This is a genomic window from Nocardia huaxiensis (assembly GCF_013744875.1).
GTDB lineage: Bacteria > Actinomycetota > Actinomycetes > Mycobacteriales > Mycobacteriaceae > Nocardia > Nocardia huaxiensis.
Map to the genome: position 1 here is coordinate 4,649,610 of NZ_CP059399.1, position 229,603 is coordinate 4,879,212.

Consider the following 229,603-nt stretch of genomic DNA (forward strand, 5'->3'; position numbering starts at 1 on the left):
TGGCGGTCGGGGCCGCGCATCGACGGCTGCTGCCCGCGTCGGCGCTGCTCGGCGCGATCTTCCTGGTCGCGGCGGATGTGCTGGCGCGCATGGCCTTCGCGCCCCGGGAACTGCCGCTGGGCATTGTCACCGCCGTGGTGGGCGCGCCCCTGCTCCTGCTGCTCATCCGGCGGTATCGCACCGCCGAAATCTCCTAGCTTTCACGACTTTTCGCCGAAGGGAATTCGACCAACCATGACCACACGTCGGCCATACCGCGCCCGCCATACGGGGCTGATCGCGGCGGTGATGCTCACCTCCGCGACGATGACCGCCTGCGGTGGCTCGGCCGCGACCGATACCGGCGCTGCGGCGCACGGGTTTCCGCTCACCATCTCGAGTTGCGGCAAGGATGTCACCTTCACGACGCCGCCGAAGCGTGCGGTCACGGTGGGCTCCATCGCCGCCCCGCTCATCGCCGCAGCCGGTGCGGCCGACCGGGTGGTGACGCGCACCTTCGAAACCGCGCCGTTCCCAGGGCAATACGCGGACGCACTGCGCAACGCCGAGATCATCGCGCCCACAGCGGAACTCGCGCGTGAAGAGATCATCAGCCGGACACCGGACGTGGTGGTGAGCTTCGAAGGAGCGGCCGTCAAGCCCGAGGATCTGGCCGCCGCCAATATTCCGCTGCTCATCACCCGCGGCTACTGCAAGGACGCGGCCGGAACCTTCGACGACGTCTTCGCCGATATCGAGTTGTACGGCAAGCTCTTCGGCACCGAGCAGGTCGCCAAGGACAATGCGGCCGCCCTGCGGTCCCGCGTGACCGCCGTGACGGATCGGCATCCGGCCGGTGCCCGCCAGCGCCCGGCCGCCGCGCTGATCCTGTCCCGCGACGGCTCCACCCTCAACGCCTACGGCAGCACCAGTACCGTGCACCACCAGATGCGCCTGCTGGGTCTGGACAATGTCTTCGGCGATGTCGCCAAGCGCAGTTTCCAGGCCAATACCGAGACGCTCATCGCGCGGAACCCGGAGGTGATCATCCTGCTGACCCAGGGTGATCAGACCCCCGAGTCGGCCCGCGCCGCGCTGCGCGCCCGCGCGGAACTCGGTTCCGTGCAGGCCATTTCGGCGGACCGGCTGATTGTCGTCCCGTTCGGGTACACCGGACCCGGACCGGTCGCCGTCGAGGGCCTGGAGGTCCTGGACTCGAAGCTGGGGGCGCTCGGATGACCTCCACCCGCCTCGGCTACCTGGTCCGTGAGGCCCGCGCCGCCGATATGCCCGGCGCCCGCAGTGTCATGCTGGACACCTTCTATCGCGTCTTCGGCTACGGCTATATGCCCGAACACCACGATGACGTGATCCATCCGGCCGCCGCCTATCTCGGCAACCCGCGCCAGCGGCTCTGGATCGCCGAGCATGAGGGAGAAGTGGTGGCCACCACCGCGATTCGCGCCCGCGGCCCCCGGCACCCACCGCACCCGCAGTGGCTGGTCGACCGCTACCCGGACGCCACGACCGCCCAGCTGTTCCGGGTCTACGTTCGTCCCGAGCATCAGCGGCAGGGCCTGGCCTCCGAATTGGTCCGGCACGCCATCGAATTCGTGCGCTGCGCCGCCGACTTCGACCGCCTGTACCTGCACACCGACACCAGAACCCCGGGCGCACTGGAGTTCTGGCAGACCTTCGGCGCCATCGTCCACGACGGTCGCGGCCCGGAGACGGTCTATCAGACCGTGCACCTGGAGATTCCGCTGTAGCGGGTCAGCTCAACCGGCTGGATTCGGACAGCAGTTCGGGCAGCCGGTCGAACCACTCCAGCACCGCCCGCTCGTATCGGATGCCGAAATCCAGGGTGGCCCGCTCGAACGGCGACATGCGCTGTTCGTCATGCCCGGACAGGTATCCGGCCAGCCGTTGTTCGTGGATGCCGCGATTGGCCGCGATGATCCGGTCCAGCCGATCGCGCTCCACGAACTCGCCGAACGACAGTGTGAGAAGCAGTGGCACGCGGATGGTTTCGGCCCCGGGATCGCGAGCGATCCACTCCGCGAAGGCGTCCCGGCCGTCCTCGGTGATGCGGTACGGGGTGCGGTCGCGCGCGCCGGTCTCGCCCTTCTCGACCAGGCCGTGCTGGTGCATGGTGGCGAGTTCGCGGTAGACCTGGCTCTGGGTGATGGTCCAGAAGTCGCCGATGCGGTCCTGGGCGAGCGCCACCAGATCCCACCCGGACATATCGCCCTGATGCAGGAATCCGAGTAGGGACGCGGCCGTCGAATTGAGCGGGCGTCGCGGCTTGTCGTCTGTCACCAGCACTCCCTTCGAACCGAGCTTCCGGTGTGGCCGGGACGCGGTGGCTACCCGCGTACCGACCACACCGCTATGTTCCACATTGGAATATTAGTCGGTGTAGCGGCGGGAGGTGAACACCCGCGGCCCGCCCGCCGCGTCGAACACCGTGGTGGTCGACGCGCCCACAATGAGCAGCGTGCGCATATCCACCTCGGCCGGGTCCAGCTCACCGAGCGCGACCACCCGCACCGACTCGGACGGCCCGCCCACATCGCGGCCCAGCACCACCGGCGTATCCGGCTTGCGATGCTCGAGCACCAGATCCCGCATGGCCGCGACCTGCCAGCGCCGCTGCGAGGACGCCGGGTTGTAGACGGCGAAGGCCATATCCGCGGCGGCGACCGCGGCGATCCGCTTGGCCACCACCTCCCACGGCTTGAGCCGATCCGACAGCGAGATCATGGCGAAGTCGTGCCCCAGCGGCGCGCCGATCCGGCTGGCCACCGCGCTCGCCGCGGTCATCCCCGGCAGCACCCGCACCGGCACCTCCCGCCACTGCGGATCGGCCGACTCCTCGATCACCGCCGCCGCCATGGCGAACACACCCGGATCCCCGGACGACACCACGACCACCCGCGCACCCTGCTTGGCCAGATCCAAAGCCATTGCGGCGCGCTCGGATTCGACCTTGTTGTCGCTGGCATGACGACGCTGCCCGGCGCGCACCGGCACGCGATTCACGTAGGTGGTGTAGCCGACGATATCGGTAGCCTCGGTGAGCGCGCGGCTCACCTCCGGCGTGGTCCAGTCGGGATCGCCCGGGCCCAGCCCGAGCACGACGACCTCGCCGACCGGGCGGGACTCGGTGGTGGCTGTCGTCGCGGCCTGTGCGGCCGGTGTCGCGTTCTCGGACAGGGGGATTCGGGTGGCCGGTTCCGGTCCGGGAACCAGCGTGATCGCGAAGTAGGGCACATCCGCGTCGGAGACGTCGGCGGCGCGCAGCACGCGCTGACGGCCGGTGCTCGCGCGCTCGACGTAGTACGCGCCATCGAGCCGGCCCGAGTCGGTCAGTGCCTGGCGCACACCGGGATAGGTGCGCCCGAGCTTCATGATGGCGGCCGCGCCGGTATCGCGCAGCCGGCGGGTCAGCTCCTCGGCGGGCAGCGTGCCGGGCAGCACGGTGAGCACCTGATCGCCTTCGACCAGTGGTGTCCCCAGCGCGGCCGAGGCGGCGCTCACCGAGGTGACGCCCGGAATGATCTCGGTCTCGAACCGATCGGCCAGCCGCCGGTGCATGTGCATGAAGGAGCTGTAGAACAGCGGATCACCCGCGGCCAGCAGCGCCACCGAGCGCCCGGCGGCCAGATGCCCGGCGAGCAGAGCCGCTGCGCTCTCATAGAATTCGTCGATCGCGCCCTGATATCCGCCGGGATGGTCGGTGGTCTCGGTGGTGACCGGGTAGACCAGATGCTCTTCGAGCTGGCCCTCGCGCATATAGGGCGCGGCGATCCCGCGTGAGATGCTGCGCCCGTGCTTGGCGCTGTGGAAGGCGATCACATCGGCTTCGCCGATCACCCGCGCCGCCTTGACGGTCACCAGTTCCGGGTCGCCGGGTCCGAGCCCGACGCCCCACAGCTTGCCGCTCATTCGACTTCGCTCGCAATCGCATTCAGTGCCGCGGCGGTGATGGCGCTGCCGCCGCGCCGCCCGTGCACGGTCAGGTATTCGACGCCGCCGTACTCGGCGAGGGCCTGCTTGGATTCGGCCGCGCCGATGAAGCCCACCGGAATCCCGAGAATGGCCGCCGGGCGCGGCGCGCCCGCGTCGAGCATGTCCAGCAGATGGAACAGCGCGGTGGGCGCATTGCCGATCGCCACCACCGCACCGTCCAGTCGGTCACGCCAAAGCTCCAGCGCCGCAGCCGATCTGGTGTTGTTCATGGATGCCGCCAGCTCGGGCACGCGCGGATCGCCGAGCAGGCACAGCACCTCGTTGCCGGCGGGCAGCCGCTTGCGGGTCACGCCCGAGGCCACCATGTTCGCGTCGCACAGAATCGGCGCACCGGCCCGCAGCGCCGCCCGGGCCTTGACCACCACATCGTCGCTGAACCCGATATCGCCCGCCAGATCCACCTGCCCGCAGGCGTGGATCATGCGCACCACCACCTGCGACACCTCCGCGGGGAAGCGCGCCAGATCCGCTTCGGCGCGAATGGTCGCGAACGAGCGCCGATAGATCTCGGCCCCGTCGGTGAGGTAGCTGGTACGCACGTCGGACATGCGCTCCACCCTATGGTTCGCCCTCGCGCGACCCGGGAGCGGGTAGTGCCGCGGGTCACCCGGACAGCGGGCGAGCCTGCCTGATCAGCGGTGTCGGCGCGTCAGGTGCGCGGCCGTTCCAGCAGCCGGGACATGACGATGCTGCTGCGGGTGCGCCCGACCCGGGCGTTCTCCCGGATCTTCTCCACGGTCGATTCGATCTCGGCCATATCGGTGGCCATGACGTGCACGAGCGCGTCGGCCTCCCCGGCAATGGTCCACACGCCGACCACCTGCGGGATGGGCTCGAGCCCCCGGCGCAGTTCGGCGGGGGAGATATTGTCCCGGTAGAAGACCTCGACATAAGCCTCGGTGCGCCAGCCGAGCGCGGCCGGGCTGACCTGTGCGGTGAAGCCGGTGATCTGCCCGCCCGCGACCATCTTGTCCACCCGGCGTTTCACCGCCGGCGCGGACAGCCCGACCACCGCGCCGATGTCCTGAAACGACGCGCGCGCGTTCTTGAGCAAATGGGCCAGAATGCGCCGATCGAGGTCGTCCACGGTCACTCCTCCGCTGGAACGCAACGAATCGCCGCGTAGATCCAAGATCGCGCAACGAATCGCTATTTTCAGCGCAACACTACGCCATTTACCTTCGTGTCAGGTCTATCCCGCTCCACCCGCGCCGATCTCCCAGGAGCCCCCAGTGACGTCCGTAGCCACGCTGCGCGCCCCGGAACCGGCCGGCGCCCGCCGCCCCACCCCGCGCCGGTTCCTGATGTGCCGACCCGACCATTTCGAGGTCAGTTACGCCATCAATCCATGGATGGACATCTCCGATCCGGTGGATCGCGATCTGGCCCTGGCGCAATGGGACACCCTGCGCGCCACCTATGAGCGCTACGGTCACCACGTCGAGGTCATCGAGGGCATCCCCGGTCTGCCGGACATGGTCTTCGCCGCCAATGGCGGTGTGGTGATCGGAGATCGAGCACTCTCGGCCCGCTTCGCCAACCCCGAGCGCGCGGCCGAAGGTCCCGCCTACCACGAATGGCTCGACGAACAGGGCTTCTCCCAGGTGCAGGCGGCACGCGAAATCAACGAGGGCGAAGGCGATTTCGCGGTAGCGGGCGATCGCATCCTGGCGGGCACCGGCTTCCGCACCTCCCGCGACGCGCACCGCGAGGCCGAGGAATTCTTCGAATTGCCGGTCGTCTCACTGGATCTCATCGACGAGCGCTTCTACCACCTGGACACCGCGCTCATGGTGCTCGGCGACACCATCGCCTACTACCCGGCCGCCTTCAGCGGCGAGAGCGCCCGCGTCCTCGCCGCCATGTACCCCGACGCCATCCTCGTCACCGAGGCGGACGCGGAAGTCCTGGGCCTCAACGGCGTCTGCGACGGCTACCACGTCTTCCTCAGCGACCGCGCCACCACTCTCCCGGGCCAGTTGCGCGAACGCGGCTACGAGCCCATCGGCGTCGACCTGTCCGAGCTGCTGAAGTCCGGCGGCAGCGTGAAGTGTTGCACCATGGAATTCCACAGGAGTGCAACGGAATCCACCGCCCTGGCGGGATGATCGGCCCCCGGGGCGGTGGTTCAGGCGGAGGGCGTGATGCGGTAGCCGTCGGTGGTGGCGATGACGTCGGTTACCGCACCGCGTGGGCGGCCGCAACGGCGGTCGCAGCCGGACCAGTGCTGGCGTCCGGCGGCCACGATCTCGTCGGCGTCGAGGCCGTCCATCGCGGATTGTGCTGTGCCGGTGGGGATTACGCGCCCGGATTCGACGGCCGAGGCCACGTCGGCGCGCACATCGGTGAGTGATTTGGCGCAGCCGGGCAGGCCGGCGCAGGCACTGACCTGCAGCCAGGGTGAGTTCGCGTCGAAGATCAGGCCCATGGGGGCGAGTACCCGCACCACCTGTTCGGCGGTCCATTCGTCCATGTCGGTGAGAACGACACTGCGCCACGGGGTGACGAACAAGGGGCGTTCGACGGCGGCGAGGAATTCGGCGACGCGGGCGGGCAGCGAGCCGAGCCGTACACCCGCGCCCAGGGCGACCAGGTCGTCGGCCTGGTTCAGCCAGCCGATCGGAATGTCTTGGCGTGCGGGCAATTCCAGTGGTTCGCCGCTGGTGTCGAGACCGGTGCGGGTGCTCAGCAGATGGTCGGTGAGGCGTGCCTGCCCGTCCGGCACCTCGTGCAGCCGCCACTGCTCGCCGCGCAGATCGAGGAAGCCGTGCGCGGCCGCGAGCATGAGATCGACGGCCTCGGCGGCCGGCACCCGCACCCCGGAATCACCTCCGGCGAGCACCAGCGCATAGGTGTTCTCGTCCACCGCGTGGACGCCGATATCCCCGTGCAGCGCGCTCACATCGCCGCGACCGTCATCGAGGGTGAACAGCACCCGCCCGGGCAGATCCGCCAGCCGCGCCGCCGCCCGCAATCCCTCGTCGAGCGCGGGCACCAGCCCCCGCACATCGGTCCAGCCGCCGACCCGCCCCGACAACGGCGACGCCACGATATTGCGCACCCGCTCGTGCGAGGCGCTCGGCAGCAGCCCGGCGGCGGTCAATCGCCCGCCCAGCGCAACCGCATCGCTGACCTGCCGCAATTGCACATTCCCGCGTGAGGTGAGCTCGATATTGCCGTCGCCCAGATCCTGCGCGGCTGCCGCCAGCGCCTGCAACTGTGCGGGCGTGAGCGCCCCACCGGGAACCCGGATGCGCGCGAGCGGCCCATCAGCGGCTTCGTGCACGCGCAGCACGCCGGGGCAGGAATCAGCCTCATTTCGGACGGTCATAGTCCTGTAAGCCTACGACCCACCCTCAAAAACTCGAGCCCAGTAACGGGGGCCGGGGGCAGAGCCCCCGATTCCGGGGGTCCGGGGGCGGAGCCCCTGGGAAAAATCCGGGGGCGGGGCCCCTGGGAAAAATACAGCCCCCGGCTCCCCTGGAAGCAGCACGGGAAACAACCTCACCCCGCGCGATGCACCTCGATGTACTTTGGCGCCCCGCGCAAACGCGCAAACGGCGGAGCCTTCTCATAGCTGTCGTTGAGCAAACTGGGCACAGCATGATGCTCGTTGTTGTCCCGGTGAATGGTCGTGCCGAGCACCGTCACTCCGAAGAGTGCGGTGGCGGCGCAGATGATGCCCGCGACCATCGCATACTGCGAATGACCACTGCCGGCGGCCGTCAAAGCCATTGCCAGCGTCGCGAAGGCAACCAGTACGCAAAAGTATCCTGACCAGGCGGCAAACCTGTTCCGCCTGACCCATCCTGGGGTGTTCGGCATACCCGCAGCGTACGCCCGGGTGCGCATCCGGGACACCCGTGCGCGGCAGCCTTTGCCGCACTGTGATGCGGGCGCGATAGCATCCGGGGGCTCGTCGGACGGAAGAAACCGGTGCAATTCCGGTGCGGTCGCGCCACTGTGAGAGTCAGACCTTCGCCGGGGAGCGCCGAACCGTGCTGGGCGCGTAACCCTAGGAAGGCTGACCCCTGTGATTGTGCTGCTGTCCACGTCCGATACCGATCTGCTGAGCGCGCGCGCCAGCGGGGCCGACTACCGGCTCGCGAATCCGGCGCGCCTGCTGCCCGCGGATCTGCCCGGCCTGCTCGAGGGCGCCGATCTGGTGATCGTGCGCATTCTCGGCGGCAAGCGGGCCTGGGAGGAGGGCCTGGAGTCGGTGCGCGCCAGCGGGATTCCCATGGTCGCGCTCGGCGGTGAGATCGCACCCGACGCCGAGCTCATGGAGACCTCGACGGTGCCCGGCGGGGTGGCGGCGGACGCGCACAACTATCTGGCCGCGGGTGGTCCGGCAAACCTGTTGCAGCTGCACAACTTCCTGTCCGACACGGTGCTGCTCACCGGGCACGGTTTCGAGCCGCCGGTGGAGCTGCCCAGCTGGGGCGAGCTGGAACGCGAGACGCGACTGGTTGCCGGGAATGCGCCGACGGTCGCGGTCGTCTACTACCGCGCCCAGAATCTGGCCGGGAACACCGCCTACATCGACGCCCTGTGCGCGGCCGTGGAAGACCAGGGGGCCAAGGCGGTTCCGCTGTACTGCGCCTCGCTGCGCACCGCCGAACCGGAGCTGCTGGCCCGCCTGCGCGAAGCCGACGCACTCATCGTGACCGTGCTCGCCGCCGGCGGCACCAAGCCCGCCACCGCCTCGGCGGGCGGCGACGACGAAGCCTGGGATGTGGGCGCGCTCGCCGAGCTGGATGTGCCCATCCTGCAGGGACTCTGCCTCACCAGCGGTCGCGCGCAGTGGGAGGCCAATGACGACGGCCTCTCGCCGCTCGATGTGGCCACGCAGGTGGCGGTGCCGGAATTCGACGGGCGCATCATCACGGTCCCGTTCTCGTTCAAGGAATTCGACGCCGACGGACTGTCGACCTATGTGCCGGATCCGGAGCGCGCGGCGCGCGTGGCCGGGATCGCGGTGCGCTACGCGCGGTTGCGCCACATTCCCGCCGAGGCCAAGAAGATCGCCATCGTGCTGTCGGCGTATCCGACCAAGCACGCCCGCATCGGTAATGCGGTGGGCCTGGACACCCCGGCCAGCGCCATCCGGCTGCTCGAGGAAATGCGTTCGGCCGGTTACGATCTGGGCGAGCGCGGGGAGATCCCGGGCCTCGAGGAGGCCGACGGCGACGCGCTGATCCACGCCCTCATCGCCGCCGGCGGTCAGGATCCGGACTGGCTGACCGCGGAACAGCTGGAAGGCAACCCGATTCGCATCGGCGCCGCCGCCTACACCGCCTGGTTCGACACCCTGCCCGAGGACTTCCGCGAATCGGTGATCGAGGCGTGGGGCCCGCCGCCGGGGGAGATGTACGTCGACCGCTCCGCCGACCCGCAGGGCGAAATCGTCATCGCCGCACTGCGATTCGGCAATGTGGTGCTGATCGTGCAGCCGCCGCGCGGCTTCGGCGAGAACCCGGTGGCCATCTACCACGACCCGGATCTGCCGCCCTCGCACCACTATCTGGCCGCCTACCGCTGGCTGGCCGCCCCCGACGGTTTCGCCGCCGACGCCATGGTGCACCTGGGCAAGCACGGCAATCTGGAATGGCTGCCCGGCAAGACCCTCGGCATGTCGGCGTCCTGCGGCACCGATGCCGCGCTCGGCGATATGCCGCTCATCTACCCGTTCCTGGTGAACGATCCGGGCGAGGGCACGCAGGCCAAGCGCCGCGCCCACGCCACCCTGGTCGATCACCTCATCCCGCCGATGGCGCGCGCCGAAACCTACGGCGACATCACGCGTTTGGAGCAGCTGCTGGATGAGCACTCCAATATCTCGGCGCTGGACCCGGGCAAGCTGCCCGCGATCCGGCAGCAGATCTGGACGCTCATGCGCGCCGCCAAGATGGACCACGACCTCGGGCTCACCGAGCGGCCCGACGAGGAATCCTTCGACGACATGCTGCTGCACGTCGACGGCTGGCTGTGCGAGATCAAGGACGTCCAGATCCGCGACGGCCTGCACGTGCTCGGCCGCGCCCCGGAAGGGGAGGCGGAGGTCGATCTGGTGCTCGCCATGCTGCGCGCCCGCCAGCTGTGGGGCGGCGAGGTCAATGTGCCCGGCCTGCGAGAAGCGCTGGGGCTCAGCGAATCCGGGGACGAGTCCCGCGAGCGCGTGGACGCCTTCGAGTCGCGCGCCCGCGAACTGGTTGCCGCGATGCAGGAGGTCGACTGGGGCGTCGACGCAATCGACGCCGTGACCGAAAACCTGGTCGGTACAGACGAATCCATCCTGGAATCCGTGCGCAAGGTCCTGGGCTTCGCGGCCACCGAGGTCGTCCCGCGCCTGCGGCAGACCGGCGTGGAGATCTCGCGAATCCTGCACGCGCTCAGTGGCGGATTCATTCCGGCCGGGCCCAGCGGTTCGCCGCTGCGCGGCCTGATCAATGTGCTGCCCACCGGCCGCAATTTCTATTCCGTGGACCCGAAGGCGGTGCCGTCGCGGCTGGCGTGGGAGACCGGTCAGGCCATGGCCGAGTCGCTGCTGGACCGGTACCGGGCCGATCACGGCGAATACCCCCGCTCCGTGGGTCTTTCGGTGTGGGGCACCTCGGCCATGCGCACCTCGGGCGACGATATCGCCGAAGTGCTCGCGCTGCTGGGTGTCCGGCCGGTATGGGACGAGGCCAGTCGCCGCGTCACCAAGCTGGAAGCGATCTCCCTCGCGGAGCTGGGCCGCCCGCGCATCGATGTGACCGTGCGCATCTCGGGCTTCTTCCGCGACGCCTTCCCGCACGTGCTGGCCCTGCTCGACGATGCCGTGCGCCTGGTGGCGGGCCTCGACGAGCCCGCCGAGTCCAACTACGTGCGCGTCCACGCCCAGGCCGACCTGGCCGAGCACGGTGACGAACGCCGGTCCACCACACGCATTTTCGGCTCCAAGCCGGGCACCTACGGCGCGGGCCTGCTGCAGCTCATCGACTCCAAGAGCTGGCGCACCGACGACGATCTGGCGCAGGTCTACACCACCTGGGGCGGCTACGCCTACGGCCGCGACCTCGACGGCGCACCGGCCGCGGACGATATGCGCACCGCCTACCGTCGAATCGCGGTGGCGGCCAAGAACACCGACACCCGCGAACACGATATCGCCGACTCCGACGACTATTTCCAGTACCACGGCGGCATGGTCGCCGCGGTGCGCGCGCTCACCGGCAAGAATCCCGAAGCCTATATCGGCGACAGCACCCGCCCGGACGCGGTGCGCACCCGCACCCTGTCGGAGGAGACCGCGCGCGTATTCCGTGCGCGCGTGGTGAATCCGCGCTGGCTCGAGGCCATGCGCCGGCACGGCTACAAGGGTGCGTTCGAAATGGCCGCCACCGTCGACTACCTGTTCGGCTACGACGCCACCACGAATGTGGTCGCCGACTGGATGTACGAAAAGCTCGCCGAGAGCTACGTTTTCGACGAGACCAATCGCAAGTTCATGGAGCAGTCGAATCCCTGGGCGCTGCACGGAATTGCGGAGCGATTGCTGGAGGCTGCCGAGCGGAAACTCTGGGAGCAGCCGGAGGCCGATACGCTGGACCGTCTGCGTCAGGTCTACCTGGAAACCGAAGGCGAACTGGAATAACCGAATTCCGCTTTTAGGGCGGCGTGTTGGATCGGACGCGCAGGACAAGGGAGGACAACCGGGACACCGGGTCTTCACTGCGCGTCCGATTAAGAGGATCATAAGAATGGTTACGGCGTCCGACTCGGGGTGACGCCGGGCAAATCCCAATCACGGTATTGGGCCGAATAATTGGAAGCGGATTCCCCGATTCGCCGCGTTCGTGGGGGCGCGTCGCAGGTGTTGACGTCATTCGCCGTAATTCGGCCGAATGCGGACTCGCTCGTGCTGTGCGGTGAATTGGTCTCTTCGATTGCGGGTAACCATTATGAGAATCGCCAAATTCGCTGTCACGGCACTGCTTTCCGTCGCGGCGCTCTGCGTCGCCACCGTCACCGCTCACGGCGAGCCGCTCGCCGGACCGGGCATCGTCGGCGTGGATCGCGGAGTCGAATACACCACCACCCTCGCCGCCGACCGCGGCAGCGTGACCACCACGCTCACCTCCGGCCATTTCGCCCTGGCCGAGAACGCGGTCACCGTCATCGCATCCAGCGGTGAGGCCATCGGCGCCATTCCGCTCGTCTACTACGCCGCCGACCGGGTGTACGAGGTCATCCCGAGCCTCGACGCCTCCGGCACAGTGCTGACGGTCACCCCGGCCAGCACCACCGATGTCGCGGCGCCCAGTGTGAATACCGTTGCGCTGCAACAGGTCGCCGATGCCGGATCGATCGTGGCCGGTGCCCTCATCGGCTGTGTGGTCGGCGCGGTCATCGGCTTCTTTTTCTTCTTCGTGGGCGCGATCATCGGCTGCGGAGTAGGCGGATTGCTCGGCGCGATCATCGCGGGACAGAGGTGATGCGGTAGCTCCCACATGATCCCCGAGAGCGTCACCGCCGGAGGCGACTCCGGCGGTGACCGCGTGTGCGGCCGACGTACGCGCGTACGCGTAGTCCGGGTTGCGTGCGCGGGCGGATGTGAGCGCGCCCGGTCCGCCCTAGCGTGAAGCCATGACGTGGAACGATGTGGCTCAGGCCAAATACGCCCTGCTCACCACCTACAAGAAGGACGGGACCGCGGTCGGTACGCCGGTGTGGATCGCGCCCGACGGCCACCGTCTGGTGGTGTGGACCCATCCCGGCACCGGCAAGGTGAAGCGCATCCGGCGCAATCCCGCGGTGACGCTGCAGGTGTGCGATCCGCGCGGTCAGGTCCGCGATGACGACATCGTGACGGGCACCGCGCAGGTGGCCGACGCCGAGGGCACCGAGCGGGTTCGTGCGGCGGTGGCCCGCAAGTACCGTGTGCTCGGCAGGTTGACGGTCGAGGCGCACAAGCTGTTCCGGGGTGCGGACCGCTCTGTCGGCGTGGTCATCACCCCGATTGCGGTGGGGGAGTAGCCCGTCAGGCCGCCACGATCTCGATGCCGATGGTGCCGCTCTTGCCGCGCCGCAGCACGCTGCCGCCGACGATGAACAGCCCCTGCAATCCGTAGCGGCGCTTGATGAGTCCGCGCACCCGGTTGCTGCCCGCCGCGTCGAGGATGGTGGCGGTGCCCTGCACAACCTCGCCGTGCGGCTTGCCGCGCACATCGCACGGCTGCACGGTGACCTGCGGATTGCGGCGGATGCGCTTGACCTTCCAGCTGTCGGTGACCGTCCAGACATAGAGGCGGCCCTGGTCGAGCGCGGCCCACAGGGCGGTGCCGACCGGGGTGCCGTCCTTCTTGAAGGTGGTGAGCAGTACGTAGTTCGCGGTCCCGGCGGCGCCGAACGGGTTGTCCATGCCCGCAGCCTAATCGGAGATCGGACAAAATTCGCATGTGCGTGTGCCGCCGCGCTCTGGATAGCGTGGGTTCGACCCAGTTTTGGACCGAATACAGGAGGATCGCCGATGGCGGCCACATCGATTCCGGTGCTGTGGGGCGGGGACCTCCCCGCGACCCTCGACTTCTACCGCACCCTCGGGTACGAGGTCACCTACGAGCAGACCCGCCCCTACACCGCCGGCATGGTCACCCGCGACGGCTTCTCGGTCTACTTCGGCCCCACGCCGAAGGATTTCGACAATGCCGAGCAGGCGTACATCAGCGCTCTGGTGATCGTCGACGAGGTCGAATCCTGGCATCAGGAGTTCACCGCCTCCCTGCGCGCCCGCTACGGCAGGATCCCCGCCCGCGGCATCCCGCGCATCACCCGGTTCCGCCCCGGCCAGACCCGCTTCACCGTGGTGGACCCGGTCGGCAACTCCATCATCTATATCCAGCGCGATGAGCCCGACCCTGAGTACGGCGGCGCCCGCAGTCTCGAGGGTCTGGCCCGGGTCATGGACAATGCCCGCATCTTCCGCGACTCCAAGAACGACGACGCCAACGCCGTCCGAGTCCTCGAAACCGGCCTGCGCCGCTTCGCCGCCACCGCCCCCGCGCTGGACCGGGCCCGGGCCCTGGCCATGCTCGCCGAAATCGCCATCGCCGCAGAGGATTCCGCACGCGTCGCCGAACTCGGCACGCGCATGGCGGAATTGGACCTCTCCGCCGAAGACCGCGCCGCCCTCGCCGCCGAGCTGCAAGCCCTGACCGCCCTCGAGAGCTGGCTCACCGACGAGTCCTGACCCGGCACGACCTCCCGGTGTCTTATCGTCGGGCCGCCACCATGCGCAGGGCGCTCGCGGCGTGATCGTCGCCGATCTGCTCGGGGGAGCGGCGATAGCCCGGCTGGTACCAGCGTGCGGTGTCCACGCACAGCGATATGACGCTGAGAGCTGTTGCGCCCGGGTCGGGTACGTGGAATTCGCCGCCGTGCGCGCCCTCGGCGAGGAGGGCGCGCACCGAGCGGTGGATGCCGCGCAGCAGGTCGTCGATCTCGGTGCGGTGGTCCGGGGTGAGGTCGGTGAGGTGGTGCAGGACCAGGCGCACCGCACCGCTGTGGCGGGCATGCCAGGCGGTGAGGTCGGCGACGGTGGCGGCCAGGCGTTGCGCGGCAGTGCCGGGCCCGGCGGCCGCGCTGTCGGTGATCTGCTGGGTGAGCCGCACCGCGGCGCGGGAGATGCGATGCAGTACTTCCTCTTTGGAGCCGAAGTGGACGTAGAGCGCGGCGGGGGACAGGCCCGCCCGGGAGGCGATATCGCGCGTGGTGGTGGCGTGGAATCCGTTCTCGCCGAAGGCATCCAGCGCAGCGCGGAAGATGCGGCGCCGGCCGTCGGGGAGTCGCCCGTGGGTGGCCTGCTCCAGGCTCTCCATGGCGATGGCGAGATCGCCGTCGGCGGCGGCCTGCGCTAGGTCTTCGTCGGTACCCATCGAAACAGTATCTCGCGGAGCCTGTTTCGCTTCACCGTCGGTCCGATCACACGGTGAGCGTGAGGATTTCGGGCCCGTTCTCGGTGATGGCGACGGTGTGCTCACTGTGTGCGGTGCGGGAACCGTCGGCCGAGCGCAAGGTCCAGCCGTCGGGATCGGTGACGAGGCGATCGGTGGTGCGCGCCAGCCACGGTTCGATGGCGATGGTGAGTCCGGGCCGCAGCCGGAATCCGCGCCCGGCGCGCCCGTCATTGGGGACGTGCGGATCCTCGTGCATGGTCCGCCCGAGCCCGTGCCCGCCGAATTCGGTGTTCACCCGATACCCCTGCCCCTTCGCTACCTGTGCGATGGCCGCGGAGATGTCGCCGATCGTATTGCCCGCGTGCGCGACGGCGATCGCGGCCCGCAGGGCCTCTTCGGTGGTGCGGATCAGCCGCACATCCTCGGGATCGGGCGTGCCGACGATGACGGTGATCGCCGAATCGGCCACCCATCCGTCGATGGACACGGCCAGATCCATGCTCAGCACATCGCCGTCGCGCAGCGTGTAGTCGAACGGCAGCCCGTGCAGCACCGCGTCGTTCACCGACAGGCAGATGGTGTTGCGGAAGGGGCCGCGCCCGAACGACGGCGCGTAGTCCACATAGCAGGACACCGCCCCGCGCTCTCGGATGCGTTCGCGCACAATCGCTTCCAATTCCAGCAGATTCACTCCGATCTGCGCCTTGCCGCGCAGTTCGGTGAGCACCTCGGCGACGAACTGCCCGGTGACCCGCATGCGCGCGATCTCCGCCGGGGTCTTGAGCTCGACCATGACATCCTCCAGTTCCGGTATTTTTATACCGACCGTAGCGGATTGCGGTATTTAAATACCAGTCGTAAGGTGAACCGCATGGTCCGTCTTCCCTTGACCCCCGCCCAGATGGAGGCCGGTCGCCGTCTGGGCTCGGCCCTGCGCACCGCCCGCGCGGGCCGCGACCTCACCGAGGTCGCCGTGTCCGCGGGCATCTCCCCGGAGACCCTGCGCAAGATCGAGTCGGGCCGCCTGCCCACCCCGGCCTTCGGCACCATCGTGGCGCTGAGCCGCACCCTGGGCCTGCCCCTCGACGAGCTCGCCGAAGTCTGGCAGCCCGACGCTTCGACGCGGCAGCGCTCCGCGTCCTGAGCTCGCGGCTCGCACAATCCGTTCGACTCAGTCGACGGTGAGCTCGATGGGCACCGCGATGACATCGACCATGGCCCCATTGCGCAGCACCGTCACCGGTAGCGCCCGCCCGATGGCATCGTCGAACAGCTGCCGCTGAATCCCCTGGGCGTCCTTGACTTCCCGCCGCGCGACACTCAACACCAGATCGCCGCGCCGCAGCCCCGCCTTCTCGGCGGGCCCGCCGCGCACCACGTCGACGATCCGCAGTCCGGCCTCCTGCCCGGTGCGCTCGGCCACCGTGGCCGGCAGCGGCGCGGGCACCCCGACCACGCCCAGGTAGGCCCGCCGCACCCGCCCCTCGTGCAGCAGCGTGGTGATGATGCGCCGGGTGGTCACATTGATGGGAATCGCCAGCCCCAGCCCGATTCCGGCGACCGCGGTATTCACCCCCACCACGCGCCCCGCCGAATCCGACAGCGCCCCACCGGAATTGCCGGGGTTGAGCGCGGCATCGGTCTGAATCACGTCCTCGATGACCCGCGCGGTGCGCCGATTGCCCACCGGCACCGCCCGCCCGAGCGCGCTCACCACCCCCGCCGTGACCGAGCCCGCCAACCCCAGCGGGCTCCCCACGGCCACCACCAGCTGCCCGACGACCAGATGGTCGGCGTCACCGAGTTGCACCGCCTCGGGTGCACCGCCGCGCGCCCGCAGCACCGCCAGATCCGACAGCGGATCCACGCCCACCACATCGAATCGCGACTCCACCCCGTCGGCGAACACCACGATCCCGTTCGTCGCGGACCCCACCACGTGCGCATTGGTCAGCAGGAACCCGTCATCGGTGAACACCACCGCCGAACCCCCGCCGCGCCGGGTCTGCACGCTGGCCACGTGCGGGGTGACCGAGGCCGCCACCGTGATGACCGTGCGCGAATACGCGTCCAGCGCATCGGATTCCGCGCGCCCGTCCCCGAATCCCGGTGGCATGGGCGAGGCGCCGTGCTCGGATTCATCGCTCATGACGACCACCCGCTTACATGATTACGTCGTTTCCTGCCTCCAGCATGCCCGCCCTCGGCCCCGGCGGCACCCTGTTCGCTCGCGGCGCAAGCGGAGCCGCGAACCCGATACCGAGCGATCAGCGAATCCGATACCGCAGGTGGGTGGCCCGATCTCCGGCGATGACCTCCGGGTCCGGCAGCACCAGCGGCGCACCCTCGAACTGCCCGATCAACGGCGTGCCGCCTCCGAGCAGCACCGGCGCCACCGACACCCACAGTTCGTCGACCAACCCGGCTTCGAGGGCCTGCCGCGCCATGGTGCCGCCATTGACCGCCACATTCTTCTCCCCGGCGATCCGCGTGGCGGCATCGACGGCGGCCTTGATCCCCTCGGTCACGAAAGTGAAAGGCGCACCCGGATGTTCGGCGATCCACTGCTCGGGCACCCGATGGGTGAGCACCACGATCGGCACATTCATCGGATGGATCCCGCCCCAGCCGTCGGTGAGATCGAACAGGTGCCGCCCCACGACGCAGGCCCCCGTCCCACCGGCCAGCTCCTGCAAGAATTTCGCATTGGCCCCCGACGTCTTGAAGCTCAGCTCCGGGTGGGTGCTGGGGTACTCGATATCCCCGGAGGAGTACCAGGCGAACAAATGCTCGAACCCGCTCTCCCCGGGCCCGGCGATGAAGCCGTCGAGGGACATGGTCGCGCCCGTAATCACTTTGCCCATGATCGTGCCTTTCGAAGGTGGAGTAGTCCGATCACCAGATCAGACTCCGCCACCCGCCCGAACTCATCGGCCGGAATCGCGAGAACCGGGCGAAAATGCCCACCGGCCCGAGGGCGGGCGGTTCACCCGCACGGTCGGTGTCCGCACCGACGCCGCGTGAACTCCGAGGTGACGACGAAAGGCCGGTGCCGCGCGGGATGCGGCACCGGCGGTGAACCTCAGTGCGCGGCAGCGGTTTCCGATGCGGGAACGGCGCTGCGCAGGCCGTCGGCGAGGGCGCCGACCAGGGCGTCGGCGCGGTCGGGGGACAGGAGTCCTTCGATGTAGCCGAGGTTGAGGGACAGTTCGTCGGCGCCGAGACCCACCGTCAGCATGGTCATGCCGCTGATGGACATGCCGGAGACGAATTCGGCGCCGGAGATCTCCCAGTCGCCGATGCGGGACGGGAAGTCGCGGGTGTCGAGATAGGTCAGGCACAGATGGCCGGGGCCGCGGGCGTCGAGGAGTTTGACGACCTTGTCCGACTGGGCGGGTGTCTTGGGCATCATGAAGCCGATGCCGCCCAGGTTGGCCAGGTGCTGGCGTTGGGCGACGCGGCCGGAGAACTCGGCGTCGAATTCGGCGGCGGCTTCCCACAGCGGGCGGCCCGCCGGGGTGGGCAGGGCGATCATGGCCTGGTAGGCGCCGGTACGGGTGGTGTCGAGGGGCCGGGCCAGCTGTTCGCGGAACAGCACCGAGACACCGATGGGGTAGTTGGCCTGGGGCGCACCGGCATCCGCGCCGGCGGCGCGTGCCAGCGCGGCGGCCACGACGCTGGACAGGGCCACATCGCGCTGTTCGCAAGCCGCGACCAGCGCCTGGTATTCGGCACCGTCGAGCACCCGGCGCGCGACCCGGGTGAACCGCTGTGCCGGAGCGACTTCGGCGCCGGGGGTCAGTCGCACCGGCTTGGCCCGCATATCACGCAGCCCGTCGGCGACCAGCCGGCCGATCGCCCTGCCCTTGCCCCGCGCACCCTGGAAGGGCTTGGGGAACAGGGCTTCCGGCGACGCGGGAGCGGGAACCTCGGGCAGCCAGCCGGTGGTGGCGGCGGCGAGCTCGAGGACCTGCCGCGCGAACGACAGCACGGTGACGGCGTCGGCAATGGTGTAGGTCGAGGTCAGCACCAGATCGTGCACGCCCGGCGCGACGGTGATCAGCGTGGCCCGCAGCAGCGGTGCGTCGGCGTCGAAGCGTTCCCGCAGTTCGGTGTCGATCTCGGCGGTCCACTCCCCGGCTGCCACCTCCCGCAGGGGGATCGGCCGCACCTCGATCGGCACGAACCGTGGATCACGCCCGCCTTCGCTGCGCACCACGGCGTGCAGGATGGGATGGCGGCGCACCAGCGCTGCCAGCCCGGCCCGCACCGCGTCCGCGTCCAGGTCGCCGGTGACCCGCACCCGCGACACAATGTGCAGCGGCGCAACCTGATCCGCGGTCCAGTGCCAGCGCTCGAGGGTGGACAGCGGGCGCGGCAGCGCCGCCACCGGCTCCGCATCGCCCAGCCCCGGCCAGGTCATGGGCTCGGCCAGGTTCGCCCGCAGCTTCTCCTCGTTCCCCTTGGCGATGAAGGCGTTTCGCACCGCGATGACCGCCCGATTGCGGGTCTGCTCGATGCGCCCCAGCTTGCGCGACCCGTCCACGAACATGGTGGTGCGCGGAATCCGCCGCTGCTCGTACACCCGCAGCCCGGTCGCGGCGTCCTCGTGCGTGGCCAGCGCGTGCGCCAGCACCACCGCGTCCTCCATGGCCGCGTTCGCGCCCTGCCCGAGGCTGGGCAGCATCGGATGCGCGGCATCGCCGAGCAGGGTGACCCGCCCGCGACCCCACGAGGTCAGCGGCGGCCGATCCTGCGCCGGGAGTGCGAGAATATCGGCTTCCGGTGTGGCCGTGATGATCTCGGTGATCTCCGGAGCCCAGCCCGCGAACCGGGACAGCAGATCGGCCTTCCCGTGCGGCCAGTTGGCGGCCAGCTCACCGCTGGTGGTCATGGTGCCCCACCAGTACACGTTCCCGTGCCCGATATCGTGGATGCCGAACCGCATGCCCCGGCCCCAATAATGAATGGACGCACCGGGTTCGATGGCCGCGTGTGCGAACGGCACCAGCGCCAGCCAGCACACGAACTTGCCCGGCCGCGGGGCTTCCGAGCCGTGCAGCTGGGCGCGGACGGCCGAGTTGATGCCGTCCGCGCCGATGAGCACATCCGCGCTGAGCGTGCGCCCGTCGGCGAAGCGCACCTCGACCGCGTCGGCGGTCTCGCTGAATGACACTGCCTCCGCGCCGGTTTCGACGCGCAGATCGTCCCCGCAGGCCGCCAGCAGCACCTCGTGCAGATCCTTGCGCGCCACCGCCACCGCGGGCGCGCCGAGTTCGGCGTCGATGGGCGCCACGTCCACGCGCCGCATATCCGACCCGTCCGGATACCGGAAGGTGAACGAGCGCGCCCGCCCGCCGACCCGCAGCAGTTCCTCGTCGATGCCCAGATCCAGGGTGCGCAGCGCGTTCATGGCGTTGGACTGCACCGACAGCCCGAATCCGGCGGCACGCAGTTCGGGGCCGCGCTCGCACAGCACGACATCGATTCCGGCGCGGCGCAGGGCGGCCGCGGCGGTGAGTCCGCCGATTCCGGCTCCGACGACGATCGCCGACTTGACGGGAGAGTTCACTGGATTTCCTTGCTGTGTCACGGGATCCGATACTTTCACGAGGCGGTCGCCGACGCGTGTTCGAGCAGACGGGTGAGCTGGGCGGCCACCGCGGCGACGTGCGGCGCCTGAATGAGCGTGAGGTGATCGCCGGGCACCTCGATCACCTCGAGATGGCCCGCCGCGTAGGCGTCCCAGCCATTGGTGGGGTCGCGGTGCAGGGTGCCCGCGCTGTCGTGCGCCGGGCGCAACACCTCCGGCAGCGGTTCGGCGGCGCGCAGCAGGGTGATGTCACCCTCGTAGGCGTGCGGCCGGTAGCTGTCGATGGCCCGCCAGCCGCCGGTGAACACCTCGAACAGTCGCCGCACCAGCGCCCGCGACCCGGCCGGCGGCAGCACCCCGGCTTCGACGGCGGAGTCGAGAATGAAATCGAAGACCTCGTCCTCGGATTCGAGCTCCAGGGGGATCTCGATGACGGCGGTGTCCGCGCCGCGCGCCAGCCACAGCAGCTCCCACAGGAAGAACTCGTAGAGCGAGTGCTGCGGCACGGGTGTGCCGTCCCCGTGGCGCACGGTCATGGTGTCGACGAGCGCGAGCATGCCCACCTCGTGCCCGGATTCGCGGAGCTGCTGGGCCATTTCGAAGGCCACCATGCCGCCGAGCGACCACCCGCCGAGATGGTAGGGGCCTTCCGGCTGCACCCGGCGCAGCGCCGCGATGTAATTGCTCGCCATCTCCGGAATGGACTGCGCCGCTGTGCTTCCCGGCTCCAGTCCGGCCGCCTGCAAACCGTACAGCGGCTGGTTCGCGGGCAGCCGCTTGCTCAATTCGACGTAGCAGAGCACGTTACCGCCGATCGGGTGCACCAGGAACAGCGGTGTCCCGCTGCCTTCGCGCAGTGGCACCAGCGGATCGAATCCGGCGCCCGCCCGTTCGTCCAGATGCCGGGCGAGCGCGGCCACGGTCGGCCCGGTGACCAGCGCGGAAACCGGCAGCGACAGACCGAAGCGCTGTTCGATGGAGACGATGAGCCGCATGGCCGTCAGCGAGGTGCCGCCGAGGGCGAAGAAGTCATCGTGGATGCCGACCTCGGGCAGGCCCAGGGCCTCGGCCATGAGGGCGGCCAGCCCGGCCTCGACCGGGGTGCGCGGGGCCACCCGATCGGCGGCCTGCGGCGCGGGCAGCGCCATACCGGCCAGCACCGCGTCGGCCCGCTTGCCGCTGGGGGTCAGCGGCAGCGCGTCGAGCCACACCAGGCGGCTGGGGATCATGTAGTCGGGCAGCCATTCCCGCAGCGCGGCAAGGATGTCCGGCTCGTCGACGTCCTCGCGCGTGCCGACCAGGAAGCCGACCAGCAGCGTCTGCGCGCTGGAGGCTCCGGCGGTGGCGTGCGCGACCACGGCCACCTCGCTGACACCCGGGACGGACGCGGTGACCCGCTGTAGCGCGAGTTCGACCTCCATGGGTTCCACGCGGTGCCCGCGGATCTTGACCTGACCGCCCCGGCGGCCATCGCTGATCACATCCCCGCCGGGCAGGCGGCGGCCGATGTCGCCGGTGCGGTAGAGCCGTCGCCCGGGGGCGAACGGGTGCGGGCCGAAGGCGGCGTCGGTGAGATCGGGACGATGCTCGTAGCCGTCGGCGAGCGCGGCGCCGCCGAGGTGGATCTCCCCGGGGACGCCGTCCGGCACCGGGCGCAGCTGCTCGTCCAGGACCAGGATCTCCACATTGTCCACGGCCCTGCCGATGGGCGGCAGCACCGGGAACCGCGCCGGGTCGCCGGTCATGGTGTACCGGGTGGCGACGTGGGTTTCGGTGGGGCCGTACTGGTTTTCGAGCACGACCCCGGTCCCGGCCGCGCACAGCGCGCGGATCTCGTCGGTGACGCGCAACTGCTCACCGGAGGAGATGATCACCCGCAGGCTCGCCGGTGCGATATCCAGGCGGATGGCGGCCTCGGCCAGTTGCTGCAGGGCCACGTACGGCAGGAAGATGCGCTCTGCCGCGGTGGATCCCAGCAGTCGGGCGAGCGCGGGCAGGTCGCGGCGCTGTTCTTCGCCGAGCAGGATGAGCCGCCCGCCACCGCACAGCGTCGAATAGATCTCCTGGAAGGACACATCGAACGACAGCGGCGCGAATTGTGTTGTCGCCGGAGCCCGTTCGACATCACTGAGCCAGCCGCTGGCGGTGGACAGCTGCCACCGGATCAGGTTCACCAGCGCCCGGTGCGGCATGGCCACACCCTTCGGGGTTCCGGTGGAGCCGGAGGTGAACAGCACGTACGCGGTCCCGTCCTGAGCGACGGCCGGGAGTGCGGCGGTGCCGGCGGCGGTCACCAGGTCGTCCAGGCCGATGCGGGAATGCTGCTGCGGCACCAGCGATTCGTGACCCGGGCCGGTGACGACCGCGAAAGGCCGGGCCTGCTCGAGCATGGCGTGCAGGCGCGACTGCGGGTAGGTGACATCGAGCGGCACGCAGGCCGCACCGGCCTTGGCGATGCCGAGCACGGTGGCCACCAGTTCGGGGGAGCGGTCCACCGCCATGGCGATCCGGTCACCCGGCCGCGCGCCGCGCGCCACCAGCGCCGTCGCGATCCGGTTGGACAGGGCCAGCAGTTGCGCGTACGTCACTGTGCGGGAACCGAATTCGAGCGCGATCGCGTCCGGCGTGCGGGCCGCGGTCGCATCGAACAGGTCGAGCACCGTGCCGGGTGCGATCGGCCCGGGAGCCGCCGCCGGAGCCGGGGCCAGCGCCCCGAAGTCGACCGGAGCTGCCGGATCGCCGGTGAGCAGTTCCAGCACGGCCAGATACGTTTCGCCGATGCTGTCGAGCTGCTCGCGGGTGTAGGCGGCCGGGTCGCCGTCGATGCGCAGCGCCAGGGTGCCGTCCAGGGGATTGCGCACGGCATTGACGAGCAGCGCGAAGTTGGTGTCCTCGCGAATGTCGATGCCGAGCAGCGTCACATCGAGGGCCTCCAGGGCCGCGCCGGCCGCATGGAAGTGCACATAGTTGAAGGCAGTGTCCAGGACCACGCCCAGCGCACGCTGGATCTCGGTCAGCGGGAAACGCTTGTGCGGCGCGCTGTTCCGATCCCGGTCGAAGATCCCGGTCAGCAGATCCCGGCGAGAGCGGCCGGCGAAGTCGATGCGCAGCGGCATCGTATTGAGGAACAGTCCGGCCATGCGCTCGGCGTCCAGGCGCTCGGGACGGCCGTGTGTGACGACACCGGTGGTGACATCGGTGCGGCCCGACAGCAGGCCGACGGTGGCCACGTGCGCGGCCAGCAGCACCGACTTCACCGGCACATGGGTGGCGGCGGCCACCGCGTCGGCGCGCGAAAGCAGTTCGGCCGGAACCGGAATCGTCCGCGACACCCGGGCGTCGACCGGCCCGGCCGCGCTGTCCGGTGTGACCGGGCCGTGCGGGCGCACACCCGGGATGCGGGCGGTTTCCGCGCCGTCGAGCTCCCGGGCCCAGAACTCCCGGTCGGCCGGATCCGCGATCGACTCACGTTCAGCGCGAACGTATTCGGCGAAAGAGGGTAGCTCGCCGGCGGATAGGTCGCCGATGCCCCGGTAGTCGGCCAGCAGCTCCGACAGCAGCGTCGCCACACTCCACCCGTCGAGGATGGCGTGGTGGAACGACAGCACGATGTCGATCCGGTCGGCGAGCCGGAAGACAGCGAGGTGGAACAGCCCCGGCTGGTCGAAGACATAGGGGCGCAGCCGGCGTTCGGCCACATGTTCCCGCACCGCCGTCTCGGCCGTATCCGGCTCGGCCCCACGCAGATCCGTGATCGTCAGCGGCGCGTCGAGGTGGCCGTGCACCAGCTGCAACGGCTCGGAGTAGGCGGCCAGATCGAAGGAGGTGCGCAGCATGGGATGCCGGGCGATCGAGCGCCGCAGCGCGGCCCGGAACTCGGCCTCGTCCCAGGGCATCCGCAGGGAGTACCGGAAAACATCGTGGTAGAGCGATGATTCGGCGCGCTCGCGGCTGTGGAACAGCATGCCCAGTTGCAACCGGGTCAGCGGGTAGGCGTCCTCGACGTGCCCCAGCCGGGCCCGGTCGATACCGGGCACCAGTGCGAAGGGTTCGATCGGGGCCGCGACGACCGCCCCGGTGCGGGCCCGCTCGGCCAGTTCGGCAATGGTGGGCGATTCGGCGATATCGCGGGCGCTGATCAGCAACCCCCGCGCCTCGGCGCGCGCCCGGACCCGAAGCAGCAGAATGGAATCGCCGCCGAGGTCGTAGAAGTTGTCGAACACCGACACCGACTCCCGGTCGAGCACCTCGCACCACACCTGCGCCAGCTGCTGTTCGACCGGTGTGCGCGGCGCGGTCTGCTCGGCGGCGTCGGCCTCCGGGCGGATGGCGGCCAGGGCGGTGCGGTCGGCTTTTCCGCTGGGCGTCAAGGGAATCGCGTCGATGCGCACGAACTGTGCGGGAATCATGTACTCCGGCAGCGTCCGCGCCAGCCCGGCCCGGAGGTTCGCGGGTTCCAGCCCCTCGGTGGCGACGCAGTAGGCGGCCAGATAGGCTCCGCGCGAGGGGGAATGGTGATCGATGACTGCTGCCGCGGTAATGCCGGGCAAGGCCGCGAGGGCGTTCTCGACCTCGCCGAGTTCGATCCGGTTGCCGCGGATCTTCACCTGCCGGTCGATGCGGCCCAGGTACTCGATTTCCCCGTCGGCCAGGCGGCGGACCAGGTCACCGGTGCGGTACATGCGCTCGCCGGGATGGAACGGATCGGCGACGAACTTCTCCGCGTTCAGCTCCGGGCGGTGCAGGTAGCCGCGCGCCAAACCCACACCGGCAATGCACAATTCACCCGCCACACCGAGGGGCTGCGGCTGATCGGCGGGACCGAGGATGTAGAGGCGGGTGTTGTCGATCGGACGGCCGATCGGCACCCGGGTCACCGGCCGCGCCGGATCCTGCGGGGTGTCGTGATAGGAGACGTCCACGGTCGCCTCGGTCGGACCGTACAGGTTGACCAATCGCGGTGCGGCCGAGCCGAGTCCGGCGAAGGCGCGGTTCCAGCGGGTGACCTGGTGCGGCAGCAGCGCCTCACCGCTGCAGAACACCGTGCGCAGCCCGGACGCCTGGGAGACCGCGGCCGGATCGGCTTCCAGCAGATCCAGGAACGGGGTCAGCATCGACGGCACGAAGTGCATGACGGTGACGCCGGAATCGGCGATGGCGGAGAGGATTTCGCGCGGATCCTTCTCGCCGCCCGGTCGCAGCAGCGCCACCTGCGCGCCCTCGAGAGCCCACCAGAACAGCTCCCACACCGACACGTCGAACGACGACGGCGTTTTCTGCAGGATGACGTCACCGGCGCGCAGCGGGTAGCGCCGCTGCATCCAGGCCAGCCGGTTGATGACCGAGTGGTGTTCGACGGCAACACCTTTGGGGTGTCCGGTGGAACCGGAGGTGTAGATCACATACGCCAGATCGGAACCGTCCGGCACCGGCGCGGCGGCGTGGGCGCCCGCGGACCAGCGCTCGGGGGTCAGCGTGACCGCGTCCTCGATGGTCTCGGCGCGCGCGGCATCGGTGAGCACCACCTTGGCGGCGCTGTCGGCCAGCACGTAGGCGATGCGGTCGGCCGGATAGCCGGGATCGACCGGGACATAGGCGGCTCCGGCGTGCATGGCCGCCAGCATGGCGACCAGCATGTCCGGGCCGCGTTCGAGCACAACGGCGACCAGATCGCCCGCGCTGACGCCGGATTCACGCAGCAGGCCCGACAGCTGTGCGACGCGGGCGAGCAGGTCGCCGTAGCTGATCGTGGCCCCGTCCGCGGCGTGCACGGCGACCGCGCCGGGCGTGCGCGCGGCCTGCTCGGTGATGCGGCCGATCACGCTGGCCTGCGCGTCGTACGGATACGTGGTCGCGCGCTCGCGGTCGACCAGCGCATCGTATTCGGCCGCCGAGAGCATGGGCAGCAGCGCCGGGTCGCTGTCCAGGGCATCGATTCCCGCGTACAGCAGCGCGGTGAGATGCGCGGCGGCGGACTCGATCGGATAGTCGGCATCGAAGATGTCGGTGGCGTAATCGAGGCGGATGAGCAGCGGCCCGTCGTCGTCGATCTCGGAGATGGTCCACGCCATGGCGAGGGGGCTGTAGCCCTGCGAGGGTTGCTGGACCTCTTCCAGCCCTGCGATGAGGCCGGCGGTGTCGGGCAGCCGCGGGTAGGCGACGGTGACGTCGAACAGCTGCCGGGCCGGATTGCCGGCGCGGCGCAGCTCACCCATGAGGTCGCCGAGCGGGTAGCGCTCGTGCGGCTTCATCTGGCGCACATCGGCTTTCACCGCGGCGACCAGGTCGCGCACGGTGGCGTGGCCGCCGGTGTCGATGGGCAGCGGCAGGGTGTTGGCGAAATGCCCGATGGTGGACTGCTCGGTGGGATTGTGGCGATTGCCGAACGGGATGCCGATGGCGATCTCATGCGTGCGCAGCACCCGCGACAGGTACAGCCCGAGCATGGCGCAGAAGTACGGGTACAGCGAGACGCCCGCCGCCCGAATCCGATCGACCAGCGCGCGTTCGAGAGTGAACGTGTGGGAGGTGACAGGGGCGAGTCCGCCCGTGGCGCGCGGGCGTTCGAACAGGGCGGGTGTGGTGGCGCGCAGCCGGTCCACCAGGGCGTCCCGGTCGATTCCGTACTGCTCGCTCGCCCGGTAGTCGCGTTCGAAGTCCAGGCAGCCCAGGAACGACGACCCCGGCAGGTCGAAAGGGTCTCCGGTGGTGGTGATTCCGGCGTAATCGGTGAGGATCTGCGCGCCGATATTGAACAACCCGGTCGCGTCGGCGGCAATGTGGTGGGTGGTCACCAGCACGTAGGAGCGGTCCGCCCCGGCGCGCACGATATGCGCCCGGAACGGCACCGCGTCCACCAGTTCGATGGCATTGCCGGTGAGCTCGTGCACCCGGCGCAGGGCCTCGGCGTGCGGGTCCGCGGCGTCGCTGACGTCGATCACCTGCACGGCCGGCATGGGTTCGGTCGAAAGTTCCTGGAAGGGAACGCCGTCCACGACGCGGAAGCGCAGCCGCAGGCCGTCGTTGCGGGCCCAGGTGCGCTCGATCGCCGTCACCATGGCGTCGACGTCGATATCGAGGGAGAACCGGCCCACCACGCTGGACAGATAGCTGGGCAGACCGGGAAAGAGCTCGACGATCGTCCAGATGTCGCGCTGATAGGCAGTGAGCGGATAACGCATGGAAATGGACATGGCTTACCCCTGAAATGATGTGCCGATGCTTGCGCGATCCCGCGGCGCTGCGGCGATCCGAAAACCTTTCGGGCAATGTCGTATTCGCCCGCTGAGCGGGCGTTGTTCACATGTTCGTGACTCGCGTGAGATGCCCGGCCACACTGTGCCACGGGCTCACTTCGATAGCCAATAACGTTGTCTGGTAACCAAATTCACTCGGTGATTGGGAATGGTGGAAAGGTCACGGCCGCGGCCGATTCGGGCGTTGCGCGCGACAAGGCCGGCGCCCCGGCCTTTGTGGCCGGGCACAGTGCGCGCGCGGTTGCGGGAATCGGCAAGCGAATTCGCTTGTGACAAGGTGCACAACACCGTTCACACGGTGGCGGTGGACTCCTCCCGCACCGCGATTCGATGGTGTACGCGTTTCAAGAAGCCGGGCGCCCACCAGTTGGCGTCGCCCAGCAGGCGCATGAGCGCCGGCACCAGCACGCCGCGGATGACGGTGGCGTCCATGAGCACGGCCAGCGTCAGGCCCACACCCATCAGCTTGGTGAACGACACCTGCGAGAACGCCAGTCCCACACAGACGATCGCCATGAGCGAAGCGGCGGCGGTGACAATGCGGCCGGTGCGTTCCAGGCCGTAGGCGACGGCGTCGTCGGTGACGCCGCGCACCCGGTACTCCTCGGCGATCCGCGAGAGCAGGAACACCTCGTAGTCCATGGACAGACCGAAGGCCAGGCAGAACACCAGCACCGGGACCGGCGCGGCGAGGTAGCCGGTTTCGGTGAAATCGCCTACCAGCCACTTCAAGTGGCCGTTCTGGAAGATGTAGACCATGGCGCCGAAGGTCGCCGACAGGCTCAGGGTATTGAGCAGCACCGCCTTGATCGGGATGATCACGCTGCCCGTGAAGGCGAACAGCAGGATGATCATCGCGATCACGATCAGCGCCACGACCAGCGGAAGACGCTGGGCCAGACCGGCTTTGGTGTCGGTGTTCTCGGCCGTCGCGCCGCCGACCAGCAGCGGGGCGGGGGAGTCGGTGGCGCGGATCTGCTCGAGCAGCGTATCGGCGGCCGGGGAGTACGGGTCGATATCGGGCAGGACCGTCAGATGCGCGCCGTCGGCGCCCGGCACGCTGCGGACCAGCCGCACATGCTCGAGCTGTTGCAGCCGTGTGGTGAGGGTCATGAGATCGGCGCTGGAGATGGGGCCGTCGACCACCACGTCGAACTGACCCGCGGTGGTGGCGGGGAATTCGGCGCGCAGCACATCACCGACCTGACGGCTCTCCACGGTGGCGGGCAGGGCGCGATCATCGGTCAGGCCCAGTTTCAGCCCGGCGAAGGGTGCGCCGAGCAGCAGTACCAGCAGCAGTGCCGCACCGCCGAAGGCCAAGGGACGAGCCGTGACTCGGCGTGCGGTGCGATACCAGAAGCCCTGCTCCGGCTGCTTGGGCGTCGGCTCGGGGCGTCCGAGCAGCGTGCGCACGCCCCGGCGGAGATCGAGTGCGTCGATGCGATGCCCGAACAGCATGAGCAGCGCCGGCAGCAGCGTCACCGTGGCCAGGGCGGCCAGCAGCGTCACCGACAGACAGGCGGCTGCCAGCGAGCGCAGGAACGGCATCGGGAACAGCAGCATGGCCAGCATGGCGATCACGATGGTGGCGGCCGAGAACAGCACGGTGCGACCGGCGGTGGTGACCGTCGTGAGCACCGCGGCCGGAATCTCGCGCCCGGCGCGGCGCTCCTCACGGAACCGGCTGACCAGGAACAGGCTGTAGTCGATGCCGAGGCCCAGGCCCAGCACCGTGGTCAAGTTCAGCGCGTAGCTGGACACCTGTGTGAACTCGGTGAGCAGTCGCAGCGTGCCGAACGTCCCCACGATCGACACGATGCCCAGCACCAGCGGCAGCCCCGCCGCCACCAGACTGCCGAAGATCAGCACCAGCAGCACCAGCAGAATCGGAATCGATACCGCCTCACTGACTTTCATATCGTGGGTGAGCTGCTCGGTGACATCGTGATAGCTGACCGCGGCCCCGCCCAGCCGCAGGTGCAGGCCCTCGTAGTCGCGATCGCGATAGTCGGCGAGCAGTCGTTCGGCGACCTTCTCCACCGCGATCTCGTCGCCCGGAATGTCGACCGCGATGAGCGCCCGGCTCCGATCGCCATTGCGCAGGAACTCCAGCGAGCCCGTCGACCAGTACGAGTTCACCGACCGCACGCCTTCCACGGCGGCCAGTTCCTTGGTGAGGGCGGTCCCCGCCGCACTCACCGCCGGTGTGTCGACTGTTCCGGAGGTTTGCGGAACATCCACCAGCACAATCACATTGGGTGTTCCCGTGGTGTACTTCTCCGCCAATATCCGTGCCGCCCGCGCCGATTCGGCGTCGGCGTTCCAGAACCCGCCCCCGGACAGTCGCTGCTGCACCGATGCGCCGCCCACCCCGGCCAGCACCAGCAACGCAAGAATCACCGCGACAACAGTTTTCGGCCGGCCGACAGCCAGCCGTGCGAGCACGCCCACTTGCCCCTCATCTCCCTGCGAGCGCCGGGATCCCGGCGCCGTTCCCGGCGCGAAATTCCGTACCAGCGCCGCGGCACGGGAGTATACGAGCTCGGAATCCCTTGTGCCGGACGAGAAAACTGCCCAATCCGAGCGCGCACTGTCCCAGTCGGAAGTGGTAATCGCTGGTGGTACAAGGAAATCGAATGCCGTTCCGATTCCGGTAACCCGCAGGTCCCCAGAATGTAGGGGGTTGTGGTGAGATGGCGGGCCTGATGGGATCGTTCGCCGGCGGGGCCCGGATCCGGGCTCGCTACAGTGACCGAATCGACATGTGCGCCTTCCTCACAGGACCGGTCGGCGGGCCGTCACCTGAAGCCATCGGATCGGCGCGTAGAACGCCCCTGATCCATAACGGCGGTGCAATTCCGCGGCGGCGATGGCGGTGGCGGATTCCAGATCGAGGGAGGGATGCCGCTCGATCTCACCACGCAGTGGGGTGCCCTGGCAGAAGGCCACCGCGCCGGTCTCCGCGGTCGAGTGGCTCGCACCGTCGATGTATTCGCCGCGGATCTGTTCGAAACCGGCCTCGGTGAGTTCGTCGTGGATTCGCTCGAAGTCGAAGTAGCCGTACGGGGTTCGAGGGAAGAACTCGACGGGGTCGTCGGGCGCGGCCGTGGCCAGGGCTTGGGTGATGAGCAGCGGTACGGTGTTGTTCTCGATGCGATCCCAGACATTGAAGGCGAATATGCCGCCCGGCCGCAGCACACGGAGGGCCTCGGCGTAGCCGTGCACCTTGTCGGGGAGGAACATGACGCCGAACTGGCAGGCCACCGCGTCGAAGGAGCGTTCGGGGAACGGGAGATCCTGTGCGTCGGCGACCTGCCATCGCACACGATCCGAAGCCAGACGCGGGGCGGCCGCGGCCAGCATGGGTTCGTTCAGGTCGGTGGCGACGATGGTGTGCGCGCCCAGCCGGGCAAGGGTTCGGGTGAAGATTCCGGTTCCGGCCGCGGTTTCGAGGACCTCGACCGCGTCGGTTTCGGCCACCGCTTCCGCGAGTAGCCGGGCCGGTTCCTCGAAGATCATCGGGACCAGCAGGGTGTCGTAGATTTCGGGGATGGACCCGGTGAAGGCCGTATCGCCGCCTCCGGCCGTGGTCACGAGCCCGGCCTCGGGTCGCCACTCATCAGCCGATGCTACCGCCGGTGGGTTGCTGGGCGGGGCATTTCCGCAGGTGAATAGGTACGCTGGCCGGGTGTGGGATTTCGCGCGGGCGGTCGGCGCCGCGCCACCGGGCGTGGCGATGATCGGATACCGCAATGTGGGCGCGCCGGGACTGGAGTTGCGGGTGGCCGGGGCGGCCGCCGTCACCATGGTGATCGAATTCGGGGGTGCGGGGCTGCTCGTCGAGGACGCGGGCGGGCGGCGCGGGCTCGGTGGATTCGTGGCCGGGCTGCCGCTCGAGCCGGCGCGCATTCGTGGGGAGCGGCCCGCCTGTCTCGAGGTGCGCATGTCGCCGCTGCGGGCATATTCGCTCTTGGGTGTCGCGCCAACGGAATTGGGGCACGGTGTGGTCGCGCTCGACGAGCTGTGGGGTGCGCGGGCCGGGCAGCTGCGGGAACGGCTCGCGGCCGCCGCGAGCTGGGACGAGCGCTTCGCGGTGACGAAAGCCTTTCTGGCACAGGGCGATATGGCGGCGCGGGCGCCCGATCCCGAGGTGATCGAGGGCTGGAATCGCATTCTCGCGTCGCGCGGGCAGGTGCGGATAGGCGGGCTGGCCGAAGCCCTGGGATGGAGTCACAAGCGGCTGTGGTCGCGGTTCGAGTCCCAGGTGGGATTGACGCCCAAGCGGGCGGCGATGCTGGTCCGCTTCCGGTCCGCGGTGGACGGATTGCTGGCGGGCAAACCGGCCGCCGAGGTCGCCGCGGAATGCGGCTATACCGATCAGGCGCATCTGTGCCGGGACGTGTCCCGCTTCGCCGACCGCACACCCGCGGCCCTGACCGCGCACTACCTGCCGGCCATCGCCCAGCAGCGGTATCGGGCGTGGGGAAGATTTGTCCAATACCCGGCGGGAGCCCGCGGCCGATAGTTGTGCCGTGACCAACACATTCGATCCCGAGAAGCTACAGACCGCCCTGCAGAACCTGCACCGCGCGGGCATGCCCGGAGTGTTCGCCGAGGTGCGTGACGGCAACGAAATCTACCGTGGCGCAGCCGGATTCGCCGACCTTGCCACGAAACGCCCGGTCACGCCGGACATGCGCCACCGCGTCGGCAGTATCACCAAGTCCTTCACCGCCGCCGCCGTACTGCAACTGGCCGACAGCGGCGACATCGACCTCGACACACCGATCGGCCACTACCTGCCGCTACTGGTGTCCGGCGAACGCGGCACCGCGATCACCGTCCGCATGCTGATCAATCACACCAGCGGCCTCGCCGAATACTTCCCGCTCGCCAACCCCTCCCTCGCCGCCTTCCCCGACCTGGCCAAGACGACCCCGGAAAGCCTGGAGGCCAACCGCCGCACCAGCTTCGACCAGATCGAACTCATCGGCATGGGTGTCTCGGCGCCGCCCACCGGCGTCCCCGGCGGCACCCCCGGCCGCTACTCGAACACCAATTACCTACTGATGTGCCAACTTCTGGAGGCCATCACCGGCACATCGGCCGAAAAGTACATCACCCGCAATGTCATCGAACGCGCCGGCCTGCGCGACACCGAACTCCCCACCGGCGCCCACATCACCGGCCCGCACTCCCGGCACTACGAATCCTGGTTCGGCATGATCGACCCGCCCCGCGACTACAGCGTCTACGACATGTCCTGGGTAGGCCCGTCCGCCAACCTCATCTCGACCGTCGCCGACCTGAACCGCTTCTACGCCCTCCTGCTCTCCGGCGAAATAGTCAGCCCGGCCGCGCTGGCGCAGATGCAGCGCACGGTCCCCGTCATCTCCTTCGAGGGCAAAACCATCGAGTACGGCCTGGGCCTGCACAAGGTCACCGTCCCCGGCCACGGAACCTTCTGGGGCCACGACGGTTCCGTCTGGGGCGGCGGCGCCATCTCCCTCACCAGCGCCGACGGCCACCGCCAAATGTCCATCGCCGTGAACCTGCAGCGCTGGAACCGCCTCGACCCCTCGGGAGCACCTCAACCCCACCCCATCGACGCCGCCCTGCAATCCCTGATCCAGCTGACCCTGTGCGGCTGACCACCCGCTCAGGCGGGCGCGGGACCGTCGAACCGTCCCGCGCCCACCGCCCGGTGAACTCCGTCCATACGCCGCAATCGGCTCAGCCGACTCGGCAGAGCCATTCGGTGCCGTAGTGGGTCGCGTTGCCGCCGTCCAGGTGCACCCAGTGGCCGCCGTTGTCACCGCACGGCTCGCCTTCGACATGTTCAGGGCTCGGCGGGGTGGAGGGCTGCACGCCGGCGCTGCCGGTGAACACGCCGTCGGGGAGGGGAATGGAGATGCCCGGCGCCGGTTGCCACACATCGGCGGTGGCGGTCGCCGCGGCGATGAGCGGAATCGCGATCGCGCCGGTCACAGCTGCTGTCAGGACTGTGGTGAAACGCTTCATGGGCGGCCTTTCTGGTTGGGCTGGTTCGACCGCTCACCGCGTCGCGGTGTCCGGCTATCTCATATTGATCATCCGTCCAGCACCTCTGAAGTACTAGCAAATTGCCCGCTAACCAGACCATGATCTACCTCACCCTCGGCCTCGATCCGGATCGCCCGCATCCCGCCCGCCGCGTCCCCGCCCGGCATACGCTGTCCCCGAGCGGCCGCGCATCGTCGGCGCGGCAGAGCCGAACCAGTCGAACGGCAGGGAGGGTCAGCGTGACCATTCCGGACAGTATTCAGGGACAACGCTTTACGAGCGATCCAGCGGACGCGGCAGCGAAACTGCTGGAGCGTTTGACCGACCACCTGGGGGGACAGGCCTCGGTGCGCACCGTCTTCGGCGCCCCCGTCACCGCTGACGGCGTCACCGTAATCCCGGTAGCCAGTATCGGTTTCGGCTTCGGCGGCGGCGCCGGCAGCGAATCCGGCGACGAGAAGTCCTCAGGTGGCGGCGGAGGCGGTGGCGGCGTCGGAGCCCGCCCCCTCGGTTTCATCGAGATCAAGGACGGCACAACCACATACCGTCCGATCCACAGCCACTGGATCGACCTGCTCATCCCGCTCAGCGCCATTGTGGCGGCAGCCGGGGCGAAGAGCACGGTCCGCGCCGCCCGCGCGTACCGCCGCACCCGGCGATAACGGACCCGCCCGTCGGCCACCGACCCGAGGATCGCCCAAAGGTCGCTGCCGGGCTGGCAGAATGGCTCGGCGTGAGTGGGTTGCGTTGTGGCGCTGCGGCTGTCGTCGCGGGGTGTGCGTTCGTACTGTCGGGCTGTGGTGCGGATGTCAGGCAGGATCTGCTGTTCGGGGAATCGGCGACGGTGTCACGGATCGACGGCACGGTGGGAATCGCGGTGCTCCGCATCGATCAGGGTATGACCTCGGATCTCGACGGCCTCACCCACGCCCTCACGAAGTCCTCGGTGGTCGGCATCGGTACGCCCTACTACGTTCGCTACCGCCTTACCCGCACTTCCGTCGGCGCCGACGTCGGCACCTACTTCGCCGTCTACGCGGGCCGGAATCGTCTGGCGGAGCTGACCATCAGCCCGGCGCCGTTCTCGGGGATGACCGGGGCCGGCGTGAAAGCCGGCGTGGAAAAGGCATGTGCGGGGGTGAAACCGGACGAGTTCAGGGCGTTGAGTCAGGGGCAGAGCCTGGAAGGTTGCACGCCCTTCCTCGCTGATGCGACGGTCGATCCCGAAGCTCCGACCCGAGTCCAGTGGGTGCCGTATGCGGGCAAGGTGGTTGCGACCTGGCGCCCTCCCGCGTAACTCGGCAGTACCTCCGCGGCAGCGCGATCACCGATCGAGCAGTCGCGTCATGAGCGGGCGGTGTGGGCATTCGTGGATCGACTGGCGTTGGGCGGTTCTCATTTGGCGTCGCCGTAGCATTCGACGACGGCGGTGGTGAAGGGGAAGCGAACGGGGGTGGGGCCGAAGGCCAGGCGGCTCGCGGATGCTGCTGCGGCGGTGATGAGTTCGGTGACCTGCTCGGATTCTGTTGCGGGGCAGTGGACTATGACTTCGTCGTGTTGGAAGAAGACGAGTTCGGCGCGCAGGCCCGCGTGGAACATGGTGTTGCGCAGGGTTGCCAGGACCAGGAGGGTCCAGTCGGCGGCGCTGCCCTGGACGACGAAATTGCGGGTGAAGCGGCCTCGGGCGCGGGCGGCCGCGGTGCTGCCGTAGACGGGCGGTGAATCCTGGTCGGGGTCGGTGTGGTCGGTGGACGGGGGAGAGGTGCGGCCCATCCAGGTGCGGACCATGCGGCCCTCCTCACCGGCGCGGGCGGCATCGTCCACATAGGCCACCGCGGCGGGGTAGCGGCGGCGGAGTTCGGCCATGTGGGTGAGGGCGTCGCCGGAGGTCTGGCCGTAGATCGCGCCCAGGAGCGCGATTTTGGCCTGGTCGCGGTCGCCGCCGAAGGCGCGGGCGGCCAGGTCGGCGTAGAGGTCGTCGCCGCGACCCGCCACCTCCATGAGGCCCGGATCGCGGGAGATGGCGGCGAGGACGCGCGGTTCCATCTGGCCGGCGTCGGCCACCACGAGATGCCAGCCCGGGTCGGCGCGGATCGCCCGGCGGATCACCTTCGGAATTTGCAGGGCGCCACCGCCATTGGTGGTCCAGCGGCCGGTGACGGTGCCGGCCGGAATGTATTCGGGACGGAAGCGGCCGTCGTGCACCCACTGGTCGAGCCAGGCCCAGCCGTGCGCGGTGTGCAGCCGGTAGAGGGACTTGTAGGCCAGCAGCGGCGCCACCGCGGGATGATCGATTTCCCGCAGTTCCCATTTCCTGGTGGAGGACAGGATGATTCCGGCGCGGGCGAAGGCTCTGACGATGTCGGCGGGTAGGTCGGGACGGACCCGGGCGCCGAAGGCCCGCGACACCTCCTCGGCCAGCTCCGCCATGCGCCGCGGCTCCGACGCCCCTGAAATACGTTCTCCCAGCATGCTTTCCAGCAGCTCCCGGTGCACATCGGCGCGCCACGGAATTCCGGCCAGATTCATCTCCGTCGCCACCAGGAGACCAGCCGATTCCGCCGCCAGCAGCAAGCGCATCCGCTCGGGATGTTCGGTCTCGGCGGTCCGCGCCACCTGCCCCGCGTAGACCTCCAGCAGCGCGGTGAACTCATCGGCCCCGGGAGGCATTGGGACGGGCGCGGATTCGAACAGCGACGGCTGCGTATCGGCAGCCCGCACCGGCGCGTCCGGCGGCACCGGCAGATTGCGCAATCGCGCCCAGGCAGCCGCCAATGACCGAGGCTGCCCCGACTGCCCCTGCTCGTGCCCGATCAGCAGCGCCTCCGCGGCCTCCACGTCATAGCACCGCTCCGCCCGCACGCCCGCGGCCAGCAGCCGCCGATGAATCTCGCTGGTGGACCGCCACACCCACCGTTGTACCTCCGGCCGCGCCCGAACCGCCTCGACCAGTGACGGCTCGTCCACCACCGGCCCCGCGGGCCGGCCGTCGGGACCGAGCGGACACAGACGCGCCCCGCCGTCCTCCGTGTCCGCCACCGCCCATCGCATGGTCGAGAGTCTTGCAGCAGGCACAGACAAGTTCGTGAATCAGCGCGCCGAGCGGGCGGACGGCCTCAGCCCGCGTTGCGGATCTGGGTGAGGAATTCGGTATTGGTCGAGGTTTGGCGCAGGCCGGTCAGCAGCAGTTCGAGGGATTGCTGCGGTTCGCGGCCCGCGAGGGTCCTGCGCAGCGAGCGCGTCGCGACCAGTTCGGCGGGGGTGAAGAGCAGGTCTTCCTTACGCGTGCTGGAGCGGTCGACATCGATGGCGGGGAACAGGCGGCGGTCGGCCGACTGGCGATCGAGTTTGAGTTCGGCATTGCCGGTGCCCTTGTACTCCTCGAAGATGACGGTGTCGGCGAGCGACCCGGTTTCGACCAGGGCCGTGGCGATGATGGTGAGCGAGCCGCCGTGCTCGATATTGCGGGCCGCGCCGAGGAATTTCTTCGGCGGGGCCAGGGCTGCGGCGTCCACGCCGCCGGAGAGGACGCGGCCGGAACCGGTGGCCGCCAGGTTGTAGGCGCGGGCCAGACGGGTCAGCGAATCGAGCAGCACGACCACGTCGCGACCCGCTTCGACGAGACGTTTGGCGCGTTCGATGGCCAGCTCCGCGAGCGCGATGTGTTCATGGGCCGGACGGTCGAAGGTGGCGGCGGCCACCTCGGCGGGGACCGCACGGGACAGGTCGGTCACCTCCTCGGGGCGTTCACCGACGAGCACCAGCATGAGATGGCATTCGGGATGATTCTTGGCGATGCCGTGCGCAATCGATTGCAGCACAGAGGTTTTGCCGGCCTTGGGCGGTGCGACGATCAGCGCGCGCTGACCCTTGCCGATGGGAGTGACCAGATCGATTGCGCGCGTGGTCAATTCGTGCGGCTCCGTTTCGAGCCGCAGCCGGTCGTCCGGGTAGACGGGCACCAGGTCCGCGAACCGGGGCCGGCGCAACGCATTGTCCGGCGGCAGCCCATTGATGCTGTCGATGGTGGTCAGCGGTGCGAGTTTCGCGTTCTCCCGTCGCGTTCCGGCCGTGCCGGTGACGATATCGCCACGGCGCAACCCGAATTCGCGAACCAGTCGGGTCGGCACATGAAGATCCTGCGGTTCGGGCAGATAGCCCTCGACCCGCAGCGTGCTGTGCTGGTCGGTGATGTCGAGAATGCCGGACACGGTCCGGCTCTGTTCGGTCACGACATCGGATGGATGAATAGTGGTGTCCTGCATGATGTTTTCTCCTGAGTGAAGTGTGGATGCGGCGGGTCCCCATGAATGCCGCCCGCGGGGTGATGACGTTCGCTGAACGCGCGGAAATACAGTGCTGCCGGAATCCGGAAATTCGAATAACGGCGCCTACAGCGCGGCGAATCCGTCGTAGAGAATCTGGATCCTTGTGGGAGGGAATCGTCACCTGCGTCCACAAGATGGAGACCGCACCAACGGTAGCGGCAATCAGCAGAACACGCAACCGTGTCCGATTGTTCCCCGGTCACAACCGGGGGATCCGGGCGTCACCTCAGGACCTGTGACGCCCGGATCGCGAGCTCAGGTGGCCTGGCTCACCGACGACATGTGGAAGTCGGGAATGCGCAGCGCCGGCATGGCCGTGCGGGTGAACCAGTCCTTCCATTCGCGGGGGAGCGTGATCTCGGTGCGGCCCGCCTCGGACACGCGCCGCAGCAGATCGAGCGGGCTCTCGTTGAAGCGGAAATTGTTGACCGCGCCGGTGACCTCACCGTTCTCGATGAGGTAGACGCCGTCGCGGGTGAGCCCGGTGAGCAACAGCGTGGCCGGGTCCACCTCACGGATGTACCACAGGCAGGTGAGCAGCAGGCCGCGCTCGGTGCGGGCGATCATGTCCGACAGGCTCGCCTCGGAGCCGCCTGCCATGAGCAGGTTTTCACCCGGCAGCGTGACCGGCGCATCGAATTCCGCGGCGGTGGCGCGCGGGTACACGAGCGACTCGATGACGCCCTCGCGCACCCAATCGGTGCGCTGCGCGCTGAGCCCGTTGTCGAACACCGACAGCGATTCCGACGAGGACGGCGTCGCCACGAACGGACGGTACTCGAGCCCGGCGGCGCTCGGATCCGAGTACAGGGTGAGCGGAATCGCGCTGAGCCGCTCACCGATTCGAGTGCCCCCGGCGCGTGAGAAGGCGGTGTGGCCCTCGTGCGCGCCGCGGCCCTCCATGGTCCACGCCATGTAGATCATGAGATCGGCGACGGCCGACGGCGGCAGCAGCGTTTCGTAGCGTCCGGCGGGCAGCTCGACGCGCCGTTTGCTCCAGTCCAGGCGGCGGGCGAGTTCGGCCAGCAGCGCCGGGGTGTCGACATCGGCGAAATCGGTGGTTCCGGTGCCCACCCAGGCGCTGGCGAGATCGCTGCCCTCGCCTCGCTTTCCGTTGATCTCCACCGACCCCGTCGGCTGCACCCAGCGCCGCCGCAGCCCGGTGGAGGTGCCCAGCCAGGTGGAATGCATCTGATGGTGGGCGAACCCGTAGAGCCGGTCCGCACCGTCGAATCCGACGGCCAGATCGCGCGCCAGATCGGTGAACACGCCGATGTCGGTGGTCGCCGGAGTGCCCTCCCAGTCGAGCACCAGATCTAGCGTGTCGCCCGCGACGGCCGCCGGATCGAGCAGCGGCACAGCATCTTTCGCGGGCTGCGCGGTGCGCGCCGCCTCCTCGGCGGCCCGCACCACGTACTCGATATCCGCGGGATCGACGCTCGTGGAGCTCACGCTGCCGACCCGCGCCGCATTCGGCCCGTTCCGGAAGATGGCGACCACGGCCCAGTCGCGCGCGACCGAGGAACCATTGGTGGTCATGGAGTTTCCGGCCCAGCGCAGCGACGCCTCGTGCGCGTCGGTGACGATCACCATGGCCTCGTCGGCGCGGGAGGCACGCAGCGCGCGTTCGACGACCTCGGGGGCGGGGAGCACACTCACCGTTGTCGGTCCTTTCCCTACTGCCCGGCTTCGGCGCGGGTATTGAGCACATTGATGCCGCGCACCAGAATCGACGGGCAGCCGTGACTGACCGCCGCCACCTGACCGGGCTGAGCCTTACCGCAATTGAACGCACCACCCAGCACCCAGGTGGACGGCCCGCCCACGGCCTCCATCGCACCCCAGAAGTCGGTGGTGGTGGCCTGGTAGGCGACATCGCGCACCTGCCCGGCGAGTTCGCCGTTGCGGATGCGGAAGAACCGCTGGCCGGTGAACTGGAAGTTGTAGCGCTGCATATCGATCGACCACGACTTGTCGCCGACGATGTAGAGGCCGTCCTCGACCCGGGAGATGAGTTCGGCGGTGCTGGTGTCGCGTTCGGGATCCGGTTGCAGCGACACATTGGCCATGCGCTGAATGGGCACGTGATGGGCGGAGTCGGCGTAGGAGCAGCCGTTCGAACGCTCCAGGCCCAGGCGCGGGGCGAACACCCGGTCCAGCTGGTAGCCGACGAGCACGCCGTCGCGCACCAGATCCCAGCGCTGCCCGGCCACGCCCTCGTCGTCGTAGCCGACGCTGGCCAGGCCGTGCTCCTGGGTGCGGTCACCGGTGACGTGCATGATCGGCGTGCCGTAGCGCAGCGTGCCCAGTTTGTCGGGTGTCGCGAAGGACGTTCCCGCATAGGCCGATTCGTAGCCGATGGCGCGGTCGTACTCGGTGGCGTGCCCGATGGACTCGTGGATGGTGAGCCACAGATTGCTCGGATCGATGACCAGATCGGTGGGGCCCGCGGTGACGCTGGGCGCCTTCACCTTGTCGGCCAGCCAGCCCGGCATCCGCGCGAGTTCGCCCGCCCAGTCCCAGGTTCCGTCCGCGCCGGTCACGTACTCCCAGCCGCGGCCGGCCGGGGCGGCCAGGGTGCGCATGGTCTCGAACACGCCCGCCGACGGATCGACCGTGATGGCCTCGAGCACCGGGTGCAGCCGCACCCGCTGCTGGGTGATCCGCGAACCGAAGGTGTCCGCGTAGAACGTCTGCTCCTTGACCTGCAATACCGACGCGGTGACATGATCCACGCCGTCCGCGGACCGCAGCCGCTCCGAATACTCCTGCAGCAGTGCCACTTTGTCCGGTGTCGGCACCGAGAACGGATCGAGGTCATAGGACGAGACCCACTCGACATCGTCGTAGCGCGGCTCGGCGGCGAGCTGCACGCGCTCCCGGTTCAGTGCCCGCAAAGTCGTGGCAACCGTGACCGCGCGCCGCGCCACCTCGGCTGCCGAGGCGGTGGTGAGATCCGCGTGTGAGGCGAAACCCCAGGTGCCGTCGACGATCACGCGCACCGCGAACCCGAGATCGGTGCTGTCGCTGACCGATTCCACCCGGCCGTCGCGCAATCGTATGGACTGCTGCAGAAGTCGGTGCACCCGCAGATCCGCGTACTCGGCACCCGCCGCGCGCGCCGCCGACAGCGCCGCGTCGGCGAGCGCGGCCAGGGGCAGTGCGCGGAACTCCTCGTCCACGAGCTTGGTTGCGATGCTCACCCGTTCCAACCTAGAGGCTGACACCGGAGTCCTTCAACAGCACACACTCTCAACCTCAGCTTCACAGTCTGCAAACGTGCACACGCTGCAACAATGCACGAACTGCGAAGACGCACACCATGAAACGCGCGCGACAAGCCCTGGACATGCCACGTTTTGCTGTCCGGATGCCGTAGGGTCTGCCCGCGTGCCGCCATCCGCACTCCGCGACCGCAAACGAGAACGCACCCGCCGCGCCCTGTATCAGGCCGCCGTCGAACTGTTCGAGACCAGAGGCTATGAGGCGACCACGGTCGCCGATATCGCCGCGGCCGCGGAAGTCGGCACCCGGACGTTCTTCAACTACTTCGCCAGCAAGGAAGAACTGCTCTTCCCCGAACCCGACGAACGGGTCTCGGCGGCGGCGCAGGCCATCGCCACCCGCCGCCCCGGCGAACGACCCGTCGAGGTGCTGCTGCGCGCCCTGCGCGCCGCCGGCGACAACCCGGGCGACCACCTCGGCGACACCCTGCCCGCCCGCATAGCCGTTGTGCGCGCCCAGGTTTCGCGCACCGTCTCCGCGGTGAGCGGCCGGGCCGCCTACGCCCAGCAGGTCGCCCAGCAGGAGATCGCCCGCCACCTGCGCGCCGCCTTCCCCGACGAACTCGACGAGGTCGGCGCCGCCGCACTGGTCGGCGCGGTCGTCGGCGCGGTGTCGGGCGCGCTGTCAGTTCTCTTCCAGCAACCCGGCATCGAGGACGCCGACCAACTGCACCGCAAGATCCAGGAGATCACCTCGAAGGTGCTGGCCCCCTGGCTCACCGAACCGGTCAGCCTCGAATCCGGCAGCGGCGCAACCACTGAGGCGGACGCCCGGCCGGCGCTGGGCTCGGCCCCCGCACCCGCGCTGGGTTCGGCACAGCTGTCGCCGACCGGATCGGCGCAGGTGCCGGCAGGATCAGAGGCGCCCGGTGGCAATTCCGGATCGGCGACGCCCGTGGGTGGCTCCGGATCGGCAGTGCCCGAAAGCGGCGTGGCGCAGGCGCCGACGGGTTCGTCGCCGCACGAATCCGACCGGGCGACCGTCGAGCAGCCGCGCCGCCCGGAACCCGAACCGGTCCGTTCCATGGCGACCGTCCACCGGCTCGGCCCGGAGATCGTGCGCCGCGCCAGCGCCGATCACCGCGCCCTGTTCCCCGAGCGGCGACCGGTCGAGCGCACACACTGCACGGAAGTCGATCCGGCGCGGCTGAATTCGATCGAATCGCTGATCGGCGACAACCCGGGCCGCGCGCCGGGCGGCGAATCCTCCGGGCCCGACGACTCCGCGCTCGGCGGCGACCGAGAGCTAGGTCTGCCAGAGGATCTGCTGGTGTAGCAGCCGCGGCCCGCCGTCGCCGCTCGTCATCCCGGCATGCTCTTGGCCGGGATGACGAGGGTTGGGCTCGCGCCGGGATGTGGAGGGTTCGGTTGCTGAGGGCGGGATTCCGGCCGCAGCCAACACAATCCGCGCCGCAACTGTCGGAATGGCGGACCTAGCGCCGATTGTGTGCGCTCAGGCCGGGTGCGACACCCTGTCGCGCGGCGCGAACCTCCTGTCGCCCTACCCGAACTGCTGCCAGCCCAGCCGAATCGCCATGGCGACCACCACGACCAGCAGCACCGCGCGGACGAATCCCGCGCCCCGGGCCAGCGCCATGTGCGAACCCACAATGGAGCCCGCCACATTCGCGACGGCCATGGCCAGGCCGAGTGCCCACAGCACGTGGCCCGTCGCGCCCAGGAAGATGAGCGAACCCAGGTTCGAGCCGCAGTTGATGACCTTGGCCATGGCTGCGGCGCGGACGAATTCGGTGCCCAGCATGGTGGCGAAGGTGATGATCAGGAACGTCCCGGTGCCGGGGCCGAGCAGTCCGTCGTAGAGGCCGATGAGCCCGGCGGCCATCCCGATGACCAGCAGCGTCTTGCGCCGGGTCGGCCGGTGCGTGGCCATGGTGACGCCGATGGACGGGCGCAGGGTGATGAAGACCGCCACGCCGACCAGCACCACCATGACGATGGGAATGAACAGCTCGCGGTCGATGAGCCCGACCGCCGCCGACCCGCAGGCCGAGGCCACCGCGGCCAGTGCGGCCGCCGGGAGCAGCGTCTTCCACCGCATGGGCACCTTGCGGGCGAAGGTCAGCACGGCCGCGCTGGTCCCGGAGAAGGCCGCGATCTTGTTGGTGCCCAAGGCGGTCTGCGGCGCGAGGCCCGGCAGGACGACGAACAGGGTCGGCAGCACGATGAGTCCGCCGCCGCCGACCACCGCGTCCACCCAGCCGGCTGCCGTGGCCGCGGTCAGCAAGACCGCCCAGTCCCCAATGGTCATGGGATGACTCAAGCAGAGCGGACAATCCCGGGCAAACCGGCAGCGCCCCGTAGGGTGGTGCTGTGCGCCGGTTCAGTTTGTGGCTGCGCGACAGGCCACTGATCACCGACTCCATGCTCGCTCTGGGGTTGTTCGTTCTCGATATCCTCGCCATCGGCGAAAGCCGGCAGAAGGTGATCTACGCCGTTCTCGGCGTGGCACTGTCGGTGCCGATCGTGTTCCGGCGCACCTATCCGCGCGCGGCGGCGCTGGCCCTGGTGCTGATCTCCTTCGCCACCACCGTGATCCACTGGGCCGGCGGCGACCACGACGCCGTCCACCCGGCCCTGCTCGGCCTCGGCATCATGCTCTACACGCTGGTCGCGTATGTGGGCCGCCGCGAAGGACTCTGGTATCTGGGCGCGCTCATCGCCGACAGCGTCCTGTCCTGGATCATGATCGGCAAACCCGAAGGCGTCGACGCCCCCTTCACCGCCGTCTACTACGCCCTGTGCTGGACCCTCGCCGAATTCGTCGGCGCGCGCCACGCGTATGACGCCGAGGTGGCCGCCCGCCTCGCCGTCGCCGACTACGACCGTGAACGCCGCGCCCACGACGCCGTCGCCGCCGAACGCACCCGCATCGCCCGCGAACTCCACGATGTCGTCGCGCACGCGGTGAGCGTGATCATCGTGCAGGCCGACGGCGCCCGCTACGCCCTGCGCCAGGACCCCGACACCGCCGAGCAGGCTCTCGCCACCATCGCCGGCACCGGCCGCGAAGCGCTGCGCGAACTGCGCCGCACCGTCGAGCTGCTGCGGACCGAGCATGCCCCCGAACAACTTCCGCAGCACGGCACCGCCGGCATCGCCGGCCTCGTCGCCATGATGCGCAATGCCGGGCTGAACGTCTCGCTCGAACTCACCGGCGAAATCGATTCCCTCAGCCCGGAAGTCAGCCTCGGCATCCACCGCATCGTGCAGGAGTCGCTCACCAACACCCTGCGCCACGCCGGCTCGGACTCGCACGCCGACGTCCGCGTCACCCGCCGCGACACCGACGTCCTCGTCGAGGTCATCGACTGCGGGGGAGCCCCCGACACCCGCACCCCGGCCCCCGCCATCCCCGGCAGCGGCCTCGGCCTGGTCGGCATGCGCGAACGCATGGCCGTCCTGGGCGGAACACTGACAGCGGGCCGGAACGGCAAGGGCGGCTGGGCCGTTCGCGCCACCATCCCCCTCGACCGCGAGAGCGACTGACCGCGTCGCCGCCGTCCGCCCCGGGTGCTGTAGAACTCGGCGTGTCACCGCGTTGACCCCGCGCACCGATGTGGGTGGCCGGCACCGCGGGCCGGGCCGATAGATTGAGAGTCGTGCCGATCACTGTGCTGGTAGTCGACGATCAGGAGCTCATGCGTGCGGGGTTGCGGATGGTGCTCGGCGCGCACCCGGACATAGAGGTGGTGGGGGAGGCCGACAATGGGGCCGCGGCGATCGCGCGGGCGGCCGAATTGCGGCCGGATGTGGTGCTCATGGATGTGCGCATGCCCATCACCGACGGTGTGAGCGCCACCGCGCAGATCATCGAATCCGGGTATGGCAGCCGGGTTCTCGTCATGACCACCTTCGACCTCGACGAACACGCGCTGGGTGCGCTGCGGGCCGGAGCCAGCGGATTCCTGTTGAAGGACACGCCGCCGGAGGACCTCATCTCGGCCATTCGGTCGGTGGCCGCCGGGGATGCGGTGGTGTCGCCGAAGGTGACCAAGCGGCTGCTGGACCGCCTCATTGCCGAGGATCCGGCCGCGGGACGGGATCCGGGCGTGCTGGAGGTGCTGACCGCGCGGGAGCGGGAGGTGCTCGAGCACATCGCGGCCGGGCGGTCCAACGCCGAGATCGCCGCGGCGCTGTTCCTGTCGGAGGCGACGGTGAAGACGCATGTGGGACGGGTGCTCACCAAGCTCGATTTGCGCGATCGAGTGCAGGCGGTGGTGCTCGCCTACGAGACCGGGCTGGTGCGACCGGGTAACGCTTGACCTGGAAGTGCCTGCGGCTCAGGATGATTCGTCGAGGAACTCGCGGATCACGGTGGTGCAGGCCGCGGGCGTCTCCAGCTGCGGCAGATGCCCGCTGCCGCCCAGCACGATGCGCGCAGCCGCCGGAATGCCCGCTTCGATCGCGCCGCAGTGGGCGTGGACGTCGGGATGGTCGAATTCGCCGACGACGACCAGGGTGGGCACGGCGATCTCCCCGAGCCGGGGCAGGGCGGGCGCCTGTGACATGCGCTCGAGCTCCATGGGCGGATCCAGATTGCCGGGACTGGCGCGCAATATGTCCCGAAGCCGTTGCCGCGCACCGGGATTGGCGGGTGCGACGAACCACGGATCGGTCTCGGTCCAATAGCTGATCTGATCGGTGATCGAGTCGTCGCGAGTGGGTATGTCGCGGCCGCCGCGCGTGAGGAAGTGCTCACTCAGCGACAGCCCGCTGACCAGCGAGCCGATCAGGATCAGTCGGCCGACGAGATCGGGGTGCTCGAGCGCGCACCACAGCGTCACCAGGCCGCCGAACGAACAGCCGATCAAGGTCACCGGCTCGTCCGCGACCGCGCGCGCCACGGCGGCGAGATCCTCGGAACTGGAATACGGACCGGTCGGCCGAGGTGAGCGTCCGTACCCGCGCCGATCCCAGCGCACCACCCGATGATCCTTCGCCAGCGCCTCGAACTGCGCATCCCACGAGCCGCAGTGCGAGAGCGCGTCATGGGTGAAGACCACCGGCGGCCCCGCGCCCGCCGCCTCCACGAAGAGACCGGCCGCCGCCCGCACCTGCTCGGAGCCCCCGCTCGCCATCTCTCAACTGTAGATTTCCGCTCGCCTCGAGATCGTGGAAACCGGGTGATACCCGGACCCGGCCGCGCGGTCGCCGACCACGCGCTGAGCTGGCAGAACCCGGTGGATCGGGCATGGTCGCGGGCTCTGGGCGGCTGTGTGCGCGGTCACGCCGGGAGAAAATCGGCCGTCTCGCGCGTTGTAGGGGTGAATCGATCGAAAGGATCGCCCGGATGCCTGCCCTCCTGTTCCTCGCGTACTTCGCCGCCGAGATCGCCACGCTCGTGCTCGTCGGGCATTTCATCGGCGTGTTCCCGACCATCCTGCTGCTCATCGCCGGGTCCGCGGCGGGTCTGATCCTGGTGCGTTCGCAGGGCAGGCGCGTGTTCGAGGGCTTCCGCAAGGCCGCCCGCGGCGAGATCGAGCCGAGTACCGCCGTCGCCGACGGCGCACTGGTCACCGTGGGCGCGGTCCTCATGTTCGTGCCCGGTCTGCTCACCTCGTTCCTCGGCCTGCTGGCGCTGACCCCGGTGACCCGGTTCCTGTTCCGCCCGATCGTGGCCGCCTTCGCCGCCCGCCGCCTCAACCGGGTGGCCACGGCCGTCGGCCCGTTCGGGTACCGCAATGTGGTGATCGACCCCGACGGCGAGGTCATCGACGCCACCGTGGTGAGCGAGTACTACGACGACGGCCAGGGCCGCACCACCTACCGCGCCATCGACCCGAACTGAGCTCTGCTTTTCCCAGGGGCTCTGCTTTTCCCAGGGGCTCCGCCCCCGGACCCCCGGAATCGGGGGCGCTGCCCCCGGCCCCCGTTACGGGGCGCGGTAGCTGCGCGGTATGCGCGCGGCCGGTGTGAGCGTGCTGGGGCGGGTGTGGTTGTGGGCGGGGGTCCGTCCTGCCATTCGGCCCCGAACCCGGTGCGGCCGCGCCCGTGCGGCAGACTGGAGACCTGTGAGTACCCAGTTGCTTGTCGGCGGCCGTATCTATAGTCCGAGTAATCCGGACGCGACGGCGATGGCGGTGACCGACGGCACCGTGGTGTGGGTCGGCGCGGACCGTGCGGGGCGGGCGATGCACCCGGACGCGGAGATCATCGATGTGGACGGCGCGTTCGTCGCGCCCGCGTTCGTGGACCCGCACGTGCACGTCACCGCGCTGGGGTTGAAGCTCACGGGACTCGATCTGGCACAGGCGGGTTCGCTCGCGGAATGCCTCGAGGCGCTGCGGACGTTCGCCGCCGCGCGGCCCGACGGCGCGATCCTCGGCGAGGGCTGGGACGACACCGTCTGGCCGGAGGGACGGCCGCCGAGCCTGGCAGAAATCGATGCCGCCGCCCCCGGTCGGCTGGTGTATCTGGCTCGCGTGGACGCACATTCGGCCGTCGTGTCGACCCCGCTGCTGGATGCCGTCGCCGGTATCACCGAGGCCGCCGGCTTCACCCGGGGTGAACCGCTGCGCGGCGACGCGCACCACCGGGTGCGGGCCGCCGCACTGGGCGCGCTGGATCGCGGTCAGCGCGACGCCGCCCGCCGAGCCGCCCTCGACCACGCCGCCGCCCAGGGCATCGCCGCCGTCCACGAATGCGCCGGCCCCGAGATCTCCGGCGAGACGGATGTCCGTGAGCTGCTGGCCTTTTCGCACGGCGTCGAGGTGCGCGCCTACTGGGGTCAGGCCGTGCGCACCGCCGACGAGGCCCGCACCCTGCTGAAGGACCTCGGCGTGCACGCCCTCGGCGGCGACCTGTTCGTCGACGGCTCGATCGGCTCGCACACCGCGTGGCTGCGTACCCCCTACGCCGACCGCGACACCACCGGCACCTCCTACCTCGACGCCGACGCCGTCCACGCGCACGTGCTGGCCTGCACCGAGGCGGGCATCCAGACCGGCTTCCACGTCATCGGCGACGCCGCCATGGACGCGGTCGTCACCGGATTCGAGCGGGTCGTCGCCGAATTGGGCGGTCCCGCAGTCGCTTCCCGCGGCCACCGCCTCGAACACGCCGAAATGCTCGACGCCGACCAGATCGCGAAACTCGCTCAGTGGGGCGTAATCGCCAGTGTCCAACCGGGTTTCGACGCCGCCTGGGGCGGCCCCGACGGTATGTACGCCACCCGTCTGGGCGCCGACCGCGCCGCCACCCTCAACCCGTTCTCGGCCATGGCCGCCGCGGGCATCTCCCTGGCAATCGGCTCCGACGCCCCCGTCACCGCCCTGAACCAGTGGGAGGCCATCCGCGCGGCGGCCAACCACCGCACCCCCGGCCATCAAATCTCCCCCCGCGCCGCCTTCGCCGCCGCCACCCGCGGCGCCTGGCGCGCCGGCGGCGTCCGCGACGGCCTGGCCGGCACCCTGGTCCCCGGCGCCCCCGCCTCCTACACCCTCTGGGACGCCGAAGACCTCGTGGTGGCCGCGGCCGCCGACTCCGTCCAGCGCTGGTCCACCGACCCCCGCTCCCGGGTCCCCGGCCTCCCGCCCCTCACCCCCGATGCCACCCTCCCGCGCTGCCTGCGCACCGTGCACCGCGGGGTCACCATCCATGAGCTCTGAGCCCGGCACCGAAAACACCACGCCCGCAACGCCTTCCGGACGCCCCCGCCCGGACTCCGGCACGGCCGATTCCCGGACCGCTGATTTCCTGGCAGCTACGAATGCCGAGGGCGATCACCCTGAGAAGAGTTCAGCCGCTGGGGGATTCGGGCTGAGGTTGCTGGGCCGGGCGCGATCGCGGCCGGTGCTGGGGCGCTGCGTGGGCGCGATCCTCGCGGGACTGCTGTTGTTCGCGAGTTTTCCGCCTCGGACGCTGTGGTTTCTCGCGCCCGTCGCCATTGCGCTGCTGACGCTGGTGGTGCGTGGAAACGGGCGGCTGCGTGGGGGATTCGGGTACGGGATGCTGGCGGGGCTGGGGTTCTTCCTGCCGTTGCTGCCGTGGACCGGGATCTATGTGGGTCCGGTGCCGTGGCTGGCGCTGTCGACCGTGTGCGCGGTGTATGTGGGGCTGTTCGGGATGATCGCGCGACTGGTCGGGTCGCTGCGGTGGTGGCCGCTGTGGGTGGCGGCGGCGTGGTCGCTGACCGAGTGGGCGCGGTCGAGTTTCCCGTTCGGGGGATTTCCTTGGGGGAGGATCGCTTTCGGTCAGGCGGACGGGTGGTATCTGCCGTTCGCCATGGTGGGTGGTGCGCCGCTGGTGAGTTTCGCGGTGGCGCTCACGGGCACCCTCGCCGCGGGCGCGCTCGTGTGGTGGTGGGGTTCGCGGAGTGAGGTGCGGGCTTCCGCAAACGTTCCGCATCGTCCCAGATGGGGGGCTTGGCGTCCCACATCGTGGACACGGATTGTTGGTGCGGGCGCGCTTGTGGCTATCATTCCTTTCACCGGAGTGATCCTCCGGACCGCGCTGCCCGGCCCGGAGGACGGCAACCGGCCGATCACGGTCGCCGCGATCCAGGGCAGCGTGCCGCGCCTGGGACTCGACTTCAACGCCCAGCGTCGCGCGGTTCTCGACAATCACGTCAAGCGCACCGAGGAACTCGCCGCGGCCGTCGCCGCCGGGCGGGCCCCGCAGCCGGATGTGGTGATCTGGCCGGAGAACTCCTCCGATATCGACCCGCTGCGCAATGCCGACGCCGCCGCGCTCATCACGCAGGCCGCCCGGGATATCAAGGCGCCCATCCTGGTTGGCGCGGTCCTGGTGAACGATGATCGCACCACCACGAACTCGGTGATCGTGTGGACCGCCGACGGCGGGCCGGGGGAGCGGCACAACAAGAAGATCATTCAGCCCTTCGGCGAGTACCTGCCCATGCGCAGCTTCTTCCGGCTGTTCTCCGAATATGCCGACCGCGCGGGCTATTTCGTTCCCGGCACCGGCGACGGCGTGGTCCACGCCGAACCCGCCGCTGGCGGTGCGCCGGTCGCCATCGGCGTGGCCACCTGCTACGAGGTCGCCTTCGACCGCGCCTTCGAGGAAGCGGTGCGCGCCGGCGCGCAGATTCTCACCGTCCCGTCCAACAACGCGACCTTCGGCGACAGCGAGATGACCTATCAGCAGCTGGCCATGTCGCGGGTGCGCGCGGTGGAACACGGCCGCGCCGTGGTGGTCTCGGTGACCACCGGCGTCAGCGCCATCATCACCGCCGATGGCGAGATCCAGCAGCAGACCCCGCAGTTCGTCCCCGCGGCATTAGTCGCGAAACTCCCGCTACGCGAAGACACGACACCGGCAACGCGTTTGGGCCCCACGCCGGAGTGGATTTTGTGTATCCTGGCCGCGGCTGCCGCTGTGACGGCGGCAATTCGGCGGCGAACCACCACCCTTGCGAAGCCGACCGACCAGAATGCAACCGGTACCCCTCCGGTTCGGTGACAGCGGGAACGTGTGACGAGGGCCGTCCCGCTCGGGCGATTCTGATTCGCCGGTTCGTAGCTTGGGTGTGGTTTTCCGCCCGGTTTGTCTGAGTTATCTGAATTTTCGTGCAAATAGAGCGAAACGCGCGAGGTTTGCCTTGAGGTAACTGGCTTAATATTGCGCTCCGCCAACGCCGTTGGTTGCGAGCAACTCGAGATCACCACCGATCCGCTCGGCCGGGTGCTCCGAATCATAGGGCGTGGATCACGTCCTACGGCTCGCGCGTGCGCGCGATCGCCCGGGGTGTTGTCGGAGTTCGGGGTTTCGGGGAGTTGCGCACAACAGCGGCAGAACGGAGTGATTGATGAGTTCATTGGCCACCGATCGTGTCGACCAATGTTCTTCGGGGGAATTTTCGGCTCAACCATTCGCGCTCTCTCCCGCGCAGTCGGCACTCTGGTACGCCCAGCGCATCAGGCCGGACATCCCGCTGACGATCGCGCAGTACGTGGACATCCACGGCGATCTCGACGTCGGCCGATTGCTCTATGCCATCGAACGATTCGGCTCCGAGGCCGAGGTCGGCCACGTCCGGCTGCTCGAGATCGACGGCGTCCCGCACCAGGTGGTCGACCCCACCTGGCGGCCCGGCTGGGCCCGCATCGACCTGCGCGAGGAACCTGATCCGCGTGCCGCGGCCCTGGCCTGGATGAACGACCACGCCAGCTCGCCCATAGATATCGAGAACGATCCGCTCACCATCAATGTGGTGCTGCGGACCGGCGATTCGGACTGGATCTGGTACACCCGCGGCCACCACATCGTCATCGACGGCTACGGCGCCATGAACGCCACCACCCGCGCCGCCGAGATCTACACGGCCCTGGAGAACCAGACCGAACCCGTGGTCTCCCGCGCCACACCCCTCGCCACCATCTACGGCGACGAATCGCGCTACCGCGAGACCAGCCGCTTCCGCGCCGACGGCGACTACTGGCGCGAACAGCTCACCGGTGTCGGCGAACCCATCACGCTGTCCAGCCAGGGGCTGGCCGGCTCGGTGTCCGAAGCCGGGCGACGCTGCGCCACCGCGGTGCTCGCACCGGAGGTCGAAGCCTCGGTGCAGGACGCCGCAACCACCTTCGGCTCCAACAGTTCCGCGCTGTTCGTGGCCGCGCTCGCCTGCTACGTCCGCTCGGTCACCGGCACCCAGGACGTGGTGCTCAGCCTGCCCGTGTCCGCGCGCACCACCGTGGCGCTGCGGCGCTCGGCGGGCGTGGTGTCCAATGTGGTGCCCATCCGCGTGCAGTTCACCGGCGATATGACCGTCGCGGACACCGTGCGCGCCATCGAACTCCAGATCACCGGCGCGCTGCGGCACCAGCGCTACCGCAGCGACGACATCCGCCGCGACTGCGGCTACTCGCGGGACTCGCGCGGATTCTTCGGGCCCATGGTCAATCTCATGCTCTTCCACAGCGAGCTGAAGTTCGGCAGCCTCGTCGGTTCCATCAATGTGCTGTCCACCGGCCCCGTGGAAGACCTGTCGATCAACCTCTACAACGGGGTCGGCAACCGCATCCACATCGACTTCGAGGCCAACCCGTCGCTCTACGGCGACGGCGAACTGGCCATGCACCACGGCCGATTCCTCGATTTCCTGCGCCGTTTCGTCGCCGCCGACCCGCAGGCCGCCGTCGGCGATCTGCCCGTGCTCACCGACCTCGAGCGCGAACGCGTGCTGCACGAATGGAATTCCACCCAGGTGGCGCGGCAGGAGGGCACCCTCGCCGGGCTGTTCGCCGACCGCGCGGCCATGGCCCCGAGCAAACCCGCCCTCGAATTCGACGGCGAGACCCTCACCTACGGGGCCTTCGACGAGCGCGCCAACCGGCTCGCGCGGGAACTCATCGCGCGCGGCGCGGGCCCCGACACCGTGGTCGGTCTGGCCATCCGGCGCAGCCTGGATCTGCTCGTCGGCATGTACGGCATCGTCAAGGCGGGCGCGGCCTACCTGCCGCTGGACCCGGATCACCCGGCCGAGCGCATCGAGCAGATCCTGAGCCAGGCGCAGCCGCTGTGCGTGCTCACCACCCAGCGCGACGAACTCCAGCTGCCCACCATGGCAAGCAGATTCGACATCGACACCGCGGATCTGTCCGAACACTCCGCGAGACCGGTCACCGACGCCGACCGGCGATCGCCACTGCGGGCCGATCATCTGGCCTATGTCATTTTCACCTCCGGGTCCACCGGAAAGCCCAAGGGTGTGGGCGTCAGCCACGCCGCCATCGTGAACCGGCTGCGCTGGATGCAGCACGCCTACCCCCTCGACAGCAGCGATGTGGTGCTGCAGAAGACCCCCGCCACCTTCGACGTCTCGGTGTGGGAGTTCTTCTGGCCCTTGCAGATCGGCGCGCGCTTGGTCATCGCCATCCCCGACGGCCACCGCGATCCCGGCTACCTGGCCCGCGTCATCGCCGAGAAGGGCATCACCACGGCGCATTTCGTGCCGTCCATGCTCTCGGTCTTCCTCACCGACACCGATGTGCGCGGCTGCACCGGGCTCTCGCGCGTGTTCACCTCCGGTGAGGCGCTGCCCGCCGCCACCGTCACCGAATTCCACGCCGCCCTCGGCGCGGGTGCGGACGCCCCGCAACTGCACAACCTCTACGGCCCCACCGAGGCCGCCGTCGACGTGACCTCCTGGCACTGCGTCCCCGGCGCCGCGGATGTGCCCATCGGCGCACCCATTTGGAACACCCGCACCTACGTCCTGGACGCCCGCCTGCAACCGGTCGCTCCCGGCGTCGTGGGCGAGCTCTACCTCGCGGGCGTCCAGCTGGCCCGCGGCTACCTCGGCCGCGCCGCCCTCACCGCCGATCGCTTCGTCGCCAATCCCTTCACCCCCGGCGCCCGCATGTACCGCACCGGGGATCTCGTCCGCTGGCGCAGCGGCCGCTCCGGCGTCCTGGAATACCTGGGCCGCAGTGACTTCCAGGTCAAGATCCGCGGCCTGCGCATCGAACTCGGCGAAATCGAGAACGCCCTGCTCGCCGACGCCCGCGTCGCTCGCGCGGTCTGCGTGGCCCGGCGCGGTCGCGGTGGCGACGAGCTCATCGGCTACGCCGTTCCCGCACCGAATGCTGCCGCACTCGATCCGGCCGAACTCACCGCCGCACTGCGCCGCACCCTGCCCGGCTACATGGTGCCGTCCATGATCATGGTGCTCGACGAACTACCGCTCAGCGCCAATGGCAAGGTCGACCGCAAGGCCCTGCCGGATCCGGGTGTGGTCCACCGCCGGCCCGCGCGTCCCGCCGTGGAACCGCGCACCGAGGTGGAACGGCAGCTGACCGGGATCTTCGCCGAGGTGCTCGGTGTCGACGGAATCAGCGTGCAGGACAGCTTCTTCGACCTGGGCGGCAATTCGCTCACGGCCGCGCGCGCCATCGCGCGGGTGAACTCTGCCCTCGGGGCGGCGCTCACCATTCGCGATCTGTTCGAATCGTCCACGGTGACCGCGCTCGCGGCGCGGCTGTCCGCGCCCGGGGCCGAACACTCGCAGCCGAAACTCGTTGCGGGGGAGCGTCCGTCGCATGTGTCGCTGTCGCTGGCGCAGCAGCGGTTGTGGATTCTCAACCGGTTCGCCGAGCACGCGGCGGCCTACAATATGCCGCTGGCCGTGGAACTGACCGGGCCGCTGGACATTCCGGCGCTGCGGGCCGGGCTCATCGATGTGCTGGAGCGGCACGAGAGCCTGCGCACCATCTTCCCGGACACCCCGCAGGGGCCGTGCCAGCGCGTGCATCCCGCCTCGGAGATCCCGCTCACCCTCGAACCCATCGACGCCACCGACGCCGATGTGCTCGCCCTCGCCACCGAATTCGCCGGGTACGGCTTCGATCTGCGCAGCCAGGCCCCGATTCGGGTGGCGCTGTACGCGACCGGGCCCGAACGGTTCGTCTTCCTGGTGGTGCTGCACCACATCAGCGGTGACGGCTGGTCCATCGCGCCGCTGACCCGCGACATCATGACCGCCGTGGCCGCCCGCACCGCGGGCGAGACACCGCAGTGGACGCCACTTCCGGTGCAGTACGCGGACTTCGCGCTCTGGCAGCGCGAACTGCTCGGCGACGAAGCCGATCCGGCCAGCGCGCTCTCCCGGCAGCTGGCCTACTGGCGCGCCGCGCTGGCGGACCTGCCCGACCAGCTGGACCTGCCGCTCGACCGCCCGCGCCCGCGGCAGCGGTCCACCGATGGCGGGCGGGTGGAATTCCCGATCCCGGCCGAGACCCGTCGCGCGCTGGCCGCGCTGGCGGCCGAACGCGGCGTCAGCACCTTCATGGTGCTGCACGCGGCGCTGGCGGCTCTGCTTGCGCGTTTGTGCAATACAACAGATATCGCCATCGGCACCCCCATCGCGGGCCGCAGCGATCCGGCGCTCGACGATCTGGTCGGCATGTTCGTCAATACGCTCGTGCTGCGCACCCGCGTCGATCCGGCCGCCGGCTTCGATCGCATGCTCGCCGAGGTCCGCGACACCGACCTCAATGCCTTCGCCAATGCCGACGTCCCGTTCGAACGCCTGGTGGAGGTGGTGAACCCGGAACGCTCCGCCGCCCGGCACCCGCTCTTCCAGGTCATGCTGTCCTACGACAGCAGCCCCGAACTCGCCCTGGACCTGCCCGGCGTGGACGCGCACGTGCTGCCCATGGCCGTGGACGTCGCCAAGTTCGACCTGCAACTGACCGTGCACGAACCGGCCGGCGCGGCCGGTGAGGACGCGCCCCTCACCGCCGAATTCGGCTATGCGGCCGACGTTTTCGACCATGCCACGGTCGAGGCCATCGCCCGCCGCTTCGGCGCGATCCTCACCGCCGCCGTCGCCGACTCGTCGGTGCCGGTCGGGGACCTCCCCATTCTGGACGCGCGGGAAACCGCGAAACTCGTGCCCATCATGGGCTCGCCCGGCGAACCGTCCACCACCCTGGCGCGGCTGCTCACCGACACCGCCGAGCGGGTGCCGGACGCGGTGGCGGTGCGCTACCTCGGCGTCGACACCACCTACCGGGAACTCGACGAACGCTCGAATCGCCTGGCGCGCGTGCTCATCGAGCACGGCGCCGGACCCGAGGTGGTGGTGGCCGTCGCGCTGCCGCGCAGCCTCGAATCCGTGCTGGCCGTATGGTCGGTCGCGAAAACCGGTGCGGCATATGTGCCCATCGATCCCGACTACCCGGCCGACCGGATCGCGCACATGCTCGCCGACTCGGGGGCCATGCTCGGCCTCACCAATGCCGAGCGCCGCGCCGATATGCCGAACTGGCCCGGAAACCGTGGGCGGCACCGCAAGAGCTACGTGGACTGGCTGCTGCTCGGCTCCAGGGAACTGGCCGCCGAATGCGAGCAGTTCCCGGCCACCCCGCTCACCGACGCCGACCGGCACCACCCGCTGCGCACCGCCGGACCCGCCTACCTGATCTACACCTCGGGGTCGACGGGCAAGCCCAAGGCCGTCGTGGTCACCAATGCCGGGCTCGCCTCCCTGGCGCACGAGCAGATGCATCTGTTCCGCGTCACGGATTCGGCTCGCACCCTGCACTTCTCGTCGCCGAGCTTCGACGCCTCGGTGCTCGAGCTGCTGCTCGGCTTCGCGGCCGGGGCCACCATCGTGGTCGCGCCCGCCGGCATCTTCGGCGGCGCCGAACTCGCGCAGCTGCTGCGCGAGGAACGGGTGACCCATGCCTTCGTCACCCCGGCCGCGCTCGGCACCGTGCCCGCCGATGATCTGCCCGATCTCGAGGCGGTCATCGTCGGCGGCGAAGCCTGCCCGGAGGATCTCGTCCGGGTCTGGACCGATCCCGATTCCCGCCCAGCGGGTTTCGCCGCCCGCCGGATGCACAATATGTACGGCCCGTCCGAGGCCACCGTCGCCGCCACCGCCACCGGACCCATGGTGGCGGGACAGCCGGTGCCCATCGGCCTGCCCGTGCGCGGCATGCGCCTGTTCGTCCTCGACGGCCGCCTGCACCCGGTCCCGCCGGGCGTCGCGGGTGAGCTGTACCTGTCGGGTCCCGGTCTGGCCCGCGGCTACCTCGGCCGGCTCGCGCTCACCGCACAGGCTTTCCCGGCCAACCCGCACGGCCGCCGCGGCGAACGCATGTACCGCACCGGCGATCTCGTGGTCGCCGACGGCACCGGGCAGCTGCGCTTCCTGGGCCGCGCCGACGACCAGATCAAGATCCGCGGCTTCCGCATCGAACTGCGCGAGATCGACCACGTGCTCAAGTCGCATCCGGGAGTGACCTTCGCGCTCACCGTCGTCCACCACGACGAGCGCGGAATCCCGCGCCTGGTCGCCTATCTCACCGCCGACGGCGACCTCGACACCGCCGCCGTGCTCGACACCGCGCGCGGTCGCCTGCCCGGCTACATGGTGCCCTCGGCGCTCACCGTGCTCGACGCGCTGCCCGTCACCCCGTCCGGCAAGCTCGACCGGAAGGCGCTGCCCGCACCGGATTTCGTGGCCGCCGCACCCTCGCGGGCCCCGGAAACCGAACTGGAGAAACAGGTCGCGCAGGTGTTCGGCACCGTGCTCGGCACCCCGGTGCACGGCGCGGAGGACAACTTCTTCGACGTGGGCGGCAACTCGCTGCTCGCCACCCGCCTCACCGCGGCCCTGCACACCGAATTCGGGGTGGAGCTGCCGGTGCGCGCCATCTTCGAAGCGCCCACCGTGGCCGGTGTGGCGGCGCGGCTGGCGGAAGCGCCCCGGACGCAGCGGGCGGCGCTGGCGGTGCATACCCCGCGTCCGGAACGCATTCCACTGTCGCTGCCGCAGCAGCGACTGTGGTTCCTCAATAGATATTCTCCCGAATCCAGCGCCTACAACATTGCTTTCGTGCTGCGGATCGACGGCGATCCGGATGTGGAAGCACTGCGGGCCGCACTCGCCGATGTGGTGGAGCGGCACGAAGTCCTGCGGACGGTCTTCCCCGAGGACGAGCAGGGCGCGTATCAGGCGGTGCTGGACACCGCGCGCTGCCTGCCGGTGCTCGAACCCGTCGAAACCGATGATGTCGGCGCGCGCACCGCACTGCGGTCCCTCGCCCGCCGCGGCTTCGACCTGACCCGTGAGATCCCGCTGCGAATGACCCTGCTGCGCACCGGGAATCGACGACACCTGCTCGGCATCGCGCTGCACCACATCGCCGCCGACGGCTGGTCGCTGGGCCCGCTCACCCGGGATCTGGCGGTCGCCTACACCGCCCGCCACGGCGGCGTCGCACCCGCGTGGACACCGCTTCCGGTGCAGTACGCCGACTTCAGCCTGTGGCAGCGCGAATGCCTGGGCCAGGAGGCCGATGCCGAGAGCTCGGCCGCCATCCAGCTCGCCTACTGGCGGGGTGCGCTGGCGGACCTGCCGGAGGAACTGCCGCTGCCGTACGACCGGTCCCGCCCGGCCGAACCGACCCAGCGGGCCGGGACCGTGCGCTTCGAGGTGCCCGAGGAGGTGCAGCACCGGCTCAGCGAGATCGGCCGCGCGCACGGCGTCAGCATGTTCATGATGGTGCGCTCCGCGCTGGCCGTGCTGCTGCGCGTGGTCACCGGTGGCCGCGACATCGTCATCGGCACACCGGTCGCCGGGCGCGGCGACACCCGCCTGGACGAGCTCGTCGGCATGTTCGTCAACACCCTGATCCTGCGCTCGGACGTGGATCCGGACCGCAGCTTCGCCGAACTGCTGCAGGCCGACCGCGACACCGAACTCGCCGCCATGGCGCACGCCGAGGTGCCCTTCGAACGCGTCGTGGAGGAAATCGGTTCCGGCGCGGGCGGAATGCGGCCGCTGCTGCAGGTCGCGCTGACCGTGCAGGACACCGCACTGCCGGCGCTGCAACTGCCCGGACTCGCCCTGCAGGCCGAGGAACTCGATATCGCGCTCGCGAAATTCGATCTCGAACTGCGGGTGCTGCCCGGTGAAGGCGATCAGCGGGTGTTCGAATTCGTCTACGCCGCCGAACTTTTCGAGCAGCGGACGGTGGAAACCCTGGCCGACCGGCTGATTCGCGTCTTCGACGCGGTCACCGCCGACCCGCGGGTGCGTATTCGCGAGATCGACGCCCGCACCGACGCCGAACGCGAACTGCTCACTCCGGCCTGGGGTCCCGCGCCGGAACCGCAGTGCAGCCTGGCGGCGTACTTCGCCGCCACCGCGCACCTCAATGCCGACCGCACCTTCCTGCGCTCCGGCGAGGTCGAACTGACCTATCTGGAAGCCGACGTGTACTCGAATCGCCTGGCGCGCGCCCTCATCCGGCGCGGTCTCGGTCCGGGGCACCGGGTGGCGCTGGGGCTGTCGCGGTCGGTGGAATCGGTGCTGTCCATGCTGGCGGTCGCCAAATCCGGGGCGGCGTTCGTGCCGGTCGACCCGAACTATCCGGCCGATCGCGTGCGGCACATGCTCGTCGACTCCGGATCGCGGGTCGGCGTGAGCATGACCGAATACTCCGAACGCCTGCACCAGGCGGCCGGCGACCACAGCATCGAATGGCTGCTGCTCGACGACGCCGAACTCCTCGACGAACTCGAGGTGCTCGACGACGCGCCGCTCACCGACGCCGACCGGCTCACCACACTGTGGACCGCCGACCTCGCCTATGTCATCTACACCTCCGGCTCCACCGGAAAACCCAAGGGCGTGGCGGTCACCCACGGCGGCCTGTCCAATTTCGCCGATGAGGTCCGCGAACGCATGCGCGTGGATCGCGATTCGCGCACCATGCACTTCTCCTCGCCCAGCTTCGACGCCGCCATCTTCGATCTGCTGCTGGCGGTGGGCTCGGGCGCGACCATGGTCATCGTGCCGCCGGACATCTACGGCGGCGACGAACTGGCCGCGCTCATGGACAGCGAACAGATCAGCCACACCTTTATGACCCCGGCCGCGCTGGCCACCATCGACCGGGACACCTGGGCGCTGCCGCACCTGCGGGCCGTCACCGTCGGCGGCGAGGCGTGCGGGCCGGAACTGGTGGCGCGCTGGGCGCCCGGGCGCATGATGTTCAACGGGTACGGGCCCACCGAGACCACCGTCGTCGTCACCATGGCGCCGCTCCTGGTAGGGGAGCCCGTCACCATCGGCACGCTGGTGCGCGGTGCCCGAGCGGTCGTGCTGGACGAGCGGTTGCGGCCGGTGCCGGTCGGCGTGCCGGGCGAGCTGTATGTCGGCGGACAGGGTTCGGCGCGCGGGTATTTCGATCGGCTCGGCCTCACCGCCGCGCGGTTCGTGGCCGACCCGTACGGGCCCGAGGGCTCGCGCATGTACCGCACCGGTGACGTGGTCAAGTGGACGGCGTCCGGGGAGCTGTTCTACCTGGGCCGCAGCGACCATCAGGTGAAGGTGCGCGGCTTCCGCATCGAACTCGGCGAGATCGACGCGGTGCTCACCTCGCATTCGCTGATCCGCTTCGCGCACACCGAGGTTCGCGAGATCGCGGGCACCCCGCGCATCGTGTCCTATGTGCAGCTCACCTCGGCGACAACCACCGGGACCTACCGCGCCATCACCCCGGAGGCCGCGGCCGCCATTGCCGCCGCACCCGCGCCGGCGTTGGGTTCGGAACTGCTCGACAGTGAGGAACTGCGCGAGCACTGCGCGAAACACCTGCCCGCGCACATGGTTCCGAGCAGCTTCACGGTGCTCGACCGGATTCCGCTCACGCCCGTCGGCAAGCTGGACCGGGACGCGCTGCCGCAGCCGCAGGCCGTGGCCGCCATCGTGTCGCGGGACCCGCAGACCGATACCGAGATCCTCGTCGCCGAGGTCATGGGTGATCTGGTGGGCGCGGAATCCCTGGGCGCCGACGACAGCTTCTTCGAGGTCGGTGGAAACTCGCTGCTGGCAACGCAGTTGGTGGCGCGACTGGCGACGGCGACCGGAGTCCGGCTGGAGGTGCGGGCCGTATTCGCCGCGCCGACGGTCGCGGGTCTGGCCGCGTCGCTCGACGCCGGCACCGCCACCGCGGAGCTGCGGCCCGAACCGCGCAAACGCACTCGCCCGCAGCATGTTCCGCTCTCGGCGGCACAGCGGCGACTGTGGTTCCTGGAGAAGTTCAACGCCTCCGGCGACACCGGGGAAGCCTCCGGGGCCTACAACATTCCGGTGGCATTGCGACTGCGCGGCGCCCTGGATGTGCAGGCGCTGCGGGCCGCCCTGCACGCGGTCCAGGTCCGGCACGAAACGCTGCGCACCGTCTTCCCCGAGGTCGACGGTGAGCCGTACCAGTACGTGCTGCCGCCCGAGGACGCCGCGGCCACCATTCCGCTGCGCACCGTCACCGCCGCCGAGGTGGAGACCGAGGTGCGCCGGCTCGCCTCGACCGGATTCGACCTCAGCACAACGGCTCCGCTGCGCGCGGTGCTGCTGCGGCTGACCGACGCCGAGGCCGAGGAGCACATGCTGGTCCTGGTGGTGCACCACATCGCCATGGACGGCTGGTCGCTGCAACCCCTCGCCGCGGATGTGGCCGCCGCCTATCGGGCGCACAGCCGCGGACAGCAGCCGGAATGGCCCGAACTGCCCATCCAGTACGCGGATTACACGCTGTGGCAGCAGGATGTGCTGGGCCGCGAGGACGATCCGGAATCGGTCATCAGCGGTCAGCTCGACTACTGGCGGCGCGCCCTCGACGGGATCCCGGAGCTGCTGGCCGTCCCGGCCGACCGGCCGCGCCCGCCGGTGCCGAGCTATCGCGGCGGCACCGTGGCGTGCGAGCTCGACGCCTTCACCCATCGCGAATTGCAGGTCCTCGCAGCCGAACACGGCGTCACCATGTTCATGGTGCTGCACGCCGCGCTCGTGGCGCTGCTGCACCGGCTCACCGCCGCCGACGATGTCACCGTCGGCACGCCCATCGCCGGGCGCGGACATCCCGCGCTGGACCGCATGATCGGCATGTTCGTGGGAACCCTGGTGTTGCGCACCGGGATCGACGGCAATGCCGCCTTCGGCGACCTGCTGCACGCGGTGCGCGACACCGACCTGGAGGCGTTCGCGCACGCCGACGTGCCGTTCGAGCGGCTCGTCGAGGTGCTCAACCCGGTGCGCTCGCAGGCGCACCACCCCATGTTCCAGGTCATGCTGTCGGTGCAGAACCAGCCGCTGCGGGTGCTCGAGCTTCCCGGGATGCGCATCGAAGGAGAGGACGCGGATCCCGGGATCGCCAAGTTCGATCTGCAGTTCACGCTCACCGAATCCTGGACGGCGACACGGGAACCCGACGGCATCACCGTCGCGGTCAACTACGCCGCCGACCTGTTCGACGAGCGCACCGCACAGCGCCTGGCCGAGCGGTTCGTGCGCCTGCTCGGCGCCGCCGCCGCGAATCCGGCCACGGCCGTGGGTGATCTGGAACTGCTCGACACCGCCGAATGCGCCGAGCTGGCGCCGGTGCGCGGGGCCGAACCGGGGTTGCCCATCACCTTCCCGGAGGTGTTCGAGGCCGCCGCCAACCTCAACCGGCAGGCCATCGCCGTGCGGTCGGGGGAGACCCAGATCTCCTACGACGCGCTCGACCGGTGGACCAACCGGCTGGCGCGCGTGCTCATCAGCTACGGGGTCGGACCGGAAACACTGGTCGCCATGGGCATTCCGCGTTCGGCAGAATCGGTGGCGGTCATGCTGGCCATTGCCAAGGCCGGCGCGGCCTTCGTACCCGTCGACCCGACCTACCCGGAGCAGCGCATCAGCCACATGCTGCTGGATTCCGGTGCGGCCGTGGGCATCACGCTGTCCATGTACCGCGAGCGCATGCCCGACGGGGCCAACTGGACCGTGCTGGACGCGCCGTCGTTCCGGCGGCGGGTGCTCAATACCGCCGATACGCCGATCACCGACGACGAGCGCATCGTGCCGCTGCGCATGGAGAACCCGGCCTACGTGATCTACACGTCCGGCTCCACCGGCATCCCCAAGGGCGTCGTCGTCACGCACGGCGGACTGTCCAACTTCGCCGCCGAGACCGCGCAGCGTTTCGACGTCGGACCCGGCTGCCGCATCCTGCATTTCGCCACACCGAGTTTCGACGCCGCCATGCTCGACATCCTGTTCGCGCTCGGCGGGGCCGCGACGCTCGTCATCACCCCGCCCGGAGTGGTCGGCGGCGACGAACTCGGGAAGGTGTTCCAGGACGAGGGCATCACGCACGCGTTCATCACCACCTCCGCGCTGGGCACCGTCGACCCGACCGGCATCACCGCCATGCGGCACGTGCTGGTCGGCGGCGAGGCGCTGCCGCCGGACCTGGTGACCCGCTGGGCGCCCGGCCGCAAGCTCTACAACGTGTACGGGCCCACCGAAACCACCATCGTGACGGTGATTTCGCAGCCCATGACGCCCGGCGGGCAGATCACCATCGGCGGACCCATCCGCGGTGTCGGCGCGAGCGTGCTCGACGGCCGCCTGCACCCGGCACCGGCGGGAGTCACCGGCGAACTGCATCTGGCCGGTGCAGCCCTGGCCCGCGGCTACCTGCGGCGTCCCGGGCTCACCGCGCAGCGGTTCGTGGCCAACCCCTATGGCAAGCCCGGCGACCGCATGTACCGCACCGGCGACCTGGTGCGCTGGCTCGAAAAGGACGGGCGTGCACGGGATCTCGAATACGTGGGCCGCACCGACCATCAGGTCAAGATTCGCGGCTTCCGCATCGAACTCGGCGAGATCGACGCGGCGCTGTCCCGGCACGCGGCGGTGGAATTCGCCACCACCATCGGGCATCGCACGAGCGCCGGGACCACCGCGCTGGTGTCCTATGTCAAGCCGCGCAACGGTACCGCGCCGACCACGGCGGAGCTGACCGCGCACGTGGCCGAGCTGGTGCCCAATTACATGGTGCCGCAATCGATCATGCTGCTCGACCACGTGCCGCTCTCGCCGGTCGGCAAGCTCGATCGGAAAGCCCTGCCGGAACCGGTGTTCGCGGCCCGCGAGGGCTACCGTCCGCCGTCCACCCCGGTCGAGGAGGCGCTGTGCACGGCCTTCGCGGATGTGCTCGGGGTCGAACAGGTCGGCGCGGACGACGGGTTCTTCGAACTCGGCGGCAACTCGCTGCTCGCCACCAAGGTGGTGGCGCAGCTGCGGGCCGGCGGCATCGACCTGCCGGTGCAGGCCATGTTCGGCGACTCCACCCCGGCCGCCATCGCGAGACGACTCGCCGATGCCAAGGGTGATGCGGGTGCGGCGCTGGCCGCCGCGCTCGGGCCGATCATTCCGCTGCGCTCGGCGCCGGAATCGACGCTGCCGCCGCTGTTCTGCGTGCACCCGGCCATCGGCCTGGCATGGTGCTTCGCCGGACTGCTCTCGCAACTGCCGCACGAACAGCCCGTGTACGGCCTGCAGGCCCCGCACGTGAACGGAGAGGAGAGCCACAACTCCGTCGTCGAAGCCGCGAGAGCGTATGTGGCACAGCTGAAGACAGTGCAACGGCACGGCCCCTACCAGCTCGTCGGCTGGTCGCTGGGCGGGCTCATCGCCTACGAGATGGCCTGCCAGCTGCAGGACGCGGGGGAGGAGGTCGCACTGCTCGGGTTGATGGACAGCTTCCAGCTGTCGGACGAACTGCTCGAGCACGGACTGCCGTCGGTGGCCGATATCGTCGGCGAGTTCGGCAGCGACCTGCTCGGCGGCGACACCGAGATCGACCCGCGCATGAACCTGCAGGAGGCGGCCGAACTGCTGCGCAACCGGCCCGGCCCGTTCGCCGCGCTCACCCTCGAGCACATGCAGCGGCTGTATGTCGGCATGAGCAATGGCGTCATGCTCGCGCACGGCTTCCGCGCCCGCCGCTTCAACGGTGATCTGCTGTTCTTCACCGCCGCCGAGGACGAGATCAACCTCGCGCACCCCGACCGCTGCGCGGCGGCCTGGGAGCCACACGTGAACGGCACCGTGCACGAACAGCTCGTGCGCTGCCGCCACTCGGGCATGACCACGCCCGAATCGCTGTCGGTCATCGGGCCGGTACTGCGAGATCACTTGGCCGCCATCGCTGCTCGCGGTGACCGGAATAGGGGGAAGGAGTCCCGATGAGTCTCGCGGTGGAGGTCGGCGGACTGGTCAAGTACTACGGGAAAGTGCGGGTGCTGGACGGGATCGACCTCGAAATCCCCTCCGGCACAGTCATGGGATTGCTCGGGCCCAATGGCGCGGGCAAGACCACGACGGTGCGCATCGTCACCACCCTGCTACGCCCGAGCTCCGGCACGGTGAAAGTCGCGGGCGTGGATGTGCTGAAGAATCCGGCGCGCGCCCGCACTCGGATCGGACTGTCCGGGCAGTACGCGGCCATCGACGCCAACCTGTCCGGCTTCGAGAATCTGCGCATGGTCGCGCGGCTCTACGGCATGACGCCGAAGAAGGCCGCCGAGCGTGCCGAAGAGCTGCTGTCCGCGCTCGGCCTCACCCATGCGGCCGGGCGGCGGGCGGGCACCTACTCCGGTGGTATGGCGCGCCGCCTCGACCTGGCCGGGGCGCTGGTGTGCCGGCCGCCGGTGGTGGTGCTCGACGAACCCACCACCGGTCTGGACCCGCGCGGGCGGCTCGACATGTGGCGTGTCATCGGCGAATTGGTGGATGACGGCACCACCGTGCTGCTCACCACCCAGTACCTGGAAGAGGCCGACCTGCTGGCCGACCGCATCACCGTCATCGACCGCGGCCGCGTCATCGCGCGCGGCTCGGCGGACGAATTGAAGACCTCCATCGGCGGCGACAAGCTCACCGTCACCCTCGCCGCCGGCCAGGATCCGCAGCCCGCCATGCAGGTGCTGGCGCAGATCGGCATCGGCGAACCCGGCACCGACGCCGGCCACGATCAGATCACCGTTGTCGTCGGCGACGGCACCCGCACCATGGTCGAAGCGCTGCGCCGCCTCGACGACGCCGGCGTCTGCATCGTCGACGCCGAAGTGCACCGCCCCAGCCTCGACGACGTATTCCTTTCCCTCACCGGCAAATCCGCCGAACGCAAGGCCCCCGAACCCGCGCCCGCCGAACTGCAAGAGGAGATCCTGTCGTGACGACCGCCACCGCCGACAACACCGCGGGTCAGTCCGCGGCCGGCCACGGCCGACACAGAGCCGACGGACCCTGGATGGTATTGCCCCGGGTCTTCCGCGACAGCGCCATCGTCGCCTACCGCAACCTGCTCACCATCCTGCGCGTCCCCACCCTGCTGGTCACCGCCACCATCCAGCCCCTCATGTTCGTTTTCCTCTTCGCCTACATCTTCGGCGCCTCCCTCGGCGGCAGCCAGTACCGCGAATTTCTCCTCGCCGGAATCTTCACCCAGACAGTCGCTTTCAATGCCGCCTTCACCACCGTCGGCCTCGCCAACGACCTGCACAAAGGCATCATCGACCGCATGCGCACCCTGCCCATGTCCCGCCTCGCGGTACTCATGGGCCGCACCCTCTCCGACACGGTCGTCAATATCCTGGCCCTCGCCGTCATGGTCGCCTGCGGCTACGTGGTCGGCTGGCGCATCAACGGCTCCATAGCCGACGCCGTCCTGGCCTTCGCAGTAATCCTGCTGTTCGCCTTCGCCATGTCCTGGGTAGGAGCCATCACCGGCCTGATGTCCCCCAGCGTCGAGGTAGCCCAAAGTGCCGGCCTGATCTGGCTTTTCCCCCTGACCTTCATCTCCTCGGCCTTCATCTCCGGCGAAACCCTCCCCGGCCCCCTGCGCACCATCGCCGAATGGAACCCCATCACCGCGGTCTCCGCCGCAGGCCGAAAACTCTTCGACAACGGCGCCCCACCCACCTTCACCCCCGCAGACGGCTGGCCCGCCGAACACTGCGTCGAATACGCCATCTACTGCTCCCTCGCCATACTCGCGGTAGCAGTCCCCCTCGCCCTCCTCCAATACCGAAAAGTAGCCAGCCACTAACCCTTGCATCCCTAGGCTGTCCTCATGGAACCCCATGTGCCGCTGCGCCATTCACCATCCTTCGGCGCAGCGGCACACGCCTATTCCCAGCACCGCCCCACCTACGCGACCGCAGCCGTCCACTGGGCCCTCGAACGGGCCCCCGGCCCCCGAGTCCTCGACCTGGGGGGCCGGCACAGGCAAACTCACCGCCGCCCTCCTCGCCCTCGACCTCGACGTAATCGCCGTCGAACCAGACCCCGCAATGCTCACCGAACTACACCGCACCCTCCCCACCGTGCGTGCTCTCCCCGGCAGCGCCGAAAACATCCCCCTCCCAAACGATTCCATAGACGCCGTCGTCGCCGGCAACGCCCTGCACTGGTTCGACATGGCAACCGCCGGCCCCGAAATCGCCAGAGTCCTAACCCCTCGAGGCACCCTGTCCGGCCTGTGGAACGTCCTCGACACCCGCATCGAATGGGTCGCCGAACTCGAACGAATCAGCGGCCCCGCAGTAATCGGCCCCCGAGACACCATCACCACCTGGCGCGCGGCAACCGCTACCCTCCACCTCCCCGGCACAGCCTCCCCCTCCCACTTCACCACCCCGGAACAGGCGGAGTTCCCCCACAGTCAGCCCCGCACCGCCGCCTCCCTCGTCGCCACCCTGGCAACCCGCGCAGGCGTCCTGGTCATGCCAGAACCCGCACGCCAAGCCACCCTCACCCGCATCCACACCTACCTCTCCACCAGACCCGAAACCGCCACAGGCATATTCGCCCTCCCAATGCAGACCGGCGTACTCCGCACCCGCCTACGGTGAACCCACCCCTGGCTACGCTGGTCAATCCCGACGGCGGTTATCGATGAACCCCAACATCAGCCAGCAGGCTGAGATCCGGTGGTATCGGCCAACTCTGACGTCATCGACGAGCGTGTCCGGCCAGTGGGCGTGTCTATAGAACGCACCGTAATGCCGAATGCAGAACGATACTCGCGGCGTCGCTTAGTCCAAGGGGAGCAGCGCGGTGACCTTGGAGGTGCCGCTCAACACACCTGCCTGCTCGAGGTAGTCGCAGATCGGGTCGACCAGCTCCGCGCCCAGGAACTCCAGGTCGTCACGGGTCAGCCGACGTTGATCGGCCAATTCTCGAATCTGCGTCAGTTGCTTTGTGTCAACGATGACGCCGAAGACTTCGTCGGTATCGATGTCGATGGAGATCTCCTCGGAGAAGTCCGCGAACTGCTTCATTTCGCCGTCGATGGACTTGTCAGCGAGATTCCGCAACCCCATATCGAGACCATCGCTGAGATCGGTTGGGGTGCTGTGCCATTCGCCGTTCTCCCACCATCGAACGAAGCTGATCTGTGTTCCGTCGACAACGCGTGGATCGGCGGTCGCGAGGTGTGTGTTCAACACCCATGTGGGAGCGGCGGCGGTCGGGTCGTAGGCGGTGTCAAGTTCGTGGGATTCGTCCCACCCGAACAGCACCGCGCGGTCATCCGGATAGATGATCAGTTCGAACCAGTTACCTGCCCCGTCTTGTTTGGTGAGACGGCCGCCTCCGATGATCGCGTGGGTGCCGATATCGGGCGCGGCTTCTGTGGGCTCGAAACACTCACGAGCGAACACTGCCAGCAGGACGTCTAGCAAAGCCGCCCTGGCCCACAGAACATCAGGATGTGGCAACAGTAAATCCATGCCCGGCAACGTAACATCGCCGTACGATGAACAGGCGGGGGGCAATGACCGCCTGAATCCACACCGAATTCAGTGCTTTTCGAACAGCAGCCACCGGCAGTCCGGGGCCGACACCGCCCGAAACTCAGGCATGGCGATCGACGTCGGAGGAACTGTGAACCGGCCGTCGCCGCCGAAGGCGTCTTGCCGTGGCTGACATGTCTGCACCATGCGACGATGCTCGCCGTGGATGCCCCGACGCTCGTTGAACACAGGTCACCCTGGGTTGTCGTGACCGCCGCCACCGACCCGTGGGTGGCGAGTGAACTCGCCGCGGTCCATGCGCAGGACGGGATCGAAATTCGCCTGGATGCCCGGGAATTGATGGACCCGGCCGCGTTGTTCCGCGCGTTTGCCACAGACCTGCATTTCCCCCGCTACTTCGGCCACAACTGGGATGCTCTGGCTGACTGCCTCGAGAATCTCCACGGCCCCTGGCACGATGGCCGCGACATCGCGGTCCTGATCGACAACGCCGATCTCCTGCTGACGGTGGAGTATCTGGGCTTGTTCGTCGAGGTGCTCTGCCAAGCGGCATGGCAGGTGAACCTGCGCCTCGACGCGGACGACCAACCGCAAGACGAACCACCCCGGGCCCTGCACTTCGTCCTGCTGCTCAACACGATTCCCGCCGACGCCTTCACAGCCGGACTCGGCAACCGACGCGGCCTGGCGATCACGATCGCAGCCGGGCGGCTCCTGGCCACCTTGTCCGACGACTACTGGCTTTGAAATCGACTGACATATGACGGCCGTCGCCGACCTGGTGTTTTCGGTGAATTGGTGCTGTGGCCGCTCTGGCCGCAACTCGTAGGGAACACACGCTCACACCGCTTCCCGCGCTGACCGAACCGGCCAAGCGCGACTCGGCCGCAAGCGAGACCGACTGCGGCCCAGAGGTATCCGCTTCTGTCGATGGGTGTGAAGTGCGAGCTACCGTGTCTCACTGCTCTGCCGGTCTTCCCTGTACAGATATCCGGACACGCCGAAGCAATCGTCGTTCTCATCACGAACAAGCACCTGCACCGACTCCGGACGTGGCCATGGCAACGATTCGAGATACGAAAGCAGGCCACCCCAGTTGTTCCGATAGAACTGAATTACCCAGGCGTAACACTCATTCGAGCCGTACTGGAATCCCGCTCCCGAGAAGATCGCATCGTCGATCGGGACGAAGCACTTGATCCACGGGCGGGAATCGTCCGGTTCGGTCAGCGGGTCCATGACCTCCTCTGCCCCTCTCGGACCTCCTCTGCCCCTCTCGCGAGGACGATCACTTCAGCGAATCTGCTCACCGGACAACGACCTTCCGAAACACCCACTCGGGGCTGCTGCAGGACCAGATCGCAGCGTGTGTCCGACGCCGCCCGCAGCCATGAGTACTGCAAGGCCGAGGTGCCGAATCCACTGTCGTGCCGGCGATGTCGCACGCGAGAAAGGCAGATTCTATTCAGCTGGAGGCGGCTGTCAGCGGTTCAACGGGTGCGGGATCGGTGGCGTGCGGGATGGTGACGGTGGCGAGGAGGGTGGCGGTGGCGATGACGAAGCAGGCGATCGTGTACCAGAGGTTGCCGATGGGGTCGCCTGCGGTGGTGATTCCGTCTGTCGCACCGAAGAAATCGGGTAGGGCGGTTGCCCAGAGGAGGGCCATCACCAGCAGGTAGAAGGCCGCATAGCCCTGGACCAGGCGGTTGCGGATGCCGGGTGGGGGGATGGTCCCGGCACGCAGAGCGGACCATTGCCGCACCAGGAGTATTGCCGCCACCACCGACAGGGCGAGAAGCTCCGCGCCGTACAGGAATCCGCGGACGACGTCGCTGCCCATTCCGAACAGCGTGGCGGGCAGGGGGAGGACGAAGGTGCCCACCGAGGCCAGCAGTCCGATGAGCACTGTGCGCCAGACCAATTGGAGACCGGTGAAATGCGTTCCGGAATCGACGTGGCGGCCTACGAAGAATTGCACACACCAGGCCAGGGACATCGGCCACAGGGCTGCGAAAACCACGACGCTGGGGAACGGGACCGAATCGAACATCGGCTGATTCAGGGGGTTGGTGACCGACCATTCCCACCAGCGGAGTTGGGGTCCGATCTGGTCGAAGGTCTCGTAGAAGGCGTGGTGGACGAAACCTACGCAGGCCGCGCCGAGGAAGACGCCGTAGCGGCGGAATATGCCCAGCATGCGGACGATTTCGAAGGCGAGCGTGGCCATCAGGGGGTAGATCGCGATGATGTAGAGGGGGAGGCGGCCCCAGAGGAAATCGACCGTGAAGACGTTGTGCGCGAACATCGTGTCGACGTGTTCGGAGATGCCGAAGGCCGAGGGGAAGTACAGGGGCGGTTCGATGATGAACAGGTAGGCGGTCGCGCCGAACCAGAGCACCAGGTTGGTGGGGTCGCCGTGTTTGCGCTGGCGAATGATCGCATAGATCAGCGCCAGCACCGAGCCGAGCACGATCATGAACTCGAGTACCGGCAGGGTCCAGTTCTCGAGGGCTGCCGGGCTGCGGAACTCGACGAGGCCGCCGGTTTCCGCGCACGAAAAGCCCAGTCGCGTAGCGAGTTCGGCGAAGGTGGTGGTACACAGATCGCTCATCGGGTCACCTCCTGCGGACGCGCGTCGGCGGTGTACCAGCGGGTGCAGTCGTAACCGGCGTCGTAGCGCTCGAACCAGCGCCCGGCCAGCTCGGGCAGATCCTCGTGCGCCGGGTCATGATGCGGCATTTGGCTGCGCACGACGCCGCCGAGTGCGGTGAGCTGCGCCCTGAGCTGCAGCCCGTCGAACGCGCGCGGCATCGGCCCCTTGGTCAGGTACGGCGCGAAGTACTGCAGCACCCGCTGCTTGGCACGATGCCGGGCGAACATGGACAGCGCGTCGACCTGCCGATCGGCAAGGGGGACATGGTTGTTGAAGCCGGTACACGCGATCCGGATCACCTTCAGCACGTGCACGAAGATCGACGGCGCCATGCGCATGCGGTAGACCTCGTCTCCCACCAGGGAATTGAAGAGGATCATGGCCGAGCTGCGGTGCTCGACCTCCTCGACGAAATGCCAGATGAACATGGAGGCCACCCGGTCGTCGCCGGGACGGAACAGCGTGTCCTCGTTGTCGAGCATGAGCTTGAACACCGGGGTGAAGGTGGCTTCGAGGTCGGCGGTGTAGGCCAGCCGGTAGTCGTGCGAGGTGGCCTCGGTGAGCAGATCGAATTCGCCGATCACCGCGTCGAGGGTGTTCTGCAGCCCCGGGTACTGCTTGATCAGGGCCTTCACATGCGCGCGGTGCGCGGTCGAATGATGGCCCTCCTGCCGCATGAACGCGATGGCCTCCGCCGCCACCTCCGGATCGGTGAGCGCCGGTTTGAGCTGCATGATCAGCTTCACGATCATCTTCTCGAAGCCGACGGCCAGGAACGACACGGCGTTGGACATGCTCGACCAGGCCGGATTCGCCGGGTTCCACAGGAAGGGGACGTCGGCGTCCTCGAATCCGAAATCCATCTTTCGGGGTTGCAAGTTGGTCACAGGGCGTACCTCGACTCGGCAAGTAGTTCCATCGAAAAGCCGCGCGCACCGGCGCGATGCGACAACCATACACACAAGCGTCTGAATGTATGATGACTTTGCCGGTTTTGCCGTTCCTGCACCCGCGAAGCACTGTGATAACGTCCGCCCGGTGGCACGCAGAAGGGGATGGGGCGGCAGTCCGCCGGCGAATGATCAAGAGGCGCATGGCCGTATCGTCGCCACCGCGGTCGAGCTGATCGGCCGGACCGGCGCGGCGATCAGCATCGCCGATGTGGCCGAGGCGCTCGGCGTCATCCGGCAGACCGTGTACCGCTACTTCCCCAGCGCCGAATCCCTCATGGCCGCAGCGGCCATCGCCTCGGTCGACGGCTTCCTCGACCGCCTGACCGCCCACGTCGCGGGCCTCGGCGATCCGGTCGAAGCCATGACCGAGGGCGTCGTCTACACCCTCGCCGAAGTCCGCCGCACTCCACATCTGGGCATCCTGCTGTCGCGCTCGTACTCCAGCGTCGATCCGGACAGCCTCACCTCCGATCAGGCGAAAGCCTTCGGCATGTCCATGATCCGGCGCTTCGACGTCGACTGGGAACAGCACGGCTACGACGACGCCGCCCTACTGGAACTCGTCGAATACGTCCTGCGCACCATGCACTCGTTCTTCGTCTCCCCGGGCACCCGCACCGAGGATCAACTGCGCGCCTACCTCCACCGCTGGATGGGCAGCGCGATAGCCGCACAACGGGAGTACGCGCGATGATCTGGCCCTTCGACATCGCCGCGTCCGGGCTGACCGACGGGCAGGTGTCGCTTCGCGAATACCGTTGCGCCGATGCGGAAGAACTGTTCGAAGCCTTGCGCGATGACCGCGCCTGGGAGCACATCCCCCGTGAGATCCCGCGCGACGCAGCAGAATTCGACGCGCGAGTGCGGGCCGGGCTGCCTGGGCTCGAACGCGCGGCCTTCACCATCAGGCAGCGCGAGCGGGTGGTCGGCGGCACCTCGATCTTCTACGACCCGGCGACCCCCGGTGGGGTGGAAATCGGTGCCACACAGTTCGATCCGGCGGTGTGGGGGACAGGTGTGAACACCCGCGCCAAACACCTGCTGATGCGCGAGATCTTCGCGCGGGGGGCCGACTGGATCCAATTCCGCACCGACGAGCGCAATGGCCGCTCGGCGGCCGCGATCCGCAAACTCGGGGCGACGGATCTCGGTGTGCGGCAGGACGATCTCGTCCGGCGCGACGGCAGCGTCCGGCGCAGCCGCTGGTTCCGTCTGGACCGTCCCGCGGGCTGATGCTGAGGGTAACGAACGGGTTGATAGTTTTGACCGATGAGCGGAGTGCGTGAGAAAGCCCAAGCCGACAATGCCATCACGGCCGAGGGCATAGGCATACCGCCGTATTTCGTCTCCCTCGAACCCACAGCAGACGGCTTCGACCGTTACCTGGCCACCGAGTCCACCGTGAGCGTCTGGGCTCCCACCATGCAGCACGGCGCACCCCCGTCGGCCCTGCTGGCCCGCGCCATCGAACACTGCGCACCGCGCGCGGGCACCCGCATCGGCCGGCTCACCATGGAGATCCTGGGCCCGATCCCGGTCTCCGAGATCGAGGTTCGCGCCTGGATCGAACGCCCCGGCAAACGCGTCGAAATGGTCGCCGCCGAACTCGCGGCCCGGAAACCGGACGGCACCCGCCGCGTGGTCGCCACCGCCCGCGCCTGGCGCATCGCCACCTCCGACACCGCGGCCGTGGCCCTCACCCAGGACCAGCCGCTGCCCCCGGTCGCCGAGACCTCCGGTTTCGACTCGGGCATCCCCTCCGGCTGGGATGTCGGCTATGTGCGGACCGTGGACCTGCGCGCCATCGACGGACCCGGCCGCCGCGTGTGGGTGCGCTCGCTCACCACCGTGGTCGACGACGAGCCGATGACCCCGCTCGTGCGCGCCCTCGCCGTCGTGGACATCGCGAACGGTGTTGGCGCCCAGCTCGATCCGGCCCACTGGACCTTCCTCAACACCGACCTCACCGTCGACCTGTTCCGCGCCCCGGAAGGCGAATGGATCGGCCTGGACGTGCAGACCTCCATCGGCCCCGACGGCATCGGCCTGTGCTCCACCACCCTGTTCGACGAACAGGGCGCGCTCGGCCGCTCGATGCAAACCCTCGAGGTCCGCCCCCGCGACTGACCCGCACCCGACAACGAACGAGGCCCCCGCACCGAAGTGCGGGGGCCTCGCCCGTCAAGCATCCGTCAGGCGCGCCGGCGGTTCTTGAGCAGCTCCATGCGCTCCTGCAGGAGCTCTTCCAGCTCCTCCTTGCTGCGGCGCTCCAGCAGCATGTCCCAGTGCGTGCGCGGCGGCTTGACCTTCTTGGGCTCCTGGGTGGTGCCCTCGATCAGCACGCCCTCCTGGCCGTTGCGGCACAGCCACGTGGGCGGGATTTCGGCGTCGTCGGCGAAGGGAACATCGAATTCCTCGCCATTGTCGGTCCGGTACCGCGCCACCCGACGCGGCGCCAGGTCGTGGTCGCGGTCGGTCTCGTAGCTCACCGCTCCGAGCCGAGAGCCCCGGAGTACGCGATCTGCCATGAGTGCGGTCCCTTCTCGCCTGTCGGCAACGTTCTTCTGAGTCTGTACGCATGCATGCCAACGCACATGCGCACGCTTCGGTTCCCGTGGGGAGAACCTGGCCATTCTACGCTTTCGGCGGCAACCCATTCGCCCGGCGTGCCCTTCCGCCCGGTCGGCGAGCGGAACCACTAAGGTTCCGGACCATGCAGCGCCGCCTGTCCTCGTGCTCCTGGTGTGGAAGGGAGATCGCCGAATCCGAGATCGGACGCCGTCGGCGGTACTGCCGGCAATCCTGTCGCCAGCGCGCGTACGAACATCGAAACAGCGTGAAGGGCACCGGTATTCCCGAGGACGCCATCGTGCTCAGCGCCCAGGAGGTCGCTGACCTGTCCGATCGCTGGTTCGCGGCCCGCTGCGCGGCCGAGGACGTCGCCACCGCCGTCGCCGAGGGCGCCGACGCCATCGAATTGACCGAACTCACCGCGACATTGGTGAAGCTGACCCGGGACGCGGAGCGGCTGCGCTGAATTCGGCCTGCGTGTCGGCCTGCGCGGCATCGGTGTGTCGCGCATCGGCGAGGCTCGGGACGAGGGCGGCGCGACCCCGCACCGCGTACACGAGCCCGCACCCGGCGGCCACGAACCCGCACACCGCCGCGAGCGCCCACACCGTGACGGCATCCGGTGCGGTGACGGCCTGCCCGCGCAGCGCCTGCCAGAACGTGATGGCCAGCAGTCCGCTGTAACCGAGGGCGAGCACCCAGATCAGATCGGCGCGGGCGCGCTCGGCGCGCAGCCACGGCACCCGGGGCGCGAACCAGGCCAGCGCGACGGCGGCCAGGATCAGGAACTGGATGCCGTGCAGTCCGAGGAAGTGCGCGATCCGCAGATCGCCGCCATGGGCGCTCCAGTGCGTCACCGGCATGCCGTCCACGCCATCGCGCACCGCGGGCCGACCCTCGACGACCGTATGCCCGGCCACCAGTTCGACCGGCCTGCCGTACGCGTCGGTCACCTGCTGCTTACCGGTGAAGCCCATGAAGTATCCGAGCACCATGCCCGCCACCGCGATCCCGAGCCCGGCGTGAATGGCCCGAGACGTCGGCCGATCGGTGATCCGCTGCCACGAAAGCACCAGTGCGATGACCAGATTCGCCACGAACAAGCCGGGCACACCGGACTGGAAGATCTGCTGCCCGATGGTATTGACCGCATCGTCCTGATCATTGAAGTGGCTGAACGTGCCCCGCGCCGCCTGCACCACGATGAACCCGACATCCACGATGGCGGTCAGCGAGAAGATCATTCCCATCCACCAGGTGAGCCGTTTGCCCTTATGCGGGAACGACAGCAGCCACGACAGCGTCCCGGCGTAGAGCGTGAAGGCGATGGCGAACTTCATCGGCTTCAGCCACACCGATTCGTTCAGCAGCATCCGATCGTCGAATGCCATTGCCGCCGAACAGAACACGGCCAGCACGGCCATGAGGATCGCGGTCACGAGCAGCGGCCGGTGCAGCCGCCCGGCGGCGGGGAGATAGGACGCGGTGGTCATGAAAGCGACGCTACGATCGCCGATCCGCGGCACACGTCCCCCGGCGGTGCGGTTCACACGTAGTACCGCGGTAGGGGGTGCGGCCGGATCCCGCACCGCGGTAGGCGTTTCCGGCCCCGGATACACCGCTGCCCCGAGAACCCCTCATCGGTTCCCGGAGCAGACGGCGGATGAATCAGACCGGTGCTGAATCAGATTGGTGATGGATCGATCACTCGACGGCGGCGCCCACATCCATGCCACGGGCGGCGAGCCACGGAATGGGGTCGATCTGCTGGCCGGGCGCGGTGTGCACCTCGTAGTGCAGGTGCGGGCCGGTGGAGTAGCCGCGGCTGCCGACGGTGGCGATGGTGTCGCCCGCGCGCAGCTGCTGGCCCACCTGGACCAGGATGTCCTGCATGTGGCCGTAGACGCCGATGGTGCCGTCGTCCTGCTGCACGCGCACCCACAGGCCGAAGCCCGACGCCGGGCCCGCCTCGATGACGGTACCGTCGGTGACGGCCTTGATCGGCGCGCCGAAGCCGTCGCCGAAGTCGATGCCGGCGTGCATGGCGCCCCAGCGCTGGCCGAAGCCGGAGGTGAGCGGACCGGCCACCGGGCGGACGGTCTTGGGGCGGGCCTGCTCGATGCCGAGGGTGCGCAGGAAGTCGGAGACCTCCGGCGGCACGAACTGCGGGAGCTGGGCTTCCACGGGGGTGAAGGCGGTGAACTTCAGGTCGTTCACCACGGCGGTTGCCGGGAGTTGGCCATTGGAGACACCCGCGGCGTCCTGGTCGGCGGCCGCGAGCACGCTCAGCGAGGCTCCGACGACGGCGGTAACGGCCACTGCACGAGTTGCGGCCGTCCGGTACCGGCGGGCTGCGCGGCTTCGAGATAACGGAACGGTTACGGGCATGCATCGAATGTATGGGGGGTACGTCGCGGTTCTGAAACTCTGTGACCACCGTCACGGTTTAGTAAAAGCCCTGTTGATATGTCACGACTTGGTAACGACACGAGTGTAGTTTCGCAATGACATTGGGGAATGCCGGATTGGCGTGTATTGACCGACCGGATGGTTGGCGAGCAATCTATATAAGTGATCGCTAACGGAGTCAGAGTGCTGAGCGCGCTCGCCGATCCCACTCGACGCGCGGTTTTCGAAGCCCTCCCGCAGGGGCCCAGGTCGGTCGGCGACCTGGCCGCCGCACTCGGCGTCAGTAGTTCAGCAATCTCGCAGCACCTGAAGGTGCTGCGCGAGGCGCGCCTGGTGATGATGCGGCCCGCCGGAAACAAGCGGCTGTACTCCCTGGACCCGCGCGGCCTGGCCGATGCCCGCGACTACCTCGAACAGTTCTGGCCCAGTGCCATCGCGGCTTATTCCGCGGCCCTGTCGAACGCACGCACAGAAGAGATATAAGGACTCAGCCCACGCGCCGGTACGCCTGCTGCCCCCGCCGATCCATACCCGTCCCCGGCCACGGCCGCTTCCGCAACTGCTTGTCTACGGCATTGATCACCTCGGGCACCCCGATCCGTAGCAGCCCCGCGTCGACCGTCAGGCCATCGTGCTCACCGGTCTGCCCGGCCCACAGCACCGCATGCCGGCCCAGCAGGTGCGGCGGCGGCCCGCTGCGACTGGGCGGGGTCGGACCGAACATGAGCACCGTGCGGGTGCCGAAAGCCGTTGCGAGATGGGCGACTCCGGTATCCCCGGACACGACCAGCGCGGCCTCGGCGACCGTGGCGGCCAGCTCGATGAGGTTCTGCTCCCCGGCCAGCACCCGGCTCGGCGACAGCCCGGCCCGGGTGGCCACACCCGTGGCCAGATCGCGTTCGCTCTCATCGCCCGTCAGTACCACTTCACGCCCCTGCACCAGCAGGTGCCGCACGACGGCGGCGAACCGGTCCGGCGGCCAGCGCCGCGCGGGCGAGCCCGCGCCCACGTGCACGACCACGCAGTCGCGATGGCTGGTGGTGGCGACCGGCGGCACCAGGCCGAGATTGCGGCGGTCGGCGGCGATGCCATCGAATTCGAGCAGGTGACACCAGCGGTCCACATCGTGCATCTCGGGCTCCCACTCCGGCCCTGCCAACTCCGGGAAGGCAGGGTGACGGTAGCTGAGAATCCGGGCCGGATTCGTCTTGGCCAGTTGCACAAGGGAATCCGCGCGAGCGCCGTCCAGGTTCACCGCGAGGGCGGGGGCTTCGCCGTCCCAGCGCATGGGCGCCGGATCGACCGTGGGCAGCATTTCGTCGACCGAGGCGATCAGATCGACAATGGGTTTCAGGCGGTGGGGTGCTGCCAGCGCGATGTGATCGCCGGGCCTGGCCCGGCGCAACGCGCGCAGTGCGGGGACCGCGGTGAGCAGATCACCCAGTCCGCGTGCACGCAGCACGAGTACAACCGCCACCTGAGTTCTCCTAGCCGGTAACACTGCCCATAACGGCGTGATCCTCCACGGACAACGAGGAGGACCCTTGAGCTGGACTACCCGAGATATGAGCCCGCAAAACCAGGGACGAACCGGGCAGCAGCGTTGTTCGGTACTACCGACTGTCGTTGTGGCTGGTCGATCCACTACCGTGTGCGCTATGGACTTCGTCTACAACCTCGTGGTCGTGGCGCATCTGCTCGGTATGGCGGCGGTCGTGGGCGGCTATGCCGCATCCCAGCCGCGAGTGTCGGAACTCATGGTGTGGGGCGCGCGCATGCAGCTGCTCACCGGGCTCATCCTGGCGGGTATGGCGTCGGCGATCGATTCGCTCGACAAGGACCCGAACACGACGAAGCTGGCCGTGAAACTCGTGATCGCCGTCGCGGTCGCCGCCTTCGCCGAAATGGGGCGCGCCGACGCCAAGCGCGGCAAGGCGGTGCCGTGGATGACACACGCGGCGGGCGGGCTGGCCATCGTCAACGTGCTCGTGGCCGCGCTCTGGAACTGAGTTTCTCCGTACATACAGCGCGCCGCACCTGAGGACAGGTGCGGCGCGTTTCGCATTCGCGATCAGTGTCCGCTGCGGAACTCCGGCTGCGGTGTCTCGGGGTTGGCGTGGTGGGCAAGGGATTTCGCCATCTCAGAGGCGACCACGGCGTGCCCGGACATGCTGAGGTGAATGAAGTCGCTGCTGAGCCAGTCCGGGCGCAGCCGGGCCTCGTGGGACCAGAATTCGGTGAGGATGGCGTCGTGCCGGGCGGCGACCCGGCGCACGATATCGGCGAAGGCGGCCAGGCGCGGGCGCATCGACACCAGTGGGCCCGTGGCGGCATCGGCGAGGGTGAACATGGAAAGCCGGGCGCCGGTGGCGGTGGCGGCCGTGCACAGCTCGTCGAGATCGCGTTCGACCTGGCCGAGATCGACATCCCGTCGGAACAGGTCATTGCCGCCGCAGGTGACGTGCACCAGGTCCGGGTGGAAGCGATGGAGGTCGGCGAGCTGCTCGGCGGCCACCTCGGTGATGGTCGCGCCCATGCGGCCGGTGGTGTGGTACTCGGCATTCGGATGCGCGGCCAGCAGCCAGCGGCCCAGCCGGTTGTTCCACGACACGGTCTCGTATCCCGGTGTGGGATCACCGACGCCGGCGGCGGTGGAGTCGCCGATCACCGCGAATCGACGCCAGGGTGCCGCGCGCAGCAGGGTGGCGGCCTCCGAATCCTGAAGTACGAGTGAATCGTTCGCTTCGGTGCGGGTGGCGTCGGCGATCTCGTGATGGGTGTCGATGTCGTTGATGGTCACAGGTTCTCCTCGGCTCGGGCGGGAACGGCCGCGAGTACGGCCGCGGCGACCGCGATGGCCGCACAGATCGCGAACAGGGTGTGGAAGGCGGTCAGCCCGTCGGTGGGATGGGCGGCGAAGACGGCGGCGAGAATGGCCACGCCGAGTGCGCCACCGGACTGCCGGGAGGTGAGGTTCATGCCCACTCCGGCAGCGAATCGTTGCGGGGGAAGCGATTTCGCGGCGGTGGTGCCCAGCACGGTGACGATGATGCCGATTCCGCCGCCGCCCAGCAGGCCCGCCGGCAGCCAGGCCGACCACAGGGCGGGTGTCGTGTTCCAGGTATCGGTGCTCATGAACAGGGTCGCCGCGGCGAACATGAGTGCGCCGAGCACGCCCAGCCACCGCTGCCAGGCGTCGGGCGCGCGGCCGGCCAGGACCGCGGTCACCATGGAGGCGATCGCGCCGAAGGTCATGGCGCCCGCCGACTCCAGCACCGAGTACTGCCACACCCGATCCAGCCACAGTGGCCCGGCCAGCAGCCAGGCGAACATGGTCGCGCCGAACACGAAGGATGTGGCATTGACCAGGGCATAGCGGTGGCTGCGCCACAGCCCGACCGCGATGGCCGGACGCGGATGCCGCCGCGAACGCCACAGTGCGACGGCCAGCAGCGCCAGTCCACCGAGCCCGCAAACGAGCGTGCGCCAATCGCCCCAGCCCCACCGCTGGCCCTCGGTCACGGCCGCGACCACCGCGCCGATGCCGAGCGCGGTCGCGACAGTGCCGACCGGATCGGGCAGACCAGCGCCGGGCCGCTCCGCACCGGCCGCGAGCCGCAGCCCGAGCATGATGAGCAGCGCCGCGATGGGCAGATTGATCACGAAAACCGAACGCCAGCCGAACCATTCGACCAACGCGCCACCGATGGCGGGACCGATGGTCGCGGCGAAGCCACCCGCTGCCGTCCAGGCGGCCATGGCCACGCCGATGCGCGCGGGCGGGGTGACGCTCAGCACGAGGCCGAGGCCCGCCGGAATCAGGAAGGCGGCCGTCGCGCCCTGCAGGAAGCGCCCGGCAATGAGCCACTCCGCCCCCGGAGCGACCGCGCACAGCAGCGAGGTCAGCGCGAATCCGGCCAGCGCCGCAAGGAATACGCGTCCGCGCCCGAGCGCGTCGGCCAACTGCCCGGCCGGTGTCAGCAGCGCCGCGAACGCCACCGCGTACCCGCTGACCACCCAGGTGAGCGCGGTCGGCGCGGCGCCCGGGAAGTCCCGCGTGATGGCGGGAAAGGCGATGTTCACCACCGAAAGATCCAGGAAGGCAACGAATGCCGCGCCGCACGCCACGAGCAGCGCACGCCGCGCCGCCCGGGAAGCGGCCGCATCGGTCGCCGCCGCGGATTGTTCGGTCGAGAGGGATTGCGGCGCAGAGCTATTCGCGCCGCTGTGTGCGATGCCAGCGTGCGCATCGCCGCCGGGGTGGGGATCGGGTGGGGTGGGGGAGGGCGCGGGGGTTTGCTGCGCGGAGATCTCGGTCATTGCTGGCTTTCGAGCGAAGGGCTGCACGGGAAGGAAACTGTACGTACGATCGTTCGTATTGTTGAAAAGTACGACCGATCGTGCGTTTATGCAAGGGTTGGTGCCAAGATGGAGAGGTGGCCGAGTCCGTGCAGTCCTCTGAAGAGCAGATTTCCGATCAGCGCCTGCTGAAGGGGGCGCGGGCGCGGGCGAGCATCGCCCGGCACGCCGCCTTCGTCGCCTCGGCGGAGGGGCTCACCGGGTTGAGTCTCGGCAAGCTCGCGACGGATCTGGGGGTGAGCAAGAGTGGTGTCGCGACGCTGTTCGGCACCAAGGAGAATTTGCAGCTGGCCGCCGTGCAGTCGGCGCGTGAGGTGTTCATCGACCATGTCGCGCGCCCGGCCTTCGAAGCCGCCCGGGGGATGCCGCGACTGCGTGCGCTGGTCGGCAACTGGCTCGACTACATCGCCGAACCGGTCATGCCGGGCGGCTGCTTCCGCGTGGCCGGACTCGCCGAGTTCGACAGCCGTCCGGGGCCGGTGCGCGACGCCCTGGCCGCGGATCGCGAGGAGTGGTTCGCGTTGCTGGAGAAGGAGATTCGGCGCGCGCAGGAGCAAGGGCATCTTGTGGGCCGCGACCCGCACGCCCTCGCCTTCCAGCTCGATGCCCTGGTGGCGAGCGCGAACACCGCGGCGCGTCTGGGCGACGAGACCGCCATCCCGACCGCGCGCGCCATCATCGATACTCTGCTCGAGAATGAGTCGTAATCGCCTGGCGCACTGAATATTTCAGCCCGATTCCGCCTCGCCCGCGAATGTGCAAACTTGCACGCGATGCATGAATGCACGCTGGTCACAGTTGGTTTCACGTTGAACGAGGCGCGTACATGATGAGCCCGACGCCCGCCAGGCAGACCAGTGCGCCGAGCACATCCCAGCGGTCGGGCCGGAATCCGTCCATCGCCATGCCCCAGATCAGCGACCCGGCCACGAACACTCCGCCGTACGCCGCGAGGATGCGGCCGAAGTTGGCGTCCGGCTGCAGCGTCGCCACGAACCCGTAGAGCCCGAGCGCGGCCACGCCTGCGCCCATCCACGCCCACCCGCGCTGCTCGCGCACCCCCTGCCAGATCAGCCACGCGCCGCCGATCTCGGCGACGGCGGCCAGTCCGAACAGGATGATCGAGCGCAAGACGGTCATGACCGAAAACCCTACGGACCGGCCGGATCGCCGAGGTGGGCGGTCCGGCCGGTCCACGAGGTCAGCTCATGGGCTCCTCGAACAGCTGCTGTCCGAGATATCGGCCGGGTTGTGGAACACCCGGTGGAATCGCGAAAACAGCCGAACCGACCGGTGTCGTCCACTGATTGAGCGCATCGAATTCCGCCAGTCGCTGCTGCACCGGCAGATACTGCGCATCGACATCCCGCTGATACGCCGCGAACAGCAACCCCGAGTTCGACACCGAGCCAGGGGCCGGCGGGTCGTCGTAGTTGTATCCGCGACGCAGGAACCGCTCGGTGTCGGTGGTGTGATGCGCGCGAGCGATATGCGACGACGGCGGGATCACCGGAATCCCGTACTGATCGACGGCCGCGAAATCCGGATCGTCGAATTCCTTTGTGCCGGTGAGGGGTGCGCCGTCGGACACGCGGCGGCCGACGGTGAGTGCACGCGCGTCATCGTCGAGTTCGTCCCAGGTGTCCATGGCGATGGCGATGCGCCGCAGCACCAGGGAGGTGCCGCCCGCCATCCACCGCCGCCCGGCGCCGTCGTCCCAGACGAGGCGATCGAAATCGCTTGTGCCCGGCGCGATATTGACCGTCCCGTCCACCTGGCCCATGAGATTGCGCATGGTCCGGCCCTTGGGCGCATTGCGGAATCCGCGCTGCACCCACCGCACCGATACCAGCGATTTCACATGCTTGGACAGCACCCGCACCGCGTGCGAGACCGTGGTGGCCTCGTCGGCGCACACCTGTAGCAGCAGGTCGCCGCCGGTGTACGCCTGGTCCAGGCGGTCGATGGCGAACGGCGGCAACTGTTTGAGCCAGTGCGGCCGGGCATGATTCATGCCCGCCTTGGCGAACAGGTCCGGCCCGAACCCGACCGTCACGGTGAGCCGGGCCGGCCGCATGGCCAGCTCCTTCTCGGTGTCGGCGAGCGCGGGCCTGCCCTGGGTGAGGCGGGCGGCGTCATCGGTCCAGATCTTGAGCAGGCCGATCACATCGTCGCGATCCGAGCCCGGCGCCAGATCGAATCCGACGAAGGCCACATGACCTTGCGGCTCGGTATCGATCCCGCCCTGATGCCGCCCGTAGAACGGCACCGTGTCGAGCCCGCTGTCGCGGTCGTGTTCGCGGTGGGTGAGAGTGGCCGCGCCCCAGCCGATTCCGGCCGCCCCGGCGACACCGGCCGCGGCCGCGCCGCCACCGAGCAGTCGCCGCCGGGACAGCCGGGCGGGGTGCGGCTGAGCCTGATCAGCCACCGTGGGCGGGATTCTCGGTCGCGCCGTAGTTCTCGTTGCCGCCCGCGAAGTCGCGCACCTGCGCGGTGACGGTGGTGGTGGAACCGTCCGCGAAGGTCAGGGTGATGGGCGTTTCCGCGCCGGTGCGCAGCGGCTCCTTCAACCCCATGAACATGAGGTGATCGGCCCCCGGGCGCAGCGTGGCCGACCCGTGCGCGGGAATGACGAGGCCACCCTCCTTGGGATGCATGGACTTGTTGCCGGCGGCATCGGCGGTGACCTCGTGGATTTCCACGGTCGCCGAGACCGGGCTGGTGGCGGCCACCAGATTGACGGGCTGGTCGCTCGAATTCTCGAAGACGCCGAAGGCGGCGGACATGCCGCTGTCGGCGGCCTTGATCCACTGATCCTTCATGGTGACGGCGGCGGCCGCATTCGCCGGGGCGGCGGGCGAATTCGAGGAGGAACAGGCCACCGGGAAGACGGCCAGCGACGCGATGGCCGCGGCCGCGCCGAAACGGCGGACCTTCGGGGTGAACGCACGGGTGCGGACGGATGGGGACACGACAGACTCCGATCATCGGATGAGGCAGGTGAGTTCCTCGCACCGGGCGCGTGCGGAAACACGGTCGCGCCGCTCGGCCAGAAGAGGCCGGCGGTGTCGTGGCGGCGGTCTGTTCGGCTGCGGAGGGCTACGCCGGTACGAGGTGAGAGAACGTGGCGGGCGCGAAAGGTGGCCCGCGACGGCCTATTCCGGAGCTGAGGAGGAGTCGGCGCAGGGGTGCGCGATCCCCGGTGTGGGCTCGGCGCGCGGGGTGGACACCCGGCAGGGGCGCCAGGTCCAGCGTCAGAATGAAGCGGCGGACGCTGGTGATGGCGCGTCGCAACCCGGCTTCGGCGGCGCGAATGAGCAGCGCGCCGACCGGGATGGCCACCAGGTGCGCGGCCAGCATGGCCGCGGAAGTCGTGTGATGGTGATGCTCCGGCGACATGGACAGCGCCGTGTGGCCGATGGTCTGGCCGGCGGCCAGCATGCCCATGGTCGACAGCGGCCCGTAGCGCGGCCGGAAGGAGGCGACCAGGACGCCGATCAGACCGCAGGCCACGACGAGCAGGGCGAGCGCCGAACCGTCGGGCGCGGGATTGCCGCCGCCGAGTCCGTGCGCGAAGATCGCGACCGCCCCCGAACCCACGCCGACGGCAGCGCCGCGCAGGCGCGCGGTGTGATCCGTCGGTGAGCGCACCCGAACATGTTACGGCGGGCTGTTTGTCGCCTGCGCGCCGGGCGGGCTCGATCACGGCGCCTTCCAGGCAACCCCCTGTGTCCGCGAACATCGGTTCGACAAACGCACGCCCCGTAACGGGGGCCGGGGGCAGCGCCCCCGATTCTCGGGGGTCCGGGGGCGGAGCGCCTGGGAAAAAGGGAGCCCTCCACAGGATCTTCACAAGCGGTGCGAATGATCTCCACTCCGACCTCATAGGGTCAGCTGCATGGAGTCGAACCAGCAGCGCACCGGACGGCGGATCCTCGTGGTGGAGGACGAGCCCACCATCGCCGAATCCATCGCGGCCCGGCTGCGTGCCGAAGGGTTCGACGTGGACCTGGCGCACGACGGCCCGGCCGCCGTGGCCGCCGCGGAATCCCTGGACCCGGATCTGGTGGTGCTCGATGTGATGCTGCCCGGTTTCGACGGGCTCGAGGTGTGCCGCAGGATTCAGGCCCGGCGGCCGCTGCCGGTGCTCATGCTCACCGCGCGCACCGATGAGACCGACATGCTGGTGGGCCTCGGTGTGGGCGCGGACGACTATCTGACCAAGCCGTTCTCCATGCGGGTGCTGACCGCGCGGGTGCATGCCCTGCTGCGGCGGGTCGAGCGCACCGCCGCGCCGGGGGCGCCCCTGGTCGTCGGGGACCTGCGCATCGATACCGATCAGCGCCGGGTGTGGCGGGGCGGGGCCGAAACCCAGCTCACGCCTTTGGAATTCGATCTGCTCGTGCATCTGGCCAAGCGGCCGCGCACCGTGCTCGCGCGGGAGCGCCTGCTCAGCGAGGTGTGGGGCTGGGCCGACGCCTCCGGCACCCGGGCGGTCGACAGTCATGTGAAGGCGTTGCGCCGCAAGCTCGGAGCGGATCTGATTCGCACCGTGCACGGCGTGGGATACGCGCTGGAGGCGCGATGACGGGCGAACCCGTGCGGCCGGAGCGGGCCGGGCGGGTACGCGGGTGGTGGGGCAGCACTGCGACCACCGTGCATACGGCGGTGAAGCCGTATACGGATCGGCTCGCGGAGTGGCTGCCGCGCCCCCTGGATCGGGTGCGGTTCATCAAGCTGAAGCTGGCCATCCTCATGGTCGGTTCGGGTGCGGTGGCCTTCGGGTTCTTCGCGGTGCGCGTGGGCTGGCTGCCGCCGCGAACCGCCATGGCGGCCACCTTCATCGCCCTGGTGACCTCGCAGTTCCTGGCGCACGGCATGACCCGGCCGCTGCGGGAGATGACCGCCGCCGCCAAACGCATGGCCCAGGGCGACTATTCGCACCGCGTGCGCGCCACCTCCCGCGACGAGGTCGGGCAGCTGGCCGAGGCGTTCAATCAGATGGCCGCCGACCTGGGCGCGGCCGATCAGCAGCGCCGCGAGTTCATCGCCAATGTGTCGCACGAATTGCGCACGCCCATCACCGCTTTGGGTGCGGTGCTGGAGAATCTGGTCGACGGCGTGTCCGAACCCGACCCGGCCACCCTGCGCACCGCCCTGGCCCAGACCGAGCGGCTCAGCGCCCTGGTGTCCGAACTGCTGGCCCTGTCCAGCATCGAGGCGGGCGCGGTCCGCCTCGAGCGCGAGCACATGACTCTGGAACCCCTGTTGAAAGAGGTTGTCGCCGAAGCCGAAGTCATGGCCGCCGCCATCGACCGCCCCGTGCGCTTCACGATCGATCTCCCCGACCCGGCCCTCATCGTGCACGCCGACCGTGCCCGCCTGCACCAGGTCCTGCTGAACCTCCTGGACAATGCCACCCGCCACGGTCCCGCCCACGGCGAGGTCCGCATAGCGGCCTGCACCCTCCGCTCCGAAGTCGTCATCGACGTGCAGGACGAGGGGCCCGGTATTCCACCCGCGGACCGCGCTCGCATCTTCGAACGTTTCACCCGTGGCGGCCGTCAAACCAGTGGTGGCACCGGCCTCGGCCTGGCCATCGCCCGCTGGATCATCGAGTTGCACGGCGGCACCGTCGCGGTCGCCGACCCTGGTTCCCGTATCCGCATCACCCTGCCCATCTGATTCCAGCGTTCCCCAATCGATCCCGGAGTACCGTCCGCTCCCGGGACGGTCCCGCCTACCCACAGGAGGTTCACATGCCCGAAAACCCCACCCCGCCAGACAATTCCGACAACCCACCCGTCGATCCCGGCGACTCGCCCGAATCCGCCGCCCCGGTTGCGTCCGGTGTCGCCGTGGCGGAGCGGCCTGCCGAACCGGCTGATCGGGGTGTGGCGCAGCTCTATCCGGGACAGCTTCCGGCACCGGTGCGGCCGCCTCGGTCGGTGCGCATTCCGTTTCCGCACGGTGGTCCGGCCGCGATCGTGGTGTCCGGAGTGGCTGCGGCCGTGTTGATTCCACGGGACCGTCCGGGCATCGGGTGGCTGCTCGCGGGAGTGGTGGTGGCGATCGCGGTGTACACGGTCGATCGTGCCGCTCGCCGCGCGACTGCGGCGCCCGATGATGCCGCGGCTGCGGTCGGGGAGAACGCAGCGGCGGCACCGGAATCCGAGACCGCCGTCGTACCGGCCGGTCCGGGTGATCGGGTGGTGTGGTGGGAGCGGGTGTGGTGGACGGGATTGGCGTTGGCGCTGTTGAGTGTCGGGGCGTTCCGGGCCGCGGCGTGGTTGTTCGCCCTGTGCGTGCTGGGGGCCGCGGTGGCGGGGTCGCTGGCCGTGGTGGGGCGTCGGTCGGTGTACGGGATGGCCTTCGATGTGCTGGCCGTGCCGTTCACGGCGGCCATTTCGGTGCCGTGGGTGTATCGCGGGCTGGAGCGGGCTCAGCGCCGCAGGGGGGCGTCGGGGTCTCATCGGGTGTGGTGGTCGGTGGCGGTGACCGTCGCCTTGCTGCTGGTGGTGGTGCCCTTGCTGGCCGGGGCGGACGCGGTGTTCGCGCGGATGGTGGCGGCGGTGGTGCCGGAAATGGAGGTGGCGGCACTGTGGCGGTGGGTGTGGGTGTTCGCCACGGCGGGACTGGGGACGGCGGGGGCCCTGTATCTGCTGGCCGGGCCGCCGCGGGTGGCGGTGGACGCGGAATCCGGTGTGACGCGGTTGATTTCACGCCGCTTCACCCGGCTGGAATGGGGGCTGCCGGTGGGGGCGCTGACGCTGGTGTTCGCGGTGTTCGTGGCGACGCAGCTGGCGGTGCTGTTCGGCGGTGACGAGTATGTGCAGCGCACGGCCGAGCTGACCTACGCGGAGTACGCGCGCACCGGGTTCTGGCAGCTGTCGATCGTGAGCATGCTGACGCTGGGCGTGATCTGGCTGGTCTGGCAGGGCGCGGCCAAACGGACCGGGGCCGAACGGCTCTGGTTGCGGATCGCGCTGGGGCTGGTGAGCGCGCTGTCGCTGGTGATCGTGGCGTCGGCGGTGAGCCGCATGTGGATCTACCAGCAGGCGTACGGCTTCACGGTGCTGCGCCTCATGGTCGAGGCGTTCGAGTTGTGGATCGGCTTCGTCTACCTGCTGGTGGCGGCGAGCCTGATGCGCTTGGATCGGCGCTGGCCGGCGCGGGCCGCGCTCGGCGTGGGCCTGGCCACCCTGCTGGCGCTGGCCGTCCTCAACCCGGAAAAGATTGTGGCCGAACGCAATATCGACCGATGGGAGGCGGGAAAGGCGCTCGACACCAGGTATCTGAGCAGGCTGTCCGCCGACGCCCTGCCCGCCGTGGACCGGCTGCCGGAGCGCGAGCGCGCCCAGATCGCCGGGCCGATTCGCGCGGGCCTCGAGCCGGACCCGTGGCAGGGCTGGAACCTCTCCCGCGCCTCGGGCCGCTAGCGCAGCCGGTCGAGCAGCCCGGCGGCGGTGTCGAACATGCCGTTCACCGAGTCGGTCACGTACATGAGGTCGATGAAGAAATCATCGAAACCGGTATCGGCCGCGACCTGTTCGATGGTGTCGGCGATGAGCGCCGGATCGGTGCCCGCGGCCACGTTCACGCGCACGATGGTCCCGATCGCACCCGGATCGCGGCCCGCCGCCTCGGCCGCCTGATCGACCAGGGCCCGCAGCTTCAGCAGCTGCTTGCCCCATCCGGGCGGTCCGGGCACCGGCACCACCGGCAGCCATCCGTCGCCGCGCTGCCCGATGCGCGCCAGCCCGGCCGGGTTGAACGCGCCCAGCCAGATCGGCGGCCGCGGCCGCTGCACCGGCTTCAATTCACTGCGATGCGCGGGCACAGTCACGAATGTGCCTTCGTAGCTGGCCGGATCGGTGGTCCAGATGGCTTCGAGCGCATCGAGGGTCTCGTCCAGCCGGGCCCCGCGATGCGTGAACGGCACCTGCGCGGCCTCGTACTCCTCGGGTGACCAGCCGATTCCGAATCCGGGTACCAGCCGTCCGCCGCTCATCACATCCAGGGTGGTCAGCGACCGGGCCAGCTGCGCGGGCCGATGCAGCGGCGCGACAAGCACATTCGTGCCCAGCCGGACCCGCTCGGTGACCGCCGCGGCCACCCCGAGCAGCAGGAACGGATCCAGCACCGCGTTGAACTCGTCCGGAATGGTGTCCTTGCCCGCATAGCCGATCGTCGGATTCACCGCCGCGAGGAGCCGTTCGCCGACCCAGAGGCTGTCCGCTCCCGCCTTCTCGATCTCGGCCGCGAACCGCGCCACCTGCGCGCCCTGCCGGGCCTGCGAACCGTGCTGGGGGAGAGAGAATCCGATTTTCACCCTATCGGTGATACCAGAAGCGGGAAATCAGTCCCGCAGGCCGGTCAGTTCGGCGCAGGCCCGGTGCAGCCGCCGCGCGGCCTCGTCGTCCCGCGCGGCATGCGAGGGCGCTTTCACCCGATTGCGCTGGAAGTAGCATCCCGACACCGCACCCACATCCGGATCGGAGGCCAGATAGCTGAGCGCCTCGCCGCCGCGTTCGGGCGAGATCATGAACAGCTTCTTGACCGCCGCCATGGCGGGCCGCACGACCCAGGGCGCGGCGTCCCAGATGCCGGTGGCGACCACACCCGGGTGAAAGGCATTGGCGGTCACGCCCGTTCCCGCCAGCCGCCGCGAGAGTTCGCGCACATACAGCACATTGGCGAGTTTGGCGCGCCCGTACGCCGCGGACGGGTTGTAGCCGCGCCGCAGGCTCAGGTCCTCGGTGTCGAGGGTCGCCCCGAAATGCATGACGGACGAGGTGAACAGGATGCGCGCGGGGGAGCTGTGCAGCAGCAGGTCCATGAGCAGTTCGGTGAGCAGGAAGCCGCCGAGGTGATTCACCGCGAAGGTGGCCTCGATGCCGTCGCCGGTTTCGGTGCGGCGCACATGGAATCCGCCCGCATTATTGGCCAGGACATCGAGTCTGCCGTAATGGGCCTGGACTGTCCTGGCCAGTTCGCGGACCGCGCCGAGCGATCCGATGTCGCAGCGCAGCGTATCGACCGCCCCGGCGCCGGCCGCACGCACCAGATCGGCTGCGGTGGAGAGTTTTTCGGGATTGCGTCCGACGAGTACCAGCCGATGCCCCTGCCCGGCCAGCTGCTGCGCGGCGGCCAGACCGATGCCCGATGTGGCCCCCGTGATGAGCATGGTCTTCATGCCAGGCCAGCCTGCCACACCCGGGCCGCGCTGTCCTCCCGCCCGGACCGCGTTCGGTGACCGGTCGAGCGTGAAAACCGCTGTCCCGCATCGGTACAACCACTGTTTCGCGGCAATTCGAATACTGCCGGATATCAGTTCAGGGTGCTGTCCGAATGCACAATGGCGACCGGGAAATTCGGCTCGCCGACCTAGTGACAGCCGGCTGCTGTGCCCGCTACCGTCTGAGACAACAGTGCCCGCATGGTGGCGGGCTGTTTTCGGCAAAGGAGCCGATCATGGCGCATCCACACGATGTCTCGCTGACCTCCGCGCTACCGGCCCCCGGCCCCGCGCTGCCGCCGAACGCGCGGTTCGAGCTCGGTCCCGTCATCCACCCGAAAGTGCGGGTGCGGCGCGGCGTCGGAATCCGGTTGAGCGACGGCACGATTCTCTCCGCGGACATCACCCGCCCCGCCGACCGCCGCGGGCGCGCGATCACCGAACCGCTGCCCACGGTCATCAGCATCACCCCCTACAACAAGACCCTGCTGACCCGCGCCGACCCGCTCATCGATGCCGTCACCGCCGCGGGTCCGTGGGTGTATCGCCTGGTGAAACCATCCGCGCACGGTCGCGCGGGCGGGCGGGAGATGCTGCGCACGCTGGGCGGCGGCCTGCTGGAGTCGATCCGCGCCAATCGGACGCTCATCTCACGCGGCTACGTCCACGTCTCGGTGGACGTGCGCGGCACCGGCACCTCCACCGGACGCCTGCAGGTCATGTCCGAGCGCGAACAGCAGGATCATCTGGAGGTACTGGCCTGGGTGCGCGAACAACCCTGGTGCAATGGCGATCTCGCCATGACCGGCATCTCCTATCTGGCCATCACCGCACTGCTCACCGCCGGGCACCGGCCCGAGGGGCTCAAGGCCGTCTTCGCCATCGTCGGCTCCGAGGACGGCACCAAGGATCTGATCCTCACCGGCGGCATGCAGTCCACGTTCACGCCCGTCTGGCTGGCGGCGGTCAATGGCGGCAAATGGCTGCCGTCGGTGCCGGGACTGCTGAAATCCGGTGCCGCGCTGCGTTATCTGCGGGACCGGCTGGCCAGCCCGCTGACCCGGATCCCCGATGTGGTGGGTGCGATCCTCGACGACGCGCACCCCGAGCACTTCTACAACGCGGACGCGCATGCCCGCCGGCCCCGGCTGGAGAACATCGCCGCCGCCACCTGGATCCAGGCCGGCTGGCACGACGTCTTCGCGCATTCGGTTCCCGGCCTGCACAATCGGCTCGACCTCCCGGCCGGGGCGGCACAGCTGGTGGTGGAGGACAGTTATCACGTCGGGGTGGGCACCGGCTTCGGCAGTCCCGACCATCCGCAGCGGCTCGACGAATTGCAGTGCGCCTTCTTCGATCGCTGGGTCAAGGGCATCGACAACGGTATCGACGAATACGGGCCGGTCACCGTCCGCCAGCTGGGCGGAGACTGGGTGAGCCGGGCGGGCTATCCGCATCCGGCGGCGCGGGTGCGGCGCGAGTTCCTGTCGGCGCAACCCAGCGGGGCGGGCGCGCACGCCGCCGCCGACGGCTCCCTGCACGCCGAACCCGACCGGCATCAGCGTCGAATTCGGTTGCCGCGCAAGCGTCCCCAGCTGGCATCGCAGACCAGCAGCTGGATCAACATGGGCCTGACCACTGCGCTCGGCCGCGACTGGTCCATCGACGACCGCGGGTACGAGGCCGCCGCGGTCACCTTCACCGGTGCGCCGTTGGCCGAGGACCTGGTCATCTCCGGTCCGCTCAGCCTGCGCCTGCGCGTGGTGACCACCGGGACCGACGCCTTCTGGGCGGTCACCGTGTGCGATGTCGCGCCCGACGGCACCTCCTCGGTGATCGCCCGCGGCGCACTGCGTTCCACGCGTCGCGCCGTCGACGAGGCCGCCAGCCGCTACGTGGACGGCCACCTGGTGGCCCCCGAGCACCCGCTGACCGCCGACTCGGTGCTGCCCGTAACCCCCGGTGTCCCACACGATCTCGATATCGACACCACCGCGACCGAGGCCGTCCTGCGCGCCGGGCACCGGCTGCGGGTCGCGGTCACGCGCGGCAGCTGGCCGCGCTATTGGGCGACGCCCGCGGTGGCGCGCCGCCTGAAGGAACAGTCCATCGTCCTGGACCCGCGCCACCCCAGCGCGCTGACCTATCTGGCGACCCCGGCGGCCGCCGGGGCGGCCGAAGATCTGCCCGCGTGAGAGAACTCCTGGCGAAACTCCCTGTGGCGCAAAGAGCCACACCGTAGGGTTGGGAGATGGAGCCGGTACTGGTCACCGGTGCCGCCGGGGGACGTCAAGGATCCACCGGTCGGCACCTCACAGCGCAATTACTCGGGCGCGGGGTTCCCGTCCGCGCCCTCATCCACACCGAGGACGAACGCGCCACCGTGCTGCGGGCCCTGGGCGCGGAGGTCGTGGTCGGCGATCTGCGGGAGATCGCCGTCATTCGCAGCGCCGTGGACGGCGTCCGTTCGGCGTACTTCACCTATCCGGTGATCGACGGATTACTCGATGCCGCAGGCGCGTTCGCCGTCGCCTGCCACGATGCCGGACTCGAGCGGGTGGTCGCGGTCTCGCAGCTCGCGGCCGGTCCGCACGCGCTCACCCCGCGCATGCGCCAGCACTGGGTCGCCGAGCAGATTCTGGATTGGGCCAATATCGGCGCGATCCATCTGCGCGCCGCCGTCTTCTACGAGAACCTGGCCCTGGTCGCCGACACCGGCAATGGCTCGAGCCTGAAACTGCCCATGGGCCCGGCGCACACCCAGCTGCCGCTGATCGCCGCCGCCGATGTGGCCCGCGTGGCCGCCGGTCTGCTGGCCGACCCGACGGTGAAGGCCGACCCGGTGCTGCTGCTCACCGGCGACGTCCAAACCATCGGCGCCGCAGCCCAAACCCTGGGCCGCACCTACCGTGACACCGACCCCGACCGCTGGTACCAGTGGGCGCTCGAGTTCTACGGCACCACCCACGCCGCCGAACATCTCACCAAACTGTGGGAGATCTTCCGCATTCTCGGCGAGGGCACCGGCCTCTACGAGATCACCCCCGCCATCGAGCAATACGGCGGCCACCCGCCGATCTCCCTGGCCGAGTTCGCCCTCCACCGCCCCTCGCACTGACGGTCATTACCCCGCGGGTAATGGTCCGCAGTCATACGCGATTCGTACGATCGACGCATGGCTACCCACACGGCAGGCGACCTGCTCCGGCACTGGCGGGTCGCCCGTCGCCTCAGTCAGCTCGAACTGGCCGGCCGCGCCGAAACCTCCACCCGCCACCTCAGCTTCATCGAAACCGGCCGCGCCACCCCCAGCCGCCAGATGATCCTGCACCTGTCCGACGAGCTGGAAATCCCGCTGCGCGAACGCAACCGGATGCTCCTCGCCGCCGGCTACGCCCCCGTCTACAGCGAACCCGCCCTCGACACCCCCGCGATGGAATCCGTGCGCAATGCCGTCCGCCAAATCCTCACCGGCCACGAACCCCACCCCGCCCTGGCCGTCGACTCCGGCTGGAACATGCTCGACGCCAACGCCGGAATAGCCCTCTTCCTGGAAGGCGTATCGCCCACCCTGCTGACCCAGCCGGTGAACGTCCTGCGCCTCAGCCTCCACCCCGAGGGTCTGGCCCCCCGAATTCTCAACCTCCCCGAATGGCGCGGCCATCTCTTCGAACGCCTCGAACACCAAATCGACGCCACCGGCGCCCCGGACCTGATCGCTCTGCTGAAGGAGTTGCGCGGTTACCCCGGCGGCGAAGAATCCCCGGGCCTGCCCGCCCCCGACCAGGCCGTGGTTCCCCTCCGCGTGCGCCTGAACGGCCACGACCTCGCCTTCATCAGCGTCACAACCGTTTTCGGCACCCCGATGAACGTCACCGTCGCCGAACTGGCCATCGAAGCCTTCTTCCCCGCCGACCCCGTCACCGCCATGTTCCTCCGCGATCGCGTATCGGCTTGAATGAATCCCCATGGACGTGCGAGCACACCTCACCGGGCTCACCGGCGTCGCGGTCGACCAGCTCGAACGCGTAGGGGAGAGTCACGCGTGGACGCTGTATCGAGGTGAATTGCGTGGGCGTTCGGTATTCGTGAAGGCGGCGGACGGCGCCGGGGTGTTCGAGGCCGAGGCGGCGGGGTTGCGGTGGCTGGCGCAGGCAGATGCCGGGCTGGTGCCGGAGGTGGTGGCGGTCGACGATCGCATGCTCGTGTTGCCTTGGCTGACAACGGAACCCGCGTCGACGGTGGCGGCGGAACGGTTCGGGCGGGCGCTCGCGGGGCTGCATGCCGATTCGCCCGGTGTCTACGGTGCACCCTGGGTGGGGAATATTGCCGCTCTGCCGCTGGACAATTCACTGAGCGCGGGGGAGTGGGGGAGTTGGTATGCCGAGCGGCGGATCGCGCCGTATCTCTCCGCTGCCGCACCGCATCTGGGGCGGGACGGGGTGGTGTTGATCGAGCGCGTCATGGATCGGATCGACGAGCTGGCCGGTCCGGCCGAGCCGCCCGCGCGCATTCACGGTGATCTGTGGTCCGGCAATGTGCTGTGGACCGGAGGGCGTGCGGTGCTGGTCGATCCGGCCGCGCACGGAGGTCACCGGGAAACCGATCTGGCCATGCTCGCGCTGTTCGGGGTGCCTCGGCTCGACCGGATCCTGGCCGCCTATCAGGAGGCTCGGCCGTTGGCTTCGGGCTGGCGGCAACGGATTCCACTGCATCAGGTGCATCCGCTGCTGGTGCATGTCGTGCTGTTCGGTGGCTCGTATGCCGGGATGGCGAAGGCCGCTGCGGCGGCTGCGCTCGCGATCTAGGGCGGACGGACATCCGGTGTGTGCATCCGAATCGGCGTAAACATACCTACATGGAAATATGCGCATCTGGGCATGTGAACGCGGCGTGTTGGCGAGAGGCAGCCGGAGAGATGGTGGGCTAGCGTCGCTGGGATGGAACTGGAGCGGATCCATCATGTCGCGATCATTGCCTCGGACTATGCGCGGTCGAAGGCGTTCTATACCGAGGTGCTGGGGCTTCGGGTGATCGCGGAGAACTATCGGGCCGAGAGGCGGTCGTACAAGCTGGATCTGGCATTGCCGGACGGGGGACAGGTGGAGTTGTTCTCGTTCCCGGAGCCGCCGCCGCGACCGTCGCGGCCGGAGGCGGCGGGGTTGCGGCATCTGGCGTTCGTGGTGGCGGATGTGGCGGCGGCGCTGGGGGAGCTGGCGGCGCGGGGCGTTGCCGTCGAGGAGGTGCGGGTGGACGAGTTCACGGGGAAGCGGTTCGGGTTCTTCGCCGATCCGGACGGGTTGCCGCTCGAGCTGTACGAGGCGTGAGGGTCAGTCCGTTGCGGCGATGATGCCGTCGAATTCGATGGGGAGGCTGGACGGTCCGCGCAGGTTGACGTGCATGCGGTACTCGGGCGGATCGGCCACCAGCCGGGGTGAGCGGACGCGCTGCGCGAATTTCGTGATGGCGATGCGGGCTTCGAGCCGGGCCAGCGGTGCGCCGAGGCAGAAGTGGGCTCCGAGACCGAAGGACAGATGACGGTTGTCGCGGGTGGTGTCGAAGCGGCCGGGGTCGGGGAAGACATCGGGATCGCGATTGGCGGCGGCGATGATGGCCATGACAACCTCACCGGCGGCGACCTCGGTGTCGCCGAACCGCATCGGTTCGAGGGCGACGCGGGGCATGAGCTGCACCGGCGGGTCGAAGCGCAGCGATTCCTCGATGACATGCGGTGCGAGCTCGGCGTTTTCGCGCAGTGCGGCCAGGATCTCGGGCCGGCGCAGCAGTGCGAGAACGGTATTGGAGATGAGGTTGACGGTGGTCTCGTGCCCGGCGATGAGCAACAGCCCGCAGGTGGCGATGAGTTCACCGTGGGTGAGTTTGTCGCCCTCGTCCTCGGCGGCGATGAGCTGGGTGAGCAGGTCGGGACCGGGGTCGCGGCGGCGCTGCGCGGTGAGCCGGTCGAAGTAGTCGTCGAGTTCCTCGCGCGCGGTGATCATGTCCGCGAGGTCGACGCCGAATCCGGCCTCGGTGGGCGCGGCCGGATCGAGCAGGCGGGCGAGACTGGCCGAGAGCCGGCGCAGCTGCGGTTCGTCGTCGAGCGGCACCCCGAGCAGTTCGCAGATGACGGTGATGGGCAGCGGATAGCCCAGATCCTCGACGGCGTCGAAGCCGCCGGTGGCGGCGGCGCGGTCCAGGGTCTCGTCGACGAATCGGGCGATGCGCGGCGCGAGCTCGGCCACCACGCGCGGTGTGAACGCCTTCTGCACCAGCCGCCGCAGCCGCGTGTGATCGGGCGCGTCGAGGAACAGGAACGACGGATTGTGCCGGGGTGCAATGAGATTGGTGGGCACGACCGCGCCCGGCGGCGTCAGCGCGAACCGCAGTTTGGGCATGGAGTTCTGCGAGCTGGCCCGCGGATCCCGCAGCACCGTCGTGCAGTCGGCGTGCCGGGTGAGCAGCACGATGGGGCTGTCCGGCAGCCGCAGCGCCCCAGCTGCCCGCATCTTCTCGTACAGCGGGTACGGGTCGGCGCGGACGGAGTGGTCGAAGAGCTGGAGGTAGCTGCCCGCTCCGCTGGATTCGGTGACGGTCATGGCGGCCTCCTGTCCCCCCGGGCGCCCTCCGGCGCGCCGGTGCTCTGGCCTACAGCCTACAAACGCGCAGTCCCGTTGGGCCACAACGATTTGCGAGCGTCCGATGCGGGCCTTTCGATGCCGCGCGGTCGCTCGGTTTGCCGGTCCCATACGATGAACCCCATGACCAAAGTGCTCCTGAAGACCTCCGCCGGGGACATCACCCTGGAACTGGACGAGGCCAAGGCGCCGAAGACCGTCGCGAATTTCGTCGACTACGTCAAGGCGGGCCACTACTCCAACACCGTGTTCCACCGCGTGATCCCGAATTTCATGATTCAGGGTGGCGGGTTCACACCCGAGTTCCAGCAGAAGCCCGCTCCGAACACGGTCGAGAACGAGGCTTCGAACGGTCTCAAGAACGACAAGTACACCATCGCCATGGCGCGCACCTCGGCGCCGCATTCGGCGAGCGCGCAGTTCTTCATCAACACCAGCAACAACGGCTTCCTGAACTACCCGGGCCAGGACGGCTTCGGTTACGCGGTGTTCGGCAAGGTTGTCGAGGGCAATGCCGTCGTCGACGCGATCGAGGGCGTGGCGACCGGCAGCAAGAACGGCCACGGCGATGTGCCGAAGGATCTGGCCGCGGTGACGATCCTGTCCGCCGAGCTGGTCTGAGTCTGCTCCACACACGGCAACGCGCCGGGTTCGACACTGTGTCGATCCCGGCGCGTTCTGCGTTGCGGGCCTCGAGGTTCTAGGCGTCGAGCACGCGCGGTTGCCGATTGGTGACCGGCGGCAGCACCGACCACGGGAAGTTGATCCACCGGTCGGTGCGCTTCCACACGTATTCGCAGTCCACCTCGGAGTGCGGCTTCTGGTAGACGACCGCGCAGCGCACCTCGGCCACATGGTCGGAGCAGTAGTCGCGCACCAGCTTCAACGTCTTGCCGGTGTCGGCGACATCATCGGCGACAAGCACTTTCGCCCCGGTGAGGTCGACGACGCTGGGCACGGGCGGCAGCATGACGGGCATGGCCAGCCGCTGATCGACGCCGGTGTAGAACTCGACGGTCTAACCCTTACCCTGGGTTGACCCGCAAGAACGTGGGTTATCGTGCTACGGGAGCACGTCTATCGCACGTTTTCGAATACCGTCACCCGAGCGGACGGTATTCATGCATGGAGCGCGTCCGTGAAGTCCACGGTCTCACGCACCGTAGGCACGTAGTGCTTCCGGGTAACCCTAGACCCGATAGCGTGCCCGCCCTGCTGCTGCGCGGCCTTGTCCCCGTACTTCTCGGAGATCCGAGTCATGCCCGTCTTGCGGAGGGCCTTCGGGGTAGCCCAGTCCAGTTCGGTGCCCTTCAGGACCCGCACCCACGTTTCCCGGAACATGGTTGCGGAGATGGGGTTGCCCAGCTTGTTCGGGAACACCAGGCCCGTCTTGGGCTTCCCTGCTGCCAACCACCGACGCTTCAGCATGGCCAACGTCGGGGCGGACACCTTCACGGTTCGAACCGATTCGTCTTCCTTCGGCATGGGTTGCCGCCACACCTTCCGCTTGCCGTCTGCGTCCACCTGCACCACCGTGCCCGTAATGGCCACCGTGCCCGCCTCTAGGTCCACGTCTTCCCAGATGACGCCCAAGGCTTCGCCCGGCCTACCGAGCAGGTCATAGGTAAGCCGTGTGATGTCCATGAACCGCTTGTTAGCGGTCGGAGATAGCTCGAAGTACTTGGCCTCAATCTCCCAGAACCGTTGCAGCTGTTCGGGCGTGAACGGCTTGGGCTCTGCCTTGTGCCCGCGTTCGATGGTTTCGGATTCACGGGCAGGGTTGCCGGTGATCGCGTCATCACGGGCAGCCAGCGCGAAGGCTTCAACCAGGATCAGTCGTTGCCGGTACGCCTTCTCTGTCATGTGACGGATCGGGTCTAGATGCCGCTCCACGTGGGACGTGCGCACTTCCCCGATGGGCATGTTGCCCAGCTCCGAGCCCTGGATTTTGACGGTGCCTTTCTTGCCGCCGGGGCGCTTCACTATCTCCGTGTAGAAGGCTGCGATGGACTGGCCACGGTTGCCGTTCGGGTCGGCCTTCTCCCGCTCGTACCAGGACATGCACAGTTCAAGGACTGTGGTCTTGCTGCTGTACTTCTGCCCGTATTCGGGCTTCCTGGTCTTCAGGGCTTTGTCTGCGGCGTCGGCTGCGTCCCGCTTGGCCTTGGCCTCTGAGGTGCGGTACGCCTGCGCGGTGCGTGGCTTGCGTTCCCCGGTGAGCCTGTACCGGCAGATACCGCGCCAATAGTCCTTCTTGCCCTCTGCCTGCCGGGCTTTGTCTATGGAGGCGTGCGCTTCTCCGCGCTTGCCTTCTTCGATGGGTGGCCGGGCCATGTCACCAGTCCTGTGTCTGGCCGGTGGCTCGGTTGCCGTAGGGGGTGTTCATGGCCTTGGCTGCGTCGTGTAGGCGACGGGTGATCTCGGCGGCCAGTTCTTCCCCGGTGTAGTCGGCGAGAGGTGTGCGGGTGTCCTTGTCCTGGGGTTCCTGTTTGTGTGCCATGTTCTAGACGGTAGGTCAGCTGTCCAGTAGCTGGCAAGTAGCCGTGACTCGCTTCACTGCGTCTTCTGTGACTGTTGTTGCCATTGGTGCGTAGTCAAGGGTTTGTGACCGGGCTCTCAGAATCTTCTTTTGCATGGCCTTGACCTGCGCATATCCCCGGCATTGAAGGCGTGGCGCTCGGGGGCAGCGACTCGGGCGGCAATTGTCACGCCACAAGGCTATTTATCCGGCCCCACCTGGGCATATGCCATTCATTCGCAACATGCCGTGTTGTATGAATCTGTCGGCCACTAGCAATAGTGTTTCCCAGGTACCTCGAAGGTACTGGAACGTTGAAAACTCCACAGCAGAGACATTGAAAGAAACGTAAGCACAAGGGCACGCATCCAATTGCGTCTAGCCCTATTTTTTCATGTCCAAAACCGGAATTCCCCGCAACGGATGCCCGGTCAAGCAACAGAACGGAGGCTACGCCCCATGAGCGACAGAAGCAAACTCGCAACCCCCGAGGAATACGCCGAATACCGGGCCACAACCACCCGCACGCTAGCGAACGAACGCTACCTAGGCACAGGCCCCCGATTCATCCGCTACGGCCGTGCCGTGCGCTACAGGTGGGCAGACATTCACGCCTACGAAGAAGCCAACGCATTCACTAGGAGCGACCAGGAGGCGGCCTAGTGAGCAAGTTCGCCATAGTGCCCGTGCACCTGATATCGGCACCGATCGAAGACCGGGACTTTCGAACCCTGGTTGCCCTCCTGTCCTACGCGGACCGTGAAGGCAATTGCGACCCGACCATGCCCCAACTGAGTAAGCGCACCGGCAAGAGCGACCGGACGGCAAAGCGGAGCATTTCACGCCTGAAGGGTGCCGGAGCAATCGAGGTGTCCCGCAGGCCGAACGACTCCAACGCCTACAAGGTGCACCTGGAATCCGGTTGGGCCATCTACGGGATTGGTGGGGCCACCGACGAGCCCGTTACGGCTGGTTGTGCCAAATCGGACAGGCCAACTGTTGACCCATCCGGAAATGGTGAGGCCATATCCGCACAAGCAGGCGTTAGGGAAGACGCTCCGGTTGGGCCACCTGGTGGCCTAACAAAGGAACAGACCAATAAAGAGATACCTAAAGGTATCTCTCCTATACCCACTACAGCCGAAGAGCTTGTGCCTGCCATCCGGCAACTAGCCAAGGACCGGAACCTAACCGAACACCAAGTGCAACGGGACTGGCCAGAGATAGGCAAGTGGTGGGACTCCAACAACGTGCACCAACTGACCGAGCTATATCGAGAGACCGAAGAGCGACCGCTCTACGAGATCAGTGCACCAACCACGTGGAAAGGGGAATGGAGCCAATGACCGAATATCCGAGTGAAGCACTGCGGCAACTGGCCGCAATGGTCGAAGCAATGCCAGACCCCGAACCCCAACCAGTCCGGCCCCTGAAGGACCGAAGAGAACGGGAACTATACCGACTCCTAGACCGATCCATTCCGGACAAGTGGCTAGACAAATGGGATGCAATGACCCTGGTCGGAGTAACCAGCCATCGAACCCTACAAAGGTGGAGGGCCAACTACAGGCTGAAGTCCGGTATCCGTACCGGAGCACGTAAGCGACCCGAACGCGTCTACTCCCGGCGTGGCCTAGCCCGCTGCTACTTCCAAGCCCAAGATGCCGAGCGTGCCACATGGCGTACAGAGGCAGGACCCGGTAGGCCCAGCTACAGGGGGAGGGTGCAGGACCACCTAGGCCAGTACCCCACCGCTACCAGTACCGAGGTAGCTCACGCTCTTGGCATTGATCCGAGTACAGCGCGTAAGCACATGCGAGCAATCGAGGCAGACAAATGTTGAAGCCATGCCTTGAATGCGGGGAGCCTAGTCCCGGTACCTATTGCCCCGACCATAAGCCGGTACGTACCAAGCAGCGGAGCAAGGAGCATGTTCACCAGAACAATGCGAAGTGGAAGAAGCTAAGCCTTTGGGCTCGGACCAATCAACCATGGTGCACCTGGTGTAGTGCTACCGAGGACTTGACCGCTGATCACATCAAGCCGTACGTAACGCACCCTGAGCTTGCGTATAAGCGATCTAATATCCAAGTCCTTTGCAGACCTTGCAATGGTCGTAAAAGTGCGGGAGAGAGGCAACCAGAGGGGTGGGGAGTATCCCCTAGGCCCGTCGAACTTCCTCCCTCTGGCAAGGCAGAGTTTCCCTCACACTACGGGTGTAGTGGTTTGCCATGGCAATAGCAGCAGGCCCTAAGAGGCGAATTACTGCCGAACCGCTCTGCTTCAAAGGATGGCCGACCGATAGAGCCAAGAGGCGTGAACGGTTCATCCGTGAGTACGTGGTTGCACCCAAGGGCGTAGGGGCCAAGGAGCCCCTTAACCTCCGGGACTTCCAGAAGGAAATTGTCCGGGGGGCGTTTGCTCCGGGAGTTCGCACCGCGCTGGTATCCATGCCGCGAGCCAATGGCAAGACCGCTCTTGCTGCTGCCCTGGGTGTGGCCGAGCTATTCGTTGGCCCGGCCTCTGCCGAGGTGCTGGTTGTTGCTTCGGACCAAAGGCAGGCCAATCTAACGCTCAACTTGGCCCGGCGAATGATCGAGCTAAACCCGGAGCTTGCCGACAGGGTGCATGTCTACAAAGACCACCTGCACCTACCAGAGAATGACGCGAAGCTAATCCCGCTACCGGCCGACGAAGCGGCATTGCACGGCTGGGACCCGTCCCTAATGATCGTGGACGAATTGCACGTAGTCACCGAGCAGGTTTGGGAAGCGGTTACGTCGGTGGCCGGTAAGCGTCCCGAGTCGCTGACACTGGCCATTTCCACACCGGGCCATAACCCGGACTCGGTTATGTGGAAGCTGGTCGAGTATGGGCGTGCGGGTGATGATCCGTCGTTCTACTACAAGGAGCACGCTGCCCCCGAAGGCTGCGCGATTGACGACCGGGAAGCGTGGAAGATCGGCAACCCGGCAATGTCGTGCAAGCGTCCGTTCTTGACTGAGGACGGAATGGCTTCGGTCATGCGGACCATGCGTGAACCAAGGTTCCGGCAGTTGCGTCTAGGCCAATGGGTTAAAGGCTCGGACGCTTGGCTGCCTTGGGGGTCCTGGGATGGCCGAGCAGACACGAACAGGCGTCCAGAGGCCGGGGAGCGGGTTGTATTCGGGTTCGATGGTTCGTACTCCGGAGACAGCACGGCACTTATCGGCTGCACCTTGGACGGTCATGTGTGGGTCGAAGGTCTATGGGAGAACACCGGCGATTCTGGTTGGCGGGTGTCCCGCGAGGACGTGACCAATGCCGTGGTGCTCGCATTCAGCAAGTACGACGTTGCCGAGCTTGCCTGTGACCCGTACGGGTGGCACGCAGAGATTGAGCAGTGGCAAAAGCTGTTCGGCGAGAAGCGGGTTATTGAGTGGCCTACCAACCAGGTGCAGCGCATGGCACCGGCCACGGACCGGCTTTATCAGGCAGTCGTTGAGGAGACCGTCACGCACGACGGAGATTCACGACTTGCCGCCCATGTCGCTCATTGCGCGGTAGAGCGAACGTCTATGGGTGATCTGGTTCGGAAGGACCGCCGCAATTCCCCTCGAAAGATTGATGCCGCTGTTGCGGCAATCGTCGCCTATGACCGTGCCGCCTGGCACGCGAAGAAGGCCAAAAAGAAAGTTCGGAGTTTCAATGGATAACCTGATTATCGACCTTATGCAGCGGCTTGATGAGCCGTCCGGCTGGTACGCGGAATTGAACCGCTACTACGAGGGTGAACAGGCGTTGTCGTTCCTGTCGCCGGAGGCCAAGGCCGCCCTGGGCAACCGCTTCGGGCGCATCAACTCGAACATTCCCCGCCTTGCTGTGGAGTCGCTGGCGGAGCGCCTGCGGGTGACTGGCTTCAGTGGCGCGGATGTGTGGCCGGACTGGATTCGCAACGACCTGGATCAGACCTCGCACATGGTCCACCGTGAGGCCCTGCTCTTGGGTCAGTCGTTCGTGTCCGTGTGGGCGAAGGATGGCCGCCCTACCGTGTCCGTGGAATCGGCTTCCCAGGTTGCCGTCCAAACCGATCCGGGAACCCGGCAGGTTACGGCCGCAGTGAAGCGCTGGACGACTCGGACCACGACGGAAGCCACGTTGTACCTGCCGGACCGAATCGTTCATCTCCGGGCCAACCAGACAGGTGCCACGACGCAGGGGTACAAGGTTGTCGGCGAGACGCCTAACCCGATGGGCGTTGTGCCCGTGGTGCCGTTCATGAACACGGACCGACAGTTGATCCTTGGCACCGATGGCCGCGCCCTGGTCGGTGGTGGCCGGTCCGAAATCAAGGACTTGATGCCGTTGTGCGACGCGTTGAACAAGACGCTTGCGGACATGCTCGTTACCTCCGAATACACGGGCCGCCCGCGCCGTTGGGCTACCGGCTTGGAGTTGGAGGAGGACGAAGACGGCAATGCCGTGAACCCGATCCCCGAGGGCAATCGGGCCATGATCTCCGAGGACGACAAGACCAAGTTCGGGCAGTTGGAGCCGGGGGCTATCGATGGATACAAGACCTCTACCCAGGTGATCCTTGGCCAGATCATGGCAGTGTCTGCGCTGCCTGAGCACATGATTGGTGTCTTCTCGAATAACCCGGCCAGTGCGGACGCTATGCGTGCTGCGGAGTCGTCCCTTACCGCTCGCGCTGAGGCCCGGCAGGCGACCTTTGGCCGTTCGTGGGAGCAGGTGGCCCGCCTCATGGTCGCTGCCCGCGATGGGGTTGCCCCGGAGCGCGTGGAAGCTCGGGTGCAGTGGGCGGACCCGGCTACTCGTTCGGAGGCGCAGCAGGCCGACGCGCTTACCAAGTTGGTTGTTGCGAAGGTGCTTCCGCCGTCGTACGCGCTGAAGAAGATGGGTTACGACGACGCCGAGATTATCGAGATCCGGCAGGCGTGGCGCATGGAGGCCCTGGACGGCGCAGGGGTTGACCTGAAGGCGTTGGTGGTTGCCGAGTGAGCTACCGGGACCAGGTGGTGACCCTCAGTGCCGACACGGAACGCAAGGCGCTGGCGCTGTACGCCCGATTCGAAGCGGGGGAGCTATCGCATGACGAGACGGTTGCCCTTCTCGCTCGGTTGATTGCGGGGGCTAATTCGCGTGCTACGGCACTTGCGGACCTGGGCCTAGCTTCGACCCTCATGCAACGGCTCGGTGAGCCTGTGGAGGTGCAAGGGATTGTGCCCCCGGCGGGTGATGCGGACAGGTTGCAGAAGTCGGCAACTACGGCCGTGAAGCTGGGTTCTGTGTCCGTGGGCAGGCTTGCCCTTGCGGAGCCCCTAGAAGCGGCTGTGAACGCCTTTAACCAGGCCATGAAGCAGAACGACCGGGTTACCGGCTGGGTGCGTGAGCTGGAGCCGGGGGCCTGTCAGCTGTGTACGTGGTGGTGGCGTGACGGGCAGGTGTGGCACAAGGACCACGAGATGCCCACCCATAAGGGCTGTACGTGCGTAGCCAATCCGGTTACGCGGTAAATGAATTCGAATCAGAAGGAGTTAAACATGCTGGAAGACAAGACGATTGAGACCCCCGCGGCCCCGCCGGCCTCGGAAGATCCCCAGGTCAACGAAGGGTTTTCCGAAAGCGCGGAGGATACCCAGATTGTGGGTACCCCAGAGCCCGAGCAGGGCGAGGAGCAGGAGCCGGACACCTTCCCCCGCTCCGTGGTCGAGAAGCTGCGAAAGGAGAACGCTTCGTACCGCGACCGCGCCAAGCAGGCCGATGCACTGGCGGAACGCCTTCACGCTGCCCTGGTGACCGGTACCGGCAAGCTTGCCGACCCGACAGACCTGCCGTACGACCCGGAGCACCTGGACAACCCGGAAGCCTTGGACGCTGCCATTGCGGACCTGCTCACCCGGAAGCCTCACCTTGCCTCGCGTAAGCCCGTGGGGGATATCAACCAGGGTGCCCGGCCTTCCGCTTCGGGTGATGTGAACCTTCTGGCCATGATGCGGGGTGGACTGTGAGCTTCCAGCCGATCACCAGTCAAGAGGAGTTCGAAAAGCTCCTACGCAAGCGCATGAACCGGCCGGTGGAGAAGGCCCAGGTTGCTACCGCTACCGCCCTGCTCGAAGCGATCAAGGCGAAGGCCATCCCGGAGACCAGTGTTTCAACCCTGGACTCGTTGGCCCGCTCGTACGCCTTGGTGGTTCACGGCCTCAGCTAAAACGGCACTTCCGGGCTGACGCCTAGCGTTTCTGACAACTGAATCGGGGAGGGTGCAGCCTGGCGCTGCCCCTCCCCTTCTTCTTCGCCCTGGCGGCGAATGGAGTCCCTTCTAGCCCCCGCGAAACCGTGGGGGCTTTTCCATTCAATCCCCTAGGGAGACAAGAACATGACTGCAACTACCTCGAACACCAAGGCCCTCCTGCACGAGCAGGTTGTTAACGTCCTGGTGCAGCCCCTCGAAGCCGAATCCGTCGTGCTGGCCAGTGGCCCCCAGATCAAGGATTCGTCCGAGCCGGTCCGCTTCCCCCGCCTGGTCTCCGGTCCGACCGTGGGTTTCGTCGGCGAAGGCGAGCAGATCCCCAGCGGTGACGTGAAGTTCGATGACGTCAAGATGATGCCTTCGGACCGCAAGTCCCTGAAGATCATCACCAAGTTCACGAACGAAATGGTCCGCCAGTCCGTGCTTGGCCTGAATGCCGCCCTGAAGGCGCGTCTGGTCAAGTCCGTTGCCGACACCCTGGATACCGCGTTTCTGATTGGCGACGGTGCCGACAAGAGCATTACCGGCATCATCAACCAGGCTGAAGTCCAGAAGATGAAGCTGGACCTTACTAGCCCGGATTGCTTCATTGATGCTGTCGCGCTTGCGAATTCGAAGGAAGTTAAGAACCCGAACCGCTGGTTCATCTCGGGTGCCGACTTCGCCACCATCTCGAAGCTGAAGGACAAGCAGGACCGCTACCTCATGGAGCAGGACCTCACCAAGGATTCGACCCCGCGCCTGCGTGGCATCCCGGTGACCGTCACCAACAAGCTCCCGGCCGGTAAGGCCGTGCTGGCGGACATGACTCAGGTGATGGTGGTCCGTGACCTTGCCCCGTCCGTCGTGGTTCTGGACGAGCTGTACGCCGAGACCGACGAGACCGGTATCCGCGTGGTGACCCGCTATGACCTGGGCCTGCTGCACCCCGAGGGCATTGTCGTTCTCGACAAGGATTTCAAGGCCGGTACTAAGTAGTTCTCGAATCGGAGGGGTGCCCACGGGTGCCCCTCCTTTTCCTGTATGAGGAGGTTTGAGAATGGCTGAAAGACCTTACGGGACACCGCAAGAGGGCCTGCCGGAGTACTGGGAGACCGGCGACGGTAGCGCCGACAAGGCGAAGATCAAGGCGTGGTTCAAGTTGTCGGCTCCGTGGAACGGCATTGACGAAGACGGCTACCCGACCGAGGACGTTCCGGGCTTCGTTGTCCGATACGCCGACAAGTCGGCGGTGCTGGTGCACGAAGGCGACAAGGCGGTAGTTCCGTCCATCACCCCGGTGAAAGCGGCCGTGTGGCCTACCGACTCGAAGGCCCTGTACGCCCTGTACTCGGAACTTCTGGACAAGATCGGGTACGACCTGCGGGACGCGAACGCCGCATACGCCACCCTCAACGAAGGGCTTCCCGGACACTGGGAGGGGCACGACGACATCAAGGCGTGGTTCAAGCTGTCCCAGCCGTACGAGATCGAAGACGAGTGGGGGCAGCCGGGGGAGAAGTTCGCGGGCTTCGTTGCCAAATACTTCGAGTCCGGGGCCGAAGGCTGGATTGTGGAGCTGTACGACGAGTCCAGCGACACAAACCTAGGGTTCTTCGCCAAGGCCCCCAACCCGTGGCCTTCCGAGGCTGAGGAGTTGACTCCGGTGTATCGGCGTCTTCTCGCGAAGGTGGGTTACGAGTACCGGACCGAGGACAAGCCGGAGCCGCCGGAGCCCGAACCGGGGGTGTGGGGCAAGAAGCTCGCAGCCCTCATGGGTGACCCGGACATTGCACTGGTTGCCGACGAGTGCGCTTCGGTGGTCATGACCCTTGCGCGGGCCTACACGCGGAACGGGTTCAAGGGCACCGTGCCGGACGATATCCCGGAAGACGTTGTAGCAGTGATCCTTGCGGCCTCCGCGCGCATGGCGGTGAACCCGAGTCAGACCGAGCAATACCAGTCGGCTGGTTCGATGAGTAGCCGTATCGGTGCGGGCTTCCAAGGCTGGTCTCTGGTCGAACAGGCCGTGTTGCATCGGTACCGGAAGCGTGCGCTGTGAGGCCCTTTAAGACGCCGTGGACTGTGGAGGTCATGGCGAGGGGGCAGAACACTGTCACCACGAAGGTGATTGGCTGGAATGCCCCTCAGTCGTTGGTGCCTAAGACCGCAGGCGTTGAGGCTGTAGTTGTAGAGGTTGAAATGTACGTGCCTCCGGGTTTCCCGCCGGTACGCCACGGTGACGAGATCAAGACGCTTGCGGACGGGTTCACGTATCAGGTGATCGGCCTGCCGGAGGACATGGGGTATGGGCCGTTCGGGTTCAAGCCTGGTGCTGTGATCAACCTGAAGCGGTGGTGGGCGTAAGACCGTCCAGAACGAAGGCCCCCGGCCTGTCCCTCGCGGGATGGGTTCGGGGGCCTTTTTGTGTATTCGGGCTATGGCACGTTTCAGGGCACGAATTGAACGGGATTGACCCCGATTCGGAGTGATCTCCGGTGATGAGCACGAAGGGGGTAGATCAGATCTATACCCTTGCCCTGCAATAGAAAACGCCCCCTGACCGGGCATCTAGTCAGGGGGCGTTTCACGCTGCCGTCTCAAACTCGACGTTCATGACGTGCAGGTTCTTCACGTCGAGGGCGTAGCCGAGGGAGCCGGCGACGAAGAGCCCGCCGCGGGCGATGGAGAGGATCAGATCCGGTTCGTAGCCGTCGTCCGCGATGTCCTGGGCCAGGTCCCGGCTCGCGGAGCCGAACAGCTCCCAGGTCAGTTCTTCCCGATCGCTCATCGCTGCTCCGTTTCTGCTCCACTGCCGATCTGGGCATCCTACGAGCAGGTCCCGGGGTCTACGGCTGGTGGGTGGTGATGGTGTACCAGAGCAGTGCGAGGGTGGCGAGCGCGAACAGCGGCACCACGATCAGCGTCTCGACCTTGTTGCCGGTGCGATCGATGATCGGGAATCGTGTTCGCACCTTCAGCGGCCACAGCAGCCGGCAGCCGCGGTCGGTGAGACAGTCGCCGATGAGATGGGCGAGCGCGCCGAGCCCGACACAGAACGGCAGCCACGCGGGTTTGTCGCTGATCCAGTGGTCGATGGCGAAGGTGCCGGCGGTGGCGAGAATGACGACGGTGCCCCACGATTTGATGCCGTCGCCGCTGGGTGCGAGATTGAGCGCCTTGATGGCCAGGGCCAGCAGGAAGAAGCAGAGCGCGATGGTGAAATTGCGGCCGATCCAATGTTCTCCGGCCCAGGTGCCGTAGGTGACGAGCGCGACGAACAGCAGTGAATGCGTTCCGTGCCGGTGGCCGCCGGAGATCATATTGATCAAACGGCAGGCGTAATGCGAAACCGGTCCCAGCACATGGGAAATGGTGCCCTTGGGGTGGTCGGCGTCGGGCAAAAGCGCTGCACCCGCGGTGAGAAAGGTCCCCATGACCAGATCGACCGCCGCGATACTGCCGGATTGCATTGCGGGATAGGTCATCAGGGTGAGCGGTAGCGCCGCCGCGGCGGCCGACCAGGCGAGCGCGCCGCTGGTTGCGTGTGAATGTCCTAGCACTGCGAGAAGATTAGCGGATCTAACAGGTCTACCGTCCGGCCTCCGATGTGAGCTGAGGTACGTTGAGCGGCAGCCGATTCCGCCGGTGACAGGTTACGATGCGCACCTCTCCCAGCATACTGTGCGCCGAAAGCCATTGCAGCTGGCGATCTTTCACTGCTCGACGGCCGTCAACCCGGCCCCCGGTGCCGGTCCTTCAGGCGGTGAAATACGCTCGGATCGATTGCGCTTTCCGCTCAGAGAGGAACGGACATGTCGGTAGCGTCCGCGGTGAAGGATCAGATCCAGCAGGTCGGTGGAGGATTCATGTTCTCCCGGGAGGCCAAGGCCTTCGCCACCAGCACCGGAGTGGAAGGTTTCCTGCCCGGTTACACCCGCGGCCGCGGCGGCGTGCTCGGCGATGTGGACGCCGATGTGGTCACCGCCGCCTTCGGGTTCTTCCCGCCCGCCGCCATCCGCAAAGCCTGGGAGGCCACCGCCGCCACCCCGGCCGCCAAGGGCGCCGAAGGCTATCTGCGTGCCTGCCAGGATTTCGGCCGCCGCAAGCTGGCCGGTTTCGACCAGACCGAGCGCCTGGCCGAACTGCTGCAGGTCGTCGTCGATGCCGCCGACCCCGCCGGCGTGCCGCTGTTCGCGGGCTGGCGCGCGCTGCCCTTGGCCGAGGACGCCCCCGGCCGCGCCCTCCAATTGATCCAGACCCTGCGGGAATTGCGCGGCGGCCTGCACCTCATGGCGGTCCGCTCCAGCGGCCTGGCCCCGCTGCAGGCGGTCCTGATCGCCGGTTCGCCGCTCGCCTCGGGCCCGCAGCAGGCGCGCGGTTACGGCTGGCCGGAACCCTTCGAGGAGATCACCACCGAGCTCAAGGGCCGCTGGGTCCAGGCCGAGACGATCACCGACGATCTCATCACCCCGGCGTTCGCCGCGCTCGCCCCGGCCGCTGCCCAGGAACTGATCAGCCTGTTGACCGCCTGCCACGCAACGGTTTTCGCACCGCGCGCCTAGTCCGAGGCGCAAGATAGCCGGTATCGGACCGAAGAGGGGAGTCGCATGTCGGAGTCGGGTGTGCTGCGGATCGCGCAGTTGAACATGGGGTCGCTGCTGGAACCCGGATGGGAGGAGCGGCGGCACGAGATTCTGGCCTGGTTCGAGCGACTCGACCCGGATGTGGTGTGCCTGCAGGAGGTCTGGGAGAACGTCGACGAACCGGGCACCAATACCGCCGGGTGGCTGGCCGACAATGCGGCCGCCGATCGCTGGCACTGGTGTTTCGGCGGCTTCGAATTTCCCGAGGACGCCTGGCCCGGACGGGATCTGACCGGTCTGCGGTTCGGGTCGGCGATCCTGAGCCGGTGGCCGATCGACAAGCAGGATGTGGTGGAGCTGCCGGTCGATCCCGCGCCCCGCGACACCCACCCGTCCTGGCGGATGCGCGCCGAGCTGCTGTACGCGCACACCGCGGGAGCCGATGTGTTCAGCACGCATCTGGCGCCGCCGCCCGCGCAGGCGTATCACCGGGTGCGGCAGGTGCTGGCCATCGACGAGGCCATCCGGGAACGGCACCTGCCCGGGACGGCACTGCCCCCGATTCTGTGTGGTGATTTCAATGCCAAACCGCAGTCGGACGAGATGCGCTTCCTCAAGGCCAATGCCGTCATCGAGGGCACGAGTACGCATTACGTGGACGCGTGGGAGACCTTGCGGCCCACCGAACCCGGGCTCACCTACGATCCGCTGACCAATCCGCAGGCCCGGTTCCTGAACGTGCCGCCCCAGCGCATCGATTACGTATTCGTCGGCGACATGTTCCTGCGGCCCGAGGGCGCGGGGCGGATTCTCAGTGCCGACTTGGCTTTTCACGAGCCGCTCACCGGCGTGAACGCCAGCGACCACTACGGGCTCGTGGTGGATGTGCGCTGGCCGCAGAAGCCCGCGACGGAATAGCGTTCCGGCCCGGCGCGCGAGGGTGCGCGCCGGGCCGGCAGGTTCCTACGCCGATTTGCGTTGCAGGAATTCGAGACTCACGCGTTCGAACGCCTCCTTGGCCTCCACCATCACCCAGTGCCCGCATTTGGGGAAGGTGTGCAGTTCCGCATGGGGAATGAGCCGCAGCGGCATCATGGCCATATCGGGCGGGCACTGCCGGTCCTCGAGCCCCCAGGTCAGCAGCACCGGGCACTTCACCTTGTGCAGCATGGACCAGTACGGCGGAATATCGGAGTTGGCCAGGAATTTCTGTTGCATGGCAAAGGCTTCCGACCCGTACATGGCCTTCAACACCGCGTGTGAATCGGGCTGGTTCGCCGTCTGCCAGCGCTCCTCGATCAGCTCCTCGGTGATGATCGAGCGGTCGTAGGCCATGCAGTTCAGCCACCGCACCAGCTTCTCGCGGCTCGGATCGTCGGCGAATTCCTGGAGCAGCCGGGTGCCTTCGCTGGGGGTGATGCTGAAGATGCCGGTGCCGACCCCGCCGATGGCGATCACCTTCGCCACCCGGGCCGGATGTTTCACCGCCACATTGACCGCGACCACCCCGCCCATGGAATTGCCGATCATGGGCGCGGAGTCGATGCCCACCGCGTCCATGAACCGGATGACGGAGTCGACCGCGGTGAGCACCGGATGCCCGGCCACCGGGTCGCTGATGCCGAAGCCGGGGAATTCCAGCACGTAGCAGTGGAAGTGCTCGGCGAAAACGCCCAGATTCCGGCGGAAGTTGCGCCACCCGCTGACCCCGATGCCGGAGCCGTGCAACAGCAGCAGCGGCGGCCCGTCCCCGGCCTCGTGGTAGCGCAGCACGCCCTGTTCGGTCGCGACTTCTCTCTTGGTGCCCTCGTATGTCACATCCACGAAAGCCAGAGTAGAACGAGTTCTAGTCAGCTGGCCATGGCCGGTTCCGGACAGCGGCGAAAAGCGCTGTGCGGCAGCGGGTCAGGAGGTGCGGGCGCGCTGCGCCAACTCCACGGTCGCGGCACGCAGTGCGCCGATCGCATCGATGGGGGAGAAGTAGCCGACCCGCGTGACGGCGAACCCGCGCGGGGTGTGCAACCGCAGGTCCAGCCCGTAGCGGTCGGCGCGCTCGCAGGTCGCGGCCGTCGCATCCGGGTAGCCGCCGAAGGCGCGCGCCATATCCAGCAGGGCGTCGGCGTGATCGTCATTGAGGTGCGCGACCGCCCGCGCCGCATTGGGCAGGATCGGATCCGCCACGGCGGCAGCGTAATCCGATGCGCTCGCCGAATCCATCCGCCCGTATCCGCCGACCCAGCGCACCCGCCGCACCCGCAGAATCCACAGGGAGAAATCGCTGTAGTCGATGTAGTACTTGGCTGCCGGCACCGCCGCGAGATGCGCCTCGCGGGCCGCGATCGCCTCATCGCCCTCGGGTCGTTCGACCACACCGGCCAGGGTCACCCGCGCCCCGGCGAGCGGGTCCTGCGGCGGATTCGGTTCCACAATGGCCAGACTCGCGCGCGGATCACCGTCGAGATTGCGTCCGTGCTCGGCCATGCGCGAGACGCACAGCACCGGCTGCCCGTCGAGCAGCCCGTAGGTCACGAACGACGCCCACGGATCGCCGTCACCGGTCAGGCTCGCCAGGATGGCCGTATTGGTCGACGCCGCAACGGTTCTGGCTTCCTCGGCCGCCGAGGGCCGCGCCGGGTTCGCGACGGGTTCGAAGGGCTGGGGAATCGACGGAGCGTCACCCGGGTCACCGTGGTCGAGAGTCATGCTTCGAAGGCTACGCGGCAGCCGCCCGCCTCCGGCAGCGCGCGCCGGAACCCTGGCGGCGCACACTGGAGCCATGGACCCTGTGATCGCTCTGCGCCAGATCGCGTTCTACAAGGACCGTGCCCGCGAGGACGCCCGCCGGGTGATGGCCTACCGCAATGCCGCCGACATCATCGAGCGGCTCGACCAGGCGCAGCGGGAGCAGCTCGGGAAGTCCGGTGATTGGCAGTCGCTGCCCGGCATCGGCCCGAAGACGGCCAAGGTCATTGCCGAAGCCTGGTCCGGCCGCGAGCCCGCGACACTCGTCGAGCTCCGCGAATCCGCCCAGGACCTGGGCGGCGGCGAACTGCGGGCGGCCCTGCGCGGTGATCTGCACGTGCATTCGAACTGGTCCGACGGCTCGGCCCCGATCCCCGAGATGATGGCCGCGGCCAAGGCCCTCGGGCACGAATACTGCGCCCTGACCGACCATTCACCCCGGCTGACGGTCGCGAACGGGCTGTCGCCGGAGCGGCTGCGCGAACAACTCGAGGTCATCGACGGACTTCGCGAGCAGTTCACGCCCATGCGCATTCTCACCGGCATCGAGGTCGACATTCTCGACGACGGCAGCCTCGATCAAGAGCCCGAACTGCTCGAGCGCCTCGATATCGTGGTGGCCAGCGTGCACTCCAAACTGAAAATGGACGCCGCCGCCATGACCGAGCGGATGATCGCCGCGGTCTCGAATCCGCACACCGACGTGCTCGGCCACTGCACCGGCCGCCTCGTCACCGGCGGTCGTGGCACCCGTCCCGAATCCCGGTTCGATGCCGAACGGGTCTTCGCCGCCTGCCGCGACCACAACACCGCGGTCGAGATCAACTCCCGCCCCGAACGCCGCGATCCTCCGACCCGCCTGCTGCGCCTGGCGCTCGACCTCGGCTGCGACTTCGCCATCGACACCGACGCGCACGCGCCCGGGCAACTCGACTTCCTCGGTTACGGCGCACAGCGCGCCCTCGACAACCATGTCCCCGCCGACCGGATCATCAATACCTGGCCCGTGGACAAGCTGCTGGCCTGGACGGCGTCGTAGTCGCTACTGCGGGGCGAGATTTCCGCACCGGTCGAACTGTTTCCCGGCGTCGGTGAAATACGGCCACTGGATGACACCGGAGGTCTTGGGCCCGAAGATGCCGTCCTCGGTGATGGCGTACTTGTGCTGGGCCGCCACCACGGAATTGCGAGTGTCCTTGAGGTACAGGCCCGCCGCGTCGCCGATGGTCGCGGCCTCGCAGCGTTTCAGGGCGTCCTGGAGTGCGCGCACGGCGTCGTTCGCGGGGGAGGGCGTCTCGCCGTTCTGCTGGGCTTCGAAGTCCCGCCAGTGGATGATGCAGATCCGATCACCCTCCTTGCTGGTGGGGACCACGGTGTGCAGGCCGGGTGCGACCGTGATCAGGCGGGTCTGCTCGCAGCGGACGGTGTAGACGGTGACCTTCTTCGAGGGGGTGGTGACGGGGGCCGCGGCGGGTTCCGGAGCGCTGGTGTCGGAACGCAAGAGCGCGAACAGGATTGCCGCGGCCACCACACCGAGCGCGGTGAGCGTCGCGGCGATCCGCGGGCGGGGCCGGGGACTCTCGTGCAGGGCCGCGCGGGCGGCGGCGGCCAATTCCCCACAGCTGGCATACCGTTCACCCGGTTCGGCGGCGGTAGCCCTGGCGGTGACGGCGCGCATGGGCGCGGTCAGCCGGTGCGCGGCGGGTGCGGGGGTGACGCCGGGCAGATGGCCGGTGAGCAACTCGTGCAGCGTGACACCGAGCGCGTGCACATCGGCGCGGGCGTCCACCGGCAGGCCGAGGCGCTGCTCGGGCGGCGCGTACGGTTCGGAATAGGCGCGGAATCCGGTGCGGGTCAAGGTTTCCGCGGTCGCGATGCTGCGGGCGATGCCGAAATCGCCGACCAGCACCCGGTCCAGGCCATTGTCGCCCTCGGCGAGAAAGATATTGGCGGGCTTGATATCCCGGTGGATGACCTGATTCTCGTGCGCGTGATCCAGGGCCTTGGCGGCCTCGGAGACGATGTGCACCGCCCGCGCCGGATCCAGCCCGCCCGGACTCGTCCGCAGCAGGGCCGCCGCGTCCCGGCCGCGCACGAATTGCATGGCCATCCAAGGGATTCCGTCTTCCTCGCCGAAATCGCGCACGGCCACGATATTCGGATGGTCCAGCTGTGCGGCCAGCCGCGCCTCCCGGCGGAACAGGGCGTGATCGTCGCGCCGGTCGCGTCCGGGCCGAAGCACCTTGAGGGCCACCGGAACCGACAGCGTGGGATGCCGCGCCCGGTACACCGTTCCCATTCCGCCTGTGCCGAGCAGACCTTCGATCCGATAGCCGGCGAATCGGGTGCCCGGAACCAGCACCGACATACGACCTCCTCCCCGCGCGGGCTGAGGCGAGGATACCGACCCCGAGCGCGTCACCAGAAGCTCCGCACCCCTCAGCACCGGTTACGTGGAGAACTTTCGATCAGGCGCTGCGCAATCCGCGGGTCGCGCCACTCGGTAACTGGCCGAATTGACCGCCCGCACAGCATGTTCGAGCATCTCGATCAATTCCAGGCCGGCCGCTCCCGCGAAGTCGCGGGTATCCAGATCCCGCAGGATCTGCGCCAGGCGTCCGCGCAGTGCCTTCGCCTCGTCGGGGCCGTGCGCGCCGCGCGCCCCCTGGACGACCGATAGCAGTGACATGGAAAGACCGGCCATTGTCGCGCCCCCCTGGTTGCCAGTCAGCGCCGTTCACGGCGTAATTCCACTGTAGGAGCAGGTGATCAGGGGTGTCGACGCCATTGTGGTCTCGGCCGAATCACCCTTCGCCGATGCGCCACGTGCGGTCGCGGCGGGCGGGTTCGATGGTGCGCAGATCCTCCGGGTTCAGGGCGAAATGGCGTGGCTCGCGCGCGGGTTCGGTGTCGGCGTCCGCCGCCGGCGCCGTGCACCGCGACGCCTCCGCGATGGCGCGCAGGGTGTCAACCAGCAGCTCGGCCAGTTCACCGCCCTCGGTTCCGGTGAAGTGCGCGGCCCGCAGGTTCCGCAGTTCGTTCGCCAGGCGCAGCCGCAGTTGCGCTGCCTCGTGGGTCCCGTACCCGCGCTTGCCGATCAGCTGCGCCGCTGCGCGGAGGGCACGTAAACGCTCTGGGTCGTAACGCATGTCCCGCCTGCCTTCGTCGGCCGATGAGAGCCGGACGAATTCCAGGGTAGGGCGCGCGGACACGCCCGTCCATGAGACCGGTCAGCCGACCCGAATCACTGGTCGAGCGCGTCGATCAGCGTGCTCAGCGACGACTGCAACCCGGCGCGCTGTTCCGGATCCAGATGCTCCATGGCCGCGGCGAACCGCTGGATCCGGGCCGAGGTGAGTCCCGACACCAGATCGTGCGCGGTCAGCGTGGCCGAAAGCAGCTGTGCGCGACCATCTTCGGGATCGGCGTCGCGCTGCACATACCCCGACTTCTCCAGGCTGGTCACGATGCGCGACATGGTCGGTGCGCTGACGCGTTCGATATTCGCCAGATCGCTCAACCGCATCGGCCCCGACCGTGCGAGGCTCGCCAGCGCCGACGCGGCTCCCGGGCTGAGCGATCCCATATCCCCGGAATGCCGCAGCAGGCGGAGCAGCCGTCCGATGCTCAGATACAGATCGGCCGCCTCGGTGAGCTGATCGGTGTCGGCGACACTCGGGTGGTCGCGCAGCGTGGCCTCCTGGGTCAACGGGTCAGATTCCCGCGCGATCGGCTGCCCGCAGCTCGTCGGCCTCGTCGGGGGCGGACCCGCTGCCGGCGAACCACGACGCCACCGCGCCGATCAGCATCATAATCGCGGCGCCGAGGAAGACCACGACCAGCCCGGAGTGGAACGGCCCGGAGATCAGGTGCGGGAAGAACTCCTGCCCGGTGAGGGTCTCGGTGTGCACACCCGGCTGCTCGAGAGTGCCGCTGGCGCCGAGCAATTCCTCGATCGGGTTGTAGCCGAGGAAGGCCGCGAACAGGCTGCCCACCGGCGGCAGCCCCGCCACATGTTCGGACACCTGTGCGGGCACGCCCTGCTCGCGCAGGCCGCTGTCCATGGCATCGGGCAGCGGCCCGGACAGCCCGATGATCATGAGCGAGAAGAACAATCCCATGGACAGCGCCATGCCGCCGTTGAGCAGGGTGGCGCGCATGCCGGAGGCGACGCCGCGCTGCGTGGCGGGCACGCTGTTCATCACCTCGGCGGTATTGGGGGAGGTGAACATGCCCGATCCGAGCCCGTTGAGCAGCACGATGGTGGCGAACACCCAATAGTCGAAGTTGACCGGAATCACCACCAGCAGAACGAAAGTCACGGCGGTGATGAGCATGCCCGCGGTGGCGAACGGGCGCGGGCCGTAGCGATCGGACAGCCAGCCCGAGACCGGGCCCGCCGCCAGGAAGCCGATCGTCAAGGGCAGCAGGTAGATTCCGGCCCACAGGGGAGTGGCCTCGTAGTCGTAGCCGTGCAGCGGCAGCCAAATGCCTTGCAACCACACGATCAACATGAACTGCAGCCCGCCGCGGCCCACCGACGACATGAGCCCCGCGAGATTGCCCAGCCCGAACGCGCGATTGCGGAACAGCCCCAGATCGAACATGGGCCGGGCGACCCGGCTTTCGATCCAGCAGAACAACCCCAGCACGGCGAGCCCGCCGAAGACGGACGTGAGCACCCACGGATTGGTCCACCCGGTAGCCGAATCACCATAGGGCTGAATGCCGTACGTGATGCCGGTGAGCAGCGCGGTCAGCCCGAGCGCGAAGGTCAGCGTCCCCGGCAGGTCCAGCGATCCGGGCGTGCGCTCGCCGAAGTCGTGCAGCGACCGGTACGACCACACCGTCCCGAGAATGCCGAACGGCACGCTCACCCAGAACACGGCCTTCCAATCCCACTCCGAGAGCACCCCGCCGATGACCAGACCCAGGAACGAACCCGCCACCGCCGCAACCTGATTGATGCCCAGCGCGAATCCGCGCCGCTGCACCGGGAACGCGTCGGTGACGATCGCCGCCGAATTCGCCATGAGCATGGCCCCGCCCACGCCCTGGATCACCCGCCACACGATCAGCCACACCGCCCCGCCCCCGTGCGTGAACGGATCCAGCGACAGCGCGACCGCCGACACCGTGAACACCACGAACCCGAGGTTGTAGATCCGCACCCGCCCGAACATGTCCCCGAGCCGCCCGAACAGCACCACCAGCACCGCCGAGGCCAGCAGGAACCCCATGAGCAGCCACAGCAGGTAGCTCACATTCCCCGGCTCCAGCGGATTGAGCCCGATGCCCCGGAAGATGGCCGGCAGCGAGATGATCACGATCGACGAATTGATCGTCACCATGAGCATCCCCAGCGTCGTATTCGACAACGCCACCCACTTGTACCGCGGATGATCACGGTCCACCCGCAACCTCCGCCGAATCGTCTTCACATCACCGGCATCCAGTCCGGTAGTGGGAGCCGTGGCCACCAGTGCCTCCCAAGAATCGAGCAGCAGGAACAGCAGACCAATATAGTTGCATAACGCTAACTAACAAATTGGCCCGGTCCCGGCCACCGGGAAGCCGCGCTCATCTCGACGCTGGTTTGTGCCCGGGTGTCAGGCCGTCGCGCGCAGGATGCGCCGGTATGGCTGGGACCAGGGCGTACGTGGGTGCCGGGCCAGCAGTTTCGCGCTGAAGGCGAGGAACTCGGCGGTGGCGCGCGCGTTGCGCGACAGGTCGGCGGGGGCGAGCCCGGCGTGCGAACGCAGCACCCCGGGCGCGATCCGCGCCAACCGCGTCGGGGCCGCCGCCGCCCGCAATGGGCTGACCTCCTTGTTGAAGATGCGCGCGAAGTCCATGGCCAGCATCTCGTCACGGGCGGCGAGCCCGAAGAGGCTGTCGGCCAGCCCGTCGGGCAGGTGCGGTTCCCCGAGCAGGGAATTGGCCCAGTACATCTGCCAGGCATCGCGGTCGCGCCAACGCCACCAGGCCGCCAGCTGCTCGTCGAGGTTGCCGCCGGGAGCCAGGCCGTCGATCACCCGCTGGGCCAGGTGTTCGGCTTGGCGGAACGCGTCGGACTGCCCTTGCCCGAGCGAGTAGTCCTTGAAATGACCGGCATCACCGACCAATGCCCAGCCGGGGCCGGCCGATTCGCGGAAGTAGCTGTGCCACTTCTGCAATACCCGGATCGGACCGACGCGTGTCGCGCCCTCGACCGCGGCGGCCAACTCCGGAAACAGCCGCAGCCGAGCGTCGAAGCCGCAGTAGCGATCGGCGAGATACTCGCGCGCCTGCCCGGCGGGCGGGGCCACGGTGACGAGGAACTGTCCGTCCAGCGGCAGTCCGAGGAATGCCGTCGACCCCGCTCCGGCCTGCCCGACCGCCCCGAAGAAGAAATCGTGCTCGGGCGCGACGCCTTCATAGAACGACCAGGTCGGCACGCGGCCGCCGGGGCGGGTGAGGTATTCCCCGGCGCCGACCGACCGCGCGACCGTGGAGGAGCGGCCGTCCGCGCCGATCACCACCGCCGCCCGGATTTCCCCTGTCCGGGTCCGCACGCCCCGGGCTCGGCCGTGCTCGACGATCACCGCGTCCACCGCGCAGCCGGTGCGGACCTCGGCGCCGGCGCGGGCGGCGTAGTCGATGAGGATCGCGTCCATGGTCGTGCGGCGCATGCCCAGTACCTGGCCGTATGCCTCCGGGTCGAGATCGACCGTGAACTTCTGGTGCGTGCTGGTGATCGTGGCCCGCCGCACCACATGCGCGCCGGCGGCGAGTACCTCGTCGAGCACCCCGAGCCTGCGCAGCACATCGACCCCGTTGGATTGGAACGCGCACGTCGAGAGCGTTTCGCTGGGAAAACTCGCCTTGTCCAGCACGCACACCCGCAACCCGCGCCGCGCGAGCATGGCACCCAGCGTGGCTCCGGCACAGCGCCCGCCCGCGATCACGACATCGAACTGCGATTCCGACATTGACATCGGCTCCTCCGCGACCGGGCGCGCACCCACGGGGAAGCAGCAGCACGCTCCGTGGTCCACGCCGACCAACAAATGTGTTACAGAGAGTTACATATAAATGCGGAGTGGGCAACCGTCAATGCGCACACCCGGCGATTGCTCGCTTCGAACGTCACACTCAGTTCCGGCCGGAGGTGATGTAGTAGTACATCGGGTCGATCATGGCGATGAGACGCTCGATCTCGTTGTCGGTGAAGCGGTTTCGGCGGCTGATGGTGATCAGCACCAGGTCGTTGATCGCCTCGGCGATGGCCTCGAACTCGCTGCTGGGCGGGGTGGCGGCGGTGCTCGCCGCGCCGCCCTGCGGGTTGGCCCGCCGCAGTTCGAAGCCGGCGTGGGCGGCGAGATCGCGCAGGATGCCGGTCGCACCGCGCGGGCTCGCGGCGGTCGCGGCGTGGTCGTAGAACTGCACGGCGGCTTGCAGCAGCATGGCCGGTTGCGGATCGACGAGTGAGCCGGTGGTGCGGCCGGGCTCCGGGTGCGGTTCGGCGGAGGCGAGGGACCGGGCCTTCGCTTCCAGATAGCGAGCGACCAGGATGTCGCGGATGGTGCCGTACTCGGCGGTGCGGAGTACATCGCTGGCCGGGTCGATGCGGTCGAGCGGGCCGGTGAGCTCGCCCAGCCGCAGCAGCGCCCGGATATTGCCCTCGTGGCGATGGCGTTCCCGGGTGGTCGCGGGGAAACACGCCAGCAGTTCGTCCACGGTGACGTCGGCGTCCGCGCCGAAAATGGCGGCGTAGAGCGCGTGGTGGTCGGGGTGGGTGGCGTAGGCCATTGTCATGCGGCGCAGGCCGACGATGATGTCGGCGAGTTCCGTCGCTCGGAGCGTGTCTTGCGGCTCCCGCGCGGAAACCGGTGTGCGCCCGCATAATTCGATCACCGTGGCGGCGACGCGGTGCAGTGATCGCATTTCGCGCTCGGGGTCCTCCTCGCTCAGCGCGCGGGCGTGGTCGGCGTGGAATCGGGCCAGTTCGCGATGCAGCGGCCAGCCGAGGGCGTCGGCGAAGGCCATCTCGGTTTCCTTCAGCGACCGGATCCGGCTCAGCCCGGTGGGCTCGTAGTCGAGTTTGCGGCACAGTGCCACTTCCGCGGCAGCGGCCGTGCGGGTGCAGCGGATCCCCATCATGCAATCCAGGCGTGCGGTGGCGTCGACGAGCCCGATGCCGCGGCGGGCCCAGTCGCGGGCCGCGATCATCGCGTTCCGGTCGCCGCGACGACGCTGTTGCAGGTGCCGTTCGGCCAGCTCGGCAGCCCAGAACAACATGTCGGACTGCTCATTGCGGGCCGAGGCGTGGTTGAACTGTTCCTCCAGCCGGGCAACGTCGAAATGCCGGGCCGAGAACCGCGCCTCCAGCCGCGTGGCATCGACGCTGTCCCGGCGCGGTCTGTCGGGTCCGGTCGGCGCGGCCAAAGCCGCGATCTGTGCGGGGACCGGCCGGCTGTTGGCGGTCAGGTTCTCCACGACGGCGACCGCGAGCGCCGCCATCGATTTGAAATGCTTCCACATGGTGGCCTTGGGAATCGGGCCCTCGGTGCCATCGCGCCGGATGTACCCCCGTGCGGCGGAACACACCTCGGCCGTTGTCAGCAATTCGATCGGCAGACCCGGCGAGGGCGCGTCGATTCTGTCCAGCATCACGCGCTCGGCCGCGGCGACGATCATCGCCCGGGTGTGTTCCTCGAGCGCGCGCCCGGATCGGGCTTGGTAACTCGGCGTGCTGCGGTGCATTGCTGTAGACGACACCGATGTGAGTCTATTGCAGTGCACATCGTTGTGTACTCGTCTATTCCGGCTAGGGTCGGCTGCTGAAGCGAAATGCGAACAGGAAGAACGTCTTTGAGCACCACCGCGGAAAAGCTTGCCGACCTGCACAAAAGACTCGAGATCGCGAAGGAGCCGGCCGGACAGGCGGGAATATCGAAGCGGGCCGCGAAGGGCATCCCCAGTGCCCGCGAGCGCGTCGAGATGCTGCTGGACCCGGGCACCTTCGTCGAACTCGACGCCCTGGCCAAGCAATCCGGCGCCGACGCGCTCTACGGCGACGGCGTGGTGACGGGCCACGGCCGGATCGACGGCCGACCCGTCGTGGTCATGTCGCATGATCAGACCGTCTACGGCGGCAGCGTCGGTGAGATCTTCGGCCGCAAGGTGGAGAAGGCGATGCAGCTCGCCCAGAAGATGCGCATGCCGTTCATCGGCATCAACGACTCCGGCGGCGCGCGCATTCAGGAGGCCGCGACCTCCCTGGCCTGGTATGCCCGCATGGGCCGCACCCTCGAGCCGCTGTCGGGTTTCGTCCCCCGCATTTCGATCATGCTCGGAAAGTGTGCCGCCGGTTCGGTTTACGCTCCCATCAATACCGATGTCCTGGTCGCGACCAAAGATTCGTACATGTTCGTCACCGGCCCCGAGGTCATCCGCGATGCCACCGGCCAGCACGTCGATATCGACGAGCTCGGCGGCGCCTACAACCAGGCCGAATATGGCAACCTGCACCACGTCGCCGAGGACGAGGCCGCGGCGTATGCGTGGGTGCGCCAATATCTTTCGTACATGCCATCCAGCTGCCTGGACGCGCCGATGCTGGTCAATCCCGGCCTGGAGCCCCAGATCACCGACGCGGACCTGCTACTGGATTCCCTGATCCCCGACTCGGACAACTCGTCCTACGACATGCACGATGTCCTGCTGCACATCTTCGACGACGGCGAGTTCCACGAGGTGGCGGCCCAGCGCGCGAAGAACATCATCATCGGATTCGCCCGTGTGGACGGCAAACCCGTCGGCGTCATCGCCAATCAGCCCCTGGTCATGGCCGGTGCGGTCGACGCCCGCGCCTGCGACAAAGCAGCCCACTTCATCCAGCTGTGCGACGCCTTCAATATCCCGCTCATCTTCGTTGTGGACACCCCCGGTGTCCTCCCCGGCGTAGAAGAGGAGAAGCTGGGCGTCATCAAACGCGGCGGCCGGTTCCTCATCACCCTGGCCAGCGCGACCGTCCCCATCGTGACCATCGTGATCCGCAAAGCCTACGGCGGCGCCTACGCCCTCATGGGCTGCAAACAATTGGGCGCCGACATCAACCTGGCCTGGCCCACCGCCCGCATCGCCGTCATGGGCGCGGAAAGCGCAGTGGGCATCATGGGCCGAAAGCAATTGGCCGCCGCCCCGGAAGACCAGCGCGCGGCCATCCGCCAGCAGATGATCGACTTCTACAACGACACCATGGCAACCCCGTGGATCGCCGCCGAAAGCGGCTACATCGACGCCGTTATCGAACCGAACACCACCCGCCTGGAGATCCGCCGGGCCCTGAACCTCCTGAAGCACAAAGCTATTCCCCCGAACCCTCGCAAACACGCGGTCCTCCCGCTGTAGTCAGGCGGCGAAGACAGCGCGAACAACCGACTCGTCGCCATCGATCTCGACCAGGCCGAGGGCGTCGTCGAGGCTGAGCGCGCCGGCGGCGAGTCCGAGGACCTGCGCGGGGTCGGCGCGGACGGTGGCGTCGAGATCGCGGCCGTCGTGCGGCGCGACCTCGAAACCGGAACGCGCCGAACGGAGTTGGAAGAGCGAGCCGCCGATCTCGAGACCGATCGTCGCTGCGGGCCGAGGCGTGACCCGGGCGTTGAGCAGGGCGGGAACGGCCAGGGCGAGCCACTCCGGGCGGAAGGCGTCGCCCTCGGGACCACGGACCATCAGCGGGGTGGACCAGCGGATCAGGCTCTCGATCGGCTCGCGCAGTTCGGCGCCCCACGGGGTGAGGGCGTACTCGACCACACTGCCCCGGCCGGTCAGCCGCCGTTCGATCACACCCGTGGCCTCGAGTTCGCGCAGCCGGTCGGCGAGCAGGTTGGTGGCTATGCCGGGCAGGCCGTCGAGCAGCTCGCGGTAGCGGGCGGGGGCGAGGAGAAGTTGGCGGATTATGAGCAGGTTCCAGCGGTCGCCGACCACTTCCAGTGATCGGGCGAGCCCGCAGTATTGGCCGTAGCTGCGCATAATGTCCTCGTGCTTGATTTTCTCAACTGTGCGTGAAAGGCTCAAGTGTATCGGAGGGACTAGCCACAAGGGGGCAACCATGGCTGATATCACCGCGCGTGTGCGGCCCGCATGGGTCGACGACGAGCTGTTTCCGTTCGAGAGCCGCTTCATCGAAATCGATGGGCACACTGTGCATTACATCGATGAGGGTGCAGGGCCCACACTCCTGTTCCTGCACGGCAACCCCACCTGGTCGTTCCTCTGGCGCGAGGTGATCGGCGCGCTGCGCGCCGACTTCCGGTGCGTGGCTGTGGATTACCCGGGCTTCGGGTTGTCGACGCCGAAGCCGGGCTACCGGTTCCTGCCCGAGCAGCACGCGGAGGTGATCACCGGTTTCGTCGACGAGCTCGGGCTGCGGAATGTCACGCTGGTCGGTCAGGACTGGGGCGGCCTGATCGGTCTGGCCACCGCGCAGCGACGGCCGGGCGTCTTCGATCGCTTCGTACTGGCCAATACCTGGGCCTGGCCCCTCAACGGCATCCTGCACTTCGAGGCTTTCTCTCGTCTCCTGGGCGGACCCGCCGGACGTTTCCTGGTGCGGCGCTTCAACCTGCTGGTCAATACCTTCATCCCCACCGGCCATCGCCGGCGCAAGCCCACGGCCGCGGAGATGACGCATTACCGCCGGGCGCTGGACACCTCCGAGCGCCGCCAGGCCTCCGCCATGTTCCCCAACCGCGTCCTCGCCAGCCGCGCCTTCTTCGCCGAGATCGAATCCCACCTCCCCGACATCGCCCACCTCCCGACCCTCATCGTGTGGGGCGACGCCGACATCGCCTTCCGCCCCCAGGAACGCGAACGCCTGGAAGCAACCTTCCCCAACCACAAAACCGTGATCGTCAACGGCGCCGGCACCTACGTAGAATCCGACGCACCCGAAGAATTCAGCACCGCCCTCCGCGACTGGATAGCGGCACAGCGCGACGATTCACGCAGTACGGCCGAGGCGGACAGCTAGGCCACTGCGGTGATCCGAGAGGCGATTCCGGCCGCCGCCACCTGTCTGCCCGCGTGCGCCGGTTTCGCCGTCCTCTGTAGTTCATGAAACTTTCTGGCGGGTAGCGGTATTCGGACCTGCCGATTCGATCGTGCCTAGCGTCCGAATACCAGCGCGACATTGTGCCCGCCGAATCCGAACGAGTTGTTGACCGCGTACTCCATGGGCAGTGATCGTGGCGATCCGCTCACCACATCCAGATCGATCGCCGGATCCTGCTTGTCGAGATTCAAAGTCGGCGGGACGATTTGGTCGCGTAAGGCCAGCACTGTGAGGATGGATTCCAGTGCGCCCGCCGCGCCGATGGAATGTCCGAGCGCTGATTTCGGCGCGTACACGGCGGCGTGATTGCCGATGGCGGCATTGATGGCCTTGGCTTCGGCGCTGTCGCCGATGGTGGTGGCGGTGGCATGCGCGTTGACGTGCGCGATCTCGCGTCCGCTCAGCCCGGCGATCTGCAGGGCCCGGCTCATGGCCCGTGCCGCGCCCGTGCCCTCGGGGTCGGGCGCCACCAGGTGGTAGCCGTCGGAGGTGATGGCGGCCCCGAGCAGGTGCGCGAGAACGGTTGCGCCCCGGGCTTTCGCATGTGCGGCGGTTTCGAGTACGAGCAGCGCGCCCGCCTCGCCGAAGACGAAGCCGTCGCGATCGGCGTCGAAGGGCCGGGACGCGCCCTTGGGGTCGTCATTGCGGGTGCTCACCGCCCGCATCATGGCGAAGGCGGCCATGACCACCGGGTCGATGTACCCCTCGACCCCGCCCGCGACCACGATGTCGGCGTCGCCCATGGCGATCATCCGCCACGCGGTCGCAATGGCCTCCGAGCCCGACGCGCACGCCGACACCGGTGTGATCACCCCGGCTCGCGCCCCGATCTCCAACCCCACCACCGCGGCCGGGCCGTTGGGCATCATCATCTGCACGGCCAGCGGCGACACCCGCCGATATCCGGCCGAGGTGAGTGCGTCCTTGGAGTGCACGACCGCGTCGGCCCCGCCCTGCCCGGTGCCGATCGACACGGCCAGCCGCAGCGGATCCACCTGCGGGCTGCCCGCCTCCGTCCACACCCGTCGCCCCAGCACGGTGGCCAATTGCTCGACATAGGCCATGCGCCGCAATTCGACTCGGCTCAACTGGGTTTCGGGCCGCACCCGCAATGGCCCGCCGATGCGCACCGGCAGTTTGTGCTCCTCGACCCAGGGATGATCGAGTAATTCGATACCGGATTCCCCGGCCAGCAATCCGGCCCAGGTGCCCTCGATATCACCGGCCAGGCAGGTGGAGGCCGCCACCGCCGTGACCACCACATCGGGGAATCTGCCATCGATCGCGAACGGATTTCGCACCTGAATCACCCGACTCCCACCGGTTCACCACTCCGGATAAACGATACGGATCGCGGCGGTCGCGGTCGGCGGAATCTGTGGCATAGTCGGATTCGATCTTGCATGAACGTGTGGCATTGTGCGGCCGGCGTGGGAGGGAATGCACGTGAGTTGGGACGGGAGCATTCTGGGTGGCGGTGACACCGCACCCGCCGCGCCGGACCTGCTCGCCGATCTGAACCTCGATCAGGTTTTCACCGCCTCGAGTATCGGCGGGCACGAGGCGGCGCGGCGGCCGCTGCGCGACCGGGCGGAGGTGATCGCGCGCCAGGAAGTGTTCCGGGACCTCGAAGCCGAGGGAATTCGGGCCGCCTTCGATGCCTTCGACGCGGGAATGCGTTCGGTGCGAAAGCATCTGGAGCACGGGCGGCGGCTGCACCAGCCGCGGCAGCGGGATCGGTGGGAGGTGGACGCGCAACTCGTCTACTGCCGTACGCTGCGCGAGATGCGGGCGGCGCTGCGGGAACTGCCCGTGCGCTCGAGCGGGTTGCGCAGGTGGGGGGAGTGGCTGGCGGACCATGTCGACGGCGACCGGTTCCAGGAGCTGGATTCCGCTGCCGGGCAGGTGCGTTCGGCGCTCGACGCGGTGCGTTACACCGTGCACGTGACCGGCCGCCAGGTGGTGATCGACCGGTACGACGGCCGGTCCGACTACGGCAGCGCCGTCGCCGAGGCGTTCGCGCGATTCCGGCCCGGCGGTGATCCGGTCGGCTCCGGTCCGGGCGAGCCCTGGCCGGATATGAACGAGGTCGAGGAACAGGTCATCGCCGCGGTGGCGCAACAGTTTCCGGCCGAGTTCCGGCAGCTCGAACGGCATGCGGCCCGATACCGGGAATTCCTCGACCCGGTCGTCGCACGGTTCGCCGCCGACCTGCGCTTCTACCTGAACTATCTGGGATTCGTCCGGGCTCTCGCCGAACACGGTCTGCCGTACTGCTATCCGGAGGTGACCGACGGTTTCGCGGGGATCAGCGCCGACAGCGCCTATGACGCCGCGCTGGCCTGCACGCTCATACGGCAGCGGAAAACGGTGGTGTGCAATGATTTCCGGTTCGACGACGCCGAACGGGTGCTGGTCGTCACCGGCCCCAATCAGGGCGGCAAGAGCACCTTCGCCCGCACGGTCGGCCAGCTGGTGTATCTGGGCGCGCTCGGTTGCCCGGTGCCCGCGGCCCGCGCACGAATCATGCTGCCGGACAATCTGTTCACCCATTTCGTCCGGGAGGACGATCTCGCCGACCCGTCGGGCGCGCTGGCGCAGGAACTCACCCGCCTGCACGACATTCTCACCCGCGTCACCGATCGCAGCGTGGTCGTCCTCAATGAAAGCCTCAGCACCACAACGGCTGCCGATGCCGCGCGGATCGGCCGGGAGGTGGTGCGCCGCCTCGTCGAGCGCGGCGCCGTGGCGGTGTATGTGACCTTCGTCGAAGAACTCGCCGCCCTCGGCCCCGAGGTGGTGAGCATGGTGGCGGGTGTCGAATCCGGTGACGACCCGGTGCGCACGTTCACGCTGGTCCGCCGCCCACCCGACGGACTGGCCTACACGGCCGTGCTGGCCCGGCGACACGGATTGACCTACACCGCGATTCGGGAGCGCCTGCGATGATCCCCATCGACCTGCTGCAACCACCCGGCTCGCCGGTGCGGGTCGCACGCAATGGTGCCGACCTCACCGAAGACCTGGGGCTGGCCGAGCTCTACGCCGCGATGGCAGCCGGAGACGACTTCATCGCCGGCGTGGTGAAATCCGTTGTCCCCATGAGCCTCACCGACATCGGATCGATCCGGTACCGGCAGCGCATTCTCGCCGACTGCTGCGCCGACCCCGCCATGGCGCGCGCCCTCTACGTCATCGCCACCGAAGCCACCGCCGTGCACCGGTACAAGGGCGGCCTCGGCGTACACCTGCAACCCCTGCAAGCCCTGATCGGCCACCTGCGTCGCCTGCGCCAGACCTGCGAGAAGTACACCGCATCCTGCACCTCGGAGGGCCTGACCCGCTTCCGCGACACGATCACCGGCCAACTGGGTGAGGACTACCTCGCGACCCTCGAAAAGCACACTGCCGCATTGTTCTTCGACAACGGCATGCTGTTCAGCGCCGCCCTCGGCACGGGCAACAAGGCCACCGACGTCATCCTGCACGAACCGCCCGGCCCGGTCCGGCGGTCCCTGTTCTCGCGGCGCAGCGGCTCGGAGTTCGAGGCCACCAGCCACTTCGAGCACAATGTCGACCCGCTGCAACCGGTCATCCGTCCCGCGAAGGCCGCGGTGGCCCAGGTGATCAGTCAGGCCACCGACAGCGTCCAGGACTTCTTCCGCCGGCTGCGCGCCGAACTCGCCTTCTACATCGGTTGTCTCAACCTGCACGAACGGTTCACCGCCTCGGGAACACCGCTGTGCTTTCCCGAACCGGCACCCGTGGGCAGCCCCGCGCTCAGCTGCACCGACCTCCGCGACCCCCTGTTATCCCTGACCTCGGCGAAGGTCGTCGGCAACGACATCGCCGCCCCCGCAGTCACTTTGATCGTCATCACCGGCGCCAACAGCGGTGGCAAGTCCACCGTCCTGCGCAGTCTCGGCACGGCACAGCTTTTGATGCAGGCCGGCATGTTCGTCACCGCCGGATCCTTCACCGCCGACCTCCGCGAGGGCCTGCACACCCATTTCGTCCGCGCCGAGGACGCCACCATGACGCACGGTCGCCTCGACGAGGAACTGCACCGCTTGCGCGCCATCACCGACGCCCTGCCCGCGACCGGAATGCTGCTCTGCAACGAGCCTTTCGCCTCCACCAACGACCGCGATGCCGCCGCCATCGCCGCCCCCATTTTCGCCGCGCTCACCGACGCGGGCGTGAAAGTCGTTGTGGTGACCCACCTCTACGAGTACGCCCGCCACCGCCACGCCGAGCACCATCCCGCCGACCTGTTCCTGCGCGCCGACCGCACGCGCGACGGCCACCGCACCTACACCTTCACCCCGGCCGCTCCCGAGCCGACCAGCCACGGCGACGACATCTTCACGACGATCTTCGGCTATCCCCTCTGACGTTGTCCCGCACGGGATTGCGTCACACCACGGCGACACCGTCCTCCAGATATCGGGTCGTCCCGTCCGTGCGCGCCCGCAGGGCCGCCATGGTCCGCCGCGCCAGCCCCGGCGGGAGCAATCGCGTGACGGCCTGCGCATCACACCACGCCCACCCTCGAAGCTCCTCCGCCCGAACGGTTATCGCCGCCGTCTGCGCACCCTCCAGCACACCTCCGTCGAACACCACCATCACCCCGTCCTCGGGAATGACCCCCGACGGCACCCAATCCACCACCAGCAGCCGTCCCGGCCGCACCGTCAGATCCAACTCCTCCTGAATCTCCCGTACCGCCGCCACATACGGCGACTCCTCCGCCTCGACGACCCCGCCCGGCAACTCCCAGTGATCCTTGTACGTGGGCTCCACCAGCAGCACCCGATCCTGCGCGTCGACGAACAACACTCCGGCACCGATTCGCTTGCGCGGCAGCCGCGCGACATACTCCTCCGGCTCCAACTCCATACCCCCACTATGAGCGTCCCGCCGGAGCCGGGTGCGGGTGATGGCCGAGGCGGCTCGATTGTCGGACCCCAACTCCTAGAATGCGCGCCGTGAGCATCACCCTCGCCGATCTTTCCGGCTACACCGATCGTGACCTCGACGCCGACCTCACCCGCTGGTTTCCCGACGCCGAAGCTGTCGAAATCCCGGCCGAGACTCGTCCCGTCACAGCGTTTCTCGCCCGCCTCGCGCCCGTGGACGCCGCCGCGCTGGCAGCGTTCGACCGCCGCGTGCGGTCGGGCCGGCTGCCGCAGTTCCTCGACATCTTCGACTGGTCCTACGGCTTCGACTTCGCCGGAAACGACTGCACCATCCTCGATTCGGACTACAGCACCGAACTCTCCGACGACGACGTCTACACCATCGGCGCCGACGGCGGCGGCAACCTGTACGCGGTCCTCACCAGTGGGCAAGTGGCCGTGTGGTTTCACGAGGAAGAAGTCCTGGAGGAGGGCACCCGCTTCGACAACCTCGACGTGTTCCTCTGGTCCTACGTCCGCTACCGCGCGGTGCGGGCCGGAAAACTCGCTCTCGCGGACGTGGAAGCCGACTTCCGCGCCCTCGGCCAGGACGGCGCCCTCGAGCCCGAGCTGGGCCTGCTGCACCTGATGAAATAGGCTTTCCGAAGATTCTGCGCGCGCGGTGAATCCTTTCCCGTTCGCGCGCACTCTTATGGTGGTGACAGTTCATCTGAGACGGATGGAAACCGGATGGGCCGGTGAACGGCTCGTCGAAGCGGCACAGCGCGGCGACCGCGATGCGATCGCCGCGGTCGTCCACGGCGCGCACCCGCACGTGCGGCGCTTCGCCCACCACCTGTGCGCCACCGCCGAGGATGCCGAGGACGCCGCCCAGGAAGCGCTGATCATCCTCTACCGCAAGATCGGAACCCTGCGCGCCACCTCCGCGCTCGCCTCCTGGATGTTCCGCATCGTCTGCAACGAATGCCTGCGCCGCGCCCGCAGGCTCCTCGACGCCGTGCCCACCGCCGAGCAGATCGTCTTCGACAGCGCCGACTCCGCCGAAGACGAAGCCCTGCAACGCCTCGACGCGGACCAGCTGACCGCCGCGATAGCCGAACTGCCCGCCGTGCAACGCCGAGTCCTCATCATGCGCGACGTCCTCGGCTACTCCGGCGGCGCGACCGCCGACGCCCTCGGTCTCAGCACCGCGGCCATGAAATCCCAGCTGCACCGCGCCCGCACCGCGATCCGGGCCAGCCTCGTCCCCACCCCCTGACCCGCCCTCTTCTCCCGACCCGAAGGGACCCCCGTCATGCTCACCGCTGGATCTCGCGCGCCCGAAATGGATTTCGACGACACCGCCGGCCGGCCCTGGCGCCTGTCCGACCACCGCGGCAAGCACAGTGTTCTCCTCTACTTCGTGCGCGCCACCACCTGCCCCGTCTGCACTCACCACGTCCGTGACCTCATCGCTCAGCAGGATGCCCTCGCGGCCGACAACATTCGAGTCGTCATCGCGGTTCCTGAAGATCGGGAGACCGCCTCGAACTGGAAAGCCAAGCGCGACATCCCGTTCCCCGTCGTGGTCGGCCGGTCCGCGCGGCCGCACGAGTCGATCGGCTTGACCCGCAAGGTCTTCGGCGCGATGCAGCAGTCCGGCACCGTTCTCGTCGACGCGGAAGGCATCGTTCGCCACGTCCAGGGCTCCACCCTGCCCACCAATGGTTACGACAGGAAAGCCCTCACCGCGGCCATCGACTCGATGCGGGGCCGCGCCATGGCCTGACGGGGGCCGTCTCATCGGAAATTCGGGTGTCGCGATGAGTTTTCGCCCGGCGGCACGTCTGAACTTCCGACAGCGACAATCGACTCACCGGGAGCCGGCCATGGGTGCAATCCAGATAGTGTTGTTCACATCCCTCGACCTCGTCGGACAGGCTCCCGGTGGCCCCGGCGAGGATCCGGAGGGCTTCCCCTTCGGCGGCTGGCAGGCGCCGCTGCTGGACGAGGTCGCCGGGACACAGATCGCCGCCGCCTACGACGGCACCGACGCCCTTCTCCTCGGCCGTCGCACCTACGACATCTTCGCCGACTACTGGCCGCACCAGGAGGGCGGCGAAGACAACCAGTTCGCCACCCTCTTCAACCGAATCCCGAAATACGTGGCCTCCCACGGCAATCCCGACCTCAAATGGGCAGGCTCCACCCAGCTCGCCCCCGACCTCCCCGCCGCGGTGCGCGAAATCCGCGATCGCCACGAGCACATCACGGTCGTAGGCAGCCTCAACCTGGTGCAAACTCTCCTGCACGACAAGCTCTTCGACCACCTCGACCTCTGGGTGCACCCCATCGTCCTGGGCGTGGGCAAGAAACTCTTCGACGGCGGCGAGGTCCCCACCAACCTCACCCTCCTGGCACCCCCGGCCTCATTCCCCAAAGGCACCGTCCACCTCCGCTACGGCCTCGCCGCCGGAATCCCCGCCACCGGCGACATGTCCGCCCCCAACCGCGGCCTGACATCCGACAACTGAACCGCCCGAACCGATCTAGGTGGCGGTCGCCTTCATCCACCGATCCGCCAGTTCGACCACGGCTGGAAGCTTCGCCGTCAGATCGTCGTGGTCACGGAACTCGATGATGCCGCGGCCGGGTGCGAGCCAGCGGATCAGTCCGGAAGGATCGTCGAATTCGAAGGTGGCGGTGTCGGCGTCGCGTTTTTTGGCGCCCAGGTGGAAGATCAGGTCGAGGACGTCCTTTGGCTGCAGGCGCATGGTGATGCGATCGTCGCCATTGATGCAGAAGCTCGGCGCATTCCATTTGATCTGCTCGGTGATCCCCGGGTTCGCCCCGAGAATCGCCTTCCGCAGCTGTTCGATCTCCGGTTTGCGCGGATGTGACGAATCCGCGAGGAACTGTTCGACTTTCCCGGTGCTCGACGTGGCCATATCCACTCCGTCCTGGACGGTCGTTCCGGAATGATCCGCTGTTCAGTCTAGCCATCAGCCCGCCCCGCCGACCCGAAGCGGCCCGCTTGGCGGCACCCGGCCGCGATCGCGGGCAGGATGGGGGGATGGCTGAGCAGGTGAGTGCATGCGCGCATTGCTGATACTGGTTGTCGTCCTGGGAATCGCGCTGATCGTTGGTGACCGGGTGGCGGTGACCATGGCGCAGAACGAGATCGCCCGCCAGATCGCCGCCGAATACCAGCTTCCGAACCAACCGAAGGTCACCATCGACGGTTTTCCCTTCCTGACGCAGGCCGTCGACGGCACCTACCGGGAAGCCGAGATCAGCGTCGGAGACTGGACCGACCAGAACATCTCCGTCCGCAACCTGAATGTCACCCTCACCGACATCACCGCACCCTTGAGCGACCTCCTCCAAAGCCGCACCGAAAACCTGGTCGCCGCGACCGCGACGGCAACAGCCCTGGTCCCCTACGACACCGTGAAGACCTACGCCCCAGCAGAAGTCGAAGCCATCTCCCACGGCCCCGACGGTCTGCACGTCACCGGAACCTTCTCGGTCCAGGGCATCCCGGTCCCCGCCACAGTCGTCGTCACGGTCGCCCCCACCGCTGACGGCATCGAGGTCACCCCCGTCTCGGTCCAACCCGCCACCACCGGCATCACCATCCCCCTGGCCCTCCTCCGAGACTCCCTCACCTTCACCGTCCCCCTCCACCGCCTACCCCTCGGCGCCCAACTGACCGCGATCGAACCGAGCTCCGACGGCCTCGACGTCACCGCCGTAGCCCACGACGTCCGCTTCTCCGACCTGTAACCGGCCACGTCACGCACGGGAGTTCGGCTACTTCATCCCGGCGGCGCGAAAGAGCCGATCGTAGATCTCCCGGATCATCCGCTGCTTGCGCGCGTTGTAGTCCATCACATTGCCGCCGCCGGGAATGGCGGCTCGTTTGGCGTCCTCATAGCGTGCGCGATCTTCGGGGTGGGTGCGCAGCCAGTCGCGAAACATGCGCAGTCGGATGGTTTCCGGGCAGTCGGGGCCGAAGACGTGCAGGTTCACTCGCGGGTCGGCGAGCCGGAGGCATCGATGCTCGTGGAATGACGGTTCTCGGATTGTGAGGTAATAGCCGAGGCGTTCGAGGGAGGGCACGTATACGTCCTCCTGCCGTGGGTCGGCCACGGTGAGAACTATGTCGACGACATCTTTGGCGGCCAATCCCTCGACAGCAGTGGACCCGACATGCTCGATTTCGAGGACCGTCTCGCCGAGCGCTGCACGGATGTCGGCGGCCAAGACCGAAAAGCGTTGTGGCCATTGCGGGTTGTACGGGACGATCGTGATCGTCTCCGGTGGCGGCGGCCCGTTCACCCAGGGGTTCTCGGCAGGGTCCGGCTCGCGGTGCCGGACTATCTCGTTCACACGCCTTCTGTCGGCCACACGAAGCCAGGGTAGTGGCACGCTGGCAGGGTGGGGGTATCGGTTGATTTTCACGTTCGGTGGGGACAACTTCACCAAGGCTGATGATCTCGAGTTGCATCGTTCGCGGGCGCAGGTCGTGAGCAAGGTGGAGGAAGAGGAGTTGACCGTGCTGGTGGTGGGGACGGCTTTGCCGCCAAGATGCGGTACACGCGAACCTGGGCGCACGATGCGGCGTTCGGGTGGCGGGTGATCGCGGCGCACGCTTCGACGGTCGCGTAGCGGTTCGGCGCGGCAGTCACAGGCGCCCAGGGGATGGCGTCTGCGAGCCGGCCGGTTCGATCTGCCTGCCTAGCCGCGGCGCGGTCAGTGTCCCTGCTGGTCGGTGAGGCTCAGTCCTTCTTTCGCCTTCATGCGCCTGTGCTCGAGCAGGATCCAGGTGATGCCCGTGCCGGCCAAGAGGACGGTGGCGATGGCACCCACGAGTGCCCATCCCTCGAATCCGTAGCCGGCGGCGGTCAGGGTCGATGCCAGGGCGATGATGCCCAATGCGCACAGGACTATTCCGGGGATGTTGTAGCCGTCTTCGATGCCCTCGCCTGCGTGACTTCTGGTGGTGCGGCTGTGGTCCGGGAATTCGCTGCGCATGCCTCCCGGCTACCCGCAGGTTCGAGGGGCAAACGCCCAGCTCTCACGCCCCGCCACCGCAGCGGTCGATTGCCGGTGCGATATTCGGACGATGACACCATCGGGCAACCGGCAACGCTATGTCGAGGCGGTAAACACCTATGTCGCTACCCATTTGGTGCGAGCGGATGAATCCAGCCGCGAGGGTGACGCGTCGAGCTGGTTTCGCACCGGCGGTCCCAGTGACGAACTGAACGGCGTGCTGCGGCTCGGCGGTGATCTTCCGTACGAGATCGCGCGGTTGCGTGACCTGTTCGACGGCGTCCCCGCGTCCTGGCATGTCTGGCGGGAGATCGATCCTCCGGAGATCGCGGAACTGCTGGCGCGACACGGTCTGGCGGTGTTCGAAACCGAGCCGCTCATGGTGTTCACGGACAAGGGCTCGCACCTCGCGCTCGGGCAGGGTGAGCTCGCGCGGATCGAGGAAGTCTCCGACGAATCCGGCCTCGCGCAGTGGGCGGCCCTCTGGTCGGGTGTGCCCGGTGCGGCGGCATTGGCGGCGGGTCTGCGTCAGGCCATGCGACTGGGATCGACGCGCTACCTGGTGTGGCGTGAGCATGGGGCAGTGCTCGGCTGCGCCGCGGTCGTGACCAGCGCCGCGGGCGCGTCCATCGAGCACATCGTGACGCGTGCCGATCGCCGCGGGCGGGGGATCGGCACCGCGCTCACCCAGCGCGCCCTCGAGCTGGCCCTCGAATCCGGTTCGGATCACGTGGTACTCACCGCTTCGCCGGACGGAGAACACATCTATCGCCGACTCGGATTCGTCACCGTCGGGCACGTTGACCGTTACGCGTGACGCCTGCGCGCCGCGGCCCTCCTCAGCAGCTTAAGTTACGGACGATTCTCTTAACAAGACTTGATGTGTCCATTGAATGAGTCTCACTGAAACGCGTTCACGGCCCCTTCGTGAGTGTTAAGTTACTGCGCATTCTGGCGAGTTTGGCAGCGCCGGAAGGGCTTGTACTCAATGAGGAGATACGTCATGGACGTAGTCAACAGGCGGAATGCGTTGAAGGCCGGAGCGGTCCTGGGAGCGGTCGGGGCCCTGGCGGTGGGCGGGCCGGCGCGAGCGGAACCGTGGAGTTGGTCACCGGAAGGATCGGTGGCGGGAACCGGAACCGGGGCCGACCCGCTGACGGTGTGGGACCCGGAAGCCGATGAACTGGTGGCCCGGTTGATCGATGCGGGCGAGGTGCCCGCCGTCAATGCGCTTCTGCGGACGTGGACCACCAACGGGCAGGCGCTGCCCGACGGATTGCCCTCGGATCTCCGGGATTTCATCGAATACGCGCGCAGGCTGCCGCAGTGGACGGATCCGGTGAAATTGGACGCCGCGATTCGGTTCAACAAGAAGCGCGGGCTGTACCTGGGAGTGCTGTACGGGTTCGCCAGCGGGATGATGAGCACCGTCATCCCCAAGGAGGCGCGGGCGGTCTACTACTCCCAGGGCGGACAGGATCTGAAGGACCGGATCTCGAAGACGGCCAAGCTCGGCTACGACATCGGCAATGCGAATGCCTATGCCCCCGACGGGGAAATGATCGTCACCTGTGTGAAGACGCGGCTCGTGCACGCGGCGGTACGGCATTTGCTGCCACAGTCCCCGCACTGGGTGCACGCCGCCGAGGAAGACATCCCGATCAGCCAGAACGACATCATGGTCACCTGGCACAGCCTGCCCACCACCGTCATGAAGCATCTGACCGCCTGGAACGTGCCGATTCCGCAGGACGAGTCGGCGGGTTTCCTGCACTCCTGGCAGGTGGCCGCGCACCTGCTCGGTGTGCGCGACGAATACATCCCCAATTCCTGGCCGGAAGCCAATTCCCAAGCGGCACAGGTGCTCGACCCGATCATCGCCGCGACCCCGGAGGGCGCCAAGCTCGCTGATCGCCTCCTCGGGTTGGGCGCCAATATCGACTTCGCCATCCTCAGCAAGCCGATTCTCGGTTCGTTCACCCGCTTTCTGCTCGGCGACGCCCTGGCCGACGGTTTGGCCATTCCGCGCGAGCCGCTCTGGGATCCTCTGCTCCGATTCAGTTGGGGCCCTTTCATTGCCGTGCGGGAGGGGCTGCTCAGCGCCGTCCCCCCGATCGGCGACCCGTACTGGCTGTTCGACGAATTCCTCCGCAAGGCCGCCCTCATCTACCTGGCCGAACTGCGCATGCCGATCAGCATCGAAATCCCCACCATGAACCGGGACATGAGCCGGCAGCCGCGCTGACGCTCATCCGACCGCGACGAACACCACCGAACTTCAAGGAAGACTCATGCGTCCATCGATCGGACTCCTCATGGCGGCGGCGACGGCGGCAGCGCTCACCGGGACCGCGGCGAGCGTGTCTGCTCCCGCGTCCGCGAGCCCGGCCATCGCGCCCGTGGCCGACTCCGAAACTGGTTCGTCCGCAGCCGATTCCGCTTCGGCCGCAGCGCAATCCGCGGTCTACCTGGCCGGCCGCGGCGATGTCATCGGCGTCATCGTGCTGCTGGGCATCACGCCGATTCACATGATCACCGGCGGCATCTGCGACCTGGTCACGTGGTCCGGGTCGTCGGATCCCTGCTCACCCACCCGCTACCCGGCGGTGTCCCACGCGCCGTGATCGGCGGCGGGTGCCCGTGACCGGTCCGGTCAGGCGCAGCCGCCGCTGCGGCGCTCGAGGAGGACGGTGTCGCGCCACTGGCCGTTGAGCTGGGCGATGCGTTCACGCACGCCGACGGTGCGGAATCCGGCCGAGTGGTGCAGGGCGATGCCGGCGCGATTTTCTGGGAAGGTCGAGTGCTGCAGCGTCCACAGCCCGTCCTGGTCGGCGGCGAGGACCTGCGTGCGCAGAAGTGCTTTGCCGACGCCGCGCCCGCGCATGTCCTCGGCGACGTAGATGGAGGTTTCGGCGACGCCGCGATAGTAGTCGTGCTCGGAAACCGGTGTGGCAGCAGCCCATCCGACGATCTCGCCGTCGATCTCGGCCACCCATCGATGCCCGGGTAGCCACGTGCGGTCGAGGACTTCGGCGGCAGGGATCTCGGTGGCGAAGGTGGCGACACCGGTGGCGATGCCCTCGCCGTAGATGCGGCGTACCGCGTCCCAATCGTCGGCGGTCAGGGCGCGGACGGTGACGTCGGAGGGGATGTCGGCGGGGCAGCACGGCTGTGGCGGCAGCACACCCATGACGACGTCGGCGGCGTGCGGCAGGCCGGTGCAGCAGGCGGGGTTGATCGCGACGATGGTGCTGGTGCGGTCCTTGTGAACTCGGACGAATCCGACCTCGGCGAGCTTGCGCACGTGATGAGACACCGTGGGCTGGCCGACCCCGAGCGCCTCGGCGATCTCACCGATGGTGGTCCCGGCGGGCTGGGCGGCGACATGGTGGAGCAGTCGTACTCGGGTGGGGTCGGCCAGGCAGGCGAACCAGCTCGCGTAGGTGGTCGCGTCCGCGATCGGCAGCGCGTCCACGCGGTGATCGGAACGCACGACCGGCATGTCCAGCGATGTCATCCCCCCACTATATCGATATCCATCGATGGTTGCATTTATCGACGTTCATCGATACAGTTCCTCTCATTGAATCGATGAGTATCGATGAAAGGATTCTCCGATGAACGAGTTGCCCGTCGTCGTGGTGGGAGCCGGGCCGATCGGCCTGGCCGCCGCGGCCGAACTGCGCGAACGCGGCCTCACCCCGCTGGTGTTCGAACGCGGCGCAAGCGCCGGCGCCGCGGTGTCGCAGTGGAACCACGTGCGGGTGTTCTCCCGCTGGGGTGAGCTGATCGCCCCCGCCGCCCGCAGACTGCTCGAATCCACCGGCTGGACCGCGCCGCGAGCCGATTCGTACCCGACCGGGCGTGACTGGGCCGTGGACTACCTGGTGCCGCTGGCGAAGGCCCTCGGCGAGGACGTGGTACGGGTCGGGGTCGAAGTCATCGGGGTCTCGCGCCGGGGCCGCGACCGGGTCGTGGACGCCGGCCGCGAGAGCGAACCGTTCACCGTGCGCGTACGCCACACCGACGGCCATGAGGAACGGGTGCTCGCTCGCGCGATCATCGACGCCTCGGGCACCTGGGGCGGCACCAACCCGCTCGGCGGTGACGGTCTACCCGCGCTCGGGGAAACCGCTGCCGCGCACGCGATCTCCTACCGTGTCCCCGATCTCGACGACGAGCAGGTCCGCGCCCGCTATGCCGGTGCGCACACCGTGATCGCGGGCAGCGGGCATTCCGCGCTCACCGCGATCATCGCGCTGGCCGATCTGGCCGAACAGGCGCCCGGCACCCGGATCACCTGGGTCCTGCGGCGGGGAGAGGTCGGCAACACCTTCGGTGGCGGCGACGCCGACCAGCTGCCCGCACGAGGTGCGCTCGGACAGCGCGCGAAGCAGGCACTCGATCAGGGCCTGCTCCAGGTGGTGACCGGATTCCGCACCGCCGCAGTCGAACCAGGGGACGACCGCCGGGTCACACTGGTCTCGGAGGCCGGTGCCCGGATCGAGGACGTGGATCAGGTGGTGACCTTGACCGGATTCCGGCCGCAGCTCGAATGGCTCTCCGAAATCCGCCTCGGTCTGGACCCGGTGCTGCAGGCCCCGGTGCGGCTGGCTCCGCTGATCGACCCGAACGTGCACTCCTGCGGCACCGTCTACCCGCACGGCGTCACAGAACTCGCTCATCCCGAACCCGGCTTCTACCTGGCCGGAATGAAAAGCTACGGCCGCGCCCCGACCTTCCTCGCCCTCACCGGATACGAACAGGTCCGCAGCATCGCCGCCGAACTGGCCGGCGACCACGAATCCGCCACCCGCGTGGAACTGACCCTGCCCGACACCGGCGTGTGCGGCGGCGCGGGAGTCTTCGACGGCCCCGACACCACCGAGGCGACCAACGCGGGCGGTGGCTGTTGCGGAGGCGGCGGCGGTTCGGCTGCACCGCAACTGATCACCCTGGGCACGGCGGCCAACAGCTGCAACTGATCTACCTGATGACGCACCTCGAAACCACGCGGACCGGATCGCTCACCCGATCCGGTCTGCGCCGGGTCCTGGCCGTGCTGTGCCTGACCGAGATCACCAGCTGGGGCATCCTGTTCTACGCCTTCCCCGTTCTCGCGGTCTCCATCAGCGACGACACCGGCTGGTCGCTGCCCACGATCACCGCCGCGTTCTCCCTCGGCCAACTCGCCGCCGCCCTCATCGGCATCCCGGTCGGACGCACCCTCGATCGCGTCGGCCCCCGGACCGTCATGACCCTCGGCTCGGTGTCGAGCGTCGCCGCCGTCCTCGTGCTCGCGACCGCTCCGAACCTGGGCGTGTTCTTCCTCGGCTGGACCCTGGCCGGTGTGGCGATGGGCGCGGTGCTCTATCCGCCCGCGTTCGCCGCGCTCACCCGCTGGTGGGGTGAGGACCGGCTCAAAGCTCTGATGATCCTCACCCTCGCCGCCGGACTCGCCAGCACCGTTTTCGCCCCGCTCACCGCCACACTCGACGCCCACAACGGCTGGCGCACAACCTATCTCGTTCTCGGTGCCATTCTGGCCGCGGTAACGATCCCCGCGCACTGGTTCGGTCTCCACGGACCCTGGCCGCATCCGCCGGCCCCGCCGCACGACGCGTTCGCCGACCATGCCGCAGTTGCCCGCAGCCGCGGCTTCGTCATGCTCGTCATCACGGTGTGCCTGGCCGCGTTCGCCACCTCAGCCGCCGTGTTCAATCTCGTTCCGTTGTTGCAGGAGCGCGGATTCTCCCCGGCGCTCGCTGCATGGGCTCTCGGACTCGGCGGTGCCGGGCAAGTCCTGGGCCGCATCGGCTACCTGCCCCTCGCCGCCCGCAGCACCGTGCTGACCCGCACCCTGGCCATCCTCGCCGCCACCGCATTCGCCACCGCGCTCCTCGGACTCGTGACCGGGGTGACGGTGCTGATCGCGGTCTCCATCGGTGCGGGCCTGGTCCGCGGCATCTTCACCCTCGTCCAAGCCACCGCCATCCCCGACCGTTGGGGCGCAACCCATTACGGACGCCTCAACGGCCTGCTCTCCGCCCCCGTTGTGGTCGTCATGGCACTCGGGCCATGGGCGGGCACCGCACTGTCGGCCTGGACGGGCAGCTACGCCCACGCCTACCTCATCCTCGCTGCCATCGCCGCACTCTCAGTACTCACCGGCACCGCTGCCGGAGTACCCGATCCGCCCTCGGAAAAGACCGACGGGACATAGCGAAGTGCCGATGCCCGTTCGAGCAGGACCGGCTGGATGACGACGTGCCGTACGAGATTCGTTGGCCGAATGCCTTTTCTATGTGACCGATTCCGGCTGGGCGTGAGGCTGCCGCGTCGAAAGAAGTGGGGGCGACGGCTAGTGTGGCGCTGGTGCATTCGATGAATGGGGGATCGGTGATCGAGCAGCGTCGCTTGAGCGGATGGGGGCGGACCGGGGCCACCGTCGCGCGGGTGCTGGCCACGCGGGATGTGGAAGCCGTGGCCAACGCGGTGCGGGAGGCCGGGGCGCGTGGCGTCATCGCGCGGGGGTTGGGGCGTAGCTACGGGGATCCGGCGCAGAACGGGGGCGGACTGGTCGTCGATATGACGCTGTTCGACCGGATTCATACGATCGATCCCGACAGCGGTGTGGTGGATGTCGACGCGGGTGTGAGCCTGGATGAGCTGATGAAGGCCGGGCTGCCGCACGGCTTGTGGGTGCCGGTGCTGCCGGGGACGCGGCAGGTGACGGTCGGCGGGGCCATCGCGTCGGATATTCATGGGAAGAACCATCATTCGCAGGGGAGTTTCGGCAACCACGTGGTGTCGATGGATCTGCTCACCGCCGCTGGGGAGGTGCGGACGCTCACGCCGGAAGGTGTTGGGGCGGAGCTGTTCTGGGCCACCGTCGGCGGGATGGGGTTGACCGGCATCATTGTTCGGGCCCGGGTGCGGATGAAGCACACGGAGACCGCGTATTTCCTCGTCGACAATGATCGGACGAACAATCTCGACGAGACCATGGAGCTGCTGACGGGCGGGTCCGATGACGGGTACGACTATTCGATGTCGGTGCCGGACACCATCAGTACCGGGGCGAAGCTGGGGCGGGCGGCGTTCAGCCGCGGGTCGTTGGCCAAGCGGGACGAGCTGCCGGTGAAGCTGCGCGCCAATCCGCTGAAATTCGATGCGCCGCAGCTGTTCACGGTGCCGGATGTGTTTCCGAACGGGATGGTGAACCGGTATACGACGCGGCTGGCGGGGGAGGCGGCGTATCGGTTCTATCCCAAACACGCGCGGGGACGGATCCAGAATCTGACGCAGTTCTATCATCCGCTGGATCTGCTGGGGGAGTGGAATCGCGGGTACGGGCGGCGCGGGTTCCTGCAGTATCAGTTCTCGATGCCGTACGGGGCCGAGCAGCAGCTGGCCGACGCGGTGCGGGCCATCGCGCACTCGGGGCATCGGTCGTTCTTGAATGTGTTCAAGCGGATGGGGCCGGGCAATGCCGCCCCGCTGTCGTGGCCGCATCCGGGATTCATGCTGTCGCTGGACTTTCCGCTCGCGCCGGGGCTGGGCGAGTTCTGCGCCGAGCTGGACGAGCGGGTGCTGGCGGCCGGTGGGCGGTTGTACTTCGCGAAGGATTCGCGCACGACACCGGAGATGATCCGGGCCATGTATCCGCGACTGGAGGAGTGGCGGCGAGTGCGTGACGCGGTCGATCCGGAGCGCGTCTTCGTCTCCGATCTCGCGCGGCGGTTGCGGCTCGTCGACGACGAATACGCGGGCACCCGCCGCTGACGCCTAGCCCGCGGTGAGCGCGACCTGGCCGGAGTCGACCTGCCAGTATTTGCGGTTGAGCTGCGCTTTGCCGGTTCCGGTGGTGTAGGACAGCGGGATCGAGATATTGCTCTTCAGCACGGCCGACCAGGTTTCGCGCCCGCCGGTGCACTGCAGCACCTGACCCGGCGGGTAGCTCGTCAGCGAGACATTGCCGCTGCCATTGGTGTCCATCTGCGCGGAGACGTCGAGATAGCCGATGCCGCCGTCGCACAGGTAGACCCCGGTGGCCAGCAGGCCGTCGGCCTGGCTCTTGACCACGGAGTCGAGGGTGATGAACTCGCCGTCCGCGGCATTGCCCGCCGGCGTGCCGCACAGTGTGCTCGTCGCGATCGCCGCGGCCGCGACCAGCATGATCCTCTTACCGAACACCGCTACCTCCTGCTGACGTCCCGTCGCGAACCGGCCTCATGGTATCCAAACGGGACCCTCGCAGAGATCGTTTCGGAATGCACGATTCACGAGAACGCGCGGTCGCCGACGCGGCTCGGATCGGTGATGTGCGCCAGGAACAGCCGGGCCGCGGGGGTCGGTGTCCGGGTGGTGACGGCGTGCCACGGCCGGCTGAGCGGCGTGCCGTCGATGGGGATCACGTCGAGATGCCCGTCGGTGACATCGGTTTCGATGGCATCGCTGTGAATCAGTGTGATGCCCAAGCCTTCTCGTGCGGCGGCCAGGGCCGCGCCGTGCGTGCCGAGGGTCAGGGTGGGCGGCCGGATCTGGAGCCGATCGAACAGGGCCAGGGTCGTCTCCCGGGTCCCCGAGCCTTTGCCGCGCAGTAGCCACGTGGCCTCGGAGGGATCGGGCCAGCATCCGGGAGCCCCGACCACCACGAGTTGGCTGGGCCGGCGTGCCCGCGTGACCAGGGTGGTGTCGCGCGGTGGCCGCCCCGCCACCACCAAATCGGTTTCGTGGTGCGCCAATTCGACGAACAGCACATCGCGCGGCTGGATCGACAGCCCCAGTTCGATGTCCGGATATCGGTTGCGGAAGGAGGCCAGCAGTCGCAGCAGCACGTACTCGCCGGCCGTCGCCACCACCCCGATCCGGAGTTTGCCGGTCTCGGCCTCCCGCACCGCCGCATGCGCCTCCTTCATCAATCCGAGGATGCTGCGGCAGTAGTCGGCGTACACCCGCCCGGCTTCGGTGAGCGCGATGCCGCGCCCGGATTTGGCGATCAGCTTGGCGCCCAGTTGCTTCTCGATGTGCGCCACCGCCGCCGAGGCCGCCGCTTCGGTGATGTGCAACTGCGCGGCGGCGCGCCGGATACTGCTGTGCTTGGCAACGGCGAGAAAGGTTTCCATTCGGACCGCACTCACCGTACCCATCTTCAGACGGTAGCAAACTCCACTAAATGATTGAGCGAGACGGAAAATAATCGAATTGTTTGTCGTTAACGCTGCCCTCATCCTGGGAATCGCAAGTGGCCCACCACGGTTCGCAGGAGGAATGATGGCCGGATCTGTCGACGATCAAGATGCCGGACGCGGCCGGTGGGATCCCGGTGTACAGACCTATGCGTCGATGGGATACTACGCGCCCGACTATCAACCCAAGGACACCGATGTGCTCGCCGTGTTCCGGGTGACGCCGCAGAAAGGCGTCGATCCGATCGAGGCGTCGGCGGCGGTGGCGGGCGAATCCTCCACGGCCACCTGGACCGTGGTGTGGACCGACCGGTTGACAGCGCACGACCGCTACCAGGGCAAGTGCTACCGCGTCGACGAGGTGCCGGGCCGGCCGGGGGAGTACTTCGCCTATGTCGCCTACGATCTGGACCTCTTCGAGGAGGGTTCGATCACCAATCTCACCTCCTCGGTGATCGGAAATGTTTTCGGCTTCAAGCCATTACAGGCATTGCGGCTGGAGGATATGCGTATTCCGGTGGCATATGTCAAGACCTTTCAGGGGCCGCCGCACGGAATCGTTATGGAAAGGGAATACCTGAATAAGTACGGCCGCCCGCTCCTCGGTGCGACGGTGAAACCGAAACTCGGTCTTTCCGCGCGCAACTACGGTCGCGTCGTGTACGAAGCCTGCAAGGGCGGACTGGATTTCACCAAGGACGACGAGAACATCAACTCGCAGCCGTTCATGCGCTGGCGCGACCGCTACCTGTACGCCATGGAGGGCGTCAACCGCGCGATCGCCGAAACCGGTGAGCTGAAGGGGCATTACCTCAATGTCACCGCCGCCACCATGGAGGACATGTACGAGCGCGCCGAGTTCGCCAAATCGCTGGGCAGCTGCATCATCATGCAGGACTTGACGGTTGGTTACACCGCCATGCAGTCCATGTCGAAGTGGGCGCGCCGCAATGGCATGCTGCTGCACCTGCATCGCGCCGGGCATTCCACCTACACCCGGCAGAAGACGCACGGCGTGAGCTTCCGCGTGCTGGCCAAGTGGTGCCGGTTGATCGGTGTCGATCACCTGCACGCCGGCACCGTCATCGGCAAGCTCGAGGGCGACCCGCACACGGTCAAGGGCTTCTACGACACGTTGCGCGACAACAATATTCCCGCCAACCCGGTCAACGGCATCTTCTTCGACCAGGACTGGGCGAGCCTGCCCGGCGTCATGCCGGTGGCCTCCGGCGGCATTCACGCCGGGCAGATGCATCAGCTGCTCGATCTCTTCGGCGACGACGTCATCCTGCAATTCGGCGGCGGCACCATCGGCCACCCCATGGGCATCGCCGCGGGCGCCGAAGCCAACCGCGTCGCCCTCGAAGCGGTCGTGAAGGCCCGCAACGAAGGCCGCGACCTGCTCAAGGAGGGCCCCGAGGCGCTGCGCAAGGCCGCCCAGCACTGCAAGCCCCTCGATGCCGCGCTGACCGTGTGGGGTGATGTCACCTTCGACTACACCTCCACCGACGCCCCCGACGCCGTCCCCACGGCCTCCCGCTGAAAGACAGGACACCGCAATGCATCTGCGTCAGGGAACGTTCTCGCATCTGCCGGAGCTCAGCGACGCCGACATCGCCGCCCAGGTGCGCTACGCGCTGCTCAACAACTGGCCGGTCTCCATCGAGTACACCGACGACCCGCACCCGCGCAATGTGTACTGGGAGATGTGGGGCCTGCCGCTGTTCGACCTCGACGAGCCCGACGGGGTGCTCGCCGAGCTCAACGCCTGCCGGGCGACGTTCCCGCGCCACTACATTCGCGTCAACGCCTATGACGCCTCCTACGGCCGCCAGACCACCGCGCTGAGCTTCATCGTGCAGCGGCCGCCCGAAGAACCCGGCTTCCGCCTGGACCGCACCGACACCGACGACCGGCGTCAGCACTACGGCTTCCACCCGTATGCGCTCGACGACCGGCCGGGTGAACGATACGGCCGCTGAACGGCTTTGGATGCGGGAGGATGAGGTGAGCATGGAACACCCCGCGGGTCCGGGCGCCCGGACGCCTGCAACCGGACGTCCCGCCAACGGGTTCCAGATGCATCGGCCCGGGGCCACGAACCCCGGGCTGCTGCCCGGGACGGCCGCTGGTCCCCCACCGGAGGACCAGGCGGCCGACCACCCGCTCGCCGACGACGCGCTGCTGGACCTGTCCACCGATGTGGCGGGCAAGGACGTCGAGGACACCCTGGAACGCCTGGACGCCGAACTCGTCGGTCTGGCCAATGTGAAACGGCGCGTGCGGGAGATCGCCTCGCTGTTGCTCATCGACCGGGCGCGGCAGCGCTTCGGGTTACAGGCCACCCGCCCCACCATGCACATGAGCTTCACCGGCGGCCCCGGCACCGGCAAGACCACGGTCGCCCTGCGCATGGCCGAAATGCTGCACGCCCTGGGTTACATCCGGAAACCCAAGGTGCACACGGTGACTCGCGACGATCTGGTCGGACAGTTCATCGGTCACACCGCGCCGAAAACCAAGGAGGCCCTCGCCAAAGCCGCCGGGGGCGTCCTGTTCATCGACGAGGCGTACTACCTGTTCCGGCCGGAGAACGAACGCGACTACGGGCAGGAGGTCATCGAAATCCTGTTGCAGGAGATGGAGAACGAGCGCAATACGCTGGTGGTGATCTTCGCCGGCTACCCGGATCGCATGGAGACCTTCTTCTCCGCCAATCCGGGCCTGTCCTCCCGCGTCGCGCACCACATCCAATTTCCGGACTACACCCACGAAGAACTCCTGGCCATCGCCGAACTCATGGTGGCGCAGGAGAACTTCCGTTTCGACGAGGCCGCGGCACAGGCGTTTTCGCACTATCTCGAATTGCGCATGGCCCGCCCGCGCTTCGCCAATGCCCGCAGCGTCCGCAATGCCCTGGACCGCTGCCGGCTGCGCCAGGCCAAACGCCTCGTCGAACTGCATCGGCCCGTGAGCCGCCACGACCTGATCACCCTGACGGACAGCGACGTCTACGGCAGCAGTGTGTTCGCGGATGCCCCGAGTGAGGGGGCGCCCCAATGAGGAAATGAGAGGGCAGATGCCCGAAGGACTGAAAACCCTCACCCGCTACACCATCGAATCCGAGCATCGGCATCCCGGATCCTCCGGGGAGTTCTCGGCGCTGCTGAATGTAGTGGTCACGGCGACCAAGATGATCGCCAATCAGGTCACGCGGGGCGCGATCGTGGGCTCGCTCGGGGCGGTCGAGCCCGGGAACCTGCCGATCACCGTGCACCGCAAGATGGATGCCATCGCGCACGACATCATGATCGCCGAGAGCCAGTGGACCGGACCGCTGTCGGCGCTGGTGTCGGAGCAGATGGACGGCTTCCACCTGGTGCCCTCGGAGTACCGGCGCGGAAAGTACCTGCTGGCGTTCGACGCGCTCGACGGGTCCAGCAATATCGACGTGAACCTGCCCGTCGGAACGATCTTCAGTGTGCTGCGCGCCCCGGAGGACGGGCGCGAGCCGACGCGGGAGGACTTCCTGCAGCCGGGGGCGCAGCAGGTGTGCGCGGGGTTCACGCTGTACGGGCCGGCGACCATGCTGGTGCTGACGGTGGGGCAGGGGGTCGACGGGTTCACCCTCGACCGGGAGATCGGGGCCTTCGTGCTCACCCATCCGAAGATGCGTATCCCCGAGGACACCAAGGGATTTGCCATCAATGCCGCCAACGAGCGGTTCTGGGAGCGTCCCGTCCGGCGTTATGTGCACGAATGCCTCGAGGGTGTGGACGGGCCGCGGGGGCGCGACTTCAATATGCGTTGGGTCGCGTCCTTGGTCGCCGACACCTTCCACATACTCACGCGCGGCGGGCTGTACATGTATCCGCGCGACACCCGGCATCCGGAGCGACCGGGCCGGGTTTCCCTGCTGTACGGCGCGAATCCCATTGCCTTCATTGTCGAACAGGCCGGGGGAGCCGCCACCACCGGACACGAGCGGGTGCTGGAGGTGCGGCCGGAGGAGCTGCATCAGAAGATCCCGTTCATTTTCGGTTCCCGCAACGAGGTCGAGCGCATCGAGCGCTATCACCGTGAACCCGAGGAGGGGCCGTCCTTCGACGCCTCGCTGTTCGGTACCCGGTCGCTGTTCCGCCCGGCCCGCTGACTGCAGCGAAAACTGTTGTCCGGCAATCGAAGAGAGGTGCCATGTCGGTCAAACATCCCGTGGTCGCGATCACCGGGTCGTCCGGTGCGGGGACGACCAGCGTCACGCGAACCTTCCAGGAGGTCTTCCGCCGCGAGGGCATCAATGCGGTGATCGTGGAAGGGGATTCGTTCCATCGCTACGACCGCAACGAGATGAAACTGGCCATGGCCGAGGCCGAGCAGAACGGCAATCGCGAGTTCTCGCATTTCGGCCCGGACGCGAATCTGCTCGCCGAGCTCGAGTCGCTGTTCCGGGACTACGGCGAAACCGGGGTCGGCATGGTGCGCAAGTACTTACACAATGACGGCGAGGCCAAGCCGTACGGTCAGCCCTCGGGCACCTTCACCCCGTGGGAGGAACTGCCGCCGGGCAGCGATCTGCTGTTCTACGAGGGCCTGCACGGCGCGGCGGTCTCCGGCGGCATCGATGTCGGCCGGTACACCGACCTGCTGGTGGGCGTGGTGCCGATCGTGAATCTCGAATGGATTCAAAAGGTCCACCGGGACAAGACCGAACGCGGCTACTCCAGCGAAGCCATCATCGACACCATCCTGCGCCGCATGCCCGACTACGTGAACCACATCTGCCCGCAGTTCTCCCGAACCTACGTGAATTTCCAGCGGGTTCCGACCGTCGACACCTCGAATCCCTTCACCGCCAGGACGATTCCCACCGCGGACGAGAGCTTCGTGGTGATCCGCTTCGCCGATCCGAAGGTGATCGACTTCCCGTATCTGCTGTCCATGCTGCACGATTCGTTCATGTCGCGACCCAATTGCATTGTGGTGCCCGGCGGCAAGATGGACCTGGCCATGCAGTTGATCTTCACCCCGTTGATCCTGCGACTCATGGACAAGCGCCCCAAGCGCCTGCGCTGAAACCGCTGTCGCACAAAAGAAATCCGGCGGCAGCACGTGCGTGCCACCGCCGGATCCGGGGGGTGAATCAGAGACCCGCGGGAATGTTCTTCGCCGCGCTCTTGGCCTGGAACGCCGAGATGATCTCCATGATGCCGATGAAGATCAACCACCAGCCCGCCACCAGCGTCAGCGCGACGATGGAGGAGAACGGCGCCGCGATCAGCCAGCCGCCACCGATGATCAGCACGATGCCGAAGAAGATGGCCCAGCCGCGACCCGGCACGCCGTCCGCGGACAGCCCCGTGATGAGCGAGGCGACGCCGCGGAAGATCCAGCTGATGCCGATCCAGATGGCCAGCAGCAGTACTGCCGTGGCCTCACCGTTGTCGCGCCAATCGTGGAAGCACAGGAAACCCAGGATCAGCGACAGGATCGCGCTGACGAACGACAGAATCCGCATGCCCGCGCTGAGGTGCGCGCCGAATGCCGCGATGAGCTGGAATAAGCCGGACACGATCAGATAGATGCCGAAGAGGACGCCCGCCACCAGAATCGTCTTGCCGGGCCACGCGAGAATCAGAATGCCCAGGATCACCGAGAGAACGCCGGTGACCAGGATCCACTGCCACGCACTCTTGGCCAGCGCAGCGACCGGCCCTTCGGGAACTGCCTCTTTGCTGGTTGTCATGTCGGTCAGAATATGGCCAGTTGAATCCACTTTGCGGAACATTTGCCGACGTGTTGTCGGTATGTGATCACCGTCAATTACCCGGTGATCGAGGGGCTAATGCCTCGTCCCGGGCAGGTGCTTCGGCGCGGGCAGGCAGTCCGGGTGCTCGCACGCCCAATCCGGATCCGCCCGCCAGGTGTAGCCCGCCACCAGCGAAGACGCCACCACCGCGGTGTCGAGCATGAACCGGCCCTCGACCACCAGGCTGATCAGGCCGCCGATGAGTGCACCGAGGGCGAACGATCCGTATTGCACCGCGTAGCCGGCCCAGTCTCGGACGTTTCCGCCGCCGGCGAGATGCCGTTCCACGCCCTGCGCGAATTTCACCAGCGTGCCGGTGACGTAGGAGACCGGGATGGAGACCTCGCCGTTCTTCACGAACGAGGTGTTGATCGAGCCCATGCCGAAGGCCACGAACAGGATTGGCGCCAGGCCGATTCCGCGCTCGGCCAGGATGTGATCGGTGATGGCGGCGAAGATCAGGGCGATGGTGGTGAGCACGGTCGCGCCGTGCGGGTGATTGCGCCACAGGTAGCGGCGGCACAGCGAGGCCACGAAAACGCCCATGAGAAAGCAGAGAATGATCGTCGCCGCGCCGATGGCCAGCGCCCAGTCGCTATTGAAACCGCCGAGCACCGCGCGCTCGGTATTGCCCGTCATGAAAGTGACGAAGTAACCGTCGGAATGCGTGTAGGCCGCCGCTCCGATGAAGCCCGCGAGCGTCGACAGCACCGCGGACAGGCGCATTTCCAGTTCCCAGAAGGGTTCCCGGGCCGTCTTCGTTTCCTCGTCTTCGCTGGTCGGACGCATGGGCAACAACATAGCAACCATGTATGAGAGAACGCTTGGCGCGAGCTGGCAAAACCTGCGGTACAGTGCATATGTTAACCGGAATTCACATCCGGTTCGAGGTTCGAAGTGAAGGAGCAACCATGACCTCCGCCGTCATCGTCGACGTGGTGCGCACACCGTCCGGCAAGGGGAAAGCCGGTGGCGGACTGTCGGAAGTGCATCCGGCCACGCTGCTGTCCGGGGTGCTGCAGAACCTGGTCGAGCGCACCGGCATCGACCCGGCCCTCATCGACGATGTGATCGGTGGTTGCGTCACGCAGAGCGGTGAGCAGGCTTTCAATATCTCGCGCACCGCCGCCCTGGCCGCCGGATTCCCCGATTCGGTGCCCGCGACCACCGTGGACCGGCAGTGCGGATCCAGCCAGCAGGCCGCGCACTTCGCCGCACAGGGCGTCCTCGCGGGGGCCTACGACATCGCGATCGCCTGCGGGGTGGAATCCATGTCGCGGGTGCCCATGTTCTCCAACGCGCAGGGCAAGGACGCCAATCGAGGTCCGCTCGCGCACCGGTTCCCGGACGGCCTCATCCAGCAGGGAATCGCCGCCGAAATCATCGCCGCGCGTTGGAAGTTCGATCGCGCGGCGCTGGACGAGTTCTCCGCCCGCTCGCACCGGCTGGCGGCGGAGACAGCCGCGGCGGGTGGTTTCGACAATGAGATCGTGGCCGCCGGAACCATTACCGCCGACGAGACCATCCGGCCGACCACCACCGCCGAGGGGCTGGCGGGGCTGCGGGCGGCGTTCGTGGACGCCGAGTTCAAGGCCCGGTTCCCGGAGATCGAATGGTCCATCACGCCGGGCAATTCGTCGCCGCTCACCGACGGCGCGTCGGCCGCGCTCATCATGAGTGAGGAGAAGGCGAACCAGCTCGGCCTGCGGCCCCGCGCCCGGTTCCACTCCTTCGCCGTCACCGGTGACGACCCGCTGCTCATGCTGACCGCCGTCATCCCCGCCACCCGCAAGGCCCTCGCACGGGTCGGGCTCACCATCGACGATATCGACGCCTACGAGGTGAACGAAGCCTTCGCCCCCGTGCCGCTGGTCTGGGCCCGGGAACTCGGCGCGGACCCGGCCAAGCTCAACCCGCGCGGTGGCGCCATCGCCCTCGGCCACCCGCTCGGCGCGTCCGGCGGCCGCATCCTGGCCACCATGCTCAACCACCTCGAGCAGACCGGCGGCCGCTACGGGCTCATGACCATGTGCGAGGCCGGCGGTCTGGCCAACGCCACCATCATCGAACGACTCTGAGGCGCACGGGCCGAACCGCCGGGATCGCAGGGAGGTCCCGGCGGTTCAGCCCGCGAAGAACAAGCCCGCGCCGTACGCGTCCCGGGCGCGCACGTAGAAACCGTCGGCGATCGGCACCGTGGGGGTGCCGGCGTCCTCCACGAGCTCGCGAGCCTTGTCGGCATCGTCGACCAGCACGGTCATGGCCGCCAGATGCGAGCCCTCGGTGATCGGCTCCTCGGCCAGCACATCGCCCGCCTTGGCGAGCTCGACGAATTCGAGACGGGCGGAACCGGTTTCGAGCATCGTCAGCGGACCTTCGACCTGCGGGGAGCTGCCGGTGATGCGGGCGTACCTGTCCACGATGCCGTCGAATTCGGCTGCGGCGCAGACGATGAGCACCGAACCGAGGCCGCGCGCGCCGTTCGGGTGGGTGAGATAGCGCGGCTGGTGGACGTATTCGCGCGTCAGATGCTGCGCCAGGCCGAGATAGCCCTCGGGCGTGGAGGCCGGATCGAGGTGGACAGCGCGGGCGCGCATGGTGCGCGGCCCCTCGGCGGTCGCCACCTCCCGTTCCAGCTCCAGCACACCGGAGGTGCGCAGGCCCGCAGCGGACAGCGCGCGGTGGGTGGCGTCGGCATCGCCCGTGTCGAGGTTGAGAATGCGGAAGCCCGCACCCATGGATCGGGTGTGCCACGGATCGGGGGCGGAGTCGTCGACGATGCCGAGCAGCTCGATATACGAATCACCGAACAGGGCACACAGATTCGCGGTGCAGCCGGGCACGGGCGGCTGTCCCGGACCGGGGCTGAGCAGGTGCCGCGAGCGCGGGCTGAGGGTGAAACCGAACGACTCGTAGCGGCGCTGCAACCCGTCGAGATCACGGGTGACGATGCCGGTGTGATGAAAACCGTTGATGGACATGCCCGCGATGCTGCTGCCCGGCCCGGCCCCGGTCACCACGGTCCGTCCGCTGCGCCGGAATCCGGCATCGGCCTACCCTGAACCGGTGGAATCGGTCATGCTCAACCCCGTCGACCGGGGCCTGCTGCACGCGCTGCAGATCGACGGCCGCGCGCCCTTCGCCCGCATCGCCGAGGTCCTGGACGTCTCCGACCGCACCGTCGCACGCCGCTACGCCCGGCTGCGCGCGCACGGCCTGCTGCGTGTCACCGGCGTCCCTGACAGTCAGCGCCTCGGCTACTCCGAATGGCTTGTGCGAGTGCGGGTCCGCCCCGGCGCGGCGGCCGGTGTCGCGCAAGCCCTGGCCCGCCGACCGGACACGGCCTGGGTGAGCACGTTGTCCAGTGGTGCGGAACTGGCCGCCATCTTCCGAATCCCGGACGACGGCGCGGCCCCGCTCGACCTGCTCGCCCGGCATCAAGGGATCACGGCGGTGGACGCACAACTGCTGCTGCCCCTGACCACCGATCGATGGCGGGGTCGCACCGCCGCGCTGACCCCGGCCCAAATCGACGCGCTCCGAACCGCATCGGTGGAGCTCACACCGATTTCCCGACTGTCCGGACGCCTCGTATCAGCCCACGCTCCTCGCGTTCTGGCCCTGACCGAACTGGACCGTCGCCTGCTGCCCGTGCTGGCCCTCGAGGGCCGCGCCGGCTACCCGAATCTGTCGCGCGCAGTGGGCTGGTCGGAGTCCGCCGTTCGCCGTCGCTTGGAGGAGTTGCGGCACAATCGAATTCTGCGTTTCGACGTGGAGGTCGCCGCTACCGCGTTCGGGTTCCGGGCGCAGGCCGCGCTGTGGCTGGCCGTCACACCGGCTCGGGTCGCCGCCGTGGCAGCACAGCTGGCCGAGCATCGCGAGACGGCGTTCGTGGGTGCGACAACGGGCGAAACCAATCTGATCGCCATCGTCGTGTGCCACGATGCGCCCGCGCTGTTTCGCTACCTCAACACCACGGTGGCGGCGCTCGACGGGATCGAACGCGTCGAGTCCGCGGTGATCACCGGCATTGCCAAGCGGTCCGCGCCGCCGTGGGAGCACAGTTCGTGATCCCTACCGGGTTCGTCGCGCGCTGTGCGGAATCTGTCGGGGGGCAGTCGTAGGGTGATGTCGGAGTTGGTGACTGGGAGGTGCGATGCGGGTTACGTGGGATCAGGTGTTCGCGTGGCGGATGCGGCGGCAGTTCGTGGAGCCGCGGGCCAAGGCCGATGCGGTCGAAATCGCGCGGCGGCTGTGCGGCGTGCAGTCGCAGGTCGCCTCCGCCGCGGAAACCGCTGTCGCACTGCGCAGCAGCACGGGCGAGCCGGGGGCGGTGGCGGCAGCCTTGGCGGATCGCACGCTGATGAAAACCTGGACCATGCGCGGCACCCTGCACGCTCTCACTCCTGAGCAGGCCGCCGCCGGCGCGTCGCTCATGGGCGCCACCCGCATTTGGGAAAAGGCCGCCTGGACAAAGAATTTCGGGCCGACCCCCGCCGAGATGGACGCCCTGGTCGAGGCTGTCGGCGAGATTCTCGACAGCGCGGTCCTCACTCGCGACGAGCTGGTCACGGCCCTCGTCGCCGAACCCCGTTTCAAGCGCCTCGAGGATGCCCTCCGCAATAGCTGGGGCGGCCTGCTCAAGCCCTTGGCCTGGCGCGGAGCCCTCTGCTACGGCCCCTCCCAGGGCAATACGGTCACCTTCACCAACCCTGCCCATCTCATCCCCGCCTGGCCCGGCATCCCCGACCCGGATGCCGCCGCCCCCGGCTTCATCGCCGACTACCTGGCCGCCTACGGCCCCGCCACCCCCGAAATCTTCGATGCCTGGCTCACCCGCAACAACCACCGCAAGACCGTGGTCCGCCGCTGGTTCGCCGAGCTGGGTGACCGCCTCACCGAGGTGGACGTCGAAGGCCGCCCCGGCTACATCCTCACCGACCACGCCGACGAACTGGCCGCCATCAAACCCAAACCGATTGTGCGCCTACTGGGTTCGTTCGACCAGTACGTCCTGGGCCCCGGCACCGGCGACGCGGCCCTGCTCCCGTCCGCCCACCGCCCGAAGGTCAGCCGCGCGGCCGGTTGGATCTCTCCACTGGTGGTGGTGAACGGCCGCATCGTGGGCACCTGGGAAACCTCGGGTGAAGAGCTCACCGTCACCATGTTCGACAACGCCCCCGCCCCCATGGCGGAATTGGAGCGCGAGGCCCCGCACGTCGCCCGCGCCCTCGGCCAGTCACAACTGAAAGTTCGTACTGCATAGATAAAGTGCCCCCGCGAGGGATCGAACCTCGGACCCACCGCTTAAGAGGCGGTTGCTCTGCCCGCTGAGCTACGAAGGCCGGAGTAGCGGTGGCCGGATTTGAACCGGCGACCTTTGAGGTATCAGCTCACTGCGCCCACCAGGCTGCGCCACACCGCTGTAGAGGTTGCCCCCCTGCGGAAGGTTGAGGAGTCGAACCCCAACGCCATGACGTCCCTCCGGTTTTCAAGACCGGCTGGCCCCCGCGGGCCGGAACCTTCCCTTCCCGCAGTGTCTTTCGTCCTGCGGTGGATCAAGATTCGCAGACCGTGGCGGGGTCCGGCAAACCATTTTCCGGTCCGGCATGTGCGATCACGGCCGGCCGGGGTCCTCGACCAGGCAGGCGATCCCCCGCTCAGCGTGGGGGCGCTGTCACCCTGGTGAATTCGATCACGACTGATGATCGGTCCCATGCAGCTGTGTCCGTCCCTGTGGGTATTCACGCACCGGCAGTGAATCGTGCAGGCGCAGGTTGCCACCGAGCTTGGTTGCCGCGCGGCTCAATCCGGTGGGCAGGGCATTGACGATGCGGGCGGCCTGGACCAGGGCATGCAGGCCGAACGCGGAGGTGGGTACCAGGGTTTTGGCCGCCCGCATGGCGAATTTCCTGCTGCCGCGCACCGATTCGGCCATGGCCCGCTCGTAGGCGGGGAAGGCGATCCTATGGTCGCCACCGGCGACGGCGAGCTCCCCGGCGAGGGTGTGGGCTCCGACGATCGCCAGGCTGGTGCTGCCGCCGACGGCGGGGCCGGGGCAGTAGGCGGCATCGCCCACGAGCGTCACCCGATCGCGGGACCACTGTTCGAGCCGGAGCTGGGTGATGGAGTCGAAGTAGAAGGCCGCGGTGTCATCCAACTCCGCGAGCCAGCTGTCGACCTGCGGGGCCAGTCCGCCGAAGGCTTCGCGGACGAATCGCTTCTGCTGCGCGGGATCCCGATGGTCGTAGTCGAGCGGGCGTTCGGGCCGGAACAGGAACAGTATCCGGGAATCGGTGAGGCACTCGGCCGTGTAGATCCCGGCGACCCGCCCGACCTCCATGTGGGAGGTGAACTCGCCGGGCACCGCCGCCTCGCGCGGGCCGGAGGCCACCGCCAGATAACCGCCGAGGAAATGCTCGGGCACCGCACCGAAAACCAGGTTCCGGACATTCGATCGCAGCCCGTCCGCGCCGACCACGAGATCGAAGTCGCGGGCCGCGCCACTGTCGAAGCGCACGCGGCCCTCGGGTGAGATGGCGGCGATGGAGTCGCCGAACACATACTCCACATCGTTTCGTGTTGCGTCGTAATAGATTTCGCTGAGGTCGTCGCGCATGATCTCGACATGCCGGTCCGTGGCGGCCTGAAAGATCCGGCTCATGTCGAGGCTGATGCTGCGGCGCGGCGCGTGCAGAACCAGGCGCTCGGTTCCGGTGGCGTGCGCCATGATTCGCGGCAGCACGCCCATCTCCTCGGAGATCCGCATGGACGGCCGGAACAGATCGACCGCGTGGCCGCCGGTCTTGCGTAGCGTCGGAGCCTTCTCGACCACGGTGACGGTGAACCCGTACCGGGTCAGCCAGTAGGCCAGCACGGGCCCGGCAATGCTCGCACCGGAGATGAGGATTCGCATGTCGCCCTCCCTCGACCGACCTCATGGTCGCCCCGGCCCGTGGTGGAAGTCAAGGTCGGTGAACGGGATTCGAATGCTCAGCCGCGCAGGATCGCGCAGGTGGTGGTGGCGTGCGCGTAGAGCTTGCCGTCGTGGGTGCCGAGGATGCGGGCTTCCGCGGTGGCGGTGGTGCGGCCGACGTGGATGGCGGTGCCGATGCAGCGCAGGGCCGGGGTGTCGGACTGGACGGCCCGCAGCAGATTGATGTTCAGCTGCATGGTCGTGTACGCGGTGCCTGCGGGAAGTTTGCTCATGACCGCCGAGCCGAGGGCGGAATCGAGGAGGGTGGCCATGAAGCCGCCGTGCACGGTGCCCATGGGATTGAGCAGGTGATCGCCCGGATCGCCTTCGAAGACGACGGTGCCGTCGCCGACCTCGAGGAGCCGGAAACCCAAGGTGCTCATGATCGATGCTGCCGGGAGCTGTCCGTCCACCAGAGCCTGCAGGATCTCGCGGCCGGTCAGGCCCCGGAGGTCGGGCGTCGTCTCCGGCCGGGGCTGCCAGGTGTGGGTGCGGGTCCGCAGGGCGTGCGTCATGGTCATACCGGCAAACGTAAGGCGGATTTCCGACAACTGAAAGAGGCGGATACGACACCTTTGGTATGGTTTCCGACATGAAGGTGACGGTGCTGGTCGCGGACGGCGTCTTCGACTCCGGGGTGTCGGCGGTGCTCGACGTGCTGCACTCCGCCAATGCGCTGAGTCGCCAAATGGACAGTCCACCAGCCGGTTTCGAGATCCATACGGTAGGCGTGCAGCAGACCGTCCGCACCGGATTGGGGCATCGGATCGATGCCGAACCGCCGCGCGCGGCACGCGATGCCGACATGGTGGTGTTGCCCGCCCTGGCCGAACGCGACCCTTCGCGCCTGCTCGGCAAGGTCGCCTCGCCGCGGCTGCGCCCCATCCGGGAGCTGCTGGCCGAAGCTCGCGCCCGGCAGATTCCGCTCGCGTCCTCCTGCACCGGCACCTTCCTGCTGGCCGAATCCGGTGTGCTCGACGGCTTGCGGGCCACCACCAGCTGGTGGCTGTCGCCGGTCTTCCGTGACCGCTACCCGAAGGTCGATCTCGACGAATCCCGCATGGTCACCAGCTGCGACGGCGTCACCACGGCCGGCGCGGCCTTCAGTCATCTGGATCTGGCGCTGGCCATTGTGGCCGTGCAGAGTCCCGCGCTGGCCGATCTGGTGCGCAGCTATCTCGTCATCGACGATCGCGCGGCGCAGTCCGCGTACGCCATCCCGAGCGCGCTCACCCGATACGACCCGCTGGTCTCGCGCTTCGAGCAGTGGGTGCGCGACCGGCTCGACGATTCGGTGAGCATTGCCGCGGCCGCCCACGACCTCGGGGTCAGCGAACGCACCCTGCAACGCACGGTGGTCCGCACGCTGGGCTGCACCCCGATTCGACTGGTGCAGAACCTGCGTGTGGAGCAGGCCACCCACCTGCTGCGCACCACCGACATGTCGCTGACGGCGGTCGCACGGACCGTCGGCTACGAGAGTCCCAGCGCCCTGCGGATTCTGCTGCGCGACCGGGTCGGCACCACGGTGCGGGAGCTGCGCCGGCACAGCTGATCCTCCTTTCGGAGGACCGAATTCTCAGGGGGCCCTTCAGGGTTGGCCCGGATGTGCCCTGGCGGGGTCGCTTCCTACGGTCGATGCATGCGAATCGTGCCGGCGGTACTCATCGTGATGGCAGTGCTCGGGTCCACCGGCTGCTCGGTGGTGGAGATGGGCGGGCAGCCGCAGGTCCTGGGACCCACCGACGTCGTCTCGCCGGATCGGGTGGACCGGGTGCGCGCGGATATCGACGAGGTGGTGCGGTCCGGAACCGCGGGGATGATCGCCACCCTGACCGAGAACGGGCAGACCGTCACCCTCACCTCCGGGGTATCCGATATCCGCACCGGTGCGCCGATCCCCATGACGCCGCAGCAGGTTCGGGTCGGCAGCATTGCCAAGACCTTCGTCGCGACCATCGTGGTGCAGCTGGCCGCCGAGGACAGGATTCGCCTCGACGAGCCGATCGACACCTATCTGCCGGGGCAGATCACCGGTGACGGCGTGGACGGGCGGCAGATCACCGTGCGGCAGCTGCTCCAACATCGCAGTGGCCTACCGGAATTCAGCAGCGACCCCGAGATCGACGAATACCGCGCGGGGGTGGAGGGGGCCACGATGACCCCGGCCCAGGAGCTGCGGATCGCGCTGCGGCATCCCGCGCAGTTCGCGCCCGGCACCCGGTTCGTCTACACCAACACCAACTACCTCGTGGCGGCCATGCTCATCGAGAAGGTCACGGGCCGAGCGTATTCCGATGTGTTACGGGAGCGCATCACCGACGTTCTGGCCTTGCCGGACACCTATCTGCCGTCGGCCGGTGAGCTCGATATCCGCGGCCCGCACCCGCAGTCGTACGCGACCATCGACGGTGTCCGTACCGATGTCACACGCATCGAACCGTCCGTGCCGTGGGCGGCGGGTGCGCTGGTGTCCACCGGCGCCGATCTCAATCACTTCTATATGTCGCTGCTCGCCGGAAAGCTGGTGTCCGGCAATTATTTACAGCAGATGGTCGCCGGTGATTCCGCGATGGAGGGCACCTCGTTCAAGTACGGCCTCGGCCTCGGTTCGGCCGAGCTGTCCTGCGGCGCACAGTACTTCGGCCACACCGGCGGCATTGTCGGATACCTGACGATCTCGGGTGCGACCCCGCAGGGCCGTGCGGTGACGATCACCTTCACCGAACCGCCCGGAACCCAGCCCGACACGGTGGCCCTGCTCGAGCATGCGCTGTGCTGACCGTCACAGTTTCCGGAACGCACCCTTGTCTACTATCGGCTGTAGTAGACAAGGGTGGGACGAAAGGGGTTGGGGCAGTGCCATACACACAGTGCTGCGTGGTCGGCGGCGGTCCGGCGGGGATGATGGCGGGCCTGCTGCTCGCCCGTGCCGGGGTCGAAGTCATCGTGCTCGAGAAGCGCGGCGACTTCCTGCGTGACTTCCGCGGCGACACTGTGCATCCCTCCACCCTGCGGCTGCTCGAGGAACTCGGGCTGGTCCCGCGGCGGGACTTCCTGGACCTGGTGGCCGGGGCGGCTGCCGCCGAACCGAGCTTCACGCTGTGCATGTCCACCGAATTCACCGGCCTGACAACGGAATCCGGCCGCATCACCGGGGTCGAGCATCGCGATCGCGACGGCGACCTCGAAACTCTTTCCGCGGACCTGATTCTCGCGTGCGACGGCCGGGACTCCGCCGCGCGGACGGCGGCCGGCCTGTGCCACGACCTGCTCGCTGCCCCCATGGGCCGGTTGCCCGTCTGCTACACCGACGGACTCCTCTGTCTCGGCGATGCCGCGCACGCCATGCCCCCGGCCGGTGGCGCCGGGCTCGATCTCGCCATCCAGGACGCGGTGGCCGCGGCCCGCCTGCTCGCCGAACCGCTGCGTGCGGGCACCCTGTGCACCGCCGATCTCGCGCAAGTGCAACGGCGATAGCCTGTGCGCATGCGGACGGAGCGGGAGCAGCGGCTGATCGACACGGTGGCGTGGGTGCGCATTGAGGGCGGGCGCATCCTGTGCGCGCGCCCGCGCGGCAAGGACGTCTTCTATATCCCGGGCGGGAAACGCGAAGGCGCCGAGACCGATCTGGAAACGCTGCTGCGCGAGATCGACGAGGAGTTGACCGTCGCGCTGCTGCCGGACACCGTCACGCATGTCGGCACCTACGAGGCCGCCATCCCGGATGCCCTGGTGCGCATGGCCTGCTACACCGCCGACTACACCGGCACCCTCGCGGCGAGCTCCGAGATCGACGAGATCGCCTGGTTCACCTACGCCGACCGCCCGCAGGTGCCGCCCGTCGACCAGCTGCTCTTCGATGATCTCCGGCAAGCGGGTCTGATCAGCTATTAGAACAAGTTGTTGACAGCTTCCGGTCACCGTGTCTCGGACTACTGGTCTGAATGTAGAACATGTTCTACTGTGATGGGCATAACGTTCCCCATCAGGACATAGGAGTCCACCACCCATGCGTACCGAGATCTGCGATCGGCTGGGCATCGACGTCCCCATCTTCGCGTTCACACACTGCCGCGACGTGGCGGCCGCGGTCAGCAATGCCGGCGGTCTGGGCGTACTCGGCGCGGTCGGCTTCACCGCTGAACAGCTCGAGGTGGAGCTGACCTGGCTCGACGAGCACGTCACCGGCGTCTACGGCGTGGACCTGGTCATCCCCTCCAAGTACGAGGGCAAGGGCGTCGACGGGCTGTCGCCGGAGGAGCTGGAAGCCAAACTGGGCGAACTGGTTCCGCAGGGACACCGGGATTTCGCGGAGCAGATCCTCACCGACCACGGCGTGCCGCACCTGCCGCCGGAGGAGCACCACAACCAGCTGCTCGGCTGGACGGCCACCACCGTCGCGCCGCAGATCGAGGTCATTCTCAAGCACCCCAAGGCCAAGCTGGTCGCGAACGCGCTGGGCACCCCGCCCGATGACGTGATCAAGCAGATCCAGGACTCCGGCCGCCTGATCGGCGCGCTGTGCGGCTCGGTCAAGCACGCGCTCAACCACAAGAACGCCGGACTCGACTTCGTCGTCATGCAGGGCACCGAGGGTGGCGGCCACTGCGGCGAGGTCTCCTCGATGGTGTTGTGGCCGCAGGTGATCGACGCCATCGGCGATATGCCCGCGCTGGCCGCCGGCGGTATCGGCAATGGCCGTCAGGTCGCGGCCGCCATGGCCATGGGTGCGGCGGGCGCGTGGACCGGCTCGTTGTGGCTGACGGTCGAGGAGGCCAATGTGCCGCCCGCGCAGATGCAGACCTACATCGACGCCACCAGCCACGACACCGTGCGCTCGCGCTCGTGGACCGGCAAGCCGTGCCGCATGCTCAAGAACGACTGGACCGAAGCCTGGGAACAGGCCGACACCCCCAACCCGCTGCCCATGCCGCTGCAGATGATGGTGGCGCTGGACGGTGTCAAGCGCGGGCACCGGTACCCGGAGGCCGCCAAGGACGTGAACTTCAATCCGGTCGGTCAGGTCGTCGGCATGATGAACAAGGTCGAGCGTTCGGCCGACGTCGTGCAGCGACTGATCACCGAATACCTCGAGTCCTGCGAGCGCTTGAACAAGCTCAACAACGCGTAACCCGAGCACCCGGGATCGCCGCGTCGCCGCATGGTCGGCGGCGCGGCGATTTTGTTGGTCGACGGTCCGGGTGCCGGCGGTCCGGGCGCGTTACGGTGGGAGCGTGCCGAAGGTCCAGCGGATTCTGCGGGCCGCGTATTACGCGGTCGCGGCGCTGCCGGTTGCCTTCGCACCCACGGGAGTTCGGGCGCGGGTGACCCGGCGGGTGTTCCAGCGGCCGTTCGCGCTGGCCGCACCCGGGATCGGGCGGACCACCGCGCATACGCTGCTCGCCGCCGCGGTGGGGCTGGTGGCCTGGTTGGTCGTATTCCTGGCGACGATCGCGTTCGTTCGCGGTGTCGCCTATCCGCTGTTCGGTGCTGACGGGTACGAACATTCCTGGGGCGGGCCCACATTGGCCGGGGCGTGGGCGGTGCACGCCGCGCTGGGTGTCGGTCTGCTGCCGGTGTGGACCGTGCTGCTCGCGGGCATCGGCCTGCTGCAACTGCGGCTCGTTCACCGAGTGCTCGGCCGGAGCGGACCGTGGTGGCCCGTTCCGATCGCGGTCGCGCTATTCCTGGGCGGCGTAGTGTTTTTCATAGCGTGGTTGCATCAGATCTGAGCGCGTCCTACGGCGTGTCGAACGTGTCGCGCCGAAATCATCTGCGATTCCGCTGTTCTCGATCTTGACGAGCCGCACTATGGAGGTAGCGTCACGTTCGCGGACAGCCCCGAGAAGTGCGGGCGGCGTGTGAGCCCGGTCTCCGAACCGACGGTGTGGCTTGCTGTTTCGGGTAGTGGATTGCGACGGTGGTCGGGATATGTTGCAGAAGAAGCAGTCACGCACCCGGAAGCTCGTCGCAGCACTGGTGTCGATCCTCGTCGCCGTGGCCGTGGCGGTCGTCGTCGCCTACCTCGAAAAGGGGTCCGATACCGGACAGGGCGCGCCCACCGCGCCCGACAGGGTCCCGGTGTCGAGCAAGGACGTCACCGACATGCTCGCGAAACTGGCTGTCGCACAGGAAGCGCCGATGACCGGCTACAGCCGGGAGAAGTTCCCGCACTGGGACACCAACAAGGCCGAGCACGGTTTCGGCGATCAGTTCACGCAGTACGCCAAGTGCACGACGCGCGAGGTGATGATGCTGCGCGACGCCACCGGCGCGGTGACGCTGGACGCCAAAACCTGTGAGCTGAAGGTCGGTTCCGGCGGCGGCTGGCGAGATCAGTACGGAGTCCTGGACAAGAAGACCGGGAAACTCAAGGAGTACAAGTTCATTACCGACCCCTCGGGGGTGGACGCCGAGCACATCGTCCCGCTGGCCGAGGCGTGGCGCTCGGGCGCGGACAAGAAGGACGAGGCCACGCGGCGCGGCATCGCCAACGACGCCATCAACCTGGTGGCCTCGGATCCGACGGCCAATCGCTCCAAGGGTGATCAGGACGCGGCGAACTATCTGCCGCCCGGAAAGTTCCGGTGTGCCTATGTCTATCGCTACATCAACATCAAACTAAAGTATGGATTGACCGTCGATTCCGCTGAACAGGCTGCGCTGCGCACCGCCGTGGACACCTGTGTTCGTGAAGGAGGGTTCGGATAATCGAGATCATCGCGATCTATGCCGACGCCGCCGTCATGACCGAAGAAGAGGGAACGGTGTCCGGGGAGCTCGATGTCGCCGTCGACGAGACGGGCAAGGGCCTGGTTCGCTACCGGGGCACCGAAGTCTGGTACACCATCGGCAATCTCGAAGGTGAGCCGCCGCGCGTGTGGGAGACGGCCACCGAGCTCGCGGACGCGGTGGAAGCCGAGGCCGGGGTGCGGGATGCCGTCGGCAATGTGATCCCGTTCGAGGCGTGAGGCTCGTTCAGGCGCCCGGCCGCCGGTGAATTGCCCGGCGGCCGTGGTCGACCCGATCCGCGGTCGTTCAGCCGCGGGTGGGGGCGTGCAGCGCCTCGGCGCGCTGCTTGACACCTGCGGTCATGCCGCCGAAGCCGCGGCGCAGGGCGGAGCCGAGCAGCCCGCCGACGATCGGGGCGACCGGGCCCTCGAGCTGGAAGTGCGATTCATACCGTGTGCGCCCGTCGCCGAGATCGGTGATCGTGTGCGAGCGGTGGCTGCGCAGCAGGCCCAGCGGCGCGGGCTTCATGCTGTAGCTGAATTCGTGGCCGGGTGTGCAGGATCGGATGTACTCGCGCTGTGCGCGCGGCGTGGACCCGATGAGCACCACCTGCATGTCGATCGGCGTGCCCGGTTCCAGGGTGGTCGCGCACGCGGGGACGAAGGGGTTCCACTCGCCGTACTTGTCCACGTCGGTGAGAACCTGCCACACCAGTTCGGCGGGGGCGTCGATGTCCACGGTGATGTCGATGACGAAGGCCATGCGAGCACAATACTGAAACGAGTTCTACTGTCGCATCCTCGTGATCTGTCGGTCATCTAAAACGAACGACCGTTCTTGACAATGGGTGTAGTCGAGGTGAACACTCGAAGCTAAGCGGAGGTCGCACCTCCTATTCATGAGTCGAAGTTGCTTCTGTAAGGCAGATTTTCGATGACTGTCATCACCACACAGCAGCCCGGCGTCGTGTCGCTGCGTGATCGGCGCGCCCACGACCCCGCCCTCACCGGCGCCAAAGCCGCATCGCTGGCGCGAGCCGCCGGACAGGGACTGCCCGTTCTCGACGGATTCGTGCTCACCACCGCCTGGCCCGGACGCGGCGATCCACCCGAAATCGCTTGGCGCAGACTGTCGAAGGGCGGTGCGCGGGCGCTGGTCGTGCGCTCGTCCTCGGTGGCCGAGGACAGCGCCGAACATTCCATGGCCGGCATGTTCACCTCGGTGCTCGATGTCCGGGGGTGGGAGCAGTTCCGGGCGGCGGTCGCCGAAGTGCGCGCTTCGGCGGCGAGCGTCGCGGACTCCGGATCGGGGGAGCCCGGCGCCGCGATGGCGGTGCTCGTGCAGCCATTCCTCCGAGCCGCCTGGGGCGGAGTGCTTTTCACCGCCGACCCGGTGAGCGGGCGACGCGACCGCATGGTCCTCACCGCGGTGCGCGGCGGACCCGATGTGGTGGTCGGCGGCATGGACGCGGGATGGACGGCGAGCGTGACCCGCGGCGGCCGGATCGGCGAGGTGCTCGCCACCGACGGCCCGATGCTGCCGAACAGCCTGCGGCGCATGGTGGTTCGCCTGGCCGTGCGCGCCGAGCGGGTCTTCGGCGGACCCCTCGATATCGAATGGGCCATCGACGCCAACGGGAATCCCATTCTGCTGCAGGCGCGTCCGATCACCGCGATCCACGGACCCGGCGAGGGCGTGATCCTCGGGCCCGGACCGCTGGCTGAAACCTTCCCGGATCCGCTGCGCCCGCTGGAACAGGATCTGTGGCTCACACCGCTCGACGACGGCTTGCGGGTGGCCCTCGATCTCGCCGGTTCCGCCTCCGCCCGCCGCCTGCGCGGGGCACCCGTGGCGCGCGCGGTCTCCGGCATCGCCGTCGCGGATCTGCAAGCGCTGGGCGTGGTTCCGCAGCGTGGGGGAGTGCTGCGCTGGATCGATCCTCGCCCCGGTGCCCGAAAGCTCGGGGCCGCGGTGCGGGTCGGCCGGCTCGCGGCCGCCCTGCCCGAACTCGGCCGCCGCGTCTGCGAACGCGTCGACACCGATCTGGCCGAGGTCCCGCCCCTGCACGAACTCCGCAATGACAACCTCCTGGACCTGTTGCAGCACACCCGAACCGCCCTCACCAGCCTGCACGGCTACGAGGCGCTGGCGGGCATGCTCGGCACCGACCGGCGCCCGGCCCCCACCGGGGCGGCCATGGCGCTGATCGCCCTGGCCGATGCCCAGGCCGCAGGACTGTCCGCCGAACAGCCGGTCGAGGAATACCCGGTGCTGCTGGCCCTGACCCCGCCCCGCATCGGCGGCCCGCTCGGCTCAGTGCTCCCGGACTCGCTCGAAAACACCAGGCCCGCACCGGCTCCCCGTGAACGCGAGGTCGAGCTGGGCGAGCGCTCCGTCCCCTCTGTGCATGAAAATGCCTTCACCGCAATGGGTTCGGCGGGGGACCGCAACGGTGCCGGCGAGTTCGACGCCGGAGGCTTCGGTGAGCTGTCACTGATCCGGGAGGCGCTGCGGCTGCGGGTGCGCTGGGTGCAGGAGCTGGGTGCGCGGGCGGCCGTGGAACTCGGGCGCCGGTTGAGCCTGGCGGGCCTGCTCGCCGATCCGGCGGCGGTCGCGCTGCTGTCGCTCGGCGAGTTGCGCGCCGCTGTCACACGGCGGCGAGTGCCCGCCGATCTGTCCGATCGCGCTGCGCCCGAGCAGGTTTCGGTACCCGATCGGTTCCGTCTGAGCGCGGACGGAGTCCCCGTGCCGGTGCGCCGATCCACCGGGTCGGCCACGCACGGCGTCGGCGCGGGCGGTGGCAGCGGACGCGGCGTCGTCCACATGGGTGACCGTCCGCCCGCCGGATCGGTGCTGGTGGTTCGTCATCTGGATCCGCGCCTGGCGACCGTCGTGCCCCGGCTGGCCGGGCTCATCGCTGAAACCGGCAGTCCGCTCAGCCATGTCGCCATTCTGGCCCGGGAGCATCGAGTGCCGGTGATCGTCGGCTACGCCGATGCCACGCGGCGGCTGCCGGACGGTGCGCTGGTCGAACTCGACGGGCGCACCGGAGAGGTGCGGGTGCTGCCCGGCAATGAAGGAGGGCTGTCATGATCGCACGGCGCATCGGGGTGCTGCTCGCACTCGGCACGGTAATTGCCACGGGTGCGTACGTTTTCGTGTACCTGTACCGCTGGGAGTGGAATCGCGCCATCCTGTCGGCGACGGTGTTCATCGCGGCGGAGGTGGCGCTGGTCGCCATGCTGCTCACCAATCGGCTGCGCGATGTGCAGAACCGCCTGGACGGCAATCCGGATCGGCAGCGCACCGCACGCATCGTCCAGGCCGCCTCGCCGCCGCCCCGCGTCACCTTCGGCTGGCTCGCGGGCAGACCGGATCGGCTCGGAGTGTTCGTGCCGGTGCTGCTGGCCGGGGGAGTGCTGCTGACCGGCCTCGCCTGGGTGGTCGAGCGGATCGCCCGCGTGACAGCCGGACCCGCCGTGGACCGGCGCATCATCACCGGCCTGGATCGATTGCAGTTGCCGCCCAACGGTTTTCTCGCCCCGATCGGCGACGGCACCCGGCTGTTGCGCGGACCCCTGGTGCGGTAGACCATGACCCGCGTGCGTGCCGTCCTGTTGACGGCGGTGCTCGCCGCTGTCCTCGTCGGCGGCATCATCGGGCTGTCCGGCTCCATGAAGTTCCACACCGACCGCGGTGATCCCGGCAGTCGCACCGTCGTCACCTTCGACGCGGACGCTCGCACCGCCCGCGCCGAGGACCCCGCGCTCACCCTGTGGAAGGAATGCCACAGTCACGTCAACCACGTCCGAATCGTCTCGGGGCCAATCGAATCCGCCGGCAGCTGGACAGTGGTGGTCGAGCCCGCCCTCGGCATCCACACCGAGCGCCGCCTCGTCGGCTGCCTGCGCGACCTGACCGCCGACGGCATCACCGGACGCGACGTCGACACCCACCGCACGAACGGATGACCTCGGCCCTCGGGTATTCCCTGAGCCCGATGTCGTTCCGGCGGAGGATGCCCGACCCGCCGGCGCACACCTATCGTTCGAGCATGACGCAGCCGAATGCGGTGCCGCGCCTGGTGGAACTCGACGCTCTGCGCGGATTCGCCCTCGGCGGAATACTTCTCGTGAACATCGTCCCCATGTCCGGCCTCGGCGGCGACGGCGGCGGCTTCGCCCTCGGCCTGATGGAGGCGGTGTTCCACAACAAGTTCTACGTCCTGTTCTCCTTCCTGTTCGGCTACTCGCTGACCATGCAGTTCCGCTCCGCCCAGCGTGACGGCGCCAACGCCCGCGCCCGCACCGTCCGCCGCTGTCTGGCGCTCATCGCCATCGGCCTGGTGCACATCGTCTTCTTCTGGATCGGCGACGTCCTGTTCGGCTACGGCGTCATCGGCTTGATCCTGTTGCTGCTGAGCCGTTTACGGCCCAAGGCCGCACTGTGGGTGGCAGGTGTGCTGTACGCGATCGGCGTCGCGGCCATCTCCATCCTGAGCCTGCTGGAATCCTCCGATTCCGGCCCCTCCGCCGTCGACACCACGCGCGGAGTCGAAGCCCTGCGGGCCGGCTGGGGCACCGCCGCGAGCTGGCGGTGGGACCTGTTCACCGACAACTTCCTGTTCTTCCTCCTCTACGGCCTGGTCAATATCCTGCCCCTGTTCCTGCTGGGCATGGCCGCGGGCAAGGCCCGCGTGCTCGAGGACCCCGCCCGCTACCTGCCGGTGCTGCCGCGCATCCAATGGATCGGATTCGGCATAGGCGCACCGGTTTCCATAGCCGTCGCCGCAACCCACTGGCTCCCCCTGGCCGGACCGCTGACCCTCAGCGCACCCCTGCTCTCCGCCGCCTACGCGGCCACCCTGCTGCGCGTCATCCACGCCAGACCGCGGGTAGCCGACATCTTCGCGCCTGCAGGCACAATCGCCGCCACCACCTACCTGACCCAGTCCCTCGTCACCGCAATCCTGTTCACCGGCTACGGTTTCGCCCTCGCCGGCCATCTCTCCGCAGCGGCCGCCCTGACCGTGGCCCTGGCCATCTACGCCCTCCAACTCCTTGCCGCCCGCCACTGGACCCGCCACCACCGCTACGGCCCCATCGAATGGCTCCTCCGCGCAGCCACCTACGGCCCCAACCACTTCCGCCGCCCCTCCACTACGGTCGTCTCATGACCCCGGCCGAACGCTTCCCGCGCCTCTACGCCCCCGCCCGCTGGGAGTGGGGCGGCCTGGACGTCCAGTTCTCCACCGACCTCCCACCCGACCACCTGATCACCAACATCCACGTCATCAGCTTCGTGGGCGACCGCATAGTCCTGTGCCGCGACGACCGCGACATCTGGATCGTCCCCGGTGGCACTCGCGAAGCCGGAGAATCGGTGCAGGACTGCATAGTCCGCGAACTGTCCGAAGAAGCAGGCGCCACCCTGGCCGGCCCCGCCACCTGGATCGGCGCCCACCACGCCATCAGCGACCACCCGGCTCCCTACCAGCCCTGGCAACCCCACCCCCGCAAAGCCTGGCTCTGGTGCACGGCCGAGGTAGCCCTCACCGGCACCCCCACGAATCCGCAAGGCGCCGAGCAAATCCTGGAGGTCCGCGCCTTCGCCCTCGACGAGGCGCTCCGGTTCGCCGAGACGGACGGCCCGCACATGCCCGAACTGCTCACCTTCGCAACGGAACTCCACTTCCGGAGTTAGTTCGGGGAAAGGGCGCGGTAAGGACGTGCACGCATGCTCTTCTCATCGAACTCCACCGGGAAGTTCGATGACAGAAGGAGCAGATCATGGAGATCGTCATCTTCGCCATTGCCAAGGCCATCGGCTTCGCGGTGTCCACACTCGTCGAGGAGGTGCTCGAGGACTTTCTCGACTGACGTCGGGTTCGAATCATGGTCCCGTGACCGAAACAAGCTGTGCGGGACCATGATTCTCGGCTAGAGTTCGGCCAGAGCTAGTCGGCAGGTAGGTGTTGTGGGGACTGGGCTGAGGCCGGGGGACCGGTTCGCCGGACATACGATCATGGGAGTGCTCGGAGTCGGCGGAATGGGGACGGTGTACCTCGCGGAGCATCCGCGGCTGCCGAAACGGTTGGCGCTCAAGCTGCTTCATCCCGCACTGACCGACAAACCCGTTACCCGGGCTCGATTCGAGTCCGAGGCAGAACATGCGGCCAAACTTCATCACCCGAACATTATCGAGGTCTACGACCGCGGGGATTCCGGTGCACAGCTGTGGATTTCGATGCAGTACATCGACGGATTCGACGCCGCCACGGTCGTCGCGCGTAGCGGCGCGCTACGACCGGACCACGCCGTCCACATCGCGGCGGAGGTGGGACGCGCACTGGACTTCGCGCACAGCGGCGGAGTCTTGCACCGAGATGTGAAGCCCGCCAACATCATGCTCGAACGGACGGGCACCGATCGGCCCGGGCGGGTGCTGCTCGGTGATTTCGGAATCTCGAAGGCGCTGGCGCAGACAACAGAGGTGACGGCGCGCGGTGAGCTGGTCGCGAGCCTGCACTACGCAGCACCGGAACAGTTCGAGGACGACGAACTCGACCCGCGCTGTGATGTCTACGCATTGGGATGCACGCTGTTCGAATTCCTCACCGGACGGGTGCCGTATCCGGGGCAGACCGTTTCCCAAGTGTGGCACGGCCATGCGCTGAAACCGATCCCGCAGGCGAGCCGGGTGCGCTCGAACCTGCCGGTGGCGCTGGACGATGTGTTCGCCAGGGCGCTGGCCAAGGATCGGCGGGACCGCTACCGAAGCTGCGGGGAATTGGCCGCCGCGGCCATCCATGCGCTGCAGCCCCCACGAATACCGGTTCAACGCGCGCTGCCGGTGACGCCGACCGCGCCGCTGCCGCACCCCGGTTCGATACCGCCCGACTCGGGGCGACCCGGGCGACGACGGACTGCTCAGGCGGCCAAGCTGTTCGGCCTCGGTATGGTCATGGTGCTGGTGACGGTGTCGGGGTGGCTCGTGTACGACAGGTGGTTGCGGGCGGCACCGCGGGACGCGGTCCACGGTGTCCGAGAGTGTATGCAGGCGCACAACTGGCGGTTGCGGGAGACCAAGAGCCCGGAGCACAGTGGCGCGGATCAGGACGGGCACAAGGTCACCTATACCCTTGGCGGGGTCATGATCGCGCACTTCGGCCAAGACGGCAGCGGGCAGTTCGAGTACGACAGTTTTCAGATCGTCACCTCGTACACGCCGTCGGACTGGGCACCGATCACCGACAGCAAACACGGGATCGTACGGTTCGAGTACAAGCTCAGCGTCAAGGACGCCGGCGCCCAGCCCTACGTCTCGTACTCGAATGTCAACGGGGAATTGGTGAAAAAGTCTGAGGGCGAGGGAATCTCAACCACTACTGCGACGGTTTCCCCGGATCTGTTCGGAAGGAATGTGACGTGCACGGACACCGAGCTGGTCCTGGACGCGCCCGAGCGTGCGTCGATAGGGGACGGTGAAGCTCGGATAGACACCTTCGAGCCCGCGTCCTGATGTCCGCGTTCGACGCCGCCGCACTGTCGGCTACTGGCAGCTCAGCCGCCGACCTGCGCTTGCTCGGGGCGGTGGAACTGTACGCGGGCGGCCGCCCGATCGCCCTCGGTGGTCGGCAGGCGTGTGCCGTGCTCGCCCTGCTGGCACTGAACCGCGGCCACACCGTCACCACCGAACGCCTCGTGGAAGAGATCTGGGAGGGGGACGCGCCACAGTCCGCCACCGCGCGACTGCATGTGCTGATGTCGAAAATGCGGGCGAGGCTGCGCGAGCAGGCGGTCGATCGCGCTGTGCGGGTGTCCACCGTCGGAGCCGGCTATCGACTCGACATCGACAGTGCCCATTGCGATCTCGGCCGATTCGACAGCGCCCGCACCGCCGCCGCGGCGGCTCAGGCGGCGGGCCGGCACTCCGATGCCGCACGCCTGTTCCGTGCCGCGCTCGACGAATGGAGTGGTCCGGCCCTGGCCGATCTCGCGGGCTTCCGATTCGCCCAGCACGCGGCCACCCGGCTCGAGGAGGAGCGCTGGGCGTGCCGGGTAGGCAGAATCGATGCCGACATCGCGTGTGGCGCGACCGCTGCGCTGATCGGCGAACTGACCATGCTGACCCGGGAGAAGCCCTATGAGGAAGGCACCTGGGCACAATTGGCGACCGCGCTGACCCTCGCGGACCGGCAGGCCGACGCCCTGGAGTCGCTGCGGCGGGCCTTCGCGATCCTCCGGGAGGAGGGGATCAACCCCAGTCCGGGACTCGTCGAATTGCAGCGAAAGATACTCACGCAGGAAAAGCTCACTGCCGCACCGACGGCCGCGGCGGAACCGCGGCTGGCGGCGAGCACCCTGGCCCGGGATCCCGCCGCGTCCGGAGGCAGGCTGCGACTGTTCAACGGGCGCGTTGTTGTCATAACGGAGTCCGGGCTGCGCATCGGGCGCATGTCCGACAACGACGTCGTGCTCGATGACCCGGACGCGAGCCGATACCACGCCGCGATTGCTATCAACAAGGCGGGCATCGTGATTCACGATCTGCAATCCACCAACGGTGTGCACGTCAACGGTCAGCAGATCGACCAGGCAACACTCCTCAACCCGGGCGACGTCATCCGAATCGGTTCCACCACCATGGATTTCTTTCAACCGGATTGACCTCTCGGTGGAAAGCCCGAGGTAAGCCCAGGGAAAGGTGATGTGGCCATCCTGATCTCATGAGCGCATCGATGTGGGTTTCCGTCGTCGGAATCAGCCTGACCATTCTGATTTCCGTGACCGGGCTGGTGCTCCAGCGTCGCGTCCGTCAGCGTTACGACGCAAAGATCATGGCCGACCTGGTGATCGAGATCCAGCGGAAGCTCAGCGCGGCCGCCGAATCGGCGCGCCAGCTGGCCTCCGGCCGAGTCGACCGCGCCGCGCTCGCCGCCGCCGGCTCTCACGGCTATGAACTCACCGGCCTGGTCGGTCGCGCACGAGATCTGTTGCGCGCCGGTCACACCTGCACCTGGTGGCAGAACCTGGTCCTGGCACGAGCCCTGACCGAATTGTGGAGTCCCGAAGCCGCCCGCACCTTCTGGGCCGGTGTCATAGACCCCGAACAACCGACCGGCATGCGCGTGCACTGTCACCTGGAACGGGCCCGCTTCCATTTCAACTGCGGCGGCGACCATCTCGACGCCGGGCGTGCCGACTACGCCGCCGCACTGCGCCTGGTCTCGACCACTACCACCGACGAAGCCTTCGACCAGGCCATCCAGCTCGATCTCGACCGCGCCACAGCCGAACTCGTCGCAGGCAGCCACACCCATGCCGTCCAAGCGGCCGCCGACGCCTGTATCGCTCTGCGCCAACTGAATTCGGCCTGGCGTCGCGCCCGCGCCGCCTCCGCCCTCCTGCACTTCCTCACCGACCTCCCCCCATTCGTCGATCCGCGTCCCTTCCGCAGCGACATCAGCGCCACTCTCACCGCCCGCGGCATCGACCCCCACACCCTCACCCCCGAACTGGCCTGGATCCTGAGCCCACCCTTCCAACCCCCCAACCGCCCCCTCCGATAATGCATGGTGACCAGGCGATTTGGTTCCCGACTCCGCCCTGTGCAAAGCTATAACCACTCCGACGCGGGGTGGAGCAGCTCGGTAGCTCGCTGGGCTCATAACCCAGAGGTCGCAGGTTCAAATCCTGTCCCCGCTACTGCGAAAGGCGGTCCTGGCCAATAGGTTTCGGGGCCGCCTTTCAATATTTGTCGAGGTTGATGGCATCACAGTTGGCATCACGCCGAAACGCTCATATCGGTCACCGCTCGAAACACTCCGAAACACCTGCTACCAGGTGTTTTCCATAGGATGGAGCGGGATGGATGGGACTGTGATCGTTGGGTTGCCAGCCCTGTGATCGCACGGTCTTGTCAGCGTCGTGTGGGAATCCGTTAGCTCGAGGTCTGCTATCGGCGAGAGCGGCTGTGACAGTTCGAATCTGTGGGGTGGCACATGCGGCATCTACAACCAGCTGCACCCGCCGTGAACTGTGGATTTCTGCCGAGTTGCCGGTAGCCCGTCGGATTTGTCGACGGTCACCGTGGTGAGCTGTGCGGCCAAACTGCTGGGTGGTATCCCGGCGGGAGGCGCAGGCATTCGGCCCAGAACTGCTCGCGTTCCGCCATGGCCGACGGCACGCGGTGATCCCACCCGTTCGGTTCGGTGAATCGGCGGGCGGGATCGGACGTGAGCCCGCCTGCGTCAAGCGATTTGGACGGGTTCGCGCTCCGGCGTGGCGACGGCGGCATCATGGACGTAGTCGGCCAGTGGTGCGACCTTGGCGTTGCGCATCAGTTCGCGCCAGCCGGTCACCTTCAGGAACGCCATGCGGCCCTGCGAGTTGATGTAGTAGGTGCTGCGTCCTTTGTGGACCACATTGAAGTAGTACTCGATGTGGCGCATCCGGCGCAGCGTGGTGCGGTGGTTGCGGTCGTGGACCTCGGGATCGACCTCGATGCGAGTGTGCCCGACGGCTTTCGCGGCGTTGATGGTCGCCGCGATGCTTTCGGTCATCGCTTCGGCGGTCACATGTGGCACCACGCCAAAGGAATACGGCCCCGCCAACATCCAGCGGTTCGGCACATTGGGCACGCACATGCCCTGATATGCCTGCACGCCGTTCTCGGCGAAGAACTCGCCCATGTCGAACCCGTTGCGCCCGACGACAGTACCCGGGGCGTAGTACTCCGGGTCGGCGAAACTGTCGTGTCCGGTCGCCAGCACGATCATGTCCAACTCGTGCTCCACCCCGTCGGAGGTCTGGATGCCCTTGGCGGTGATCCGCTCGATGGGCGTGGTGACCAGGTCGACGTTGTCGCGGTTGAAGGCTCGGTGGTAGCGGTTGGAGACCGTTGGGCGCTTGGTGATGACGCCGTGGGGTGGTTGCAGGGCCTGTCGGGTGGCCGGGTCGTCGACCGTCAGATTCAGCCACGCCCGGTGCGCGAACCGCGCGGCGGCGTCCATCCGCGGGAACAGTACTCGGACAAGAGAGTCGGGCGCGTGGAGCAGGGGGATGATCACGAAGTCCAGGGCTACCACGGTGACGGCGTAGTAGTACGCCTTGGCGGCCGTCTTCGACGCCATCACCTGGGATATCGCGGCCGGAATGGGGAAGTCGGGCTTGGGGAAGGCGAAGATCGGGGTGCGCTGGTACACCTCGAGGCTGGCGACGTCGGGTGCGATGGCGGGGATGAGCTGCACGCCGGTGGCGCCGGTGCCGATTACCGCCACCCGTTTACCCGTGTAGTCAAAGGAGGTGTCCCAGTGGGCGGACTCCTGGATCTTGCCGGCGAAGTCCTCGATCCCGGGAATGTGCGGGTCCCTCATCTGCGGGAACTGGCCGACCGCCGTGATGACGTACCGTGCGGTTATGACGTCGCCGGACTCGGTGTGCAGTCGCCAGAAGTGGTTCTCGTCGTCCCACACGTGGCGCACCACATTGGTGTTGAACCGCAGGTTGGGACGCATGCCGTACTCGTCGATCACCCGCAGGACGTTGTCCTTGACCTCCTGCCCAGGGGCGAACACCCGTGACCACGCCTTGTTGCGGGAAAACGCGAAGTCGAACACCACCGCGGGGGTGTCGACGCCGACGCCGGGGTAGCAGTTGTTGTGCCAGGTTCCGCCTGCGTCGGTGGAACGGTCGATGATCACGAAGTCGCGCAACCCGGCTTGGCTCAACTTCGCGCCGGCCGTGACGCCGCACGGTCCGGCGCCGATGATCGCGATTTCGTGATCCGGGCTGGGTTTGCTCATGAGGGTTCCTCTGCCTGTCTATTCATCCGCACCAAAGATCTCGATACAACTGTCTCGGACAGTCTGCCTCGTAGTCAAGCAGATTCGGGAACCAACTGGAGCTTTCCGCACTTACTGTCCTAGACGGCGGATGCCTCTATGGTTCTCGCGGCCATCCGGTCAAACTGTCTGAGTCACCTATTGCTCGCGGGGGTCGCCGGTCGTACCGTCTTATTAGGTGAACCGTCGACCGGGAAATACCCGGGATGCGCTCACCACCTGTCGAGGAGACGACATGGTCACAGTCAACGGAGTCGACGACCGCCCGGCTCCCACCCCGGATGTGTTGCCCAGGAGTCGATTTCAGGGCAATCATGAATATCCGCTGCCGCCCACGCCGGTGCTCGGCGGCATACCCCTGGGCACCCAGGTGCGGATGGCCATCACCGCGATCAGACTCGGCCTGTCCGGTACCGCCTGGGTGGGGCTCACCGATTCCGACGAGGTCACCGCGGAATTGCGGGAGTACGGCGAGATCTACCGGACCAATCCCGGCGTGCCCAGATTCATGATTCCGCTGGCGCGTCCGGTCATGCCGGGGGCCAGCGGCGAGATCGTGGTGATCAACAGCCCGCGCATGGTCCGTGAGGCGTACACCCAACCCAAGGGCTACATCGACTTCGAGGCGGGCAAGGACCCCTGGCTGCGCTTCGGCCTGGGCATGAATACCCCGTTCCTGCTCGACGGCGAGTCGCACCGCACGGTGCGCCGGGCCCTCACGCCCGAGCTCACCCAAAAGCAGGTGGAGACCTACCGGGCCATGAGCGTCGAAGTGCTGGACCGCCATATCGACGAGCTGCCCTTGCATCGGAAGGTCTCGATGCAGAAGTTCTTCTACCGCTTCACCCAGGAGATCGTGCTACGTGTCGTCTTCGGCATGGCGGATCCGCGCGAGATCGACGAATACCGTTCCGCGCTGAACCGATTCGTCCGCCTGGGCATGGATTCCATCGGCCGTTGGGTGACCGCGACCGCGATCGGCATTGTGCTCGACAACTATCGTCGGCACAGCGACATCCTGCCACCCGTCGCACGCGCGCCCAAGGTGCGCCTGGACCGGCTCATCGAAGCCAAGATGGCGCAGTTCCGTGCCCATCCCAGTGACGACTGCATCGCGGGCAGGCTGATGAAGGCGACCGCCGGCGATCCGTTCTGGACCGACGCGGTGCTACTCGACTACTTGCGCACGCTCCTGCTTGCCGGGCACGAAACCTCGGTCACCGCATACAGTTTCACGCTGGACCTGCTGTTGCACCATCCGGAGGAGGCCGCGAAGGTGACCGCGGAGGCGCGCGCGGCCACGACCGATCGCTACGCGCAGGCCGCGAACAATGAAGGGCTGCGGCTGCGTTCACCCATCTGGGGGTTGCCGATCATCCCGCGCCGCGACATCGTGGTCGGCGGCTACCGGGTCAAGCAGGGCACGTTCCTGTTCACCATGCCGTCAGCGCTGCACAGCGACCCGGACGCGTATCCCGAGCCACGCGAGTTCAAGCCTGAACGGTTCCTCGACAAGGCTCCCGACCGGTTCGGCTTCATGTCCTTCAGCGCGAACCAGCATCGCTGCCCGGGCATCAACTTCTACATGATCGAAGCGAATATCGTGTTGCACCGGCTGTTCGGGCGGCTCGACATGCGGCCCGCGCGCAGCAAGCCCGAACGCAGCCATCTGGCGTTGACCGCCTTCACCCGGCCCGCACACGGGGCCAAGGTGATCGTGGAGAATCGCAGGCCCGCGCAGACCGTGCCCATCTTCAAGATCAGCGATGCGGATCGTGTGCGCGCCGCCACCATGCGCGCTCCGGTACCCGAGGACTTCCCGCGCGACGCCTCACCCCAGGTGACCGAACCCGCCTTGCCGAGCGGCGCACCCGACACGGTGCGGGTGTGTCCGTTCGCCGAAGGCAATGGGAAGGGGTAGGGCAAAAAGGATCGCCGAACGTATCCGGCCCATCGCTGAAAGGCAGTGGGTCGGACATGTTCTTGCGGCGATGCGTTCAGGCGGCAGTCCAGCGCGCGGCGTCGGTGGCGGCCAGGATCGACCGGTTGAACGCGCTGAAGGCGCGTACCGCGGCCCGGGCGTCCGGCAGTATGTCGTGGCCGTTCTGGAATTCGTGGAATCCCCTGTCCCACACCTGGATCAGGCACGGCACGCCCGCATCCGCACAGCGCTGCGCTATTTCGTCCACATCCGACATCAGCACCTCGGTGGAACCGATCTGGATGAAAACCGGTGGCATGCCGGTGAAGTCGTGGTTCACCGGCGACCACGCCGGATCCAGCTTGCCGTCCACGGCATAGGCCCACAGCGGTGGAATCGCGTAGGACTCGCCCGACAGCAGCGCGTCGGTGGCGTTGTTGGGGTGCGCGATCTTGGCGGTGGCGTCGAAATTGGCCCACGGGCTCATGGCCGCGATGGCGCCGGGCGTCGGCAGCCCGCGATCACGCGCGGTCAGTGCGGTCGCGAAAGCCAGTCCGCCACCGGCGGAATCGCCGCCCACGATGATCCGCTCGGCGGGGAATCCCTGGTCCAGCAGGTGCGTGTAGGCGGTGACGCAGTCCTCGACGGTCTCGGTGATGTGCGCGGCGGGAATCATCCGGTAATCCACATTGAAGACCGGCATGTCGCTTTCGCGCGCGACCCGCGACACCAGCCGGCGGTGGGTGTTCAACCCGCAGGCGATGAGTCCGCCGCCGTGCATCCACAGCAGCGCCGAATCTCGGTGTCGCAGCGGTGCGGGCATGCTGCGATGCCACACCCATTCGGCGCGAAACTTCTCGAACCGCACCATTTGTCGCCTAGTGCCCCGCCTGGCGGGGAGCACCCGCGCGGGCGGATCGGCCAAGTGCGACACCCAGAAGATCTCGGCGCGTCCGTTGACCGCCGGGATCTTGGAAAGGCCTACCAGCGCGTCGATGCCGCGCCGGGCGGTGTGGCGTACCACCCCGTGCACCGTTCGCTGCAGAGGGCCTGCGCGGTTGGCGAGTTGGACCGTCACAGTGGACGGGACGTTATCGGTGAGCCGATCGTGGGTGCTGTCTGATCCGGTCATCGGTGATCCTCCGCATTCTTCAGCGCGTCGGGGTATGGCTGTGGACGAACAGGCCGATTTCGCGCATGGCCACGCGGGCGTCCGGCAGGACGTCGGCGGCCAGTTGGAAATCGTGAATGCCGCACTCCCAGATCTGTAGTCGGCATTCGATTCCGGCCGCGGCGCAGCGGCGGGCGATCCGCTCGTTGTCCGACAGCAAGGCCTCGGTGGCGCCGACCTGTAGGAAAACTGGTGGCATGCCTGTGAATTCGCGGTCTACCGCGGACCAGTGTGGATCGAAGGTGCCGTTGTGGGCGAAGGAGAAACCAGGCACCGCCAGCCAGTGGCCCAGCAGTAGAGGGTCGCGGTAGGCGTTGGGTTCGGCCAGGGCGGCGGTGAGATTCAGGTCCACCCACGCCGAGATGCCGATGACCCCGGCCGGCATCGGCAGCCCGGCGTCGCGGGCGTTGAGCGCGGTCGCGAGGCTCAGCCCGCCGCCCGCCGAATCGCCTGCCAGGAACACGCGATCGGGTGGGAAGCCCGCGTCCAGCACATATCGATACGCGGTCATCACGTCGGCCTGACTGGCGGTGACGTGGTGCGGGAGCTGCCGGTAATCGAGGTTGAGCACCGGCAGGCCGGTTTCGCGGCTGAGTCGTGCGACGTGACGGCGGTGGGTATTGAGCCCCGCACCGATGAAACCACCGCCGTGGCTGTAGATGATGGCCCCGCCTGCCGGGTCGTCGGGTCCGGCAATGTCGTTGTGCCACACCCATTCCGCGCGGAAGGTGTCGAAACGCCGGGGGCGGGTCCGGGTGCCGCGCGCGGGGCGCAGCACCATGGCCAGCGGGTCCAACCGGGTGCTGACCGGCACCAGCAGCAGGCGCGCCAGGCGAGCGGGTTTGGCGACGGCGACCAGTACTGCGATCGGCAGCAGCGGTCGGGTGGCCGTTCCCAGCACGCGGTGCGCGATGCGGGCGCGAATGCTCGCCGAGCGCACCTCCACGGTCACGCATTCGGCCGTCGACAAGGCGGTGGCGGTCACGGCTGCAACTCCTTCACGAACGCCGGCGAGGGTTCCGGACCCAGGACCATCTCCTTGACGCTGCCGGGAATCCGGTCGACCAATGGACGCGCGACGCGCAAGGCCAGATCGAGCCGGTGGCCATCGGCAACCACACCCGAAAGACCCCGCACCATACCCGGCGACACCCGGGACGCGGCGTACAGCGCCCAGGACTCCGGCCGGACCGGCACCACGGCCAGGTTGTAGCGGACGGCCCGATGTATCGCGTTGGCAATATGATTCGGCCCGAAGCCGAGTTTGGGGCCGAGGGTCGCGACCAAGTCGGACACCCTGGACCGGATCGCGTCGAACTCGGAAATCTCGTGGTTGTTCCGTAATTCGGTGTGGCCCACGATATTCGTCGCCACCGCGCCCGGGCAGATGGCGCTGACCCCGATATCGTGCGGGGACAGTTCGATGCGCAGCGACTCCGACAGCATCCGCACGGCCGCCTTCGACACGCAGTACGACGCCAGCGGTCCGCACGGCCCATACGCGGCGCACGAGGCCACATTGACGATGTGACCCCGCCGGCCGGACGCTGCCATCTCCCGGCCGAAGACACGGCAGCCGTGGATGACCCCCCACAGGTCGACGTCGATCACCTTGCGCCAATCTTCGAGGCTCTGGTCCAGGAACCGGCCCACAATGGCCAGCCCCGCATTGTTGACCACCACGTCGGGAACTCCGACGCTGCCGCGCAGGGTGACGGCGAGGGCCTCCCATGCCTCCGCGTCGGTCACGTCGAGCCGGAAGGTGTGCGCGTTCCCGCCCGCGGCGGTGATCAGCGCCGTGGTTTCGCGCGCGGTGCCGAGATCGATATCGGTGACCACGACGGTGGCACCGGCGGCGGCGAACTTGCGTGCCGTGGCCCGCCCTATCCCACTGCCCGCGCCCGTGACCAGCACGAGGCGCGGTTGCCGAATTCCTCGCAGCAGCATGGTTTTCCCCGATCAGACGTACCAGTGCGCCGCGCGCAGCCGTCGGTAGAGCCCGCCGTAGAATCGGTTGTGGCGTTCCCGGAAGGCTTTGATTCTGGTGTCGGACACCCCCACCCGGGCGGCTGCCACCAGCACGATGTGGTCGCGGATCCCGAAGTGAGTCTTCTCCACCCCGGTCAGCGCCGCGTCGGCGATGTGATGCAGGGTGTCGGCCACCCGCCAGATCTGCGGGATGGGAAAGGGACGGCGATCCATCCAGGCCGCGAGGTCGTGCCGGAATTGCGGTTTCACCACGGTGTGTTCTCCTCGTTCGGTGGCGGCGTCAGCCGACGTCGCCGGGACGGACAGTGCTCTCGCCCGCGAGGACGCGGCGATGGAACGCGCCGATATCCGCGATGGCGCGTCGGGCGTCCGGCAGCACATCGGAACCGGCCTGGTGGATGTGGATCGCTCGATCCCACAGCTGCAAGGTGAGTGGGACGCCTGCCTCGGCGTATCGTCGCGCCAGCTGTTCGGCGTCGGCCAGCACGCATTCCTTGGACCCGGTCTGGATCAAAGCCGGTGGCATACCGGTGAATTCGTGGTTGACCGCCGATAGCGCCGGATCCACCACACCGTTCTCGGCGAACCCCATCCGGGCCACGGCCTCGTAACCGATCGGTGGGATCAGCGGGTCGAGCGGTCCGTTCGGATGGGTATTGCGGTAGCTCCAATCGAGGTCGGCCCAGGGCGCGATGCCGGTGATCCCACCGGGCATGGGCAGGCCGCGCTCCCGCGTCGCGATGGCCAATCGGAAGGCCACGCCGCCACCGGCCGAATCACCGGCGAGGATGATCTTCTCCGGCCGGAATCCCATGCCGAGCAGGTAGCGGTAGGACTCCACCGCGTCGTCGATGATGTCGGTGTAGCTCGCTTGCGGCAGCTGCCGATAGTCGACGCTCAGCGCGGGCAGCCCGCTGGCTTTGGCGATCTTGGCGACCAGGCGGCGGTGAGTTCGCAAGCGGCACACGATGAATCCGCCGCCGTGGAAATACAGGATGGCCCCGTTCTGGCGCTCGACCGGGTCGGGTACGCGCCGATCCCACAACCATTCCGCGCCGAACTTCTCGAACGACACGCTGCGGCGGCGGGTGCCGCGCGGCGGAATCAGCACGGCCGCAGGCGCATCGGTGTAGCTGGTGACCGCGAAGACCCGTTTGTCGTGCACGACATTGACGCCCAGCCACCCCAGCGCGCCCAGGGCGGGATGTGCGGTGCGCAGGGCGACGTTGTAGACGAGCCGGGTTCGCCAGTCGGCGTCATTGGCGAGCTCCACTTTCACACTGGACGTGGGTGTGGTGGGCAGGAAGGCAGTGGACACGGTTCTCCTCCCGAGACCGATCAATCGAAATCAGATGGGCTGGATACGAACGGCGCGACCGAACTCCACGGCCGCCGCGGTGAGCGTGGCCGGATGCGCGGCCACGGTGAGGTCGAGCGCCCGGATCACCCGTTCCGGCACCAGCCGAATCGCGAGCCGGTACACCATCAGCGCCCGGGTCGGACTGGCCTGCCCGCACACCCAGCGCGTCAGGTTCGGCGCGGCGCGCCACACGAAGTAGGCGAGCCAGGATTCCGGGCGCACCGGCAGCACGGCCCGATTGCCGCGCACCGCTCGCACGATGCCTTTGGCGATCACGTCCGGTCCCAGGCCCAGACGGGGACCGTAGGTGATGACCAGCTCGGTAACCAATCGCTGTGCACGGGTGAAGGTTTCGTTATCGACGCCGATATCGGCGGTCAGTTCCCCATCGAGCAGATGGGTGGCCGCCACGCCCGGGCACACCGCCGACACACCGACTCCGTGGGGTGCGAGTTCGCCGCGCAGGCACTGCGAGAACATCAGCACCGCCGCTTTGGACATGTTGTAGCCCGTGGTGAGCGGCATCGGCACGAAGGCCATCCCGGAGGAGATATTGACGATGTGACCGCGTTTCGCCCCCACCATCAGCGGCGCGAGATGCCGGCATCCGGTCACCACGCCGTCGAGGTTCACCGCCAGCTGCTTGTCCCAGATCTTTGGGGGTTGATCCAGGAAGCCGCCCGCCACGCCTATGCCCGCATTGTTCACCAGAACATCCGGAATACCATGTGCCAGAAGGACTTCCGACAGCATCTGAGCCCAGGAGTCGTCGTCGGTGACGTCGAGTCGATAGGACGCGGCCTGCCCGCCGGCGGTGGTGATCAACCGCGCTGTCTCCGCGGCGGTATCCGGATCGATATCGGTGGCCAGCACCACCGCGCCGCGCTGGGAGAAGCGCAGCGCGGTGGCGCGGCCGATCCCGCTTCCGGCACCGGTGATCAGCACCAATTCCGGGCGGGCGACTCGGGCTCTCATGCCTCGCTCCCCACGACGGGTCGGCGGATGGCCGACAGCACCGGTGCGGCCAGCGACACCACGAAGTTCAATCGGTCCGGGGTGGCCTGCGCGAGGGTGAATCCGGTCAGGGCCGGCGAGAGCCGATAGCAGGCTTGGATCAACCAGGTTTCCGGGCGCACCGGCAGCACGCCGATATCGCGCCGGGTCGCGCGCACGATGCCGCGGGCGATCACGTCGGGCCCGAAGCCCAGCAGTGGACCGAACGTCGTAACCAGCGCTTGGGCGGTGTCGGTCGCCACGTGCTGCCGGTCGGCGTCACCGTCGAAGGCGGTGGTCACGACCTCGGCATTGGCGACGATATTGGTGGCCACCGCGCCGGGACACACACAGCTGACCCCGACGCCGTGCGCCGCCAGTTCACCGCGCAGACTCTCGGAGAACATGCGCACCGCCACCTTGGAGGTGGCGTAGGAGGACCAGAACGGTGCGGGCATCCAGGACGCGCCCGAGGCGACGTTGACGATCTGGCCGCGTTTCTCGGTCACCATCAACGGCGCGAACGTGCGGCAGCCGTAGACGACTCCGTTCAGGTTGACCGCGAGTTGGTCGTCCCACATCTGCCGGGTTTGGTCCAAAAACGGTGCGATCAGCCCGTATCCGGCATTGTTGACCAGCACGTCGGGCACGCCGTGTCGTTCGAAGACCTGGTAGGCCAGCTGTTGCCACGCTGTTTCGTTGGCGACATCGAGTCGGTAGGAGGCTGCGCGACCTCCGGCGGCGGCGATGAGCTCCGCCGTTTCCGTCGCGGTCTCGGTGTTGATATCGGTGACGATCACCGTCGCTCCCCGGCGGGCGAAGCGCAGGGCGGTGGCGCGCCCGATGCCGCTGCCCGCCCCGGTGATCAGTACCATGCGTGGATTTCGAATGCCTCGGGCCACGTCCCACCTCTTCCTATTGCGGTCGGCCGCATGTGATTCCGAGCGACTCGATGCCCGAAATCGTATACTGTCTGAGACGATGATGGGAAGAACTTCCCGTTCGCAACCCATCCGCCTTGACAGAATCTTCAACTGTCCTAGACAGTTAGCTCGAGAAGAGATGAGGATCGGATTCCATGGCACTACCGCCTCCCAGTCCGAACACCCGGGTCGTCGTCACCGGCGGGGCCTCCGGTATCGGCAAAGAAATCGCACGGAACCTCGCACAACACGGCTACGACCTGGTGCTGGTCGACATCCAGCAATCGGTCAAGGAGACCGGTGAGGAACTCCGTGCCAAAGGTGTCGAGTCCGAGGAGTTCCTGCTCGACCTGACCGATCGCGACGCCCGTCAAGAATTCATCGACCAGGTGCTGGAGCGCCCCTACGACATCGTGGGCCTGTGCAATGTGGCGGGCCTGATCTCCGCAGGCCGGTTCGAAGACCTTCCGCTACAACGTGAACGAGTACTGGTCGATGTCAGCGTCAGTGCGCTGCATCACCTGACCGGCGCGTTCCTGCCGGGCATGCGTGCTCGTCGTGCGGGCGCGATCCTGAACGTCTCCTCGCCGGTCGGCATCCTGCCGCTGCCGTACAACGCCTCCTACTCCGCGGCGAAGTCGTTCAGCATGTTCTTCTCCTACGCGCTGCATCAGGAGTTGAAGAAGTCCGGGGTGTCGGTCACCACCCTCATGCCGGGGCCGACCAAAACCAATCTGCTGTACGGCATTTCGGAGACCCGCTTCATGCCGGACTGGGCGTGGCGGCTGCCGGTGTTCTTCGACGCCGCCCCCACCGCGCGTCGCGGCGTGAACGGCATGCTGCGCGGTTCACGCATGGTCGCGGCCGGCGCCTACCCGTGGGCGGCCGTCGCGCTGGGGCGATTCGTGCCGCTGTGGCTGGTGCTGGGACCGATCCGGCTGGCCGGGCAACTCGGTTTCCCCGCGCGGGAGGAGACCACGGGCAGGCGCATCCGTGCGGTGGCCGACAAGGTCGGCACACGCATCGGCGGCAAGCGATATGCCGTGGTCCCCGAACCCGCTCCGGTTCAGGTCGAAGCGGCTACGCGATGAGAACGGCGGTCGTCACAGGTGCCGCGTCCGGCATCGGAATGGGTTATGCCACAGCTCTTGTCGAGCAGGGCTATTTCGTCTTGGTCACCGATATCGACGACGCCAAGGCCGAACAGGTGGCCACCCGGCTCACCGCGCTCGGCCCCGGCTGGGCCGAGGCCGCCTATCTGGACGTGTCCAGCGCGGATGCGGTCGCCGCCGCCGTGTACGGGGTGAAGGATCGTTTCGGTCGGTTGGACCTGATGTTCAACAATGCCGGACTGTTCATCGGCGGACCGGTCGAGGAACTCACCGTCGGGCACTGGCAGAAGGCCATCGACGTCATGATCGCCGGTGTCGCCTACGGTGTGGACGCCGCGTACAAGATCATGGTGGAGCAGGGTTTCGGCGGCATCGTGAACACCGCCTCCATGGCGGGTTTCACCCCGTTCTCCTACCTGGGTCCTTACAACACGGCGAAATTCGCCGTTGTCGGCATGACCATGTCGCTGCGCGGTGAGGCCGCCGCACACGGCATCCACGTCACCGCGGTGTGCCCGATCGCCATCCACACCGACATCGTGCTCGGCGCAAACGCCGGACTGGACAACAAGACGACCGAAATCGATTACGTCGCAGCGCTTTACCGACGGTTCGGGCATCTCGGGCACCTGCTGCCGAACTTCATCCTGCAGGACCCGGTGGTGCACGGGCGCAAGGTGCTGCGGGCGGTGCAACGCAACCGCGCCTTCGTGATTCAGCCGGCCTATGGCCGCCTGCTCTGGTGGCTGTGCCGCGCCGCGCCGACCCTGACACCGGCCGTCGGCCATGCCGCGACGCGTGGCGCGAATATCGTGCGCGGTCCCGTCAACCACGCCTGGGGCCGGTTGCCCGGCTGGATCCGCGACGCCTGAGCGCATTCCCACCACTCGAAAGCAGAGATATGACAGTCAAGACAGCCATCGTCACCGGTGCCGCCTCCGGCATCGGCATGGGCTATGCCGCCGCCCTGGTGGAGAAGGGCTATTTCGTCCTGGTCACCGATGTGAACGAGGTCGGAGCCAAGCAGGTTGCCGCCCACCTCACCTCGAAGGGGCCGGGGACCGCGGAGGCGGCCTTCCTCGATGTGCGCGACGGTGACGCCATCCGCGCCACCGTGCAGGGTGTGAAGGACCGCTTCGGGCGGCTCGATCTGATGTTCAACAATGCGGGCATGTTCGTCGGCGGGCCGGTCGAGGATCTCACACCCGAGCATTGGGACCGGGCCATCGACGTGATGATCCGCGGCGTCGCCTACGGTGTGGACGCCGCGTACAAGATCATGGTGGAGCAGGGTTTCGGCGGCATCGTGAACACCGCCTCCATGGCGGGGCTGGCGACGATCGGCTACATGGGTCCTTACAACATGGCCAAGCACGCCGTGGTCGGCATGAGCAACGCGCTGCACGGTGAGGCCAAGAAGCACGGCGTGCACGTCACGTGCGTGTGCCCGATCGCCATCAACACCAATATCCTGCTCGGCATCAATGACGGTCTGGGCGAATGGCGTGGCGGCGACGGGCTCGGCGCGTTCTACCGCCGGTTCGGACGGTTCGGCAAGTTCGTGCCGAACTTCATCTTGATGGATCCGGTAGTGCACGGCCGCAAGGTGCTCTTGGCCGTCCAACGCAACAAGGCGATCATCATCAAGCCCGCCTACGGCAAGGCCGTCTGGGTGCTGGCCCGCATCGGCCCGCGACTGCCCTATCTGGCAGGCGATGTCGGTACGCGCGTGCTCGCGAAGGTGGAACCGGTCTTCGTCCGCGCGGCCGAATCCCTGGATCCCGCCCCCAAGGCGTGATGAGGCCGCGCTGATCCGAGGAGGAGCGGGATGCCGAATGCGGTCGAGTCCGCCTCGAACCGGTAGCGCCGCAAGACATCGCACTGGCGCGGCGCACGGCTGCTGAACGTGGTCTGCTATCCGCTCTTCACCGCGACCGGCGGCCCATGCGGACCCGGACCGCCATCGGCCGGGAACGCACGTCACTGTTGCGGCGTCTCGCGATCTGTTCCGCCGGAAGCTATTTCGCCTTGTGGGCCGTCGCCGCGCCCGGCCGGCCGGGTCGCCGCCCATCGTCGTTCTGGATCCCATCAGAGAGTAAGAGGGGGAGAAGTGCGATGACGCACCCCGATGCTGTCCCGCGGCTGCGGCCGGGCACGAGTCCGACCGGTTCCCGTCCGCATGATGCCCGGTTCGATATCGGCCCCAAGCGTTTTCGCCGGGTGTGGGTCGAACGCGGCGTGCCGATCCGGCTGGCGGACGGGACGGTGCTGTCCGCCGACATCACCCGCCCGGCGCACCGAGTCGGCGTGCCGGTCACCGATCTGCTGCCCGCGATCGTGACGTTCACCCCGTACAACAAGACGCTGCTCACCCGGGTAGCACCGTTACTCGGGCTGGCTCAGGCCGCGGGGCCGTTGCTCACCCGCGTGGTGCCGCCCTCGCCCGGTGGGCGGGCGACGCGACGCGAGCTGTTGCGGACGCTCGGCGGCGGCGCGATCGATCTGCTGCGCGCCAACCGGGTGCTGGTATCGCGCGGCTACGTTCACGTGCACATCGATGTGCGCGGCACCGGCAGTTCCACCGGTGTGCTGCAAATCCAGTCCGAGCGTGAGCAATTGGATTCAGTGGAGGCGCTGCGCTGGGTGCGCGAGCAGCCTTGGTGCGACGGCGATATCGGTCTGTACGGCATCTCGTATTCGGCTATTTCGGCGCTGCACGCGGCGGCGCGTCGTCCCGAGGGTGTAAAGGCCGTGTTCGCCATGGTCGGTTCCACCGATCCGGGCAATGATCTGCTCATGACCGGTGGCGCGCATACCGGTTTCATGATCGCCTGGCTGGCGGTGGTCAATGCGGCCAAGTGGGTGCCCACGGTGCCGGGACTGGTCGCGTCCGGAGCGGCGGGTAGCTATCTGCGTGACCGTCTCGCCAGCCCGCTGACCCGTTTCGCCGATGTGGTCGGGCTGGCGACACGCGACGAGCACCCGATGAACTTCGCCGATACCGACGTGACCGAGGCGGTGGTCGCGGTGGACAGGATCACCGCTCCGACCTGGATTCACAGCGGATGGCACGACATCTTCGATCGGGGCAATACGCGCGCCTTCGAGCAACTCCGATTGTCCGGTGGCGCAAAGCAACTCGTCATGGACGACACATTCCACATCACCTCCGGATCCGGTTTCGGCGCACCGGGAAACCCGCAGCGGCTCAACGAATTGCACTGTGCGTTCTTCGACCGCTGGATCAAGGGGATCGATAACGGTATCGACGAGTACGGCCCGGTTACTGTGCGGCAGTTGGGAAGTGGCGACTGGGTGCGACGTGACCGATTCCCGCATCCGGAGGTCTCGGTGCAGAAGTGGTACCTGTGCGCCGTACCCAGCGGCGTGGCCGAGCATGTCGCGATCGACGGCTCGCTGGTCGATATCCCCGCCCGTAAGCGCGCGCACCTCGACCTGCCCGATCGCAGACCGGGATTCGCCTCCCAGACCACCACCAGCACCCTCATGGGCGTGCCCGCGCTCCTGGGCAGGTCGTGGATCGTCGACGACCGCTCCGCCGAGCGTGCCGCCGTGGTCTTCACCGGCGCGCCGCTGCCGGCCGATCTGTTGCTCTCCGGAACCATGAACCTGCACCTGCGGGTGCTGGCGACCGGCACCGAAGCCTTCTGGGTGGTCACGGTCTGCGATGTCGCCCCTGACGGCAGTTCCGCGGTGATCAGCCGCGGGGCCCTGCGCTCGTCGCGTCGCGCTCTCGACCCGGTGGCCAGTACCTGGCTCGACGGCGAACTGGTCGGGGCCGAACATCCGCGCACCCGCGAGTCCATCCTCCCGGTGCTTCCCGATGAACCTCATGAGCTGGACATCCACCTCAATGCCACCGAGGCCGTCCTGCGCGCCGGTCACCGGCTGCGGGTGGCGGTCGCCCGCCGCAGCTGGCCGCGCTACCAGATCACCCCCGCGATGTCCCGAAACATCAAGGGCCAGGCCATCATTCTGGATCCGAAGCAGCCCAGCTGGCTCGCCTGCCAGGCCGTATACCCGGAGTGAGATCGAGGGGTGGATCGCCTCGCCGGAGTTCTTCCGCGAGGCGATCCACAATCAGGGGATCAGCCTCGTTTGCCGACGGTGATGACGTCGGGCACCCAGCGGCTGTACCAGGGCCGCGTCACCGCGCGTTGCTCGACGATCTCGAAACCCGCGTCCTGGAAGACCTTTCGGATCTCAGCCGAGGTCGGTGCGTGCGCAGGCATGAGTCGGCGTGCGCTCGAACGCTGGATGGGCCGGGCCCAGCGGGCGTCGGTGGCCGGGGTGCAGACCACCGCCACGCCGCCGGGCCGCAACACGCGGTGGAATTCGCGCAGCGCTCGCGCCTGATCGAAGAAGTGGAACGCGGTGGTGGTGGTCACCGCGTCCACCGAGGCATCGGGCAGGCTCAATTGTTCGGCGGGCTCGTTGCGCCAGCGCACCGCGGGGTTGCGCCGGCGCGCCTTGGCCAGCATGCCGGGCGACATGTCGATGCCCCAGACGGTGTCCAGGTCACGGGCCAGCCGGGAGGTGAGAATCCCGGTACCACAACCGATATCGGCCACCGTGCGCGCGCCTGCGGCCTCCAGGGCGCGGACCACGTCGTCCTGCGGCGGCCGGTACAGATACCACTGCAAGATGGGCAGGTCGTAGCCCAGCGACGCCACCGAGAAGAACGCGGCGACAAGGGAATTGAGGCCACGGCGGGAGGCGGGGGCGACGGCGGTCACGCGGTCACCTCGGCCGCCGCGGCGGCCTTGCCGTTGCTGCCGGCCTTGGCCGCGGGCACGGCGGCCAGTTGTTCGTAGCGGTAGTCGTCGAGCGGGAACTGCCGCAGCCCCCGGCTCGCCTCGAAGAAGCCCGACGGGCGCAGATAGGTGGTGTCGCCCTGCGAGTTTCGGTAGTAGGTGTTGGTGCCGCCATTGAGGTCGGCCAGGTAGTAGCGCAGGATCTCGCTGTTGCGGTGGATCGTGCGGTGGTATTCGTCGGCGACGTCCTTGCGGATCTCCAGCAGAGTCGCACCGCGACGGCGACATTCGGTGATGGCGCGCACCGCGTGGTCGGCGGACATCTCCACGAAGTCGTGCCAGCCCGATCCGGTCCAGCAGTAGGGGCCGACCAGCATGAACCGGTTCGGCAGTCCCGCCACGGTGACCCCCTGGTACGCCTGCAGTCCCTCGGCCCGGTAGAACTCGCCGAGGTCGAAACCGTTGCGCCCCACGATGGTTCCCGTCACGTAGGTCTCCGGATCGGAGAACACGTCGTAGCCGGTGGCCAGCACGATGGCGTCGAAGTCGCGTTCGACACCGTCGCGGGTACGGATGCCGGTCGCGGTGACGGTCTCGATCGAGTCGGTGACCAGGTCCACATTGGTGCGGTTGAAGGTGGTCAGGTAGTAGGTATTGGCGGTGGGTCGCTTGGTGATCGGGCCGAAATCGGGAGTCAGTGCGGCCGCCGCGACCGGATCCTTGACCAGCAGCCGCACGTATCGGCCGTACGCCTTGATGATCGTTTTGTCGAAGGCCCGCAGGAAGGGCTTGACCAGGTTCGGTGGGGTGCTGACCAGAAATCGGCCCGCCATATCGACCACGACGAGGATCGCCTGATGGATCAGCGGCAGCACGCCCGGCACCCCCAGCAGGGCTTTGAGCGCGCGGGGAGTGCGGAAGTCGGGCTTGGGCATGGACCACACCGGGGTGCGCTGGAATACGGTCATCGCGCCGACCCGATCAGCGATGGCCGGGATGATCTGCACGGCCGACGCTCCCGTGCCGATGACCGCGACCCGCTTGCCGGTGAGGTCGTAGTCGTGGTCCCAGGCGGTGGGCCGCTGAAGTTTGCCCGTATACGTCTCCACTCCAGGGATGGCGTCCGCCTTCGGGCGCACGAATGCGCCGACCGCGCTGATGACGTGGCGCGCGGTGATCACCTGTCCGGTGCTGGTGTGCAAGCGCCACAGGTGGTTGGCGTCGTCGAATTCCTCGCGTTGGACATTCACGCCGAATCGCGCGTGCGGGTACAGCCCGTATTTGCGTGCGACGTCGGTGTGGTAGTGCTTGACCTCGGGGCCGTAGGGGAAGAACCGCTCCCAGTCGGTGCGTCGGTCGAACGAGAATTGGTATGCGGGCCAAGGGATGTCGACCGACAGTCCGGGGTAGGTATTCTCGTGCCAGCTGCCGCCGAAGTCGGTGTCGCGCTCGAGGATCACGAAGTCGTCGATGCCCGCCGCGGCGAGTTTGACGCCCGCAGCGATACCCCCGGGGCCCGCCCCGATGATCGCGACCTCATGATCGGGGTGGATTCGTTTCGTTGTGGTCGTGTGTGATCTGGTCACTGCCGCCCCGCTTCTCGTGGGTGTCGGTGGCCGCCTGCGGCCATCTGTCTGAGACAGTATAGAAAGCCGAGGCGACAACAGCACCTGTTCGCTGGGAAGATCGGGCATTTCGCCTTAGACACGCCGCAACGACACGCCGTTTCCCGCAGCCGTGCGGGCCCGCGCCCGGGCTCGGATGGCCTCGAATTCCGGCAGCCGCTCGATGGCGATGTCCCCGGCTGGGATCGTCGCCCCGAGTTGGGCCAGCACCGCGACCATGGACAGCAGGGTCCGGCTGTAGGACCACAGCGCCGGCGGCATCGCCAGGTGCCGGTGCACGTTGTCCAGGCGCGGACTCAGTCCCTCGCCGATCCGGGCGCGCAGCCATTCGGTACTGAACTCGGCGGTCGGCTCCAGCGCCATCCGCACGAAAGGGTCCAGCACCCGGGTGAATTCGGCGATGTCGACGTCCTGTCCCGGGGGGATGAATCCGTAGTCGCGCAACAGCGCGTCGAATTCGTCCGCGCTGCCGTTGAGTGCGGCCTCGAGGGCGGGGGCAATCATGTCGTCGAATCCTGGCGGTTGGGGCGTGCACGCGCCGAAGTCGATCACCCCGAGCCGCCCGTCGGGCAGGATCACGAAATTGCCTGGATGTGGGTCGCAGTAGATCAGGCCGGTGCGTGCCGGGCTGAGCATGCAGAACCGAAATATGCTGGCCCCGACACGGTCTCGGGTCTCGGACGGCATTCCGTGCAGGAGCGCCGTGGTGAGCAGCTCGCCGTCCAGCCACTCGGTCACCAGGACTCCCGCGCGCTGCTCGACCACCCTGGGTATCGCGAATTCCGGATCGTCCGTGTACTTTTCGGCGGCTATCCGCTGGTTCTCGGCTTCACGGCGATAGTCCAGTTCGATTCGGATGCCTTCGCAGAGTTCGCCCACGAGGCCGTCCAGATCCATGCTGGGCAGCATGACGCCCGCGACGAATGCCAGGTGCCGCACCTGCCGCAGATCCGATTCGATGGCCTCGGCCACGCCGGGGTACTGGATCTTGACCGCGACCGGTGTCCCGTCACGCCAAATCGCCCGGTGCACTTGGCCGATGGAGGCCGCCATGGGGCGCCGGTCGTCGAATTCGAGGAAGGCGTCGCGCCAATCCGGGCCGAGGTACTGGGTCATGGCCGCGTGCACCGCACCGGGCAGCATGGGTGGCGCCGCAAATTGCAGGTTGGCCAGCGCTTCCCGGTAGGGCCCGGCGATCTCGTACGGTAGACCGCCGGGGTAGAGGGCCAGAATCTGGCCCAGCTTGGCCGCGCATCCGCGCAGATTGCCGAGCACCTCGAAGATGTGCCGGGCGGTCCGCTCCCGAATCTCGGCGTACACGGTCTCCGCGGGGGCACCGTGGAGAAGTTTGCCCAGACCCGCCGCGTGCCGACCCGCGTAGGCGATCGGCAGGGCGGCCAGCCGCACGGTGCGGGCAGCCGGATGGGCGGGTGGGTGGCCAGACGGATCCGCTGGTCGGGAACCGAACTTCCGCGACCGTCGAGTGCCGCCAAGCCAATCCGTCATTCAGTCCTCACCCCGCGACATGCCGCACCGCACGGTCCTACCGTACGCTGTCCTAGACAGTAGCGACACATCGTCGTCGGAGAAGGGCATGAGGTGAGCAGCCAGGTCGGAGCATCGGAGGTGGCCGATGAACTGGGCCGGCGTATCGCGGCCGGGCGGTACCAACCGGGCGCGCTGATGCCGTCGGTGCGCAAGCTCGCCGAGGAGTTCGAGATCAGCAAGGCTACCGCGCAAGTGGCGCTGAGCAGGCTCGAGGCCGCCCGGTTCGTCGTCGCCGAACGCGCCCGCGGCTTCGTCGTGCAGGATGTTCACTCGCACGGTGGTTTCGACGTGTACGGCATACTGTTCCGGCTGTCGATGAGCGATCCGGAGCAGGCGGTGGCTACCTTCACCGATATCGTCGACATGGAGCGCTCGGTGCTCTTCGACGTCATCGGCGCGTACGCGCAACTGCCCGAACGCGTGAGCACCGATCGGCTCACCCCCGTGGTGAACGCGATGGAGGAGTTGGCCCAGCGGGACGACGTCGATCTCGCCGAGTTCCTCGCCCGGGAATTCGATCTGCTGCGCCGAATGGCGCTCGCCGCAGGGCAATCGGCAGTTCTGGCATTGCTCAATTCACTGGCCGAGCTGATCGGTGGTGTCCCCGAGGCCGTCGATGCGTATTTCGTGGCCGACCCGTCCGGGCACGTGCTGTTCTGGCGAGCCATCGTCAATGCGCTCAGCCGTCCCGATCTGCCCCACGAAGCCGAGTACGCCCTGGTCGGGGATCTGCTCGCGCTCTATCATCAGCGGGTCGTCACCCGATTCGGCACTCTGGTCGCGCCCACGCATCCTCGCGTCGCCCCCGCCGAATCCGCTTGAATCTTACTGTTCACGAGGGAACGGGCATGCCCGAACCTTGTCGGGCGCGTGAGTGACCAGGGCGGCGGGCTCGGTCGCCTGCGGGGATGCGCGAGGAAGGGGCAGTCCGGCGCGGTCGATCCGTACACTCGAGGCGTCCGAAGATGCGGTGTAGCAAGATGTTCGCCTCGATCATGTAGAAGTTGGTGCCCGGGCAGCGGTGCTTGGTGGCACCGACTGGTGGCCTGGGTTTCTCGGGATTCTGCGGGGTGTAGTAAGCATTTGGTCACGCCGATCCATGCCCCGATTGCGAAGAGGCCCCTGTGAGTAGTGCTCACCGACCGGAATCCGAGGAGTTCGGACCGGATGTGGGTGATCGCGGGATTTCGATCGAATCAGGGTGACTGCTTTAGATGAGCCTCCGATTCTGACCTCGGCCGCTGCTGGGCTTCGCCACTTGCGCTTTGAGATGCCGCGCCGGTTGTTCCTGATCGTTCAGGTCTTGGTGCTCATCTGCTCGAAATACTCGACCGCGCCTCATCTTCGAAGGCACTGTGGTGTACAGGAACTGGTTTTCGATGCACTGCGCGGATCGGCTACGACGACTCGGTTGCCTCCTGCGCTTTCGCTTCGTACATTACGGAATCGGCGCGCTGCAGGAGGTCGTTGTGTGTTGCGGGGTGGGCCGAAGCTCTCGACGGTGTGGTCATGGAAGGCGATGCCGATGCTGACGGTGATCGGGATGGTTCGGTCGGTAGCGATGCCGTGCCGGAAGAGGTCGGCTTGGTCTCGTGCCGAGGTGGCGGAACGGAAGCCGACCACCGCGAATTCCTCACCGCCGGTTCGGGATACGATCAGTTCGGGGTCGGGGTCGGGGTCGGGGTCGGGGTCGGGGTCGGCGTGGGTGTGGAGTAGGTTCGCGGTCCGGATGGGGATTTCGTCACCCATCGAATGGCCGTAGCGAGCGTTGATGCCCTCGAACCGGTCGAGGTCGATGATCATGACGCAGAGCGGGATCTCGTCTGCGGCACCGAACACGCATCCCGGTCGGAAGGCGGCTTCGGGCAGGATCGTGCGAGCCAAGAAACGCGCGACGGCGATCTTGCCGCGATAGAGCGCGTCCTCGGCGCACACGCTGAGCGATATGTGTCGCTAGGACGACCAGGTGAGCAGGATTCTCCTGTCGCCCGCAGGTCGACGAACGGATGTCTGCAGACGGCGAAATCACTGGCTGCGGCAGCAAATTTGACATCAAATTTGGCATCACGACAGGGCGCGACCCGGCGGACGGGGTGGGACCAGCCGGACACTGTAGACGATTGAAAACCCGCTGTCCTGCACGAATGGGATGCTGCGGTACCCGAAAATACGTCCTGGACTGTTTCCCGTTGGCTCATAACCCAGAGGTCGCAGGTTCAAATCCTGTCCCCGCTACTAGGGAAAACGGCCCCGGAACCACTGGTTCCGGGGCCGTTTTTCGTTGGATTGGCAACGTCAGCCAAACGAAGTGTCATCCGTCGCGGGACGTCCCATGCTGTTCGTGGTGGTCGTCAGGCCAGGTCGGTTGCTCCCAGGTCCGTGCTCGACGACTGATATCACGCCTCCCCCCGAAGAACAGGATCTGGTTGCATGCGCCCCGTCGACCCGGTCCTGTCGGCTGCTGGGCCACGTTCAGGGCGTATCCGGCGTGATCGGCTTGCGGTTCAATCGTGTTGTGGGCGTGAGGTAGTCGCCGCCCGGCTTTCAGACATGGGGAACCACGGCGAACTTCTTGATCTGCTCGACCCGCGCCACGGTGGCGTTGGCGCGGTGTTGTACCGGCGGCCGTCGGCGTCGAGTTCACCGATGTCTTCGGTGTGCAGCCAGCGGTCGGCGTCGCTGGCCATCATGGGGCCGCGCGCGAGCACCTCGTCCGGATGTGCGGTGACCGTGCGCTGGAAGGGGCTCGCACATGGTGCGCGGTTCGGGTCGCGGATGATTCGGCATAGAAAGACCCTCCGCTGCTGTGGCGTTCGGTGTGGAGGGGAATCCGTGCTTGTTCAGAAGCCGAGCCGGCGGCGAATGTCTCGGGCCATGATCACGTTCATGACGCGGAGGAAGCCGCGCAGCCGTACCCGCGTGTACGGGAACCAGATCAGTTCGCGTCGCATCGGCGGAAAGCGGGGTTCGGTGATGGCTTGGGCGCGAGTGTATTTGCGGAGGCCGTTCGCGCCGCCGAAGCGGGCTCCGATGCCGGATGCCTTCCAGCCACCGTGTGGGACGGTGGGGGACATCAGGTTGTAGAAGACGTCGTTGATGTTGACGGCGCCGACTTCGATTCGGCGGGCCAGGGCCAAACCTCGCGCGGTGTCGCCGGTCCACACCGTGGCCGACAGTCCGTATTCGCTGTCGTTGGCCAGACGCACCGCCTCGTCGGCGTCGGCGACCTCGAGGGGCGGCCCCCGGTGAGTGCGCAGGCACCGGCCGAAACCGCCTCGGACACATGCCTTTCCACAATGTCACGCTGAGCCCGGGTGGCCATCGCGCCGATGTCGTAGCGGAAGTCGTGGCCGCCGCCGATGCGCAGTCGCCGCACCTCCGCGGTCAGCTTGGTCACGAACTCGTCGTGGACGGCGGCCTCCACGTAGACGCGTTCCACCGAGATGCACGCCTGACCGGCGTTGAACAGCCCGCCCCACGCGATGCCCGCCGCGGCGCGGTCGATATCGGCGTCGGCGAGCACGATGGCCGGGTCTTTGCCGCCCAATTCGAGTGAGTAGTGGATCAGCCGGTCGACGGCACGATGCGCGATCAGCTTGCCGGTCCGGGTGGAGCCGGTGAACTGCACGTAGTCGACGGTGTCCACCAGGGCCGCGCCCGTCGCACCGCGGCCGGTGACGACGTCGAAGACCGGGGGAGCGCCGATCTCACGCCAGCCGCGCAGCATGAACAACGCGGTCAGCGGGGTGAACTCGGAGGGCTCGAGCAGTACCGCCGCCCCCGCGAGCAGGGCGGGCAGCGCATCGAAACCCGGTGTCAGCAAAGGGAAGTTCCAGGGCGTGATGACGCCCACCACCGGGTAGGGGTGGTATTCCACGCGGTAGCGCTTGGGCACGGCGAGGGCGTTGGCGGCCCCGGGCGACTCCGGCGCGAGGAACTTCGCGGCATTTGCCGCGTAGTAGTTGAGCACGCCGGTCACCATCGGCAACTCCATGAGCGCCTCGGCGCGGGTCTTGCCCGACTCGGATTGAATGACGTCGGCGAGTTCCTCGGCGTGGTCGAGCAGCCAATCCCGGTATCTGCCAAGCCATTCCGCACGTCGTTTGGGTCCGGAGTCCGCCCAGGCGGGCTGGTGGTCGCGCAATGCGCGCACGGCCGCGGCGACGTCGGCGGCCGACCGGTCCGGCACGGTGCGCACCAGTGACCCGTCGATCGGCGAGCGCACCTCGATAACCGTTGTAGCGGCGTCGTTCTCGACGGCCGTCATCATTTCTCACCCGTCAGTCGCCGGTGGTAGGCAGCGCGCAATTGGTGGTCGGGTGTGGTGAAGACATCGCCCCAGCCGAGCGCGTTCACGGCGGCGTAGCGGAGCCTGCCGGGCAGCAGTTGGGTTGACTTCAGCAGCAGGCCAAGGGAACTCGGTACCGTGATGGTGCGCGCGTCCGCCCGCACGGCGGCCACGATCCCGGCGGCCACGTCCTCCGGTTCGCGCATCGAGAGTTTGCGCGCCCAACGCGGCACCTCGGTCCCGGAAGCCAACTCGGTATTGATGAATCCCGGCAGCACCATGGTGACGCCGATGCCTCGGGAATGCTGTTCCCGCCACAGTGACTCGGTGAACCCGATGACGAAATGCTTGGTGCCGCAATAGGTCGCCAGCCCCGGTTCACCGGTCGCCCCGGCCAGGGAGGCGATGTTCACCAGGTTTCCTCGTCCGCGCGCGGTGAAGCGCTGCATGGCCAGCCGAGAACCGGTGGTCACGCCGCGGACGTTGATGTCGATCTGCCGGTCCGTCATCTCCGGTGTCTCGTCCACGAACTCGCCGATCGGCATGATGCCGGCATTGTTGACCAGCACATCCAGCGCGCCCAGGTGGCGTTCGGTCGCGTCGAGGAACTCGGCGAACGAGTCGCTGTCGGTGACATCCAACGGCAACCCGATGATCTCGCCGGCGGTCGCGCTGTTCAGTTCGGTCGCCGTGCGCGCGGCGAGCGCGGCGTCGATATCGCCGATGGCCACCTTGGCTCCGGCGCGCGCGAATGCCTCCGCCGTCGCGCGGCCGATGCCCCGGGCGCCGCCGGTGACCGCCACCACCCGGCCGGGCAGCGAGAGTCCGCTCATATCCGTTCAATTCCTTCCGTGTGCACGCCCCGTGTGCACGCCCCGTGTGCACGCCCCGTGTGCACGCCACGCTGCGTGCGGCAGCCGATCCGCCCGTCGCCGGGCATGCGCTCAGTCTGGTCACCACGGGCCGCGGCGCGCTTGTGACGGCGGCCCAGATCTCGGGGCGCGTGCTGGGCGGGCGACACAAACACGCCCGCCTCACCCGGGAATGCCCGTGTCCGGCACCTACGGCCGACTGTGGGATCCTTCCCAGCGGGGGCACCACGACACCGAAGGGAGGGCCGTGCACCGTCGGGATCTCGATGCCGAAGCGACGGCGTGGATATCAGCGTTCGCCGAGTCGCTGCTCGAGCCCGAACGCCTGGCCGCGTTCACCGACCGCATGGACGACGAGATCGCCGCCGACCTTCCCGCCGTCGCCGACGACGCCGCCCTGCGTCGCGACCTGCACGCCAGCACCCGCGACGCGCTGCGCGGCTACTTCCGCAACCTGCTCACCGAGGATCCCCGCGACATCCCCATCCCGCCCGCGAGTCGCGACCTGTTCCGAGCTTTGGCGCAGCGCGGGCACGAGCTACCGGTACTCCTGCGGATCTTCCCGGCGGGTCAGCGCGTCGCCTGGCAGGCGGTCATGGACGCGGTGTTCGATCCCGCCGTCGATGCCGCATTGCGGCAGCCGATTCTGAATCGGCTGTGGAACCACGTGAATCGCGTAACCGGAGCGTGGACCGAACAGGCGGTGTCCGCGTATTTCGAGGAGATCCAGCAGCGCCTCCAGGGTGCGCTGGCGCGGCGAGTCGATACCGTGCACGCCCTGCTCCGTGGCGAGAACCTCGATCCCGAGACCGCGACGCTGCGGTTGGGCCACAACCTGCACGGCGAGCAGACCGGCCTGGTGCTGTGGTCCTCGGACCTGCTGGACGAGGCCGCCGCCATGCCCGCCCTCGAGACCTTCGCTCGCGAAATCGCCACGGCCGCAGGGACAACGCGCCCCCTCACCCTGCCCTGCGGCCCCCGTACCCTGTGGGTCTGGCTGGTCACCTCCCCGGTCACCGACCTGCGCGGCGCACTGACCGACGTAGCCCGCAATCATCCCGGACTTCGCGCCGCGACCGGCGTCCCCGCCGCCGGCCCCACCGGCTTCCGCACCAGTCACAGCGAAGCGGTCGCCGCCCAGACCCTGGCCATCGACACCGGAACCACCACCCAGGTCACCGACTACCGCGACGTAGAGCTGGTCATCTGCCTGGCCTCCAATCCGACGGCCATGCGGTCCATGGTGACCCGCGAACTGGCAGGTCTGTCCGGAAACGACAGCGCCGCACGCCGTTTGCGGGAAACCGTCCTCGCCTACCTCGAGCATGGCAGCAGCGCCCGCGCCGCCGAGGCCCTCGATGTCCACAAGAACACCGTCCTGTACCGCCTGCAACAAGCCGAAGACCTGCTCGGACACCCCATCGACGACCGCAAACTCCACCTGGAGATCGCCCTCCGCCTCGCCGCCGTCTACGGTGACGCGCTGCTCGATGCCCGGTCGGGGTAGCGGATTCGGATTGTCGTGCACGGCGGTGTTCGAAAGAGGGCAGGCCATAGCAGGGGGGAATGAGTGAACGGCCTGCCCTCGGTCAGCGGGCTACTTGGTGCCGCCGGCGGAGCCCGTGAAGAGCTTGTGGATCAGGGCGACAAGGGCAGTTTCGAGGACGCTGGATGCGGAACCCATCAGTGATTCTCCTTTGAATTGTTTCTTCGGTTGTGAGCCACTTGCTCACGACGAGCAACGCTACGAGGCGTGAATCAGGAACTGAAATCACGATTTTCGGATAGTTCGAAAGAGATGATTGTTGATCGCGGACCCTGACCGTGGAGAAGATCGTCGAGCAGCTCGTGAGCTCGATTGACAAGGCGGCCTTGTGAATCGTGTGAGAAATAGTGTTTCAGTTCTCTTTCGGTGCGCCCTAGCGTTTGTCGTCGTGAGCAATTGCTCGAATTCCACATCGGCTCACCGGTAATCAGTTCCGTATTCTCCGGAACTGTTGGAAGGAATCATGATCAGGACCCCGAAATTGGCCGCCGGCATTGTGGCGGCCACACTGGTGCTGTCGGGGGCGGATATCGTCCTCGGCGCGGCGACCGCCGCGGCGGATACGACGTCCTGCACGCAACAGCAGCACGTGGACCACAATCCAGGATTCAGCAGCTTCTGGATCACCCACACCTACGACAAATCCATCGATGTGACGACCGCGGCGGCCGGCACGCTCATCACCTACAAGATCGTGGTCGGCACCACCAGCATCGGCAATCCGTACGTCAACTCCATCACCGACTATCCGCCACCGGGATTCGGCAAGCCGGTCAAGGCCGTGGTCACCGCCTACCACTTCGGCCAGGGGCAGCAGTCCGCCGAGGTGACGCCCGGGCCCAACAATGGTGGCTGGAGCGTCACCAGCACCGGCTGGTTCGTCAATTCGGGTAACCCGGTCACAGCCGAATTCACCTATCGCGTACCCGATTCCGTGCAGAACGGCCAGCAGATCCGCAGCGGCGGAATCGGTGTCGGCGGCACCGTCGGCGTCGGCTCCGACCAGCCGGGCATGGGCGTGTGCTTCACCGGCCGCGGCGCGAATCCGGGTGAGGCGCTCCTGGGCAGCATGGACCAGGGCGGCCTCGGATCCTCGCAGAACCAGCTCAGCTCGACCGGTTCGCTCACCGACATCATTTCCGGTGTGCTGAAGAACCTGATCGGCAGTTGAGACTCCTGGGCCGTGGCGTGGTGCGCGGCCGGCCACGGCCCAGGACCCATTCACCGCTCTTTCCGAGGAGTCAGCCTTGTCGTCCAGGCGGAATTATCCGGCGTTGGTTGCGTCCTATCTCGCCGCCGCGGCCCTGCTCTGGATCGCACCCGGTGTTCTCACCGATTCGCACGCCGAACCCGTTGGCCCCCATGTCGATCGGATCGATCGCGCGGGGCAGCGGCAGCAGGTGGTCCACGTGTACTCGGCTGCGATGGGGCGCACGATTCCGCTCCAGGTGCTCACCGCCGCCGACCCGACCGTACCGCGCCCGACGCTGTATTTGCTGAACGGAGCCAGCGGCGGCACCGATATCACCAACTGGTACAACCAGACCGATATTGTCGCGTTCTTCTGGAACAAGAATGTGAACGTGGTGACTCCGGTCGGCGGTGAATTCTCCTACTACACCGATTGGCAGCGTGACGATCCGGCGCTGGGGCGCAATCGCTGGGAAACGTTCCTGACCCGGGAACTGCCGCCGGTCCTCGACGCGGCCTTGCACGCCTCGGGCGTCAATGCCATTGCGGGAGTGTCCATGTCGGCCACCTCAGCGCTCAATCTCGCCGCCGCAGCGCCGGAGCTGTACACCGGGGTCGCCGCCTACAGCGGGTGCGCCTCCACTTCGGATCCTGCCGGACGCACCTACATTCGGCTGGTGCTGGGTCGCGGCGACGCCGACCCGGAGAACATGTGGGGCCCCGACGACGACCCGGCCTGGCGTTCGCACGACAGCGTGCTGCAGGCAGAACGGCTGCGGGGCAAGGCGATCTATCTCTCCAGCGGCAGCGGATTGCCCGGCCCCGCCGAGGCGCTGCCCGGGCAGCCGAGCGTCGCGCAGCTCATCGGCAAGGCGAATCAGCTGGTGCTGGGCGGGCTGATCGAGGCCGCCACCAACTCCTGCACCCATGCGCTCGCCGAACGCCTGGCCGCGCTGAACATCCCCGCGCAGGTCGAATTCCGTAGCGCAGGCACCCATACCTGGGCGTACTGGCAGGAGGACCTGCACAAATCCTGGCCGTTGCTGGCCGCCGCGCTGGGCGTGGACTAGTCGGCGGACGCACCTGCCGCCGGCACCGATCTCGATGCAGGAGAACATGAAATGACAATCGCCGACGGCGCCCGCCGGATCCGGTGGGTGACGCGGTTGCTGGCAGTGCTGGTGGCCGCGGCCGGATGTGTGCTGACCGCTCCCGTACCCTCGGCCGCTGCCGACACCCTGTCACCGTTGCACGTCGACGGATCCCGGTTCGTGGACGCCCACGGGCGGGTCGTCCTATTGCACGGCGTCAACAGCGTGAACAAGGAACCGCCCTACTTCGGACCGGGCACCACGCTCACCGCCCAGGACGCGGAGCTGTTGTCCCGGCACGGATTCAACACGGTGCGGTTGGGGGTCAACTTCGACGGGCTCATGCCCACGCGCGGCGTCGTCGACACCGCCTACCTGGACCGCGTGGCCGGTGTCGTGGATACCTTGGCGCAGTACGGGATCCACACCGTGCTCGACAATCATCAGGACGGGCTGTCGAAGATCTGGGGCGGCAACGGTTTTCCGGAATGGGCGATCCGCGCGCGGCCCGCGGCGGAGGAGAACAATCCCGGGTTTCCGCTGTTCTACCTCATGCCCAGCATGAACGAGGGCTGGGACGAGGTCTGGGACAACACCTACGGTGTGCTCGACTACCTCGGGCAGGCGCTGGGCGCGCTGGCGGGCGCGATGAAAGGGCATCCGGGTGCGCTGGGCATCGAACTGCTCAACGAGCCCTGGCCCGGCTCGGCCTTCCTGTCGTGTTTCCCCAACGGCTGCCGTGGATTCGACAGGAAGTACCAGGCGGCGCTGCAGCTGTTGACCGATGCGGTACGCGCCCAGAACGGCGATCTGACGGTGTTCTGGGAGCCGAACGTCACCTGGAACGAGACCATGCCCAGCAATCTGGGCAAGAATCCGCCGATCAGCGGACCCGGTATCGCCTTCGCGCCGCACGACTACTGCATTCCCAGCCAGCTGGCCATCTACAGTGGCCTGCCCGCTTTCCTGCGCGGCCTGTGCCCGCTGCAGCAGGGCAAGTCCTGGGGCAATATCGACGCGTTCGCCCAGCGCACCGGAATCCCCACGCTGGTCACCGAATTCGGCGACGGCGATCCGACAGTGCTCGCGAATACCCTTGTCAATGCCGACGACCGGTTCATCGGCTGGCACTACTGGCAATATGGCGGGGGCGTGTCCGATCCGTTCCTCGGTGACGCCGGCCGCCGGCTCGTGCGCACCTACCCACAGGCCACTTCGGGCACGCCGGGACGCATGATCTTCGATCCGGACACCGGTGACTTCGCCTACCGCTACACCCCGCGCCCCACCGGCAAGCCGACCGAGATCTATGTCTCGGATCTGCACTACCCCAACGGTTATCGGGTCCGTGTCGACGGCGGCACGGTGACCTCGTCCGCCGATGCGCGCGTGCTGACCGTCGAAGCGAGTGGTTCGAGCCCGGTCACGGTGTACGTCAACAGTCCCGGTTCCGCGGGCGCGACCGTCCCCGACGGTCCGGTCGGCACCGGCTCCGCGTCCGGCTCGGGCGGAACCGGCTCAGGCTCCTAGCCTCCGCCCGAATACCCACCGCATGCACATTTCGAATGCGACAGCCAGTGTCGGGCGCTTCAAGCGCCGGGGCTCTCAACGGGTGTCGTATCGCAGGACTTCCAGGGCGAGGTCGCGGGCGGTGTCCAATTCGCTGTCGTCGCCGAACAATTCACGGCGGACGTTGCCGGCTGTGAGCAGGGCGTCGAATTTGAAGGCGGTCGCGGCGGGGTTGGCGGATCCGGCTGCGGTGAATTCGGCTTCGAGCAGTTGGAGCCACTCGCGCTTCAGTCTTCGTACCGCGTCCGCCACCGGCCCGTCGCGGTGGCCGTATTCGACCGAGGTGGCCGATACGAAGCATCCGCCGGGGAAGACGCCTGCCTTCAGGTAGGCGATCCATGAGTCGACGAGTGCGCGTAGCCGGGGTTCGCCCGGTTCGCGATCCCATGTGGGGGCGATGACGGTCTCGCGGTAGATGCGCCTGGCTTCGGCGACCGCCGCGACCTGGATTGCTTCCCGATTGGGGAAGACGGTCAGGATTCCGCTCTTGCTCAATCCGGTTGCGGTAGCGAGCGCACCCACGGTGATCGCGTCGAGGCCGTGTGTGGTCGCGATCTCGGCGGCCTTGCGCGCGGCCGTGCGCCGCGTCGCGTCACCTCGGGCGCGCCGGCCGTCGGTCGGGGGTCCAGCGATCATTCGGCGATTTTATACGACCGACTGGACGTAAATGCCGGGCCTCCACTACGGTCGAGCATGATTACGACCGAACGATCGCATAGTCAGGAGTTCGATATGCCAGGCCAACCGCCGTCGGTGGCAGCGAGTGACAAGCAGGTGACCGAGCCGGTCCTGGAGGACGGCATCGAGATCGATGCTCCGATCGACCGAGTCTGGGCACTCGTCAAAGATGTTCGCCGGATGCCGGATTGGAGTCCGCAGGTGCGCTCGACCAGGCTCCGCAGCGGCTACCTGGAGATCGCATCGGGCGCGCAGTTCACCAGCCTCAACAGCGAGGCCGGTCTGGACTGGACGACACACGGTGAAATCGTGCGCTGCACGGCTGAGCGGGAACTCGCCTTCCGCATCGAGGAGAACTGGGTGATCTGGTCGTTCCTGCTGGAGCGGACCGAATCGGGTGGCACCCGGCTCACGCAGCGGCGCGAGACGCCGGACGGAATATCGCCGCTGTCGAAGAAACTCACCGAAACGTATCTGGGTGGGTACGAGGCGTTCACCGCGAGCATGCGGGCGGGCATGCGCCAGACCTTGGAGAACATCAAGGCCGAGGCCGAGCGCGGTGGTTCGATCTGACGGCACGCACGGCGTGTTTGTCTCGCGATACCAAATGCCACGCGCGGTTTCGTGACCTGCGCACAATCGCGTACTGACATCTCGGGCGAGCGTCCGGCGATTGTAGGGTGGAGGCAGAACACCACCACGCGAGTGGCGGTTGGCTGGTCGACGAAGACAGGCGAGGTGGTCCCGATGGCTCGGAACCGTGACGATGACATGGGGGATTCGTCCGTACGCGGAACCTCCGAACCCGAATTCGCCGCAGCGGTGGCCGCGTTCGAGAATCTCTTCGCCGGCGGGCGCGGCGGCGGGGCGCTGGCCGTATATCACCGGGGGCGTCGCGTGGTGGACGTGTGGACCGGCACAGCCGATGCCGCGGGCACCCGGCCGTGGCGGGAAAACACTGCGGCCGTGACGTATTCGACATCCAAGGGCATCACCGCCGCCGTGGTCCACACCCTGGCCGCGCGTGGTCTGATCGACTACCACGCGCCCGTCGCCGAATACTGGCCGGAGTTCGGCGCGCGGCAAGCGGAAGATCACCGTTGCCGAACTGCTGAGCCACCGTGCCGGGCTGGCCGAAATCGGTTCGCTGGCCGGGAATCTGGACGAATTGCTCGATCATCACCTGATGGAGGAGCGACTGGCCGCCGCCCGCCCCGACCCGCTGCGCATGCTGCCCGCCTACCATGCGATCAGCTTCGGCTGGCTGGCAGCGGGTTTGGCGCGCGCGGTCACCGGAAAAGGGATGGCCGAGCTGTATCGAACGCAACTGGCGGAGCCGCTGGGCATCACCGGCCTGCACCTCGGCGCCCCGCCCGCCGCGGCGGACACCGAGGTCGCCGAATCCTTCGGTTCGGCAACACCTTTCGGGCTACGCAATGCCGACCAGCTGCTGCGGACCGCCTCGCGCACACCTGTGGTCCCCGGCACCGGTTTCATCCGCTCCGTCTACACCTCCGGCGTAGCGACGATGGCACTCGGCCCGGAGCCGGCCCTGCTGCGCAGTGAAATGCCCGGTGCGAACGGCGTTTTCACCGCCCGTGCGGTCGCCGGGGTCTACGATGCCCTCGCCACCGGAACCCGCCTGTTCTCACGCCGCCGCATCGACGCGATCCTGCGCCTGCAGACCCCGCTGCCCGACCGGAACCTGTTGCTGCCGATGGGCTGGCGCCTGGGCTACCACTCGTTCCCCATCCCCGGCGCGCCCAAGGGGTTCGGACACATCGGATTCGTCGGTTCGGGCGGCTGGGCCGACCTCGACAGCGGCCTCGCCGTCGGCTTCGTCCACAACTGGCTCCCCGAGGCGCTGCGCCTGCCCCGTGACCAGTTCGTCCTCACCCGGCTGCTCACCCCGATAGTCCGTGCGGCCCGCGCACGACAAGACCGCATCCCGTCGCAACTGCGGCCCACGGCCTGATCCCGCTTACCGGGCGCATCACCGGCGCCGCTGCCCGCGACTGTTTGCTGGAGATACGCTGTTGGCATGAAGCCGCCTGCGGTCACCCTCGAGAACTACGGCGCCGTGTACGACTACTACCGCGATCACCGGCAGAACCTGCTGAAGGCGAAGGCGGCGTACTGGTTGCTCGGGCGTCGCTTCGCGCCGCGGGTGGGCTTCGCGGCAGGAGCGCGGAAAGGGCTGCGGGACTTCATTTCCGAGGGTCGGCCACTGGTCATCGCCATCAATCACCTCTCGGAGCAGGATCCCTACACGGTGAGCGGGGCGGCGTGGCGCAGTCCGTTGCGGCCCGTCATCGGGCACACCAGGGTGCTGGCCAAACATGAGGTGTTCGCCGATCCCGCGCTCCGGAACACCCTCGACATGATGGGCGGCATGCCGGTATTTCGCAGCAAGGATCATGAGAGCCTCTCGGTGAAGGCCGCGTCGGAGCGGTTGATCGACACCTGCGCGGTGGTGCTGGCGCGTGGCGATAGCGTCGCCCTGTTCCCCGAGGGCACCTGCAACTATGTCGACCACACGCGGGTGCTCGATCTCGGCGGTGGTATCGGGCACATCGTCTGTCGCGCTCGCGAACTCGGCGCGAACCCGGTGCTGGTCAGCCTCGGACTCAGCTATGGCCCCCGGCCGGATCCCGCCGCCGAACTGAGCAAGGCCGATGTCCACTCGGCCAGCTTCTACTTCCGGACGCCGGTCGGCGAACTACCGTCCCAACCCGCCGACATCATGGACGTGGTGCGCGATGAACTGCAGGCCGCGCTCGACGGCGCGGTCGCGAGCTACTGAGCGAAGCGGCGGGTGGCGATGGGTGCGGTGGCGTCAGTCGAATTCGGTGTTGTCCATTGCGGATACGAGGCGGGTGAGGGCGGCTGCGAAATTCTCGATCTGGTCGGATCCCACGGCCGATTCGATGAGTGTGTTCAGTTCCGTCCGGGCCGTACCCAGTTGTGTCATCGCGTCTTTGCCCGCTTGCGTCGGCCATAGTTCCCAGGCGCGCGCGTCCGTGCGGCTGGCCCTGCGTTCGACCAAGCCCGCCGCGGCCAATCGGTTCGCCATGGCGGTGATCGCCGATTCGCGTTGGCGGAGCAGGCTTGCCACTGTGCGCTGGCTGCATCCGGGGTCGCGCACGATCACCGACAGGGCCGCGGCTTGCGCTGTCGTAATGCCTCCCGCCGCTTGGAACAGCTCGTCCGCCAGGCCGCGCAGCGCGGTCGCCGCTGTCTGCAGCTGAAAGTAGACGCGCTGGCTTTGTGCGGGAGATCTGTTGGGGGAATTCATGATTGCCGATACTACACTAGTGAAGTACTGTGCCGGATATGACTCGCACCATCGATGCCTGGGCACAACATCCCAATGCGCGGTTCGTGGCACAGCCGTGGCTTTCCACCCTGCTCCGCTGGACTCGGCAGACAATGAGTGAACCGCCGCCGGTGTCCGCCACCCTGGCCGCAATGGACGAGGCGGGGGTCGATCAGGCGCTGCTGTGCAGCTGGTTCGGTCCGAACGGCCCGCTGATCGACAATGACGAAACCGCCGCGCATGTGCGGGCCCATCCGGATCGGTTCGTCGGCGTCGCTTCCGTCGATCTGCGCTATCCGGTGCAGGCGGTGCGCGAATTACGGCGCGCGGTAAACGATCTCGGCATGGTGGCGTTGCGCGTCGTGCCGTGGCTGTGGAATCTGCCGCCGGACGATCGACGCTACTATCCGCTGCTCGCGGAGTGCGTCGAGCTGAATATTCCGTTCTGCACGCAGATCGGGCATACCGGTCCGCTGTGTCCGTCCGAGCCGGGGCGGCCGATTCCCTATCTGGACACCGTCCTACTGGAATTTCCCGACTTGGTCGTGGTGGGAGGTCACGTCGGCTATCCCTGGATCGACGAGGTGCTCTCGCTGGCGATGAAGTATCCGAACTTCTACGTCGACACCTCGGCCTACGCGGTGCATCGGCTGCCGCAGGGCTTGGTCGACTATCTGCGGGGTCCCGGCCGGACCCGCGTATTGTTCGGCACCAACTGGCCGATGCTGTCGGCCGAACGCTGCCTGCGGAAACTCGACGAGTTGCACCTCGACGACGAAACGCGCGCCTTGTTCCTCGGTGGGAACGCGGCGCGCGTCTTCGGGCTGTGAATCAGAGGATGTAGGGGAAGGCGGTCAGGTCGTTGGCGGCGATTCCCGCGCCCGTTCCCGCGCCGATGACCCCGCCGGTGCCCGCGCCCGCCGTTGCACCCAGCCCGGTGCCGATCACGCCGCCGACGACAGCGCCGATCAGAGCGCCCGGGACCGAGCCGATCAGTCCGCCCGCGACCGCGCCCACGCCGATCCCGACTACGCCGCCGCCGACCCCGCCGAGGACCGCGCCGGCCGCGGTGCCGATGCCGCCGCCGATCACCGCGCCATTGTCCTGGGGCGTGTAGAGGGCAACCGGCTGTACCGCCGATTCGGTGATCGGCTGCGACACAGCGGGTTCAGCGGTCGGACCCTCCGGCAGGTAGTACGCGATCGGCTGTACCGCCGGTGCCGGAGCGCTCGCGGCGATCGGAGTGGAATCGGACTGTGCGACAAGGGATTGCACGGTCACGGGCGCGGGCGCCGGTTGAGCCGAGGCGGTCCCCGTGGCGCCGGCCACCATCAGTGCGGACGGCACCGTCACGGCGACGGTCCGGAGTGCGGCTGAGCTCTGCGATTCTCGCCGGTGGCGGCCTGCGCTGGTCAACGGTGTCCTCTTTCCCGAAAGTTCGATCATCGAACTCTAATGAAACTGCCGGCGAACACTGTCCGCACGTGCGGACTCTCACCTGGAGAGCGATCGGCTATCGCTGGTCGGGGCTGGGTTTTTGGGGGCGATGCTACCGCACCGTGAATCGTGCTTCAGCATAATCGATGCCCTGAGATTCATGGGATTGAGGCAAACGCGTAGCGGGACATACGTTCTCGTGCACCAAGCGAGCGTTCGCTTGGATGTTCAGCGAATGAGAATCACATGAAGACAAGAGTTCTGCTCGCAGCCGCGGCAACCATCGCCTCGACCGGAGTATCGGTGTTTGTCGGCACACCCGCCGCCCACGCTCAGCAAGCGTGCGGCTGGACGGTCGACACCTCGAGCAAACAGCCGTCCAACGCGGTGATGGATGGCCCCTACAGCAGCTACAACCTCTACGACGGAAACTCCACGAGCTGCTCCAAGAAGCCCGGAAGCACCACGCCCGAGGGCTCATCCATCAAGGTCTTCTGCACCGAATGGAACAACTCCGGCAACCTGTGGGTGTACGTCCAAAACCAATCAGGTGTCCGAGGCTGGACTTCCCGATCCAACATCGGCTCCTGGTGGCCTTCGGTTTCCAACTGCTCCTGATCGCGGGCGAGCGTGGGTCGCCACCCCCCTACGCCTGGATCGTGGCGAGGATATCCACGGTTCGGGTGGCGTCCCACGGCGTCATCCGCTGCGACCGGCTGGTCGAATACGCGGTGGCCGGGGCTGCCCGCATGGTGCAGCAGCTTTGCCGAAGTTCTATGCCTGCAACGTAACCCGCGCGGGACACAGTCATCCGGACGGCGTTCCGAGTCGCGCGGCGAAGGCGATGAGATCGGGTGTCGGATGTGGTCCGATCCTCAGTAGGTCGCGGACACAGGTGTGGACGATAGGGTCGGCGGAGACCTGTTCGGGCGTGATCGACCAGGCGTCCTCGAGTGCGGCCAGGGCCTGGGGCACCTTTCGCCGTTGTGTCCAGGCGCGCGCGAGGTCGATGGCCAGGCGGCCGCGGCGTTCACTGGCCAAGTGCACCGCGTCGATGCCTTCCGCGAGTCTGATCGCCGTTCCCGCATCGCCCAATTCGACTGCGGCGGCGACCTCGTGCAGTCGGACATTCGTCGGACCGAATTCGGTGTTGTAGTCGTTTCGGTCCGCGCCGAGACGCGCGGCGGCATGAGCTGCTTCATCCAGGTAGGTTCGTGCGTCCGCTGCGCGGTCGGTGCGCGCGGCGATCATGGCCAATTGCAGGGTCAGCGCACCCCAGATGCTCAATGCTTCCGGAATGTCTTGCTCTGCAAGTGATTCCATGGCAGCCCTGGCGGTGGTAGCAGCGTGCGCGGCCTGTTCGAACCGCTGTGCGCCCTGGAAGACGAGGGTGAGGCGGAATGCTCCTTCGGCCATCAGTAGGGGGTTGTGAGCTCGGGTCGCGGCGTTGATGGCGCGGTCTGCGGCTACCCATGCCGAATCGAACTGTTGGAGTTTGGTGAGTGCTGCCGAACAGGCGTGGTAGCTGCGTGCCAGCATGACGAAGACATCGGAGGGATCGTCCGTGGACAGCGCTGCCACCTCCAACCTCGGCAGTAATGATTCGAGCAGGGAAACCAGCTCGTCGTACCGAGATTCGTGTGCCAGCAGCCACGCGCGTTCGGTTTCGGCGCGCAGCGTTGTGCCCGAGGACGTTTGTGGGTCTGCGGCCAGCGCGGTGAGGGCGAAATTTTCGCTCAACAGCAATCGCAGTGGAACGGCCTCCGGCGGAGCTTGATCCGCGGCGACCGCAGGCGCGCCAGGTGCCAATTCTCCGATCGGAATATCGAGCACCTGCGCAATGCGTTCCAGCACATCGAGACGCGGAACCTTCCGCAATCCGCGTTCGACTTGGGAAATCCACGCTTCGGAGCGGTCGACGAGCGGCGCGAATTCCTTCTGCGACAATCCGTTTCGCGTTCGATACTGGGCGATCTTGCGCCCCAGTTCGAGCGCTTCAGCGTCCGGCATCGGCAGGGATTCCCTTGCTGTCCGCGGGGGTGAGGAACTCGACGCGGGTGTCGATCACGAGAAGTTCCCGCTGTGAAAGGAATTGGAGGGTGTGCGGCTGGCGTTCGTGCTCCTCGAACGCCTCGCGATCGCGATAGACCTCGTAGAAGATCCGCGCCAGCGGTTCGCCGTCGACCTCGTGAGTCGCGTACACCAAGGTTCCGGGCTCGAAATCCGCTATTCCCCTGACTGTTTCGGCGACCAAGGTGTCGAACGCCTGGGCGCTCGCGGTGTCCTTCAGCTCGAACCGTACAACCAGCGCGTACATCGAAAGCTCCTTTGAGCGGTCCCATCACTGCCTGCGCCTGATCGTACGGTCCGCGTACGACCGCGCAGCCGATCCCGCATGATCCACACTTCGATGTTCGCCGCTGTTGTTACTTCCTTGTGCTTGGTGGCTTTCCTCGCTCGATACGCGGGTCTACATCGTGTGGGTCCGGTAACCGGCCGTCACTCGGGCCGTGATGAGTTCACAGTTGCCGCCATTCGTCGGCGGTTGATCGACGAGTGCTCGCCGGATTCTGCGGTCCTGCAGATGGATTCGTGGTTGTCCGCCTGGTCGCACAGCGTTCCCGACGCTCCGCTCACCGTGGCTCAGGCACACGACACGATGCAGATGCACCGCCCGTGCAGCATCGAGAGCTGCGAGCGAAAGCGTGCGGCCTACTGGGTGCTGGTGGAGCATGGCCGAATTCGGCCCGACAGCCGCGTGGAACGGGCAACAGGACGATGAGCTGGGTCAACGATTGCTGCGACGATTCATACGTTGAAGGCGTGCGACGTGCAGAGGGCATCTTGATCATTCACGCCTCCTGCGAACCCCCGTGCCCGAGAGTGCGCGCCGCGAAGGTCTTTCTCGCGCAAGTACGCGAGGAAGCGGCTGAAGGGACGGGAGAGTGATGCGCTCTGGCTTGACCGCCGGTGAGGGAGCATGACTCTGTGCGATGGCTGCCCGGTGTACGGAATTCGCGTCGTCCGGAACGGGCCTCTGCCTGTTCAGACCTTTCGGATGCGATCGATACCGTGTTGAGGCTCTACGACGAATCCGAGTGGAAGAACACGATCGTGGTCCACGGTAGCGCTGTTTACTACCCGCGGGTTCCGGGCCGGCCCGCGCGAGACCTTCTGCCCGATGGTGGTGCGGCGGTGACCGACTGGGGGAACTTCACAGCACGGTTGACGTTGATGTTGACCGCCATGTGCGACAGCGACTGGATCGTGTTGGAAGCCGACGGGGGCCGATTCGCGCGGTTCGGTGTCGGCTTCAGCCGTGACATCCTGTGCGAGATCGCAAGCAACGATGACCTCGACGAGAGATACCGGATGTCCTCTGACGATGAGGCGGCGATGGGGAAATTGGGGTGGAAGGCAGGCAAATACTCCTGGGAGCTCTACCTTCAGCCTCCGATCGCCGAAGATCAGTTCCGCAAGGTTGCGGGAGCGACGGCCTCCGCCTTGCGAGATGTGCTCAAAGTGCAGGAGCCGCAAGAGCTCTCACTCGAGATAGGTAGCCAGAATTTCGGAGAGACCCCGGACGTCTCCGCGATGGGACTTCGAGTTCGTCAATAGTCGACTGGTGACGAGCCGATAGCACCATTGCTCGCCGGGGCGGCTACCGCGGACATCTCGTCGGCTGGGCACACCAGAAGCTGGTGTCAACCCTGGAAATCGTCCGCCGCCGCGAACCGCTCACCGGATTCGTCGTGCTACGGCGCCGTTGGGGCGATTGTTCACGAGCACTCAGCTTGAGCTTAGAACGCCGATCGGCCGATACTGCGTCAACGAACGACGGATAGCGGCATTTCAGTGATGGTTGCCAGTGGTAGCAAATCCGGCGATCTGCCGACTCTCGCGGATCGGCCCAGTGAGCCGCTCGGATGTCAACGGAGCCAAGGAACTCCATGCTGAAGACAGTGCGCCGATCAGGCATTCCAGACGATCGAATTGTTGTCGGCGGGGTCTGCCACCATGACCGATATGGCGACAACCGACCCCCTGACATCATTTCGGTGGCTCGACGCATCCGAGAGCCGAGCGGAGCCGCTGGGCGAGATCTTCAGCGTCGGGTTCTTCCACGACCTGGACCCGTCGGAGGTGGTGCGCCGCTTCAGCAAAGGCAACGACTCCGGCCAGGGCTCGGACTTCGAAGGGCTCAACCACAGGGTGGCCGAGTTCCTCGCCAAGACTGGCGGCGTGCACGGCGGCGGTCACGTGGGCGTGTTTCGGGCCGGTGCATGGAGTGTGGCCATCGAACCGGTCGGGTGGTGGATGACCGACCGCACGGCGCTGGCCGAGTTATCGCGAGGCTGTTCGGTCCTGGCGATCACCATCCACGGCTACGCCGAGCACAGCCTCGAGTACGCGGTCGACGGGACGATCGTGACCGGCCATCGACTGGAGCACCCGCATGACCGTTGGGGCTGCGACCCTGACCGGCTCAACGACTACATGCGCGAGCTGAGCATGGATCTGGAGCCGGACCTGACCGACAATGACCATATTTCTGACCCCGAGGACGACGAGAGCGACTACGACCCCTGGGACATCAGCTACAGCAGCCCCGTGCCGAGAGCCTTCGCCCTGGCGGCAAAGGTCACCGGAGTGTCGTTCACGGCAGACATGCTGGACCAGCCCATGCTCATCGGCCCCACCGACTACCGATGGACGCCTCCCGATCACACTGCCGCTTGACCCCGCGCGCTTGCTGATGCGACCGCTGAAGTCGTAGAACGCATCTCGGTCCGCTCGACATCCACGGACAATGACCGTCGGATGAGGGCGCTACGCGGCATGTGCGGATGTCTGCAATGGCAGGTAGAACTTCCTCGTGAACGCCGTGAGTGAACATGACTACCACGCCCTCGACCTTCACCTGCGGCGATTCTGGCCGGACCGCGAGTTCGAGGACTTCCAATGGGCCGCCGGGCCGATCGGACAGGTTCTGCCCAGATTCCGGGTACGCCGACTGGCACCGTCCAACCCCGACCAGGGCTGGACCTACGTATCGATCGGGGCGTTCGAGATCCATGCCGGACAGCGTGTGGAGTTCGTCATCGAGTCCCCGGTGGAATCGCCCGCGCATGTCGAGTCGCTCGCGGTCATCGCCCATCATCATGCGACAACAGCGCATCCACTGCACCTGGGGCGTTTGATCAACCTGGGACGACCTTGGCTGCGGGAATCCCTGGCCGAGGGGTTCATGGTCAACCTTCCGTACCCGTGGGGGCCAGAGCTCGAATGGTGCGGACTCGCGAATGGTGAACGGGTACAGCTGCTCTGGCTGGTACCCATCACCCCTGCTGAATTCCGGTACGCCGAAACCGAGGGAACCCCAGCGCTCGAAGATCTCTTCGAGGCGCACGCGGTGCACGTCACGGACGCCGGTCGACCATCGATCCGCTGAACACGGGCTGGCCGATACCGGAGGTGCTGCGTCACAGTCGTTCTGGCCCGACTGGCGGTCCGCCGCGGCCTCTTCAAGCGGCCCGATCAGCGGCATTTCAGGACGTTGGCCAGGCATCGAAGCCGGTACCCTCCCAACTCCCGCGTAACATCTGGTCATCATGAATGGTCGGGATATCGTCGCTACAGGTTCATGGCTGTATGACAATCTCATCGCCACACCGGTGTTCGTCGTCCGTCTCGACCACGACTTCTGGTACGAGCTGGGCAAGGAAGACGGCACGCTCGACGCGGACGAAGAACCGCTTCTCGATCCGACCGGGCACGCCTACTACGTCTCCTTCAAAGCCCTGCGCGACGAGGCGCCGTTCTGGCCTGACTCCGGACCGCACCATTCGGTTGAGGAGGCACGAAAAGCGGCTGAATCCAGGGTGCCCTGTCCGATCATTTGGCAATCCAGCGAACCGCTTCTCCCGCCGCCTGACACACGTCGCAGCCCGCCCTGACATCGGCATTACAGGATGGGCGGCCGCCATCGCCATGATCGACCTGCGTCGAGAATCTGGAACACGTTCGTTGAGAACCCATGTGCCCGGCCGTCCTGCCACACGATGTCTGCGGAGATCGCCCCGCGGGCTCAGAGGTTGAATCTCGAGCTCAGAGCAGGGGCATCAGTGCCGGGGGTTGCCAGGTGCCGTCGAGGGCTTCTGGCTTCGGGGCGTAGATGCGCATGGTGAGGGTGAATTGGCCTTGGGTGGGGATGGGGAGCCAGTTGCCTTGGGGGACAGACGCGTCGGGGGCGGTGGGTTGGATGGCGAGGTCGATCGAACCGTCGGGGTTGGGGTGGACTGTGGTGGAGCCTACGGCGTAGGTGGCGGCTTCGTTGGGGACGAGGTAGCCGCCGCTGGTGTAGGCGGTGATGGACCAGAAGGCGTTGTTGGGTGGGGTTTGGCCGGCGGGGAAGTGAAGACGGTAGCGGAGGGTGGGGGTGGCCACGCCGAGGGTGTTGAGGTAGATGGCGTCTCGGGGGAGGTTGGCGCCGAGGCCGGTGTGGGCTATGGCGGCGCGGGAGAGGTAGTCGGTGCCGTAGACGCCTATGACTTCTGGTGTGAACCAGCGGTTTTCGGCGCCGGTGAGGATGCTGCTGTAGAAGCTTGTGGTGATCTGGCGTTTGGCCAGTTCGGCGGCGAGGTCGAGCAGGGCTCGGGGTGCGGTGGCGGTGTAGCGGCCGGGGGTGATGCCGAGGGTGGCGAAACGTGCAAGGGCGGGGGCGTCTTCGGCGGCGGGCGGGTTGTCGGCCATGATCGTGCAGAGGCGCTGGAAATAGGTGGGGGCGTCCATGGCTGCGACGATGTCCGGGGGTTTGGTTGCGCCGCCGAGTTGTTGCATGCCCGTGATGGTCGCGCCGGGGCCTGCGGAACTCCAGGTGCTCAGCGGGCTCAGGCGCAGCTGCTGCTGTATCTCGTTGACGGCGGGGATGTCTCCTGCGCCTTTGGACTGGATGCGGCCGATGAGCCAGGCGGTATCGGTGGCGACCGGCAGGGGAGTGATACCTGCGGGCAGGCTGCCGTTCCAGGTCGGGCCGGTGACCGCGTAGGTGTAGGGGGCGCTGGTGGTGCGCGGGTCGATGCTGCTCGGGTCCTGGAAACTGTTGGTCCACATGTCGAGCACCTGCATCAGCCAGTAGCGGTCCGGCATGGCCGGAACACTCAGCAGCACAGGCTCTTTGCGCAGATCGAGCCAGGCCAGCGAGTACAGCGTGTCGAGGTTGGGGCGGACCACGTAGGTGCTGTCGGGGGTGGGCAGAGCGGTGGCGTGGGCGATGGTGTTGACCGGCAGGTGCGCGGCCGCGGCCTCGCGGGAGGCGTCCATCAGCACCAGGGGATAGCCGAAGATGTAGGCCTGCACGGCGGTTGCCAGCACGTCGGTGTCGGCACTCGCGTGCCCGGCCCGCACGCTCAGCCCGGAACCGGCGAGGGCGGCCGCGCCGAGTGCGAGCATCGAACGTCGGGAAATCGGCCGCCGGCCGGTCATCTCGGATCCTCTCGGTGAACCTGCGCGCCGAATGATGGCACAAGATCGACCAAGGCCGCACTGCGAAGCCCGGCGGATCCCGGTGAATGGGCCGCACGTGGGCTGAGGGGATCGAGGCGGCGCGTGGAAGTAGGGCAGCGCGCGGCTCGGTGCTATTCCTCGCAGGCGGCTTCCTGGCCGGTGGCATCCAACCCGAGCATTGCCAGCAGGTATTTGCAGTCCTCGGCGTCCAGGGCGTGACTGGCTACGGTGATGGCCGCCGAGGCGTTCTGCCGAGCGCAGGCGGCCTTCTCGGCGGCGCGTGCCGCGGTGAATTCGCTCTGTTCGGGCGCGAGAGTGGTGTGCGGTGTGGAGGTCATCGGAAGCCTTCCCGGGGATACGGCGGGTTGCCGTATCCGAATGGCTCGGGTCAACTCCGTCTACTGGCACCCTACGGGGTGTGCCGCGCTGCTGAGCAACATCACCCGGATGCTTCAGACATCCAGGCTGTCGTCGGGGAGAACGGTGGGGACGATCGGGAGGACGATGGGGCCGCCGACCGGTGGGACGTGGGGGATGAGTTCGCCGGATTCGGCGAGGATCAGCAGGTTGGGGAGCGTGTAGGGTTCCGCGGCGGTCATGGAGACCTGATAGCCGAGGTCGGCGAGGCTGGCCACGGTGACGGCGCTGATGGGGTTGCCGGGGGCGGCGATGAAGCCGGACATGAGTTCGTTGCGGAAGACGGTTTCGCGCCAGTGGCCCCCGGCTGTGCCTGGGCCGCCGGTGTTTTCGACGGGGACGGGTTTGAGGTCGGCGTCGGGGCCGAGCAGGGTGCGGTATTCGGCCATGGCGGCGGGACCGGTGAAGGTGGGGTTGGTGGTGCCGGCGTCGCGGAGCAGGCCCTTGCGGGTCCAGATGGTGCCGATGCCGAGGACGTGCCCCATCTCGTGGGTGATCACGTCGCCGAGGGTGCCATTGTCCTGCATGGCGGCGAGGTCGGCGGTGTCGAAGGACATGATGCCCTTGGCCGGAAGATGCGCGGCGGCGCCGGCGGCGGCCGGGCGCAGGTGGGTGGGGCCGGCCTGGCCGAGAATCTGTCCGGCGCCGTCGATTTCGGCGCCCTGCGCGAGAATGAGCACATCGTCGACGACCTCGCCGTCGACGACCACACTGGGCAGATCGCCGACGATGACGCGCACCCAGCGGTCCGCCGCCGCTTTGAACGCGTCCTTCTGCGGTTCGGTCAAGCCGCCCAGGAACCGGACGGTAATGGTGAACGGTGTGGTCTCCACGCGACCCTCGAGGCGGCTCAAACCTGCCTTGGCCTCGTAGGTTTCGTAGTGGGTCATGATGGCGCTCCCCTGAATCGATGTGTCAGCCGGTGCGGTCCAACTGCTGCCGGATGGCCTGGGCCACCGCCGGGTGCGCGAGGTACTCGGCGATGTCGTGCGCGCGGTCCTTCGGATTCTCCACGGCGAACTCCGTGAGTGGGGAACCCCAGGCCCGGCGCAGCGGGCAACCGATCGCGATCGGATCGCCCGCATACCAAGTATTGACCCAGTCGACGACCCGGGTGGGCCGGACGGGTCCTCCCACCAGGAGCTTCTTATAGACGGCATCGAGGCCGAGCGGGCTGCCGGCGGTGACGAGCATGGACACCTTCAGCTCACCGGGCAGCCGGGTCAGCAGATCCATGGCGACCACCGTGCCGAGGCTGTGACTGACCAGCACGAGATTCCCTGCGGCAGGGACGGTTTGGAGCACGGTGTCGAGGACGGCCCGGCGGGTCCTCTCATCGTCGAGGTAGTCCGCGACATCCTTGAAGATCCTGGCGATGAGGAGGCTGTCCAGTCCGCTGCGCGCCGCGAGCCAGGACAGCTGATCGTGCAGTGAACCGATCACGCCGCTGCCGATCTCCCGCAGGCCCTCGGATTCCATTGGGGTGGAGGACAATTGGTCTGGCATACCGGCGTGCTGTGCGGCTTCGGCGACGATCCGCTCATAGAGTGCGGTCGTCTCGCCGAGGGTTTCAGGGGCCGCCGAGCGCTCGGCGAGAACATCGCCGTAGAACGGGAAGTGGACGTCGGCGGAATCCACCGGCCCGAATCCGGCGAGCGTGAGGCCCTTGTTCAACCCCGCCGTCCACGTGCGCCGCAACACCACGGGATCACGGCCCGCCTGACCGCGGCCGTGCAGGAACAACAGTTTGTTGGTGCCGCCGAAGGCCGCCGGTCGCGCGATGAGCCCGCGCGGCACCGCCTCCGGCGCGCGCATCGCCACCGGAGCGGGCGGCGGTGCTGCCGGAACAACCGCTTCCGTGGTCCGCCACGCGGCGGCCCCGAGCTCGGCCAGCAATGCGCGCTGCGCATCGTCCAGCCGTTGGGCGGCAAGGTGTTTCAGGATCACGCTGATCCGCACGCCCTCGTTCGCGATCCACTCGACCGTGTCGTCGCTGTCGCCCGGCAGCCACGGCCGGCCGTCCTTGCGCACCGGATTGCCCTGCGCGTCGGTCCTCGGCACCCCGGAATGGTGCAGCGCCACCACTTCCCACTGATCATTGAACACCGGCGACCCCGAACTCCCACGCTCGGTATCGGTCGAGTAGTGCAGGAAATCGTCGAGTTGCAGATCGAGCCGATTCTCCCGAATCGAGATCTCCTTGAGCCGCCCCATCGGATGCCCCACGATATTCATCGATTCGCCGACGACGATCTTCCCCTGCTGTGCGATGAGCCGATTCCACCATCCGACCACCGAACCGGCCGTCGCCCCATTCGCATTCGGCGTGACGAGCACCAGCGTGAAATCCAGATGCGCGTCGGTGAGGAACAGTGTGTCCGGATCGAGGCGGAAACGAGCCGACGCGCCCGGCACATTCTCCACCGTCATCTCGGCCCCGAATTCGATCACCGCCGCCCGCGCGGTATCCCGGTCCGGCAGCACATGATTATTGGTCAGCAACAATCGCGGCGACACCAATGACCCGGTCCCATCCGGAATTTCGCGCCCGTTCTGCAGCAGCGAAATCCGCGCGACCGCGGTGGCCGCCCGCACCCCACGCGGCAGAAAACTGGCCGCCTGCAACTGCGTCGCCGCCCCGATGATGCGCTCCAGCGCGGCGATCCGCCCCAGCGGCTTCTGTCTGCCCAACTCGACCAGCGCCTCCGCCGGCACCTGCCCCTGCGCCAGCAGCCGATCCGCCCGAGCCGTGATCTGCTCGGCACTGTCGACGACCGCGCTCCCCGTACTCCTGCGCTGCTCCTCGACCGCCCGCCGCTCGGCCTCGCTCTCCGCGTACCGCCGCCCCGCCCGCTCCGCCTGACTACGCCGCGCCGCGTCGAGCTCCCCAATGTTCATCACACACCCCGCCCTGCTTTCGAGCTACCTGGAACTCAATCCTCCGCGCGGCATCGCCGCTGGTCACGAGTAGTCCTCTACTCGTAATAGGAAGGAGCGCGGTCCGTGAGGCGGGCAGTGTGTTCCGGCGACGGCCCGGGCGGTATCGGCTGAGCCGCTACCGGGCCTGAGGCTCGGCCTCCGAAGTCCCAGGGGCCGACGGGTTTACATCGTTAATGAAAATCATTATCGTTAGCCCGTCAGTCAGTGCGAGGAGGCCGAGTGGGACATCTGCTGATGATCGAGAGTTGGGTCGGATCGATGAGTACCCTGCTGCCGCAGGCGATCCGGGAGCGTGGCGATCAGTTCAGCTTCTTGACCCGTGACCTGGGGCACTACCTGAAGTCGACGCCGGCGGGCGGGCATCCGCTGTTGGGGGCGGCGAATATTCTTGCGGCTGAGACCAACGACGAGGCGGGGCTGCTGGAGCGGGTGCGGCGATTGCACGCGGCGCTGGAGTTCGACGGGGTGGTGTCCTCGTGTGACTACTACCTGCCTGCGGTGGCGGCCGTGGCGGCGGAACTGGGGCTGCCGGGGTCGGGGCGGGCGGCCGTGGCGGCAGCCTGCGACAAGGCGAGTACGCGCCGGATCTGTAGTGCCGCAGGGGTTCCCGGGCCCGAGTTCGGGATCGCCGCGGATCCGGACGAGCTGCTGGGGCTGGCGGAGCGGATCGGGTATCCGGTGGTGGTCAAGCCGGTCGATCTGTGCGGCGGGATGTTCGTGCGGCGGGTGGACGACGGCGAGGAACTGCGGGCGGCCGTCGCCGAGATCGCCGCGTTCCCGGTGAATGCGCGCGGCCAGGAGCGTGCCGCCGCGGTGCTGGTGGAGCAGTGTCTGGACGGGCCCGAATTCAGTGTGGAGACAGTCACTTTCGACGGCCGGACCACGGTCATCGGCATCACCGACAAGCAGGTGATCGGGGAGCCGTGGTTCATCGAGGCCGGGCACATGTTCCCGGCGGCGCTGGAACCCGAGGTCGAAGCCGGGATCGCCGAGGTGGCGCGTGCGGCGATCGGCGCACTGGGGCTGGACAATACGGTGGCGCACACCGAGATCAAGCTGACCGCGGACGGGCCGCGGCTGGTCGAGGTGAATCCGCGGCCGGCGGGCAATCGCATCACCGAGCTCGTACGGCGGGTGACGGGAATCGATCTGGCGGCGGTGTGCGCGGAGGTGGCCCTGGGCCGGAAACCGGATCTGAGCCGGAAGGAAACCGGAATCGGCAGCGCCGCAATCGCTTTCCTGGTTCCAGAGCGCACCGGTGTGCTCGGTGCGATCACCGGCGCCGAGGAGTGGGCGAACGACGAACGCGTCGTGGACTACGACCTGGCGGCCCCCGGCAAGCAGGTCATCGCGGCGCGGAACAACAACGGATACCTCGCCCATGTGCTGGTAGTCGAGGAAAAACCCGATGCCGCCGGAGATTCCGCGCGCACCCTGATCGATTCTCTGCGCGTCGCCTACGACGAAGCCGGTGCCGCCCGATGATCGACGGCGGCATCGCGCAACGCACCGATCCAGGCTCGCTCGACGAGCTGATCGCCTGGACCCGCGCCGGGAAACTCGGCCTCGAACCTGCCGCCGTCACGACGGCCGCAGCCTTCCTCACCCTGCACAGCACCCGGCATGCGGGCCGGAATCAGCAGTACCGCAATGAGATTCTGAGCATCCGGGTCGGCGCCGCCGTAGGCTCCTGCGCCTTCGAGCCCGACGATCGAGCCGATCACGCGAGCGCGGTCGACGAGTGTGTGGGCGTGAGCATCGCCGAGCTGCTCGAGCATCGGCTGCGCACGGTCCGGATCGCCGCGCTGGATGCCTACCTCATGCACGCCCACCCGCATCCCGAGGCCGGGGGCAGGCGGGCCGCGCCGGTGCTCGTGCGCGGGGAGTCCTCGCTGGCGAAGTCGCAGACCCGCGCCAGCGGGGTGATCGATCTGCTGCCGGCCGGGACGCGGACGGTGCTGGTGATCGGTGTGGTGAATTCGCTACTGGCACAACTGCGCAGCCGCGAGGTCGACTACATCCCGTGCGACCTGGCCGGTGGCGTCACCGAATGGGGTGAACCGGTGCACACCTCCTCCTCGGAGGTCTCGCGACCCTACGACGCGCTGCTGGTCACCGGCATGTGCCTGGGTAATGACAGCTTCGACGAGTTGCTGAAACATGCTCGGCGCCAGCGCATCCCGATGGTCATGTTCGCGCAGACCGGCAGCGCGGTACTCCCGTGGTTCCTGGGCGAGACCGGTCTGGTCGCCGTGGCGGCCGAACCATACCCGTTCTTCTCCCTCGACGGCGGACCGAGCACCCACTTCCACTATCGCGGTCGGGAGTTGGCTTGCGGCACATAGGATCACCCGCCGAGACCGGCCTGCTGAGTCTCATCGGCGACACGCCCCTGGCCTGGATACCGGTCGACGCGGACGGCACCGGCTTCTGGGCCAAACTGGAGTCGGCCGGCGTCGGGGGAATGAAGGCCCGCGCGGCGGTGTCGCTGCTGGCCGGGGCGGCCGCGCGCGGCGAACTGGCGCCGGGCGCTCCGGTGGTCGAATCCACCAGCGGCACACTGGGAATGGGTCTGGCCCTGGCCGCGCGCGCCCTCGGGCATCCGGTGATCCTGGTCGTGGACGACGAGCTGGAACCGGATATGCGCGCCCTGTTCACCGCCTACGGCATCCGCCTGGAGGTGGTCGAGCGTGCGCATCCGACCGGTGGCTGGCAGCAGGCGCGCCTGGACCGGCTGGCCGACGTGCTCGCCACCACGCCCGGCGCGTACTGGCCCGATCAGTACAACAATCCCGACAATGCCGCGGGCTACGCGGATATGGCCCGTGAGATCCTCGCGCAGGCCGACCGGATCGACGTGCTGGTGGCGACGGTCGGCTCGGGCGGGCACTGCGCGGGCCTGACCCGGGAACTGCGCCGCCACTGGCCGGATCTGCGCGTGATCGGCGTGGACTCGGTCGGTTCGCGGATCTTCGGCCAACCGGCGCGGCAACGCATCATGCGCGGACTGGGCAGCAGCATCCTGCCCCGCAATGTGGCCTATCCCGACTACGACGAAGTGCACTGGGTGGGACCGGTCGAAGCGGTCGCCTCCTGCCGCGCGGTGGCGGCGCGCACCTGCCTGGCGGGCGGCTGGAGCACCGGCGCGGCGGCCCTGGTCGCCGGCTGGGTGGCCCGGACCGAGCCCGGCGCGCAGGTGCTCACCGTGTTCCCGGACGGCCCGCACCGCTATCTGCGCACCATCTATGACGACGAATGGTGCACGGCGCGAGGACTGTTGGGCACTGCGGCGGCAGCGCCGATCGAGCTCGCCACTCCGGACGAAAGCGAGGTCAGCGGATGGGCGCGCTGCCGGGTGGTGCGCGATCCGGCCGGGACGCGGGTGTCGCTGTGAAGCTGCATCATCGCGTGACTCGGCTGACCCTGACCGAGCCGCTGCGAATTTCGCGCGCCGCCATGAGCGCCCGGGACGCGGTGTGGGTGACCCTGTCGCACAAGGGAATCGACGGATGCGGCGAAGTGGTGACGAGTCCCCGGCTCGGACTGGACGTCGCGGCCATCGAAAACGCGCTCGCCGAGGCCGCGCAGTGGCTCGGAGCTGGGAGCCATCCCGCAACGTTGCGAAAACGCCTGCCGGAACTGCGAACCCGGCTGCGGCATGCGCTCCCCGTGGTCGCCGCCGTCGACTCCGCCGTGCACGATTGGCTCGCGCTCGACGCCGGGCTCCCGCTGTGCGAGTTACTCGGCATGCCCGCCTGGGAGCGGGTGCCCACGGCCTACACGATCGGCATCGTGCCGCCACCGGATGCGGCGCGGACCGCGAAACAGTTGGCGGACAAAGGTTTCGCCACCATCAAGGTGAAGCTCGGCGCCGCCGATCCCGCCGCCGACATCGCCCGGGTCGGCGCGATCCGCGAGGCCGCGCCGGAGGTCGAGTTGTTGCTCGATCCCAACGGAGCCTGGGATGCCGGCACCGCCGTCGCGGTGCTCACCCGCCTGGCCGGCTTCGGCATCGCGGCCGTGGAACAGCCGGTACCGGCCGGGCATCCGGAACAGCTTGCGGCCGTGGCCGAGTCGGTGCCGATCCCGGTCATCGCGGACGAGGACGCCGGCAGTCGCGCCGATCTGGACGCCCTGCCCGCCGGCCTCGGCGGCATCAATATCAAGCTCGCCGAATGCGGCGGACTGGACGCGGCACTGTCGATGATCGAATGGGCGCGGGCGGCGGATGTGGCCGTCATGCTCGGCTGTCAGGTCTCGACCTCGCTCAGCATCGCCGCCGCAGCCCATCTCAGCGGTGCGGCGCGCTGGCTCGATCTGGACGGGCACCTGCTGCTCACCGACGATCCCTGGCCGGGCCTGGGCGGTGCCGACGGATGGCTGCGGCACCCCGTCCACGCCGGGCTGGGAGTCCGCTATCGGGGAGCGCTGTGAATACCCTGCGCCTGTTCCGGTCGTTCCCGCTGTCGGTGCGCCTGCTGCTGGTGAACCAGCTCGCCGGCAACACCGGCTTCTACATGCTGATGCCCTTCCTCGCGGGCTACCTGCTGACCGATCTGCGGCTGTCGGCGACGGTGGTCGGCGTCGTGCTCGGCGTGCGCAATCTCAGCCAGCAGGGCCTGTTCCTGGTCGGCGGCGCGATCTCCGACCGGCTCGGCGCGCGCGGCGTGATCATTGTGGGCGCGGCCATCCGCGCCCTCGGGTTCGCGCTGTTCGCGGTCGGTGGATCGCTGGCGGTGGTGCTGCTCGCCTCGGTGCTGACCGGATTCGCCGGAGCGCTGTTCAATCCGGCCGTGCGCGCCTACATCGCCCGCGACAGCGCCGAGCGCGCCGCGTCGGCCTTCGCCCTGTTCAACGTGTTCGGCAATGTGGGCTCCGCGCTGGGACCGCTGGCCGGAACGGTGCTGGTGGCCATGGGATTCCAGCTCACCGCCGCGGCGTCCGCCGCGATCTTCGCCGCGCTCACCCTGGCCCAGCTCGCCCTGCTGCCCGCCCGGCCGGTGCCGCGCGCCGCCCACGGCGTCGGACGGGATCTGCTGAATCTGTTCTCACACCGCGTGTTCTGGGGTTTCGCCCTCGCCCTCGCCGGGATGTTCGCCCTGCAGGCGCAGTCCTACTTCACCCTGACCCTGCAGGCGCAGGAGGTGGCCGGGGCGCACGGTACAGCCGCGGTGGCGTCGCTGTTCCTCGTGGATACCGTGGTGATCCTGTTGCTGCAGGTGCGCCTCACCCAGCGTTTCGCACGCGGCGAGCGCGGGCCCGCCATGGCCCTCGGGATGGCGGTCATGGGTTGTGCCTTCGTGATTCCGCCGCTGGTGAGTCCCGTCCTGGACGCGTCCGGCGGGGGAGTGCTCGCGGTCGCCGTACGCCTGCTGCCGATTCTCGCGGCGGTGGTGGTGCTCACCGTGGGCGTGATGATCGTGCAGCCCTTCGTGAACGAGCTCATCGCCGTGTTCGGCGGCGAACGGCTCACCGGAACCTATTTCGGCGCTTTCTATCTCGTGTCCGGCGTGCTGACGGTGTGCCTGACCGCGGTGGCGGGCGCGGCCGTGGAGTACGGTGGCGGCCCGCTGTCCTGGTGCCCCGCGGCCCTGTGTGCGGGTACCGGATTCCTGTCCGCGGGCGCGGTCACAGTGCTGTACCGCACCGGCCGCCTCCCGCGGGCGACCGCCGAAACACCCACCGGGACAACAGTCTCCGCCGCAGCGGCGCAGCCGGCCCCCGATACCGAAAGTCGAGACCCACGATGACCCGCCCGACCGAGGGCCCGGTGCTCGCCACCGAAAACCTGCTCACCGACAATCCCGCGCTCTACGAGCGCACCTTCCCCGACTCCGGTGACCGCAATGCCCGCTTCGTCCACGACCTGGTCACCGAGTTCAGCACCGGGAACGGCCCCGTGCCGCGCCTGCTGGATGTCGGCTCCGGCACCGGCCGCGACGCCGCCCGCCTGGCCGGCCTCGGCTACGCGGTGTCGGCCGTGGACATCTCACCGCGCATGGTCGCCTACGCCCAGGCGAAGTATCCCGGGATCGAATTCGAGGTCGGCGACGCTCGCGAGCTCGTGGTCGCCACGCCGGTGGACGTGGTCACCTGTCTGGGAAGCACACTGCTGCACCTGCATTCGAGCGCCGATATCGCCGCCGCGCTGACCCGCTTCGCACGGTGCCTGCGCCCCGGCGGCCTGCTCGTGCTCGAAATGCGCAATGGCGCGTTCCTGCTCACCGATCGCGGCCGGCGGGAACTGCTCGACGAGATATCGTTGCGCGAGATCGACTGGGAGGGCGTGACTTACACCTCGCGCACGGCCCTGTCGCTGGACCTGCCCGCTCAGCTGCTGCGCCGCAGGCGCGAATGGAGCTGGCCCGGAGGCGATCCCGTCGCCCAGGAGACGGCCTGGCGGCTGCTGTTCCCCGAAGAACTGCGATACCTGTTGCACTGCAGCGGCTTCGAAGTGCTCGCGCTGTTCGACGAGCCCGGCCCGCTCACCGAACCCGGCTGGCCCGGCCACGGCACCCGATCGACCGCCCTGACCGGTGATCGCCTGCACGTGGTGGCCCGCCGCATCGCGCGAGCCGAGGATCGGTGACCGGCCTCGCGCGCATCGGGGTGGGCAGCGCCTTCGGCAGCTGCGGTGAACTGCTCCAGGGCGTGACGGCGGTCGATCGGCGCGACTTCCTGGTCACCCTGCCGATCCGGCAGGGTTCGGTCGCCGTCTTCGAACCCGGCGCTCCCGACGGGGATCTCGAGGTCATCCCGCCGCACAAGACCAAATCCCGCGCCCTCGCCGCCCGCATGCTCGATCGGCGCGGCGGCCGGCTCACCCTCATCAGCGAACTCGCCGAGGGCAAGGGCCTGGCCAGCTCCACGGCCGACCTGGTCGCGACCGCCCGCGCCATCGCCGACGCCGAGGGCCGCGCCATCGCGGCCGCCGAGATCGAAGACCTGCTGCGCGGCATCGAACCCTCCGACGGCGTCATGTATCCGGGGTCGGTGGCCTTCTACCACCGCGAGGTACGCCTGTTCGCCCGCCTGCCCGCCCTGCCGCCGCTGACCATCGTGGTCGCCGACGAGGGCGGGCAACTCGACACCGTCGAATTCAACCGCCGCGACAAACCCTTCACCGCCGCCGACCGCCGCGAATACACCCGCCTGCTGGCCGATCTCACCGATGCCCTGGCCCGCCGCGACCCGCGCCGCATCGGCGAGGTCGCCACCCGCAGCGCCATCATGAACTCGGTCCTGCGCGAACGCCCGCATCTGGACCTGGCCCGCCGCGCCGCACGGCAGATGGGCGCGCTCGGGGTGTTGATCGCGCACAGCGGCACCACCACCGGCATCCTGCTCGCCGACGACGATCCCGACTACGCCGGCAAACTGGCCGAGGCCCACCGCATCTCGGCGGAGTACGGCACCTCGGTGAGCGTGCACCGCACCTGGCGGCCGGGTCCGCCCGACTGGCACGCCGCTCGGATGACGCAGTGACGCAACGGATCTGGAACTGTGCCGCCCGAGTTACTCGATCTGAGAAATCATATTGTTTCATTTGGACACCGTATGGTTCAAACCGGTACTGTCCGAACCTATGAGCGACGGTCTGGAGCTAGCTGATCTTGGTCCTGTCAATGAGGCGAATCGCTGACAGCGCGATCCCCACTACGAGCATGACCCGAAGCGCGCAACGCCGAACGTTGACCGCGGTGCAACGACATACCGCACAGTTGCATCCGTTCTCCCTGTCCGAGTTCAGCCGGATCCTGTTCGAGGCCAGCGGGACTCCGGTCCGGATCGCCTCCAGCACCACATTGCCGCCGTCGGTCGCGGGCCGGTGGGTGCGGACCGACGGCGGAGACCTCATCGAGTACGACGCGGCGCTGCCGACGATCGCCCGCATCAATACCGTGCTGCACGAGGCCGGTCATATCCTGCACGGCCACACCGCCGTCGAGCTCCGGATGGACACCGGCCTGGCGCTGTGCTCGGTGATCGGCCCCCGGGCCCTGGCGAACTTCGCCCGCGGACGCTACCGCTCATCGTTCGATCTGGGCGTCGAACGCGAAGCCGAAGCCTTCGCCCGTCGCACCCTGCGCACCATCCTGTGGAGCGACGGCGGCACCAGCGAGAGCGCCAAAGTGCTGACCGCCCTTGGCTTTCCACGCACCCGGATCGAGTAGCGCATGGTGCAGTTCAGTGCCATGGTGGCGAGCCTGCTGTTCGCGGGCGTGCTGGCGGCGCTGTGGCAGCTGCCGCCGCAGGGCGCGCAGGGGCGCCGCGCGCCGATCGCCGTGCTGGGGCTGATCTGTCTCAGCTACCTGCTGATCACGCCGACCTCGGAAGCGCTGCTGGCGGCCGTGTGCGTCAACTCCGCGTACCTGCTGAGTCATCTGAGCGTATTGTCCGCACTGGCCCTGTCCACCCTGTACTGGGCGCACTATCTCGCGGCCGACCCGCCGCCGCGCCGGCGCGCACTGGCGACCCGGGTGGCGTACGGCGCCGTCGTCGTCGCCCTGGTCGGTCTGTTCGCCGCCGCGCCGCAGCAACCGCACGGGGTCGGGTACGGCCGCGAATTCGACGACAGTCCGCATATGCGGATCTACTGGGTTCTGCAGGCGGCCATGGTGATTCACGCCGTGTTCCCCCTGGCCCGCGCCGCCGCCCGCGCGTATCGGCAGGAACCGTCGTGGCGGCGCGTGCTGCTGGGCGTGCTGGCGGGGATGACCGTGGTGTTCGTCGTGTACGAGCTCTGGGTGATCGTCGTGGTCCTGGTGTGGCCCGCCATGCCGCCACCCTGGGCGCAGATCGTCACCACGGTGCTGCAGGTGGCGGTCGGCGTGCTGCTGGTCGCGGGAACCTTCGGCCCGGTCGTCTCGGGCGCGTTCCACAGCACCCGCGTCGCGCTGTCCTATCTCGAACAGCTTGCGCCCCTGCACCACTGGCTGATGCAGCGCTACCCGCACATTCGCTTCCGGACGCGCCCGAGCCTGCGCGCCGAAACGCGCGTCACCGAGATGCTGATCGAGATCAGCGACGGACTGCGGCTGCTGCAGCGCGACGAACCGGTGGTGGCGGCCTTCCACGGGCTGGATCACGACACCATCCGCGCCGTGGAGTACGACCGGACCCACCATGCCGCCTATGAATTGGCGGCGGCGGTCCTGTTCCGCTCCCGGACCGTCACTGCCGAGGTTCGGGCAGATCCGGAGGGTCGGCTGGCAGGCCCTCCTGCACACGCAGGAACTTGAGGTAGTCGATCAGCGAGGCCAGCGACTGCTTGGACAGGTCCATGGCGCGGAAGGCC

At 67.8% G+C, this 229,603-nt stretch carries 207 protein-coding genes, 4 tRNA genes and 5 pseudogenes (2 of these 216 only partly in view); 121 read left to right on the forward strand and 95 right to left on the reverse strand.

Annotated features, from left to right (window positions below):
* The 3 genes in view from H0264_RS20955 to H0264_RS20965 are tightly spaced (at most 37 nt apart) and all read left to right on the forward strand, a layout consistent with a single transcriptional unit that may run on beyond the window.
* A protein-coding gene (locus H0264_RS20955) for a FecCD family ABC transporter permease (protein ID WP_244975895.1) crosses the window boundary here: on the forward strand, positions 1-197 show its end. It extends 1,030 nt beyond the left edge of the window; the window shows 197 of its 1,227 coding nt (coding positions 1,031-1,227); its start codon lies off the left edge, out of view; it ends in the stop codon at positions 195-197.
* A 37-nt stretch (positions 198-234) separates the two neighbouring features.
* The gene (locus H0264_RS20960) at positions 235-1,218 is read left to right on the forward strand and encodes an ABC transporter substrate-binding protein (RefSeq protein WP_181579112.1); all 984 of its coding nucleotides are present in this window, start codon (positions 235-237) and stop codon (positions 1,216-1,218) included.
* Positions 1,215-1,748, forward strand: a complete 534-nt coding sequence (locus H0264_RS20965) for a GNAT family N-acetyltransferase (RefSeq protein WP_181579113.1) — start codon at positions 1,215-1,217, stop codon at positions 1,746-1,748. The genes H0264_RS20960 and H0264_RS20965 overlap by 4 nt, the downstream gene beginning before the upstream one ends.
* A gap of 4 nt (positions 1,749-1,752) precedes the next feature.
* Here the strand turns inward: H0264_RS20965 and H0264_RS20970 are convergent, their stop codons facing one another.
* The 4 genes from H0264_RS20970 to H0264_RS20985 form a co-directional block, all read right to left on the reverse strand.
* Entirely contained in the window at positions 1,753-2,301 is a 549-nt protein-coding gene (locus tag H0264_RS20970; RefSeq protein WP_181585717.1) for a PadR family transcriptional regulator, read from the reverse strand.
* 87 nt (positions 2,302-2,388) lie between these two features.
* On the reverse strand, positions 2,389-3,927 hold the full coding sequence (locus H0264_RS20975; protein WP_181579114.1) for a precorrin-2 C(20)-methyltransferase: 1,539 nt from the start codon (positions 3,925-3,927) through the stop codon (positions 2,389-2,391).
* Complete coding sequence (locus H0264_RS20980) at positions 3,924-4,559, reverse strand: precorrin-8X methylmutase (protein WP_181579115.1); 636 nt, start codon at positions 4,557-4,559, stop codon at positions 3,924-3,926. Before H0264_RS20980 ends, H0264_RS20975 begins: the two co-directional genes overlap by 4 nt.
* Before the next feature lie 101 nt (positions 4,560-4,660).
* Complete coding sequence (locus tag H0264_RS20985) at positions 4,661-5,098, reverse strand: Lrp/AsnC family transcriptional regulator (RefSeq protein ID WP_181579116.1); 438 nt, start codon at positions 5,096-5,098, stop codon at positions 4,661-4,663.
* Between the two features lie 145 nt (positions 5,099-5,243).
* Here H0264_RS20985 and ddaH point away from each other — a divergent pair, with 145 nt between their 5' ends.
* Positions 5,244-6,119 carry a dimethylargininase gene (gene ddaH, locus H0264_RS20990; protein ID WP_231085886.1) on the forward strand — a complete coding sequence of 292 codons (876 nt, stop codon included), beginning with the start codon at positions 5,244-5,246 and terminating at the stop codon, positions 6,117-6,119.
* A gap of 20 nt (positions 6,120-6,139) precedes the next feature.
* Here ddaH and cobG read toward each other — a convergent pair whose 3' ends face one another.
* Together cobG and H0264_RS21000 are read right to left on the reverse strand one after the other, a co-directional pair.
* On the reverse strand, positions 6,140-7,342 hold the full coding sequence (gene cobG, locus H0264_RS20995; protein ID WP_181579117.1) for a precorrin-3B synthase: 1,203 nt from the start codon (positions 7,340-7,342) through the stop codon (positions 6,140-6,142).
* A 173-nt stretch (positions 7,343-7,515) separates the two neighbouring features.
* A complete protein-coding gene (locus tag H0264_RS21000; protein ID WP_181579118.1) occupies positions 7,516-7,836 on the reverse strand; it encodes a hypothetical protein in 321 nt (106 codons plus the stop codon).
* A 208-nt stretch (positions 7,837-8,044) separates the two neighbouring features.
* On the opposite strand from H0264_RS21000, the gene cobN reads away from it, so the two are divergent.
* The 3 genes from cobN (at position 8,045) to H0264_RS21015 (ending at position 13,032) form a co-directional block, all read left to right on the forward strand.
* Positions 8,045-11,650, forward strand: a complete 3,606-nt coding sequence (cobN, locus tag H0264_RS21005) for a cobaltochelatase subunit CobN (protein ID WP_181579119.1) — start codon at positions 8,045-8,047, stop codon at positions 11,648-11,650.
* 307 nt (positions 11,651-11,957) lie between these two features.
* A complete protein-coding gene (locus H0264_RS21010; RefSeq protein ID WP_181579120.1) occupies positions 11,958-12,491 on the forward strand; it encodes a DUF8020 domain-containing protein in 534 nt (177 codons plus the stop codon).
* A gap of 151 nt (positions 12,492-12,642) precedes the next feature.
* Positions 12,643-13,032, forward strand: coding sequence for a PPOX class F420-dependent oxidoreductase (locus H0264_RS21015; RefSeq protein WP_181579121.1), 390 nt, complete (start codon positions 12,643-12,645; stop codon positions 13,030-13,032).
* Positions 13,033-13,036: 4 nt separating this feature from the next.
* Here H0264_RS21015 and H0264_RS21020 read toward each other — a convergent pair whose 3' ends face one another.
* Positions 13,037-13,417, reverse strand: a complete 381-nt coding sequence (locus H0264_RS21020) for a PPOX class F420-dependent oxidoreductase (RefSeq protein ID WP_181579122.1) — start codon at positions 13,415-13,417, stop codon at positions 13,037-13,039.
* A 108-nt stretch (positions 13,418-13,525) separates the two neighbouring features.
* Here H0264_RS21020 and H0264_RS21025 point away from each other — a divergent pair, with 108 nt between their 5' ends.
* Positions 13,526-14,245, forward strand: coding sequence for a VOC family protein (locus H0264_RS21025; protein ID WP_181579123.1), 720 nt, complete (start codon positions 13,526-13,528; stop codon positions 14,243-14,245).
* Positions 14,246-14,267: 22 nt separating this feature from the next.
* Here the strand turns inward: H0264_RS21025 and H0264_RS21030 are convergent, their stop codons facing one another.
* Positions 14,268-14,930, reverse strand: coding sequence for a TetR/AcrR family transcriptional regulator (locus H0264_RS21030; RefSeq protein WP_220139799.1), 663 nt, complete (start codon positions 14,928-14,930; stop codon positions 14,268-14,270).
* A gap of 46 nt (positions 14,931-14,976) precedes the next feature.
* Complete coding sequence (gene map, locus H0264_RS21035) at positions 14,977-15,744, reverse strand: type I methionyl aminopeptidase (protein WP_181579124.1); 768 nt, start codon at positions 15,742-15,744, stop codon at positions 14,977-14,979.
* 78 nt (positions 15,745-15,822) lie between these two features.
* On the opposite strand from map, the gene H0264_RS21040 reads away from it, so the two are divergent.
* A complete protein-coding gene (locus tag H0264_RS21040) occupies positions 15,823-16,095 on the forward strand; it encodes a helix-turn-helix transcriptional regulator (protein ID WP_181579125.1) in 273 nt (90 codons plus the stop codon).
* Between the two features lie 27 nt (positions 16,096-16,122).
* On the opposite strand, the gene H0264_RS21045 is transcribed toward H0264_RS21040, so the two are convergent.
* From H0264_RS21045 to H0264_RS21070, 6 genes are all read right to left on the reverse strand, one after another.
* Positions 16,123-17,067, reverse strand: a complete 945-nt coding sequence (locus tag H0264_RS21045) for a S1C family serine protease (RefSeq protein WP_181585720.1) — start codon at positions 17,065-17,067, stop codon at positions 16,123-16,125.
* Between the two features lie 151 nt (positions 17,068-17,218).
* Complete coding sequence (locus tag H0264_RS21050) at positions 17,219-17,815, reverse strand: dihydrofolate reductase family protein (protein WP_181579126.1); 597 nt, start codon at positions 17,813-17,815, stop codon at positions 17,219-17,221.
* Positions 17,816-18,033: 218 nt separating this feature from the next.
* Positions 18,034-20,523 carry an FAD-dependent monooxygenase gene (locus H0264_RS21055; protein WP_181579127.1) on the reverse strand — a complete coding sequence of 830 codons (2,490 nt, stop codon included), beginning with the start codon at positions 20,521-20,523 and terminating at the stop codon, positions 18,034-18,036.
* Between the two features lie 35 nt (positions 20,524-20,558).
* Entirely contained in the window at positions 20,559-27,737 is a 7,179-nt protein-coding gene (locus H0264_RS21060; RefSeq protein ID WP_181579128.1) for an amino acid adenylation domain-containing protein, read from the reverse strand.
* Between the two features lie 354 nt (positions 27,738-28,091).
* Positions 28,092-30,251 (reverse strand): MMPL family transporter, encoded by a 2,160-nt coding sequence (locus H0264_RS21065; RefSeq protein WP_181579129.1) that lies wholly within the window; start codon positions 30,249-30,251, stop codon positions 28,092-28,094.
* Between the two features lie 324 nt (positions 30,252-30,575).
* Positions 30,576-31,394: a class I SAM-dependent methyltransferase gene (locus H0264_RS21070; protein WP_220139800.1), complete on the reverse strand. Its 819-nt coding sequence runs from the start codon at positions 31,392-31,394 to the stop codon at positions 30,576-30,578.
* Positions 31,395-31,488: 94 nt separating this feature from the next.
* Here H0264_RS21070 and H0264_RS21075 point away from each other — a divergent pair, with 94 nt between their 5' ends.
* Positions 31,489-32,325 (forward strand): AraC family transcriptional regulator, encoded by an 837-nt coding sequence (locus H0264_RS21075; RefSeq protein WP_231085875.1) that lies wholly within the window; start codon positions 31,489-31,491, stop codon positions 32,323-32,325.
* A gap of 7 nt (positions 32,326-32,332) precedes the next feature.
* On the forward strand, positions 32,333-33,451 hold the full coding sequence (locus H0264_RS21080; RefSeq protein ID WP_231085873.1) for a serine hydrolase domain-containing protein: 1,119 nt from the start codon (positions 32,333-32,335) through the stop codon (positions 33,449-33,451).
* Positions 33,452-33,533: 82 nt separating this feature from the next.
* On the opposite strand, the gene H0264_RS21085 is transcribed toward H0264_RS21080, so the two are convergent.
* A complete protein-coding gene (locus H0264_RS21085) occupies positions 33,534-33,821 on the reverse strand; it encodes a hypothetical protein (RefSeq protein ID WP_181579130.1) in 288 nt (95 codons plus the stop codon).
* A gap of 260 nt (positions 33,822-34,081) precedes the next feature.
* Between H0264_RS21085 and H0264_RS21090 the strand changes: the two genes are divergently transcribed.
* Entirely contained in the window at positions 34,082-34,504 is a 423-nt protein-coding gene (locus tag H0264_RS21090) for a spore germination protein GerW family protein (protein WP_220139801.1), read from the forward strand.
* Between the two features lie 182 nt (positions 34,505-34,686).
* Positions 34,687-35,139 carry a hypothetical protein gene (locus H0264_RS21095; RefSeq protein ID WP_181579131.1) on the forward strand — a complete coding sequence of 151 codons (453 nt, stop codon included), beginning with the start codon at positions 34,687-34,689 and terminating at the stop codon, positions 35,137-35,139.
* Positions 35,140-35,237: 98 nt separating this feature from the next.
* On the opposite strand, the gene H0264_RS21100 is transcribed toward H0264_RS21095, so the two are convergent.
* The 4 genes from H0264_RS21100 to H0264_RS21115 form a co-directional block, all read right to left on the reverse strand.
* Positions 35,238-36,893 carry a bifunctional 3'-5' exonuclease/DNA polymerase gene (locus H0264_RS21100; protein ID WP_181579132.1) on the reverse strand — a complete coding sequence of 552 codons (1,656 nt, stop codon included), beginning with the start codon at positions 36,891-36,893 and terminating at the stop codon, positions 35,238-35,240.
* Between the two features lie 65 nt (positions 36,894-36,958).
* The gene (locus tag H0264_RS21105) at positions 36,959-38,107 is read right to left on the reverse strand and encodes a transcription termination factor Rho, short form (RefSeq protein ID WP_181579133.1); all 1,149 of its coding nucleotides are present in this window, start codon (positions 38,105-38,107) and stop codon (positions 36,959-36,961) included.
* Positions 38,108-38,425: 318 nt separating this feature from the next.
* The gene (locus H0264_RS21110) at positions 38,426-39,823 is read right to left on the reverse strand and encodes a TldD/PmbA family protein (RefSeq protein ID WP_181585725.1); all 1,398 of its coding nucleotides are present in this window, start codon (positions 39,821-39,823) and stop codon (positions 38,426-38,428) included.
* A gap of 23 nt (positions 39,824-39,846) precedes the next feature.
* The gene (locus H0264_RS21115; RefSeq protein ID WP_231085872.1) at positions 39,847-41,373 is read right to left on the reverse strand and encodes a TldD/PmbA family protein; all 1,527 of its coding nucleotides are present in this window, start codon (positions 41,371-41,373) and stop codon (positions 39,847-39,849) included.
* A gap of 187 nt (positions 41,374-41,560) precedes the next feature.
* Here H0264_RS21115 and H0264_RS38695 point away from each other — a divergent pair, with 187 nt between their 5' ends.
* Complete coding sequence (locus H0264_RS38695) at positions 41,561-42,730, forward strand: TetR/AcrR family transcriptional regulator (RefSeq protein WP_231085871.1); 1,170 nt, start codon at positions 41,561-41,563, stop codon at positions 42,728-42,730.
* Positions 42,731-42,955: 225 nt separating this feature from the next.
* Here H0264_RS38695 and H0264_RS21125 read toward each other — a convergent pair whose 3' ends face one another.
* Positions 42,956-43,723: a TSUP family transporter gene (locus H0264_RS21125; RefSeq protein ID WP_181579134.1), complete on the reverse strand. Its 768-nt coding sequence runs from the start codon at positions 43,721-43,723 to the stop codon at positions 42,956-42,958.
* 62 nt (positions 43,724-43,785) lie between these two features.
* On the opposite strand from H0264_RS21125, the gene H0264_RS21130 reads away from it, so the two are divergent.
* Both H0264_RS21130 and H0264_RS21135 read left to right on the forward strand, forming a co-directional pair.
* Complete coding sequence (locus H0264_RS21130; protein WP_181579135.1) at positions 43,786-44,961, forward strand: sensor histidine kinase; 1,176 nt, start codon at positions 43,786-43,788, stop codon at positions 44,959-44,961.
* A 113-nt stretch (positions 44,962-45,074) separates the two neighbouring features.
* Positions 45,075-45,737: a response regulator gene (locus tag H0264_RS21135; RefSeq protein ID WP_181579136.1), complete on the forward strand. Its 663-nt coding sequence runs from the start codon at positions 45,075-45,077 to the stop codon at positions 45,735-45,737.
* An 18-nt stretch (positions 45,738-45,755) separates the two neighbouring features.
* Here the strand turns inward: H0264_RS21135 and H0264_RS21140 are convergent, their stop codons facing one another.
* On the reverse strand, positions 45,756-46,553 hold the full coding sequence (locus H0264_RS21140) for an alpha/beta fold hydrolase (protein ID WP_181579137.1): 798 nt from the start codon (positions 46,551-46,553) through the stop codon (positions 45,756-45,758).
* Positions 46,554-46,765: 212 nt separating this feature from the next.
* On the opposite strand from H0264_RS21140, the gene H0264_RS21145 reads away from it, so the two are divergent.
* The 7 genes from H0264_RS21145 (at position 46,766) to H0264_RS39050 (ending at position 67,635) form a co-directional block, all read left to right on the forward strand.
* Positions 46,766-47,263, forward strand: coding sequence for an FxsA family protein (locus tag H0264_RS21145; protein ID WP_181579138.1), 498 nt, complete (start codon positions 46,766-46,768; stop codon positions 47,261-47,263).
* A 223-nt stretch (positions 47,264-47,486) separates the two neighbouring features.
* Positions 47,487-49,082, forward strand: coding sequence for an amidohydrolase (locus H0264_RS21150; protein WP_181579139.1), 1,596 nt, complete (start codon positions 47,487-47,489; stop codon positions 49,080-49,082).
* 157 nt (positions 49,083-49,239) lie between these two features.
* Positions 49,240-50,895, forward strand: coding sequence for an apolipoprotein N-acyltransferase (gene lnt, locus H0264_RS21155; RefSeq protein ID WP_244976273.1), 1,656 nt, complete (start codon positions 49,240-49,242; stop codon positions 50,893-50,895).
* A 346-nt stretch (positions 50,896-51,241) separates the two neighbouring features.
* Positions 51,242-64,969 carry a non-ribosomal peptide synthetase gene (locus H0264_RS21160; protein ID WP_181579141.1) on the forward strand — a complete coding sequence of 4,576 codons (13,728 nt, stop codon included), beginning with the start codon at positions 51,242-51,244 and terminating at the stop codon, positions 64,967-64,969.
* The gene (locus H0264_RS21165) at positions 64,966-65,958 is read left to right on the forward strand and encodes an ATP-binding cassette domain-containing protein (protein ID WP_181579142.1); all 993 of its coding nucleotides are present in this window, start codon (positions 64,966-64,968) and stop codon (positions 65,956-65,958) included. The genes H0264_RS21160 and H0264_RS21165 overlap by 4 nt, the downstream gene beginning before the upstream one ends.
* A 74-nt stretch (positions 65,959-66,032) precedes the next feature.
* The gene (locus H0264_RS21170; RefSeq protein WP_181585727.1) at positions 66,033-66,830 is read left to right on the forward strand and encodes an ABC transporter permease; all 798 of its coding nucleotides are present in this window, start codon (positions 66,033-66,035) and stop codon (positions 66,828-66,830) included.
* Between the two features lie 34 nt (positions 66,831-66,864).
* Positions 66,865-67,635, forward strand: a complete 771-nt coding sequence (locus H0264_RS39050; RefSeq protein ID WP_276313989.1) for a class I SAM-dependent methyltransferase — start codon at positions 66,865-66,867, stop codon at positions 67,633-67,635.
* 183 nt (positions 67,636-67,818) lie between these two features.
* Here the strand turns inward: H0264_RS39050 and H0264_RS21180 are convergent, their stop codons facing one another.
* Positions 67,819-68,514: a hypothetical protein gene (locus tag H0264_RS21180; RefSeq protein ID WP_181579143.1), complete on the reverse strand. Its 696-nt coding sequence runs from the start codon at positions 68,512-68,514 to the stop codon at positions 67,819-67,821.
* 216 nt (positions 68,515-68,730) lie between these two features.
* Here H0264_RS21180 and H0264_RS21185 point away from each other — a divergent pair, with 216 nt between their 5' ends.
* Positions 68,731-69,285, forward strand: a complete 555-nt coding sequence (locus H0264_RS21185) for a barstar family protein (RefSeq protein WP_181579144.1) — start codon at positions 68,731-68,733, stop codon at positions 69,283-69,285.
* A 201-nt stretch (positions 69,286-69,486) separates the two neighbouring features.
* On the opposite strand, the gene H0264_RS21190 is transcribed toward H0264_RS21185, so the two are convergent.
* From H0264_RS21190 to H0264_RS21200, 3 genes are all read right to left on the reverse strand, one after another.
* Positions 69,487-69,777, reverse strand: coding sequence for a hypothetical protein (locus tag H0264_RS21190; RefSeq protein WP_181579145.1), 291 nt, complete (start codon positions 69,775-69,777; stop codon positions 69,487-69,489).
* A 226-nt stretch (positions 69,778-70,003) separates the two neighbouring features.
* A complete protein-coding gene (locus H0264_RS21195; protein WP_181579146.1) occupies positions 70,004-71,149 on the reverse strand; it encodes a DUF7802 domain-containing protein in 1,146 nt (381 codons plus the stop codon).
* A complete protein-coding gene (locus H0264_RS21200; RefSeq protein WP_181579147.1) occupies positions 71,146-72,078 on the reverse strand; it encodes a metal-dependent hydrolase in 933 nt (310 codons plus the stop codon). The genes H0264_RS21195 and H0264_RS21200 overlap by 4 nt, the downstream gene beginning before the upstream one ends.
* Positions 72,079-72,229: 151 nt before the next feature.
* Between H0264_RS21200 and H0264_RS21205 the strand changes: the two genes are divergently transcribed.
* Genes H0264_RS21205 through H0264_RS21215 form a run of 3 tightly spaced genes read left to right on the forward strand, consistent with a single transcriptional unit; the run spans position 72,230 to position 74,271 of the window.
* Positions 72,230-72,838 (forward strand): TetR/AcrR family transcriptional regulator, encoded by a 609-nt coding sequence (locus H0264_RS21205; RefSeq protein ID WP_181579148.1) that lies wholly within the window; start codon positions 72,230-72,232, stop codon positions 72,836-72,838.
* Positions 72,835-73,377 carry a GNAT family N-acetyltransferase gene (locus H0264_RS21210; protein WP_181579149.1) on the forward strand — a complete coding sequence of 181 codons (543 nt, stop codon included), beginning with the start codon at positions 72,835-72,837 and terminating at the stop codon, positions 73,375-73,377. Before H0264_RS21205 ends, H0264_RS21210 begins: the two co-directional genes overlap by 4 nt.
* A gap of 36 nt (positions 73,378-73,413) precedes the next feature.
* Positions 73,414-74,271 carry a thioesterase family protein gene (locus H0264_RS21215; RefSeq protein WP_181579150.1) on the forward strand — a complete coding sequence of 286 codons (858 nt, stop codon included), beginning with the start codon at positions 73,414-73,416 and terminating at the stop codon, positions 74,269-74,271.
* 65 nt (positions 74,272-74,336) lie between these two features.
* Here the strand turns inward: H0264_RS21215 and H0264_RS21220 are convergent, their stop codons facing one another.
* Positions 74,337-74,672, reverse strand: a complete 336-nt coding sequence (locus tag H0264_RS21220) for an RNA polymerase-binding protein RbpA (protein ID WP_181579151.1) — start codon at positions 74,670-74,672, stop codon at positions 74,337-74,339.
* Positions 74,673-74,857: 185 nt separating this feature from the next.
* On the opposite strand from H0264_RS21220, the gene H0264_RS21225 reads away from it, so the two are divergent.
* On the forward strand, positions 74,858-75,181 hold the full coding sequence (locus H0264_RS21225) for a hypothetical protein (protein WP_181579152.1): 324 nt from the start codon (positions 74,858-74,860) through the stop codon (positions 75,179-75,181).
* Here H0264_RS21225 and H0264_RS21230 read toward each other — a convergent pair.
* Both H0264_RS21230 and H0264_RS21235 read right to left on the reverse strand, forming a co-directional pair.
* Positions 75,132-76,208, reverse strand: coding sequence for a hypothetical protein (locus H0264_RS21230; protein ID WP_181579153.1), 1,077 nt, complete (start codon positions 76,206-76,208; stop codon positions 75,132-75,134). The two genes, H0264_RS21225 and H0264_RS21230, sit on opposite strands and share 50 nt — an antisense overlap.
* Positions 76,209-76,419: 211 nt before the next feature.
* Positions 76,420-77,034, reverse strand: coding sequence for a M23 family metallopeptidase (locus tag H0264_RS21235; protein ID WP_231085864.1), 615 nt, complete (start codon positions 77,032-77,034; stop codon positions 76,420-76,422).
* Positions 77,035-77,286: 252 nt separating this feature from the next.
* Here H0264_RS21235 and H0264_RS21240 point away from each other — a divergent pair, with 252 nt between their 5' ends.
* Positions 77,287-77,607 (forward strand): ArsR/SmtB family transcription factor, encoded by a 321-nt coding sequence (locus H0264_RS21240; RefSeq protein WP_181579155.1) that lies wholly within the window; start codon positions 77,287-77,289, stop codon positions 77,605-77,607.
* A 4-nt stretch (positions 77,608-77,611) separates the two neighbouring features.
* Here H0264_RS21240 and H0264_RS21245 read toward each other — a convergent pair whose 3' ends face one another.
* On the reverse strand, positions 77,612-78,601 hold the full coding sequence (locus H0264_RS21245; protein ID WP_181579156.1) for a glycosyltransferase family 9 protein: 990 nt from the start codon (positions 78,599-78,601) through the stop codon (positions 77,612-77,614).
* Positions 78,602-78,782: 181 nt separating this feature from the next.
* Here H0264_RS21245 and H0264_RS21250 point away from each other — a divergent pair, with 181 nt between their 5' ends.
* Positions 78,783-79,133 (forward strand): hypothetical protein, encoded by a 351-nt coding sequence (locus tag H0264_RS21250; protein WP_181579157.1) that lies wholly within the window; start codon positions 78,783-78,785, stop codon positions 79,131-79,133.
* A gap of 62 nt (positions 79,134-79,195) precedes the next feature.
* On the opposite strand, the gene H0264_RS21255 is transcribed toward H0264_RS21250, so the two are convergent.
* The gene (locus tag H0264_RS21255; protein ID WP_244975896.1) at positions 79,196-79,924 is read right to left on the reverse strand and encodes an SGNH/GDSL hydrolase family protein; all 729 of its coding nucleotides are present in this window, start codon (positions 79,922-79,924) and stop codon (positions 79,196-79,198) included.
* Positions 79,921-81,444: an MFS transporter gene (locus tag H0264_RS21260; protein ID WP_181579158.1), complete on the reverse strand. Its 1,524-nt coding sequence runs from the start codon at positions 81,442-81,444 to the stop codon at positions 79,921-79,923. Before H0264_RS21260 ends, H0264_RS21255 begins: the two co-directional genes overlap by 4 nt.
* Positions 81,445-81,572: 128 nt before the next feature.
* Between H0264_RS21260 and H0264_RS21265 the strand changes: the two genes are divergently transcribed.
* On the forward strand, positions 81,573-82,190 hold the full coding sequence (locus tag H0264_RS21265) for a TetR/AcrR family transcriptional regulator (protein ID WP_244975897.1): 618 nt from the start codon (positions 81,573-81,575) through the stop codon (positions 82,188-82,190).
* 97 nt (positions 82,191-82,287) lie between these two features.
* Here the strand turns inward: H0264_RS21265 and H0264_RS21270 are convergent, their stop codons facing one another.
* The 4 genes from H0264_RS21270 to H0264_RS21285 all read right to left on the reverse strand — a co-directional run bounded on the left by H0264_RS21270 (position 82,288) and on the right by H0264_RS21285 (position 85,134).
* On the reverse strand, positions 82,288-82,623 hold the full coding sequence (locus tag H0264_RS21270; RefSeq protein WP_181579160.1) for a YnfA family protein: 336 nt from the start codon (positions 82,621-82,623) through the stop codon (positions 82,288-82,290).
* A 61-nt stretch (positions 82,624-82,684) separates the two neighbouring features.
* Positions 82,685-83,911, reverse strand: a complete 1,227-nt coding sequence (locus H0264_RS21275) for a Dyp-type peroxidase (RefSeq protein WP_181579161.1) — start codon at positions 83,909-83,911, stop codon at positions 82,685-82,687.
* Positions 83,904-84,455, reverse strand: coding sequence for a copper chaperone PCu(A)C (locus H0264_RS21280; protein WP_181579162.1), 552 nt, complete (start codon positions 84,453-84,455; stop codon positions 83,904-83,906). Before H0264_RS21280 ends, H0264_RS21275 begins: the two co-directional genes overlap by 8 nt.
* 127 nt (positions 84,456-84,582) lie before the next feature.
* Complete coding sequence (locus tag H0264_RS21285; protein ID WP_244975898.1) at positions 84,583-85,134, reverse strand: hypothetical protein; 552 nt, start codon at positions 85,132-85,134, stop codon at positions 84,583-84,585.
* Positions 85,135-85,381: 247 nt separating this feature from the next.
* On the opposite strand from H0264_RS21285, the gene H0264_RS21290 reads away from it, so the two are divergent.
* The 3 genes from H0264_RS21290 (at position 85,382) to H0264_RS39055 (ending at position 88,922) form a co-directional block, all read left to right on the forward strand.
* The gene (locus H0264_RS21290) at positions 85,382-86,071 is read left to right on the forward strand and encodes a response regulator transcription factor (protein WP_181579163.1); all 690 of its coding nucleotides are present in this window, start codon (positions 85,382-85,384) and stop codon (positions 86,069-86,071) included.
* On the forward strand, positions 86,068-87,168 hold the full coding sequence (locus H0264_RS21295; RefSeq protein ID WP_181579164.1) for a HAMP domain-containing sensor histidine kinase: 1,101 nt from the start codon (positions 86,068-86,070) through the stop codon (positions 87,166-87,168). Before H0264_RS21290 ends, H0264_RS21295 begins: the two co-directional genes overlap by 4 nt.
* Before the next feature lie 74 nt (positions 87,169-87,242).
* Positions 87,243-88,922, forward strand: a complete 1,680-nt coding sequence (locus H0264_RS39055) for a DUF4153 domain-containing protein (RefSeq protein WP_181579165.1) — start codon at positions 87,243-87,245, stop codon at positions 88,920-88,922.
* On the opposite strand, the gene H0264_RS21305 is transcribed toward H0264_RS39055, so the two are convergent.
* Positions 88,919-89,815, reverse strand: a complete 897-nt coding sequence (locus tag H0264_RS21305; protein ID WP_181579166.1) for a TIGR03619 family F420-dependent LLM class oxidoreductase — start codon at positions 89,813-89,815, stop codon at positions 88,919-88,921. The two genes, H0264_RS39055 and H0264_RS21305, sit on opposite strands and share 4 nt — an antisense overlap.
* Before the next feature lie 27 nt (positions 89,816-89,842).
* Entirely contained in the window at positions 89,843-90,679 is an 837-nt protein-coding gene (locus H0264_RS21310) for an SDR family NAD(P)-dependent oxidoreductase (protein ID WP_181579167.1), read from the reverse strand.
* 278 nt (positions 90,680-90,957) lie between these two features.
* On the opposite strand from H0264_RS21310, the gene H0264_RS21315 reads away from it, so the two are divergent.
* The 5 genes from H0264_RS21315 (at position 90,958) to gloA2 (ending at position 96,048) form a co-directional block, all read left to right on the forward strand.
* A complete protein-coding gene (locus tag H0264_RS21315) occupies positions 90,958-92,916 on the forward strand; it encodes a CocE/NonD family hydrolase (RefSeq protein ID WP_181579168.1) in 1,959 nt (652 codons plus the stop codon).
* 56 nt (positions 92,917-92,972) lie between these two features.
* Positions 92,973-93,839: an NmrA family NAD(P)-binding protein gene (locus tag H0264_RS21320; RefSeq protein ID WP_181579169.1), complete on the forward strand. Its 867-nt coding sequence runs from the start codon at positions 92,973-92,975 to the stop codon at positions 93,837-93,839.
* Between the two features lie 57 nt (positions 93,840-93,896).
* A complete protein-coding gene (locus tag H0264_RS21325) occupies positions 93,897-94,679 on the forward strand; it encodes a helix-turn-helix domain-containing protein (RefSeq protein WP_181579170.1) in 783 nt (260 codons plus the stop codon).
* Between the two features lie 10 nt (positions 94,680-94,689).
* The gene (locus H0264_RS21330; protein ID WP_181579171.1) at positions 94,690-95,529 is read left to right on the forward strand and encodes a fructosamine kinase family protein; all 840 of its coding nucleotides are present in this window, start codon (positions 94,690-94,692) and stop codon (positions 95,527-95,529) included.
* Positions 95,530-95,661: 132 nt separating this feature from the next.
* Complete coding sequence (gene gloA2, locus H0264_RS21335) at positions 95,662-96,048, forward strand: SMU1112c/YaeR family gloxylase I-like metalloprotein (protein ID WP_181579172.1); 387 nt, start codon at positions 95,662-95,664, stop codon at positions 96,046-96,048.
* 3 nt (positions 96,049-96,051) lie between these two features.
* Here gloA2 and H0264_RS21340 read toward each other — a convergent pair whose 3' ends face one another.
* A complete protein-coding gene (locus H0264_RS21340; RefSeq protein ID WP_181579173.1) occupies positions 96,052-97,317 on the reverse strand; it encodes a cytochrome P450 in 1,266 nt (421 codons plus the stop codon).
* Positions 97,318-97,479: 162 nt separating this feature from the next.
* Here H0264_RS21340 and H0264_RS21345 point away from each other — a divergent pair, with 162 nt between their 5' ends.
* Positions 97,480-97,977, forward strand: coding sequence for a peptidylprolyl isomerase (locus H0264_RS21345; RefSeq protein ID WP_181579174.1), 498 nt, complete (start codon positions 97,480-97,482; stop codon positions 97,975-97,977).
* A 79-nt stretch (positions 97,978-98,056) separates the two neighbouring features.
* On the opposite strand, the pseudogene H0264_RS21350 reads toward H0264_RS21345, so the two are convergent.
* From H0264_RS21350 to H0264_RS21360, 3 genes and pseudogenes are all read right to left on the reverse strand, one after another.
* Positions 98,057-98,371, reverse strand: a pseudogene (locus H0264_RS21350) (phosphoribosyltransferase); the annotation flags it as partial.
* Positions 98,372-98,475: 104 nt separating this feature from the next.
* Entirely contained in the window at positions 98,476-99,690 is a 1,215-nt protein-coding gene (locus tag H0264_RS21355; protein ID WP_181579175.1) for a site-specific integrase, read from the reverse strand.
* 1 nt (position 99,691) lies between these two features.
* Positions 99,692-99,856 carry a hypothetical protein gene (locus H0264_RS21360; RefSeq protein WP_181579176.1) on the reverse strand — a complete coding sequence of 55 codons (165 nt, stop codon included), beginning with the start codon at positions 99,854-99,856 and terminating at the stop codon, positions 99,692-99,694.
* A 680-nt stretch (positions 99,857-100,536) separates the two neighbouring features.
* On the opposite strand from H0264_RS21360, the gene H0264_RS21365 reads away from it, so the two are divergent.
* The 10 genes from H0264_RS21365 to H0264_RS21410 all read left to right on the forward strand — a co-directional run bounded on the left by H0264_RS21365 (position 100,537) and on the right by H0264_RS21410 (position 108,473).
* Positions 100,537-101,220 carry a helix-turn-helix domain-containing protein gene (locus tag H0264_RS21365; RefSeq protein ID WP_181579177.1) on the forward strand — a complete coding sequence of 228 codons (684 nt, stop codon included), beginning with the start codon at positions 100,537-100,539 and terminating at the stop codon, positions 101,218-101,220.
* 490 nt (positions 101,221-101,710) lie between these two features.
* Positions 101,711-102,115, forward strand: coding sequence for an HNH endonuclease (locus tag H0264_RS39340; protein WP_420831981.1), 405 nt, complete (start codon positions 101,711-101,713; stop codon positions 102,113-102,115).
* Between the two features lie 98 nt (positions 102,116-102,213).
* Positions 102,214-103,569 (forward strand): terminase large subunit domain-containing protein, encoded by a 1,356-nt coding sequence (locus H0264_RS21375; RefSeq protein ID WP_244975900.1) that lies wholly within the window; start codon positions 102,214-102,216, stop codon positions 103,567-103,569.
* A complete protein-coding gene (locus tag H0264_RS21380) occupies positions 103,562-104,875 on the forward strand; it encodes a phage portal protein (protein ID WP_181579179.1) in 1,314 nt (437 codons plus the stop codon). The genes H0264_RS21375 and H0264_RS21380 overlap by 8 nt, the downstream gene beginning before the upstream one ends.
* 332 nt (positions 104,876-105,207) lie before the next feature.
* The gene (locus H0264_RS21385) at positions 105,208-105,390 is read left to right on the forward strand and encodes a hypothetical protein (RefSeq protein ID WP_181579180.1); all 183 of its coding nucleotides are present in this window, start codon (positions 105,208-105,210) and stop codon (positions 105,388-105,390) included.
* Positions 105,391-105,417: 27 nt separating this feature from the next.
* The gene (locus H0264_RS21390; RefSeq protein WP_244975901.1) at positions 105,418-105,885 is read left to right on the forward strand and encodes a hypothetical protein; all 468 of its coding nucleotides are present in this window, start codon (positions 105,418-105,420) and stop codon (positions 105,883-105,885) included.
* On the forward strand, positions 105,882-106,085 hold the full coding sequence (locus H0264_RS21395) for a hypothetical protein (protein ID WP_181579181.1): 204 nt from the start codon (positions 105,882-105,884) through the stop codon (positions 106,083-106,085). The genes H0264_RS21390 and H0264_RS21395 overlap by 4 nt, the downstream gene beginning before the upstream one ends.
* 168 nt (positions 106,086-106,253) lie before the next feature.
* A complete protein-coding gene (locus tag H0264_RS21400) occupies positions 106,254-107,105 on the forward strand; it encodes a phage major capsid protein (protein ID WP_181579182.1) in 852 nt (283 codons plus the stop codon).
* 61 nt (positions 107,106-107,166) lie between these two features.
* Positions 107,167-108,168: a hypothetical protein gene (locus tag H0264_RS21405; protein WP_181579183.1), complete on the forward strand. Its 1,002-nt coding sequence runs from the start codon at positions 107,167-107,169 to the stop codon at positions 108,166-108,168.
* Positions 108,169-108,200: 32 nt separating this feature from the next.
* Positions 108,201-108,473 carry a hypothetical protein gene (locus tag H0264_RS21410; RefSeq protein ID WP_181579184.1) on the forward strand — a complete coding sequence of 91 codons (273 nt, stop codon included), beginning with the start codon at positions 108,201-108,203 and terminating at the stop codon, positions 108,471-108,473.
* 229 nt (positions 108,474-108,702) lie between these two features.
* Here the strand turns inward: H0264_RS21410 and H0264_RS21415 are convergent.
* Together H0264_RS21415 and H0264_RS21420 are read right to left on the reverse strand one after the other, a co-directional pair.
* Positions 108,703-108,897, reverse strand: a pseudogene (locus H0264_RS21415) (phosphoribosyltransferase); the annotation flags it as partial.
* A 58-nt stretch (positions 108,898-108,955) separates the two neighbouring features.
* A complete protein-coding gene (locus H0264_RS21420) occupies positions 108,956-109,669 on the reverse strand; it encodes a metal-dependent hydrolase (RefSeq protein ID WP_181579185.1) in 714 nt (237 codons plus the stop codon).
* A gap of 252 nt (positions 109,670-109,921) precedes the next feature.
* Between H0264_RS21420 and H0264_RS21425 the strand changes: the two genes are divergently transcribed.
* A complete protein-coding gene (locus H0264_RS21425) occupies positions 109,922-110,671 on the forward strand; it encodes an SCO6745 family protein (protein WP_181579186.1) in 750 nt (249 codons plus the stop codon).
* 45 nt (positions 110,672-110,716) lie between these two features.
* Positions 110,717-111,610 (forward strand): endonuclease/exonuclease/phosphatase family protein, encoded by an 894-nt coding sequence (locus H0264_RS21430; protein WP_181579187.1) that lies wholly within the window; start codon positions 110,717-110,719, stop codon positions 111,608-111,610.
* 45 nt (positions 111,611-111,655) lie between these two features.
* Here H0264_RS21430 and H0264_RS21435 read toward each other — a convergent pair whose 3' ends face one another.
* Positions 111,656-112,516, reverse strand: coding sequence for an alpha/beta fold hydrolase (locus tag H0264_RS21435; protein WP_181579188.1), 861 nt, complete (start codon positions 112,514-112,516; stop codon positions 111,656-111,658).
* Positions 112,517-112,597: 81 nt separating this feature from the next.
* Entirely contained in the window at positions 112,598-113,395 is a 798-nt protein-coding gene (locus H0264_RS21440) for a HugZ family pyridoxamine 5'-phosphate oxidase (protein ID WP_181579189.1), read from the reverse strand.
* Between the two features lie 73 nt (positions 113,396-113,468).
* Here H0264_RS21440 and H0264_RS21445 point away from each other — a divergent pair, with 73 nt between their 5' ends.
* Positions 113,469-114,473, forward strand: coding sequence for a PHP domain-containing protein (locus tag H0264_RS21445; RefSeq protein WP_181579190.1), 1,005 nt, complete (start codon positions 113,469-113,471; stop codon positions 114,471-114,473).
* A gap of 3 nt (positions 114,474-114,476) precedes the next feature.
* Here the strand turns inward: H0264_RS21445 and H0264_RS21450 are convergent, their stop codons facing one another.
* The 7 genes from H0264_RS21450 to H0264_RS21480 all read right to left on the reverse strand — a co-directional run bounded on the left by H0264_RS21450 (position 114,477) and on the right by H0264_RS21480 (position 122,191).
* Positions 114,477-115,802: a serine/threonine-protein kinase gene (locus tag H0264_RS21450; protein WP_181579191.1), complete on the reverse strand. Its 1,326-nt coding sequence runs from the start codon at positions 115,800-115,802 to the stop codon at positions 114,477-114,479.
* An 81-nt stretch (positions 115,803-115,883) separates the two neighbouring features.
* Complete coding sequence (locus tag H0264_RS21455) at positions 115,884-116,123, reverse strand: hypothetical protein (RefSeq protein WP_181579192.1); 240 nt, start codon at positions 116,121-116,123, stop codon at positions 115,884-115,886.
* Between the two features lie 115 nt (positions 116,124-116,238).
* Entirely contained in the window at positions 116,239-116,583 is a 345-nt protein-coding gene (locus tag H0264_RS21460; RefSeq protein WP_181579193.1) for a hypothetical protein, read from the reverse strand.
* Positions 116,584-116,678: 95 nt separating this feature from the next.
* Positions 116,679-117,143, reverse strand: coding sequence for a MarR family winged helix-turn-helix transcriptional regulator (locus tag H0264_RS21465; RefSeq protein ID WP_220139803.1), 465 nt, complete (start codon positions 117,141-117,143; stop codon positions 116,679-116,681).
* A 4-nt stretch (positions 117,144-117,147) separates the two neighbouring features.
* Positions 117,148-118,914 carry an MFS transporter gene (locus tag H0264_RS21470; RefSeq protein WP_420831982.1) on the reverse strand — a complete coding sequence of 589 codons (1,767 nt, stop codon included), beginning with the start codon at positions 118,912-118,914 and terminating at the stop codon, positions 117,148-117,150.
* A gap of 129 nt (positions 118,915-119,043) precedes the next feature.
* The gene (locus H0264_RS21475; RefSeq protein WP_181579194.1) at positions 119,044-120,402 is read right to left on the reverse strand and encodes an NAD(P)/FAD-dependent oxidoreductase; all 1,359 of its coding nucleotides are present in this window, start codon (positions 120,400-120,402) and stop codon (positions 119,044-119,046) included.
* A gap of 163 nt (positions 120,403-120,565) precedes the next feature.
* Positions 120,566-122,191, reverse strand: a complete 1,626-nt coding sequence (locus H0264_RS21480; RefSeq protein ID WP_181579195.1) for a hypothetical protein — start codon at positions 122,189-122,191, stop codon at positions 120,566-120,568.
* 72 nt (positions 122,192-122,263) lie between these two features.
* On the opposite strand from H0264_RS21480, the gene H0264_RS21485 reads away from it, so the two are divergent.
* The gene (locus H0264_RS21485) at positions 122,264-123,826 is read left to right on the forward strand and encodes an acyl-CoA carboxylase subunit beta (protein ID WP_181579196.1); all 1,563 of its coding nucleotides are present in this window, start codon (positions 122,264-122,266) and stop codon (positions 123,824-123,826) included.
* Here the strand turns inward: H0264_RS21485 and H0264_RS21490 are convergent, their stop codons facing one another.
* Positions 123,827-124,447, reverse strand: coding sequence for a winged helix-turn-helix transcriptional regulator (locus H0264_RS21490; RefSeq protein ID WP_181579197.1), 621 nt, complete (start codon positions 124,445-124,447; stop codon positions 123,827-123,829).
* Positions 124,448-124,526: 79 nt separating this feature from the next.
* Here H0264_RS21490 and H0264_RS21495 point away from each other — a divergent pair, with 79 nt between their 5' ends.
* The gene (locus H0264_RS21495) at positions 124,527-125,447 is read left to right on the forward strand and encodes an alpha/beta fold hydrolase (protein WP_181579198.1); all 921 of its coding nucleotides are present in this window, start codon (positions 124,527-124,529) and stop codon (positions 125,445-125,447) included.
* 134 nt (positions 125,448-125,581) lie between these two features.
* Here H0264_RS21495 and H0264_RS21500 read toward each other — a convergent pair whose 3' ends face one another.
* A complete protein-coding gene (locus tag H0264_RS21500; RefSeq protein WP_181585734.1) occupies positions 125,582-126,829 on the reverse strand; it encodes a KasA/KasB family beta-ketoacyl-ACP synthase in 1,248 nt (415 codons plus the stop codon).
* A 145-nt stretch (positions 126,830-126,974) separates the two neighbouring features.
* Here H0264_RS21500 and H0264_RS21505 point away from each other — a divergent pair, with 145 nt between their 5' ends.
* Positions 126,975-128,477 (forward strand): MutS-related protein, encoded by a 1,503-nt coding sequence (locus tag H0264_RS21505; protein WP_181579199.1) that lies wholly within the window; start codon positions 126,975-126,977, stop codon positions 128,475-128,477.
* Positions 128,474-129,922, forward strand: a complete 1,449-nt coding sequence (locus H0264_RS21510) for a MutS-related protein (protein ID WP_181579200.1) — start codon at positions 128,474-128,476, stop codon at positions 129,920-129,922. The genes H0264_RS21505 and H0264_RS21510 overlap by 4 nt, the downstream gene beginning before the upstream one ends.
* 22 nt (positions 129,923-129,944) lie before the next feature.
* Here the strand turns inward: H0264_RS21510 and H0264_RS21515 are convergent, their stop codons facing one another.
* Positions 129,945-130,427, reverse strand: a complete 483-nt coding sequence (locus tag H0264_RS21515; protein ID WP_220139804.1) for an NUDIX domain-containing protein — start codon at positions 130,425-130,427, stop codon at positions 129,945-129,947.
* Between the two features lie 80 nt (positions 130,428-130,507).
* On the opposite strand from H0264_RS21515, the gene H0264_RS21520 reads away from it, so the two are divergent.
* The 4 genes from H0264_RS21520 to H0264_RS21535 all read left to right on the forward strand — a co-directional run bounded on the left by H0264_RS21520 (position 130,508) and on the right by H0264_RS21535 (position 132,960).
* A complete protein-coding gene (locus H0264_RS21520; protein ID WP_244975902.1) occupies positions 130,508-131,083 on the forward strand; it encodes a hypothetical protein in 576 nt (191 codons plus the stop codon).
* Between the two features lie 82 nt (positions 131,084-131,165).
* Positions 131,166-131,705, forward strand: a complete 540-nt coding sequence (locus H0264_RS21525) for an RNA polymerase sigma factor (RefSeq protein WP_181579202.1) — start codon at positions 131,166-131,168, stop codon at positions 131,703-131,705.
* Between the two features lie 36 nt (positions 131,706-131,741).
* On the forward strand, positions 131,742-132,215 hold the full coding sequence (locus tag H0264_RS21530; RefSeq protein ID WP_181579203.1) for a peroxiredoxin family protein: 474 nt from the start codon (positions 131,742-131,744) through the stop codon (positions 132,213-132,215).
* 100 nt (positions 132,216-132,315) lie between these two features.
* Positions 132,316-132,960: a dihydrofolate reductase family protein gene (locus H0264_RS21535; protein ID WP_181579204.1), complete on the forward strand. Its 645-nt coding sequence runs from the start codon at positions 132,316-132,318 to the stop codon at positions 132,958-132,960.
* 15 nt (positions 132,961-132,975) lie between these two features.
* On the opposite strand, the gene H0264_RS21540 is transcribed toward H0264_RS21535, so the two are convergent.
* Positions 132,976-133,374 carry a DUF1801 domain-containing protein gene (locus tag H0264_RS21540; RefSeq protein WP_181579205.1) on the reverse strand — a complete coding sequence of 133 codons (399 nt, stop codon included), beginning with the start codon at positions 133,372-133,374 and terminating at the stop codon, positions 132,976-132,978.
* A 145-nt stretch (positions 133,375-133,519) separates the two neighbouring features.
* Between H0264_RS21540 and H0264_RS21545 the strand changes: the two genes are divergently transcribed.
* The gene (locus tag H0264_RS21545) at positions 133,520-134,212 is read left to right on the forward strand and encodes an LmeA family phospholipid-binding protein (RefSeq protein WP_181579206.1); all 693 of its coding nucleotides are present in this window, start codon (positions 133,520-133,522) and stop codon (positions 134,210-134,212) included.
* Positions 134,213-134,239: 27 nt separating this feature from the next.
* Here the strand turns inward: H0264_RS21545 and H0264_RS21550 are convergent, their stop codons facing one another.
* A complete protein-coding gene (locus H0264_RS21550; RefSeq protein WP_244975903.1) occupies positions 134,240-135,079 on the reverse strand; it encodes a GrpB family protein in 840 nt (279 codons plus the stop codon).
* Positions 135,080-135,181: 102 nt separating this feature from the next.
* Complete coding sequence (locus H0264_RS21555) at positions 135,182-135,463, reverse strand: hypothetical protein (RefSeq protein WP_181579207.1); 282 nt, start codon at positions 135,461-135,463, stop codon at positions 135,182-135,184.
* 91 nt (positions 135,464-135,554) lie between these two features.
* Here H0264_RS21555 and H0264_RS21560 point away from each other — a divergent pair, with 91 nt between their 5' ends.
* From H0264_RS21560 to H0264_RS21570, 3 genes are all read left to right on the forward strand, one after another.
* Entirely contained in the window at positions 135,555-136,301 is a 747-nt protein-coding gene (locus H0264_RS21560) for a GNAT family N-acetyltransferase (RefSeq protein WP_181579208.1), read from the forward strand.
* 186 nt (positions 136,302-136,487) lie between these two features.
* A complete protein-coding gene (locus H0264_RS21565) occupies positions 136,488-137,729 on the forward strand; it encodes an oxygenase MpaB family protein (protein ID WP_181579209.1) in 1,242 nt (413 codons plus the stop codon).
* A 46-nt stretch (positions 137,730-137,775) separates the two neighbouring features.
* Positions 137,776-138,108 (forward strand): hypothetical protein, encoded by a 333-nt coding sequence (locus H0264_RS21570; RefSeq protein ID WP_181579210.1) that lies wholly within the window; start codon positions 137,776-137,778, stop codon positions 138,106-138,108.
* Between the two features lie 29 nt (positions 138,109-138,137).
* Here H0264_RS21570 and H0264_RS21575 read toward each other — a convergent pair whose 3' ends face one another.
* A complete protein-coding gene (locus H0264_RS21575) occupies positions 138,138-139,001 on the reverse strand; it encodes a helix-turn-helix domain-containing GNAT family N-acetyltransferase (protein ID WP_181579211.1) in 864 nt (287 codons plus the stop codon).
* 100 nt (positions 139,002-139,101) lie between these two features.
* On the opposite strand from H0264_RS21575, the gene H0264_RS21580 reads away from it, so the two are divergent.
* The 3 genes from H0264_RS21580 (at position 139,102) to H0264_RS21590 (ending at position 143,269) form a co-directional block, all read left to right on the forward strand.
* Entirely contained in the window at positions 139,102-140,469 is a 1,368-nt protein-coding gene (locus H0264_RS21580) for an FAD-dependent oxidoreductase (RefSeq protein ID WP_181579212.1), read from the forward strand.
* 8 nt (positions 140,470-140,477) lie between these two features.
* Entirely contained in the window at positions 140,478-141,707 is a 1,230-nt protein-coding gene (locus H0264_RS21585; protein ID WP_181579213.1) for an MFS transporter, read from the forward strand.
* A gap of 161 nt (positions 141,708-141,868) precedes the next feature.
* Positions 141,869-143,269 carry a decaprenylphosphoryl-beta-D-ribose oxidase gene (locus H0264_RS21590; protein ID WP_181585737.1) on the forward strand — a complete coding sequence of 467 codons (1,401 nt, stop codon included), beginning with the start codon at positions 141,869-141,871 and terminating at the stop codon, positions 143,267-143,269.
* A gap of 3 nt (positions 143,270-143,272) precedes the next feature.
* On the opposite strand, the gene H0264_RS21595 is transcribed toward H0264_RS21590, so the two are convergent.
* Positions 143,273-143,680, reverse strand: coding sequence for a hypothetical protein (locus H0264_RS21595; protein WP_181579214.1), 408 nt, complete (start codon positions 143,678-143,680; stop codon positions 143,273-143,275).
* A gap of 86 nt (positions 143,681-143,766) precedes the next feature.
* On the reverse strand, positions 143,767-144,636 hold the full coding sequence (locus H0264_RS21600) for a LysR family transcriptional regulator (RefSeq protein WP_231085827.1): 870 nt from the start codon (positions 144,634-144,636) through the stop codon (positions 143,767-143,769).
* 124 nt (positions 144,637-144,760) lie between these two features.
* On the opposite strand from H0264_RS21600, the gene H0264_RS21605 reads away from it, so the two are divergent.
* From H0264_RS21605 to H0264_RS21625, 5 genes are read left to right on the forward strand one after another with little or no spacing between them, the layout of a single operon-like run.
* Complete coding sequence (locus tag H0264_RS21605; RefSeq protein WP_181579215.1) at positions 144,761-146,218, forward strand: form I ribulose bisphosphate carboxylase large subunit; 1,458 nt, start codon at positions 144,761-144,763, stop codon at positions 146,216-146,218.
* Positions 146,219-146,234: 16 nt separating this feature from the next.
* Positions 146,235-146,657 carry a ribulose bisphosphate carboxylase small subunit gene (locus H0264_RS21610; RefSeq protein ID WP_181579216.1) on the forward strand — a complete coding sequence of 141 codons (423 nt, stop codon included), beginning with the start codon at positions 146,235-146,237 and terminating at the stop codon, positions 146,655-146,657.
* Positions 146,658-146,688: 31 nt separating this feature from the next.
* A complete protein-coding gene (locus H0264_RS21615) occupies positions 146,689-147,738 on the forward strand; it encodes an AAA family ATPase (protein WP_231086983.1) in 1,050 nt (349 codons plus the stop codon).
* 16 nt (positions 147,739-147,754) lie between these two features.
* A complete protein-coding gene (locus H0264_RS21620) occupies positions 147,755-148,828 on the forward strand; it encodes a class 1 fructose-bisphosphatase (protein WP_181579217.1) in 1,074 nt (357 codons plus the stop codon).
* Between the two features lie 41 nt (positions 148,829-148,869).
* Entirely contained in the window at positions 148,870-149,748 is an 879-nt protein-coding gene (locus H0264_RS21625; protein ID WP_181579218.1) for a phosphoribulokinase, read from the forward strand.
* Between the two features lie 67 nt (positions 149,749-149,815).
* On the opposite strand, the gene H0264_RS21630 is transcribed toward H0264_RS21625, so the two are convergent.
* Both H0264_RS21630 and H0264_RS21635 read right to left on the reverse strand, forming a co-directional pair.
* The gene (locus H0264_RS21630; RefSeq protein WP_181579219.1) at positions 149,816-150,418 is read right to left on the reverse strand and encodes an HdeD family acid-resistance protein; all 603 of its coding nucleotides are present in this window, start codon (positions 150,416-150,418) and stop codon (positions 149,816-149,818) included.
* Positions 150,419-150,514: 96 nt separating this feature from the next.
* A complete protein-coding gene (locus H0264_RS21635; protein WP_181579220.1) occupies positions 150,515-151,270 on the reverse strand; it encodes a YoaK family protein in 756 nt (251 codons plus the stop codon).
* Positions 151,271-151,392: 122 nt separating this feature from the next.
* On the opposite strand from H0264_RS21635, the gene H0264_RS21640 reads away from it, so the two are divergent.
* On the forward strand, positions 151,393-152,559 hold the full coding sequence (locus tag H0264_RS21640; protein ID WP_181579221.1) for a thiolase family protein: 1,167 nt from the start codon (positions 151,393-151,395) through the stop codon (positions 152,557-152,559).
* A 45-nt stretch (positions 152,560-152,604) separates the two neighbouring features.
* Here the strand turns inward: H0264_RS21640 and H0264_RS21645 are convergent, their stop codons facing one another.
* Entirely contained in the window at positions 152,605-153,462 is an 858-nt protein-coding gene (locus H0264_RS21645; protein ID WP_181579222.1) for a VOC family protein, read from the reverse strand.
* Here H0264_RS21645 and H0264_RS21650 point away from each other — a divergent pair.
* Positions 153,461-154,552, forward strand: coding sequence for an Lrp/AsnC family transcriptional regulator (locus H0264_RS21650; RefSeq protein WP_244975904.1), 1,092 nt, complete (start codon positions 153,461-153,463; stop codon positions 154,550-154,552). The two genes, H0264_RS21645 and H0264_RS21650, sit on opposite strands and share 2 nt — an antisense overlap.
* Before the next feature lie 85 nt (positions 154,553-154,637).
* Positions 154,638-155,747, forward strand: a complete 1,110-nt coding sequence (locus tag H0264_RS21655; RefSeq protein WP_181579223.1) for a winged helix DNA-binding domain-containing protein — start codon at positions 154,638-154,640, stop codon at positions 155,745-155,747.
* Positions 155,748-155,753: 6 nt separating this feature from the next.
* On the opposite strand, the gene H0264_RS21660 is transcribed toward H0264_RS21655, so the two are convergent.
* The 5 genes from H0264_RS21660 to H0264_RS21680 all read right to left on the reverse strand — a co-directional run bounded on the left by H0264_RS21660 (position 155,754) and on the right by H0264_RS21680 (position 157,978).
* Positions 155,754-155,826, reverse strand: a tRNA-Lys gene (locus tag H0264_RS21660).
* Positions 155,827-155,831: 5 nt separating this feature from the next.
* Positions 155,832-155,906: transfer RNA gene (locus H0264_RS21665), tRNA-Ile, on the reverse strand.
* Positions 155,907-155,924: 18 nt separating this feature from the next.
* Positions 155,925-156,008: transfer RNA gene (locus tag H0264_RS21670), tRNA-Ser, on the reverse strand.
* Between the two features lie 168 nt (positions 156,009-156,176).
* Positions 156,177-157,397: an FAD-dependent monooxygenase gene (locus H0264_RS21675; RefSeq protein WP_181579224.1), complete on the reverse strand. Its 1,221-nt coding sequence runs from the start codon at positions 157,395-157,397 to the stop codon at positions 156,177-156,179.
* Positions 157,398-157,474: 77 nt separating this feature from the next.
* Positions 157,475-157,978 carry a PaaI family thioesterase gene (locus H0264_RS21680; RefSeq protein ID WP_220139805.1) on the reverse strand — a complete coding sequence of 168 codons (504 nt, stop codon included), beginning with the start codon at positions 157,976-157,978 and terminating at the stop codon, positions 157,475-157,477.
* 71 nt (positions 157,979-158,049) lie between these two features.
* Here H0264_RS21680 and H0264_RS21685 point away from each other — a divergent pair, with 71 nt between their 5' ends.
* The 8 genes and pseudogenes from H0264_RS21685 (at position 158,050) to H0264_RS21720 (ending at position 164,431) form a co-directional block, all read left to right on the forward strand.
* On the forward strand, positions 158,050-159,012 hold the full coding sequence (locus H0264_RS21685; RefSeq protein ID WP_181579225.1) for a GlxA family transcriptional regulator: 963 nt from the start codon (positions 158,050-158,052) through the stop codon (positions 159,010-159,012).
* Between the two features lie 87 nt (positions 159,013-159,099).
* Positions 159,100-160,239 (forward strand): serine hydrolase domain-containing protein, encoded by a 1,140-nt coding sequence (locus H0264_RS21690; protein WP_231085810.1) that lies wholly within the window; start codon positions 159,100-159,102, stop codon positions 160,237-160,239.
* A gap of 77 nt (positions 160,240-160,316) precedes the next feature.
* Positions 160,317-160,934: pseudogene (locus H0264_RS21695) on the forward strand (FAD-dependent monooxygenase); the annotation flags it as partial.
* Between the two features lie 12 nt (positions 160,935-160,946).
* Positions 160,947-161,354, forward strand: a complete 408-nt coding sequence (locus tag H0264_RS21700; RefSeq protein ID WP_181579228.1) for an NUDIX hydrolase — start codon at positions 160,947-160,949, stop codon at positions 161,352-161,354.
* 115 nt (positions 161,355-161,469) lie between these two features.
* Positions 161,470-162,591 carry an NAD(P)H-dependent flavin oxidoreductase gene (locus H0264_RS21705; protein ID WP_181579229.1) on the forward strand — a complete coding sequence of 374 codons (1,122 nt, stop codon included), beginning with the start codon at positions 161,470-161,472 and terminating at the stop codon, positions 162,589-162,591.
* A 103-nt stretch (positions 162,592-162,694) separates the two neighbouring features.
* Entirely contained in the window at positions 162,695-163,192 is a 498-nt protein-coding gene (locus tag H0264_RS21710) for a hypothetical protein (protein WP_181579230.1), read from the forward strand.
* Positions 163,193-163,391: 199 nt separating this feature from the next.
* Positions 163,392-164,171 carry an HNH endonuclease family protein gene (locus H0264_RS21715; protein ID WP_181579231.1) on the forward strand — a complete coding sequence of 260 codons (780 nt, stop codon included), beginning with the start codon at positions 163,392-163,394 and terminating at the stop codon, positions 164,169-164,171.
* 35 nt (positions 164,172-164,206) lie between these two features.
* On the forward strand, positions 164,207-164,431 hold the full coding sequence (locus H0264_RS21720) for a hypothetical protein (protein WP_181579232.1): 225 nt from the start codon (positions 164,207-164,209) through the stop codon (positions 164,429-164,431).
* Between the two features lie 67 nt (positions 164,432-164,498).
* Here the strand turns inward: H0264_RS21720 and H0264_RS21725 are convergent, their stop codons facing one another.
* Positions 164,499-164,954 (reverse strand): SRPBCC domain-containing protein, encoded by a 456-nt coding sequence (locus H0264_RS21725; RefSeq protein ID WP_181579233.1) that lies wholly within the window; start codon positions 164,952-164,954, stop codon positions 164,499-164,501.
* A 171-nt stretch (positions 164,955-165,125) separates the two neighbouring features.
* Here H0264_RS21725 and H0264_RS21730 point away from each other — a divergent pair, with 171 nt between their 5' ends.
* From H0264_RS21730 to H0264_RS21770, 9 genes are all read left to right on the forward strand, one after another.
* On the forward strand, positions 165,126-167,285 hold the full coding sequence (locus H0264_RS21730; protein WP_181579234.1) for a PEP/pyruvate-binding domain-containing protein: 2,160 nt from the start codon (positions 165,126-165,128) through the stop codon (positions 167,283-167,285).
* Complete coding sequence (locus tag H0264_RS21735; protein ID WP_181579235.1) at positions 167,282-167,782, forward strand: hypothetical protein; 501 nt, start codon at positions 167,282-167,284, stop codon at positions 167,780-167,782. Before H0264_RS21730 ends, H0264_RS21735 begins: the two co-directional genes overlap by 4 nt.
* 3 nt (positions 167,783-167,785) lie before the next feature.
* Complete coding sequence (locus H0264_RS21740) at positions 167,786-168,163, forward strand: hypothetical protein (RefSeq protein ID WP_220139806.1); 378 nt, start codon at positions 167,786-167,788, stop codon at positions 168,161-168,163.
* A gap of 83 nt (positions 168,164-168,246) precedes the next feature.
* Positions 168,247-169,368 carry a DUF418 domain-containing protein gene (locus H0264_RS21745; RefSeq protein ID WP_181579237.1) on the forward strand — a complete coding sequence of 374 codons (1,122 nt, stop codon included), beginning with the start codon at positions 168,247-168,249 and terminating at the stop codon, positions 169,366-169,368.
* A complete protein-coding gene (locus H0264_RS21750; RefSeq protein WP_181579238.1) occupies positions 169,365-169,895 on the forward strand; it encodes an NUDIX hydrolase in 531 nt (176 codons plus the stop codon). Before H0264_RS21745 ends, H0264_RS21750 begins: the two co-directional genes overlap by 4 nt.
* A 327-nt stretch (positions 169,896-170,222) precedes the next feature.
* Positions 170,223-171,713, forward strand: coding sequence for a serine/threonine-protein kinase (locus tag H0264_RS21755; protein WP_244975905.1), 1,491 nt, complete (start codon positions 170,223-170,225; stop codon positions 171,711-171,713).
* Positions 171,713-172,861 (forward strand): BTAD domain-containing putative transcriptional regulator, encoded by a 1,149-nt coding sequence (locus H0264_RS21760; RefSeq protein WP_181579240.1) that lies wholly within the window; start codon positions 171,713-171,715, stop codon positions 172,859-172,861. Before H0264_RS21755 ends, H0264_RS21760 begins: the two co-directional genes overlap by 1 nt.
* Before the next feature lie 59 nt (positions 172,862-172,920).
* Complete coding sequence (locus H0264_RS21765; protein WP_181579241.1) at positions 172,921-173,763, forward strand: hypothetical protein; 843 nt, start codon at positions 172,921-172,923, stop codon at positions 173,761-173,763.
* Positions 173,764-173,825: 62 nt separating this feature from the next.
* Positions 173,826-173,899 (forward strand) — tRNA-Met (locus H0264_RS21770).
* A 545-nt stretch (positions 173,900-174,444) separates the two neighbouring features.
* Here H0264_RS21770 and H0264_RS21775 read toward each other — a convergent pair.
* Entirely contained in the window at positions 174,445-175,998 is a 1,554-nt protein-coding gene (locus H0264_RS21775) for a flavin-containing monooxygenase (RefSeq protein ID WP_181579242.1), read from the reverse strand.
* Between the two features lie 274 nt (positions 175,999-176,272).
* Between H0264_RS21775 and H0264_RS21780 the strand changes: the two genes are divergently transcribed.
* On the forward strand, positions 176,273-177,958 hold the full coding sequence (locus tag H0264_RS21780; protein ID WP_181579243.1) for a cytochrome P450: 1,686 nt from the start codon (positions 176,273-176,275) through the stop codon (positions 177,956-177,958).
* A 76-nt stretch (positions 177,959-178,034) separates the two neighbouring features.
* On the opposite strand, the gene H0264_RS21785 is transcribed toward H0264_RS21780, so the two are convergent.
* The 7 genes from H0264_RS21785 to H0264_RS21815 are packed head-to-tail and all read right to left on the reverse strand — an operon-like array spanning position 178,035 to position 184,346.
* Complete coding sequence (locus H0264_RS21785) at positions 178,035-179,090, reverse strand: alpha/beta hydrolase (RefSeq protein ID WP_181579244.1); 1,056 nt, start codon at positions 179,088-179,090, stop codon at positions 178,035-178,037.
* 19 nt (positions 179,091-179,109) lie between these two features.
* Positions 179,110-180,114 carry an alpha/beta hydrolase gene (locus H0264_RS21790; RefSeq protein WP_244975906.1) on the reverse strand — a complete coding sequence of 335 codons (1,005 nt, stop codon included), beginning with the start codon at positions 180,112-180,114 and terminating at the stop codon, positions 179,110-179,112.
* The gene (locus H0264_RS21795; protein WP_181579245.1) at positions 180,111-181,076 is read right to left on the reverse strand and encodes an SDR family NAD(P)-dependent oxidoreductase; all 966 of its coding nucleotides are present in this window, start codon (positions 181,074-181,076) and stop codon (positions 180,111-180,113) included. Before H0264_RS21795 ends, H0264_RS21790 begins: the two co-directional genes overlap by 4 nt.
* A gap of 12 nt (positions 181,077-181,088) precedes the next feature.
* Entirely contained in the window at positions 181,089-181,370 is a 282-nt protein-coding gene (locus H0264_RS21800) for a hypothetical protein (protein ID WP_181579246.1), read from the reverse strand.
* Between the two features lie 28 nt (positions 181,371-181,398).
* Positions 181,399-182,436: an alpha/beta hydrolase gene (locus tag H0264_RS21805; RefSeq protein ID WP_244975907.1), complete on the reverse strand. Its 1,038-nt coding sequence runs from the start codon at positions 182,434-182,436 to the stop codon at positions 181,399-181,401.
* A 30-nt stretch (positions 182,437-182,466) separates the two neighbouring features.
* Positions 182,467-183,453, reverse strand: a complete 987-nt coding sequence (locus H0264_RS21810; protein ID WP_181579247.1) for an SDR family NAD(P)-dependent oxidoreductase — start codon at positions 183,451-183,453, stop codon at positions 182,467-182,469.
* Positions 183,450-184,346 carry an SDR family NAD(P)-dependent oxidoreductase gene (locus H0264_RS21815; protein WP_244975908.1) on the reverse strand — a complete coding sequence of 299 codons (897 nt, stop codon included), beginning with the start codon at positions 184,344-184,346 and terminating at the stop codon, positions 183,450-183,452. Before H0264_RS21815 ends, H0264_RS21810 begins: the two co-directional genes overlap by 4 nt.
* 203 nt (positions 184,347-184,549) lie before the next feature.
* Between H0264_RS21815 and H0264_RS21820 the strand changes: the two genes are divergently transcribed.
* The 4 genes from H0264_RS21820 to H0264_RS21835 all read left to right on the forward strand — a co-directional run bounded on the left by H0264_RS21820 (position 184,550) and on the right by H0264_RS21835 (position 189,556).
* On the forward strand, positions 184,550-185,485 hold the full coding sequence (locus H0264_RS21820; protein WP_181579248.1) for an SDR family NAD(P)-dependent oxidoreductase: 936 nt from the start codon (positions 184,550-184,552) through the stop codon (positions 185,483-185,485).
* Positions 185,482-186,378: an SDR family NAD(P)-dependent oxidoreductase gene (locus H0264_RS21825; protein ID WP_181579249.1), complete on the forward strand. Its 897-nt coding sequence runs from the start codon at positions 185,482-185,484 to the stop codon at positions 186,376-186,378. The genes H0264_RS21820 and H0264_RS21825 overlap by 4 nt, the downstream gene beginning before the upstream one ends.
* Before the next feature lie 29 nt (positions 186,379-186,407).
* Positions 186,408-187,304, forward strand: a complete 897-nt coding sequence (locus tag H0264_RS21830) for an SDR family NAD(P)-dependent oxidoreductase (RefSeq protein ID WP_181579250.1) — start codon at positions 186,408-186,410, stop codon at positions 187,302-187,304.
* Positions 187,305-187,621: 317 nt separating this feature from the next.
* Entirely contained in the window at positions 187,622-189,556 is a 1,935-nt protein-coding gene (locus tag H0264_RS21835; RefSeq protein ID WP_181579251.1) for a CocE/NonD family hydrolase, read from the forward strand.
* 59 nt (positions 189,557-189,615) lie between these two features.
* Here H0264_RS21835 and H0264_RS21840 read toward each other — a convergent pair whose 3' ends face one another.
* The 3 genes from H0264_RS21840 to H0264_RS21850 all read right to left on the reverse strand — a co-directional run bounded on the left by H0264_RS21840 (position 189,616) and on the right by H0264_RS21850 (position 193,412).
* A complete protein-coding gene (locus H0264_RS21840) occupies positions 189,616-190,263 on the reverse strand; it encodes a class I SAM-dependent methyltransferase (RefSeq protein WP_181579252.1) in 648 nt (215 codons plus the stop codon).
* Positions 190,260-191,867 carry a flavin-containing monooxygenase gene (locus H0264_RS21845; protein WP_244975909.1) on the reverse strand — a complete coding sequence of 536 codons (1,608 nt, stop codon included), beginning with the start codon at positions 191,865-191,867 and terminating at the stop codon, positions 190,260-190,262. Before H0264_RS21845 ends, H0264_RS21840 begins: the two co-directional genes overlap by 4 nt.
* Positions 191,868-191,981: 114 nt before the next feature.
* Positions 191,982-193,412 carry an ABC1 kinase family protein gene (locus H0264_RS21850; RefSeq protein ID WP_181579254.1) on the reverse strand — a complete coding sequence of 477 codons (1,431 nt, stop codon included), beginning with the start codon at positions 193,410-193,412 and terminating at the stop codon, positions 191,982-191,984.
* 93 nt (positions 193,413-193,505) lie between these two features.
* On the opposite strand from H0264_RS21850, the gene H0264_RS21855 reads away from it, so the two are divergent.
* Positions 193,506-194,276, forward strand: coding sequence for a GntR family transcriptional regulator (locus H0264_RS21855; RefSeq protein ID WP_181579255.1), 771 nt, complete (start codon positions 193,506-193,508; stop codon positions 194,274-194,276).
* Between the two features lie 516 nt (positions 194,277-194,792).
* Here the strand turns inward: H0264_RS21855 and H0264_RS21860 are convergent.
* The 3 genes and pseudogenes from H0264_RS21860 to H0264_RS21870 form a co-directional block, all read right to left on the reverse strand.
* Positions 194,793-195,389 carry a diguanylate cyclase gene (locus H0264_RS21860; RefSeq protein ID WP_181579256.1) on the reverse strand — a complete coding sequence of 199 codons (597 nt, stop codon included), beginning with the start codon at positions 195,387-195,389 and terminating at the stop codon, positions 194,793-194,795.
* Between the two features lie 905 nt (positions 195,390-196,294).
* Positions 196,295-197,724, reverse strand: a pseudogene (locus tag H0264_RS21865) (aldehyde dehydrogenase family protein).
* The gene (locus H0264_RS21870) at positions 197,721-198,575 is read right to left on the reverse strand and encodes an SDR family oxidoreductase (RefSeq protein ID WP_181579257.1); all 855 of its coding nucleotides are present in this window, start codon (positions 198,573-198,575) and stop codon (positions 197,721-197,723) included. Before H0264_RS21870 ends, H0264_RS21865 begins: the two are co-directional and overlap by 4 nt.
* A gap of 286 nt (positions 198,576-198,861) precedes the next feature.
* Between H0264_RS21870 and H0264_RS21875 the strand changes: the two genes are divergently transcribed.
* The 4 genes from H0264_RS21875 to H0264_RS21890 all read left to right on the forward strand — a co-directional run bounded on the left by H0264_RS21875 (position 198,862) and on the right by H0264_RS21890 (position 203,972).
* Positions 198,862-200,121: a PucR family transcriptional regulator gene (locus H0264_RS21875; RefSeq protein WP_181579258.1), complete on the forward strand. Its 1,260-nt coding sequence runs from the start codon at positions 198,862-198,864 to the stop codon at positions 200,119-200,121.
* A gap of 502 nt (positions 200,122-200,623) precedes the next feature.
* Entirely contained in the window at positions 200,624-201,331 is a 708-nt protein-coding gene (locus H0264_RS21880; protein ID WP_181579259.1) for a hypothetical protein, read from the forward strand.
* A 76-nt stretch (positions 201,332-201,407) separates the two neighbouring features.
* Entirely contained in the window at positions 201,408-202,421 is a 1,014-nt protein-coding gene (locus H0264_RS21885) for an alpha/beta hydrolase (RefSeq protein ID WP_231085695.1), read from the forward strand.
* A gap of 51 nt (positions 202,422-202,472) precedes the next feature.
* Entirely contained in the window at positions 202,473-203,972 is a 1,500-nt protein-coding gene (locus H0264_RS21890) for an endoglycoceramidase I (protein ID WP_181579260.1), read from the forward strand.
* A gap of 75 nt (positions 203,973-204,047) precedes the next feature.
* Here the strand turns inward: H0264_RS21890 and H0264_RS21895 are convergent, their stop codons facing one another.
* Positions 204,048-204,647 carry a TetR/AcrR family transcriptional regulator gene (locus tag H0264_RS21895; protein WP_181579261.1) on the reverse strand — a complete coding sequence of 200 codons (600 nt, stop codon included), beginning with the start codon at positions 204,645-204,647 and terminating at the stop codon, positions 204,048-204,050.
* A gap of 96 nt (positions 204,648-204,743) precedes the next feature.
* On the opposite strand from H0264_RS21895, the gene H0264_RS21900 reads away from it, so the two are divergent.
* From H0264_RS21900 to H0264_RS21915, 3 genes and pseudogenes are all read left to right on the forward strand, one after another.
* Positions 204,744-205,262 carry an SRPBCC family protein gene (locus tag H0264_RS21900; protein WP_181579262.1) on the forward strand — a complete coding sequence of 173 codons (519 nt, stop codon included), beginning with the start codon at positions 204,744-204,746 and terminating at the stop codon, positions 205,260-205,262.
* 198 nt (positions 205,263-205,460) lie between these two features.
* Positions 205,461-206,664, forward strand: a pseudogene (locus H0264_RS38720) (serine hydrolase domain-containing protein).
* A gap of 66 nt (positions 206,665-206,730) precedes the next feature.
* Entirely contained in the window at positions 206,731-207,492 is a 762-nt protein-coding gene (locus tag H0264_RS21915) for a lysophospholipid acyltransferase family protein (RefSeq protein WP_181579265.1), read from the forward strand.
* Between the two features lie 33 nt (positions 207,493-207,525).
* Here H0264_RS21915 and H0264_RS21920 read toward each other — a convergent pair whose 3' ends face one another.
* On the reverse strand, positions 207,526-207,984 hold the full coding sequence (locus H0264_RS21920) for a MarR family winged helix-turn-helix transcriptional regulator (protein WP_181579266.1): 459 nt from the start codon (positions 207,982-207,984) through the stop codon (positions 207,526-207,528).
* A 38-nt stretch (positions 207,985-208,022) separates the two neighbouring features.
* On the opposite strand from H0264_RS21920, the gene H0264_RS21925 reads away from it, so the two are divergent.
* Complete coding sequence (locus H0264_RS21925; RefSeq protein WP_181579267.1) at positions 208,023-208,835, forward strand: amidohydrolase family protein; 813 nt, start codon at positions 208,023-208,025, stop codon at positions 208,833-208,835.
* A gap of 1 nt (position 208,836) precedes the next feature.
* Here H0264_RS21925 and H0264_RS21930 read toward each other — a convergent pair whose 3' ends face one another.
* Positions 208,837-209,358: a hypothetical protein gene (locus tag H0264_RS21930; protein ID WP_181579268.1), complete on the reverse strand. Its 522-nt coding sequence runs from the start codon at positions 209,356-209,358 to the stop codon at positions 208,837-208,839.
* Between the two features lie 330 nt (positions 209,359-209,688).
* Here H0264_RS21930 and H0264_RS21935 point away from each other — a divergent pair, with 330 nt between their 5' ends.
* A complete protein-coding gene (locus tag H0264_RS21935) occupies positions 209,689-210,060 on the forward strand; it encodes a hypothetical protein (RefSeq protein WP_181579269.1) in 372 nt (123 codons plus the stop codon).
* A 189-nt stretch (positions 210,061-210,249) separates the two neighbouring features.
* Here the strand turns inward: H0264_RS21935 and H0264_RS21940 are convergent, their stop codons facing one another.
* Positions 210,250-211,452, reverse strand: coding sequence for a helix-turn-helix domain-containing protein (locus tag H0264_RS21940; RefSeq protein WP_181579270.1), 1,203 nt, complete (start codon positions 211,450-211,452; stop codon positions 210,250-210,252).
* Complete coding sequence (locus tag H0264_RS21945; protein ID WP_181579271.1) at positions 211,439-211,759, reverse strand: putative quinol monooxygenase; 321 nt, start codon at positions 211,757-211,759, stop codon at positions 211,439-211,441. Before H0264_RS21945 ends, H0264_RS21940 begins: the two co-directional genes overlap by 14 nt.
* Before the next feature lie 755 nt (positions 211,760-212,514).
* Between H0264_RS21945 and H0264_RS21950 the strand changes: the two genes are divergently transcribed.
* The 4 genes from H0264_RS21950 (at position 212,515) to H0264_RS21965 (ending at position 215,399) form a co-directional block, all read left to right on the forward strand.
* Positions 212,515-213,060: a TY-Chap domain-containing protein gene (locus H0264_RS21950; protein WP_181579272.1), complete on the forward strand. Its 546-nt coding sequence runs from the start codon at positions 212,515-212,517 to the stop codon at positions 213,058-213,060.
* A gap of 399 nt (positions 213,061-213,459) precedes the next feature.
* On the forward strand, positions 213,460-214,182 hold the full coding sequence (locus H0264_RS21955) for a DUF6461 domain-containing protein (protein ID WP_244975910.1): 723 nt from the start codon (positions 213,460-213,462) through the stop codon (positions 214,180-214,182).
* Between the two features lie 145 nt (positions 214,183-214,327).
* Positions 214,328-214,894, forward strand: a complete 567-nt coding sequence (locus H0264_RS21960) for a suppressor of fused domain protein (RefSeq protein ID WP_220139807.1) — start codon at positions 214,328-214,330, stop codon at positions 214,892-214,894.
* Between the two features lie 160 nt (positions 214,895-215,054).
* Positions 215,055-215,399, forward strand: a complete 345-nt coding sequence (locus H0264_RS21965) for a hypothetical protein (protein ID WP_181579275.1) — start codon at positions 215,055-215,057, stop codon at positions 215,397-215,399.
* Between the two features lie 151 nt (positions 215,400-215,550).
* Here the strand turns inward: H0264_RS21965 and H0264_RS21970 are convergent, their stop codons facing one another.
* The 4 genes from H0264_RS21970 to H0264_RS21985 form a co-directional block, all read right to left on the reverse strand.
* Complete coding sequence (locus H0264_RS21970; protein ID WP_244975911.1) at positions 215,551-216,927, reverse strand: DUF1254 domain-containing protein; 1,377 nt, start codon at positions 216,925-216,927, stop codon at positions 215,551-215,553.
* Between the two features lie 152 nt (positions 216,928-217,079).
* Complete coding sequence (locus tag H0264_RS21975) at positions 217,080-217,286, reverse strand: hypothetical protein (protein WP_181579276.1); 207 nt, start codon at positions 217,284-217,286, stop codon at positions 217,080-217,082.
* A gap of 114 nt (positions 217,287-217,400) precedes the next feature.
* The gene (locus H0264_RS21980; RefSeq protein WP_181579277.1) at positions 217,401-218,255 is read right to left on the reverse strand and encodes a leishmanolysin-related zinc metalloendopeptidase; all 855 of its coding nucleotides are present in this window, start codon (positions 218,253-218,255) and stop codon (positions 217,401-217,403) included.
* 25 nt (positions 218,256-218,280) lie between these two features.
* A complete protein-coding gene (locus H0264_RS21985) occupies positions 218,281-220,263 on the reverse strand; it encodes a S1 family peptidase (RefSeq protein WP_181579278.1) in 1,983 nt (660 codons plus the stop codon).
* Positions 220,264-220,563: 300 nt separating this feature from the next.
* Here H0264_RS21985 and H0264_RS21990 point away from each other — a divergent pair, with 300 nt between their 5' ends.
* From H0264_RS21990 to H0264_RS22030, 9 genes are all read left to right on the forward strand, one after another.
* Entirely contained in the window at positions 220,564-221,790 is a 1,227-nt protein-coding gene (locus tag H0264_RS21990; RefSeq protein WP_244975912.1) for an ATP-grasp domain-containing protein, read from the forward strand.
* On the forward strand, positions 221,787-222,650 hold the full coding sequence (locus H0264_RS21995; protein WP_181579280.1) for a Rossmann-like domain-containing protein: 864 nt from the start codon (positions 221,787-221,789) through the stop codon (positions 222,648-222,650). Before H0264_RS21990 ends, H0264_RS21995 begins: the two co-directional genes overlap by 4 nt.
* Complete coding sequence (locus H0264_RS22000; protein ID WP_181579281.1) at positions 222,638-223,699, forward strand: PLP-dependent cysteine synthase family protein; 1,062 nt, start codon at positions 222,638-222,640, stop codon at positions 223,697-223,699. Before H0264_RS21995 ends, H0264_RS22000 begins: the two co-directional genes overlap by 13 nt.
* A complete protein-coding gene (locus H0264_RS22005) occupies positions 223,696-224,739 on the forward strand; it encodes a dipeptide epimerase (protein WP_220139808.1) in 1,044 nt (347 codons plus the stop codon). The genes H0264_RS22000 and H0264_RS22005 overlap by 4 nt, the downstream gene beginning before the upstream one ends.
* Positions 224,736-226,055 carry an MFS transporter gene (locus H0264_RS22010; RefSeq protein ID WP_220139809.1) on the forward strand — a complete coding sequence of 440 codons (1,320 nt, stop codon included), beginning with the start codon at positions 224,736-224,738 and terminating at the stop codon, positions 226,053-226,055. The genes H0264_RS22005 and H0264_RS22010 overlap by 4 nt, the downstream gene beginning before the upstream one ends.
* Positions 226,052-226,894 carry a class I SAM-dependent methyltransferase gene (locus H0264_RS22015; protein ID WP_181579283.1) on the forward strand — a complete coding sequence of 281 codons (843 nt, stop codon included), beginning with the start codon at positions 226,052-226,054 and terminating at the stop codon, positions 226,892-226,894. The genes H0264_RS22010 and H0264_RS22015 overlap by 4 nt, the downstream gene beginning before the upstream one ends.
* Positions 226,891-227,790 (forward strand): GHMP family kinase ATP-binding protein, encoded by a 900-nt coding sequence (locus H0264_RS22020; protein ID WP_181579284.1) that lies wholly within the window; start codon positions 226,891-226,893, stop codon positions 227,788-227,790. Before H0264_RS22015 ends, H0264_RS22020 begins: the two co-directional genes overlap by 4 nt.
* A 215-nt stretch (positions 227,791-228,005) precedes the next feature.
* Positions 228,006-228,479, forward strand: coding sequence for a hypothetical protein (locus H0264_RS22025; RefSeq protein ID WP_181579285.1), 474 nt, complete (start codon positions 228,006-228,008; stop codon positions 228,477-228,479).
* 3 nt (positions 228,480-228,482) lie between these two features.
* Complete coding sequence (locus tag H0264_RS22030) at positions 228,483-229,547, forward strand: DUF6545 domain-containing protein (protein ID WP_181579286.1); 1,065 nt, start codon at positions 228,483-228,485, stop codon at positions 229,545-229,547.
* On the opposite strand, the gene H0264_RS22035 is transcribed toward H0264_RS22030, so the two are convergent.
* Positions 229,480-229,603 carry the final stretch of a helix-turn-helix transcriptional regulator gene (locus H0264_RS22035; protein ID WP_181579287.1) on the reverse strand. It continues 311 nt past the right edge of the window, so 124 of the gene's 435 nt are visible here — the last part of the coding sequence; its start codon lies off the right edge, out of view; it ends in the stop codon at positions 229,480-229,482. The genes H0264_RS22030 and H0264_RS22035 overlap by 68 nt on opposite strands.

Bases quoted from the DNA above. Each gene is read 5' to 3' on its own strand.
- H0264_RS20960 (WP_181579112.1), top strand. From the start codon at position 235: ATGACCACACGTCGGCCATACCGCGCCCGCCATACGGGGCTGATCGCG.
- H0264_RS20965 (WP_181579113.1), top strand. From the start codon at position 1,215: ATGACCTCCACCCGCCTCGGCTACCTGGTCCGTGAGGCCCGCGCCGCC.
- H0264_RS20975 (WP_181579114.1), bottom strand. From the start codon at position 3,927: ATGAGCGGCAAGCTGTGGGGCGTCGGGCTCGGACCCGGCGACCCGGAA.
- H0264_RS20980 (WP_181579115.1), bottom strand. From the start codon at position 4,559: ATGTCCGACGTGCGTACCAGCTACCTCACCGACGGGGCCGAGATCTAT.
- cobG (WP_181579117.1), bottom strand. From the start codon at position 7,342: ATGACCGTCCGAAATGAGGCTGATTCCTGCCCCGGCGTGCTGCGCGTG.
- H0264_RS21000 (WP_181579118.1), bottom strand. From the start codon at position 7,836: ATGCCGAACACCCCAGGATGGGTCAGGCGGAACAGGTTTGCCGCCTGG.
- H0264_RS21010 (WP_181579120.1), top strand. From the start codon at position 11,958: ATGAGAATCGCCAAATTCGCTGTCACGGCACTGCTTTCCGTCGCGGCG.
- H0264_RS21015 (WP_181579121.1), top strand. From the start codon at position 12,643: ATGACGTGGAACGATGTGGCTCAGGCCAAATACGCCCTGCTCACCACC.
- H0264_RS21020 (WP_181579122.1), bottom strand. From the start codon at position 13,417: ATGGACAACCCGTTCGGCGCCGCCGGGACCGCGAACTACGTACTGCTC.
- H0264_RS21025 (WP_181579123.1), top strand. From the start codon at position 13,526: ATGGCGGCCACATCGATTCCGGTGCTGTGGGGCGGGGACCTCCCCGCG.
- H0264_RS21030 (WP_220139799.1), bottom strand. From the start codon at position 14,930: ATGGGTACCGACGAAGACCTAGCGCAGGCCGCCGCCGACGGCGATCTC.
- map (WP_181579124.1), bottom strand. From the start codon at position 15,744: ATGGTCGAGCTCAAGACCCCGGCGGAGATCGCGCGCATGCGGGTCACC.
- H0264_RS21040 (WP_181579125.1), top strand. From the start codon at position 15,823: ATGGTCCGTCTTCCCTTGACCCCCGCCCAGATGGAGGCCGGTCGCCGT.
- H0264_RS21045 (WP_181585720.1), bottom strand. From the start codon at position 17,067: ATGCCACCGGGATTCGGGGACGGGCGCGCGGAATCCGATGCGCTGGAC.
- H0264_RS21050 (WP_181579126.1), bottom strand. From the start codon at position 17,815: ATGGGCAAAGTGATTACGGGCGCGACCATGTCCCTCGACGGCTTCATC.
- H0264_RS21060 (WP_181579128.1), bottom strand. From the start codon at position 27,737: ATGTCCATTTCCATGCGTTATCCGCTCACTGCCTATCAGCGCGACATC.
- H0264_RS21085 (WP_181579130.1), bottom strand. From the start codon at position 33,821: ATGAAGCGTTTCACCACAGTCCTGACAGCAGCTGTGACCGGCGCGATC.
- H0264_RS21100 (WP_181579132.1), bottom strand. From the start codon at position 36,893: ATGCGATGGGCGGTGGCGGACACGGAGGACGGCGGGGCGCGTCTGTGT.
- H0264_RS21105 (WP_181579133.1), bottom strand. From the start codon at position 38,107: ATGCAGGACACCACTATTCATCCATCCGATGTCGTGACCGAACAGAGC.
- H0264_RS21125 (WP_181579134.1), bottom strand. From the start codon at position 43,723: ATGACCATTGGGGACTGGGCGGTCTTGCTGACCGCGGCCACGGCAGCC.
- H0264_RS21140 (WP_181579137.1), bottom strand. From the start codon at position 46,553: ATGGCGAGCGGGGGCTCCGAGCAGGTGCGGGCGGCGGCCGGTCTCTTC.
- H0264_RS21145 (WP_181579138.1), top strand. From the start codon at position 46,766: ATGCCTGCCCTCCTGTTCCTCGCGTACTTCGCCGCCGAGATCGCCACG.
- H0264_RS21160 (WP_181579141.1), top strand. From the start codon at position 51,242: ATGAGTTCATTGGCCACCGATCGTGTCGACCAATGTTCTTCGGGGGAA.
- H0264_RS21165 (WP_181579142.1), top strand. From the start codon at position 64,966: ATGAGTCTCGCGGTGGAGGTCGGCGGACTGGTCAAGTACTACGGGAAA.
- H0264_RS21170 (WP_181585727.1), top strand. From the start codon at position 66,033: ATGGTATTGCCCCGGGTCTTCCGCGACAGCGCCATCGTCGCCTACCGC.
- H0264_RS39050 (WP_276313989.1), top strand. From the start codon at position 66,865: ATGTGCCGCTGCGCCATTCACCATCCTTCGGCGCAGCGGCACACGCCT.
- H0264_RS21180 (WP_181579143.1), bottom strand. From the start codon at position 68,514: ATGGATTTACTGTTGCCACATCCTGATGTTCTGTGGGCCAGGGCGGCT.
- H0264_RS21185 (WP_181579144.1), top strand. From the start codon at position 68,731: ATGCTCGCCGTGGATGCCCCGACGCTCGTTGAACACAGGTCACCCTGG.
- H0264_RS21190 (WP_181579145.1), bottom strand. From the start codon at position 69,777: ATGGACCCGCTGACCGAACCGGACGATTCCCGCCCGTGGATCAAGTGC.
- H0264_RS21195 (WP_181579146.1), bottom strand. From the start codon at position 71,149: ATGAGCGATCTGTGTACCACCACCTTCGCCGAACTCGCTACGCGACTG.
- H0264_RS21210 (WP_181579149.1), top strand. From the start codon at position 72,835: ATGATCTGGCCCTTCGACATCGCCGCGTCCGGGCTGACCGACGGGCAG.
- H0264_RS21215 (WP_181579150.1), top strand. From the start codon at position 73,414: ATGAGCGGAGTGCGTGAGAAAGCCCAAGCCGACAATGCCATCACGGCC.
- H0264_RS21220 (WP_181579151.1), bottom strand. From the start codon at position 74,672: ATGGCAGATCGCGTACTCCGGGGCTCTCGGCTCGGAGCGGTGAGCTAC.
- H0264_RS21225 (WP_181579152.1), top strand. From the start codon at position 74,858: ATGCAGCGCCGCCTGTCCTCGTGCTCCTGGTGTGGAAGGGAGATCGCC.
- H0264_RS21230 (WP_181579153.1), bottom strand. From the start codon at position 76,208: ATGACCACCGCGTCCTATCTCCCCGCCGCCGGGCGGCTGCACCGGCCG.
- H0264_RS21250 (WP_181579157.1), top strand. From the start codon at position 78,783: ATGGACTTCGTCTACAACCTCGTGGTCGTGGCGCATCTGCTCGGTATG.
- H0264_RS21260 (WP_181579158.1), bottom strand. From the start codon at position 81,444: ATGACCGAGATCTCCGCGCAGCAAACCCCCGCGCCCTCCCCCACCCCA.
- H0264_RS21270 (WP_181579160.1), bottom strand. From the start codon at position 82,623: ATGACCGTCTTGCGCTCGATCATCCTGTTCGGACTGGCCGCCGTCGCC.
- H0264_RS21290 (WP_181579163.1), top strand. From the start codon at position 85,382: ATGGAGTCGAACCAGCAGCGCACCGGACGGCGGATCCTCGTGGTGGAG.
- H0264_RS21295 (WP_181579164.1), top strand. From the start codon at position 86,068: ATGACGGGCGAACCCGTGCGGCCGGAGCGGGCCGGGCGGGTACGCGGG.
- H0264_RS39055 (WP_181579165.1), top strand. From the start codon at position 87,243: ATGCCCGAAAACCCCACCCCGCCAGACAATTCCGACAACCCACCCGTC.
- H0264_RS21310 (WP_181579167.1), bottom strand. From the start codon at position 90,679: ATGAAGACCATGCTCATCACGGGGGCCACATCGGGCATCGGTCTGGCC.
- H0264_RS21315 (WP_181579168.1), top strand. From the start codon at position 90,958: ATGGCGCATCCACACGATGTCTCGCTGACCTCCGCGCTACCGGCCCCC.
- H0264_RS21320 (WP_181579169.1), top strand. From the start codon at position 92,973: ATGGAGCCGGTACTGGTCACCGGTGCCGCCGGGGGACGTCAAGGATCC.
- H0264_RS21325 (WP_181579170.1), top strand. From the start codon at position 93,897: ATGGCTACCCACACGGCAGGCGACCTGCTCCGGCACTGGCGGGTCGCC.
- H0264_RS21330 (WP_181579171.1), top strand. From the start codon at position 94,690: ATGGACGTGCGAGCACACCTCACCGGGCTCACCGGCGTCGCGGTCGAC.
- gloA2 (WP_181579172.1), top strand. From the start codon at position 95,662: ATGGAACTGGAGCGGATCCATCATGTCGCGATCATTGCCTCGGACTAT.
- H0264_RS21340 (WP_181579173.1), bottom strand. From the start codon at position 97,317: ATGACCGTCACCGAATCCAGCGGAGCGGGCAGCTACCTCCAGCTCTTC.
- H0264_RS21345 (WP_181579174.1), top strand. From the start codon at position 97,480: ATGACCAAAGTGCTCCTGAAGACCTCCGCCGGGGACATCACCCTGGAA.
- H0264_RS21355 (WP_181579175.1), bottom strand. From the start codon at position 99,690: ATGGCCCGGCCACCCATCGAAGAAGGCAAGCGCGGAGAAGCGCACGCC.
- H0264_RS21360 (WP_181579176.1), bottom strand. From the start codon at position 99,856: ATGGCACACAAACAGGAACCCCAGGACAAGGACACCCGCACACCTCTC.
- H0264_RS39340 (WP_420831981.1), top strand. From the start codon at position 101,711: ATGTTGAAGCCATGCCTTGAATGCGGGGAGCCTAGTCCCGGTACCTAT.
- H0264_RS21380 (WP_181579179.1), top strand. From the start codon at position 103,562: ATGGATAACCTGATTATCGACCTTATGCAGCGGCTTGATGAGCCGTCC.
- H0264_RS21390 (WP_244975901.1), top strand. From the start codon at position 105,418: ATGCTGGAAGACAAGACGATTGAGACCCCCGCGGCCCCGCCGGCCTCG.
- H0264_RS21400 (WP_181579182.1), top strand. From the start codon at position 106,254: ATGACTGCAACTACCTCGAACACCAAGGCCCTCCTGCACGAGCAGGTT.
- H0264_RS21405 (WP_181579183.1), top strand. From the start codon at position 107,167: ATGGCTGAAAGACCTTACGGGACACCGCAAGAGGGCCTGCCGGAGTAC.
- H0264_RS21410 (WP_181579184.1), top strand. From the start codon at position 108,201: ATGGCGAGGGGGCAGAACACTGTCACCACGAAGGTGATTGGCTGGAAT.
- H0264_RS21425 (WP_181579186.1), top strand. From the start codon at position 109,922: ATGTCGGTAGCGTCCGCGGTGAAGGATCAGATCCAGCAGGTCGGTGGA.
- H0264_RS21430 (WP_181579187.1), top strand. From the start codon at position 110,717: ATGTCGGAGTCGGGTGTGCTGCGGATCGCGCAGTTGAACATGGGGTCG.
- H0264_RS21440 (WP_181579189.1), bottom strand. From the start codon at position 113,395: ATGACTCTCGACCACGGTGACCCGGGTGACGCTCCGTCGATTCCCCAG.
- H0264_RS21445 (WP_181579190.1), top strand. From the start codon at position 113,469: ATGGACCCTGTGATCGCTCTGCGCCAGATCGCGTTCTACAAGGACCGT.
- H0264_RS21450 (WP_181579191.1), bottom strand. From the start codon at position 115,802: ATGTCGGTGCTGGTTCCGGGCACCCGATTCGCCGGCTATCGGATCGAA.
- H0264_RS21455 (WP_181579192.1), bottom strand. From the start codon at position 116,123: ATGTCACTGCTATCGGTCGTCCAGGGGGCGCGCGGCGCGCACGGCCCC.
- H0264_RS21460 (WP_181579193.1), bottom strand. From the start codon at position 116,583: ATGCGTTACGACCCAGAGCGTTTACGTGCCCTCCGCGCAGCGGCGCAG.
- H0264_RS21475 (WP_181579194.1), bottom strand. From the start codon at position 120,402: ATGTCGGAATCGCAGTTCGATGTCGTGATCGCGGGCGGGCGCTGTGCC.
- H0264_RS21485 (WP_181579196.1), top strand. From the start codon at position 122,264: ATGCGAACAGGAAGAACGTCTTTGAGCACCACCGCGGAAAAGCTTGCC.
- H0264_RS21490 (WP_181579197.1), bottom strand. From the start codon at position 124,447: ATGCGCAGCTACGGCCAATACTGCGGGCTCGCCCGATCACTGGAAGTG.
- H0264_RS21495 (WP_181579198.1), top strand. From the start codon at position 124,527: ATGGCTGATATCACCGCGCGTGTGCGGCCCGCATGGGTCGACGACGAG.
- H0264_RS21510 (WP_181579200.1), top strand. From the start codon at position 128,474: ATGATCCCCATCGACCTGCTGCAACCACCCGGCTCGCCGGTGCGGGTC.
- H0264_RS21515 (WP_220139804.1), bottom strand. From the start codon at position 130,427: ATGGAGTTGGAGCCGGAGGAGTATGTCGCGCGGCTGCCGCGCAAGCGA.
- H0264_RS21520 (WP_244975902.1), top strand. From the start codon at position 130,508: ATGCGCGCCGTGAGCATCACCCTCGCCGATCTTTCCGGCTACACCGAT.
- H0264_RS21525 (WP_181579202.1), top strand. From the start codon at position 131,166: ATGGAAACCGGATGGGCCGGTGAACGGCTCGTCGAAGCGGCACAGCGC.
- H0264_RS21530 (WP_181579203.1), top strand. From the start codon at position 131,742: ATGCTCACCGCTGGATCTCGCGCGCCCGAAATGGATTTCGACGACACC.
- H0264_RS21535 (WP_181579204.1), top strand. From the start codon at position 132,316: ATGGGTGCAATCCAGATAGTGTTGTTCACATCCCTCGACCTCGTCGGA.
- H0264_RS21540 (WP_181579205.1), bottom strand. From the start codon at position 133,374: ATGGCCACGTCGAGCACCGGGAAAGTCGAACAGTTCCTCGCGGATTCG.
- H0264_RS21545 (WP_181579206.1), top strand. From the start codon at position 133,520: ATGCGCGCATTGCTGATACTGGTTGTCGTCCTGGGAATCGCGCTGATC.
- H0264_RS21555 (WP_181579207.1), bottom strand. From the start codon at position 135,463: ATGCGCAGCGAATTCCCGGACCACAGCCGCACCACCAGAAGTCACGCA.
- H0264_RS21560 (WP_181579208.1), top strand. From the start codon at position 135,555: ATGACACCATCGGGCAACCGGCAACGCTATGTCGAGGCGGTAAACACC.
- H0264_RS21565 (WP_181579209.1), top strand. From the start codon at position 136,488: ATGGACGTAGTCAACAGGCGGAATGCGTTGAAGGCCGGAGCGGTCCTG.
- H0264_RS21570 (WP_181579210.1), top strand. From the start codon at position 137,776: ATGCGTCCATCGATCGGACTCCTCATGGCGGCGGCGACGGCGGCAGCG.
- H0264_RS21575 (WP_181579211.1), bottom strand. From the start codon at position 139,001: ATGACATCGCTGGACATGCCGGTCGTGCGTTCCGATCACCGCGTGGAC.
- H0264_RS21580 (WP_181579212.1), top strand. From the start codon at position 139,102: ATGAACGAGTTGCCCGTCGTCGTGGTGGGAGCCGGGCCGATCGGCCTG.
- H0264_RS21585 (WP_181579213.1), top strand. From the start codon at position 140,478: ATGACGCACCTCGAAACCACGCGGACCGGATCGCTCACCCGATCCGGT.
- H0264_RS21590 (WP_181585737.1), top strand. From the start codon at position 141,869: ATGAATGGGGGATCGGTGATCGAGCAGCGTCGCTTGAGCGGATGGGGG.
- H0264_RS21600 (WP_231085827.1), bottom strand. From the start codon at position 144,636: ATGGGTACGGTGAGTGCGGTCCGAATGGAAACCTTTCTCGCCGTTGCC.
- H0264_RS21605 (WP_181579215.1), top strand. From the start codon at position 144,761: ATGGCCGGATCTGTCGACGATCAAGATGCCGGACGCGGCCGGTGGGAT.
- H0264_RS21610 (WP_181579216.1), top strand. From the start codon at position 146,235: ATGCATCTGCGTCAGGGAACGTTCTCGCATCTGCCGGAGCTCAGCGAC.
- H0264_RS21615 (WP_231086983.1), top strand. From the start codon at position 146,689: ATGGAACACCCCGCGGGTCCGGGCGCCCGGACGCCTGCAACCGGACGT.
- H0264_RS21620 (WP_181579217.1), top strand. From the start codon at position 147,755: ATGCCCGAAGGACTGAAAACCCTCACCCGCTACACCATCGAATCCGAG.
- H0264_RS21625 (WP_181579218.1), top strand. From the start codon at position 148,870: ATGTCGGTCAAACATCCCGTGGTCGCGATCACCGGGTCGTCCGGTGCG.
- H0264_RS21630 (WP_181579219.1), bottom strand. From the start codon at position 150,418: ATGACAACCAGCAAAGAGGCAGTTCCCGAAGGGCCGGTCGCTGCGCTG.
- H0264_RS21635 (WP_181579220.1), bottom strand. From the start codon at position 151,270: ATGCGTCCGACCAGCGAAGACGAGGAAACGAAGACGGCCCGGGAACCC.
- H0264_RS21640 (WP_181579221.1), top strand. From the start codon at position 151,393: ATGACCTCCGCCGTCATCGTCGACGTGGTGCGCACACCGTCCGGCAAG.
- H0264_RS21650 (WP_244975904.1), top strand. From the start codon at position 153,461: ATGCCCGCGATGCTGCTGCCCGGCCCGGCCCCGGTCACCACGGTCCGT.
- H0264_RS21645 (WP_181579222.1), bottom strand. From the start codon at position 153,462: ATGTCCATCAACGGTTTTCATCACACCGGCATCGTCACCCGTGATCTC.
- H0264_RS21655 (WP_181579223.1), top strand. From the start codon at position 154,638: ATGCGGGTTACGTGGGATCAGGTGTTCGCGTGGCGGATGCGGCGGCAG.
- H0264_RS21675 (WP_181579224.1), bottom strand. From the start codon at position 157,397: ATGCGAATCCTCATCTCCGGTGCGAGCATTGCCGGGCCCGTGCTGGCC.
- H0264_RS21680 (WP_220139805.1), bottom strand. From the start codon at position 157,978: ATGACCATGACGCACGCCCTGCGGACCCGCACCCACACCTGGCAGCCC.
- H0264_RS21685 (WP_181579225.1), top strand. From the start codon at position 158,050: ATGAAGGTGACGGTGCTGGTCGCGGACGGCGTCTTCGACTCCGGGGTG.
- H0264_RS21690 (WP_231085810.1), top strand. From the start codon at position 159,100: ATGCGAATCGTGCCGGCGGTACTCATCGTGATGGCAGTGCTCGGGTCC.
- H0264_RS21700 (WP_181579228.1), top strand. From the start codon at position 160,947: ATGCGGACGGAGCGGGAGCAGCGGCTGATCGACACGGTGGCGTGGGTG.
- H0264_RS21705 (WP_181579229.1), top strand. From the start codon at position 161,470: ATGCGTACCGAGATCTGCGATCGGCTGGGCATCGACGTCCCCATCTTC.
- H0264_RS21715 (WP_181579231.1), top strand. From the start codon at position 163,392: ATGTTGCAGAAGAAGCAGTCACGCACCCGGAAGCTCGTCGCAGCACTG.
- H0264_RS21720 (WP_181579232.1), top strand. From the start codon at position 164,207: ATGACCGAAGAAGAGGGAACGGTGTCCGGGGAGCTCGATGTCGCCGTC.
- H0264_RS21725 (WP_181579233.1), bottom strand. From the start codon at position 164,954: ATGGCCTTCGTCATCGACATCACCGTGGACATCGACGCCCCCGCCGAA.
- H0264_RS21730 (WP_181579234.1), top strand. From the start codon at position 165,126: ATGACTGTCATCACCACACAGCAGCCCGGCGTCGTGTCGCTGCGTGAT.
- H0264_RS21735 (WP_181579235.1), top strand. From the start codon at position 167,282: ATGATCGCACGGCGCATCGGGGTGCTGCTCGCACTCGGCACGGTAATT.
- H0264_RS21740 (WP_220139806.1), top strand. From the start codon at position 167,786: ATGACCCGCGTGCGTGCCGTCCTGTTGACGGCGGTGCTCGCCGCTGTC.
- H0264_RS21745 (WP_181579237.1), top strand. From the start codon at position 168,247: ATGACGCAGCCGAATGCGGTGCCGCGCCTGGTGGAACTCGACGCTCTG.
- H0264_RS21750 (WP_181579238.1), top strand. From the start codon at position 169,365: ATGACCCCGGCCGAACGCTTCCCGCGCCTCTACGCCCCCGCCCGCTGG.
- H0264_RS21760 (WP_181579240.1), top strand. From the start codon at position 171,713: ATGTCCGCGTTCGACGCCGCCGCACTGTCGGCTACTGGCAGCTCAGCC.
- H0264_RS21765 (WP_181579241.1), top strand. From the start codon at position 172,921: ATGAGCGCATCGATGTGGGTTTCCGTCGTCGGAATCAGCCTGACCATT.
- H0264_RS21775 (WP_181579242.1), bottom strand. From the start codon at position 175,998: ATGAGCAAACCCAGCCCGGATCACGAAATCGCGATCATCGGCGCCGGA.
- H0264_RS21780 (WP_181579243.1), top strand. From the start codon at position 176,273: ATGGTCACAGTCAACGGAGTCGACGACCGCCCGGCTCCCACCCCGGAT.
- H0264_RS21785 (WP_181579244.1), bottom strand. From the start codon at position 179,090: ATGACCGGATCAGACAGCACCCACGATCGGCTCACCGATAACGTCCCG.
- H0264_RS21795 (WP_181579245.1), bottom strand. From the start codon at position 181,076: ATGCTGCTGCGAGGAATTCGGCAACCGCGCCTCGTGCTGGTCACGGGC.
- H0264_RS21810 (WP_181579247.1), bottom strand. From the start codon at position 183,453: ATGAGAGCCCGAGTCGCCCGCCCGGAATTGGTGCTGATCACCGGTGCC.
- H0264_RS21815 (WP_244975908.1), bottom strand. From the start codon at position 184,346: ATGGTACTGATCACCGGGGCGGGCAGCGGCATCGGGCGCGCCACCGCC.
- H0264_RS21820 (WP_181579248.1), top strand. From the start codon at position 184,550: ATGGCACTACCGCCTCCCAGTCCGAACACCCGGGTCGTCGTCACCGGC.
- H0264_RS21825 (WP_181579249.1), top strand. From the start codon at position 185,482: ATGAGAACGGCGGTCGTCACAGGTGCCGCGTCCGGCATCGGAATGGGT.
- H0264_RS21830 (WP_181579250.1), top strand. From the start codon at position 186,408: ATGACAGTCAAGACAGCCATCGTCACCGGTGCCGCCTCCGGCATCGGC.
- H0264_RS21835 (WP_181579251.1), top strand. From the start codon at position 187,622: ATGACGCACCCCGATGCTGTCCCGCGGCTGCGGCCGGGCACGAGTCCG.
- H0264_RS21850 (WP_181579254.1), bottom strand. From the start codon at position 193,412: ATGACGGATTGGCTTGGCGGCACTCGACGGTCGCGGAAGTTCGGTTCC.
- H0264_RS21870 (WP_181579257.1), bottom strand. From the start codon at position 198,575: ATGAGCGGACTCTCGCTGCCCGGCCGGGTGGTGGCGGTCACCGGCGGC.
- H0264_RS21880 (WP_181579259.1), top strand. From the start codon at position 200,624: ATGATCAGGACCCCGAAATTGGCCGCCGGCATTGTGGCGGCCACACTG.
- H0264_RS21890 (WP_181579260.1), top strand. From the start codon at position 202,473: ATGACAATCGCCGACGGCGCCCGCCGGATCCGGTGGGTGACGCGGTTG.
- H0264_RS21895 (WP_181579261.1), bottom strand. From the start codon at position 204,647: ATGATCGCTGGACCCCCGACCGACGGCCGGCGCGCCCGAGGTGACGCG.
- H0264_RS21900 (WP_181579262.1), top strand. From the start codon at position 204,744: ATGCCAGGCCAACCGCCGTCGGTGGCAGCGAGTGACAAGCAGGTGACC.
- H0264_RS21915 (WP_181579265.1), top strand. From the start codon at position 206,731: ATGAAGCCGCCTGCGGTCACCCTCGAGAACTACGGCGCCGTGTACGAC.
- H0264_RS21920 (WP_181579266.1), bottom strand. From the start codon at position 207,984: ATGAATTCCCCCAACAGATCTCCCGCACAAAGCCAGCGCGTCTACTTT.
- H0264_RS21925 (WP_181579267.1), top strand. From the start codon at position 208,023: ATGACTCGCACCATCGATGCCTGGGCACAACATCCCAATGCGCGGTTC.
- H0264_RS21935 (WP_181579269.1), top strand. From the start codon at position 209,689: ATGAAGACAAGAGTTCTGCTCGCAGCCGCGGCAACCATCGCCTCGACC.
- H0264_RS21940 (WP_181579270.1), bottom strand. From the start codon at position 211,452: ATGCCGGACGCTGAAGCGCTCGAACTGGGGCGCAAGATCGCCCAGTAT.
- H0264_RS21945 (WP_181579271.1), bottom strand. From the start codon at position 211,759: ATGTACGCGCTGGTTGTACGGTTCGAGCTGAAGGACACCGCGAGCGCC.
- H0264_RS21955 (WP_244975910.1), top strand. From the start codon at position 213,460: ATGACCGATATGGCGACAACCGACCCCCTGACATCATTTCGGTGGCTC.
- H0264_RS21965 (WP_181579275.1), top strand. From the start codon at position 215,055: ATGAATGGTCGGGATATCGTCGCTACAGGTTCATGGCTGTATGACAAT.
- H0264_RS21970 (WP_244975911.1), bottom strand. From the start codon at position 216,927: ATGACCGGCCGGCGGCCGATTTCCCGACGTTCGATGCTCGCACTCGGC.
- H0264_RS21975 (WP_181579276.1), bottom strand. From the start codon at position 217,286: ATGACCTCCACACCGCACACCACTCTCGCGCCCGAACAGAGCGAATTC.
- H0264_RS21980 (WP_181579277.1), bottom strand. From the start codon at position 218,255: ATGACCCACTACGAAACCTACGAGGCCAAGGCAGGTTTGAGCCGCCTC.
- H0264_RS21985 (WP_181579278.1), bottom strand. From the start codon at position 220,263: ATGAACATTGGGGAGCTCGACGCGGCGCGGCGTAGTCAGGCGGAGCGG.
- H0264_RS21990 (WP_244975912.1), top strand. From the start codon at position 220,564: ATGAGTACCCTGCTGCCGCAGGCGATCCGGGAGCGTGGCGATCAGTTC.
- H0264_RS21995 (WP_181579280.1), top strand. From the start codon at position 221,787: ATGATCGACGGCGGCATCGCGCAACGCACCGATCCAGGCTCGCTCGAC.
- H0264_RS22015 (WP_181579283.1), top strand. From the start codon at position 226,052: ATGACCCGCCCGACCGAGGGCCCGGTGCTCGCCACCGAAAACCTGCTC.
- H0264_RS22030 (WP_181579286.1), top strand. From the start codon at position 228,483: ATGGTGCAGTTCAGTGCCATGGTGGCGAGCCTGCTGTTCGCGGGCGTG.